This window comes from Myxococcota bacterium (assembly GCA_041389495.1).
Lineage (GTDB): Bacteria > Myxococcota_A > UBA9160 > UBA9160 > UBA4427 > JAWKRT01.
Window position 1 is genome coordinate 56,491 of the sequence record JAWKRT010000004.1, and the last position, 230,686, is coordinate 287,176.

The 230,686-nt window shown below is 74.0% G+C and carries 199 protein-coding genes and 5 tRNA genes (2 of these 204 running past the window's edge); 143 read left to right on the top strand and 61 right to left on the bottom strand.

Annotation, left to right across the window (positions count from 1 at the left end; translation table 11 throughout):
- A protein-coding gene (locus R3E88_18725) for a DUF1329 domain-containing protein (protein MEZ4218517.1) crosses the window boundary here: on the top strand, positions 1 to 1,216 show its 3' portion. The gene continues 110 nt to the left of window position 1, outside the view; only the last 1,216 of its 1,326 coding nucleotides appear in the window; the start codon falls outside the window, past its left edge; its stop codon occupies positions 1,214 to 1,216.
- A gap of 10 nt (positions 1,217 to 1,226) precedes the next feature.
- Here the strand turns inward: R3E88_18725 and R3E88_18730 are convergent, their stop codons facing one another.
- From R3E88_18730 to R3E88_18745, 4 genes are all read right to left on the bottom strand, one after another.
- Positions 1,227 to 1,919, bottom strand: coding sequence for an alpha/beta hydrolase (locus tag R3E88_18730; GenBank protein ID MEZ4218518.1), 693 nt, complete (start codon positions 1,917 to 1,919; stop codon positions 1,227 to 1,229).
- Positions 1,916 to 2,866, bottom strand: coding sequence for an alpha/beta hydrolase (locus tag R3E88_18735; GenBank protein MEZ4218519.1), 951 nt, complete (start codon positions 2,864 to 2,866; stop codon positions 1,916 to 1,918). Before R3E88_18735 ends, R3E88_18730 begins: the two co-directional genes overlap by 4 nt.
- Before the next feature lie 69 nt (positions 2,867 to 2,935).
- Positions 2,936 to 4,177, bottom strand: a complete 1,242-nt coding sequence (locus R3E88_18740) for a glycosyltransferase (GenBank protein MEZ4218520.1) — start codon at positions 4,175 to 4,177, stop codon at positions 2,936 to 2,938.
- A 201-nt stretch (positions 4,178 to 4,378) separates the two neighbouring features.
- The gene (locus R3E88_18745; GenBank protein ID MEZ4218521.1) at positions 4,379 to 5,185 is read right to left on the bottom strand and encodes an SDR family NAD(P)-dependent oxidoreductase; all 807 of its coding nucleotides are present in this window, start codon (positions 5,183 to 5,185) and stop codon (positions 4,379 to 4,381) included.
- 170 nt (positions 5,186 to 5,355) lie between these two features.
- Between R3E88_18745 and R3E88_18750 the strand changes: the two genes are divergently transcribed.
- Both R3E88_18750 and R3E88_18755 read left to right on the top strand, forming a co-directional pair.
- Positions 5,356 to 6,051, top strand: a complete 696-nt coding sequence (locus tag R3E88_18750; GenBank protein MEZ4218522.1) for a VTT domain-containing protein — start codon at positions 5,356 to 5,358, stop codon at positions 6,049 to 6,051.
- On the top strand, positions 6,048 to 7,802 hold the full coding sequence (locus tag R3E88_18755) for an alkaline phosphatase family protein (protein MEZ4218523.1): 1,755 nt from the start codon (positions 6,048 to 6,050) through the stop codon (positions 7,800 to 7,802). Before R3E88_18750 ends, R3E88_18755 begins: the two co-directional genes overlap by 4 nt.
- Before the next feature lie 44 nt (positions 7,803 to 7,846).
- Here R3E88_18755 and R3E88_18760 read toward each other — a convergent pair whose 3' ends face one another.
- Entirely contained in the window at positions 7,847 to 8,764 is a 918-nt protein-coding gene (locus R3E88_18760; protein ID MEZ4218524.1) for a TIGR03564 family F420-dependent LLM class oxidoreductase, read from the bottom strand.
- Positions 8,765 to 8,920: 156 nt separating this feature from the next.
- On the opposite strand from R3E88_18760, the gene R3E88_18765 reads away from it, so the two are divergent.
- Together R3E88_18765 and R3E88_18770 are read left to right on the top strand one after the other, a co-directional pair.
- Entirely contained in the window at positions 8,921 to 9,490 is a 570-nt protein-coding gene (locus R3E88_18765) for a CBS domain-containing protein (protein ID MEZ4218525.1), read from the top strand.
- An 85-nt stretch (positions 9,491 to 9,575) separates the two neighbouring features.
- The gene (locus tag R3E88_18770; protein ID MEZ4218526.1) at positions 9,576 to 10,358 is read left to right on the top strand and encodes an enoyl-CoA hydratase-related protein; all 783 of its coding nucleotides are present in this window, start codon (positions 9,576 to 9,578) and stop codon (positions 10,356 to 10,358) included.
- A 36-nt stretch (positions 10,359 to 10,394) separates the two neighbouring features.
- Here R3E88_18770 and R3E88_18775 read toward each other — a convergent pair whose 3' ends face one another.
- From R3E88_18775 to ilvB, 7 genes are read right to left on the bottom strand one after another with little or no spacing between them, the layout of a single operon-like run.
- Positions 10,395 to 10,814, bottom strand: coding sequence for a VOC family protein (locus R3E88_18775; GenBank protein MEZ4218527.1), 420 nt, complete (start codon positions 10,812 to 10,814; stop codon positions 10,395 to 10,397).
- 9 nt (positions 10,815 to 10,823) lie between these two features.
- On the bottom strand, positions 10,824 to 11,780 hold the full coding sequence (locus R3E88_18780) for a TIGR03621 family F420-dependent LLM class oxidoreductase (GenBank protein ID MEZ4218528.1): 957 nt from the start codon (positions 11,778 to 11,780) through the stop codon (positions 10,824 to 10,826).
- Positions 11,777 to 12,649, bottom strand: a complete 873-nt coding sequence (locus R3E88_18785) for an SDR family NAD(P)-dependent oxidoreductase (protein MEZ4218529.1) — start codon at positions 12,647 to 12,649, stop codon at positions 11,777 to 11,779. The genes R3E88_18780 and R3E88_18785 overlap by 4 nt, the downstream gene beginning before the upstream one ends.
- Positions 12,650 to 12,682: 33 nt before the next feature.
- On the bottom strand, positions 12,683 to 13,744 hold the full coding sequence (locus R3E88_18790; protein MEZ4218530.1) for a beta-eliminating lyase-related protein: 1,062 nt from the start codon (positions 13,742 to 13,744) through the stop codon (positions 12,683 to 12,685).
- Between the two features lie 7 nt (positions 13,745 to 13,751).
- Complete coding sequence (locus tag R3E88_18795; protein MEZ4218531.1) at positions 13,752 to 14,567, bottom strand: dienelactone hydrolase family protein; 816 nt, start codon at positions 14,565 to 14,567, stop codon at positions 13,752 to 13,754.
- A gap of 31 nt (positions 14,568 to 14,598) precedes the next feature.
- A complete protein-coding gene (gene ilvN / locus R3E88_18800; GenBank protein MEZ4218532.1) occupies positions 14,599 to 15,186 on the bottom strand; it encodes an acetolactate synthase small subunit in 588 nt (195 codons plus the stop codon).
- A 14-nt stretch (positions 15,187 to 15,200) separates the two neighbouring features.
- Entirely contained in the window at positions 15,201 to 16,913 is a 1,713-nt protein-coding gene (gene ilvB / locus R3E88_18805; protein MEZ4218533.1) for a biosynthetic-type acetolactate synthase large subunit, read from the bottom strand.
- 390 nt (positions 16,914 to 17,303) lie between these two features.
- Here ilvB and R3E88_18810 point away from each other — a divergent pair, with 390 nt between their 5' ends.
- The 15 genes from R3E88_18810 (at position 17,304) to secF (ending at position 29,837) form a co-directional block, all read left to right on the top strand.
- Positions 17,304 to 17,570 carry a hypothetical protein gene (locus R3E88_18810; protein ID MEZ4218534.1) on the top strand — a complete coding sequence of 89 codons (267 nt, stop codon included), beginning with the start codon at positions 17,304 to 17,306 and terminating at the stop codon, positions 17,568 to 17,570.
- 85 nt (positions 17,571 to 17,655) lie between these two features.
- Positions 17,656 to 18,195, top strand: coding sequence for an LPS export ABC transporter periplasmic protein LptC (gene lptC, locus R3E88_18815; GenBank protein ID MEZ4218535.1), 540 nt, complete (start codon positions 17,656 to 17,658; stop codon positions 18,193 to 18,195).
- Positions 18,192 to 19,130 carry an LptA/OstA family protein gene (locus tag R3E88_18820; protein ID MEZ4218536.1) on the top strand — a complete coding sequence of 313 codons (939 nt, stop codon included), beginning with the start codon at positions 18,192 to 18,194 and terminating at the stop codon, positions 19,128 to 19,130. The genes lptC and R3E88_18820 overlap by 4 nt, the downstream gene beginning before the upstream one ends.
- Positions 19,127 to 19,855, top strand: a complete 729-nt coding sequence (lptB, locus tag R3E88_18825) for an LPS export ABC transporter ATP-binding protein (GenBank protein MEZ4218537.1) — start codon at positions 19,127 to 19,129, stop codon at positions 19,853 to 19,855. The genes R3E88_18820 and lptB overlap by 4 nt, the downstream gene beginning before the upstream one ends.
- A gap of 6 nt (positions 19,856 to 19,861) precedes the next feature.
- Complete coding sequence (rpoN, locus tag R3E88_18830) at positions 19,862 to 21,367, top strand: RNA polymerase factor sigma-54 (GenBank protein MEZ4218538.1); 1,506 nt, start codon at positions 19,862 to 19,864, stop codon at positions 21,365 to 21,367.
- 63 nt (positions 21,368 to 21,430) lie between these two features.
- Positions 21,431 to 21,892: a PTS sugar transporter subunit IIA gene (locus R3E88_18835; GenBank protein MEZ4218539.1), complete on the top strand. Its 462-nt coding sequence runs from the start codon at positions 21,431 to 21,433 to the stop codon at positions 21,890 to 21,892.
- A 14-nt stretch (positions 21,893 to 21,906) separates the two neighbouring features.
- Entirely contained in the window at positions 21,907 to 22,416 is a 510-nt protein-coding gene (locus R3E88_18840) for a hypothetical protein (GenBank protein MEZ4218540.1), read from the top strand.
- The gene (gene rapZ / locus R3E88_18845) at positions 22,413 to 23,279 is read left to right on the top strand and encodes an RNase adapter RapZ (GenBank protein ID MEZ4218541.1); all 867 of its coding nucleotides are present in this window, start codon (positions 22,413 to 22,415) and stop codon (positions 23,277 to 23,279) included. The genes R3E88_18840 and rapZ overlap by 4 nt, the downstream gene beginning before the upstream one ends.
- Before the next feature lie 77 nt (positions 23,280 to 23,356).
- Positions 23,357 to 23,782, top strand: a complete 426-nt coding sequence (locus R3E88_18850; protein ID MEZ4218542.1) for a PTS sugar transporter subunit IIA — start codon at positions 23,357 to 23,359, stop codon at positions 23,780 to 23,782.
- A complete protein-coding gene (locus R3E88_18855) occupies positions 23,779 to 24,111 on the top strand; it encodes an HPr family phosphocarrier protein (GenBank protein ID MEZ4218543.1) in 333 nt (110 codons plus the stop codon). Before R3E88_18850 ends, R3E88_18855 begins: the two co-directional genes overlap by 4 nt.
- Before the next feature lie 265 nt (positions 24,112 to 24,376).
- Entirely contained in the window at positions 24,377 to 25,540 is a 1,164-nt protein-coding gene (gene metK / locus R3E88_18860) for a methionine adenosyltransferase (GenBank protein ID MEZ4218544.1), read from the top strand.
- 296 nt (positions 25,541 to 25,836) lie between these two features.
- Positions 25,837 to 26,880 (top strand): SpoIID/LytB domain-containing protein, encoded by a 1,044-nt coding sequence (locus tag R3E88_18865; protein ID MEZ4218545.1) that lies wholly within the window; start codon positions 25,837 to 25,839, stop codon positions 26,878 to 26,880.
- Positions 26,877 to 27,278, top strand: a complete 402-nt coding sequence (yajC, locus tag R3E88_18870) for a preprotein translocase subunit YajC (GenBank protein ID MEZ4218546.1) — start codon at positions 26,877 to 26,879, stop codon at positions 27,276 to 27,278. The genes R3E88_18865 and yajC overlap by 4 nt, the downstream gene beginning before the upstream one ends.
- Positions 27,275 to 28,855 (top strand): protein translocase subunit SecD, encoded by a 1,581-nt coding sequence (gene secD / locus R3E88_18875; GenBank protein ID MEZ4218547.1) that lies wholly within the window; start codon positions 27,275 to 27,277, stop codon positions 28,853 to 28,855. Before yajC ends, secD begins: the two co-directional genes overlap by 4 nt.
- A 19-nt stretch (positions 28,856 to 28,874) precedes the next feature.
- Entirely contained in the window at positions 28,875 to 29,837 is a 963-nt protein-coding gene (gene secF, locus R3E88_18880) for a protein translocase subunit SecF (protein ID MEZ4218548.1), read from the top strand.
- A 52-nt stretch (positions 29,838 to 29,889) separates the two neighbouring features.
- Here secF and R3E88_18885 read toward each other — a convergent pair whose 3' ends face one another.
- Together R3E88_18885 and R3E88_18890 are read right to left on the bottom strand one after the other, a co-directional pair.
- Positions 29,890 to 30,453, bottom strand: a complete 564-nt coding sequence (locus tag R3E88_18885; GenBank protein MEZ4218549.1) for a polymer-forming cytoskeletal protein — start codon at positions 30,451 to 30,453, stop codon at positions 29,890 to 29,892.
- A 94-nt stretch (positions 30,454 to 30,547) separates the two neighbouring features.
- The gene (locus R3E88_18890) at positions 30,548 to 32,215 is read right to left on the bottom strand and encodes a TolC family protein (GenBank protein MEZ4218550.1); all 1,668 of its coding nucleotides are present in this window, start codon (positions 32,213 to 32,215) and stop codon (positions 30,548 to 30,550) included.
- 149 nt (positions 32,216 to 32,364) lie between these two features.
- On the opposite strand from R3E88_18890, the gene ispD reads away from it, so the two are divergent.
- The 9 genes from ispD to R3E88_18935 all read left to right on the top strand — a co-directional run bounded on the left by ispD (position 32,365) and on the right by R3E88_18935 (position 46,316).
- Entirely contained in the window at positions 32,365 to 33,132 is a 768-nt protein-coding gene (gene ispD, locus R3E88_18895; protein ID MEZ4218551.1) for a 2-C-methyl-D-erythritol 4-phosphate cytidylyltransferase, read from the top strand.
- Positions 33,129 to 33,635, top strand: coding sequence for a 2-C-methyl-D-erythritol 2,4-cyclodiphosphate synthase (ispF, locus tag R3E88_18900; GenBank protein ID MEZ4218552.1), 507 nt, complete (start codon positions 33,129 to 33,131; stop codon positions 33,633 to 33,635). Before ispD ends, ispF begins: the two co-directional genes overlap by 4 nt.
- The gene (cysS, locus tag R3E88_18905) at positions 33,632 to 35,074 is read left to right on the top strand and encodes a cysteine--tRNA ligase (GenBank protein MEZ4218553.1); all 1,443 of its coding nucleotides are present in this window, start codon (positions 33,632 to 33,634) and stop codon (positions 35,072 to 35,074) included. Before ispF ends, cysS begins: the two co-directional genes overlap by 4 nt.
- A complete protein-coding gene (gene uvrB / locus R3E88_18910; GenBank protein ID MEZ4218554.1) occupies positions 35,074 to 37,086 on the top strand; it encodes an excinuclease ABC subunit UvrB in 2,013 nt (670 codons plus the stop codon). Before cysS ends, uvrB begins: the two co-directional genes overlap by 1 nt.
- A 122-nt stretch (positions 37,087 to 37,208) precedes the next feature.
- Positions 37,209 to 39,182, top strand: coding sequence for an excinuclease ABC subunit UvrC (uvrC, locus tag R3E88_18915; protein ID MEZ4218555.1), 1,974 nt, complete (start codon positions 37,209 to 37,211; stop codon positions 39,180 to 39,182).
- A 143-nt stretch (positions 39,183 to 39,325) separates the two neighbouring features.
- Positions 39,326 to 40,255, top strand: coding sequence for a TIGR02281 family clan AA aspartic protease (locus R3E88_18920; GenBank protein MEZ4218556.1), 930 nt, complete (start codon positions 39,326 to 39,328; stop codon positions 40,253 to 40,255).
- Between the two features lie 283 nt (positions 40,256 to 40,538).
- Positions 40,539 to 41,027, top strand: a complete 489-nt coding sequence (locus tag R3E88_18925; protein ID MEZ4218557.1) for a hypothetical protein — start codon at positions 40,539 to 40,541, stop codon at positions 41,025 to 41,027.
- Positions 41,028 to 42,929: 1,902 nt separating this feature from the next.
- On the top strand, positions 42,930 to 43,232 hold the full coding sequence (locus R3E88_18930; GenBank protein MEZ4218558.1) for an MBL fold metallo-hydrolase: 303 nt from the start codon (positions 42,930 to 42,932) through the stop codon (positions 43,230 to 43,232).
- Between the two features lie 789 nt (positions 43,233 to 44,021).
- On the top strand, positions 44,022 to 46,316 hold the full coding sequence (locus R3E88_18935; protein MEZ4218559.1) for an FdhF/YdeP family oxidoreductase: 2,295 nt from the start codon (positions 44,022 to 44,024) through the stop codon (positions 46,314 to 46,316).
- 118 nt (positions 46,317 to 46,434) lie between these two features.
- On the opposite strand, the gene R3E88_18940 is transcribed toward R3E88_18935, so the two are convergent.
- Complete coding sequence (locus R3E88_18940; GenBank protein MEZ4218560.1) at positions 46,435 to 50,484, bottom strand: PAS domain S-box protein; 4,050 nt, start codon at positions 50,482 to 50,484, stop codon at positions 46,435 to 46,437.
- A gap of 269 nt (positions 50,485 to 50,753) precedes the next feature.
- Entirely contained in the window at positions 50,754 to 51,497 is a 744-nt protein-coding gene (locus R3E88_18945; protein ID MEZ4218561.1) for a sulfite exporter TauE/SafE family protein, read from the bottom strand.
- A gap of 201 nt (positions 51,498 to 51,698) precedes the next feature.
- On the opposite strand from R3E88_18945, the gene R3E88_18950 reads away from it, so the two are divergent.
- The 3 genes from R3E88_18950 (at position 51,699) to R3E88_18960 (ending at position 55,826) form a co-directional block, all read left to right on the top strand.
- Complete coding sequence (locus tag R3E88_18950; protein MEZ4218562.1) at positions 51,699 to 53,570, top strand: prolyl oligopeptidase family serine peptidase; 1,872 nt, start codon at positions 51,699 to 51,701, stop codon at positions 53,568 to 53,570.
- 11 nt (positions 53,571 to 53,581) lie between these two features.
- Complete coding sequence (locus R3E88_18955; GenBank protein ID MEZ4218563.1) at positions 53,582 to 54,655, top strand: phosphotransferase family protein; 1,074 nt, start codon at positions 53,582 to 53,584, stop codon at positions 54,653 to 54,655.
- A gap of 127 nt (positions 54,656 to 54,782) precedes the next feature.
- Positions 54,783 to 55,826, top strand: coding sequence for a hypothetical protein (locus tag R3E88_18960; GenBank protein ID MEZ4218564.1), 1,044 nt, complete (start codon positions 54,783 to 54,785; stop codon positions 55,824 to 55,826).
- Positions 55,827 to 55,844: 18 nt separating this feature from the next.
- Here R3E88_18960 and R3E88_18965 read toward each other — a convergent pair whose 3' ends face one another.
- The 5 genes from R3E88_18965 to R3E88_18985 form a co-directional block, all read right to left on the bottom strand.
- A complete protein-coding gene (locus R3E88_18965; GenBank protein ID MEZ4218565.1) occupies positions 55,845 to 57,365 on the bottom strand; it encodes a DnaJ domain-containing protein in 1,521 nt (506 codons plus the stop codon).
- 51 nt (positions 57,366 to 57,416) lie between these two features.
- Positions 57,417 to 58,397 carry a V4R domain-containing protein gene (locus R3E88_18970; GenBank protein ID MEZ4218566.1) on the bottom strand — a complete coding sequence of 327 codons (981 nt, stop codon included), beginning with the start codon at positions 58,395 to 58,397 and terminating at the stop codon, positions 57,417 to 57,419.
- A gap of 85 nt (positions 58,398 to 58,482) precedes the next feature.
- Complete coding sequence (locus tag R3E88_18975; GenBank protein ID MEZ4218567.1) at positions 58,483 to 59,610, bottom strand: response regulator; 1,128 nt, start codon at positions 59,608 to 59,610, stop codon at positions 58,483 to 58,485.
- 199 nt (positions 59,611 to 59,809) lie between these two features.
- A complete protein-coding gene (gene rfbB, locus R3E88_18980; GenBank protein MEZ4218568.1) occupies positions 59,810 to 60,907 on the bottom strand; it encodes a dTDP-glucose 4,6-dehydratase in 1,098 nt (365 codons plus the stop codon).
- Positions 60,904 to 61,821 carry an AAA family ATPase gene (locus tag R3E88_18985; protein ID MEZ4218569.1) on the bottom strand — a complete coding sequence of 306 codons (918 nt, stop codon included), beginning with the start codon at positions 61,819 to 61,821 and terminating at the stop codon, positions 60,904 to 60,906. Before R3E88_18985 ends, rfbB begins: the two co-directional genes overlap by 4 nt.
- A 62-nt stretch (positions 61,822 to 61,883) precedes the next feature.
- On the opposite strand from R3E88_18985, the gene R3E88_18990 reads away from it, so the two are divergent.
- The gene (locus R3E88_18990) at positions 61,884 to 62,597 is read left to right on the top strand and encodes a DNA-3-methyladenine glycosylase 2 family protein (GenBank protein MEZ4218570.1); all 714 of its coding nucleotides are present in this window, start codon (positions 61,884 to 61,886) and stop codon (positions 62,595 to 62,597) included.
- A 49-nt stretch (positions 62,598 to 62,646) separates the two neighbouring features.
- Positions 62,647 to 62,721, top strand: a tRNA-Glu gene (locus R3E88_18995).
- Positions 62,722 to 62,753: 32 nt separating this feature from the next.
- Here the strand turns inward: R3E88_18995 and R3E88_19000 are convergent.
- Positions 62,754 to 63,530, bottom strand: coding sequence for a PEP-CTERM sorting domain-containing protein (locus R3E88_19000; GenBank protein ID MEZ4218571.1), 777 nt, complete (start codon positions 63,528 to 63,530; stop codon positions 62,754 to 62,756).
- A 244-nt stretch (positions 63,531 to 63,774) separates the two neighbouring features.
- Positions 63,775 to 64,548 (bottom strand): PEP-CTERM sorting domain-containing protein, encoded by a 774-nt coding sequence (locus R3E88_19005; protein ID MEZ4218572.1) that lies wholly within the window; start codon positions 64,546 to 64,548, stop codon positions 63,775 to 63,777.
- A 329-nt stretch (positions 64,549 to 64,877) separates the two neighbouring features.
- Here R3E88_19005 and R3E88_19010 point away from each other — a divergent pair, with 329 nt between their 5' ends.
- The 4 genes from R3E88_19010 (at position 64,878) to R3E88_19025 (ending at position 69,255) form a co-directional block, all read left to right on the top strand.
- Positions 64,878 to 65,648, top strand: coding sequence for an SDR family NAD(P)-dependent oxidoreductase (locus R3E88_19010; protein MEZ4218573.1), 771 nt, complete (start codon positions 64,878 to 64,880; stop codon positions 65,646 to 65,648).
- Positions 65,649 to 65,774: 126 nt separating this feature from the next.
- A complete protein-coding gene (locus tag R3E88_19015; protein ID MEZ4218574.1) occupies positions 65,775 to 67,109 on the top strand; it encodes an ABC transporter substrate-binding protein in 1,335 nt (444 codons plus the stop codon).
- Between the two features lie 600 nt (positions 67,110 to 67,709).
- Positions 67,710 to 68,597: a hypothetical protein gene (locus tag R3E88_19020; GenBank protein ID MEZ4218575.1), complete on the top strand. Its 888-nt coding sequence runs from the start codon at positions 67,710 to 67,712 to the stop codon at positions 68,595 to 68,597.
- A 112-nt stretch (positions 68,598 to 68,709) separates the two neighbouring features.
- A complete protein-coding gene (locus R3E88_19025) occupies positions 68,710 to 69,255 on the top strand; it encodes a LuxR C-terminal-related transcriptional regulator (protein MEZ4218576.1) in 546 nt (181 codons plus the stop codon).
- 11 nt (positions 69,256 to 69,266) lie between these two features.
- On the opposite strand, the gene R3E88_19030 is transcribed toward R3E88_19025, so the two are convergent.
- Complete coding sequence (locus R3E88_19030) at positions 69,267 to 70,736, bottom strand: alginate export family protein (GenBank protein ID MEZ4218577.1); 1,470 nt, start codon at positions 70,734 to 70,736, stop codon at positions 69,267 to 69,269.
- A 197-nt stretch (positions 70,737 to 70,933) separates the two neighbouring features.
- On the opposite strand from R3E88_19030, the gene R3E88_19035 reads away from it, so the two are divergent.
- From R3E88_19035 to R3E88_19045, 3 genes are all read left to right on the top strand, one after another.
- Positions 70,934 to 71,806, top strand: coding sequence for an SDR family oxidoreductase (locus R3E88_19035; protein ID MEZ4218578.1), 873 nt, complete (start codon positions 70,934 to 70,936; stop codon positions 71,804 to 71,806).
- A 97-nt stretch (positions 71,807 to 71,903) separates the two neighbouring features.
- Complete coding sequence (locus R3E88_19040; protein ID MEZ4218579.1) at positions 71,904 to 72,572, top strand: TetR/AcrR family transcriptional regulator; 669 nt, start codon at positions 71,904 to 71,906, stop codon at positions 72,570 to 72,572.
- 65 nt (positions 72,573 to 72,637) lie between these two features.
- Positions 72,638 to 73,909 carry a cytochrome P450 gene (locus R3E88_19045; GenBank protein ID MEZ4218580.1) on the top strand — a complete coding sequence of 424 codons (1,272 nt, stop codon included), beginning with the start codon at positions 72,638 to 72,640 and terminating at the stop codon, positions 73,907 to 73,909.
- A gap of 18 nt (positions 73,910 to 73,927) precedes the next feature.
- Here R3E88_19045 and R3E88_19050 read toward each other — a convergent pair whose 3' ends face one another.
- Positions 73,928 to 74,857 (bottom strand): aldo/keto reductase, encoded by a 930-nt coding sequence (locus R3E88_19050; protein MEZ4218581.1) that lies wholly within the window; start codon positions 74,855 to 74,857, stop codon positions 73,928 to 73,930.
- 107 nt (positions 74,858 to 74,964) lie between these two features.
- Between R3E88_19050 and R3E88_19055 the strand changes: the two genes are divergently transcribed.
- From R3E88_19055 to R3E88_19065, 3 genes are all read left to right on the top strand, one after another.
- Positions 74,965 to 76,191 (top strand): acyl-CoA dehydrogenase family protein, encoded by a 1,227-nt coding sequence (locus R3E88_19055; GenBank protein ID MEZ4218582.1) that lies wholly within the window; start codon positions 74,965 to 74,967, stop codon positions 76,189 to 76,191.
- A 106-nt stretch (positions 76,192 to 76,297) separates the two neighbouring features.
- A complete protein-coding gene (locus tag R3E88_19060) occupies positions 76,298 to 77,038 on the top strand; it encodes a response regulator transcription factor (protein ID MEZ4218583.1) in 741 nt (246 codons plus the stop codon).
- A 12-nt stretch (positions 77,039 to 77,050) separates the two neighbouring features.
- Complete coding sequence (locus tag R3E88_19065; protein MEZ4218584.1) at positions 77,051 to 78,490, top strand: ATP-binding protein; 1,440 nt, start codon at positions 77,051 to 77,053, stop codon at positions 78,488 to 78,490.
- On the opposite strand, the gene R3E88_19070 is transcribed toward R3E88_19065, so the two are convergent.
- Complete coding sequence (locus tag R3E88_19070; GenBank protein MEZ4218585.1) at positions 78,480 to 79,184, bottom strand: glutathione S-transferase family protein; 705 nt, start codon at positions 79,182 to 79,184, stop codon at positions 78,480 to 78,482. The genes R3E88_19065 and R3E88_19070 overlap by 11 nt on opposite strands.
- 5 nt (positions 79,185 to 79,189) lie before the next feature.
- Entirely contained in the window at positions 79,190 to 80,173 is a 984-nt protein-coding gene (locus tag R3E88_19075; protein MEZ4218586.1) for an aldo/keto reductase family protein, read from the bottom strand.
- A 55-nt stretch (positions 80,174 to 80,228) separates the two neighbouring features.
- Here R3E88_19075 and miaE point away from each other — a divergent pair, with 55 nt between their 5' ends.
- Positions 80,229 to 80,813, top strand: coding sequence for a tRNA isopentenyl-2-thiomethyl-A-37 hydroxylase MiaE (gene miaE, locus R3E88_19080; GenBank protein ID MEZ4218587.1), 585 nt, complete (start codon positions 80,229 to 80,231; stop codon positions 80,811 to 80,813).
- 79 nt (positions 80,814 to 80,892) lie between these two features.
- On the top strand, positions 80,893 to 81,627 hold the full coding sequence (locus R3E88_19085) for a dienelactone hydrolase family protein (protein ID MEZ4218588.1): 735 nt from the start codon (positions 80,893 to 80,895) through the stop codon (positions 81,625 to 81,627).
- A 25-nt stretch (positions 81,628 to 81,652) separates the two neighbouring features.
- On the opposite strand, the gene R3E88_19090 is transcribed toward R3E88_19085, so the two are convergent.
- Positions 81,653 to 82,774 carry an aminotransferase class V-fold PLP-dependent enzyme gene (locus R3E88_19090; GenBank protein ID MEZ4218589.1) on the bottom strand — a complete coding sequence of 374 codons (1,122 nt, stop codon included), beginning with the start codon at positions 82,772 to 82,774 and terminating at the stop codon, positions 81,653 to 81,655.
- 319 nt (positions 82,775 to 83,093) lie between these two features.
- Here R3E88_19090 and R3E88_19095 point away from each other — a divergent pair, with 319 nt between their 5' ends.
- The 8 genes from R3E88_19095 to R3E88_19130 all read left to right on the top strand — a co-directional run bounded on the left by R3E88_19095 (position 83,094) and on the right by R3E88_19130 (position 90,472).
- Positions 83,094 to 83,309 carry a hypothetical protein gene (locus R3E88_19095; GenBank protein MEZ4218590.1) on the top strand — a complete coding sequence of 72 codons (216 nt, stop codon included), beginning with the start codon at positions 83,094 to 83,096 and terminating at the stop codon, positions 83,307 to 83,309.
- Positions 83,306 to 84,472, top strand: a complete 1,167-nt coding sequence (locus R3E88_19100; protein MEZ4218591.1) for a deoxyguanosinetriphosphate triphosphohydrolase — start codon at positions 83,306 to 83,308, stop codon at positions 84,470 to 84,472. The genes R3E88_19095 and R3E88_19100 overlap by 4 nt, the downstream gene beginning before the upstream one ends.
- Positions 84,459 to 84,800 (top strand): divalent-cation tolerance protein CutA, encoded by a 342-nt coding sequence (cutA, locus tag R3E88_19105; protein ID MEZ4218592.1) that lies wholly within the window; start codon positions 84,459 to 84,461, stop codon positions 84,798 to 84,800. The genes R3E88_19100 and cutA overlap by 14 nt, the downstream gene beginning before the upstream one ends.
- Positions 84,797 to 86,017: a hypothetical protein gene (locus tag R3E88_19110; protein ID MEZ4218593.1), complete on the top strand. Its 1,221-nt coding sequence runs from the start codon at positions 84,797 to 84,799 to the stop codon at positions 86,015 to 86,017. The genes cutA and R3E88_19110 overlap by 4 nt, the downstream gene beginning before the upstream one ends.
- A gap of 54 nt (positions 86,018 to 86,071) precedes the next feature.
- Positions 86,072 to 86,356 (top strand): hypothetical protein, encoded by a 285-nt coding sequence (locus R3E88_19115; GenBank protein MEZ4218594.1) that lies wholly within the window; start codon positions 86,072 to 86,074, stop codon positions 86,354 to 86,356.
- A gap of 151 nt (positions 86,357 to 86,507) precedes the next feature.
- Positions 86,508 to 88,733 carry a hypothetical protein gene (locus R3E88_19120; GenBank protein ID MEZ4218595.1) on the top strand — a complete coding sequence of 742 codons (2,226 nt, stop codon included), beginning with the start codon at positions 86,508 to 86,510 and terminating at the stop codon, positions 88,731 to 88,733.
- On the top strand, positions 88,667 to 89,578 hold the full coding sequence (locus tag R3E88_19125; GenBank protein MEZ4218596.1) for a hypothetical protein: 912 nt from the start codon (positions 88,667 to 88,669) through the stop codon (positions 89,576 to 89,578). The genes R3E88_19120 and R3E88_19125 overlap by 67 nt, the downstream gene beginning before the upstream one ends.
- Before the next feature lie 18 nt (positions 89,579 to 89,596).
- Positions 89,597 to 90,472 carry a 7-carboxy-7-deazaguanine synthase QueE gene (locus R3E88_19130; GenBank protein MEZ4218597.1) on the top strand — a complete coding sequence of 292 codons (876 nt, stop codon included), beginning with the start codon at positions 89,597 to 89,599 and terminating at the stop codon, positions 90,470 to 90,472.
- Here the strand turns inward: R3E88_19130 and R3E88_19135 are convergent.
- From R3E88_19135 to R3E88_19150, 4 genes are all read right to left on the bottom strand, one after another.
- On the bottom strand, positions 90,469 to 92,649 hold the full coding sequence (locus R3E88_19135; GenBank protein ID MEZ4218598.1) for a DUF3488 and transglutaminase-like domain-containing protein: 2,181 nt from the start codon (positions 92,647 to 92,649) through the stop codon (positions 90,469 to 90,471). The genes R3E88_19130 and R3E88_19135 overlap by 4 nt on opposite strands.
- Positions 92,646 to 93,707 carry a DUF58 domain-containing protein gene (locus R3E88_19140; GenBank protein ID MEZ4218599.1) on the bottom strand — a complete coding sequence of 354 codons (1,062 nt, stop codon included), beginning with the start codon at positions 93,705 to 93,707 and terminating at the stop codon, positions 92,646 to 92,648. The genes R3E88_19135 and R3E88_19140 overlap by 4 nt, the downstream gene beginning before the upstream one ends.
- Positions 93,708 to 93,718: 11 nt before the next feature.
- Complete coding sequence (locus R3E88_19145) at positions 93,719 to 94,717, bottom strand: MoxR family ATPase (GenBank protein MEZ4218600.1); 999 nt, start codon at positions 94,715 to 94,717, stop codon at positions 93,719 to 93,721.
- 160 nt (positions 94,718 to 94,877) lie between these two features.
- Positions 94,878 to 95,939 (bottom strand): aminopeptidase, encoded by a 1,062-nt coding sequence (locus tag R3E88_19150; protein ID MEZ4218601.1) that lies wholly within the window; start codon positions 95,937 to 95,939, stop codon positions 94,878 to 94,880.
- On the opposite strand from R3E88_19150, the gene R3E88_19155 reads away from it, so the two are divergent.
- Positions 95,938 to 96,834 carry a 50S ribosomal protein L11 methyltransferase gene (locus R3E88_19155; GenBank protein MEZ4218602.1) on the top strand — a complete coding sequence of 299 codons (897 nt, stop codon included), beginning with the start codon at positions 95,938 to 95,940 and terminating at the stop codon, positions 96,832 to 96,834. The two genes, R3E88_19150 and R3E88_19155, sit on opposite strands and share 2 nt — an antisense overlap.
- Positions 96,835 to 96,862: 28 nt before the next feature.
- On the opposite strand, the gene R3E88_19160 is transcribed toward R3E88_19155, so the two are convergent.
- Entirely contained in the window at positions 96,863 to 97,774 is a 912-nt protein-coding gene (locus tag R3E88_19160) for a GDP-mannose 4,6-dehydratase (protein ID MEZ4218603.1), read from the bottom strand.
- A 95-nt stretch (positions 97,775 to 97,869) separates the two neighbouring features.
- Here R3E88_19160 and R3E88_19165 point away from each other — a divergent pair, with 95 nt between their 5' ends.
- The 11 genes from R3E88_19165 (at position 97,870) to R3E88_19215 (ending at position 112,638) form a co-directional block, all read left to right on the top strand.
- Positions 97,870 to 98,874, top strand: a complete 1,005-nt coding sequence (locus R3E88_19165; GenBank protein MEZ4218604.1) for a deaminase — start codon at positions 97,870 to 97,872, stop codon at positions 98,872 to 98,874.
- A gap of 252 nt (positions 98,875 to 99,126) precedes the next feature.
- Positions 99,127 to 100,014 (top strand): diiron oxygenase, encoded by an 888-nt coding sequence (locus R3E88_19170; GenBank protein MEZ4218605.1) that lies wholly within the window; start codon positions 99,127 to 99,129, stop codon positions 100,012 to 100,014.
- Between the two features lie 36 nt (positions 100,015 to 100,050).
- Positions 100,051 to 102,549, top strand: coding sequence for a methyltransferase domain-containing protein (locus tag R3E88_19175; GenBank protein MEZ4218606.1), 2,499 nt, complete (start codon positions 100,051 to 100,053; stop codon positions 102,547 to 102,549).
- Complete coding sequence (locus R3E88_19180) at positions 102,522 to 104,888, top strand: MMPL family transporter (protein MEZ4218607.1); 2,367 nt, start codon at positions 102,522 to 102,524, stop codon at positions 104,886 to 104,888. The genes R3E88_19175 and R3E88_19180 overlap by 28 nt, the downstream gene beginning before the upstream one ends.
- Before the next feature lie 23 nt (positions 104,889 to 104,911).
- The gene (locus R3E88_19185) at positions 104,912 to 107,683 is read left to right on the top strand and encodes an ATP-binding protein (GenBank protein ID MEZ4218608.1); all 2,772 of its coding nucleotides are present in this window, start codon (positions 104,912 to 104,914) and stop codon (positions 107,681 to 107,683) included.
- The gene (locus R3E88_19190) at positions 107,673 to 109,292 is read left to right on the top strand and encodes a response regulator (protein ID MEZ4218609.1); all 1,620 of its coding nucleotides are present in this window, start codon (positions 107,673 to 107,675) and stop codon (positions 109,290 to 109,292) included. Before R3E88_19185 ends, R3E88_19190 begins: the two co-directional genes overlap by 11 nt.
- A gap of 76 nt (positions 109,293 to 109,368) precedes the next feature.
- Positions 109,369 to 110,040, top strand: coding sequence for a hypothetical protein (locus tag R3E88_19195; GenBank protein ID MEZ4218610.1), 672 nt, complete (start codon positions 109,369 to 109,371; stop codon positions 110,038 to 110,040).
- Between the two features lie 48 nt (positions 110,041 to 110,088).
- Positions 110,089 to 110,165: transfer RNA gene (locus R3E88_19200), tRNA-Met, on the top strand.
- A gap of 86 nt (positions 110,166 to 110,251) precedes the next feature.
- Entirely contained in the window at positions 110,252 to 111,148 is an 897-nt protein-coding gene (locus R3E88_19205; GenBank protein ID MEZ4218611.1) for a hypothetical protein, read from the top strand.
- Positions 111,148 to 111,606: a hypothetical protein gene (locus tag R3E88_19210; GenBank protein ID MEZ4218612.1), complete on the top strand. Its 459-nt coding sequence runs from the start codon at positions 111,148 to 111,150 to the stop codon at positions 111,604 to 111,606. The genes R3E88_19205 and R3E88_19210 overlap by 1 nt, the downstream gene beginning before the upstream one ends.
- A 30-nt stretch (positions 111,607 to 111,636) precedes the next feature.
- Positions 111,637 to 112,638 carry an acyltransferase gene (locus R3E88_19215; GenBank protein ID MEZ4218613.1) on the top strand — a complete coding sequence of 334 codons (1,002 nt, stop codon included), beginning with the start codon at positions 111,637 to 111,639 and terminating at the stop codon, positions 112,636 to 112,638.
- Between the two features lie 3 nt (positions 112,639 to 112,641).
- Here the strand turns inward: R3E88_19215 and R3E88_19220 are convergent, their stop codons facing one another.
- Entirely contained in the window at positions 112,642 to 113,619 is a 978-nt protein-coding gene (locus R3E88_19220; GenBank protein ID MEZ4218614.1) for a hypothetical protein, read from the bottom strand.
- 79 nt (positions 113,620 to 113,698) lie between these two features.
- The gene (locus R3E88_19225) at positions 113,699 to 115,297 is read right to left on the bottom strand and encodes an AMP-binding protein (GenBank protein MEZ4218615.1); all 1,599 of its coding nucleotides are present in this window, start codon (positions 115,295 to 115,297) and stop codon (positions 113,699 to 113,701) included.
- A gap of 85 nt (positions 115,298 to 115,382) precedes the next feature.
- Here R3E88_19225 and R3E88_19230 point away from each other — a divergent pair, with 85 nt between their 5' ends.
- The 49 genes from R3E88_19230 to R3E88_19470 all read left to right on the top strand — a co-directional run bounded on the left by R3E88_19230 (position 115,383) and on the right by R3E88_19470 (position 174,988).
- Positions 115,383 to 116,279, top strand: a complete 897-nt coding sequence (locus tag R3E88_19230; protein ID MEZ4218616.1) for a MaoC family dehydratase — start codon at positions 115,383 to 115,385, stop codon at positions 116,277 to 116,279.
- A 5-nt stretch (positions 116,280 to 116,284) separates the two neighbouring features.
- Positions 116,285 to 117,385: a tRNA lysidine(34) synthetase TilS gene (tilS, locus tag R3E88_19235; protein ID MEZ4218617.1), complete on the top strand. Its 1,101-nt coding sequence runs from the start codon at positions 116,285 to 116,287 to the stop codon at positions 117,383 to 117,385.
- Between the two features lie 166 nt (positions 117,386 to 117,551).
- Positions 117,552 to 119,465: an ATP-dependent zinc metalloprotease FtsH gene (ftsH, locus tag R3E88_19240; GenBank protein ID MEZ4218618.1), complete on the top strand. Its 1,914-nt coding sequence runs from the start codon at positions 117,552 to 117,554 to the stop codon at positions 119,463 to 119,465.
- An 11-nt stretch (positions 119,466 to 119,476) separates the two neighbouring features.
- Positions 119,477 to 120,382 (top strand): dihydropteroate synthase, encoded by a 906-nt coding sequence (gene folP, locus R3E88_19245; GenBank protein ID MEZ4218619.1) that lies wholly within the window; start codon positions 119,477 to 119,479, stop codon positions 120,380 to 120,382.
- The gene (gene cdaA, locus R3E88_19250; protein MEZ4218620.1) at positions 120,379 to 121,260 is read left to right on the top strand and encodes a diadenylate cyclase CdaA; all 882 of its coding nucleotides are present in this window, start codon (positions 120,379 to 120,381) and stop codon (positions 121,258 to 121,260) included. The genes folP and cdaA overlap by 4 nt, the downstream gene beginning before the upstream one ends.
- Positions 121,261 to 121,286: 26 nt before the next feature.
- Complete coding sequence (locus R3E88_19255; protein ID MEZ4218621.1) at positions 121,287 to 121,988, top strand: CdaR family protein; 702 nt, start codon at positions 121,287 to 121,289, stop codon at positions 121,986 to 121,988.
- Positions 121,985 to 123,367, top strand: coding sequence for a phosphoglucosamine mutase (gene glmM / locus R3E88_19260; GenBank protein MEZ4218622.1), 1,383 nt, complete (start codon positions 121,985 to 121,987; stop codon positions 123,365 to 123,367). The genes R3E88_19255 and glmM overlap by 4 nt, the downstream gene beginning before the upstream one ends.
- Complete coding sequence (locus tag R3E88_19265) at positions 123,367 to 124,080, top strand: pyridoxine 5'-phosphate synthase (GenBank protein MEZ4218623.1); 714 nt, start codon at positions 123,367 to 123,369, stop codon at positions 124,078 to 124,080. Before glmM ends, R3E88_19265 begins: the two co-directional genes overlap by 1 nt.
- Positions 124,081 to 124,091: 11 nt before the next feature.
- Positions 124,092 to 125,765, top strand: coding sequence for an NAD(P)H-hydrate dehydratase (locus tag R3E88_19270; protein ID MEZ4218624.1), 1,674 nt, complete (start codon positions 124,092 to 124,094; stop codon positions 125,763 to 125,765).
- Entirely contained in the window at positions 125,656 to 126,321 is a 666-nt protein-coding gene (tsaE, locus tag R3E88_19275) for a tRNA (adenosine(37)-N6)-threonylcarbamoyltransferase complex ATPase subunit type 1 TsaE (protein MEZ4218625.1), read from the top strand. Before R3E88_19270 ends, tsaE begins: the two co-directional genes overlap by 110 nt.
- 37 nt (positions 126,322 to 126,358) lie before the next feature.
- On the top strand, positions 126,359 to 127,597 hold the full coding sequence (locus R3E88_19280) for an aspartate kinase (GenBank protein MEZ4218626.1): 1,239 nt from the start codon (positions 126,359 to 126,361) through the stop codon (positions 127,595 to 127,597).
- Positions 127,598 to 128,113: 516 nt separating this feature from the next.
- Complete coding sequence (locus R3E88_19285) at positions 128,114 to 129,484, top strand: YhjD/YihY/BrkB family envelope integrity protein (protein ID MEZ4218627.1); 1,371 nt, start codon at positions 128,114 to 128,116, stop codon at positions 129,482 to 129,484.
- A gap of 69 nt (positions 129,485 to 129,553) precedes the next feature.
- Entirely contained in the window at positions 129,554 to 130,783 is a 1,230-nt protein-coding gene (locus R3E88_19290) for a cysteine desulfurase family protein (GenBank protein ID MEZ4218628.1), read from the top strand.
- Positions 130,780 to 131,868, top strand: a complete 1,089-nt coding sequence (gene mnmA, locus R3E88_19295; GenBank protein MEZ4218629.1) for a tRNA 2-thiouridine(34) synthase MnmA — start codon at positions 130,780 to 130,782, stop codon at positions 131,866 to 131,868. The genes R3E88_19290 and mnmA overlap by 4 nt, the downstream gene beginning before the upstream one ends.
- The gene (locus tag R3E88_19300; protein MEZ4218630.1) at positions 131,865 to 132,674 is read left to right on the top strand and encodes a ribonuclease III domain-containing protein; all 810 of its coding nucleotides are present in this window, start codon (positions 131,865 to 131,867) and stop codon (positions 132,672 to 132,674) included. The genes mnmA and R3E88_19300 overlap by 4 nt, the downstream gene beginning before the upstream one ends.
- Positions 132,671 to 133,561 carry a GTPase Era gene (gene era, locus R3E88_19305; protein ID MEZ4218631.1) on the top strand — a complete coding sequence of 297 codons (891 nt, stop codon included), beginning with the start codon at positions 132,671 to 132,673 and terminating at the stop codon, positions 133,559 to 133,561. The genes R3E88_19300 and era overlap by 4 nt, the downstream gene beginning before the upstream one ends.
- A 123-nt stretch (positions 133,562 to 133,684) precedes the next feature.
- A complete protein-coding gene (locus R3E88_19310; GenBank protein MEZ4218632.1) occupies positions 133,685 to 134,134 on the top strand; it encodes a MerR family transcriptional regulator in 450 nt (149 codons plus the stop codon).
- On the top strand, positions 134,131 to 137,562 hold the full coding sequence (locus tag R3E88_19315; GenBank protein ID MEZ4218633.1) for a methylmalonyl-CoA mutase family protein: 3,432 nt from the start codon (positions 134,131 to 134,133) through the stop codon (positions 137,560 to 137,562). Before R3E88_19310 ends, R3E88_19315 begins: the two co-directional genes overlap by 4 nt.
- Before the next feature lie 137 nt (positions 137,563 to 137,699).
- The gene (scpA, locus tag R3E88_19320; GenBank protein ID MEZ4218634.1) at positions 137,700 to 139,844 is read left to right on the top strand and encodes a methylmalonyl-CoA mutase; all 2,145 of its coding nucleotides are present in this window, start codon (positions 137,700 to 137,702) and stop codon (positions 139,842 to 139,844) included.
- The gene (gene meaB / locus R3E88_19325) at positions 139,841 to 140,833 is read left to right on the top strand and encodes a methylmalonyl Co-A mutase-associated GTPase MeaB (GenBank protein ID MEZ4218635.1); all 993 of its coding nucleotides are present in this window, start codon (positions 139,841 to 139,843) and stop codon (positions 140,831 to 140,833) included. Before scpA ends, meaB begins: the two co-directional genes overlap by 4 nt.
- Before the next feature lie 114 nt (positions 140,834 to 140,947).
- Positions 140,948 to 141,613, top strand: coding sequence for a gliding motility protein (locus tag R3E88_19330; GenBank protein ID MEZ4218636.1), 666 nt, complete (start codon positions 140,948 to 140,950; stop codon positions 141,611 to 141,613).
- 410 nt (positions 141,614 to 142,023) lie between these two features.
- Complete coding sequence (locus R3E88_19335; GenBank protein MEZ4218637.1) at positions 142,024 to 143,187, top strand: bifunctional 3,4-dihydroxy-2-butanone-4-phosphate synthase/GTP cyclohydrolase II; 1,164 nt, start codon at positions 142,024 to 142,026, stop codon at positions 143,185 to 143,187.
- A 36-nt stretch (positions 143,188 to 143,223) separates the two neighbouring features.
- Positions 143,224 to 144,219 (top strand): MoxR family ATPase, encoded by a 996-nt coding sequence (locus R3E88_19340; protein MEZ4218638.1) that lies wholly within the window; start codon positions 143,224 to 143,226, stop codon positions 144,217 to 144,219.
- A gap of 2 nt (positions 144,220 to 144,221) precedes the next feature.
- Positions 144,222 to 145,643 (top strand): VWA domain-containing protein, encoded by a 1,422-nt coding sequence (locus tag R3E88_19345; GenBank protein MEZ4218639.1) that lies wholly within the window; start codon positions 144,222 to 144,224, stop codon positions 145,641 to 145,643.
- 529 nt (positions 145,644 to 146,172) lie between these two features.
- Positions 146,173 to 147,654 (top strand): tRNA (N6-isopentenyl adenosine(37)-C2)-methylthiotransferase MiaB, encoded by a 1,482-nt coding sequence (miaB, locus tag R3E88_19350; protein ID MEZ4218640.1) that lies wholly within the window; start codon positions 146,173 to 146,175, stop codon positions 147,652 to 147,654.
- A gap of 63 nt (positions 147,655 to 147,717) precedes the next feature.
- A complete protein-coding gene (locus R3E88_19355; GenBank protein MEZ4218641.1) occupies positions 147,718 to 149,556 on the top strand; it encodes a response regulator in 1,839 nt (612 codons plus the stop codon).
- Positions 149,553 to 151,136: a DUF4388 domain-containing protein gene (locus tag R3E88_19360; GenBank protein MEZ4218642.1), complete on the top strand. Its 1,584-nt coding sequence runs from the start codon at positions 149,553 to 149,555 to the stop codon at positions 151,134 to 151,136. Before R3E88_19355 ends, R3E88_19360 begins: the two co-directional genes overlap by 4 nt.
- Positions 151,133 to 151,570 (top strand): cyclic nucleotide-binding domain-containing protein, encoded by a 438-nt coding sequence (locus R3E88_19365; GenBank protein ID MEZ4218643.1) that lies wholly within the window; start codon positions 151,133 to 151,135, stop codon positions 151,568 to 151,570. The genes R3E88_19360 and R3E88_19365 overlap by 4 nt, the downstream gene beginning before the upstream one ends.
- Positions 151,571 to 151,877: 307 nt before the next feature.
- Positions 151,878 to 153,344 carry an IMP dehydrogenase gene (gene guaB / locus R3E88_19370; GenBank protein ID MEZ4218644.1) on the top strand — a complete coding sequence of 489 codons (1,467 nt, stop codon included), beginning with the start codon at positions 151,878 to 151,880 and terminating at the stop codon, positions 153,342 to 153,344.
- 23 nt (positions 153,345 to 153,367) lie between these two features.
- Positions 153,368 to 154,960 (top strand): glutamine-hydrolyzing GMP synthase, encoded by a 1,593-nt coding sequence (guaA, locus tag R3E88_19375; GenBank protein MEZ4218645.1) that lies wholly within the window; start codon positions 153,368 to 153,370, stop codon positions 154,958 to 154,960.
- Positions 154,961 to 154,973: 13 nt separating this feature from the next.
- Positions 154,974 to 158,495 carry a DNA polymerase III subunit alpha gene (gene dnaE, locus R3E88_19380; GenBank protein ID MEZ4218646.1) on the top strand — a complete coding sequence of 1,174 codons (3,522 nt, stop codon included), beginning with the start codon at positions 154,974 to 154,976 and terminating at the stop codon, positions 158,493 to 158,495.
- A complete protein-coding gene (locus R3E88_19385) occupies positions 158,492 to 159,313 on the top strand; it encodes a hypothetical protein (GenBank protein MEZ4218647.1) in 822 nt (273 codons plus the stop codon). Before dnaE ends, R3E88_19385 begins: the two co-directional genes overlap by 4 nt.
- 89 nt (positions 159,314 to 159,402) lie before the next feature.
- Positions 159,403 to 159,478, top strand: a tRNA-Val gene (locus R3E88_19390).
- A gap of 141 nt (positions 159,479 to 159,619) precedes the next feature.
- On the top strand, positions 159,620 to 161,575 hold the full coding sequence (thrS, locus tag R3E88_19395; protein MEZ4218648.1) for a threonine--tRNA ligase: 1,956 nt from the start codon (positions 159,620 to 159,622) through the stop codon (positions 161,573 to 161,575).
- A 48-nt stretch (positions 161,576 to 161,623) separates the two neighbouring features.
- The gene (infC, locus tag R3E88_19400) at positions 161,624 to 162,295 is read left to right on the top strand and encodes a translation initiation factor IF-3 (GenBank protein ID MEZ4218649.1); all 672 of its coding nucleotides are present in this window, start codon (positions 161,624 to 161,626) and stop codon (positions 162,293 to 162,295) included.
- Between the two features lie 3 nt (positions 162,296 to 162,298).
- Positions 162,299 to 162,496 carry a 50S ribosomal protein L35 gene (rpmI, locus tag R3E88_19405; protein ID MEZ4218650.1) on the top strand — a complete coding sequence of 66 codons (198 nt, stop codon included), beginning with the start codon at positions 162,299 to 162,301 and terminating at the stop codon, positions 162,494 to 162,496.
- Positions 162,497 to 162,544: 48 nt separating this feature from the next.
- Positions 162,545 to 162,895 carry a 50S ribosomal protein L20 gene (gene rplT / locus R3E88_19410; GenBank protein MEZ4218651.1) on the top strand — a complete coding sequence of 117 codons (351 nt, stop codon included), beginning with the start codon at positions 162,545 to 162,547 and terminating at the stop codon, positions 162,893 to 162,895.
- A 13-nt stretch (positions 162,896 to 162,908) separates the two neighbouring features.
- Positions 162,909 to 163,928 carry a phenylalanine--tRNA ligase subunit alpha gene (locus R3E88_19415; protein MEZ4218652.1) on the top strand — a complete coding sequence of 340 codons (1,020 nt, stop codon included), beginning with the start codon at positions 162,909 to 162,911 and terminating at the stop codon, positions 163,926 to 163,928.
- A gap of 18 nt (positions 163,929 to 163,946) precedes the next feature.
- Complete coding sequence (gene pheT / locus R3E88_19420) at positions 163,947 to 166,358, top strand: phenylalanine--tRNA ligase subunit beta (GenBank protein MEZ4218653.1); 2,412 nt, start codon at positions 163,947 to 163,949, stop codon at positions 166,356 to 166,358.
- Positions 166,359 to 166,410: 52 nt separating this feature from the next.
- Entirely contained in the window at positions 166,411 to 166,749 is a 339-nt protein-coding gene (locus R3E88_19425; protein ID MEZ4218654.1) for an integration host factor subunit alpha, read from the top strand.
- 71 nt (positions 166,750 to 166,820) lie between these two features.
- Entirely contained in the window at positions 166,821 to 167,348 is a 528-nt protein-coding gene (locus R3E88_19430; protein ID MEZ4218655.1) for a MerR family transcriptional regulator, read from the top strand.
- Between the two features lie 8 nt (positions 167,349 to 167,356).
- On the top strand, positions 167,357 to 167,656 hold the full coding sequence (locus R3E88_19435) for an antibiotic biosynthesis monooxygenase (GenBank protein ID MEZ4218656.1): 300 nt from the start codon (positions 167,357 to 167,359) through the stop codon (positions 167,654 to 167,656).
- A 235-nt stretch (positions 167,657 to 167,891) separates the two neighbouring features.
- Positions 167,892 to 167,969, top strand: a tRNA-Pro gene (locus R3E88_19440).
- A gap of 348 nt (positions 167,970 to 168,317) precedes the next feature.
- Positions 168,318 to 169,862: a right-handed parallel beta-helix repeat-containing protein gene (locus R3E88_19445; protein MEZ4218657.1), complete on the top strand. Its 1,545-nt coding sequence runs from the start codon at positions 168,318 to 168,320 to the stop codon at positions 169,860 to 169,862.
- A complete protein-coding gene (locus R3E88_19450) occupies positions 169,859 to 170,461 on the top strand; it encodes a HEAT repeat domain-containing protein (GenBank protein MEZ4218658.1) in 603 nt (200 codons plus the stop codon). The genes R3E88_19445 and R3E88_19450 overlap by 4 nt, the downstream gene beginning before the upstream one ends.
- A gap of 82 nt (positions 170,462 to 170,543) precedes the next feature.
- Positions 170,544 to 171,968: an MBOAT family protein gene (locus tag R3E88_19455; GenBank protein ID MEZ4218659.1), complete on the top strand. Its 1,425-nt coding sequence runs from the start codon at positions 170,544 to 170,546 to the stop codon at positions 171,966 to 171,968.
- Positions 171,969 to 172,062: 94 nt separating this feature from the next.
- Positions 172,063 to 173,295 (top strand): hypothetical protein, encoded by a 1,233-nt coding sequence (locus tag R3E88_19460; GenBank protein MEZ4218660.1) that lies wholly within the window; start codon positions 172,063 to 172,065, stop codon positions 173,293 to 173,295.
- Complete coding sequence (locus R3E88_19465; GenBank protein MEZ4218661.1) at positions 173,280 to 174,146, top strand: sulfotransferase; 867 nt, start codon at positions 173,280 to 173,282, stop codon at positions 174,144 to 174,146. The genes R3E88_19460 and R3E88_19465 overlap by 16 nt, the downstream gene beginning before the upstream one ends.
- Positions 174,147 to 174,211: 65 nt before the next feature.
- A complete protein-coding gene (locus tag R3E88_19470; GenBank protein ID MEZ4218662.1) occupies positions 174,212 to 174,988 on the top strand; it encodes an enoyl-CoA hydratase-related protein in 777 nt (258 codons plus the stop codon).
- A gap of 21 nt (positions 174,989 to 175,009) precedes the next feature.
- Here the strand turns inward: R3E88_19470 and R3E88_19475 are convergent, their stop codons facing one another.
- Entirely contained in the window at positions 175,010 to 176,134 is a 1,125-nt protein-coding gene (locus R3E88_19475) for a hypothetical protein (protein ID MEZ4218663.1), read from the bottom strand.
- A gap of 232 nt (positions 176,135 to 176,366) precedes the next feature.
- Positions 176,367 to 177,608 (bottom strand): VCBS repeat-containing protein, encoded by a 1,242-nt coding sequence (locus R3E88_19480; protein ID MEZ4218664.1) that lies wholly within the window; start codon positions 177,606 to 177,608, stop codon positions 176,367 to 176,369.
- Between the two features lie 280 nt (positions 177,609 to 177,888).
- Between R3E88_19480 and R3E88_19485 the strand changes: the two genes are divergently transcribed.
- From R3E88_19485 to R3E88_19495, 3 genes are read left to right on the top strand one after another with little or no spacing between them, the layout of a single operon-like run.
- Positions 177,889 to 178,569: a protein-L-isoaspartate(D-aspartate) O-methyltransferase gene (locus R3E88_19485; protein ID MEZ4218665.1), complete on the top strand. Its 681-nt coding sequence runs from the start codon at positions 177,889 to 177,891 to the stop codon at positions 178,567 to 178,569.
- On the top strand, positions 178,566 to 179,252 hold the full coding sequence (locus R3E88_19490; protein MEZ4218666.1) for a LysM peptidoglycan-binding domain-containing M23 family metallopeptidase: 687 nt from the start codon (positions 178,566 to 178,568) through the stop codon (positions 179,250 to 179,252). Before R3E88_19485 ends, R3E88_19490 begins: the two co-directional genes overlap by 4 nt.
- Positions 179,253 to 179,310: 58 nt before the next feature.
- Positions 179,311 to 179,844, top strand: coding sequence for an adenine phosphoribosyltransferase (locus R3E88_19495; GenBank protein ID MEZ4218667.1), 534 nt, complete (start codon positions 179,311 to 179,313; stop codon positions 179,842 to 179,844).
- A 31-nt stretch (positions 179,845 to 179,875) separates the two neighbouring features.
- On the opposite strand, the gene R3E88_19500 is transcribed toward R3E88_19495, so the two are convergent.
- A complete protein-coding gene (locus tag R3E88_19500; protein MEZ4218668.1) occupies positions 179,876 to 181,138 on the bottom strand; it encodes a PilZ domain-containing protein in 1,263 nt (420 codons plus the stop codon).
- Between the two features lie 144 nt (positions 181,139 to 181,282).
- On the opposite strand from R3E88_19500, the gene R3E88_19505 reads away from it, so the two are divergent.
- Both R3E88_19505 and R3E88_19510 read left to right on the top strand, forming a co-directional pair.
- Positions 181,283 to 181,359: transfer RNA gene (locus R3E88_19505), tRNA-Arg, on the top strand.
- Between the two features lie 85 nt (positions 181,360 to 181,444).
- Entirely contained in the window at positions 181,445 to 182,167 is a 723-nt protein-coding gene (locus R3E88_19510; protein MEZ4218669.1) for a CPBP family glutamic-type intramembrane protease, read from the top strand.
- 45 nt (positions 182,168 to 182,212) lie between these two features.
- Here R3E88_19510 and R3E88_19515 read toward each other — a convergent pair whose 3' ends face one another.
- On the bottom strand, positions 182,213 to 182,536 hold the full coding sequence (locus tag R3E88_19515) for a hypothetical protein (protein ID MEZ4218670.1): 324 nt from the start codon (positions 182,534 to 182,536) through the stop codon (positions 182,213 to 182,215).
- Between the two features lie 119 nt (positions 182,537 to 182,655).
- Positions 182,656 to 183,315, bottom strand: a complete 660-nt coding sequence (locus tag R3E88_19520; protein ID MEZ4218671.1) for a hypothetical protein — start codon at positions 183,313 to 183,315, stop codon at positions 182,656 to 182,658.
- Positions 183,316 to 183,431: 116 nt separating this feature from the next.
- Between R3E88_19520 and R3E88_19525 the strand changes: the two genes are divergently transcribed.
- A complete protein-coding gene (locus R3E88_19525; GenBank protein ID MEZ4218672.1) occupies positions 183,432 to 183,731 on the top strand; it encodes a hypothetical protein in 300 nt (99 codons plus the stop codon).
- 7 nt (positions 183,732 to 183,738) lie between these two features.
- Complete coding sequence (locus tag R3E88_19530) at positions 183,739 to 184,479, top strand: glycosyltransferase family 2 protein (GenBank protein ID MEZ4218673.1); 741 nt, start codon at positions 183,739 to 183,741, stop codon at positions 184,477 to 184,479.
- On the opposite strand, the gene R3E88_19535 is transcribed toward R3E88_19530, so the two are convergent.
- The 5 genes from R3E88_19535 to R3E88_19555 are packed head-to-tail and all read right to left on the bottom strand — an operon-like array spanning position 184,476 to position 189,766.
- Entirely contained in the window at positions 184,476 to 185,450 is a 975-nt protein-coding gene (locus R3E88_19535) for a UDP-glucuronic acid decarboxylase family protein (protein ID MEZ4218674.1), read from the bottom strand. The genes R3E88_19530 and R3E88_19535 overlap by 4 nt on opposite strands.
- A 47-nt stretch (positions 185,451 to 185,497) precedes the next feature.
- Entirely contained in the window at positions 185,498 to 186,181 is a 684-nt protein-coding gene (locus tag R3E88_19540) for an EpsI family protein (GenBank protein MEZ4218675.1), read from the bottom strand.
- The gene (locus R3E88_19545) at positions 186,178 to 186,939 is read right to left on the bottom strand and encodes an SDR family NAD(P)-dependent oxidoreductase (GenBank protein ID MEZ4218676.1); all 762 of its coding nucleotides are present in this window, start codon (positions 186,937 to 186,939) and stop codon (positions 186,178 to 186,180) included. The genes R3E88_19540 and R3E88_19545 overlap by 4 nt, the downstream gene beginning before the upstream one ends.
- Positions 186,936 to 188,306: an FAD-binding oxidoreductase gene (locus tag R3E88_19550; GenBank protein ID MEZ4218677.1), complete on the bottom strand. Its 1,371-nt coding sequence runs from the start codon at positions 188,304 to 188,306 to the stop codon at positions 186,936 to 186,938. The genes R3E88_19545 and R3E88_19550 overlap by 4 nt, the downstream gene beginning before the upstream one ends.
- Positions 188,303 to 189,766 (bottom strand): UbiA family prenyltransferase, encoded by a 1,464-nt coding sequence (locus tag R3E88_19555; protein ID MEZ4218678.1) that lies wholly within the window; start codon positions 189,764 to 189,766, stop codon positions 188,303 to 188,305. Before R3E88_19555 ends, R3E88_19550 begins: the two co-directional genes overlap by 4 nt.
- 472 nt (positions 189,767 to 190,238) lie before the next feature.
- On the opposite strand from R3E88_19555, the gene R3E88_19560 reads away from it, so the two are divergent.
- The 5 genes from R3E88_19560 to R3E88_19580 all read left to right on the top strand — a co-directional run bounded on the left by R3E88_19560 (position 190,239) and on the right by R3E88_19580 (position 196,706).
- Entirely contained in the window at positions 190,239 to 192,068 is a 1,830-nt protein-coding gene (locus R3E88_19560) for a carbamoyltransferase (protein MEZ4218679.1), read from the top strand.
- 25 nt (positions 192,069 to 192,093) lie between these two features.
- The gene (locus tag R3E88_19565; GenBank protein ID MEZ4218680.1) at positions 192,094 to 192,543 is read left to right on the top strand and encodes an SxtJ family membrane protein; all 450 of its coding nucleotides are present in this window, start codon (positions 192,094 to 192,096) and stop codon (positions 192,541 to 192,543) included.
- Between the two features lie 35 nt (positions 192,544 to 192,578).
- Positions 192,579 to 192,782, top strand: a complete 204-nt coding sequence (locus R3E88_19570; GenBank protein MEZ4218681.1) for a DUF5989 family protein — start codon at positions 192,579 to 192,581, stop codon at positions 192,780 to 192,782.
- Positions 192,783 to 192,948: 166 nt separating this feature from the next.
- Positions 192,949 to 194,460: a hypothetical protein gene (locus tag R3E88_19575; GenBank protein ID MEZ4218682.1), complete on the top strand. Its 1,512-nt coding sequence runs from the start codon at positions 192,949 to 192,951 to the stop codon at positions 194,458 to 194,460.
- A 182-nt stretch (positions 194,461 to 194,642) separates the two neighbouring features.
- Entirely contained in the window at positions 194,643 to 196,706 is a 2,064-nt protein-coding gene (locus R3E88_19580; protein ID MEZ4218683.1) for a NosD domain-containing protein, read from the top strand.
- 18 nt (positions 196,707 to 196,724) lie between these two features.
- Here R3E88_19580 and R3E88_19585 read toward each other — a convergent pair whose 3' ends face one another.
- The gene (locus tag R3E88_19585) at positions 196,725 to 197,954 is read right to left on the bottom strand and encodes a heparan-alpha-glucosaminide N-acetyltransferase domain-containing protein (GenBank protein MEZ4218684.1); all 1,230 of its coding nucleotides are present in this window, start codon (positions 197,952 to 197,954) and stop codon (positions 196,725 to 196,727) included.
- A gap of 200 nt (positions 197,955 to 198,154) precedes the next feature.
- Between R3E88_19585 and R3E88_19590 the strand changes: the two genes are divergently transcribed.
- The gene (locus tag R3E88_19590) at positions 198,155 to 198,967 is read left to right on the top strand and encodes a 2OG-Fe(II) oxygenase (GenBank protein ID MEZ4218685.1); all 813 of its coding nucleotides are present in this window, start codon (positions 198,155 to 198,157) and stop codon (positions 198,965 to 198,967) included.
- A 30-nt stretch (positions 198,968 to 198,997) separates the two neighbouring features.
- On the top strand, positions 198,998 to 200,569 hold the full coding sequence (locus R3E88_19595; GenBank protein MEZ4218686.1) for a lipopolysaccharide biosynthesis protein: 1,572 nt from the start codon (positions 198,998 to 199,000) through the stop codon (positions 200,567 to 200,569).
- Between the two features lie 10 nt (positions 200,570 to 200,579).
- Here R3E88_19595 and R3E88_19600 read toward each other — a convergent pair whose 3' ends face one another.
- The 3 genes from R3E88_19600 to R3E88_19610 are packed head-to-tail and all read right to left on the bottom strand — an operon-like array spanning position 200,580 to position 204,018.
- Complete coding sequence (locus tag R3E88_19600) at positions 200,580 to 201,848, bottom strand: glycosyltransferase family 4 protein (protein MEZ4218687.1); 1,269 nt, start codon at positions 201,846 to 201,848, stop codon at positions 200,580 to 200,582.
- Entirely contained in the window at positions 201,845 to 202,873 is a 1,029-nt protein-coding gene (locus R3E88_19605) for an NAD(P)-dependent oxidoreductase (GenBank protein MEZ4218688.1), read from the bottom strand. Before R3E88_19605 ends, R3E88_19600 begins: the two co-directional genes overlap by 4 nt.
- Complete coding sequence (locus tag R3E88_19610) at positions 202,870 to 204,018, bottom strand: Gfo/Idh/MocA family oxidoreductase (GenBank protein MEZ4218689.1); 1,149 nt, start codon at positions 204,016 to 204,018, stop codon at positions 202,870 to 202,872. Before R3E88_19610 ends, R3E88_19605 begins: the two co-directional genes overlap by 4 nt.
- 277 nt (positions 204,019 to 204,295) lie before the next feature.
- On the opposite strand from R3E88_19610, the gene R3E88_19615 reads away from it, so the two are divergent.
- From R3E88_19615 to galE, 3 genes are read left to right on the top strand one after another with little or no spacing between them, the layout of a single operon-like run.
- Positions 204,296 to 205,282 carry a GHMP kinase gene (locus R3E88_19615; protein MEZ4218690.1) on the top strand — a complete coding sequence of 329 codons (987 nt, stop codon included), beginning with the start codon at positions 204,296 to 204,298 and terminating at the stop codon, positions 205,280 to 205,282.
- 12 nt (positions 205,283 to 205,294) lie between these two features.
- The gene (locus R3E88_19620; GenBank protein ID MEZ4218691.1) at positions 205,295 to 206,065 is read left to right on the top strand and encodes a nucleotidyltransferase family protein; all 771 of its coding nucleotides are present in this window, start codon (positions 205,295 to 205,297) and stop codon (positions 206,063 to 206,065) included.
- Between the two features lie 8 nt (positions 206,066 to 206,073).
- A complete protein-coding gene (galE, locus tag R3E88_19625) occupies positions 206,074 to 207,057 on the top strand; it encodes a UDP-glucose 4-epimerase GalE (GenBank protein MEZ4218692.1) in 984 nt (327 codons plus the stop codon).
- A 28-nt stretch (positions 207,058 to 207,085) separates the two neighbouring features.
- Here galE and R3E88_19630 read toward each other — a convergent pair whose 3' ends face one another.
- Positions 207,086 to 207,673 carry an SIS domain-containing protein gene (locus R3E88_19630; protein ID MEZ4218693.1) on the bottom strand — a complete coding sequence of 196 codons (588 nt, stop codon included), beginning with the start codon at positions 207,671 to 207,673 and terminating at the stop codon, positions 207,086 to 207,088.
- An 83-nt stretch (positions 207,674 to 207,756) separates the two neighbouring features.
- On the opposite strand from R3E88_19630, the gene R3E88_19635 reads away from it, so the two are divergent.
- Genes R3E88_19635 through R3E88_19660 form a run of 6 tightly spaced genes read left to right on the top strand, consistent with a single transcriptional unit; the run spans position 207,757 to position 213,350 of the window.
- The gene (locus R3E88_19635) at positions 207,757 to 208,785 is read left to right on the top strand and encodes a glycosyltransferase family A protein (GenBank protein ID MEZ4218694.1); all 1,029 of its coding nucleotides are present in this window, start codon (positions 207,757 to 207,759) and stop codon (positions 208,783 to 208,785) included.
- A complete protein-coding gene (locus tag R3E88_19640; GenBank protein ID MEZ4218695.1) occupies positions 208,782 to 209,795 on the top strand; it encodes a glycosyltransferase in 1,014 nt (337 codons plus the stop codon). Before R3E88_19635 ends, R3E88_19640 begins: the two co-directional genes overlap by 4 nt.
- Positions 209,796 to 209,800: 5 nt before the next feature.
- A complete protein-coding gene (locus R3E88_19645; protein ID MEZ4218696.1) occupies positions 209,801 to 210,979 on the top strand; it encodes a hypothetical protein in 1,179 nt (392 codons plus the stop codon).
- Positions 210,961 to 211,794, top strand: a complete 834-nt coding sequence (locus R3E88_19650) for a WecB/TagA/CpsF family glycosyltransferase (GenBank protein MEZ4218697.1) — start codon at positions 210,961 to 210,963, stop codon at positions 211,792 to 211,794. Before R3E88_19645 ends, R3E88_19650 begins: the two co-directional genes overlap by 19 nt.
- Positions 211,795 to 212,799: a glycosyltransferase family 2 protein gene (locus tag R3E88_19655; protein ID MEZ4218698.1), complete on the top strand. Its 1,005-nt coding sequence runs from the start codon at positions 211,795 to 211,797 to the stop codon at positions 212,797 to 212,799.
- Complete coding sequence (locus tag R3E88_19660) at positions 212,796 to 213,350, top strand: HAD family hydrolase (protein ID MEZ4218699.1); 555 nt, start codon at positions 212,796 to 212,798, stop codon at positions 213,348 to 213,350. The genes R3E88_19655 and R3E88_19660 overlap by 4 nt, the downstream gene beginning before the upstream one ends.
- Here the strand turns inward: R3E88_19660 and R3E88_19665 are convergent.
- Genes R3E88_19665 through R3E88_19680 form a run of 4 tightly spaced genes read right to left on the bottom strand, consistent with a single transcriptional unit; the run spans position 213,347 to position 217,272 of the window.
- Complete coding sequence (locus R3E88_19665; protein ID MEZ4218700.1) at positions 213,347 to 214,108, bottom strand: hypothetical protein; 762 nt, start codon at positions 214,106 to 214,108, stop codon at positions 213,347 to 213,349. The genes R3E88_19660 and R3E88_19665 overlap by 4 nt on opposite strands.
- On the bottom strand, positions 214,092 to 215,468 hold the full coding sequence (locus R3E88_19670; GenBank protein MEZ4218701.1) for a hypothetical protein: 1,377 nt from the start codon (positions 215,466 to 215,468) through the stop codon (positions 214,092 to 214,094). The genes R3E88_19665 and R3E88_19670 overlap by 17 nt, the downstream gene beginning before the upstream one ends.
- 17 nt (positions 215,469 to 215,485) lie before the next feature.
- Positions 215,486 to 216,415, bottom strand: a complete 930-nt coding sequence (locus R3E88_19675) for an AAA family ATPase (GenBank protein ID MEZ4218702.1) — start codon at positions 216,413 to 216,415, stop codon at positions 215,486 to 215,488.
- Positions 216,415 to 217,272 (bottom strand): AAA family ATPase, encoded by an 858-nt coding sequence (locus tag R3E88_19680; GenBank protein ID MEZ4218703.1) that lies wholly within the window; start codon positions 217,270 to 217,272, stop codon positions 216,415 to 216,417. Before R3E88_19680 ends, R3E88_19675 begins: the two co-directional genes overlap by 1 nt.
- A gap of 575 nt (positions 217,273 to 217,847) precedes the next feature.
- Between R3E88_19680 and R3E88_19685 the strand changes: the two genes are divergently transcribed.
- Positions 217,848 to 219,254, top strand: coding sequence for a sugar transferase (locus tag R3E88_19685; protein ID MEZ4218704.1), 1,407 nt, complete (start codon positions 217,848 to 217,850; stop codon positions 219,252 to 219,254).
- A gap of 4 nt (positions 219,255 to 219,258) precedes the next feature.
- Here R3E88_19685 and R3E88_19690 read toward each other — a convergent pair whose 3' ends face one another.
- From R3E88_19690 to R3E88_19705, 4 genes are all read right to left on the bottom strand, one after another.
- On the bottom strand, positions 219,259 to 219,966 hold the full coding sequence (locus R3E88_19690) for a polysaccharide biosynthesis/export family protein (protein MEZ4218705.1): 708 nt from the start codon (positions 219,964 to 219,966) through the stop codon (positions 219,259 to 219,261).
- A gap of 118 nt (positions 219,967 to 220,084) precedes the next feature.
- Positions 220,085 to 220,378, bottom strand: coding sequence for an FHA domain-containing protein (locus R3E88_19695; protein MEZ4218706.1), 294 nt, complete (start codon positions 220,376 to 220,378; stop codon positions 220,085 to 220,087).
- Positions 220,379 to 220,509: 131 nt separating this feature from the next.
- Entirely contained in the window at positions 220,510 to 221,304 is a 795-nt protein-coding gene (locus tag R3E88_19700) for a carbon-nitrogen hydrolase family protein (protein ID MEZ4218707.1), read from the bottom strand.
- 14 nt (positions 221,305 to 221,318) lie between these two features.
- On the bottom strand, positions 221,319 to 222,164 hold the full coding sequence (locus R3E88_19705; protein MEZ4218708.1) for a sigma 54-interacting transcriptional regulator: 846 nt from the start codon (positions 222,162 to 222,164) through the stop codon (positions 221,319 to 221,321).
- Between the two features lie 209 nt (positions 222,165 to 222,373).
- Between R3E88_19705 and mutL the strand changes: the two genes are divergently transcribed.
- Positions 222,374 to 224,293 carry a DNA mismatch repair endonuclease MutL gene (mutL, locus tag R3E88_19710; GenBank protein ID MEZ4218709.1) on the top strand — a complete coding sequence of 640 codons (1,920 nt, stop codon included), beginning with the start codon at positions 222,374 to 222,376 and terminating at the stop codon, positions 224,291 to 224,293.
- Between the two features lie 32 nt (positions 224,294 to 224,325).
- Entirely contained in the window at positions 224,326 to 225,309 is a 984-nt protein-coding gene (miaA, locus tag R3E88_19715; GenBank protein ID MEZ4218710.1) for a tRNA (adenosine(37)-N6)-dimethylallyltransferase MiaA, read from the top strand.
- Between the two features lie 19 nt (positions 225,310 to 225,328).
- Here miaA and R3E88_19720 read toward each other — a convergent pair whose 3' ends face one another.
- Complete coding sequence (locus R3E88_19720; GenBank protein ID MEZ4218711.1) at positions 225,329 to 225,790, bottom strand: hypothetical protein; 462 nt, start codon at positions 225,788 to 225,790, stop codon at positions 225,329 to 225,331.
- A 149-nt stretch (positions 225,791 to 225,939) separates the two neighbouring features.
- On the opposite strand from R3E88_19720, the gene der reads away from it, so the two are divergent.
- On the top strand, positions 225,940 to 227,337 hold the full coding sequence (der, locus tag R3E88_19725) for a ribosome biogenesis GTPase Der (GenBank protein MEZ4218712.1): 1,398 nt from the start codon (positions 225,940 to 225,942) through the stop codon (positions 227,335 to 227,337).
- Between the two features lie 84 nt (positions 227,338 to 227,421).
- Positions 227,422 to 228,201, top strand: a complete 780-nt coding sequence (locus tag R3E88_19730) for a hypothetical protein (protein ID MEZ4218713.1) — start codon at positions 227,422 to 227,424, stop codon at positions 228,199 to 228,201.
- Positions 228,202 to 228,412: 211 nt separating this feature from the next.
- On the opposite strand, the gene R3E88_19735 is transcribed toward R3E88_19730, so the two are convergent.
- Together R3E88_19735 and R3E88_19740 are read right to left on the bottom strand one after the other, a co-directional pair.
- On the bottom strand, positions 228,413 to 228,790 hold the full coding sequence (locus R3E88_19735) for a DUF3240 family protein (GenBank protein MEZ4218714.1): 378 nt from the start codon (positions 228,788 to 228,790) through the stop codon (positions 228,413 to 228,415).
- Positions 228,790 to 230,686, bottom strand: partial view of a CusA/CzcA family heavy metal efflux RND transporter gene (locus R3E88_19740; protein MEZ4218715.1) — the 3' portion only. The gene runs 1,193 nt beyond the window's last position; only the last 1,897 of its 3,090 coding nucleotides appear in the window; its start codon lies off the right edge, out of view; the stop codon is at positions 228,790 to 228,792. The genes R3E88_19735 and R3E88_19740 overlap by 1 nt, the downstream gene beginning before the upstream one ends.

The following is a 230,686-nucleotide window of genomic DNA, read 5'->3' on the forward strand; positions in this document are numbered from 1 at the left end:
CGACGTCATCACCTTCGATCAGGTCGACGAGCTCCGCGACTACCTGCCGAAGGAGTTCTGGGCCAACCGCGACTTCTTCTTCTACGAAGGCATGCAGATGCGGATCGGCCCCTTCTACCGCGACTACAGCGAGGCGGACGTCTTCCGGAAGGCGACCGAGCGCTTCAAGGGCCAGGCGAAGATCGGCCCCGACAACAGCCTCCAGAACTACACCGCCGGCTTCCCGTTCGACATGAGCAAGATCGACTGCAAGGGCGACCCGCAGGCGGGCGTCAAGATCATGTGGAACTTCGACTACCAGTGGTGGGGCGACGGAGCGAACGCGAGCTTCTGGTACTCGTACTGGGATCGCGGCGAGGAGCTTCCGCTCTACTACGAGGGCACGTCGAAGCGCATCACGCTGTCGAACCGCCCCGAGCCGCAGTACCTCGACGAGAACGACGGCGACATCTTCCGCGGCGAGAAGCGCAAGCAGGCGAACGGCATCGAGGTGACCGGCCCGTTCGACGCGCGCGGCATCAACCTCATGTCGTACCGCTACAAGTCGTCGGACCTCCCGCGCTCCGAGGCGAAGAACGACGACACGTGGGTCTACCTGCCGACGCTGCGCCGCGTGCGCCGCATCTCGACCGCGCAGCGCACCGATGCGGTGTCGGGCACGGACTTCACGCTCGACGACCTGTTCAGCTTCTCGGGCATCATCCCGCAGTACGAGTGGAAGTGCCTCGGCGAGATGGAGATCCTCGCGCCGATGAACACGAAGGTGAAGGCCTACCCGTACGCGAAGGACCACAGCTTCGGCCCGTACGGTCTCTCCTACGCGGACGACCAGTGGGAGCTGCGCAAGGCGGTGAAGGTGCGGTTCATCCCGAAGAACACGGACCACCCGTACCACCACAAGGACATCTACATCGACAAGCAGACCCTCACGGCGCTCTACTCCTTCGCGTACGACCGCAAGGAGGAGCTCTGGAAGATCCTCTGGCACAACCACCGCTGGAGCGGCGACAAGGATCTCACCGAGGGCGACTGGTATCCGGGCTGGGAGAACGTCGACGAGCCGCGCGACCTGCGGATCGTGAGCGACATGATCGTGAACGTGCAGACGGGCACGGGCAACCGGATCGAGTTCTGGGACAACAACGGGACGCCCCTGCAGAGCAAGGGCAAGATCCGCCGCTACATCGACGTCGGCCGCCTGACCAAGGGTCGCTAGTCGCGCGCCGCTAGTCGGCGAGGCGACGGAGGGCGTCGGCCGGGCTCGCTGCGGCGAGCCAGGCCGGCGCCTTCGCGCATTCGGACCACCACGGCGGCGCGGGCGCGCACGGCGCGGCGACGAGGCGCCGCGCGCGCTCGGCGTAGGCGCGCGCGTACGCGGGCGGGCGCGGCTCGGCGTCGGCGAGCGCGACGCGCGGGTCGGGACGGACCGCCGGGCGCGGCGCGCCCCGCGGCGCCGCGCGGGGCGGCAGCGGGGCGAGCGCGCCGCCGAGGTCGGGCTCCGGGCCCGCACCGGCGAGCCCCGCGCCGGGCAGCAGCGCGGCGCCGCGCACGACCGCGGGCCGCGCGCCCGCGAGCAGCATCGCCACGTAGGCGCCGACGCCGCGCCCGGCCACGCAGACCGGCGCCGATCCGCTCGCGCCGATGGCGGCGAGCGCCGCATCCGCGTCGGCTGCGAAGCCCTCCGCCCAGTAGGCCGAGCCGCGACAGTCCGCGGACGCTCCGTGGCCGACGAAGTCGAGCGCGTAGATCGCGCGCGCGCGCGGCCACGCGAGCACGTCCGCCTCGTCGTCGGTCCAGCGTGCGCTCGAGCCTCCGAGCTCGTGCAGCAGGAGCAGCGCGGGCGCGCCGGCGTCGGCGCGCCCGTCGCGCACGACGTGCAGCGCGAGCCGCGCGCGCGCACGCACGAGCTCGCGCATCACGACACCTCCTCGAGGAACGCGCGCACGACCCGCGCCGTCTCCGCGGGGTGCTCCATGTGGACGAAGTGCCCGGCGTCCGCGACCACCGCGCGCCGCCACTGCGACGCGGGGACGAAGCGCAGGCGCGCCTGCAGCGTCGCTTCGTCGCACGGCCCCCACGCGTCGGGCGTGTCGCCGGTGAGCGCGAGCACGGGCGCGCGCAGTCCCTTCCACAGCGGCGCGATCCAGCTCGCGTGCCAGGGCCCGTGCCCGGCCGCGGTCAGCGGGTCGACCTTCCAGACCCAGCCGTCCTCGGTCGCCCGCGCGCAGTGGAACCCGAAGTAGCGCATCCACGCCGCCGGGATGCGCGGGTTCTGCGCCGCGCGCCGCGCGAGCAGCGCGTCGAGCGTCGGATAGGGCCGCCACGCGAAGCCCCGCTCCGCGAGCACGCGCATGTGATCGAGGAACTCCGCGCAGCCGTCGGCCGGGTGTCGCTCCGGCGTCGGCGCCTCGTCGGCGAGGCGGAAGCCTCCCTCGGGCGGGCCGAAGCCGTCGATGTCGACGACGCTGCGGACGCGTTCGGGGAACGCGACGGCGGCGTCCATCGCGAGCCCGCCGCCGCGGCTGTGGCCGACGACGTGGGCGGGCGTGCCGATCCATGCGAGCAGGGCGCCGATGTCGCGCACGTCCATCGACCACGGGTACGCGTCCGCCCAGTCGGAGTCGCCGTGGCCGCGCGCGTCGAAGGCGACGACGCGGAAGTCCGCCGCGAAGTGGCGCGCGAAGGCGTCGAAGCCGCGCGCGGTGTCCCAGAGCCCGTGCGCGAGCAGGAGCGGCGTCGCGTCGCGCGGACCCCACTCGTAGACGCACAGTCCGATGCCGTCGACGTCGACGCGCGCGATGCGCTCGGGCGCGAGCGCGTCGGGGTGGTGCGGAGCGTCGATCGCGTGCGGGACGGAGCTCGGCATCGGGGACCGGGGGCGCGGGCGGTGAGCGGAGCGCGCAGCCTACCACAGCCCGGGCGGTCCGCCGGCTTGTTAGGCGCTCCCGAGTCCGAGCACGCGCGCGGGCGGGCCGAGCGCGACGAGGTCCGCGTGCATCCGCGCCGCGAGCTGACGCGCGCGCTCCGCCATCCACTCGTTGTCGAGCACGCCGCGGAGCGCCGTCGCGAGGCGGTCGGCGTCGAGGCGCGCGCGCGAGACGGCCGGGCCCGCCACGCCGCGCGCGCGAGCGGCGTGGGCCCACCAGAACTGGTCCGCGATGTGCGGCACGACGACCTGCGGCGTGCCGGCGCGCGCCGCCGTCGTCGTCGTGCCCGCTCCGCCGTGGTGGACGATGGCCGCGCAGCGCGGGAAGAGCGCCGCGTGCGGCAGCGAGCCGACGCGCTCGACGTGCGACGGCAGCGCCCCGTCGCCGAGCCCCGCCCATCCGGTCGAGATCAGCGCGCGGCAGCCGGCGCGCTCGACCGCGTCGAGCAGCGTGCGCGTCGTCGCTGCGGGATCCGGATCCGACATGCTGCCGAACCCGATGTAGACCGGCGGCTCGCCCGCCTCGAGGAAGCGCTCGAGCTTCTCGGGCAGCGGCACGCTCGTATCGAACGCGTGGAGCGCGGCGATGCGATCGATGCGCTCGACGGTGTGCGCGAGGTGCGCGCCGAGCGGCGCGAGCGCCGGGTCGGCCGCGAGGATCGGCGCGTCGGTGAGCAGGAGGCGCAGCACGTCGCCGGCGGGCGGGAGCCCGAGGCGGCGGCGGTGCGGCGCGATCGCGCGCGCGATCGAGAGCCGGAACGGCGGCAGGAAGAGCCGCCAGAGCGCGCGGTTCAGCCACGCGGGCCCGCTCGCGAACGGAAGCAGGAAGGGCGCGTGCTCGGGCGACGGGAGCATCACCGGGCAGAAGAAGACGTAGCGATACGGAATGCGCGCGTGCTCGGCGGCGCTCGCCGCGGCGAGCTGCACGCCGGCGCCGATCATCACGTCGCTCTCCGCGGCGAGCGCGAGCGACGCGTCGATCTGTGCGGCGAGGCTCTCGCGCGCGAACCGGTCGAAGGCGAGGGCGGCGCGCAGGCCGCCGCGCGCGATCGCGCGCGCGTTCGCGGCGACGAAGGCGTGGACATCGGAGGATGGTGCGCAGAAGCGCATCCCGCGCCGCTCGACGACCTCGCGGAAGCCCGGCGCGCAGGCGAACGCGACGCGGTGTCCGTCGCGCGCGAGCGCGGCGCCGAGCTCGAGCATGGGGGCGACGTCGCCGCGCGTGCCCTCGGCCGCGATGCCTACGCGCATGCGGCGGGCCTCGGCGACGAGGCGCTTCGCCGCCCGGGTGCGACGCCGGCGATGCGGCCGGCCGGGCGGGGCGTCCGCGCGCGTGCGAGCGTGCGGGCCGGAACGATCGCGACGGGCTCCACGTGGGGGCGCGGCTCCATGACCGGCCTCTATCGCGGCGCGGTCCCCGCACCTTGAGGGCCGGGAGCGCGGCCGCGCCGCTCAGAAGAGGCGACCGACTACCGCCGGGTGGCTCGCCGAGAGTCCGCCGCACACCGGGATCGCCTGCCCGTTCACGTAGGACGCGTCGTCGCTCGCCAGGAACGCCACGACCGCGGCGATCTCGCGCGTCTCGCCGGGACGCTCGAGCGGGTTCAGCTGGCCGATGCGGTCGCCCTTGCCGCTCGCTCGCGCGGCGTCGAACAGCGGCTGCGTCATCCCGGTCTCGACGAGGCCCGGGCAGACGGCGTTGACGCGGATTCCCGTGCCGCGCAGCTGGTGCGCACTCGTCTGCACGAGGCTCACGACGCCGGCCTTGGAGGCGCTGTACGGCGTCGGCCCCGCGCCCGAGCGCAGGCCGGCGACGGAGGCCGTCGCGACGAAGGCGCCGCCGCCCGCGCGCCGCATCGCCGGGACGGCGTGCTTCAGCGCGAGGAACGGACCGATCAGGTTCACGCGCAGCACGCGCTCCCATTCATCGACGTCGAGCTCCCAGAACGGGGCGAGCCGGCCGCTGACGCCCGCGTTCGCGAAGACGACGTCGAGGCCGCCGAGCGCGCGCTCCGTCTCGTCGACGAGCGCGCGCACGGCCGCGTCGTCGGCCGCGTCCGCGACGCGCAGCTCGAGCCGGTCGCGGAGCGATGCGCCGAGCGCGTCGCGCGTCCCGTCGAGGCCGCGCGCGTCGACGTCGGCGCACACGACGCGCGCGCCTTCGAGCGCGAAGCGGAGCGCCGTCGCGCGGCCGATGCCGCTCGCCGCGCCCGTCACGATGGCGCGCTTGCCGCGCAGCCGCTGCGGAACCGGCTCCATCCCCACCTCCGTCTCCCGCCCGCTGCCTCGCACTCCGTCCGTCGACGCCCGTCGACGCGGGCGCCGTGCCCGCCGCGGCGCGAGCGGCCGCAGGCGAGCGCGTCTAGCCTACGCGCGCGCCGCGCGGGGCGATAGCGCGCAGCGCGGGAGCCGAGCCAGGAGGAGGCGCGGTGCGGGCGACGACGCCGGGAGTACGGGTCCGACAGACGCTCGCGGTGCTCGCGATCGGCGCGTGCATCGGCGTCTCGGTGTGGGTCTACTCGACCTTCGGCTTCGACCTCGATCCGCGCACGCTGCGCGATCGCATCGAGGGCTTCGGCTGGATGGCGCCCGCGATCTACGTCGTCGCCGCCTCGCTCCGCCTCTTCCTCGGGCTGCCGTCGGGCGTCGTGATGAGCGCGGGCGGCCTGCTCTTCGGCCTCTGGGGCGGGCTCGCGTGGGGCTTCGTCGGCTTCATGGCGAGCTCGCTGCTCTCGTTCGCACTCGCGCGCGGTCTCGGCCGCGACGCGCTCGCGGGCCGGCTCGCGGGGCGCGCGCGCTGGATCGACGACGTCGTCTCGCGGCGCGGCGCGCCGTGGATGGCGCTCTACACGGCGGTGCCGGTGAGCGTGCTGACGCCCGCGCACATGGCCGCCGGCCTGTCGGGCATGGCGTTCGCGTCGTTCGCGCTCGCGGCGGCCGGCGGACTCGCGCCGCGGCTCGCGCTCTACAGCTTCTTCGGCGATGCCGTCGCGAACGGCGAGTGGGGCCGGGTCGCGGTCGCGGTCGTCGCGATCGCGGCCGCGGGCGCGCTGGGCACGCTCGCGGTGCGCCGGCTCGGCGCTGCGCGCGGCGGTGCGGACACCGAGCGAGGAGACGTCGGATGAGAACGGGAACGGGAACGGGAACGCGGCGAACGGGCCGTGCGCGGCTCGCGGTCGGCATTGCGTCGCTCGCGCTGCTCGTCCCGGTCGACGGCGCGCGCGCCGACGCCGTGGAAGCTGCCGCCTCTGCCGAGGCCGCCGCGCCGCCCGCGCTCGTCGTGCTGCTCACGGTCGATCAGCTGCGCCGCGATCGCCTCGACCCCGCGCTTCCGGGCGGGCTCGGGCGGCTCGCGCGCGAGGGCCTCTCGTTCGAGCGCGCGTCGCTCGCGCACGCCGGCAGCGAGACGTGCCCGGGCCACGTCGCCATCGCGACGGGTCGCCATCCGGGCCCGGCGGGCGCGCCCGCCAACGCGTTCGTCGACGCCGCGACGGGCGAGCTCCGCTACTGCGTGCAGGACGACCCCGAGACGGCCGGCGTCCTCGGGGCGGCGACGCCGGTCGGGCGCTCGCCGCGCGCGTTCCGGGTCGACGCGCTCGGCGATTGGCTCGACCGCGCGAACGGGGAGTCGCGCGTATTCGCCGTCGCGGGCAAGGACCGTTCGGCGATCGCGCTCGGCGGGCAGCATCCGGACGGCGCGTACTGGCTCGGCGACGCGGCGCCGCTCGGCTTCACGACGAGCCGCTACTACGCCGCCGAGCTCCCGGGCTGGGTCGCGGAGTGGAACGCGCACGCGCCGGCCCTGTCCGCGATTCCCGCGCAGTGGGAGCACGCCGTCACGCCCGCGCAGCTCGGCTCGGCGCGCATCGACGACTACGCGTTCGAGACGGCCGAGCACGGGCGCGCGAGCCCGCACGCGCTGCGCGGACGCGACGGCGCTCCCGCGCTCGCCGACGTCTACGTCTCGCCGTGGGTCGACACGCTGACGCTCGACTTCGCGTTCGCGCTGCTCGCGCGCCACGGTCTCGGCGACGACGCCGTGCCCGACCTGCTCGCCATCTCGCTCTCGGGCACCGACACCGTGGGCCACAACTGGGGGCCCGAGAGCCACGAGGCGTACGACGCGCTGCGGCGGCTCGATGCCGACGTCGGCGAGTTCCTGCGCGCGGTCGAGGCGCGCGTCGGGCGCGGGAGGCTCGTCGTCGCGCTGACCTCCGACCACGGAGTGCTGCCGCTTCCGGAGTGGCTCGCCGAGACGGGGCGCGCGACGTGTCCCGCGCCCGACGCGCGCATCGCGCTCGATCCGATGCGCCGGCGGCTCGACCGGCACCTGCACTTCGCGCTGTCGAGCGGGCTCGGCGTGCTGTGGCCGCGCGCCTGGGTGCACCACGCGGGGCTGCAGATCACGGTCGACCGCGCGCGCGCGGCGGCTGCCGGTCGCAGCGTCGACGAGGTCGCCGCGGTCGCGAAGGAGTGGCTCGAGCGCCAGCCGGGCGTCGTGCGCGCCTGGACGGCGGCCGAGCTCGACGCGAGCGCGGACGAGATGGCCGCGGCCTATCGCCGCTCGCGCGACCCCGAGCGCAGCGGCGACCTCGCCGTCGAGCCCGCCGAGGGCTGCCTCTTCACGACCTACGCGACGGGCACCACGCACGGCTCGCCCTGGCCCTACGATCGCGACGTCCCGCTCGTCCTGTGGGGCGCCGGCGTCGAACCGGGAGCCTCGGACGCCGAGGCCGCGACGGTGGACCTGGCGCCGACGCTCGCCGCGATGCTCGGCGTCGCGGTGCCGGACGACGTCGACGGGCACGTGCTCCCCGGCGTCCGCGCCGCGCCAGTGTCGGCGAACGCGGACGCGGACGGCGAGGCGGATCGTTAGGCGCGGCCGCGCGGCCCGTGTGGCCGAGCGCGCTCGTGCGCCGCTCAGCTCGCGGCTTCGGCGGCGAGGAAGGCGCGCGAGCGCTCGACGCTGCCCGGCTCGGCCTCGAACAGGCTCGCCGCGAAGTCCGTGACGCCGGCGTCGCGCAGGCCGCCGAGCGCCTCGCGCAGCGTGCGCTCGTCGCCGACGAGCGCCACGTCGCCGGGCGCGCTCGCGCCCTCGCGGTCGAGCATCGCGCGGTACGAGGGCAGCATCCCGTAGATCGAGAAGATCTTGCTCGCGGCCTCGCGCGCCGCGGCGACGTCGCGCACGAGCGCGACGGGCAGGGCGGCGACGACGCGCGGCGCCGGCCGGCCCGCGTCGGTCGCGGCCTTCCGCAGCGTCGGCGCGGTGAACTCGCCGAGCGTGCGCGGGCCCGTCATCCACGTCGCCGTGCCGTCGGCGAGGCGCCCGGCGACCTCGAGCATGCGCGGGCCGAGCGCCGCGACGATCACCGGCACGCGCGCCGCGCCCGCGACCGAGAGCCCCGCCTTCACGCGCCAGAGGTCGCCGGCGAAGTCGACGGGCTCGCCGCGCAGGAGCGGCGTCAGCACCTCGAGGTACTCGCGCATCTGCTTCGCGGGGTGGGCGTAGGAGAGGCCGAGCATGTCCTCGATCACGAGCTTGTGCGAGAGCCCGATGCCGAGCACGAAGCGGCCGCGCGAGGCCGCCTGCGCGGTCAGCGCCTGCTGCGCGAGCGCCACGGGGTGGCGCGGCTGCGCGGGCACGACGCCGGTCGAGAGCTCGATGCGCGACGTCTCGCGGCCCGCGATGGCGAGCGCGGTGATGGCGTCGACGCCGAAGATGTTCGGGAGCGACACGAACGCGAAGCCGTCGCGCTCGGCGCCGACGACCTCGTCGACGAGCGCGTCGACGCCGGCAGAGGGGTTCGAGACCACGGCGCTGACGAGTCCGACCTTCACGCGACACCTCCTGCGCCCTGCGGGCAGCGCGCTGCGGGCGGGCAGGGTATCGGATCGGGGCGCGCGGGTGGCGGGGACGTCGCGCGAGCCGGGGTGGAGCGCGTCGCCGGGCTGGTAGACTGCGCGCGAGCGGCCGGCCGCTCGGAGGAGACCGCGATGGCGGAAGACACCCTGCGCGAAGGCGAGGCGATGCCCGAGGCGATCGACGAGGAGTACTTCGAAGGGGCGGCCCGCGCGCTGCGCGTCTTCGACGCGTCGCTGCTCCGACAGCCGCTCGCCGGCCTGCACCGCCGCGCGCCCCTCGTCTTCTCGCCGAAGGCGACGATCGCGCAGGCGATGCGGGCCATGCAGCAGGAGCACCGCGGCTGCGTGCTCGCCACCGAGGACGGCACCACGCGAAGCCGCCTCGTCGGCATCTTCACCGAGCGCGACGTGCTGATCCGCATCATCGACCGCGGTCACAATCCGGCGACGCACACGCTCGGCGAGGTCATGACGACCGACCCCGAATGCCTGCCCGGCGAGGCGCACGTCGCCTGGGCGCTCAACCGGATGGAGGTCGGTGGCTTCCGGCACATTCCGGTGGTGGACGAGGGCGGGCGCCCGCTGCTCGTCGTGTCGATGAAGGACATCGTCGGGTTCCTGGTGTCCGCGTTCCCCGAAGAGGTGCTCAACCTCCCGCCGGAATTCGGCGCGGGCCGCTTCGCGACGCGCGACGGCGCCTAGCATCCCCATCCATCGCGTGCGCTCCGCACTCCGGGCGCACCCTGCGGCGCGCCGCCCGGCGAGCGCGCACCGAGGAGCCCTGCCCGTGAGCGATCCGCTCGTCCTGCTCGCTTCCGACGGCGCCGTCGCGCGCATCACCTTCAACCGGCCGGACGTCTACAACGCGATGAACCTCCCGTTCATGCGCGAGCTCCGCGCGGCGGCGGAGGCGTGCGCGAAGTCGGGCGCGCGCGCGGTCGTCCTGACCGGGGCGGGCAGGGCGTTCAGCGCCGGCGGCGACCTCGGCGCGTTCGCCGCGGCCCCCGACCCGGAAGCGGCCCTCCGCGAGATGGCGGACATCCTGCACGAGGCGGTCGAGATCTTCGCGCGCATGGACGCGCCGGTGATCGCGGCCGTGAACGGCACGGCGGCGGGCGCGGGGCTGTCGGTCGCGTGCATGTGCGACCTGGTCGTCGCCGCCGCCTCGGCGAAGTTCACCATGGCCTACACGAACGCCGGCCTCTGCCCCGACGGCAGCTCGACGTTCTTCGTGCCGCGCCTGATCGGGCTGCGCCGCACGCAGGAGCTCGTGTTCACGAACCGCGTGCTGTCCGCGGCAGAGGCGCTCGACTGGCAGCTCGTCACGCGCGTCGTGCCCGACGCGGAGCTCGAGGGCGAGGTGTCGAAGCTCGCCGCGCGCCTCGCCGCGGGGCCGACGCGGGCCTACGGCGTCGCGAAGCGCATGCTGCTCGCGTCGGCGGCGCGCGACCTGACCGAGCAGCTCGACCTCGAGAGCCGGTCGATCTCCGGGCTCTCCGCGACCCCCGACGGCCAGGAGGGCATCCGCGCCTTCCTCGACAAGCGCGCTCCCGCGTTCACGGGGCGCTAGGCGGCCGCGCGCGTCGCGCCCCTGCGCTCGGTCGCCTCAGTCGCCGAGCGGCTGGGCGAGCTCGATCAGGTGGCCGTCCGGGTCGCGCACGTAGGCCGTGCGCTGCCCCCAGAAGCGATCCGTCGGCTCCTTCACGGGCGCGGCTCCCGCGGCGACGATCTCGGCGAAGGCCGCGTCGACGTCGGCGACGAGGAAGCCGATCTCGAAGCGATCGCGCAGCGGCGCGTCGCCCTCCGCGCCGCGCGCGGGCGCCGGCGGCGGCTCGATCGGCCGGCCGAGCGTCGCGGCCATCGCCTCGCGCGTGTAGAGGGCGAGGCGCGTCGGGCCGGTGACGAGCTGCGCGTAGCCGCCCGTGCGGTGCGACAGCGAGATGCCGAGCACGTCCGTGTAGAAGGCCACGGCGCGGTCGAGGTCCTCGACGACGAGCACGGTGTAGTCGAGCTGGAAGAGCCGCATGCCGGCCGCCTAACGTTGCGACAGCGGCGCGACGACGTGCTCGGCGAACGTCTCGAGTGCCTCGCGGTCGCGCGCCTGCACGACGACGTAGGAGATCCCGAGCTCCTCGCGTCGCCGCTCGAGGCGCTCGCGCACCTCGGCGGGCGACCCGGTCAGGAAGAGCGGACAGTCGGCCACCTGCTCGACCGTCATGCCGCTGCCCTTCGCGAGCGCTTCGCGCAGCGGCTTCGGATCGTCGGTGAGGGCGGTGACGAAGACGAGCGAGCTCCACTCGATCGCGTCGGCCGAGCGCCCGGCCGCCTCGGCGGCCTCGCGCACCCAGCGCACCTTCTCGCGCATCCGCTCGGGCGCGCAGTCGGCGGCCGTCCCGGCGGTGACGCGCCCCTCGTGCACCTTCGGGTTGAGCCCCACGATGTCCGCGTGCGCGCCGGCGAGCGCGAGCAGCTTCGGGCCGCCGCCGCCGATCATGAGTCGCGGCGGCGGCAGGGCGCCGAGCGGCGCGGCGGCCGCGACGTCGCGCACCCGGTAGTGCTCGCCCTCGAACGTCGTGCGTTCGTTCGTCCACATCGACCGGAGGATGGCGAGCGCCTCGGCGAGACGCGCGATGCGCACGCCGGCGCGATCGAACGGAAGGCCGGCCTCGTCGTAGTCGCTCTGCATCCAGCCGGCGCCGATCCCGAACTCGTGCCGGCCCCCCGACACGATCTGCAGCGTCGCCGCGGCCTTCGCGAGCACGACGGGGTGGCGGTAGTCGACGTCGTAGACGAGCGAGCCGACGGCGACGCGCTGCGTGACGGCCGCGACCGCGGCGAGCGCCGTGACCGGCTCCCACTGGTCGCCGAAGTGGTCGGGCCAGAGCACGCTCGCGTAGCCGAGCGCCTCGACGTGCTCGACCCACTCCTGCCACTCGCCGGCCGGAAGCTGCGAGAACTGGACGCCGAAGCGGAACGGGGCGTGCGCGCTCACCGCGCCTCTCCCGCGCCGGCGCCGGGCTCGGGGACCGGCAGGCCGAGGCTCGGGTTGCGGCCTTCGCGCACGTCGTCGAGGCGCTGGTCGCAGAGGCGGCGCCACACCGCGTCGTCGGACAGCACGTAGAAGCGTTCGTCGCGGATCGCGCGCACGACGCGCTCGGCCATCACGCTCGGCGCGAGCCCGGACTTCGCGGCCTGCGCCGTGCTCTCGACGATGAGCGCCTTCATCGCACTCGCGTCCTCGGTGCGCAGCGCGGCGGGGCGGTTGCGTTCGGCGAGGCCGATGTCGGTGTCCACCATCTCGGGGCACAGCACGGAGACGCGCAGCTTCGAGCCCGTCTGCAGGAGCTCCTTGTAGAGGCACTCGGAGAGCGCGACGACGCCGTGCTTGCTCACGTGGTAGACGGTCGCCATCGGCACGCACGTGACGCCCGCCATCGACGCGACGTTCACGACGTGGCCCTCCGTTCCCTGCGCCTCCATGCGCGGCACGAAGCTGCGCACGCCGTGGACGACGCCGTAGAGGTTGACGCCGAGCACCCAGTGCCAGTCGGCGAGCGGCGTGTCCCACGTGAAGCCCCCAGAGAGGACGCCGGCGTTGTTGCAGAGCACGTCGACGCGCCCGAAGGCCTCGAAGCTCGCGTCGGCGAGGCGGTCGACGGCCGCCGCGTCGGCGACGTCGGTCGGCACGCCGACGATCTCGCCGCGGCTCGCGAGCGCGGAGACGACGTCGCGCAGGCGGGGCGCCTCGACGTCGGCCGCGACGACGCGCATGCCCTCGTCGAGGAATCGCTCGGCGAGCGCGCGCCCGATGCCGCTCGCGGCGCCGGTCACGACCGCGACCCGGTCCTTCAGCTCCTTCACGGGGTCCTCCTCTGCGGGGTCGGCGCGCGCGGCCTAGCCGGCCGCGCGCGCGATGGCGACGAGCGCGTCCACGTCGTCGCGCGTCGTGTCGAAGCTGCACAGGAAGCGCTGCACGCGCTCCTCGGGCGGCCCGAACGGATGATAGGCGTAGCCGGCGGCGCGCAGCGCGCGATCGACGCGCTCGGGGAGGCGCGCGAACACGCCGTTCGTCTCGACCGGGTGGCGGAGCTCGGCGCCCGCGTCCGCGAGGCCGCGTGCGAGTGCGGCCGCCATCGCGTTCGCGTGCGCGGCGTGGCGCAGCCACGCGCCGCTCTCGAGCACGGCGGCGAAGGGCGCCGTCGCGAATCGATGCTTCGAGAGCAGGTGCCCCGTGCTCTTGCGCAGGAACGGGAAGCGCGCGCTCGCGCGGCGCCGCACGGCGTCGTCGCCCTGGCGGAAGAACAGCACCGCCTCGCCGAACGCGAGGCCGTTCTTCGTGCCGCCGAACGAGAGCGCGTCGACGCCGCAGTCGTTCGCGAGCGCGCGCGGCGCGCAGCCGAGTGCGGCCACCGCGTTCGCGAAGCGCGCGCCGTCGACGTGGACGCGGTAGCCGAGCGCGTGCGCGCGCTCGCAGAGCGCGCGCAGCTCGGCGGGGCGGTACAGCGTGCCGAGCTCGGTCGGGTTCGAGAGCGTGAGCACGCCGGGCTGCGGCTCGTGCACGTCGCCGGGCGTCGCGCGCGCGAGCGGGGCGAGGTCGCCGGGCGCGAGACGGTCGCTTCCGGGTGTCCCGAGCGCGCGCGTGCGACATCCCGTGATGCGTTCGGGCGCCGTCGATTCGTGGCGCGCCCAGTGGCTCTCGACGTGGCAGGCGACCTGCTCCCAGGGCTCGACGAGCGCGGCCACCGCGAGCGTGTTCGCCGCGGTGCCGGTCGCGACGAAGTGCACGGCGACGTCGTCGCCGAAGAGGCGCTCGAATGCGCCCGCGGCGCGCGCCGTCGCCGCGTCGGCGCCGTAGCCAGGCGCGTGGCCCTCGCCGTTGGCGGCGACGAGCGCGGCCAGCGCCTCGGGACAGAGGCCCGAGGCGTTGTCGCTCTGGAAGCCGCGCGCGGGGGGCATCGCGACGCTAGGCCGGAGCCGCGACGCACAGCCGCTCGCGGAAGAAGGCGAGCGTGCGCTCGAGGGCCGCGCGCGTCGGGTGGCCCTCGGCGTCGACGAGGTCGGTCGTGAGCACGCTGTGCGCGCTGCGCGCGATGCCGTGCGCGTTGCCGGGCGAGGAGTCGATTTCGATGCCCTCGAAGCCCGCGCCGAGCTCGTCCCGCAGGCGCTCGAAGCGCTCGGGCGGGCACATCGGGTCGCGCGTGAAGCGCAGGCCGAGCACGCAGCTGCCGTCGCTCGCGACGCGGCGCTTCGCCGCGGCGAGCTCGTCGTCCGAGACGTGCAGCCCGCGGCGCCGCTCGCGACCGATCGGGAACGGGAGCGAGGGCTGGCAGAGCACGGGGGCGGCGACCGCCGGGTCGACGAGCAGCGCGAGCGCGAAGTTCCCGGTGAGGCACATGCCGAGCGCGCCGACGCCGGGCCCGCCGCAGTCGGCGTGGACGGCGCGGCACAGCGCGCGCAGCCAGCGCGTGATCGGGCTCGAGCCGTTCGACGCGAGCACGTGGAACTCGCGCGAGATGCACGCGCGCGCGATCTGCCCGAGCGCATAGCCGGCGGAGATCGGGCGGCCGAGCGTTCCGAACAGCTCGGGCAGCGCGACGTGGAAGCCCTCCGCGACGAGGCGCTCGGCGAAGGCCGCGACCTGGGGCGTGATGCCGGGGATCTCGTGCATCACGACGATGCCGGGGCCGCGCCCGCCGCGGTGGACGAGGCGCGTCGCGCCGTCGTGCGCGAACGTCGTGGCTTCGAACCCGGTGAGCGCGACGGGGGCCGCCTCGGACATCCGCTCCTCCGCGCGCGGCCCGCGGGCCGGCTCAGGTCGTCGCGCGGCCGCGGGCCATCACGAGCTTGCCCGAGCGGACGAGCTCGGTGATGTCGAAGTCGGCGAGCAGGCGGAGCAGGGCGTCGAGCTTGTCGCTCGCACCGTACACGCGCAGGATCATGCTGTCGTTGCCGTAGTCGACGACCTTCGCGCCGAAGTGCTCGGCGAGCTGGAGCAGCTCGGAGCGCTCCTCCTTCGACTCGCACTCGACCTTCACGAGCGCGATCTCCGTCTCGTAGGCCGCGTCGCCGGTGTGGTCGATCGCGTGCACGACGTCCACGAGCTTCGTGAGCTGCTTGATCATGTGGCCGAGCGTCGCGCGCTCGCCCGAGCACGTGATCGTCATGCGCGAGAAGCCGGTCTCCTTGGCGGGGCTCACGACGAGGCTCTCGATGTTGTAGCCGCGGCGCGCGAAGACGAGCGCGACGCGCACGAGCACGCCGGGCTTGTCGGCGACGAACAGCGAGATCGTGTGGACCTCGCTCGCGTCCTTCGTCGCGACGAACGCGGAGCGCTCGTCGCGCGTGCGGCGCGGGGCGGCGGCGGTGCGCCGCGCGGGGCTCGGGACCGTGGCGGACATGCGCGCGCTCCTCGTCACGTGCTGCCGACCGGCTTGTCGAGCCGCTCGGTCGGAGGTTCGATGATCATCGCCGAGAGCGGCGCGCCGGACGGGATCATCGGGAAGACGTTGTCCTCCTTCACGACCTCCGCCACGACGACCGCGGGCCCCGCGTGGGCCTGCGCCTCGGCGAGGATGCGGTCGACGTCCGCGGGCCGCTTGATGCGCCACGCGTGGATCCCGTAGGCGTTGGCGAGCTTCACGAAGTCGGGGTTGCCCTCGAGGTCGACGCCGGAGAGCCGGTTCTCGAAGAACAGCTCCTGCCACTGGCGCACCATGCCCAGGTAGTTGTTGTTGACGACGAGGCACTTGACCGGGAGATCGTGGATCGCCGCGGTGGCGAGCTCCGAGAGCGTCATCTGGAAGCCGCCGTCGCCGACCACCGCCCACACCGTCTTGCCCGGGCAGCCGAACTGCGCGCCGATCGCGGCCGGGAAGCCGAAGCCCATCGTTCCCGCGCCGCCCGACGAGAGCCAGTGGCGGTTCGTCGTCGCCTTGCAGAACTGCGCGGCCCACATCTGGTGCTGGCCCACGTCGGTCGTGATGATCGCGTCGCCGCGCGTCAGGGCGTGGAGCCGGTCGAGCACGTGCTGCGCGCGCAGGCCGCCCTGCTTCGGGTACTTGAGCGGGAACTGCCGGCGCCAGCGCTCGCACTGCGCGAGCCAGGCCTCGGTGTCCGCCGCCTCGACGAGCGGCACGAGATCCTCGAGCACCAGGCGCGCGTCGCCCTCGATGCAGACGTCGCACTCGATGATCTTCCCGAACTCGGCCGGGTCGACGTCGACGTGGATCTTCACCGCGTCCTTGCAGAACTCGTCGACCTTGCCCGTGATGCGATCGTCCCAGCGCGCGCCGATCGCCATGATGAGGTCGCAGCCGTCGACGGCCTTGTTGGCGTAGGCCGTTCCGTGCATGCCGAGCATGCCGAGGTGCAGCGGATGCGTCTCGTCCGCCGCGCCCTTGCCGAGCAGCGTGTTCACCATCGGTGCGCGCAGCTTCTCGGCGAGCGAGACGACGGCCTTCCCCGCGCCCGAGATCACCGCGCCGTGACCCACGTAGAGCACCGGCCGCTTCGCGCTCTTGAGGTGCTCGGCGGCGGCCGCGATCGCGTCGGGGTCGCCGCGGCCCGGCACGCGGTAGCCGGGGAGGTCGACGCGGTCGACGAACGCCGCCGTGCACGGCCCCTGCGTGACGTTCTTCGGGAGGTCGATCAGCACGGGGCCCGGCCGGCCGGTGGTGGCGATGTGGAAGGCCTCGCGCGCGATGCGCGGGATGTCGGCCGCGTCCTTCACCAGGTAGCTGTGCTTCACGACCGGATAGGTGATGCCCGTGACGTCGGCCTCCTGGAACGCGTCGCTCCCGAGCAGCGGCGTGATCTGCTGGCCGCACAGCACGATCATGGGGACCGAGTCCATCTGGGCGGTGAGGAGGCCGGTGACGGTGTTGGTCGCGCCCGGGCCCGACGTCACGAGCACGACGCCCGGCCGGCCGGTCGCGCGCGCATAGCCGTCGGCCATGTGCGTGGCGCCCTGCTCGTGGCGGGTCAGGATCAGCTGGATCTTCGAGTCGACGAGCGCATCGAAGATGGGCATCGCAGCGCCGCCCGACAGGCCGAAGATGTACTCGACCCCCTCGCGTTCGAGGCACTGGATGAGCTTCTCTGCTCCGGTCGGGGTTCGCTTGTCCATTTGTCGGGTCCTGGTCCCGGAAGGGCGGATCGATTCGGTGGTCACACGCGGATCTTTCGGAGGTCGGCCCGGAATGCCCGGGCGAGAGCCGCCGGATATTGCACCCTTCGGACGAAGATGGCCAGCCCTTCGATCGATCGGCCCGAAAAATGTGCGATCCCGATCAGAATCCTTGGGGATGTGCCCCGCGATCCCTGGAACATTGCGATTCAGAACGACGTTCGCATGAAGAATCGGGAGATTTCGGGGCGAAGATCGGCTCACGCGCAGAGACCGGACGGGTCGCTCGGAGACGCAGCTCCGCGCGGGGCCGGTCGGACGCGGGGCTCGTGTCGTCCCGGCAGCGCGTCGATGGACGCGATACGCTGCGCCGCCGGAGGTGGACCCGCCGTGCAATTCCTCGCCCGACCTCTCCTCGCCCGCCCGATCGCCCGCCGGCTCACCTCGGCCTTCCTGCTGGCGATCCTGCTCGGCGCGGCGCCGCTCGCCGCCCGCGCCGACGACTACGATTCGAAGCGCTCCGGCCATCCCCTCCGCATCGCGGCCTACGTCCTGTACCCGGTCGGGCTGCTCGTCGACACGCTGATCTTCCGGCCGGCCCATTGGGTCGGGTCGCACGAGCCGTTCCGGACCGTGTTCGGCCACGAGGTCGACTAGCGGCCCACTTCCGGGCAGCGCGATCCGAGGCCGAACGCGTTCGAGGCGCTTCCCGGATCGTCGGCGGCTGGTACAGTTGTTGCACATGCCGCCCGTCCCCGATCGAACCGCCTCGCTGCGCCGTGCCGCGTCGCCCTGCGTCTCCGCCGTCGCGCTCGCGTTCCTCGCCGTCTCCGCCGCCCCTGCCAGCTACGCGCAGGCGCCTCCGCTCGACCTCACCGGCATGACCTTCGTCTCGAGCACGGACGACGACACGGAGGTCGTCGTGCGCGCGGAGACCGCGCGCTACCGCCCCGACGCCGACGTCGCGGACCTCGACCGCGTGACGGCCTTCGTCCATCCGAGCCCGGGGAAGACGATCGAGATCCGCTGCGACGAAGGCACGCTGAATCTCGACAGCAACAGCTTCTGGGCGCGCGGCAACGTCCGCGGGCGCACGGACGACGGACGCGAGTTCCGGGCTCCGTGGGTGCGCTACAGCCACGAGGAAGGCCTGCTCTACACGAACGCGCCCGTCCGCATCGCGGAGGCCGGGACGACGCTCGAGGGCGGTGGCTTCCGCTACTACGTACGCGAGGACCGCTTCCGCTTGCTAGGCGGCGCGACGGTGGTGCAGGAGCCGTGAGGCGGCGGGGCATCGCGATCGCGCTGGCCGTCGCGCTCGTCGGCGGTGCCGCGGCGGCGCCCGCGCGGGCGGCGGCGCGGCTCGTGCTCGGCCCGATCGCGACGGCCGAGGGCGGGGAGCCCGGTCTGGCCGCGAGGCTGCGCGACGCGGTTGCGGCGGATCCATCGTTCGCGCTCGTCGCGCCGACCGGCGAAGCGGCTGCCGCGGAAGGGGCGGTGCCGCCGCGCGCGGACGCCGACCGCGTGCGGGCCTGGTCGCGGGCCGCGGGCGGCGCGCCGGTGCTCGTCGGCGAGGTCGGTGCCGGCGGGGCTCGCCTCGAGCTGCGCTCGGGCCACAGCGGCGGCGTGGCGGAAGCGTGGGACGTTCCCTCCGGTTCGGGGGCAGCTGAAATCGAGCGGGTGCTCGCTTCTGTTCGGAACGCCGTTCTAGAAATGGAGGGCCCCGCGGTCGGCACCGGGCCGCCCGAGACCGTCGAGGACGCGGCCGGGCGGGCGACCCTGCGGCGGGACGAGCCCATCTCCATCCGCTCCGAGCAGCTCGACGTCATCAGCCAGGAGGGCCGGCGCCACCTCGTCTTCCGCGATCGTGTCGTCGTGCGGCAGGGCGACATCGAGCTCCGCACCGAGCGGCTCGACGCGTTCTACGCGCCGGGCGACTCGCAGCCCGAGCGCCTCGTCGCGCGCGGGAAGGTCGAGGTCGTGCAGGGCGACCGCGTCGCGCACTGCGACGAGGCCGTCTACGTGCGCGCCGACGACACGGTCGTGTGCAGCGGCCGCGCCGAGCTCGTGCAGGGCTGCGACGTCGTGCGCGGCGAGCGCCTCGAGTTCGACCTCGAGCGCGAGCACTTCCGCGTGACGGGGGCGGCCTCGGTCGAGCTGGGCGGAGAGGGCGCCGCGTGCCCGCCGGCCGGCGCGGACGCGGAGCACGCCTCGTGACGGCCGTCCTCTCCGCGCGCGGGCTCTGCAAGCGGTACGGCGACAAGGACGTCGTCCGCGACGTCTCGCTCGAGGTGCACGGCGCCGAGGTGGTCGGCCTGCTCGGCCCCAACGGCGCCGGCAAGACGACCACCTTCAACATGATCGCCGGAAGCGTTCGCCCCACGAGCGGTGAGGTCTTCCTCGGGGATCGCGCGATCACCGAGCTGCCGATGTACCGCCGGGCGCGGCTCGGGATCACCTACCTGCCGCAGGAGGCGTCGATCTTCCGGCGCCTCACGGTGGCCGACAACGTGAACGCAATTCTCGAGACGGTGGAACCGGATCGCGCCCGGCGCCGCGAGCGCCTTCGCGAGCTGCTCGCCGAGCTCGGGCTCACGGAGAAGGCGAACCGCCGCGGCGACGCGCTCTCGGGCGGCGAGCGTCGGCGCGTCGAGATCACGCGCGCCCTCGTGCTCGACCCGAAGTACCTGATGCTCGACGAACCCTTCGCGGGCGTCGACCCGATCGCCGTGATCGACATCCAGAAGATCATCGAACAGCTCAAGGACCGCGGGATCGGCGTCGTTATCACCGACCACAACGTCCGCGAGACGCTGTCGATCTGCGATCGCGCCTACATCATCAAGGACGGCCGCATCCTGCGACTCGGAACGCCCGCCGAGATCGCCGAGGACCCCGAGGTCCGCGAAGTCTACCTGGGCGCGAACTTCCGGTTGGGTTAGGCGAAGATGGCGATCGAGCTGAAGCAGCAGGTCAAGCTCAGCCAGCAGCTGGTGATGACGCCGCAGCTGCAGCAGGCGATCAAGCTGCTCCAGCTCAACCGGCTCGAGCTGCAGGCGCTCGTCCAGCAGGAGCTGCAGGAGAACCCGGTGCTCGAGGAGACCCTCGAGCAGGAGGACCCGACGCCGGGCGAGCTCTCCGACGAGTCGCCCGAGGAGCGCACCCCGGAGCCCACCGCGACGGCCGACGAGGTCGCGGAGATGACGAGCCCGGTCAGCGAGCCCGAGCCCGAGGCGCAGACCGAGGAAGCCAGCAACGCCGACAAGATCGACGACATCGACTGGCAGAACTACCTCGACTCGAACCCCCACACCGGAATGGACGCGCCGCGCGTCGCCGGCGACGATGATCGGCCGTCGATCGAGGCCACGCTCAGCAATCGCGAGACGCTGACGAGCCACCTCGAGTGGCAGCTCCACCTCTCGGACCTCGACGAGGACGAGGCGGCGGTCGCGCGCTGGGTGATCGGCAACATCGACGACGACGGCTACCTGCGCTCGACGGCCGAGGAGATCGCGCGCCAGAGCGGCGCCGACGAGGAGCTCGTCGAGCGCGCGATCGGCAAGGTGCAGGGCTTCGACCCGGTCGGCGTCGGCGCGCGCGACCTGCGCGAGTGCCTGCTGCTGCAGCTCGCGGCGCTCGGCATCGACGACCCGATCGTGCTCGCGATCGTCGGCGACCACACCGACCTGCTGCGCAAGCGCGACTTCCGCGGGCTCGCGAAGGCGCTGTCGATCCCGCTCGAGGAGGTGGCGGCGGCGGCGCGCGTGATCGGGCAGCTCGAGCCCTGGCCGGGCCGTGCGTTCGGCGGCGACGACCCGATCTACATCACGCCCGACATCTACGTGTACAAGATCGGCGACGACTTCCACGTCGTGCTCAACGAGGACGGCCTGCCGAAGCTGCGGATCAGCAACATGTACCGCGAGGTGCTCGCGAACGGGAAGCGCGTCGAGAAGGACACGCGCGAGTACGTGCACGACAAGGTGCGCTCCGCGATGTGGCTGATCAAGTCGATCCACCAGCGGCAGCGCACGATCTACAAGGTGATGCAGAGCATCATCAAGTACCAGCGCGAGTTCTTCGAGAGCGGCGTCCAGCACCTGCGGCCGCTGAACCTGCGCGACGTCGCCGACGACATCGGCATGCACGAGTCCACCGTCAGCCGCGTGACGACCAACAAGTACGTCCACACGCCGCAGGGCATCTTCGAGCTGAAGTACTTCTTCAACTCGGGCGTCGGCAAGTTCGACGGCGACGCGGTGTCGAGCGAGACGGTGAAGGAGAAGATCCGCACCATCATCGCCAACGAGGACCCGCGGCGACCGCTGTCGGACCAGCGGATCGCCGAGATGCTCAAGGTGGCGGACATCGACATCGCGCGGCGCACCGTCACGAAGTACCGCGAGGCGATGAACCTGCTCAGCTCGACGAAGCGGCGCCAGATCGGATAGGCTCCGCGCCCCGCCCGACCGAGCGCGCCGAGGCCGCGCCGCCCGCCGTTCCACGGAGCCCCCATGAAGGTATTGGACATCCTCGTGCGCGAGGCCTCGATCCTCGACCTCGCCGCGACCGACAAGGAGGGCGTGCTGCGCGAGCTCGCGCACGCGCTCGCCGGGGCCGAGCCGAACGTCGACGAGGCCACGCTGCTGCGCGTGCTGACGGAGCGCGAGAACCTCCAGAGCACGGGGATCGGCGACTCGGTCGCCATCCCGCACGGGAAGCTCGCCGGCATCGACCGCCTGCTCGCGGCCTTCGCGCGCAGCCGCCCGGGTGTCGACTTCGACGCCATCGACGGACAGCCGACGCAGCTCTTCTTCGTACTCGTCGTGCCCGAGCACTCGGGCGGTCAGCACCTGAAGGCGCTCGCGCGCATCTCGCGCTTCCTGCGCGACGAGTCGTTCCGCGAGCGGCTGGTCGCGGCGAAGTCCCTCGACGAGGTCTTCCGCGCGATCGAGGAAGAGGACGCCAAGTTCTGAGCGCCCCGCTCGAGGTGCACGGCACGCTCGTCCGGGTGCACGGCTCGGGCGCGCTGCTCGTCGGGCCGAGCGGGATCGGCAAGAGCGAGTGCGCGCTCGACCTCGTCGCGCGCGGCCACGCGCTCGTCGCGGACGACGTCGTGCGCATCGAGCGCCGCGGCGACGCGCTGGTCGGCACGGCGCCGCCGCTGATCCGCTCCTTCCTCGAGATCCGCGGTCTCGGCCTGCTCTACCTTCCCGACCTCTACGGCGAGGCCGCCGTGTGCGTGGAGGCGTCCGTGGATCTCGTGTGTCGGCTCGAGGAGTGGCGCGAGGGCGTCGAGTTCGACCGCATCGGCGCCGAGCGCGCGACCGAGGAGCGGGCCGGCGTCGCGGTTCCCGTGCTGCGCCTGCCCGCGCGGCCGGCCGGCAGCATGGCGACGCTCGTCGAGGCCGCCGTGCGCGAGCAGCGGCTGCGCGCGTCGGGCGCGACGTCCGCGGCCGCGCGCATCGACGAGGCGCTGCGCGAGGGGCGGCGCGGATGAGCGACGACGTCGAGATCGTCTTCGTCAGCGGGCTCTCGGGAAGCGGCAAGTCGACCGCGATGGCCGCGCTCGAGGACGCGAGCTTCTACTGCGTCGACAACCTGCCCCCGCAGCTGATCCCGCAGTTCGTCGACCTGTGCCGCAAGGCGACGCCGCCGATCGCGAAGGTCGCGATCGCGGTCGACACGCGCGAGCGGCGCTTCCTGCAGGGCTTCCCGGCGGCCGTCGCCGAGCTGCGCGGCGCCGGCGCGCGCGTGCGCATCGTGTTCCTCGACTGCGCGGACGAGGTGCTCGGCAACCGCTACCGCGAGACGCGGCGCGTGCACCCGCTCTCGCCCGCCGGGAGCGTCGACGAAGGCATCGCGCGCGAGCGGGCGCTGCTCGTCGACGTCGCCCAGCTCGCCGACGCGCGCATCGACACCTCGGCGCTCAACGTCCACCAGCTCAAGGAGGCGGTGATCCGCCAGGTCGAGGGCCGGAGCGCGCAGACCGTCGTCAACATCCTCTCGTTCGGCTTCCGCTTCGGCCCGCCGAACGCCGCGGAGCTGCTGTTCGACGTGCGCTTCCTCCCGAACCCCTACTTCGACGAGCGCCTGCGCGCGCACACGGGTCTCGAGGAGGAGGTCGCCGCCTACGTGCTCGAGAACGAGGTCGCGACGGCCCTCGTCGAGCGCCTCGACGGGCTGCTCGACTTCCTGCTCCCCCTGTACGATCGCGAGGGAAAGGCGTATGTGACGGTGGGCGTGGGCTGCACGGGTGGACGGCACCGCTCGGTGGCGGTCGCGCGGCGCCTCGCGGAGTCGTTGCGGGCAGGCGGCCGGGAGGTCAACGTCGAGCACCGCGACGTGGCGCGAGAGGGCTGAGCGGCTCGCGCGGGAACGCGCGGCGGGGCACGCGTACCCGGGCGTACCCGGGCGTACCTGGGAAGGGACGAAGCGACATGGACATCGGCGTCGTCATCGTGACCCACTACCGCCTCGGGGAGGAGTTCCTCCAGGTGCTCGATCTCATCATCCCCGACGCGCCGCCGTTCCTCTCCGTGTCGGTCGACCCGAAGCGGCCGGTCGACGAGCTGCGCGCCGAGATCTCCCGCAAGCTGCGCCAGGCCGACACCGGCGACGGCGTCCTCGTGCTGACCGACATGTTCGGCGGCACGCCCTCGAACATCAGCCTCTCGTTCCACGACGAGCACCACGTCGAGGTCGTCACCGGGCTCAACCTCCCGATGCTCATCAAGCTCGCCACGCTGCGCGAGTCGAAGCCGCTCGAGGAGCTCGCGGCGATGATCCGCGAGTACGGGCGGCGCAACATCTCCGTCGCGAGCGAGCTGCTGCCGGGCGGCCGGCAGCGGGAGCAGAGTGCGTGAGCGCGCGCGATGTCCCGACGCCGCCGGGCGACGGTGCGGCGAACACGCCGGCCGGTGACGGCTGGGTGGAGGGCCGGTTCACCGTGCGCCGCGAGCTCGGTCTCCACGCGCGCCCGGCCGGCCAGCTCGTCGCGCTCGCCGCGAAGTTCCAGAGCGAGATCGAGGTGGGCATCGACGGGCGCTGGGTGAACGGCCGCAGCGTGCTGTCGATCCTCTCGCTCGCCGGCGTGCGCGGCACCGAGCTCGCGCTGCGCGCACGCGGCGCGGACGCCGCCGACGCGGTCGCCGCGCTCGGCGCGCTGATCGAAGCGCCGAGCGAGTCCGCCTAGCCGGGGGCGAGCCGCCGCGCCGCGCCTCGCGCGTGTCGGTGCGCTCGCGCGCGTCACGCGCACCTCGCCTCGCGGCACTCACGCGGGCGGAGCCTCTTTCCGCGGCCACGGGCGTGCGAGAGCGCGCGCGATTGAACCGCGGGGGCTCCCTGGTACAGTTCGCCGCCGTTCCGAACCCCCGGCGCACCGACGAACCCGCCCGGCCGGCCCCTGCCGCCGCGGGCGCGCGCGCTCGCTGCGCCGGACCGCTCCCGAGGAGGCATCGATGGCACCCCGCCGGTTCTTCACGTCCGAGTCCGTCTCGATGGGCCATCCGGACAAGCTCTGCGACCAGGTCTCGGACGCCGTCCTCGACGCCATCCTCGCGCAGGACGCGCGCGCGCGCGTCGCGTGCGAGACCGCGACGACGACCGGCCTCGTGATGATCCTCGGCGAGGTGACGACGACCGCGCAGGTCGACTACGCCGCGCTGATCCGCGGTGTCGTCGCCGACATCGGCTACACGAGCTCGGACATGGGCTTCGACGCCGCGACGTGCGCCGTGCAGATCGCGCTCGGCAAGCAGTCGCCCGACATCTCGCAGGGCGTCACCGAGGGCGAGGGGCTCCACAAGGAGCAGGGCGCCGGCGACCAGGGGATGATGTTCGGCTTCGCCTGCGACGAGACGCCCGAGCTGATGCCGGCGCCCATCCGCTACGCGCACCGCCTGATCGAGGAGCTGCGCGGCCAGCTCGAGTCCGGCGAGATCGAGTACCTGCGGCCCGATGCGAAGTCGCAGGTCACCGTGCAGTACGACGCGGACGATCGCCCGGTGCGCATCGACACCGTCGTCATCTCGACGCAGCACGCGCCCGACGTCTCCTGGGACCAGATCCGCAAGGACGTCATCGCGAAGGTGATCCGCCCGACGCTCCCCGGCGCGCTCGTCGACGACGACACGATCATCCACGTGAACCCGACAGGGCGCTTCGTGGTCGGCGGCCCGATGGGCGACGCCGGCCTCACCGGCCGCAAGATCATCGTCGACACGTACGGCGGGATGGGTCGCCACGGCGGCGGCGCGTTCTCGGGCAAGGATCCGTCGAAGGTCGACCGCAGCGCGGCCTACGCCGCGCGCTACGTCGCCAAGAACCTCGTGAAGGCCGGGGCGGCGCGCCGCTGCGAGGTGCAGCTCGCCTACGCGATCGGCGTCGCCGAGCCCGTGTCGATCCGCGTCGACACGTTCGGCACGAGCACGCTCGGGTTCGACGCGCTCGACCGCATCGTGCGCAAGCACTTCGACCTCACGCCGCGCGGCATCGACGAGATGCTGGACCTGCGCCGCCCGATCTACCGCGCCACCTCGTTCCACGGGCACTTCGGTCGCGAGGACCAGGGCTTCCCGTGGGAGGCGACCGACCGGGCCGACGCGATCCGGCGCGACCTCTAGGCCTCGCGTCGCGCGCGCTCCGCCGCGGCGGCCCGGGTTGCCGCGCGGCGGCGCGCGTGCGAAACGTCGCCCCGCGAAGGGGGAGCGCGGTGGAGAGCGAGGACGGTCCGACGGCGCGCCGCGGCGCGCGAGCGCACCGCGCGTCCGCCCCCGGCGCTCGCGTCCGCAGTGCATCGCGCGCGCGCACACCGCGCACCTCTCTCCAGGCTCTCGCGCGCGCCGTCGCGCTCCTCGTTGCGATCGCCTGCGCCGCGGCACTCGCCGCACCGCCCGCCGCGGCCGAGCCCGTCGTCCGCGTGCTGCTCGGGCGCACGCGCGGCTCGGCCGACGTGGTCGCGCCGGCGAGCGCGCGCCCGGGCGGCGGAGCGCGCACGCGCCTCGACGCCCGCACGCGCGCGTTCGCGCCGGCCGCGACCGGGCGCTACCGCGTCGACGTCGAGGGCCGCACGTTCGAGATCGACGGCACCGTGCGCGCGCGCGGCGAGGACGGCGTCCTCGCGGTCGTCGCCCACGTCGCGCTCGAGCGCTACGTCGAGGGGACGGTCGGTCGCGAGATGCCGGCGTCGTGGGAGCCCGAGGCGCTGCGCGCGCAGGCCATCGTGAGCCGGACGTTCGCACTCCGCGCGCTGCGCGAGCCCGCCGACCCGGACTGGGACCTCGAGGCGACGACGGCGAGCCAGGTGTTCGGCGGCGCGGCCGGCGTGACCGACTCCGTGCGGGAGGCGGTGCGGGCGACGCGCGGCGAGTACCTCGCCTTCGACGGCGCACCCATCCTCGCGTACTTCCACTCGGCGAGCGGCGGACGGACGGCCGCGAGCGAGGAGGTGTGGGGCCGGCCGGTCGCCTACCTGCCGAGCGTGGCCGTTCCGGACGAGGACGAGGCGCCGTCCACCTACTGGCGCGCCGCGGTCGCGCGCACCACACTCCGCCGGGCTCTGGAGGGGCTCGGCCTCGACGTGGGGCGGATCGAGGGCGTCCGCGTGGCCGAGCGCTGGCCGAGCGGGCGCGTCAAGCGCGTGGTCGTGCGCGGCGAGGGCGGGGAGCGGAACCTCTCCGGTCCGCTCTGGCGCGAGGCGCTCGGCCCGAACGTCGTGAAGAGCACGCTCTTCGAGCTACGCGATCGCGGCGACGACATCGTGCTCGTGGGCTCGGGCCACGGACACGGCGTCGGCATGAGTCAATGGGGCGCGAAGGGGATGGCGGCGCGCGGGGCGAGCCATCGGGAGATCCTCGCGACCTTCTATCCCGGTGCGACGCTCGAAGCGGCGCGCGCCGACTCGCGCGAACCGGCGGGCGCCCACGCGTCGCTGCCGCCGGTCGCGAGCGGAGGCGAACGATGAACGGCGCGACGGGCGGGCTCCCCGTGGTCGGCCACGGCCACGGCGAGGGGCTCGCGGGCGTCCTGCTGCAGGCGCAGCCCGCGCCCTTCGACCCGAGCTTCCTCTTCATGATGGGCTCGGTGTTCCTGATCTTCTACCTGCTCGTGTTCCGGCCGGAGAGCAAGCGGCGCAAGGAGCAGGAGGCGCAGATCAAGGCGGCGACGAAGGGCGACGAGATCACCACTTCCGGCGGCATCCGCGGCGTCATCTCGGGCGAGACCGACGACGTCGTCACGGTCGACATCGCGACGCTGAAGAGCGGCGAGCGCGTGCGCGTGAAGATCGCGCGCTCCTCGATCGCGAGCGTCGCGAAGGCGGATGCGGCGGACGGCGGCAAGAAGAAGGGAGGCGAGTCGTGAGCCTGCGCTGGCGCGCGATCTCGGTGGCGGTGCTGGTGGGCCTGTTCGGGTGGCTGACCGCCGCGAACTTCGTGTCGAAGGAGACGCGCGAGGCGAGCGCCTTCCTTCCGAACGAGCTGCTGCGCATGGGGCTCGACCTGCGCGGCGGCATCCACTGGGTGATCGGCGTCGACATGCAGCCCGCGCTCGAGCGCGAGTGCGGCGTGCTCGCGTCGAGCCTCGAGACGCGCTTCGGCGACGACGGCGTCGTCGGCGCGACCGCGACCTGCGTCGGCACGACGGTCCACGTCGCGATCGCGAGCCCCGACGCGCGCGCGAAGGTGGACGCGGCGATCGACGACTACTCCGTGCTCGACGTCGAGTCGTCCGCGGACGATTCGATCGACCTCGTGCTCGCCGCCCGGCGCGTGGAGGAGATGAAGGACCTCACGATGGCGCAGGTCCTCGAGGTGCTGCGCCGCCGCATCGACGACCCGCAGACCGGTATTCCGGAGTCCGTGGTGACGCGGCAGGGCGAGGACCGCGTGCTCGTGCAGATCCCGGGCGGCCTCGTCGATCGCGACAGCGCCTACCGGCTGCTCGAGTCGACCGCCTTCCTCGAGTTCAAGATCGTCGAGGACGCCGCGGAGACCGACGAGCTGCTGCTCGCGAAGTACCCGGACGGCCTTCCCGACGACAAGATGATCGTGCACGAAGAGGATCCGGAGACGAAGAAGCCGATCGTCTCGTACCTCGTCGCGAAGCAGGCTCCGATCACCGGGCAGTACCTCGCAGACGCGCGCGTCGGCTTCGACAACCGACAGCGCCCCGAGGTGGAGTTCTCGTTCGACAACGAGGGCGGGAAGCTCTTCGGCGACCTCACCGAGAAGAACATCGAGCGCCAGCTCGCGATCATCCTCGACGACCGCGTCTACAGCGCGCCGACGGTGCAGAGCCGCATCTCGACGCGCGGCCGCATCACGGGACGCTTCTCGGCGAAGGAGGCCGCCGACCTCGCGGTGATCCTGCGCGCGGGCTCGCTCGCCGTGCCGGTCGAGATCCTCGAGGAGCGCACCGTCGGTCCGGCGCTCGGCCAGGACTCGATCGACAGCGGCGTGCGCGCGTCGATCGTCGGCCTGCTGCTCGTAGTGGCCTTCGCGATCGGGTACTACAGGCTCTCCGGCGGCTACGCGAGCATCGCGCTCGCCGCGAACCTCGTGATGCTGCTCGGGCTCATGTCGCTCACCAAGGCGACGCTCACGCTGCCGGGCATCGCCGGGCTCGTGCTCACGATCGGCATGGCGATCGACGCCAACGTGATCATCTTCGAGCGCATCCGCGAGGAGATCCGCGAGGGGCGGGCGACGCGCGCCGCGATCGCGACGGGCTTCAACAAGGCGCTCTGGACCGTGCTCGACGCGAACATCACGACGCTCATCACGGGCATCATCCTGTTCCAGTACGGCACGGGTCCGATCAAGGGCTTCGCCGTCACCCTGTGCGTCGGCATCGTGACGAGCGTCTTCACGGCGCTGGTCGTCACGAGGATCCTGTTCCAGCTCCACCCCGGCGACCGGCCGCAGCCGCTGTCCATCTAGCGGGCGCGAGGAGACGACGGTGTTCGAGATCATTCCGCACGGAACCCACCTCGACTTCATCGGGAAGGCGCGGCTCTGCGTCGCGATCTCGCTCGCGATGGTCGCCGCGAGCGTCGTGGCCGTGTTCGTCGTCGGGGTCCACCTCGGAATCGACTTCGCGGGCGGCACGGAGCTCCACGCGAAGTTCGCGAGCGCGCCGGTCGACGAGGGCCGCGTGCGCGACGTCGTGAACGGCGTTCCGGGCCTGAAGGACGTGTCCGTCGTGCGCTTCGGCGGCGCGGAGGACAACGAGTTCCTGATCCGCTTCCAGAACGTGGCGGACGAGGCCGACGCGGCGGCGGCGGGGTCGACGGACGCCGACGAGCGGCTCCGGGCGGATCGCGTGTCGTCGGTCGAGCGCGCGCTCTCGGGCGCGATCGGCGGCTACGAGCGGCAGAGCGTCGACTTCGTCGGGCCGCGCGTCGGCTCCGAGCTGCGCGCCGACGGCTTCAAGTCGATCGGCCTCGCGATGCTGCTGATCATGATCTACATCGCGTTCCGCTTCAGCTCGCGATTCGCGCCCGGCGCCGTGGTCGCCGTCTTCCACGACCTCATCATCACGGCGGGCATCTTCGTGATGCTGGGCTACGAGTTCGACCTGCGCATCCTCGCCGCGATGCTCGCGATCCTCGGCTACAGCCTGAACGACACGATCATCATCTACGACCGCATCCGCGAGAACCTCGAGGCGCGCACCTCGCGCGATCTCGCGGCCGTGCTGAACGAGAGCGTGAACCAGACGCTGTCGCGCACCGTGCTCACGTCGGGCACGACGCTGATCGCCGTGCTCGCGCTGGCCGTGCTCGGCGGCGAGGTGATCCGGCCGTTCGCGGTCGCGATGCTGATCGGCGTCTTCGTCGGCACGTACTCGTCGATCTACATCGCCGCGCCGACGCTGATGCTGCTCGAGGCGCGCGCGGCGCGCCGCGCGAAGGCGGGCTGAGCGCGACGGACGGCGCCGCCGCGCGCAGCCGTCCGTCCGCGCGCTCGCGCGTTCAGCCCTTCGCGGGCGGCGTCGCGGGCGGAGCCGCGGTCGGCGGCGTCCCGCTCGCGGCGCGCGCGAGCGACTTCGCCGAATCCGGCTGCGCCTTCGTCATCTCGACGGCGCCGTTCAGCACCGCGCCCTCGGCGATCACGAGCTTCGGCGTGTGGATGTCGCCCTCGACGCTCGCGGTCGCCTCGAGCACGACGCGCTCCGTCGCCGTGATGTTGCCCGTCACGTGCCCGACGACGACGACCGCCTTCGCGTAGAGCTGCGCCTGCGCGCGGCCCGTCTGCCCGATCGTCAGCACGTGGTTCGCGAGCTGGATGCCGCCCTCGACCTGGCCCTCGATCTGGAGGTCCTCGTCGCCCGTGAGATCGCCCTTGAACACGATCGACTTGCCGATGTTCGCCACGCTGCCCCCCGTCCTCGTCGCCGCGGCGACGTGGCCGCCGGCGTCCTGTGCGATGCGCTGCTCCGGCGCCGAGCCCTCGCTCCGCGCCGCTCCGCCCGCCGGCGCGGGCACGGCGCCCGCGCGCGGTGCGTCGGCCTCGCGCCGCCCTCCGAACAAGCTCACGACGAAACCCCTCCGCGCGCCGCGCCGGCGCGCCGCGCGACCCTACCACCGCCGGGCCGCACCGCGGGTGTGAGCGCGATCACGCCGAGGTCGATCAGCGCAGCTCCCGCACGTCGTCGATCACGACGTTGCGCGCCTCGAGGATCGTCCCCTGGGCGCGGAGCAGGCTGGCCTCGGACGTGTGGTACTGCTGGAGGGCGGAGATCTTCTGGCTCTCGGCGTCGACGAGGTCCCGTTCGCGCTGCAGCACCTCGAAGGGAGTCGACTCGCCGTGCTCGAGCCGCACGCGCTCGGCGCGCAGCTGCTCGGCCGCGGCCGCGCGCCGGCGCTCGGCGGCCTCGATGCGCTGCTGGGCCGAGAGCAGGTCGCGCGCGCCGTTTCGCACCTCGAGGATGATCGACTGCCGGAGACGCCGAAGCTGGGTGGAGGCCCGGCGCAGCTCGAGTGCGGCACGCGACGCGTCGTGGCGGCCCGAGACGTTCCCGAGCGGGAACGAGAGCACGCCTCGCACGGTCCACTGGTCGCCGCCGCGCGACCCGAAGAAGTCGTCGTTCGCATCGCCGACGCCGCTGCCGGTCGGCGGAATGGTGATCGTCTCGTCGCCGATCACCAACGGATCCTCGCGCAGGTTCGGAATCGTGTTGCCCGCGCCGCGGAGGCCCGTCACGCCGTAGCTCCCCTGCACGTCGAGCTGGGGCAGCCGCTGGTTGCGTGCGAAGCGAAGCTGCACTTCGCGGAGCTCGACCTCGTGCTCGGCGCTCTGGATCTCGGGGCGGTTCTCGAAGGCGCGGTCGACGGCGTTGGCGACGTCGACCTCGTACGCGACGAAGGCGTCGGGACTGTCGGTGGGCTCCACGTGGAGCATCGAGATGGCCGTGAGATGGGGGCCGAGCACGCGATCGATCAGCTCGTCCTGCGCGGCGCGATGGGCGTTCTCCGCCTCGATGAACGCGACCTCGCGCTCCGCGACGCCGGCTTCGGCCTCGACGACCTCGACGCGCGACACGACGCCGACCTCGTACTGCGTCTCCACCTGCTCGAGCAGCGCGCGCGCCGTGTCGAAGCTCTTGGCGGCGACGCGCTCCTGCTCCGCGCGAGCGACGAGCGTCCAGTAGGCCGCCTCGATGCCCTGCGTCGTGTCCATCACGCTCTTGCGGAAGTCCTCCTGCGCGGCGCCGAGGCGCTCCTGCGAGACGCGTACGTTGGTCCAGGCCTGGTTCCAGACGAGGTTCTTGAGGAGAGGAACGGACCCGCTGAACGTGAGCCCCGAGTCGTACTGCGGGCTGTTCGAGGCGAAGATCGCGTTGACGGTCGTGTCGGAGGCGGCGTAGTCGATCGCGTAGGTCGCGTTGAGGAACGGGAGGAGGCCCGCGACTCCCGCCGATCCGTCGGTGATGTCCCGCTCGTCGAAGGGGACGCCCGAGAGCGCGTTGCCGGCGGGCAGCGAGCTCTCGCTGCGGCCGATCTCGCCCGTGGCGCGCGGATCGTAGGCTCCCCACGAGCTTCGATAGCTCTCCTCCGCGATGAGCGGAGAGAAGCGCTGGATCTCGACGTCGAGGTTGTTCTCGAGCCCCATCGCGATCGCGTCGGCGAGCGACAGGCGGAGCGAGCCGTGCAGAGTCGGCGCACCGCTCTCCGACGCGGCGGGCTCCGTCGCCGCGTCGCTCTCGGCGCGGCCCGGCGACGCGAGCGTCACGGTCGACGCGAGCGCCGCGGTGAACGCGAGGCGGAAGGGGGCGGACGAGCGAGCGCGGCGGCCCATGGCGGACTCCTCTGGATGGCGCAGGGCGCGGACTCTACCGGATCGCGCGGGCAGCGTGCGCTTTGCGGTGCGATGACGGGGGCTTCGGCGCGAAGCGGCGAGGGCAGGGCCGCGCGGGTGCGCCTATCCTCCGGCGCATGCCGACAGCAGTGGCAGCGATCGTCCTCGGCGCGGGGCGGGGCGAGCGGCTCGGGCACGCGCTCCCGAAGGCCTTCGTGCCGGTGGCGGGCGCTCCCGTGATCGCGCGTGCCATCGAGCGCATCGGGGCCGCGCGCGGCGTGTCGCACATCGTCGCGGTCGTGCCCGCGGCCGACGTCGCGCGGTTCGAGGCGATCGCGGACGCGGCGCGACGTGCGGAACCGCCCGCGGACGCCGCGAGCCGCGCAGCGACACGGGCGGCGAGCCGCACCGTGTGGTCGCGCGTCGCGCCGGCCGTTCCGGGCGGGGCCGAGCGCCAGGACTCGGTGGCCTGCGGTCTCGCGGCGCTCCCGGACGGCGTCGAGCTCGTCGCCGTGCACGACGCGGCGCGGTGCCTCGTCGACCCGGAAGACGTCGAGCGCGCGATCGAGGCGGCGCGCGCGACGGGCGCCGCGCTGCTCGCCGCGCGCGCGACCGACACGATCAAGCTCGTCGACGGCGGCGTCGTCGTCCGGACGCCGCCGCGCGCGACGTGCTTCGCCGCGCAGACGCCGCAGGTCTTCCGCGCGGACGTCCTGCGCGAGGCGCACGCGAAGGCGCGCGCGGACGGGTTCCTCGGGACGGACGACGCCGAGCTCGTCGAGCGGCTCGGCGTCGCCGTGCGCGTCGTCGAGGCCCGCGCGCCGAACCCGAAGCTCACGCACGCGGCCGACCTGGCCGTGGCCGAGCAGTGGCTCGCGCGCGGCGACGCGGCGCGCGCGCCCGAGGGCGCGCGATGAGGCCGCTGCGCATCGGGCAGGGCTTCGACGCCCATCGGCTCGTCGCCGGACGCGCGCTCTGGCTCGGCGGCGTCGAGGTGCCGCACGACCGCGGCCTCGAGGGGCACTCGGACGGCGACGCGCTCCTGCACGCGATCGCCGACGCCATTCTCGGCGCGCTCGGCGCGGGCGACCTCGGCGCGCACTTCCCGTCGAGCGACGAGAGCCTGCGCGGCGCGGCGAGCAGCGAGCTCCTGCTCGAGGTCGTGCGCGCGATGCGGCGCGCGCGCTACCGCGTCGGGAACGTGGACGCGACGGTGATCGCGCAGGCCCCGCGGCTCGCGCCGCACCAGCCGGCGATGCGCGCGCGCGTGGCCGCGCTGCTCGAGACGCGCGAGGACGACGTCAACATCAAGGTCACGAGCACGGATCGGCTCGGCGCGTTCGGCCGCGAGGAGGGCATCGCGGCCACGGCCGTCGTCCTGCTCGAGGCGACGCCGACCAAGTTCAAGAGGCCCCGGTGAGCGATTCCTCTCCCCCGTCCACGCCGTCCGCCCCGCCGACGCTCGTGGTCTACGACACGGCCGCGCGCCGCAAGCGCGCGTTCGAGCCGCTCGAGCCCGGACGCGTGCGCATGTACAGCTGCGGTCCGACCGTCTATGCGCCGCAGCACGTCGGGAACATGCGGCCCTACGTGTTCGCGGACGTGCTGAAGCGGACGCTGCGCATGCTCGGCTACGCCGTCACGCACGTCGTCAACATCACCGACGTCGGACACCTCACCGACGACGCGGATGCGGGCGAGGACAAGATGGAGGTCGCGGCCAGGAAGGCGGGGCTGCGCGCCGCCGACATCGCCGCCCGCTACACGGAGGAGTGGCAGCGCGACGTCGAGCGCCTGCACTGCCTGCCGCCGGACGTGCTGTGCAGGGCGAGCGAGCACATCCCGGAGCAGATCGAGCTCGCCCTCGCGCTCGAGCGCGGCGGCTACACGTACCGGCTCGAGGACGGCCTCTACTTCGACACGTCGAAGTTCGAACGCTATGCGGCGTTCGCGCGGCTCGACCTCTCCGGGCAGGAGGCCGGCGCGCGCATCGGCGAGGTGGCGGGCAAGCGCAACCCCGCCGACTTCGCGCTGTGGAAGTTCGCGGAGCCGGGCGTCGCGCGGCAGCAGGAGTGGGAGTCGCCGTGGGGGCGCGGCTTCCCCGGCTGGCACCTCGAGTGCTCGGCGATGAGCACGAAGTACCTCGGTCGGCAGTTCGACATCCACACCGGCGGCGAGGACCACGTTCCCGTGCACCACACCAACGAGATCGCGCAGAGCGAGTGCGCGCTCGGCGTGCATCCGTGGGTCCGCTACTGGATGCACAACGCCTTCCTCGACTTCGGCGGCGAGAAGATGTCGAAGTCGAAGGGCCACGTGCTCGTGCTCCAGACGCTCGTCGACGAAGGCATCGAGCCGCTCGCGTACCGCATGTTCCTGCTGCAGGCGGTGTACCGGATGCCGCAGAGCTTCAAGCGCGAAGCGATCCGCGCGGCGCAGAAGAGCTGGCAGCGCCTGCGCGCGGCGGCGGCCGCGACGCTCGGCGCGGCGGGCGAGGGCGACCCCGCCGCGCGCGACGCGTACCGCGCCGAGTTCCGCGCGGCCCTCTGCGACGACCTCAACACGCCGCGCGCGCTCGCCGTGGCGTTCGAGGTGGCGCGGAGCGGAGCGCTCGCCGACGTCGACAAGCGCGCGCTGCTGCTCGAGTTCGACGAGGTGCTCGGGCTCGGGCTCGCCGAGGCGCGGCCCGAGTCCGAGGCGGGCGAGAGCGACCCGCGCATCGACGCGCTGCTCGAGGAACGCCGAGCGGCCCGCGCCTCGCGGGACTTCGCGACCGCCGACCGCATCCGCGACGAGCTCGCGGCCGAGGGCGTCGAGATCGTCGACGGGCCCGACGGCTCGCGCTGGCGGCGGCGCTAGTGCGCGCGACGCGCGAGAAGCGCTCCTTCGAGCTCGTCTCGGAGTACACGCCGCAGGGCGACCAGCCGCAGGCGATCGAGCAGCTCGTCGAGGGCGTGCGGCGCGGCGAGGAGCACCAGACGCTGCTCGGCGTCACCGGCTCGGGCAAGACGTTCTCGATCGCGTGCGCGGTCGCGCGGCTCGATCGACCGACGCTCGTGATGTCGCCCAACAAGACGCTCGCCGCGCAGCTCTACGCGGAGTTCAAGGAGCTCTTCCCGCGCAACGCCGTCGAGTACTTCGTCTCGTACTACGACTACTACCAGCCCGAGGCGTACATCCCCTCCTCGGACACGTACATCGAGAAGGACTCGTCGATCAACGACGAGATCGACAAGCTCCGGCACTCGGCGACGCACTCGTTGCTGACGCGCACCGACGTGCTGGTGGTGGCGAGCGTGTCGTGCATCTACGGCCTCGGCGCGCCGGAGAACTACGGCGACATGTACGTGTTCGTCGAGGCCGGCCAGCCGCTCGTGCGCGACGACCTCCTGCGTCAGCTCGTCGACCTGCAGTACGCGCGCAACGACCACGACTTCCACCGAGGCACGTTCCGCGTCCGGGGCGACGTCGTCGAGATCTTCCCGCAGTACGAGGCCGAACGCGCGATCCGCGTCGAGTTCTTCGGCGACGAGGTCGACGCGATCGCCGAGATCGACCCGCTGCGGGGCAAGGTCCTCGCGCGACCGAAGCGCGCGATGGTGTTCCCGGCCAGCCACTACGTGGCGACCGGCGATCGCATCCGCGAGGCGATCGTCGGCATCCAGGAGGAGCTCGGCGAGCGCCTCGAGCACTTCCGCCGCGAGAACAAGCTGCTCGAGGCGCAGCGGCTCGAGCAGCGAACGATGTACGACATCGAGATGCTGCAGGAGATGGGCTTCTGCCACGGCGTCGAGAACTACTCGCGCTTCCTCGACGGCCGCGCGCCCGGCGAGACGCCGTACACGCTCTACGACTACCTGCCCGAGGACACGCTCGTCGTGCTCGACGAGAGCCACATCGCCGTGCCGCAGATCGGCGGGATGTACCGCGGCGACCGCGCGCGCAAGGAGACGCTCGTCGAGTACGGCTGGCGGCTGCCGTCGGCGCTCGACAATCGCCCGCTGCGCTTCGAGGAGTGGGAGGAGCGCGCCGGACAGCGCATCTACGTCTCGGCGACGCCCGCCGACTACGAGCTCGAGCGCTGCGCCGGCGTCGTCGTCGAGCAGATCATCCGGCCGACCGGGCTCATGGACCCGGAGGTCGAGGTCCGGCCGGCGAGCGGGCAGGTCGACGACCTGCTCGGCGAGATCCGCGGCGTCGTCGCGAAGGGGCACCGCGTGCTCGTCACGACGCTCACCAAACGGATGGCCGAGGAGCTCACCGAGTACTACGCGGACCTCGGCATCCGCATCCGCTATCTGCACAGCGACATCGACACCGTCGAGCGCATGGAGATCATCCGCGAGCTGCGCGAGGGCGGCTACGACGTGCTCGTCGGCATCAACCTGCTGCGCGAGGGCCTCGATATCCCGGAGGTCGCGCTCGTCGGGATCCTCGACGCGGACAAGGAGGGCTTCCTGCGCTCCGGTCGCTCGCTGATCCAGACGATCGGGCGCGCCGCCCGCAACGTCGAGGGGCGGGTGATCCTGTACGCCGACCAGCGGACCGACTCGATCGACCGCACGCTCGCCGAGACCGCGCGCCGCCGCGAGGTGCAGGCCGCGTACAACCGCGAGCACGGCATCACGCCGAGGAGCGTCGTCAAGAAGATCTCGAGCCTGCGCGACTCGATCTGGGAGCAGGACTACGTCACGGTCCGCCGCGGCGACGAGCGCACCGAGCCCGCCGTGCCGCGCCACGAGCTGCCGAAGCTCCTCGCCGCGCTGCGCAAGGAGATGGGCGAGGCCGCCGCAGCCCTCGACTTCGAGCGCGCCGCCGACCTCCGCGACCGCATCCGCGCCCTCGAAGAGGACCGCATCCGCAACACCTAGCATGGGCGCGGCCGGGGCCCGGACGGGGTCGCGGCGCGGCGATCGACCCTTCCCCCCGCGTGCACGCGCGCCGGGGTCGGTCGCGGCGCGGCGGCGAGCGGCGCGCGGGCTAGGGTTGGGGCGTGGGGACGTCGCTCGCAGAGAGGGTGGAGGGCCTGCCGACCGGGCCCGGCGTGTACCTGTTCAAGAACGGGCGCGGGACGGTGCTCTACGTCGGCAAGGCGCAGAACCTGCGCGCGCGCGTCAAGCAGTACGTCGGCGGCGGTGACGGTCGGATCCGGATCCCCGCGCTGATGGAGCGCGCCGCGGACGTCGACGTGCTGGTCACGCCGACGGTGAAGGACGCGCTGCTGCTCGAGAACGAGCTGATCAAGCGCCACCGCCCGCGCTTCAACGTCCGGCTGCGCGACGACAAGCAGTACCTCGCGCTGCGTCTCGACCCGCGCGAGGCGTGGCCCCGCCTGCGCGAGGTGCGGAAGTTCGCGCGCGACGGTGCCGAGTACTTCGGGCCGTACACGTCGAGCGTCGCGATGCGCACCGCGCTGTCGAATCTGCGGCGGCTCTTCCCGCTGCGCTCGTGCAGCGAGGGCACGTTCAAGGACTACGCCCGCCGCGGCCGCCCCTGCATCGAGTACGAGATGAAGCGCTGCCTCGGGCCGTGCTGCGGGCTCGTCGACGAGAGCGCCTATGCCGAGCTCGTGCGCGGCACGGCGCTGTTCCTGCGCGGCCGCTCGGACGAGCTCGTCGAGCGACTGCGGGCGCGCATGCAGCGCGCCGCGGAGAGCGAGGACTTCGAGGAGGCGGCCCGTCTGCGCGATCGCATCGCGGACGTCGAGCGCACGGTCGAGCGCCAGCAGATCGTCGTGGAGAAGCCGGTCGAGCGCGACGTGTTCGCGGTCGCGCGGCGGGGAGGCGAGGTCGCCGTGCAGGTGATGCACGTGCGCGAGGGGCGCGTCGTCGGCGCCGAGGACTTCGCGTTCAGCGACGTCGCGATCGACGACGGCGAGCTGCTCTCGAGCTTTCTCGGCCAGTACTACGGGAGCGGCGGCGAGGAGGACGCGCGCGCCGTGCCGCGAGAGCTGCTGTGCAGCGCGGAGATCGACGACGCCGACGCGCTCGGCGAGTGGCTGTCCGAGAAGAGCGCGCGCCGGGTGCGCGTCCGCCAGCCGCGCCGCGGCGCGGCGCGCGAGCTCGCCGCGCTCGCCGCGCGCAACGCCGAGCTCGCGCTCGAGCGCCGGCTCGCGGAGCGCGAGAGCGTCGACGCGACGCTCGCCGAGCTGCGCGACGCGTGTGCGCTGCGCGCGCTGCCGCGCCGCATCGAGTGCTACGACGTGTCGACGCTGCAGGGGACCCTCGCCGTCGCGAGCCGCGTCGCGTTCGTCGACGGCGTGCCCGACAAGGCGGGCTACCGCCGCTACCGGATCCGCGAGGCGCTCGCGGGCGACGACTACGCCTGCCTCCGCGAGGTGCTCGGGCGCCGGCTCGCGCGCGCCGGGAGCGAGCCGCTGCCCGATCTCCTGATGGTCGACGGCGGGCGCGGCCAGCTCGGCGTCGCGGGCGCCGCGCTCGCGGACGCGGGGCTCGACGTCGACGCGCTCGGCATCGCCAAGGAGCGGGACGACGCGAGCCCCTCGACGCGCGTGAAGCGCTCGGGCGGGCTCAAGGCCGAGCGCGTGTTCCTGCCGAACCGAGCGAACCCGGTGATGCTCGCGCCGAGCTCGAAGGCGCTGCTGCTCCTGCAGCGCGTGCGCGACGAGTCGCACCGGTTCGCGATCGAGTACCAGCGCGAGCTCCGCTCGAAGGCGAACTTCACGTCGATCCTCGAGGAGCTCCCGGGCATCGGGCCGCGCAAGCGCCGCGCGCTGCTCGAGGGGCTCGGCTCGCTGCGCGCGGTGCGCGCGGCCTCGGTCGACGAGCTCGCCGCGCTGCCCGGCATCTCGCGGCGCGACGCCGGGCTCGTGCACCGGTTCTTCCGAGCGGGCGGGGAAGGGGCGGCCGCGGAGCGCGACGCGGGCGCGAGCGAGACGGGCGGCGGCGCCGTCGGGGCCGGCGACGGGGCCGGCGACTCCGACGGCGCGCCGTCGGGCCGCACCTAGCCACGCCGCGCTCCGTCGGCGGGCTGCACGCCGCGGGTCGCGCGCCTCCGCGCCCGCGCGGCCCGGCGGGAGCTGCGCACGGGGCGCGGCCCGCGTGCGCGCGCGGCGTCAAGGGGCGCGGCGCCGCGGCCGATGGGGCGCGCATGCCGACCGGTTCCGCGCTCCGCCACGCCGCGCACCCGACTCGCCGCCGCCGCCGCCGGCGCGCGCTCGCGCTCGCCGCGGCCCTCGCGGTCGCGCTCGCGGCCGGCGATGCGGGCGCGATCTACAAGTGGGTCGACGAGAGCGGTCGCATGCACTTCGCGCAGGAGCTCCACCAGGTTCCGCCCGCCCATCGCGCGCAGGCCGAGGCGAACGCCGCGAAGGGGAGCGCGGGCGCGAGTCGCATCCAGACGTATTCGCCGCCGCCGCCGGCGAGCCGAGCGCCGCGCGCGGCGGGTAGCGCGCCGGCGAGCGCCTCGTCGCTCGTCGTCCACCGCATCCGCGTCGAGCGCGCGGGCACGATGATGCGCGTGAACGTGCGCATCAACGGCTCCGTCACGGCGCCGTTCTACATCGATACCGGCGCGTCCGACGTCGCCATCCCGCGCAAGGTGGTCGAGCAGGCCGGCGTCGACCTCGCGGGCGCGCGCACCGGCGTGTACAGCACCGCGAACGGCATGATCGAGGTGCCGCTCGTCACGCTCGACTCCGTCGAGCTCGGCGGCGCGCGGGCCGAGCAGGTGCCGGCCGCCGTGAGCGACGCCATGGAGATCGGCCTGCTCGGCCTGTCGTTCTTCAACCGCTTCCAGTACAGCATCGATCCCGCGAGCGGCATCGTGACGCTCACGGAGAACGGCCTCGAGCAGCAGGGGCACATCCGCGGCGGCCGCTCGGCCGCCCAGTGGCGCGCCGAGTTCGCGCAGCTCGCCGACCGCCGCGTCGCGATCGAGGCCGAGATCGAGCGGACGCCGTCGAGCCACACGCGCGAGCACGAGCGCCTCCAGCAGCTGCTCGGCGAGGTCGAGCGGCAGTACGCCCTCCTCGAGGGCGAGGCCGACGACGCGAAGGTGCCCTTCGCCTGGCGCGACTGAGGGAGCGCGCGGCGCTCCGCGCGCCGGGCTCCCGCTCGCGCCATCGCGCGCTCGAAGCGCACCGGTCCGGGCGGCGCCTCCGCGCGCTCGAATCGTTCCCCGCCGTTCCACTCCCGGCGCGCCGGAGCGCCCGCGCGGCGCGCGTCGCGAGCGGGCGAACCGTCGCGCGGCAGCGGGCTTGGCGCCGCGCCTGCGCGCGGCCTGCCCGTGGCATCGATCTTGCTCCTCCTCCGCGCGACGCCGGGATCGGGCCCGCGCGCACGACGGACGACGGAAGAGGACGATGCGGAGCAAGCGGGACGGAAGCGGAGCGGAGACCCTCGATGACGACGGCCGGCGCGATCGCGAGGAGGCCGGCGTCGACAGCGAAGTGGGGGGCGAGCTGGACGCGTCGGGCGCGACGGCGACGGCCGGCGCGGGCGACGCCGAGCGCGACGCGCTCGAGGCGCGCGTGCGCGAGGACCTCGAGCGCGAGGGCGTGCTCGGTGACGAGGGGACGCGCCTCGCGAGTGCCGTCGTCGACGCACTGCTCGCCTCCGGTCCCGACGGCTATGCCGACCTGCTGCGCGGCATCCGACTCGCGCACCAGGTGCGGACCGACGCCGCCGCCGACCTCGCGCGCTCGCACCGCGAGCTGCGCCAGCTCGATCGTCTGATGCGCGGCTTCGCGACCGAGCTCCGCAAGCTCGACGAGGTGGTCGAGGTGCTGTCGGCCTACCTGCGCCGCATGCGGACGACGGCGGGCGAAGCGACGCGCCACACGCTCCACTGACGGACGCGCGACGACCGCCGCTTCGTTAGGCTGGGCGCTCTCCGGTCCCGCGGAGCCCGGCGCCGATGCGCCGCCCGCGTCCCCTCGCGTGCATCGCGCTCGCGCAGGCGCTCGCGATCGCCGCGGTCGATCGCGCGCCGGCGCTCGCGCCCTCCCGCCGGGTCGCCGCATTCGCCGCACTCGCCGCACTCGCGGCCGCTGCGCTGGCGGCACGGCCTCGCCGCGCGCCGCGGCGTGCGCGTCGGCGCACGCGCCGCGCGCGCGCTCCTCGGCGCGCCGAAGGAGCTCCGGTCGCGCGCGGGGAGAGCGCGCGGCGCGATCGCCGTCGCCGCGCTCGCGGCCGCGCTCGCGTCGGCGAGCGTCCACGGCGCGCGCCTCGCCGACGCGGCGCGCGACGCGGCGCGCATGCCCGACGACCTCGGTCGTGTTCGATGCCTGCGTCGCGGCGCGGCGCGCGCGCGCGACCACGGACGCGGTCGAGCTCGCCGGCCTGCGGCGCGTGCAGGGCGACGTTCCTCTGCCGTCGCGCGCGCTCTGGTACGTCGACGCGCGCGCACGCGGCATCGCGCCCGGCGCGTGCGCATGCGCGCGCGCCTCGTCGCGATTCGCGGACGTCGCAACCCGGCGCGCCCGACGCGCTGCGCGCGGCGCGGTCCGGCCTCGTCGCGCGCGCCGCCCTGCTCCATCGCCGGCTCGTGCAGCCGCTCGCGACGCCCGCTCCGCGCGGCCTGCTCGAGCGCTCGCGCGGCGCGGCGCGCGCGCTCCGCGCGCGGGTCGATTCCGCCCGCGATCGCGCGAGCGTGCGCTGGCTGCGCGCGGCGCGGGGGTGGGCTGCTCGCGGCGCTCGCCTTCGGCGACGTGCGCGGCGTGGCGCCGGGCGATCGCGCCGCGTTCGCCGCGCTCGGGATCGCGCACGCGCTCGCCGTCTCGGGGCTCCATCTCGCGCTCGTCGCGGCCGGCGTCCACGCGCTCGCGCGCGCGTGGCTCCGCGCGTGGGGGCGCGCGTCGCGCGCGGACACGCACCGCGCGCTCGGTCGGCGCCGCGATCGCGGCGGGCGCGGCCTACGCCGTGCTCACCGGTCCGGGCGTGGCTGCCGCGCGCGCCCTCGCGATGCTCGGCGCGGCGGGCGCGGCGTTCGCGCTGCGGCGGCCGGGCGGCGCGCGCAGCGGGTTCTGGCTCTCCGCGGCCGGCGCGCTCGCCGTGTCGCCGGGCTCGCTCTTCGAGCTCGGGCCGCAGCTCACGTTCGCGGCGACGGCCGCACTGCTCTACGCGCGACCGGAGGCCGTGCCGCGGGAGGCGACGCGACTCGTCGCGCGGATCGCGCGCGCCGCCCGAGAGGCGCTCCGCGCGAGCGCGGTCGCGATCGCGGCCACCGCGCCCGTGCTCGCGGCGGCCGGCCTTCCGGCCTCGCTCGCGGGGCTCGGCGCCAACCTCGCCGCGATCCCGTGGCTCGGCGGCGTGCTGCTGCCGACCGCCCTCGCGACGGGGGCCATCGCCATCCTCGCGCCCCCGCCCGCCCCGGGCAGCGGTGCGCGAACGGACGATGCGGCGCACGTCGGAGCGGCGGAAGTCGGAGAAGGACCCGCGTCGGTGCCCGCCCCGGTCGCGGACCGGGCGGAGCGGACACCGGCCGATCGCCGGGCCGACGAGATCTGCGCGCCGCCCGGCTCCCGCGCGTGCCGACTCGCGGAGCGGGCGATCGACGGTGGATCGGCGGTTGGAAAGTGGTCGCTCGCTTTCGTCGATGGGGCCGCCCGTGCGATCGGGGCGGCGGCACTCCCGCCCCGGCGCGGCCCCGGCCAGCCGCCTGGGCGCTGGTCGGCGCCGGCGCACTCGCGGCGGCGGCGGCGCGGGCCGGTCGGACGCGGGCTCGACTCGCGCTCGCCTGCGCCGGCGTCGCCGTGCTGCGCGCCGCACCGGCGGCGGACGGGGTCGCTCCCGGCCCGCTCGCGGCGTTCCTCGATGTCGGCTCGGGCGATGCCGTCGTGCTCCGCGCGTCGCGCGCAGCCGTGCTCGTCGACGGCGGGCTCGCGCGCGACGCGCTGCCGTCGGGCACCGCCCCCGCGATCGACCTCGGCGCTGCGGTCGTCGTGCCCGCGCTCGCGGCGCTCGGCGTCGCGCGCCTCGACGTCGTCGTCGCGACGCACGGCGACGCCGACCACGCGGGCGGTCTCGCCAGCGTCGTGCGTGCTGCCCGTCGGTGAGGTCTGGATCCCGGCGGGCGCGCGCGACGACCTGGGCTCGCGCGGCTCGTCGCCGCGGCCTCGGCGCGCGGGATCCGCGCGCGCGAGGTCGCGAGCGGCTTCGGCGAGCGGGTGCTCGCGGACGACCTCGCGCTCGAGGTGCTCGGCCCGCCGTCGCGCGCTGCGCCGCGCGATCGCAACGACGCTTCGGTCGTCCTGCGCGCGCGCCTCGGCGGCCTGCGCGTGCTGCTCACGGGAGACCTCGGGCGCGCCGGGGAGCGGCGGCTGCTCGCATCGGGCGGAGCCGTCGCCGCCGACGTGTTGAAGCTCGGGCACCACGGCAGCGCGGGGTCGACATCGCCGGCGTGGCTCGAGGCGGTCGATCCCGTGCTCGCGGTCGCGTCGTCCGCGTGCGACCGCGCGGGGCTCCCCGCGCCGCGGACCCTCGACGCCGTGCGCGCGCGCGGATCGCGCTCGCGTGGACGGGACGCGACGGCGCCGTGCTCGTGCGCCCGGCACCGCTGCGCGTCGAGCCGCTGCGCCTGCGCGTGCGCGCGCCGCCGTGCCGAGCGCGCTGAGAGGCACGGACGCCGCGCACCGCGCTGGCCGCGCGCGTCGCGTCGCACCCGCTCGGAACCGCGCGCCGAGTTGTGTCGGGCGCGGCGCTCGGCGAGGATGCGCGGATGGGGATCGGACGAGGGCAGCGCGCGCGAGCGACGGCGCGCGCGGGTGTGCGAGCGACGGCGCGCGCGGGCGCGTGCCCGCGCGCGCACCGCGGGGCCGCTCGCGCTCGGCCGCGGTGCGCGGGGCGTGAGCGACGAGCGGCAGCGGGCGAGCGCGCCGCGCGCGGCCGGCGGGCCGCGCGCGCTCGTCGAGTCGGCGCGACACGCGCTCCGCGCGCTCGGCCCGACCGACGCGCTGCGCGTGCTCGGCGAGCTCAACCAGGAAGCCGGCTTCGACTGCCCGGGCTGTGCGTGGCCCGACCCGCCGGATCGCTCCTTCGCCGAGTTCTGCGAGAACGGCGTCAAGCACGTCGCACACGAGGGGACGGGCCGCCGGGTCGACGCGCGCTTCCTCGCCGCGCACCCGGTGCGCGAGCTGCTCGAGCGCGACCACCGCTGGCTCGAGGAGCAGGGGCGGCTCGTCGAGCCGGTCGTCCGCCGGCGCGGCGCGGAGCGATACGAGCCCATCTCGTGGGACGAAGCGCTCGCGCGCGTCGCGGCGGCGCTCCGCGCGCTGCCCGACCCCGACCGCGCCGTGTTCTACACCTCGGGCCGAACGAGCAACGAGGCCGCGTTCCTCTATCAGCTTCTCGTTCGAAGACTTGGGACGAACAACCTCCCAGATTGCTCGAACATGTGTCACGAGAGCAGCGGCACCGGTCTCGGCGACGCGATCGGCGTCGGGAAGGGGACGGTCGGGCTCGAGGACTTCGCGCTCGCCGACCTCGTGCTGGTCGTCGGCCAGAACCCGGGCAGCAACCACCCGCGCATGCTCGCCACGCTCCAGGAGGCGCGCCGGCGCGGCTGCGGCGTGGTCTCGGTCAACCCGCTCGGCGAGCTCGGTCTCGAGCGGTTCGGCCACCCGAAGGAGCTGCGCGGACTGCTCGGCCTCGCCGGTCCCGTGGCCGACCAGCACGTCGCGGTGCGCGTCGGCGGCGACGTGGCGCTCTTCCAGGGAATCGCGCGCGAAGTGCTCGCGATCGAGCGCGAGCGGGGCGCGCAGCGCGCCGTCGTCGACTGGGCCTTCGTGCAGGGGCGGACGAGCGGGTTCGACGCCTGGCGGGCCTCCATCGAGGCGGCGGACCCGGCCGAGATCGAGTGCCAGAGCGGTGTCGGGCGCGCCGAGCTGCGGGCGCTCGCCGAGCGCTACGTCGCCGCGGAGCGCGTGATCGCGTGCTGGGCAATGGGCCTTACGCAGCACAGACATGGCGTCGCAAACATCCAGTCGATCGTGAACTTGCTGCTGCTGCGCGGGAACATCGGGCGGCCCGGCGCCGGCGTGTGCCCGGTGCGCGGGCACAGCAACGTCCAGGGCGACCGCACGATGGGCATCTGGGAGCGCCCGAGGCCCGAGTTCCTCGACCGTCTCGGGGCCGCCTTCGGCTTCGAGCCCCCTCGCGAGCACGGGCTCGACACGGTGGCGGCGATCGAGGCGATGCTCGACGGGCGGGTGGACGTGTTCGCGGCGATGGGCGGGAACTTCGCGGTCGCGGCGCCCGACAGCGAGCGCACCGAGCGGGCGCTCGCGCGCTGCGGCCTCGCCGTGCACATCGCGACGACGCTCAACCGCACGCAGCTCGTCGCGGGCGAGGAGTCGATCCTGCTGCCCTGCCTCGCGCGCAGCGAGCGGGACGAGCAGCCGGGAGGCCCGCAGTTCGTCACCGTCGAGAACTCGATGAGCGTCGTCCACCGCTCCCAGGGGCGCCGCGCGCCCGCGGGAGCCGCGCTGAGAAGCGAGCCCCGCATCGTCGCCGACCTCGGCGCGGCCGTCTTCGGCGACATCCCGCCGGGCGACGCGCAGCGCTCGGGCGGGATCGACTGGCGCGCGCTCGCCGACGACTACGACCGCATCCGCGACGCGATCGAGCGCGTCGTCCCGGGATTCGAGGACTTCAACCGGCGCGTGCGCGAGGGTGGGTTCGTGCTGCCGAGCGGAGCGCGCCGGCAGGAGTTCGACACGCCCGACGGCCGTGCGCAGTTCCGCGTGCACGCGCTCCCGCGGCTCGACGTCGCGCCCGGGGAGCTGCTGATGATGACCGTGCGCAGCCACGACCAGTTCAACACGACGATCTACAGCGACGACGATCGCTACCGCGGCATCTACGGCTCGCGCCGCGTCGTGATGCTCCACGACGACGACCTCGCCGAGCGCGGCCTCGCCGAGGGAGACGTCGTCGATCTCGTGAGCCGGTTCGCCGGGGTCGAGCGCCGCGCGCGCGGCTTCCGCGTCGTCCGCTACGCCGTGCCGCGCGGCTGCGCGGCGACGTACTTCCCGGAGGCCAACGGGCTCGTTGCGCTCGAGAGCTTCGCCGAGGGGAGTCGCACGCCCGCCTACAAGTCCGTGCCGATCGTCCTCGAGCGGTCCGCGCTCGGGGTCGCGTGAGGAAGTCGTTCCACGCGGAACATCTCAATGCTGGCAGTGGGTTGAAGCCGAACGTGCAAGAAGATGCGCGGCTTCTGGGCGCGCGGACACGCGCGCCCGGTCGCCCATCGTCCCCGGTCTAGGCGGGCTTGAGCGGTTCCTTCGGCGCGGCCGCGCGCGCGCGGTGTGCGGCGAGCACCCGGTCGACGAAGGCGAGCAGGTCGGCTCGCGAGAACGGCTTCGCCAGCAGGTCGACGTCGGCCGCGGCGAGCCCGCGCCGCTCGAGCGCGGCGTCCGGGAAGCCCGAGATGTAGGCGATCGCGGCGCCCGGGAACGCCTCGCGCACCCGCTCGGCGATCGTCGGGCCGTCGTAGCTCGGGAGGACGACGTCCGAGAGCACGAGGTCGACGCGCGCGGCGCGCCGGCAGAGCTCGAGCGCGCCGTCGCCGTCCGTCGCCTCGATGACGTCGTAGCCGTGCTCGCTCAGGTGGCGCACCAGGAGCGCGCGCACGGCGGCCTCGTCCTCGATCACGAGCACCGTTCCCTCGCCGCGTTCGGCGACGGTCGGCACGGCGGCCTCGGGCTCGGCGACCTCGGCCGTCGCCCGCGGCAGCAGGATCGTGAAGCACGCGCCGAGCCCCGGCGCCGAGTCGAGCACGAGGTGGCCGCCGCTCTGCTCGACGATCCCGAGCACGGTGCTGAGCCCGAGGCCCGTGCCCTCGCCGGGGCGCTTCGTCGTGAAGAACGGCTCGAAGATGCGCGCGGCCGTCTCGGGCTCGATGCCCGTGCCCTGGTCGACCACGCAGAGGGTCGCGTAGTCGCCCGGCGGCGCGTCGCCCGCGCACGTCTCGAGCGCGTTCGCGATCGTCAGGTTCTCGGTGCGGATCGTGATCGCGCCGCCGCCCGGCATCGCGTCGCGCGCGTTGACGACGAGGTTGAGGAGCACCTGCTCGAGCTGCCCGGGGTCGGCGACCACGGGCCACAGGCTGCCATCGAGCTGGGTCACGAAGGCGTAGTGCTCGCCGACGACGCGCCGGAGCATCCGGTCGAGCTGCGACACCAGGGCGTTCAGGTCGACGGGACGCGACTCGAGCACCTGCCGCCGGCTGAAGGCGAGCAGCTGGCGGGTGAGCCCGGCGGCGCGGTTCGCGGCGTGCAGGACCTCGCGCGCGTCCTGCGCGGAGGGGTGGTCGTCGCCGAGGTCGCCGAGCAGCAGGTCGGCGTGGCCCGTGATCGCGGTCAGCAGGTTGTTGAAGTCGTGCGCGATGCCGCCTGCGAGCTGGCCGACGGCCTCCATCTTCTGGGCCTGCCGCAGGTGCTCCTCGCTCTCGCGGAGCTGCTGCGCGGTGTGCTCCTCGGCCGACAGGTCGCGCACGACGAGCACCGCGCGCGGGCGGCCGTCGATGTCCGTGGCCGGCGCGATCGCCGCCTCGACCGGGCGCCGGCGCCCCTCGCCGTCGATGCAGGAGGTGCGCCCGAGCTCGGCCGCCCCCTCCGCGAGCACGCGCTCGAAGACGACGCGTGCGGTCGCGCGCGCGTCGTCCGGGAGCAGCTCGAATGCGTCGCGTCCGAGCAGGGCGTCGCGCTCGAGGCCGATCACGCGCGCGCTGTTCGGGCTCGCGTAGACGATGCGCCCGTCGCGGTCGAGCTCGGCGATCACGTAGTGCGCGCCGCGCTCGATCAGGTCGAGACGCCGCGCGGCCTCGCGGAACGCGTGCCGCGTCTCGAGCACCTCCCGCTCGTCGCGGCACACGAGTGCGATCGCGGCGCCGTGTCCGGGAAGCTCGTCCGAGAGCAGCACGAACGACGCGAGCACGGGGATGGGCGCGGCGCCCGTGCGCGGCAGCAGCGTCAGGTGGCCGGCCCAGCGCCCGCTGCGCGCCAGCACCGGCTCGATGCGCGCGCGGAGCGCCGGCTCGGGCGTGCCGTCGGCACCGGCGAAGAAGCCGTCGAGCCGCGCGGGCGCCTCGCCCTCCGCGACGCCGAGGAGCTCGCGCCCGGCGGTGTTCACGTACAGGATCTCGCCCTCGAGCGACGCGAGCGCCATCAGGTCGGAGCCGTGCTCCATGAGCGCCGTGAGCTGGCGGCGCTCGCGCTCGGCCAGGCGCCGATCGGTGACGTCGCGGCCGAGCAGGACGGCGCGGCGCCGGCCCGACTGCGACCGGTAGCCGCGCGCAGTGACGTCGATCCAGTGCCAGTGGTCGTCGCGATCGCGGATGCGCAGCAGCGCGTTCACGGGCTCGGGCCGGTCGTAGGCCTCGCGCAGCCGCGCGAGCGCGCGCGCGCGGTCGGCGGGGTCGAGCCGTGCGACGAGCTCGCCCGGGCGCGGCGAGATGCCGAGCGTGCGCTGCACGGCCGGCGAGACGTAGGTGATGCCGTGCTCGGCGTCGGCGTCGACGATCAGGTCCGGCGACTGCTCGAGGATCGCCCGCAGGCGCGCCTCGCTCTCGCGGAGCGCGCGCGCCGCCGCGGCCCGTCGCAGCTCGGCGGCGGCGCGCTGCGCGAAGATCGCGAGCGTCGAGCGCGCGAGGTCGGCATTCGCGATCGGGCGCCTCCCGAGCGCGGCCAGACAGCCGATCACTCCGCCGTCGTCGTCGCGCAGCGGTGCGCCGACGAACGACGCGAACGGGCCGCCCGGGAACGCCGGGAGCTGCGCGAAGCGCCGCGCGACGCCGACCGAGTAGCAGCACGCGCTGCCCGCCAGCAGCGTCTCGAAGGGCGAGCCCGCGACGGGGAAGGAGAGCTCGTCGCCGAGCGCGCCGTCGGCCCACAGCGCGACGGCCTCCGCCGCGCCATCGTCGCGCGCCACCGCGACGAGCGCGCACTCGACGTCCATCGCGCGCGCGACGTGGCCGACGAGCGACTCGAGGAACGGGCCGCCGTCGAACGCGGTCTCGGCGACCGCGCGCAGCGCGTCCTCGTACTCCTTGCGCCGGGTGATGTCCTTGAGGCGGACCGCGACGCGCGCGACGCGGCCGCGCTCCGAGAACGGGCGCAGCACGGCCGCGTACCAGCGCAGGCCGCCGTCGTCCGTGCGCAGCTGGATGTCGAGCTCGGCCGGGCCGCGCCCCTCGCGCGCGGCGAGCCAGGCGTCGGCGGCGAGCGGCGCGTGCGAGTCGAGCGCGCGCTGGAAGAGGTGTTGCGCGAAGCGCGCATCGCGCGGGATCGCGGCGAAGTCCGCGCCCACCGCGAGCACCGAGACCGTGTCGCCGTCGCCGTCCGTCTCGAACGCGATGTCGTAGCCGGTGCCGGCGGCCTCGCGCAGCGCCTCGGCCTCGCGCCGCGCGACGGCTTCGCGCTCGACGCGGCTCGTCACCGAGCGGATCAGTGCGCCGATGCGGCGCGCGCCGCTCGCGCTCTCGAAGGCCGTCGCGCGGGCCTCGAGGTCGTGCGGCACGCCGTCGGCGTCGATCGCGCGGAACTCGATCGTCGCGGACGTGCCCGGCGCGCGGAGCGCGCTGACCTCGTCGAGCACGCGGTCGCGGTCGCCCTGTGCGACGACCTCCTCGAGCGCGCGGCCGACGAAGTGGCTCGCCGGGTAGCCCATCGCCTCGGCGGCGCGGTCGTTCACGAAGAGGACGCGGCCGTCCGCGGTGAGCTCGACGATCCCGTCCTCGAGCGCGCCGAGCACGGCGGCGAGCTCCGCGCGGGCCCCGACGGCTGCCGGCGCCGCGTGGGCCGGGGCGACGTCGATGCGCGCGCGCGCGCAATCGGGCCAGCGTGCGACGGCGGCGATCGCAGGCTCGCCGGTCGCCAGCGCGGGGACGCGCTCGGCGAAGGCGGCGAGCACCTCGAACAGGTCGTCGACCGCGTCGGATCGCAGCTCCTCGGCGCCGCGCAGCTCGACCCACAGGCGCGCGTGGCCGGGCTCTCCGACCTCCGCGCGCAGCGCGACGGCCGGCATCCAGCTCGGGAGGACGGCGCTCGCCACGTGATGCCAGAGTGCGGGCAGGTCCTTGCCGGCGGCCGCGGCTGCGACCTCGGGGAGCGCGAGCGCGCGCGCCGCGAGCGCGCGCGCTCGCTCGCGGCGGTGCGCGGGCGTAGCCGGCGCGCCCTGCGGGCCCGCGCAGACGGCGCGCGCGATGCGCGCGAGCGCCGGCCAGCCCGGCGCGCCGCCGAGCTCGGCGGCCGCCGACCCCGAGAGCGCGCGACGCAGGAGCGCGACCGTGCGGTGCGAAGCGAGGCGCATGCGTGCGGTCGGCTCCCCGTCCTTCGATGGCGCGCCGGGCGCGCCCTCTGCTCGCGGCACGTCCGGCGCGCCGTCGGCTGGCGGCGCGCCCGGCGGCTCGGCGCGCGCTGCCCATGCTCCGCGACCGCCCCGCGGAGCGCGCGTCGCGCGTGCGGGAGCGAGCGGCGGAGGTCTCCGATCTCGAGCCTGGGGGGCCGTCAGAATACGAGCCGGATGTGCGCGCTGCCATCGCCACTCGCAGGCGGCGCGCCGAGGCCGGGCGGCTGCGCTCAGTAGGCGCCGAGCATCCGTCCGGCGAGAGCGAGCACGCAGACGACCAGCACCGGGCGGATCAGGCGGTCGCCGCCGCGCACGGCCACGCGCGCGCCGAGCCACCCGCCCGCCGCGAAGCCCGCGGTGAGGACGGCGGCCTGCGGCCACGCGACCTGTCCGCTCGCGATGAAGACCGGCACGGCGACGAGCGTGAGCGCGCCCACGACGAGCACCTTGATCGCGTTCGCGGTCACGAGGTCGACGCCCGTGCGCGCGACGGCGAGGAGGAGCGCGATCCCGACCCCCGCCTGGAAGGCGCCGCCGTAGAGGCCGATGGCGAAGAACACGAGCGCGCTCGCCCAGCGCGGCCACGGCGGCGCCGACTCGCCCGGCGCGCGCGCGCGCGGCGGGCGCAGCGTGGGCGCGAGCACGAGCAGCATCACGAGGCCGAAGGCGCGCTCGAAGACGTCGTCCGCGAGGCGCGACACGGCGATCGCCCCGATCAGCGAGCCCGCGCCGACGGGCACGAGCACGGGCAGCGAGCGGGCGAGCCCGTCGACGCCCGCGCGTCGGAACGAGGAGACCGCGGCGACGTTCTGCGCGAGGATGCCGATCCGGTTGGTACCGTTCGCGAGCGTTCCCGGAAGCCCGAGCATCACGAGCAGCGGCACGGTGAGCATCGAGCCGCCGCCGGCGAGCGTGTTGACGACGCCCGCGAAGGCGCCGCCGGCCGCGAGGGCGGCGATCTCGACGGGGCTCATCCCACCTCCCGGGCGCGCTCGCGAGGCGCACCCAGCCCGCGCGCGTGGAGCGCGCGAGGATGCGGCGCGCGTGCACCGCGCGTCAACTCGGGCCGCGCGCGGGGCGGCCGCGCGCACGGAAGGGAGAGGACGATCGCCACCGCAGCCGGGCGCGCCGAGCGCCCCTACGGAAGCTGGGCGTCGCCGCTCGGCGCGGACGACGTGGCGCGCGCGCGCACGCGCTATGCGGAGTCGCGCGTGCACCGCGGTGCCGTCTACTGGGTCGAGGGGCGCCCCGAGGAGGGCGGCCGCTGCGCGCTCGTCCGCAGCACGCGCGACGCCGACCCGTGCGAGGTCTCGCCGCGCGGTGCGAGCGTGCGCACGCGCGTGCACGAGTACGGCGGCGGCGCGTACTGCGCGAGCGGCGGACGCCTGTTCCTCGTCGACGACGCGACGGGAACCCTGTGCGAGCCCGGTCGCGGCGTCTACGGGGAGCGCGGCGCGCGCTACGCCGACCTCGCGCTCCACCCGTCGGGCGCGTGGCTCGCCTGCGTCGAGGAGCGCGCGCGCGAGGGCGCCGAGCCCTCGAACCGGCTCGTCGCGCTGCGCGTCGCGCCCGGCGCGGCGGACGCGCGCGAGCGCGCCGCGCCGATCGAGTCGCGCCACGACTTCGCGAGCTCGCCCGCGTTCTCGCCCGACGGCGCGTGGCTCGCGTGGCTCGCGTGGAGCCATCCGCACATGCCGTGGGACGCGACGTCGCTCTTCGTCGCGCCGTGCGGGCCGGGCGGGCTGCGCGGCGCGCCGCACCGCATCGCGGGCGGCAGCGGCGAGTCGATCTTCCAGCCGCGCTTCGCACCCGACGGCCGTCTCGTCTTCGCGAGCGATCGCAGCGGCTGGTGGAACCTCTTCGCCGCGGACGTCGAGCGCGGTGGCGCGCCCGTGCCGCTCGGCCCGATGGTCGCGGAGTTCGGCGCGCCGCAGTGGGGCCTCGGGATGTCGCGCTTCGACTTCGTCGACGCGGACACGCTGCTCTGCGCGACCGAGCGCGACGGCGTGGCGACGCTCGGGCTGCTGTCGCTCGCGACGGGCGAGCTGCGTGCGCTCGGCCTGCCGTTCACGTCCGTCGACTCGGTGCGCGTCGAGCGCGGTCTCGCGTGCTTCGTCGCGGCCGGGCCGCGGAGCGGCGAGGCGGTGTACGCCTACGAGGTGCGCGAGCGCCGGCTGCACCGGCTCGCGGGCTCCGCCGAGGACGCGGATGCGGTCGAGGACCTCGCCGCGCCCGAGTCGATCGACGTCGCGAGCGCGAGCGGGCGGCGCGTGCAGGCCTTCTTCTACGCGCCCGCGTCGCGTCGCTTCGCGGCGCCGGCGCGCGAGCGGCCGCCGCTCGTCGTGTGGAGCCACGGCGGGCCGACCGGCGTCGCGCACCCCGTGCACCGGCCCGCCCTCCAGTTCTGGACGTCGCGCGGCTTCGCGGTCGTCGACGTCAACTACGCGGGCTCGACGAGCTTCGGACGCGCGGCGCGCGAGCGGCTCGACGGGCAGTGGGGCGTCGCGGACGTCGAGGACTGCCTGGCCGTCGCGGTCGCGCTCGCGCGCGAGGGGCGCGTCGACGGCGACCGGCTGCTCGCGAGTGGCGGCAGCGCGGGCGGCTTCACGACGCTGTGCGCGCTCGTCTTCCACGACGTCCTGCGCGCGGGCGCGAGCCACTACGGCATCGGCGACCTCGAGGCGCTCGCGCGCGACACGCACAAGTTCGAGTCGCACTACACGGACCGGCTCGTGGCGCCGTATCCGGAGGGCGCCGCGACGTACCGCGCGCGCTCGCCGCTTCGTCACGCGGCGCGCCTCGCGCGGCCGGTCGTCTTCTTCCAGGGAGCCGAGGACCGCGTCGTGCCGCCGGCGCAGGCGCGCGAGATGGTCGCGGTGCTCGCGGAGCGCGGGCTGCCGCACGCCTACGTCGAGTTCGAGGGCGAGGGGCACGGGTTCCGCCGGGCCGAGAGCATCGCGTGCGCGCTCGACACCGAGCTCGCCTTCTACGGCGCGGTGCTCGGCATCGACGTCGAGGCCCCGCGCGCGCGAAGGGCGGGGTGGTAGGCTCGCGCGCCATGGCAGCGACCGACGGCGACGTGATCGAGGTCCGGCCCGACGAGCGCATCGACGCGGCGCGCGTCGCCGACTTCCTGCGCGACCGCGTCGAGGGCGGCGACCTCCCGCTCGCCGTGCGCCAGTTCGGCGGGGGCCACGCGAACCTCACCTACCTGCTTCGCTATGCGAGCCCGGACGGCGCGCGCGCGTTCGAGTACGTGCTGCGGCGCCCGCCGCTCGGGCCGGTCGCGAAGGGCGCGCACGACATGCACCGCGAGTACCGCGCGCTCTCCGTCCTGTGGCAGGCGTTCCCGTACGCGCCGCGCGCGCTCGTCTACAGCGACGACGTCTCGATCGTCGGCGCGGAGTTCCTCGTGATGGAGCGCCGCGACGGCGTCGTCGTCCGCGGCGCGGTGCCCGCGGTGTTCGGCGGCGGCCGCGATCCCGTCGCCAACCGCAAGCTCTCGCTCGTCGTCGTCGACACGCTCGCCGAGCTGCACGGCGTCGACGCGGCGGCGCTCGGGCTCGACGCGCTCGGCCGGCCGGACGGCTTCCTCGAACGGCAGGTCCGCGGCTGGGCCGAGCGCTACGAGCGGGCGAAGACGAGCGACGATCCGACGCCGGGCGAGGTGGCGCGCTGGCTCGCCGACCACCGGCCCGCGTCGCCGCCGCCCGCGCTCCTCCACAACGACTGGAAGCTCGACAACATGGCCGTCGCGCCCGACGACCCGGGCCGCTGCGTCGCCGTCTACGACTGGGACATGTGCACGATCGGCGACCCGCTCTGCGACCTCGGCACGACGCTCTGCTCGTGGCGCGCGAAGGGCGACGCATCGGAGGGGAACCCGGGCGCGATGCCGGTCGGCGAGGGCTTCCTCACCGACGACGAAGGAGCCGCGCGCTACTGCGAGCGCACCGGGACCGACCCGGCGGTCGTCCCGTACTACCAGGTGTTCGGCATCTTCAAGATGGGCGTCGTCATCCAGCAGATCTACTTCCGCTACGCGCAGGGGCAGACGCAGGACGCGCGCTTCGCGCGGATGGATGCGCTCGCGCACGCGCTCTTCGCGCGCGCGGCCGCGCGGCGTCCCTAGACGCGTGCGGCGGCGGAGGAGCGCGCGCGCGCCCGCGGCCGCGTGCGGGGCGCGCCGCACGGCGCGGCCCCGCGGCGCGCGAGCTCGGGGCGCGCGAGCTCGGGGCGTGCGATCTCGGGGGCCCGCGATGCCGGGGCGCGCGCGGGCTTCGTGCGCGTTCGCCGCGTGCGCGCTCGCGGCGTGCGCACTCCTCGCCTGCGCGCCCGGTGCGGGTGGCTTCGACGTCGGCGCGCTCGCGCGCGCGCACCCCGGGCTGCGCGCGGTCGGCCCCGCGCGCCTCGGCGACCTCGCGCCGCACTTCTGGGTGGCGGCCGGCGAGCGCATCGACTTCGCGTGTCGCTGGCGCGGCGACGCGCCGGTGGGCGTGCACGTCGCCGGCGCCATCGCGGCGCGCGAGCGCGCACTCGTCGCGCGCGCCGTCGAGGCGCTCGCGGGTGCCACCGGGCTCGCACTGCGGGTCGAGTCCGCCCCCGCGGCGCCCGGCGCGCGCGCGATCGAGCTCGCGATCGCGGACGGGCCGTCGCCGGACGATCCGCAGCGCGCGCTCGCGCGCAGCGGCGATGCGACGGCCGACTGCGCCGTCCGCGCGCCGCCGTTCGGCGGCCGCGAGGCGGCGGGGGAGGGCGCGCTCCCGGCGGAGCTCGTTGCCGCCTCGGTGCGCGTTGCGCGCGCGCGCGCCGATGCGCTCGGCCGCGTCGTCGCGCTCGACGACGACGAGCTCCTCGGCGCGCTGCTGCACGAGCTCGGGCCCGCGCTCGGATTCGCGGGCCACGCGCGCGCGGGCGAGACGGTGATGCGCGGGGCGCCGGTCGAGGTGCGGCGCATCGCGCGCGGCGTCGCGGCCGGGCGGCCGCTGCGCGACGCGACGCTGCGCGCGCTCTACGCGCTTCCGAGCGGCGCGATCGTGGCGCGCGCGCCGGTCGACGAGGTCACGGCTGCGACGGCGAGCGTCTTCGCCGACGCGAGGGCGGAGGGCGCCGAGCTCCGCTCGCGCGCGGGCGACGCGTCGAGCGAGGTGTGGTGGCGCGCGCCGGACGGCGCGCGCGCGGCGCTCCGCAGCTTCCGCGCCGCGGGGTCCGCCGCGTGGAGTCGGCCGTTCGCGCTCCGCGCCAATGCCGCCGCCCGCGCGGCGATCCGCGAGCGGGCGCGGCGCGCGGCGTCGCCGCCGTGACCCGGGGTGGCGCGGCGCTCAGCTGACCGACGGGTCGAGCTTGCGCGCCTTCGCGACGTGCGAGTTGGCGTCGTTCACGTGGCCCTGCGCGCGCAGCACGAGGCCGAGCCACATGTGGGCGCGCGCATCCTCGGGAGCGATGCCGATCGCGACCTCGAGCGACGACCGCGCGGCGTCGAGGTCGGGCGGGTTGCGCTTGAAGAGCGCGAAGCCGAGCAGCGCGTGGTAGGCGGGCTCGCTGGGCCAGAGCTTCGCGGCGCGTTCGAGCAGCTCCACCGCGCCGCGGAAGTCGCCCATCTTCACGAGCACCTCGCCCTTGCGGAAGAAGCTCTCCGCCTGCGCGAGCAGCGCGACGTCGACCTGGTCGTCCGAGCCGCCCGATGCGACCGCGTCGTCGTACTGCTTGCGGCGCTTCGGATCGGAGAGGACCTCGTTCGCCTCCGCGAGCGCGGCGAACACCTCGGCCGCCTGCGCCTTGACGTCGCCGAGGCCGAGGCGCGCGAGCTTGTCGGGGTGGAACTGCTTGGCCGCCTTGAAGTAGGCCTTCTTGATCGTCGCGGCGTTCGCGTCGGCGGGCACGCCGAGCAGCGCGTAGTGGTCGCCCGACTCGATCCTCTCGTAGAGGTCGAGGACGCGCTTGCGCATCTCCTCGGCCTCGGGGCTCGCGCCGTCGGCGCGCGACGCGCTCGCGGCCGTGGCCGCGCGGGCGCGCGCCGCACCGCGCGCGGCGGCGGAGTCCGCGGCGCCGACGACCTCGATCTCGATCTCGGGCGGGGCCTCGTCGCCCGCGGCGCCTGCGCCCGCGCGCGGCGCGGCGTCGTCCGCCGGCGCGTCCGCGAGCGCGACGAGGCCGACGCGGTGTGCGACCCAGAGGCCGGCGAGCGCGAGCGGCTCGCGGAACACGAGGCCGACGACCGTCTCGAGCGTGCGGCGACCGTCGAGCACGCGCTCGAGCTGGAGGACGGCGACCTCGTCGTCACACAGGCGCCGCAGCGCCTCGCCGAACGCGGGCGCGGCGCTCGCGTGGCGCGCGCGATCGGCGTGGAGCCCGAGCGCGATGCGCTCGGGCGTCCAGGTGCGCGCGATGCCGCGGAGGGCGAGGGCGAGCGGGTCGGCGCGCAGCGCGCGGGCCTCCGCCGCGTTCGCGGCGGTGCCCGGCTCGAAGCGCGCGGATCCGTCCGGCCATGCGAAGGCGTCGAGCGCGCACGCGGCGATGCGCTCGCGCATCGCCGCGATCAGGCGCTTCGGCTCGACGGCCTTCGTCGCGGCGAGCGCGGCGGCCTCGCTCGAGCGGCGCTCCTTCGCGAGCGATCGCGCGCGCGTCGCGGCCTCGGCGCCGATCTCGCCCGCGTCCTCGAGGCGCGCGATCAGCGCCTCGCGCGGCAGGCTCGACTCGGCCGCCACGAGGAAGCCGTCGGCGAAGCCGAGCTGCTTGGTCGTGCGCGCGCGCTCGAGGTGGAGCGTTCCGGTCGCGCGCGCGGCGTGCAGCTCGACGAGCAGCTCGGCGAGCGGTCGGTTCGCGAGATCGGCGGGTTCCATCGGCGCGCTCGCTGCTCCCTCCGCGCGCGCGGGCGCGCGACGCCGGCGTCGTCAGGCCGCGTGTCGCTGGACCTCGGCGATCAGGAACGCGGCCGCGATCGCCTCGGACAGGTCCTTGCGGACGATCAGGTGTCCGGCCTCGAGCCCCGCGACGACCGGCTCCGCGAGCGGCGCGACGCCCGTCAGGATCGGCTCCGCGCTCCAGGCCTCGACCGTCTCGATCGCGCGCTCGATCGCCGCGGCGTCGAAGGCCTCGTCGATCATGCGGTCGCGCAGGTCGATCACGACGGCGCGGATCTCGCGGATGCCGACGTCGCGCGAGAGCGCCTCCGTCGTGCGCAGGAGCTCGTCGGCGTTCGTGAAGGGCATGATCATCACGGGCCCCCAGATGTGCACGAGCGGCGCGTCGGGCTCGAACTCGCCCTCGCTCTCGATCATGTCGGGGCGCGGTCCGGACGGCGAGCGCAGCGCGAGTGCGCGATAGACGTCGAGGTCGATGCCGCTCACGATGTCCAGGAACGCGAGCGTCGCGGGCGAGGCGGCCGCCGCGCTCGCGGCCTGCTCCCACGCGTCGACCTCGCGCGCGACGAACGCGCACTCGCCCTCGCCGCAGCCCGCACACGCGTGCTCCACCGCGATCACGTTCGCGTCGAGCGTTCCCGAGAGCCAACCCGACGTGTAGCCGCACGAGAGCCAGCAGGTGGGCGCGTCGGCAGGGCCGAGCTTCGCGAGCCAGGCGCCGGCTTCGTGGCGCTCGGGCCAGCGGCCCGTGACGCACCAGCCCGCGCCCGCGCCGCTCGGTGCGGCGATCTCCATCTCGAGGGCGGGGAACATGCGGCCGCCGCTGCCGGCGTCGTGCGGGGCGGTCGAGAGCAGGCCGCGCGCGACGGCGCGATCGGCGTCGCGCAGGCCGTGCATCAGCCCGATCTGGAACAGCGTGCGCGCCGCGCGGTCGTAGCCGAGCTCGTCCTCGAGCTCGACCAGCAGCGCGGCCAGCAGCCGTCCGTCGAGGAACAGCTTCGGCTCGGTCATCAGGGTCGCCTCCGGGCCGAAGCCGAGGGCGGCCAGAGTCGCGAGGTCCCGCGACTCGTCGGGGGGGCACGTCACTGTGGGGGGGTCATCCTTCCAGGAATGCGTAGATGTCGAACTTCTGGTGCGTCTGGATGAAGGTCTCGCCCTCGTCCTCGAGCAGCGTGAGGAAGGCCTCGACGACCGTGGGGTCGAACTGGCTCCCGGAGTACTTGTGGAGCTCGCGCACGACGACGTCGAGCGGGAGCGCGTTGCGGTAGGGGCGGTTGCTCGTCATCGCCTCGACCGTGTCGGCGACGAGGATGACGCGCGACGGGAGCGGGATCTGATCGCCGCGCAGGCGATACGGGTAGCCGCTGTCCGAGCCGTCGAACCACTCGTGGTGGTGGCGCACGCAGGGGACGATCTCGCGCAGGAACTCGACCGGCTCGAGGATGCGCGCCCCGATCTCGGGGTGCTTCTTGATCTCCTCGTACTCGGCGTCGTCGAGGCGCGCGGGCTTCGTGATGATGGCGTCGGGAATGCCGATCTTGCCGATGTCGTGCAGGATGCCGGAGATGTAGACGCGCTCGATCATCTCCTTGCGCATGCCCATCTGGCGCGCGATGCGCGAGGCGTAGACGCCGACCCGCTCCGAGTGGCCGCGCGTGTACGCGTCCTTGGCGTCGATCGCCTCGGCGAGGGCGCGCACCGTCTGCACGTAGCCCGTGCGCAGCTCGAGGTTCTTCTCCGCGAGCTGGCGCGTGCGCTCGCGGACCTTGTTCTCCAGGTTCCGGTTCATGTCCTGGAGCTTGAAGTTCTGTTCGCGCGTGACCTGGTTGAGCCGCTTGATCTCGCGCTTCAGGTCGTGGTGGTCGAAGGCCTGGCGCAGCGTCGCCTTGAGCTCGTCGTCGTTCCAGGGCTTCGTGATCAGGCGGAAGATCTCGCCGCGGTTGATCGCCTCGACGGCGATCGTCATCTCCGTGTAGCCGGTGAGCATCATGCGCACGATGTCGGGGCTGCGCTCGCGGATCGTCGACAGCATGTCGACGCCGCTCATCTCGGGCATGCGCTGATCGGAGACCACGACCTGGGGCGATTCGCGCTCGACCAGCGCGATCGCCTCCGAGGGGCGCGACGCGGTGAGCACGTTCATGGGCTCGTTGCGGAGCAGGCGCTGCAGCGCCTTGAGGATGTTCACCTCGTCGTCGACGAACAACACCGTGTGGTCGTGCACGTGGCTCCCCCGGTCGTGGGGGACGTTTTCGGGTTTTCGCGCGCTTTCTTGACCCCTGCGCCGGGCGGCAGGGGAGCGAGAATCGCTGCCATTCCGAGCGCTTGCGCGAGCCGCGGCGGGACGCCATCCCGCGGCCGGGATGGTCTCGCCTCGAGGGCCCCGGCGCGGGACGGCGAGACGCCGGGACCGCGCGGGTGGCCTACCGCGCCTCGGCCGCCTCGCGCAGGCCGAGGCGCTGGCGTCGGTAGTTGCCCTGCTGGACCGCCTCGCACCAGTCGCGGTTCGCGACGAACCACTCGACGGTGCGCGCGAGCCCGCCCTCGAGGTCGTGGCGCGGCGTCCAGCCGAGCTCGCGGCGGGCCTTGCTCGCGTCGATGGCGTAGCGGCGGTCGTGGCCCGGGCGGTCGGCGACGAAGGTCTTGAGATCCTCGTAGCGCGCGACGCCGCGCGCGCGGAGCGCCTCGTTCTGCGCGGCCGGCACGAGCCGCTCGAGCTCGCGGCACACGAGGTCGACGATCTCGACGTTCGCGCGCTCGTTGTTGCCGCCGAGGTTGTACTTCTCGCCCGGGCGGCCGCGCTCGAGCGCGGCGAGGATGCCCTCGCAGTGGTCCTCGACGTACAGCCAGTCGCGCACGTTGCGCCCGTCGCCGTAGATCGGGAGCGGCTCGCCCTCGAGCGCGTTGAGGATCATCAGCGGGATCATCTTCTCGGGGAAGTGGTACGGGCCGTAGTTGTTGCTGCAGTTGGTCGTGAGCGTCGGCAGGCCGTAGGTGTGGAAGTAGGCGCGCACGAGGTGGTCGGCCCCGGCCTTCGAGGCCGAGTACGGCGAGTTCGGCGCGTAGGGCGTCTCCTCGGTGAACAGCCCCGTGTCGCCGAGCGACCCGTAGACCTCGTCGGTGGAGACGTGCAGGAAGCGGAAGCGCTCCCGGTCGCTCGCGCCGAGCCGCGCGGCGTGCTCGCGCGCGACGTCGAGCAGCACGAAGGCGCCGACGAGGTTGGTGCGGACGAAGGCCTCGGGCCCGTCGATCGAGCGATCGACGTGGCTCTCCGCCGCGAAGTTGAGCACCGCGGTCGGCGGGTGGTCGCGGAACACCTGCTCGACGGCCGTGCGATCGGCGATGTCGGCGCGCACGAAGTGGAAGCGCGGGTCGTCGGAGACGTCGCGCAGGCTCTCGAGGCTCCCGGCGTACGTGAGCTTGTCGTAGACGACGACCTTCGCGTCGGTGCGCGCGAGCGCCGCGCGCACGAAGTTGCAGCCGATGAAGCCCGCGCCGCCGGTGACGAGGAACGTGGTCACACGTAGTTGCCGCCGCCGCTGCGGATCTGGCGACGCGCCTCGGTGAAGCGCTCGACCTCGTTCTGCACGTCCACGGTCGTCACGAACCCGGTCTCCTCGCCGGCCGCCTCGCAGCGCGCCTTCCGGCGCAGCACCGCGTGCAGGATGCGCACCCAGTCGCCGATCGACGCGTCGCGCGCGGCGACGACGACGCGCTCCCACTGCACGGACTCGAAGAGCGAGCGGCCCGCGCGCTTCTCGGCGGCGCGCGCGTGGATCTGGAGCGCGGCGACGACGTCCTCCGGCATGCGCGGCCGCACCTCGACGAGCCGCTCGAAGCGCCCGGGCACGACGAACGCTTCGCGCAGCGAGTCGGGGTGCGACGTCGCGGCGACGACGAGGTGGCCGTCGACGCGGATGGTGCGATCGATGATCTCGAGCAGGAAGTCCATGATCGGGCCGACGGGGAGGTCGGGACGGCGCTCGCCGATCTCCTGCGCCTGCGAGAACTCGAGCTCGTCGAAGAACACCGTGAGGCGCGGCATCTCCTCGAGGAAGTCGCTCCATCCTTGGACGAGCTCGGAGGCCTTCTTGCCGGCGTGGATCACGTCGAGCACGAGCCGCGGGACGTCGATCACGAGGAACGACGTGTCGGTCTGCGTCGCGAGGGCCTCGGCGAGCAGCCGCTTGCCCGAGCCGCGCTGTCCCATGAACAGGATCCCCGACGGCGGCTGCGTGCCCCAGCTCTGGTAGATGTGCGGGCTCGTCGCGGCGCAGGCGTACGTCGCGACCTCCTCCTTCGGGCCGTCGAGGCCGCCGATGTCCGCGGCATCGAGCGCCGGCGTCGCGACGAGCTCCATCCCGTTGTCGAGCGGATCGATCTTGCGTGCGAAGCTCGACCACAGGTTCTGCGCGCGGATCGCTTGTTCGTCCATGACGGCGGAGTCTACCCGCCGCGCGACCGGCGCGGGCCGGCGCCCGCTACGCTGCCCGGCTGATGTCGCCCGCCGCTCGGCCCGCCTCGCGAATCGCGAAGCTCGACGCGCGCGCCGCCGCCGCCGCGACGCGCGCGCTCGCGCACCGCGCGGCGCCCGACGCGCGCATGCGCGCGCTCGTGCGCCGCGTCGGCCCGTGTCCCCTCCGCGCGACGGGCCGTCCCTACGCGTATCTCGTGCGATCGGTGCTCTACCAGCAGCTCGCCGGTGCCGCGGCCGCGGCGATCGAGCGGCGCTTCCTCGCGCTCTTCGACGGCCGCACGCCGCGCCCCGAAGCGCTCGCGCGCGCGGGCGACGCGCGCCTGCGCAGCGCGGGGCTCTCGGGCGGCAAGGCGCGCGCGCTCCGGTCGATCGGCGAGGCCTTCGCGAGTGGCGCGGTCCGCGAGCGGAGGCTCTGGCACCTCGACGACGACGCCGTCGTGCGCGCGCTGTCGTCGATCCACGGCGTCGGCGCGTGGACCGCGCACATGGTGCTGATGCACGCGCTCGGCCGCCCCGACGTGCTGCCGGTCGGCGACTACGGTGTGCGGAAGGGCGCGCAGCAGCTCTACGGGCTCGATGCGCTGCCCGCGCCGCGCGAGCTCGAGGCGATCGCGGGCGCATGGCAGCCCTACCGCAGCGTCGCCGCCTGGTACCTGTGGAGGCACGACGCGATCGCGGAGCTCGCGCACGAGGAGATCGCGGAAGAACGCGCTTCGGGGCCGCGAAGGCGGTGAAGCGCGGCTGCGCCTGCGGCATACTGCGGCCCGCAACGCCGCATCGCGCGTCCCCATCGTCTATCGGTCAGGACACCGGCCTTTCAAGCCGGCAAGGCGGGTTCGATTCCCGCTGGGGACGCCATGCGCGCGCCCGCGCGCACCGGAGCGCGTCGACTAACGTCGGCGATGCAGGCCGGCGAGCGCGAGCAGCCCCGCCGTCATCAGCAGCCCCGTGCCCGGCTCGGGCACGATCTCGAAGCGCGACAGCACCGAGGCGGAGTCGCCGTTCGAGAGCTGGAACGTCACCGTGATGCCGATGTTCGTCGCGACGGCCGGGCCGAACGGCTGGCTCGCGACGCCGTCCGCCGTGTTCCCGTTGATCACGCAGTCGACGGGCGAGGTGCACGAGATCGCGAACGGGTCGTCGAGCAGGGAGAGCGCGGTCGTGCCGTTCACCTTGCCCTGGTAGACGTCGATGCCCGCGACCGAGCTCGCCGAGGCGCCGCCCGCGTTGTCGTCGTCGAGGATCGAGAGCTGGATCGTCGACTGCACGATCTGGTTCGCGTTGAACGCGGGGATCGGGCTCGAGACCGTGATCGTGAAGGTCGCGACGCCGCCCGTGTTGTTCGTGACCACGAAGTTGTTCGTGATCCACGGGTCTTCCTTCAGCGTCGAGTCCCAGGAGTCGAGGGTCCACAGGCCGCCCGAGCCCATCATCGGGCCCGTGAGTGCGGCGGTGGTGGTGCCGGCGCCCGGGTTCGTCGTCTCGCTGACGAGCCCCATCGTCTGGAGCCCCTGCAGGTTCATCGAGCCGATGTTCCCGCCGCCCGACGCGTCGTCGACCGTGATCTGCAGGTCGTAGCCGACGGGAAGGGCCTCGGCGGCCGGGGCGGCGAGGACGAGGGCGAACGCGGAAGCGAGACCGATGGCGGCGTGGCGGAGCTGGCGCACAGCTGGACCCTCCCGTTGCGTACTCGGGAAGTAGCAATTCCCGTTCCAGCGGTTGCAGGGCCGGTGCGACCTGCGCGCCCGCGCGGGCCGCGGGCGCGAACGGTCGGAGATCGCAGGGGAAATCGCGCCGCGCGCGGAGGCGGAGGGCGCGCCGCGCGCCGGCGGGCAGCGCGACGATTGGGAACGCTCGTTCCGCGGATGCGGAACGAGCGTTCCGAGAGCGACCGGCGGACGCGCGGCCGCGCTACGCGCGCCGGTGGCGCCGCGCGCCGGCGAGCCCGACCAGGCCGATGCCGACGAGCAGCGCGGTTCCGGGCTCGGGCACGAGCTCGAAGCGCGAGAGGATCGAGGCCGAGTTCCCGGGCGTGAGATCGAACGTGATCGTGAGGCCGATGCTCGTCGCGACGGCCGGGCCGAAGGCCTGGCTCGCGACGCCGGCCGCCGCCGTGCCGTTGATCGTGCAGTCGATCGGGTCGGTGCACGACAGCGAGAACGGGTCGGTGAGGAGCCCGAGCGCCTTCGAGCCGTTGACGAAGGCCTCGTACACGTCCGTTCCCGCCGACGACGTCACGAGCGCGCCGCCGATGCCGTTCGAGTCGAGCAGCCGCAGCTGGATCGTCGACTGCACGATCTCGTCGGCATTGAAGGCCGGGATCGGGCTCGACACCGCGATCGTGTACGTGAGCGTCGCGGCCGTGTTGTTGGTGACCGTGAAGTTGTTCGTGATGAAGGGGTCGAGGTCGATCGTCGAGTCCCACTCGTCGATCGTCCACAGGCCCGACGGGCCGGCGACGACGGTGTTGAGCGCGAGGGTCGTCGTTCCCGCGACCGGGTCGACGGTTTCGGTGAGGACGCCCGCCGACATCAGCGAGGCCAGGTCGGCGCCGCCCATGCTGGCGCCGGTCTGGCTGTTCGCGACGGCGATCTGGATGTCGTAGCCGGTCGGAAGGGCGCCGGCGGGCGCGGCCGCGGCGACGAGCGCGATCGAGAGCAACGCACAGCGGACGTACGGGTGCACAGCTGCAACCTCCCAGGTGGCCCGGTAGGGAAGCAAGCTCCGTTCCGACTCGCGGCGAAGAAGCGGCGACGGCCGTTCACGCGAGGCAGGTCCGCGCGCTCACAGGTGAAATCGGGCTCCGAGGGGTCCCGGGCCGGCTGCGCGTGAAGGCCGCGCGGCGCTCGCGCGGAACGGCCGTTCCGCGGCAGCGGAACGCTCGTTCCGCTCGCCTTCGCGCCCGCCGGCCCCCGCGCCGCCGCGCTGCGGGCGGGGTCGCCGCCTCGCGTCGCTATGCGATGCTGCGCCGCCCGCGCGATGCACGGCGCGCGGCGGTCGGGAGGGTCGGAGCGATGGAGCTGCGGGGAGCGTCGGTGGTCGTCACCGGTGGCGCGTCGGGCATCGGGGCCGCGACGGCGCGGCGGCTCGCCGCGAGCGGCGCGTGCTGCGTCGTCGCGGATCTCGACGAGACGAAGGGCGGGGCGGTCGCCGAGGCGATCGGCGGGCGCTTCGCGCGCGTCGACGTCGCGGACGCCGACCAGGTGCAGGCCGCGCTCGACGCCGCACTCGCGCTCGGGCCGCTGCGCGCGCTCGTGAACGCGGCGGGCGTCGGCCACGCGATGAGGACGGTCGACCGGGAAGGGCGGCCGTTCGACCTCGCGGCGTTCGAGCGCGTGCTCCGCATCAACCTCGTCGGCACCTTCAACTGCCTGCGGCTCGCCGCGGCCGCGATGGCGCGCATGGAGCCGGTCGATGCGGACGGGCAGCGGGGCGCGATCGTGAACCTCGCGTCGGTCGCGGCCTTCGACGGGCAGATCGGGCAGGCGGCGTACTCCGCGTCGAAGGGCGGCGTCGTGGGCATGACGCTCCCGATCGCGCGCGACCTCGCGTCGATCGGCGTGCGCGTCAACACGGTCGCGCCCGGTCTCGTCGACACGCCGATCTACGGCGAGGGCGAGGGCGCGGAGAAGTTCAAGGCGCACCTCGGGCAGAGCGTCGTGTTCCCGAAGCGCCTCGGTCGCGCGGACGAGCTCGCGTCGATGATCGAGGAGCTGCTCACGAACGACTACCTGAACGGCGAGGTCGTCCGCGTCGACGGCGCGATCCGCATGCAGCCGAAGTAGGCGCGCGTACGCGCGAGCGCCGCACGCGCGTACGCGCGTCGCGAGCGTGCGCGCGCGGCGAATTCGCGCTCGCGCGCGACGCGGCGCGTGTGCTCCAATGCCTCCCCCGCACGCGAGGAGGCGACCATGTCCGACGATCTTCGTTATGCCGAGCGCATGTTCCCCGAGCCGAAGGACCACGGCATCGCGCAGCCCGATCGCGCCGTCTGCTCGGTCACGCACGGCACCAGCTCGAACCAGGGGAAGAGCGCGAAGACGGACGGCGAGGCCTGGTTCCACGGCGGCGGCGCCATCGGCGAGCGCGCGGTCCAGGACATCGTGATCTACCCGCCGACGCGCGGGCTCGAGACGCAGGGCGACCCGTTCGAGCCGGTGAAGATCGGCGTGCTGATCGACATGGATCTCGGGCAGCTGCTCGCCGACTGGATCGACCCGACGATCCTCGCGATCGAGGACGCGCTGAACGAGGGCGTCTGGGGCCGCTCGCCCGTGCAGATCGTCACGGCCGACGCGCGCGGCCTCCCGCGCGAGAACTACCGCAAGGTGATCGCCGGCTACGAATGGCTCGTCGAGCAGGGCTGCTGCGTGGTCCTCGGGCCGATGATCTCCGACAACTCGTTCGTGCTGCAGGAGACGATCGACCGCACGGGCGTCCCGTGCATCGGATGGACCGGCGCGCACCCGTTCGCGACCGACTCCTGCTTCACGGTCGCGAACGGCGACATCGCCTCCGAGGGCGTGATCTGCGCGAACTTCCTCTACGGCCGCGGCTGCAGGAAGGTGGGCCTCTTCTGGGAGGCCGGCTCGTCGGGCCGCGACTACGCCGACTACTTCCGCGAGACGGCGATGCGCCTCGGCATGACGGTGACGCGCGAGGTGCGGCTCGAGCCGAATCCGCGCGACCTCGTCGAGCACCTTCGCGAGATGCGCGCGATGGGAACGGAGGGCGTCTACTACGGTGGCTATGGCTATGCCACGATGCACTTCGGCCGCGCGTTCAAGGAGCTCGGCTGGGACCCGCTGCGCATCATGGGCACCGCGTTCATGTTCTACTCGAACACGAATGCGTGGGGCGAGGGGATCGAGGGCTGGCACGGCATCGACCAGCTGGCCGAGCCCGGCACGAACCCGAACTACGAGGCGATGATCGCGCGCTACGAGAAGCGCTTCGACCGCAAGTCGCGCAACGTCGTCGTCGCGCTCGCGTACGACACGGCGCGCGCGGCGATCCACGGCATCGCGAACGCGCGCATCCCGACGCCGAAGGAGGTGAAGCTCGGGATCGAGCGCATCCGCTGGATGCCCGCGACGAACGGCGGGCCGGCCACCTACGTGCAGTTCGGGCCCGGCGACCACAAGGGCTACAAGGGCGACTTCCTGACGATCTGGCAGCTGCGGGACCAGAAGCTCGACTTCGTCGAGTACGTCCGCCCGCAGTGGCCGAGCAACGCGGCGCGCTAGGCGCGGGCGCCGCGCGGCGAGGTTGGAGCCGCGCGGCGGCGCGCCGACGAGCGGAGGTGGCCTCCCGACGGCGCGCTGCCGCGCGGTGGCCCGGCCCGCGGCGACCCCGGGAGTCGGGCAGGACACCGCGGCCCCCGCGAGCCGGGCGCTCCCGTCGAATAGGCGAGCGCCGGCCGCACGCGCATGCGCCATCCGGCGCACGGACGCGAAACGCACCGATGACCGCGCACTTGCACGGTCGCCGCGCCACGGCGACGAAGCGCGCGCGCGCGCCGGTTGCGCGCGAGACGCCCCTCGTCGCGTCTCGCGCGGCATGCGCCATCCGACGCATGCGGACAGGGCGACGCGCGGGGCATGACCTAGGCCATGAACGGGATGGAGATCCGCGCGCGGCGGCCGCATTCGGTCGCGCGCTCGCGCAGCGCGCGCCGGGCACGGCGCCGGGCGCGCTCCGCGGGAGCGAATCGAGGAGAGACTCCCATGACCCATCCCACCGCCCATGCACGCCGGGGGCCGCTGACCTTCGCTCCGTCCCGCCGTTGGCGCTCGCGGCGACGTGATGCCCGCGCGGTCGCGAGCCTCGCGGCCACATTCGCGCTGGTGGCGGCCGCCGCCCCGGCGGCGCGCGCCGCGCGCCCCGACCGCGCATGTGAGGAGACGGCGCGCTTCCTCTACAAGTCGTGCCGCCTGGAGACGAACGAGGACATGTACGTCGAGTTCGCCAAGTGCGAGAACCTGAGCGAGGGCACCGACCGCAAGGAGTGTCGCGACGACGCCGCGGCCGAGCGGCGTGCGCTGTTCGAGGAGTGCGCCGAGGTGCGCGACGAGCGCGAGCAGATCTGCGAGGACCTCGGCGAGACCCGCTACGACCCGCAGCTCGATCCCGCGGACTTCGTCGCGGGCGTCTCGAACCCGTACACGCCGTTCACGGTCGGGTCGGTCTGGACCTATCAGAAGCAGACGAGCGAAGGCCTCGAGGAGATCGTCTTCGAGATCCTGCCCGACACGCGCGACTTCGACGGCATCGTCGCCACGTCGATCCGGGATCGCGTGACGCTCGACGGCGTGGTCGTGGAGGACACGACCGACTGGGTCGCACAGGACGTCGACGGCAACGTCTGGTACCTCGGTGAGATCGCGCAGAACTTCGAGGACGGACGGCTCGCGGACCTCTCGGGCTCGTGGGAGATCGGCAAGGAGGGTGCGAAGCCGGGCTTCTGGATGATCGCTTCACCGCAGGTGGGGCAGTTCTATCGCCAGGAATGGCTGCCCGGCGACGCCGAGGACATGGTCGAGGTGATCAGCGTCGACGCCACCGGCTACACGTTCCCGTTCGCGAATGGGAGCCCGGTGCTGCAGACGCGCGACTACTTGCCTTCCGAGCCCGGCAAGTACGAGTACAAGTTCTACGTGCCCGGCGTGGGAATGGTGCTCGAGGTCGACCCGGAGACGGGCGAGGAGCTCCGGCTGATCGACTACCAGCCGTAGGGAGCGCGCGCGCCGCGAGATCGCGGCGATCGATCGGGGCGGGGTCGCGCTGCGCGCGGCTCCGCCCCCAGCGCGGTGCGCCGTCGAGGCGGCGCGCCGGGGAGGCGAGGCGGTGTTCGACCAGGATGGACGCATGCACCCCGCGTGGGCGGTCACGCTCGTGGTCGTCGGCATCGGCGTGCTGATCGGGCTCGAGATCCTCGAAGAGCCGGACATGACGTTCACGGAGATCCTGCGGGAGCTCGTCGAGCCCACGCTCCTCGTGATGACCGCGGCCGGCGTGGTGCACCTTCTCGGGCGCACCCGCAGCCAGCACCGCGAGCAGATGGCCCTGATCCGCGATCTCGAGGTCGCGCGCTCCGAGGGGGCGCAGTGGCGCAGCGACATGCGCGAGCTGCTGAAGGGGCTCTCCACGGCCATCGACGCCCAGTTCGATCGCTGGGATCTCACGCCCGCCGAGCGCGAGGTCGCGCTCCTGATGCTCAAGGGGCTCAGCCACAAGGAGATCGCCGTCGTCCGCGACACGAGCGAGCGCACGGTGCGGCAGCAGGCACGCGCGATCTATGCGAAGGCGAACCTGTCCGGCCGCGCGGCCCTCTCTGCGTTCTTCCTCGAGGATCTGCTGCTCCCGCTCGACGGCGCCCGTGCGACCGACTGAGCGCCGCGGCCTCAGAACGCGAAGCGCAGCTCGACGAAGCCGCCGTAGGCCCAGTCGCCCGCATCGACGGCGAACGCGCGGCCTGCGCGGAAGACGGACGCGGAGACCTCGAGCTCGAGCGCGTCCCATTCTTCGATGCCGAGCACGAGGTCGATCCCGTGACCGAGCCGCCGGCTGGCGCCCGTGAGCGACGCCTCGAGCCTCGCGTCGCGAAGCTCGTCGCTCGCGTGGACCTGCCAGTAGCCGTGGTAGGCGACGTCGATCGAGCTGTTGTCGAGCAGCGAGATGCCGGCGCCGAGCGTCGCCACGGTGAGGTTCGACAGCTCGGGGTCGAGCAGGATCCCGTAGCCCGAGAATCGCTGCACGCCGCCATAGCCGGGCGCATTGCCGTGGAGCCCCGTCTGGCGGAACGCGCGATCACGCTCGTCGTCCGGGTCGCGGTCGCCGGAGCCGATTGCGAACCCCGCAGTCAGACGCGGGTCGAGCGGAGCGGCGAGCCGCCACGTCGCGCCGAGGTCGATCGCCCAGCCGTCGACGCGTCGCGTGCTGCGCTCGTCGACGACCGAGACGCGCGCGTCGACGGCGGCGAGATCGAGGCGCTGCTCGCGGCCGTGCACCCAGCCCGCGTCGAGCCAGTAGCCGACGGCATGCCCGTCGAGGTCGAGAGCGCCGGAGGCCCGCGCACCGAGCCATGTGAGGCGGGCGTCCGAGTCGTCCTCGCGCGCGCGCAGCACGCGCGTCCCGACGGACTCGGTGCGCGAGCGGTCGTCGTGGTGGAGTGCGAAGAGCTGGAGCGCGTGCTCGGGGGCCCAGTCCCACGAGATCTCCGCGAGCAGCCGCAGCACGCCCTCGTGCTCGGGGGCGATGCCGCCCGCGCCGGAGCGCTCGGCGGCGACTTCGCGCGCTGCGGCGAGCGCGACTTCCAGGGAGCCCACTTCGACGGTGGCGCGCGCGGCGTCGAGGTCCGTGTCCCACCACCACAGGCGGTCGTCCTCGAAGTCGAGGCGTCCGATCTCGAGCTGGAGGGGCAGGCCCGCGACGCCCTCGCTCAGGAGCCACAGTTCGCCGCGTTCGACGAAGGCGTCCGAGATTCCGGCTCGCGTCGACGCGAGCAGATCCCGGTCCCAGACGCCCACGACCTGGGCGAGGAACGAGAAGCGCTCGCCCGTCGAGAAGAACAGCTCGGTCTCGAGCTCGCTCGAGAGCAGCGCGCGCGACTCGCCGTCCGGCGCGTCGTGTTCGCGAAGCGGGCGCGTCCCCTCGACGCCGACGACGTACTGCGCCGTCAGCGTGAGCAGGTGGCCGAACGGAGTCCGCGTGAACGGCTCGCGGGTGCGGTTCTCGTCCTCGCGCTCGGTGAGCTGCTCGCGGAGGAGCCGCTCCTCGCCGGCGTCCGCGCGCGCGAAGTTCGGCCCCGCTGCGCAGAGGGCGGCGGAGAGGGCCGCGAGTACGAGGCCTCTCCTCGGGCGCGCGGAGATCATCGGCGATCGGCCTCCGCGGGTCGGAAGGAGCCCGGGCGAGCGCGTCCGCATCGCCGTTCGCGGCGGTCGAAGCGCGGTCGACGCGGCCCAGAATCGCACGCTGCGCGCGATTCGTCCGTCGCTGCGCAGGCCACGCCGGATAGGCTCCCGGATCCATCTCGACGAAGCGCGACGCGTCTGCTCGCGCGGGAGGCTTCATGAGCGGCGATGTCACGACCACGGATCGTCTGCGCGGGCACCGCGCGCTCGTCGTCGGCGGCGGGAGCGGCATCGGGCTCGCGAGCGCGCGCGCGCTCGTCGCCGATGGTGCGGACGTCGCGATCGCCGGTCGCACCGTCGCGAAGCTCGAAGCGGCGAGCGAGGCGCTGCGCGCGATCGCGGCGCGCAGCGGCGGCTCGGTGCGCTGCACGGCCTGCGACGCGATGGACGCCGCGAGCGTGCGCGACGCGGTCGCGTTCGCGGCGGGCGACCGCGGGCTCGACTCCGCGCTCGCCGTCCCGGGCGGCGGTGGCTATGCGCCCGTGCTCGGCTACGACGTCGACCGGTTCCTCGACGACGTCGCGCTGAACCTCCGGCCGGCCTTCCTCGTGCTCAAGTACGCGGGCCTCGCGATGGTGCGCGGCGGCGGCGGCTCGATCGTGCTCGTCTCGTCGACGGCCGCGGTGATGTCGACGCCGTTCCTCGCCGCGTACGGTGCGGCGAAGGCCGCGATCGACCAGCTCGCGCGCGTCGCGGCCGACGAGCTCGGGCGCTTCGGCGTGCGGGTGAACGCCGTGCGCCCCGGGCTCACGTCGACCGACGCGACGCAGGGCCTCGTCGGCGCCGAGGCGTTCCTCGGGCGCTTCCTCGCGCAGCAGCCGCTCGCGCGGCGCGGCGAGGCGGACGACCAGGGGCAGCTCGTGCGCTTCCTGGCGGGGCCCGAGTCGGGCTGGGTGACGGGCCAGTGCATCACGGTCGACGGCGGCCACACGCTGCGGCGGTTCCCGGACATGGAGGACCTCGCGCGCCAGGTGGTGGGCGAGGGGGTCTTCGCGGCGATCGAGCGCGGGGAGGAGCCCGAAGAGGGATAGGGGCCCGCGTGCTGGGCGGGGCGCCGCGCGCGCGGTTGCTTGCGTCGACCCGGCTCCATCAGTAGAGTGCGCTCCATCGTTGGATCGGAGCCCACGCATGCCGTCCGCCACGCCGCGCCCCCGAGCGCCCCGCACCGACGCCGCGCGACCGCGCCCGGCGGGCGAGGGCCGGCGCGACCGCAAGCGCCGCGAGCTGCGCGAGCGGGTCTACGAGGTCGCGCGCGAGCTCTTCGTCAAGCAGGGCTTCGCCGCGACGACGGTCGAGCAGATCGCCGAGGCCGCGGATGTCGCGCCCGCCACCTTCTTCAACCAGTTCCAGAGCAAGGGCGCGGTGCTCGCGCTCATGACCGGCGAGGTCGTCGAGTACGTCGGCGCGCTCGTCGCCCATCACCTCGGGGCGGAGGGCTCGATCGGCGAGCAGCTCGAAGGCCTCGCGCGCGACGCGGCCGAGCAGATCGCCGCCAACCACGGCGTCGCGCGCGACGTCGTGCTCGAGCTGATGCGGATGGAGTCGCGGCCCGACGACACGGCGCCGTACCTCGCGCGCGTGCACGTCCCGGTCGCCGAGATGATGCGGGCCGGCCAGCGGAGCGGCGAGATCCGCACCGACTGCGACGCCGACTTCCTGGCCGAGATGGTCGTCGGCGCGCTCAACGCGGCCGTCACGCACTGGCTCGCCGACCCCGACTACCCGATCGCCGACCGCCTCCCGCGCGCCGCCGCCTTCGTGTGGGAGGCGATCCGCGCACCCGGAGCCGCACGCTAGGCGCGCCGCCGCGCCACGCGATTTCCGCGCGCGCCGCGCCCGGCGCGCGCGACGAGGACGAGACGATGACTTCCCAGGTTCGCGACATGCAGCAGCGGGTCGACGCCGCGCGCTTCGGCGCCTCCGGATTCTGGACGTGGGACGCGCCCATGTGGGACGCGCTCCGCCACCTGCGCGACTCCGACCCCGTGCACTGGTCGGAGCCCGACCAGCTCTTCGTGCTGTCGCGCTTCGAGGACGTCGCCTTCGTCTCGAAGCACAACGCGCAGTTCTGCTCGGGGCAGGGCGTGCTGCCCGGGAACCCGGCCAAGATCGGCCTGATCGACGAGGACGAGCCGCGTCACACGCAGCTGCGCCGGCTCATCAACAAGGGCTTCACGCCGCGCATGGTCAAGAAGCTCGAGATCGCGTTCCGCGCGATCACCGACGAGACGCTCGACGCCGTCGCGCGGCGCGGCGAGTGCGACTTCGTCGACGACATCGCAGTGCCGCTCCCGCTGCTGCTGATCGCCGAGATGATCGGGATCCGGCGCGAGGACCGCGAGCGCTTCCACGAGTGGTCGGACGCGATGATCCTCGCGCAGGGCAACATGGGCGACCCGAACGTGATGGCGCGCGCGGGCCAGGCGTTCGCCGAGTACGCGGCCTACGTGTCGGACGTGATCGCCGCGCGTCGACGCGACCCGCAGGACGACCTGATCTCGGTGCTCGTGCACGCGAAGGACGAGGGGCTGCTGCACGAGAACGCGACGAAGCACGAGGGCGTGCGCAGCGTGCTCGGCGAGGAGATCCACGAGCAGCTCAGCAACGACGAGCTCCTGATGTTCTGCACGCTGCTGCTCGTCGCCGGCAACGAGACGACGCGCAACGGGCTCTCGGGCGCGATGATGCTGCTGATCCAGCACCCCGAGGTGCGCGCGCGCCTCCTCGCCGACCCGTCGCTCGTCCCGCCGGCGATCGAGGAGACGCTGCGGCTCACCTCGCCGGTGGTCTCGTTCGTGCGCACGGCGACGGAGACGACGACGCTGCGCGACCAGAAGATCGAGCAGGGCCAGAAGGTGCTGATGCTCTACCCGGCGGCGAACCGCGACGAGCGCCAGTTCGCGGACCCCGACCGGCTCGACATCGATCGCAACCCGCACCACCTGGCCTTCGGCATCGGCAACCACTTCTGCCTGGGCGCGAACCTCGCGCGCATGGAGCTGCGCGTGGCGCTCTCCGAGGTGCTGCGGCGCATGCCCGACATGGAGTTCGTCGACGGCGGCCCGCAGATGGCGCCGACCGCGCTCGTCCGCAGCTTCCAGCACATGCGCGTGCGCTACACGCCGCAGGCGTGATCGCAGGCGCGCCTCTCGCTAGGCGGGGGGCGCGGGCGCGATGCGCGGATCGTCGAGGCCGGGCTCGAACAGCGAGCGCGCGTCCATCGCCGCGAGCGCGCGCGCGAGCTCGCCCGCGGCATCCGGGCGCGCCGCCCATTCTGCCGGGTCGAAGCGCGCCGCGGCCGCGAGCGTCCGCTCGAGCGTCACGAGGTCGCTCGACGTGTTGAGGAACGCGTCGGGTCGCGCGAGCACGAAGTGCACGGCGAGCTCGAGCGCGCGCTCGTCCTCGATGGGCTCGTACCAGCAGCGTCGCGTCGCGCGCGCCGGGTCGGCCCAGCGACGGCGCGCGACCGCCTTGATGGTCTGGAGCGCGACGCCGCGCGCGCGGCACACGGCGGCGAGCGCCTCGAAGTCGGCCGCGTAGCCCGGCTGTGCGAGCACGGGCGCGTTGTACGGCAGCAGCACGGCGTCGAAGGGGAAGTGCTCGAGCGAGTCGAGGTGCGCGCGCGCGATGCCGAGGCCGTGCCCGGTGACGCCGAGGAAGCGCACGAGCCCCTCGTCGCGCGCTTCGACGGCGGCGCGCAGCGCGCCGTCCTCCGAGAGCGCGAGCGCGCGCTCGGCCGGCTCGCGCAGGTTGTGGAGCTGCAGCAGGTCGATGCGATCGGTGCGCAGCCGGTCGAGCGAACGGCGGATCTCGTCGCGCGCGCCCGCATAGCCGCGCTCGCCCGTCTTCGTGGCGAGGAAGAACGCGTCGCGGTGGGCGGGCATGTAGCGCCCGACCGCCTCCTCCGCGCGCCCGTACGAGGCCGCGACGTCGATGTGGTCGATGCCGTACTCGAAGAGCAGCGCGAACGCGCGCTCGTTGATCTTCGGGTTGTCGGCCATCAGCGCGGCCGCGCCGAAGACGACGCGCGAGCTCGCGTGACCGGTGCGTCCGAACGGAACGTGCGGGATCGGGCCGGGCATGGCTCCCTCCTTCGCGGCGACCGCGCGCCGTGCGGCAGGCTACCGTGTGCGGCCGCGCCGCGTCCCGCACCCCGTCGCGCACCCCGTCGCGCGCAGGAGGAGCCCCGATGCCGATCGACTTCAGCTTCCCCGAGGAGATCGAGCTCGTGCTCGCCGAGGTGCGCCGGTTCCTGGCCGACGTCGTGCGGCCCGCCGAGGCGGAGATCGAGGCCCACGAGGGCGACCGCGACGTGCTCGTCGCGCAGATCATCCGGATGCGGAAGGCGGCGAAGGAGCGAGGCCTGTGGCTCCCGCACATGCCCGAGGAGCTCGGCGGCATGGGGCTCGGCCACGTCGCGATGGCGGCCGTCTCGGCGGAGGCGGCGAAGACGCGCTTCGGGCCGTTCGCGCTGAACGCGCAGGCGCCCGACGAAGGCAACATGCACACGCTGCTGCACTGGGCGACGCCCGAGCAGCGCGAGCGCTACCTCGTCCCGCTGTGCGAGGGGCGCGCGCGCTCGTGCTTCGCGATGACGGAGCCCGAGGTCGCGGGCTCGGACCCGACGCTGATCCAGACCACGGCCGTCCCCGACGGCGACGCCTGGGTGATCCACGGGCACAAGTGGTTCATCTCCGGTGCGCGCGGCGCGCAGTTCGCGATCCTCATCGCGCGCACGGAGACCGACCCGGCGCTCCCGCAGGCCGCGAACACGGCCTTCCTCGTCGACCTTCCGAGCGACGGCTGGGAGATCGTGCGCGACGTCGAGACGATGTCGGGCGCGCACAACCACTGCGAGATCCGCATCGACGGGCTGCGCGTGCCGGACGCGAACCGGCTCGGCGGGCGCGGACAGGGGCACTTGCTCGGACAGGCGCGTCTCGGCCCCGCGCGGCTCGCGCACTGCATGCGCTGGATCGGACAGGCCGAGGTCGCGCTCGAGATGACGATCGACCGCGCGCTCACGCGCTACGCGCACGGCTCCTACCTCGCCGAGAAGCAGGGCATCCAGTGGATGATCGCGGACTCGTCGATGGAGCTCTACCAGTGCAAGCTCATGGTGCTGCACGCCGCGTACAAGATCGACCGCGGCGAGGACTTCAAGAGCGAGGTGTCGATGGCGAAGCACTTCGTCGCGAACGCGCTCAACCGCATCATCGACCGCGCCATCCAGGTGCACGGCGCGCTCGGCTACTCCACCGACACGCCGCTCGCCGGCATGCTGAAGCAGGCGCGCTGGGCGCGCTTCGCCGACGGTGCCGACGAGGTGCACCAGTGGCGCATCGCGCAGCGCTCGATCGAGGCGTACGCGCGCGACGGCAACGTGCGCGCGGCGACCGGCAACCTCCCGTTCTAGACGCCCGCGCCGCGGGCCGCGCCGGCGCACGCGCGCGGCCGCGAGGCGCCTCCCGCGTGGCCCATTGCGTGGCGGTCCGCGCCCGCGAGCGGTAAAAACCCGTGCCATGCGGATCCTGTACGTGGAAGACGACGTCGAGGCCCGCTCCTTCGTGCGCGGCGCGCTCGAGGAGAACGGCATCGACGTCGACGTCGCGAGCGACGGGCCGAGCGGGCTCGCGCGCGCGCTCGAGGGCGACTACGACGTCGCGATCCTCGACGTCATGCTGCCGGGCATCTCGGGCTTCGACATCCTCGAGCGCATGCGCGCCGCCCATGTCGACACGCCCGTCCTGTTCCTCACCGCGCAGGGCGAGGTCGCGCACCGCATCGAGGGGCTGAACCTCGGCGCGGACGACTACCTCTCGAAGCCGTTCGCGTTCGCCGAGCTGCTGGCGCGCGTGCAGGCGGTGGCGCGGCGTCGCGGCGGCGCCGCGCGCGCGCAGGAGGTCGTCGTCGCGAACCTCAAGGTCGACCCGGAGCGCCGCGCCGTCTTCCGCGACGACCTGCGCATCGAGCTCACGCCGAAGGAGTTCCGACTCCTCGAGTACCTCGCGCGCAACACGGGCTCCGTCGTCTCGCGCGCGATGATCACCGAGAAGGTCTGGGGCCACGGCTTCGAGTCGTACTCGAACGCGATCGACGTCCACGTCAACCACCTGCGCCGCAAGGTCGACCGCGACTACGAGCCGAAGCTGATCCACACGGTGAAGGGCGTCGGGTACATCCTCGAGGACCGCAGCGGCGAGGCGCTCGCCGCGGACGTCGCGGCGAGCGCGGGCGCCGCCGCCTCCGCTTCGCGCGGCTGAGGTCGGCGTCGGGTGGCGCGCGAGCGCTCGCTCGGCACGCGCTGGGCGATCCGCTACGCGCTCGCGACCTTCGTCGTCGTCGCGGGCGTGCTCTCCTTCCACTACGTGCAGACGCGCGAGCGCTTCCAGCGCGATGCGCAGCTCCTGCTGCGCCTGCAGGCGAACGAGCTGGTCGGCGAGATCCAGCGCGACGGCGCCGACGTCGAGCGGCTCGAGCGCTACATCGATCGCACCGCGGCGCTCGGCTACCGCGTGCTGCGCCTCGGCTTCCGCGTCCTCGACCCCGACGGCGCGATCGTCGTCGAGCGCGGCTCGCTCGAGAACAGCCCCATCCCGCTCCCGAGCGTGCTGCCGAAGGCCGGCGACCCCGAGGTCGTCGAGGAGGTCGACACGGGCGAGACGTTCCCGTTCTACACGCTCGTCGTGCGCGCGCCGGCCGGGGGCTGGGTGCAGGTCGCCGTCGACACGAAGCTCTTCGCGCGCAGCGCGCGCGAGATCCGCAACCTGTTCGTCGTGTCGCTGCCGATCGTCGCGCTGCTGACCGGCGCGATCGGCGTCGCGCTCGCGCGCTCGAGCCTGCGGCCGATCGCGCGCATCATCGCCGGTGTCGAGGAGGTCTCGGCGACGCAGCTCACCCGCCACGTCGTGCGCACCGGCACGGGCGACGAGCTCGACCGGCTGGCCTCCGCGTTCAACGCGATGACGGATCGCATCCGCGCCGGCGTCGACCGCATGCGCCGCTTCTCGGCCGACGCCGCGCACGAGCTGCGCACGCCGGTGACGCTGATGCGCAACCGCATCGAGGCGGCCGCCGACGCGCCGCGCGACGCCGAGCGCGACCAGGCCCTGCTCGAGCGCACGCTCGAGGACATCGACCACCTCTCGAGCACGATCCGCGCGATGCTCCGCCTCGCGCACTCCGAGGCGGGCGTCGAGTTCGAGCGCCTGCGCCGCGTCTCGCTGCGCGAGCTCGCGGAGGGCGTGGTCGAGTTCTTCGAGCCGCTCGCGCTCGACGCCGAGGTCTCGCTCGCGCTCGCCGCGCCGGACGACGTCGTCGTCGTCGGCGACCCGACGTGGCTGCACCAGCTCTTCGCGAACCTCGTCGACAACGCGATCAAGTTCACGCCGGCCGGCGGGAGCGTCGTCGTGTCGATCGCGCAGCAGGGCGCGCAGGCCGTCGCCGACGTGAGCGACACCGGCATCGGGATCCCCGCGCACGAGCGCGAGCGCGTGTTCGAGGCGTTCCGGCGCGTCGACGGCTCGGCCTCGCGCACGGGCTCGGGCCTCGGGCTGCCGCTCGCCCGCGAGATCGCGCGCGCGCACGGCGGCGAGATCGAGCTCGAGAGCGAGGTCGGCCGCGGATCGGTGCTGCGCGTGCGGCTCCCGGTCGGCGGGCCGGGCGCGAGCGCGGCGCGCGGCCGCGCGCACACCGCAGAGCGCGTCAGTCCGTGAAGCTCGGGAGGGCCGAGCCGCTCACCGTGGGGCTCACGAGCGCCATCCGCTCGACGTACTCCGCGAGCGGCGGTCGGCGCTCGACCATCTCGCGGCCGCCCATCATCGGGCCGTCGCGGATGATGCGCAGCATCCCGTAGACCGAGGCGTCGGCGACGCTCGGCTGGTCGGCGTGGAAGAAGTCGCGGCTGCCGAGCATGCCCACGAGGTCGTCCATCCGGTTCGCGAGCTCGTCGAGCACCTGGAGCTCGCGCAGCTCGAGCGGCGTCGGGTCGCGGCCGGGGCGGCCGAAGCTGCGCTCGATGCGGCGCTTGAGCTGCGCGAGGAGCGACGGGTTCGCGGGCAGGTCGTCGCCCGGCCGCGGATAGCGCGCGGCGCGCCAGCGATCCCAGTAGAACAGGAACGACGCATCGGCCCAATGCATGAGCTGGTCCTGCGCGGCGCCCGTCTTGGGGTCGCGGCTCCAGAGCGGGGGCTCGGGGAAGCGCTCGTCGACGTAGCGGAGGATGGCGGTCGAGTCCGCGACGCGGTGGCCGCCGTGTTCGATCACCGGGAGCTGGCCCGTGACCGGGCTGATGCGGCGCACCTCGGTCGGGTCGTCGACGGTCACGTACTCGAACGGCAGCCGCTTGATGTCGAGGCCGACGGCGACCTTGTGCGCGAACGGGTTCACGCGCTGCGTGTAGAGGCGCATCGGCTTCACGGCGCAGCCTCCTCGGCCGGCAGGCTCTCGCTGCCGGGTGGAAAGAGCGCGTCGATCGCGCGCACGGCGTCGTCCGGCAGGTCGACCTCCGCCGCGCGGCAGTTCTCGTCGAGCTGCGCGGCGCGCGTCGCGCCCACGATCACGCTCGCGACGGAGGTGTCGCGCAGACAGAACGCGAGCGCGAGCGCGGGCAGGCCGAGGCCGAGGTCGGCCGCGATCGGCGCGAGCGCGTCGACGCGCGCGAGCGTGTCGGGGTGCAGGTAGCGCTTCATGAAGCGGCCGAGCCGCTCGTCGGTCGCGCGGCTCCCGGGCGGGCGCGCGCCGCCGCTGTACTTGCCCGTCAGCACGCCCTGGCCGAGCGGGCTGAACACGATCTGGCCCACTCCGAGCTCGCGGCAGCGCGGCAGCACCTCGCTCTCGATCCCGCGGCGCAGGATCGAGTAGACGGGCTGGTTCGAGATCGGCCGGTAGCCGCCCGTCGCGTCCGCGATCTCGCACGCGCGCGCGATCTGCTGCCCGCTCCAGAGCGACGTGCCCCAGTAGAGCACCTTGCCCTGGCGGATCAGGTCCTCGTACGCGCGCACGGTCTCGTCGAGCGGCGTCGTCGGATCGAAGCGGTGGCACTGGTGGAGATCGAGGTAGTCGGTGCCGAGCCGGCGCAGGCTCGCCTCGACGCTCTCGAAGACGTGCTTGCGCGACAGGCCGCGGTCGTTCGCACCGTGCGACATCGGGAAGAAGCACTTGCTCGCGAGCACGACGCGGTGGCGCGGCACGTGGCGCAGCGCGGTCGCGAGCGCGCGCTCGGCCTCGCCGTTCGCGTAGACGTCGGCCGTGTCGAACAGGTCGACACCGCGCTCGACGGCCTGTGCGACGAGCGCGCTCGTCGCCGCGACGTCGACCGATTCGCCGAACGTGAGCCAGGAGCCGAGCGACACGACGCCGACGGAGAGGCCGGAGTCGCCGAGTCGCCGGGTTCGCATGCGCGCATTCTAACCGCATTCGCCGCGCGGCCGGCCGGCGGTACACTGCGCGGCCGTGCTCGACCTCGCCTCCGAGACCCCGCCCGAGTGGGCCGCGCGCGCGGTCGGCTCCATCGACGACGTGCTGCTCGATCACGCGCACTGCGAGCGCAAGGCCGCGGGCGCGGCCGTGCGCATGCTGTTCCGCTATCCCGAGCAGCGCTTCCTGCAGGAGCCCCTGTCGCGCCTCGCGCGCGAGGAGCTCGTGCACTTCGAGCGCGTGCTCGGCGAGCTCGACCGCCGCGGCGTGCGCTTCGCGCGCCAGAAGCCGAGCGCCTACGGCGGGCGCCTGCACGCGCTCGTGCGCGCGAGCGACCCCGAGCGGCTCGTCGACCTGCTGCTGATCTCCGCGCTGATCGAGGCGCGCAGCTGCGAGCGTTTCCGCCTGCTCGCCGATGCGCTCGCGGACGACCCGCTCGGCGCGCTCTATCGCGACCTCGTCGCGAGCGAAGCGCGCCACCACCGCGCGTACGCGAAGCTCGCCGAGAGCGCAGCGGGCGGCGCGGCCGAGGAGGTCGCGGCGCGCCTTCGCGAGCTCGCGAGCGCGGAGGCGGAGATCGTCGGGGCGCCGTCGCGCGCGGTGCGGCTGCACTCGTCGTGACGTCGGCCGCGCGACGGCGGGTCGCGCGCGCGGCGTCTTCGTTCCCACCACCAGGACATCACCAGGAGGACTCATCTCGATGGAGATTCGGACGGAGCGCGTGTCGATCCCGGTCGGCGGCGCACAGATGGCGGGCTACCTGGCGCGGCCCTCGGACGGAAAGCCGCGGCCGGGGCTGCTCGTGTACATGGAGATCTTCGGCGTGAACGCGCACATCCGCGACGTGGTCGAGCGCGCGGCGCGCGAGGGCTACGTCGCCCTCGCGCCCGACTACTTCCACCGCACGGGTCCCGGCATCGAGCTCGGCTACGACGAGGCCGGCATGCAGGAGGGGATGTCGCACCTCGCACGCCTCCAGGCGGACACGATGGTCGAGGACGCGCGCGCGGCGATCGCCTTCCTGCGCGCGCGCGCCGACGTCACGGGGAAGATCGGTGCGATGGGCTTCTGCATCGGCGGCCACATGACGTACCTGACCGCGTGCGAGACGGACGTCGCGGCGGCGGCGAGCTACTACGGCGGCGGCATCGCCGCACCGCAGGGCCCGGGCGGCGGGCGCTCGACCGTCTCGCGCACGCCCGGCATCCGCGGCCGCATCGAATGCTATTTCGGGAGCCGCGACGCGATGATCCCGATGGAGCAGGTCGAGGAGGTGCGCCGCGCACTCGCGGCCGCCGGCACGCGGAGCGAGGTCGTCGTCTACGACGCCGACCACGGCTTCCACTGCGACCAGCGCGCGAGCTACGACGAAGCGGCCGCGCGCGACGCCTGGCGCCGCACGTTCGCGATGTTCGCGGAGGAGCTCGGCGGCTGATCGGCGCGGCGCGCCGCCCCTCGGCTCAGCCGTCGGCGAGGACGTCGCGCAGCGCCGCGAGCAGGCGGTCGACGTTCTCGACGCGCGCGTTCTCGCCCATCAGGCCGATGCGCCAGATGCGGCCCGCGAGCGCGCCGAGGCCGCCGCCGACCTCGATGTCGTGTTCGTCGAGGAGCCGCCGGCGGAGCTTCGCCTCGCCGGCGGCGACGACGCGCTCGGGCAACGCGACCGACGTCAGCATCGGGAGGCGCGAGGCGGCGGGCACGAGCGGCTCGAAGCCGAGCGGGGCGAGGCCCGCGACGAGCGCGGCCGCGGCCTCGCGGTGGCGCGCCGCGCGCTTCTCGATGCCCTCCTCGACGACGATCCGCAGCCCCTCGGCGAGCCCGTAGATGGCGCTGATCGGCGCGGTGTGGTGGTAGACGCGCTCGCCGCCGTAGTAGCCGGCGAGCAGGCCGACGTCGAGATACCAGCTCTGCACCGGGCGCGAGCGCGCGCGCACGCGTTCGAGAGCGCGCTCCGAGAAGTGGACGGGCGAGAGGCCGGGCGGCACCGACAGGCACTTCTGCGTGCCGCTGTACGCCGCCGCGACGCCCCAGCGCTCGAGCTCGACGGGGAGCCCGCCGAGCGACGTCACGCAGTCGAGCACGACGAGCGCGCCCGCGTCGTTCGCGGCGCGCGCGATCGCGGGGACGGGCTGGAGCACGCCGGTCGACGTCTCGGCGTGCACGAACGCGACGACGCGCGGACGCGCGCGCGCGATCGCGTCGCGCATCGCGTCGGCGTCGAGCTCGCGCCCCCACTCCGCGTCGACGCGCGTGACGTTCGCGCCCGCGCGCGCGGCGACCTCGCACATGCGCCCGCCGAACACGCCGTTCACGCCGACCACGACCGCGTCGCCCGGCTCGAGCAGGTTGACGAGGCACGCCTCCATGCCCGCGCTCCCGGTCGCCGAGATCGGGACCGTCAGGCCGCCGCTCACGCCGAACAGCGTCGCGAGGCTCCGCTGCGCCTCGTCGAGGATCGCGAGGAAGAGCGGGTCGAGGTGGCCGAGCAGGGGCTGGCTCATCGCCGCGAGCACGCGCGGGCTCGCGTTCGAGGGGCCGGGGCCGAGCAGCAGACGGTGCGGGAGCGTTCGCGTGTCCGACATGCGCCGCAGGGTAGCGGCGCGCGTTGACACGTTCGCGGGGCGTGGCCTAGCTTGAGGCGTCCCACCCCCCAGGGACCGCTCGCGCATCCGCGCTCGCCGACTCGCGCGAGGGCGCTGCGCGCGAGCGCGTCGACGGCGCGCGGACGGGTCCGGTCGAGCGTCCGCGGGCCGCGCGAGTCGACGGGCGCTCTCCGCCCGCTGGCTCTCGAGCCCGAACGCGCGCGGCGCGCGCGGCGGCGACGCCGCCCGGGCGTCGGGCCGGCGCTCCGCGAACGAAGGGATCCCGCCCGGCGGCGCCCGCCGGCGAGGAGGTGCGCGCGTGCGACCGTGGATGCTGGCGGCTCTCGGCGTCGCGCTCGCGCTCGCCGCGATCTACGCGCTCGTGACGGGTGTCTTCACGCCGAGCGGACGACGTGCGAACGGAGGCCCTTCCGTCGCGACCCACGACGACCCGCACGAGATCGACGCGGCCTCTCGCGCCGAGCTCCGCGAGCTCCTCCGCGAGGCGGACGGCTCGCGGGAGGAGAAGCCATGACGCGACACCCGGCGCTGCGGACGCGCGAGGACACCGAGCGCGAGGAGCACGAGCGGCTCGCTCCCTACGCGACGCACAGCGACGAGGCGATGCCGCGCGTCGTCGAGGATCTCCCTCACCCCTACCGGACCGCGTTCCAGCGCGACCGCGACCGCGTCGTACACGCGCGCGCCTTCCGGCGGCTCGAGTACAAGACGCAGGTCTTCGTGCACGCCGAGGGCGACCACTACCGCAACCGGCTCACGCACACGCTCGAGGCCGCGCAGATCGCGCGCACGATCGCGCGCGCCCTGCGGCTCAACGAGGATCTCGCGGAGGCGATCGCGCTCGCGCACGACCTCGGGCACACGCCGTTCGGCCACGCCGGCGAGCGCGTGCTCGCGAGCCTGCTCGAGGACCACGGCGGCTTCGACCACAACCGCCAGAGCCTGCGCGTCGTCGACTGGATCGAGCGGCGCTCGCCCGACTACCGCGGCCTCAACCTCACCGGCGACACGCGCGCCGGCATGCTGAAGCACGGCGCCGGCTGGCCGCACCCCGTGCCGCTCCCCGAGCTGCTCGCGCAGGTGTCGCTCGAGGGCCAGGTCGCCGACCTCGCCGACGAGATCGCCTACGTGAACCACGACCTCGACGACGGCCTGCGCGAGGGCGTGCTGTCGATCGAGCAGCTCGCGCACTCGACGCTGTGGCGCGAGGCCGAGGCGCGCGTCGACGCGCGCATGCCGAAGGCCGAGGGCGACGTGCGGCGCGCGCAGACCGTCGTGCGGCTGATCGATCGGCTCGTCACGGATGCGATCGAGACGAGCGCGGCGCGCCTCGCCGACGTGCGTCCCGCGTCCGCGCGCGAGGCGCGCGAGGCGCCCGAGCGCATGATCCGCACCTCGCCGGCGTGCGAGCGCAGCAAGCTCGAGCTCAAGCGCTTCCTCCTGCGCGAGTTCTACCAGCACCCGCGCGTCGTGCAGATGACTCGGAAGGCGGCGCGCGTCGTCGGCGACCTCTTCGCGACCTACCTCGAGGACCCGCTGCTGCTGCCGGCGAACGTGCGCGCGCGCTTCGACGAGGAAGGACCGGAGCGCGCCGTCGCCGACCACATCGCGTGCATGACGGACCGCTACGCGATGTCCGAGCACCGCAAGCTCATGGATCCCAATGAGCCGTTCTGAGTCGCCGCAGGACGTGTCGGTCGTGCTCGTCACCGCGCCCGACGACGCCGTCGCCGCGCGCATCGCGCGCGCCCTCGTCGACGAGCGGCTCGCCGCGTGCGTGAGCCTCGTGCCCGGCGTACGGTCCGTGTACCGGTGGGAGGGCGCGGTCGAGGACGCGACCGAGGTGCTGCTCATCGCGAAGACCGCGGCCGCGCGCGTCGAAGCGCTCGCGCGGCGCGTGTCCGAGATCCATCCCTACGACCTTCCCGAGACGCTGGCGCTGCCGGCGTCCGGCGGCAGCGACGCCTACCTCGCGTGGGTGCGCGCGGAGAGCACGAACCGATGAGCCTGGCCGACGCCCTCGAGCGCGCCGCGAGCGAGCTCGCCCCCCACGCCGACGCGATCCGCGATGCGAACGGCGACCCCGACCGGCTGCTCGAGACGCTCGCGCCCGCGCCCGCGAGCGAGCTGCTCGGCTGGCTGCTCGCGCACGAGCCCGCCGCCGGCGAGGAGCTCGCGCTCGCGTGGACCGACCGCGACGCCGGGGCCGCGCCGATCGCGGCGCTCGAAGGCGCCGAGCTGCCGAAGGCCGGGCGCAAGGTCGTGCGCAAGGCGCTCCACCGACTCCGCTCGCGCGGCGTCGAGGTCGAGGCGCGCGCGCCCGCGCCCGTCGTCGCGCGCCCGCGCGCCGTCGAGGACGCGTTCGAGGCGGCGCTCGTGTCGCCGCTCGATCGGCGCGGCGCGCGCATGGCCTACCTCGTCGAGCCACACCCTGCCGGCGGCGCGCGCATGTACGAGGCCGTGCTCGACGACGCGCGCGGCATCGTCGACTTCCGCGTCTACAGCGCGGGCCGCAGCCGCGTGCGCGCCTTCCTGCGGAGCGCGCGCGCGTCGCAGGCGGAGGAGAGCGCGGGCGCGCTGCTCGACGTCGCGACGAGCGAGCTCCGCGCGCTCGTCGCCCGCGCCGCGAAGCGCCAGTCCGCCGACCATCCCGCGCCGCGCGCCTTCATCGAGCACCGCTCGCAGCTCGCCCTCGCGGGCCACGCGCGCACGCCCGGCGATCGCGCGCGCGACGAGCTCGGCGCCGCGAGCGCGGCCGGCGCGGCCGCGCTCGAGGCGGTCGCCGAGCGGGTGCGCACCGGTGCGATCGGCCCCTGGCCGCCCGATCTCGCCGCGCTCCGCAAGCTCGGCGAGCGCGTGCGCGAGGGCTTCGCGCCCGGTGCGGTGCTCTCGGGCGAAGGGCAGACGGAGGCGACGCGCGCGCTGCTCGCGGAGGCCGCCCGCGAGGTCTTCGGCGCGGGGAGCGACGGCTTCGCCGCCGTCGCCGCGTCGCGGCTGCGCGAGACCGCGTTCGTGCTGTGGCGACGGGGGCGCGACGACGACGCCCGCGCCGCGCTCGCGGCGGCGGCCGCCTTCGAGGACGGCCTCGCGGAGAACCCGGTCGCGCTCGCCTTCGTCGAGGTGTGGGTGGCCCCGCTGCTGGCTGGACCCGGTGCGGCGGCGGAGGGGCCGGCACCCGAGGCGGGCGAGGGCGCCGTCGCCGCCGAAGGCGCCGGGGACTGATCGGTGCGGCTCGCGCGCGGACGGTTCTGGGAGGCTAGGCTCGCGGGCCCCGCCGTGGTGATCGCGCTCTCGCGCGATGCGCAGAGCGACGCGCTTCCCGAGCTCGTCGTCGAGGTGCCGCTCGAGCGGTGGAACCGGGTCGTCAAGCACGTGTGGACCGATCGCAAGCTGATCGGCGGCATCCTGCTCGACTTCGCCCGACACAAGGAGTACGTCGCGACGGCCGTCGCGCAGGACCGCGTCTACTTCGACTTCCAGCGCGTCGTGCTCGATGCGACGACCGTGCTGATCGAGAAGGGCCGGCTCGCGCTCGCCGTCGTCGACGTCGGCCTGGACTGACGAACCACGACGGACGCGCCGCAGCCGCGAGGCGCCGCGTCCGAACGGCGGAGCGAGGGGCTCCGCGGAGGAAGACATGCGAAGGCGATTCTCGCGCCGGGGCCGGCGCGGAGGCAGTGAGGGACGGGCTCCGATCGACGCGCCGCGCGTCTTGGCGCGCGTGGTCGAGGAGAAGCTGGTCGAGGTCGAGGCGCTCGAGCCGTTCGGGCGCGAGGACGTGCCGGACACGTACGCCGCGCTCGGGCGCGGCGCGCGCGAGGACGGCGGCCGCGTCGTCGTGGCGTTCGCGCCGTACGGCGGCGATGCCCTGCTCGCGGGCATCGCGGCCGCGCTGCACGAGCAGGGTGCCGACGACGCGCCGTTCGCGGGCGAGGTCGTGGTCGTCGCGCCGACCTGGACGGCCGCCGGGCTCGCGCGCCTCGCGCGCATCGGCGACCTGCCGTTCCCGGTGCGCGCCGTGGTCGCCCCCGCGCTCGGCGCGAACGGCGTCGGTGCGAACGGCGGGCAGATCGAGCCGGAGTTCTGGGCACCGCCGATCCCGCTCTCGCGGGAGCGCGTCGCGGCGGCGATCGTGCGCACCGACGAGCGCTCGCTCTTCGAGCGCGCGGCGAGCGCGCTCGAGGGGCTCGCGAGCAAGCACGGCGGCTGCGTGCGCGGCACGGCGAGCGGGCTCGAGCTCGTGATCATGGCGCGGCGCGTCGCGCTGCTGGCCGCGAACGGCGGCGTCGTGCTCGAGACGCTCCAGCCGCAGCGCTCGAGCCTGCGGCTCACGAGCGACGACCTCGCGGGTGCGCTCGACCGGCTCGAGGGCCAGCTGCGCAAGCGCATCAACGACCGCCACGTGCGCGACGGCGAGGAAGGGCTGCGCGCGCGCGCGCTGCCGCTCGTCGCGAGCGCGCTCGGTCTGCGCACGGTGACGCCCTGGCCGGTCGCGGGTGGCGACCGCGAGGTGATCGACCTCGTCGGCATCGACCGCGAGGGCCGGCCCGTCGCGGCGGCGGTCCGCGCCGAGCTCGATCTCGACGGCGTCGGCGAGCTCGTCGACGTGGGCGTCGCGCTCGCCCCGGTCCTCCCGCTCCTGCTCGGCAGCGCCGAGCCGCCCGTGCGCATGGGCGAGCCGCGCCTCGTCGTCGCCGCGCAGCGCACGACGCCGGCCGCGGCGCGCGTGCTCGGCGCGCTGTCGCTCGGCCACGAGCTCTTCGAGCTGCGGACGACGAGCCGCGGGCTCGAGCTCGAGAGCCTGTCGGCGTCCGAGGCGATCGAGCGCGCGGTGGCGCGCCGCGCGCCGCGCCGCGGGCCCGATCGCGGGCCGCGCCGCGAGGACGACGAAGCGCGCCGCGAGAGCGAGCGCGACGACGCCGACGCGCGCGAGCGCGGCGGCCGCGCGCCCCGCACCGAGCGGAGCGCGGCCGCGGAACGCGACGACCGCGACGGGCGCGCCGACCGGAGCGCGGCCGCCGAGCGCGACGCGCGGGAGGACGGCGACGCGCGGGGCGAACGCGAGGAGCGCGCAGACCGCGACGATCGCGACGAGCGCGGCGCGCGCGGACGGCGGCGGCGCGGCCGCCGGCGCGGCGGGCGCGGGCGCGACGACGAAGGCGGCCGCGGCCGCGCGTCGCTCGACGCCGAAGGCGACGACCTCGGCCCGCTCGACCTCGTCGCGGACGGCGACGACGACGCGGGCGACACGAGGGGGCTCGACGCCGACGCGGACGACACGCGCGACGAGGGTCGCGAGCGGGCGCGCGACGCGGGACGCGACGACGCCGGCCCGCTCGAGGTGTCCTCTTCGATCTCGACGACGATGCGCGCGACGACTCCGACGACGGCGACGGCGAGTCGCGCCGCGGCGGAAGGCGCCGCGGCCGGCGCCGCGGGCGGCGCGGCCGCAACGGCGGCGGCGAGGAGCGCGCGGGAGGCGACGCCGGCGACGAGCGCGGCGGGCGCCGCGCGACCGAGCTCGACGGCGAGCCACCTGCCGGCTCGCGCGGGCGCGATACCGGCGCGGCCGCCGCCGACGGCGATGCCGACGACGACGACGTCGTCGACGTCGAGGACGTCTCGGACCTGCTGGCCGACGACGCGCCCGATCTCGAGCCCGAGCTCCCCGAACCCGCCTACGACGACGAGGACGAGGAGGCGGAGGGCGACGACGACGCCGAATCGGCGGCGCGCCGCCGCGCCCGGGAGAAGCGACGGCTGTCGCGCAAGGCCGCGGCCGCGGCCGAGGTGCCGGCCGAGCCGGCGCGGCCGCCGCGCCGGCGCGCCGCGATCGTCGCCTGCGACGACCGCGACTCGCTGTTCGCGGCCGTGCTGCTCGCGCGCGACGTGCGACTGCTCGAGGGCATCTGGGTCTATCCGCAGTCGGAGCTCATGACGTTCTTCCGGAGCGTCGCGCCCGACCTGCGCGACGACGCGCCGATCCACGTGGTGGGCTTCCGGCCGTCGCCGGCCGTCGACGTGCTGCGCACCGCGCAGCTCTACGCGAACCGCCTCTTCTGGTACGACCACCACGACTGGGCGCCCGAGGACCTCGGCGCCATGCGGAGCGTGCTCTCGCAGGACGCGCTCCACGTCGCGCCCGGCGCGGGCTCGTCGCTGCCGACCGTGCTCGGGCCGTCGACGCGGCGCAGCCGCTTCTCGGACAAGCTCGTCGACCTCGCGGCCGGCCGCTTCACGCAGCACGACTACGAGCGCTGGGGACGGCTGTGGTGGTGGCGGCTCGGCGAGATCGCGAAGCGCACCGGCGACCGGCGCGCCGACGTCGACGCGCTGCTCGTGGGCCGTCCGAGCGACCTCGCGCGCGAGTCCGCGCGGCTCGAGGCACCGCCGATCCCCGAGGAGGTCGCGTGGGTGTCGCAGCGCGACTTCCGCATCGTGCACTTCGCGGGCTACTCGCTCGTCGTGCTCGTCGTGCCGGCGTCGCTCGACCTCGCGCTGTGCGCGCGCATCGCGCGCGAGCGCTACGGCGCCCCGCTCTCGCTCGCCGTGCCCGAGGGCGGAGACCTCGTGCTCCTCGGCGCCGACGAGGTCAGCGGCAAGCGCGCGCTCGACGTGGGCGCGCTCGCCGACCAGATCGGCGAGAAGCTCGCGCACGCCGAGGTGCTGGCGGACGACGACCACGTGGCGCGCCTGCGCGTGCGCGGCCTGGCCGAGCACCCCGAGCGGCTCGACGACGTGATCGGCGAGATCGCGATGGGCCGCTCGCTGCTCGAAGGCTAGGCCGCGGGAGGCGGCGCGATGGCCGTCGGAGCGAGCGACGCGCGCGAGCGGCGAAGGGCCGAGGCCGGCGGGACGGCGGTCGAGGCGAACGTCGTCGAGATCTTCGCGTCGGCGCAGGGCGAGGGGCCCTACGTCGGCGCGGCGACGGTCTTCGTCCGGCTCGGCGAGTGCGACCTGCGCTGCGCGTGGTGCGACTCGCCGACGACCTGGCGGCCCGCGCGCGAGGCGCGCATCGAGCGCGCGCCCGGCACCGGCGAGTTCGACGTCGCGCCGAACCCGCTCGCGATCGAGCGCATCGACGAGGCGATCGGTGCCCTCGCGCCGGTGGGCGAGGGCTTCGTGAGCCTGACGGGAGGCGAGCCGCTCCTGCAGCCGGCGGCCGTGCGCGCGCTCGCGCTCCGCGCGCGCGCACGCGGGCTCGCGTCCTACCTCGAGACGCACGGCCTCGCGGTCGACGCGCTGCGCGAGGTCGTCGACGCGATCGACGTCGTCTCGATGGACTGGAAGCTCGCGAGCGACGTCGCGCGCGCGCCCGCGCCGCGCGGCGAGGCCTCCGCGGTCGCGACCGTCGGACGCGAAGGCGTCGAAGGTTTCGAAGGTTTCGATGCCGCGCACGCGGCCTTCCTGGCGCTCGCCGCCGAGCGCGCCGGCGAGGTGTACGTGAAGATCGTCGTCTCGCCGAACACGCGCGACGACGAGGTCGAGCGCGCGTGCCGCGCGATCGCGCGGACGGCGCCCGAGGTGCTGCTCGTGCTGCAGCCGGTGACGCCGTTCGCGAAGGTGCGCGAGGGCTCGAGCGCCGCGCGCATGCTCGGCCTGCAGCGCAGCTGCGCGCAGTGGCTCGCCGACGTTCGCATCATTCCGCAGACGCACCGCGCCTACGGCGCGCTCTAGGCGCCGCGCGCTCCCGCGGCGTCGCCCGCGGCCGGCGGGTGCCCGCCCGTCGCGCGTCGCGCATCGCGGCCGGGCGCGGCGCGGAGCGCCGCTTCGAGCCGCGCGAGTGCGCGGGTCGCCGCGAGCGCGGCGTCCGCGCGCGCGCCGAAGCGCTCCGCGAGGTAGGACTCCGTGAGCTCGTCGAGCGCGCGCGCCGCGGGGGCGTCGAGCGCGGGTGCGCAGGCGCGCGCGAAATCGCGCGCGGTCTGCGAGGCGCCGCGCGCGAGGCCGCGCCGCGCGAGCAGGCGCAGCGCGCGGCGGTAGCTCGAAGGCACGTCGCCCCACGCCGCGGCGCGCCGGCGCTGGACGGCCGCCGCGACGACGAGCGCGGCGATCGCGACTGCGCCGAGCGCACCGGCCGCCGCCTCGCGCGACGGTCGCCAGCGCGCGACGGCGCCGGTCGCGTCCGCGCGCGCGCCGTGCGCGCGCTCGCGCAATCCGGCCCAGGCTGCGAGCGCGCGCCGCACGGCCGACATCTGGTCTGCGGCGTCGAACTCGACGACCCGCCGGAACCACCACGTCTCGAGCGCGTCGGCGAGCTGCGCGGCGCGTTCGCGCAGGCCGAGCGGACCCTCCGCGCGCAGCCGCGCATCGGGCGGCGTCGGGTCGTACCGCACCCAGCCCGCGCGCGCGAAGTGCACCTCGACCCACGCGTGCGCGTCCGCGCGCGACACCGTCGTGAAGCCGCCCAGGAGGTTCGGGCGCCCGCCCGCGAAGCCGTTGACGAGCCGCGCCGGGAGGCCGAGCTCGCGCGCGAGCACGGCCATCGCGCTCGCGAAGTACTCGCAGTGGCCGGTGCGGCTCTCGAGCAGGAAGACCTCGACCGGGGAGCGCGCGCCGCCCTCCGCGACGACGGGCGGCGACAGCGCATAGCGTCCGTTCGCGCGCAGCCACGCCTCGAGCGCGGCCGCGCGCGCGGCGTCGTTCGGCGCGTCGCGCGCGATGTCGCGGGCGAGTGCGCCGATCGCCGGGTCGAGGGGCGGCAGCGCGAGGAAGCGCGCGGCGGAGCCGTCGCGCTCGGGCGGCGTGGCGACGTCGGCGGCGAGCGCCGCATCGTCGCGCGGCGCGAGGGCCGTCCAGATCGTGTACTGCACGCGGTCGGCGGCCTGGCCGGGGGCGTAGAGGCCACCGTTCGCGTCGCGCTCGAGGCGGTCGAGCGCGCCCTCGACGCGCCGCGCGCTCCCGGCCGCGAAGACGACGCCGGCCGCGACGGGCTCGCGCAGCACGCGCTGCACGAGCGTCGCCCGCGGCGGGGCGGAAGGGCCGCCCGCGAGGTCGACGCCGAGCCGCGGCGGGCCTGCGACGAGCGTGCGCGGCGGCCGTCCCCGGACGTGCGAGACCGACCAGCGCCGCCCGTCGAACGCATCGAACGCGAGGCCGCGCCAGTACGCGTCGGCGGGCGCGGGCGGCGGGCCCTCGAGCGTCTCGACGCGCAGTACGGGGGTCTCGTCGCGCTCGATGCGATCGACGGCGCCGAGCTCGACGCGATCGCGGAAGCCCGAGAGCGCGATCGCGCCGCGGCCGCCTCCGCTCCAGACGGACGTGCGCATGCGCGGGAGCGCGACGAAGAAGACGAGCGCGAGCGCGATCGACGCGAGCGTCGCGACGAACGTCGTGCGCGCGAGCGCGGGCGAGATCGCGGCATCGGGCGCGCGCGCGGCGCCGTGGGCGACGGCCTCGGTGCGCAGCGTGTGCACGAGCAGCGTCCACGTGGCGGAGACCGTGAACACGACGAGCAGCGGCGGGAACAGCACGCTGTCCGTCAGGTTGGCGGCGAGGATCACCTGGAAGAGCGCGAGCGCGACGAGCAGGAACTCGCTCTTGCGCGGCCGCGCATCGAAGAGCTGCAGCACCTGCGTGAGCGCGGCGAAGTGCGCGAGCGCCACGGTCGTCGCGCGACCGCGGAGCGCGACCGCGATCGTCGTGGCGGTGATGCCCATCATCAGCACGTTGAGCAGCCAGTCGTTGCGCTGCAGCGCGCGCGGCGCGGTGCGGGAGTGCGCCGTGAACGCGAGGGCGGCGAGCTGCACGGCGACGACGCCGGGCGCGAGCTGGCCCGTGATCCAGAGCGCGGCGCTCGCGACGACGACCAGCACCCAGGCCGAGAGCGGCCGCGCGTCGGCGACGCGCGCGCTCACGCCGCGCGCTCCCCGCCCGCGCTGCGGGGCGAGGCGGGCGCGGCATTCGCGCCGTCGGGCTCGACGAAGGCGAGGAAGCCGAGCAGGCGCAGGCGCTGCGCGTCGCCCGATGCGGGGGCGATCGACTCGGTGTCCGTCGCGAGGCCGACGTCGTCGCCCCGCTCGAGGTGCGCGACGACCTGTGCGGCCGCGCGGCGCACGCGCGCCTCGAAGACGTCGGCATGCGGTCCGTCGGCCGTCGCGAGGCGCACGACGACGCGGGCCGACTCGCTCGCCTCCGGGTCGCGGACGAGCAGCTGCTGGCGCCGCAGCGAGGCCCTCCAGTGCACGCGCCGCAGCGAGTCGCCGGGCTCGAGCTCGCGCACCGCGCTCACCTCACCGCCCGCGCGCGCGCGCTTCGCGCGCGCGCCGTCCTCGTCGGCGAGGGCGGCGGGCGGTGCGGGCGGCGCGCCCGGCTCGAGCGCGGGGAAGACGTCCGCCGAGCCCGGGAGCCGGACCGTCCGTTCCTTCGAGAAGAGTCCGAAGGGGAAGCGCGTAGACACCCGGATTCCCGCGAAGTCGAGCTGCCCTCGGGCTTCCGGGACGAAGCCGTAGCCGCGCCGCTCCACCGCACCCGGTGCGATCCGCAGCGCGAAGCAGCGACCGGCCCGCGGCGCGCGCTCGAGGCGCGCGTCGGGGTCGCTCCCGAGGCAGTCCTCGACGACGACGGCGAAGGCGGGCACGCGGCGCTGCGCGTTGCGGATCTCGATCGCGACGTGCGCGGTCGCGCCCGCGTGCAGCTCGCGCGGGAGGCGCCGGCGCACCTCGATGCCGCGCAGCGCGGACTCGCTCAGCACGCCCGACAGCACGAGGAAGGCGAGCAGGAGCGACAGCACGAGGTAGAGCAGGTTGTTGCCCGTGTTGAGCGCGGCGAAGCCGACGCCGAGCGCGATCGCGAAGAAGCACCAGCCGGCGCGCGTCGGGCGCAGTCGCCGCGGCGGTCGCAGCGCGAGCGACACCGCGCGGCGCAGCCGCTGCGCGCGCGAGGGCGCGGGCGGGACGGGACGCCGGCCGGGCACGCGCGCGCGCCTCAGAGCGGGACCGCGACGCTCGCGAGCACGTCCTCGACGACGCGCCGCTGCTCGTCGGCGCCCGCGTGTCCGCGCCCGCGCGTGTCGAGCGCGATGCGGTGCGCGACGACGTCGGGAGCGAGCTCGCGGACGTCCTCGGGAATCGCGAAGTCGCGGCCGTCGACGAGCGCGTTCGCCTGCGCGGCCCGGCGGAGCGCGACGGCGCCGCGCGGCGAGAGCCCGAGCGCGAGCAGCTCGTGCGCGCGCGTCGCCTCCGCGATGTCGAGCAGGTACGCGATCAGGCGGTCGTCGAACTTCACCGCCGCGGCGGCGCGCTGCAGCGCGCGCAGGTCGTCGAGGCCGAGCACGGGCGCGAGCGCGGGCAGCAGGTGCGCGGCCGGGTCGTCGCGCAGCACGCGCGCCTCGTGTGCGCGCGTCGGGTACCCGAGCGACGAGCGCAGCAGGAAGCGGTCGAGCTGCGAGTCGGGGAGCGGGTGCGTCCCCGCGTGCTCGAGCGGGTTCTGCGTCGCGATCACGAAGAAGGGGTCGGGCAGCGCGTGCGTCTCGCCGTCGACGCTCACCGTGCCCTCGGCCATCGCCTCGAGCAGCGCGCTCTGGCACTTCGGGTTCGCGCGGTTCACCTCGTCCGCGAGCACGACGTTCGCGAACACGGGCCCGGGCTGGAAGCGCATCTCGGGAACGCCGTCGTCGCCGCGCCGCGCCGGGATGCCGACGCCGGTGATGTCGCTCGGCAGCAGGTCGCTCGTGAACTGGATGCGGTGGAAGCGGCCGTCGATCGAGCGCGCGAGCGCGCGCGCGAGGGTCGTCTTGCCGACGCCGGGGACGTCCTCGAGCAGCACGTGGCCGCGCGCGAGGAGTGCGACGACGACGCGGCGCGCGACGTCGGGCTGGCCCTGGAAGACGCGCTCGATGTTGCGGAGCAGGGCGCCGGCGAGCTCGCTCGCGCGCGCGGTCGGGAGCGGGGCGTCGCCTCCGGCGCGCGGGTCCGGATCGAGCATCGGGGGCCTCCATGGGCGATGAGCGCGCGCGGCGGCCGCGCGCGTGGTCGGGCACCGCGTCCGCGGCCTCCGCGGGCCGGGCCGCGGAGGCGGCTTCGCCGGGTCCGGCCGCGGATGCGGCTTCATCGGACTCGGCCGCGGGGGGCATGAGGCGCAGGTGTCAGTCGCGCGGGCGGGCGAGGGCGTTCGCGTCGCCGAACAGCGCGGCGCGCGGGTCGGGCGCGCGGGCCGCCTCGACGAGCCGGGCGACGAAGGCGCGGAGGTCGTCGCCGAGTGCGTGGAAGGTCGCTTCGTGCAGCGGCAGGGCGGCCGCGTACGTCCCGCGCAGGGCGAGGCACGCATCGCCGAGGCGCAGCGGCGCGGCCGCCGCGCGTCCCGCCTCGCCGCCTCCGTAGACGTCCTGCGCGATGCGCTCGCGCGCGGCGACCTCGAGCGCGCGCCGGCGCGTCGCGACGAGGTCCGCGGGCGCGTCGGGCGGCAGCGCGGCGTAGAGCGCGCCGACCTCGTCGCGGAGCGCGAGCAGCGCGCGCGCGAGCGCGCGTCGCTCGCGCGTGCGCTCGGCGCGCCGGGCCGCGAGCTCGGCGGGCGGGCGCGCGTCGCCCGCGAGCCCGCGGCGCGCGAGGTAGGCGATCGCGCCCTCCTGTCCGACGAACGTCGCCGCGCTCTCGGAGAGGTCGGCGTCGCCCGCCACGTACACGGTCGCGTGCACGAGCTCGTGCAGCACGACCTCGACGAGCTCCGCGTCGTCGGCGCGCAGCATCGGCCCGGTCAGCGGATCGGAGAGCCAGCCGAGCGTCGAGTAGGCCGCGACCGGCGAGACGCAGACGTCGAGCCCCTCCGCGCGCAGCCGCTCGGCCTCGCGCTCGGCGCGCGCGCGATCGAACCAGCCCTTGTACGGAACGCGACCGACGATCGGGAACCAGAAGCCGCGCGCCTCGACCTCGCGCGGCCGCGTCGCGACCACGGTCGTGACGATGCGATCGCCCGGCCACGCGACGTAGCTCGTATAGTGCCGGCCGACCGCGAGCCCGAGGTCGGCCGCGAACGCGCGCACGGACGCGACGAGCGCGAGGCGGCGCGCGAGCGCGGGGTCGACGCCGGGGTCGGCGAGCAGGTCGTCGACCGCCTTGCGCTCGAGCCACAGGCGCGCCTGCCCGCGCGCGAGATGTCCGTAGTAGCAGCCGCTCGCGCACACGAGCGCGGCGAGGAGCGCGGCCCGCATGGCCCGAGATCGCGATCGCTTCGTGTCCCTGCGCGTCGAGGCGGGCTCGCCCGAGGCGGCCGAGATCGCGGCGGCCGAGGCGTGGGAGGCCGGCGCGAGCGGCGTCGAGGAGGGCGCGGACGGACTGTCGCTCACGGTCTACGCCCCGCGCGCCGCGGCGCCCGCGATCGCGCGCGCGCTCGCCGCCGTCGCGAGCGAAGCACTGGCGCTGCGCGTCGACGCGCCGGTCGAGATCGAGGACGTCGAGTGGAGCGAAGCGTGGAAGGAAGGGCTCGCGCCGATCGTCGTCTCCGAGCGGCTCGTCGTGCGGCCGTCGTTCCGCAGCGCGCCCCTCGCGCCGGGGCAGGTCGACGTCGCGATCGATCCGGGCCAGGCGTTCGGCACCGGCGCGCACGCCTCGACCTTCCTCGCGCTCGCGTGCATGGACGAGCGCCTGGCGCGCGCGCCCGCGTCGCGCGTGCTCGACGTCGGCACGGGGAGCGGCGTGCTCGCGCTGTGCGCGCTGCGCCTCGGCGCGGCGCGCGCCGTGGGCTTCGACCTCGACCCGCTCGCCGCGCCCGCGGCGCGCGCGGCGGCGCGCGCGAACGGGCTCGACGCGCGGCTCGACGTGTTCACGGGCGGTGTCGACGCGCTCGGCGCGCGCGCGCGCGGCTTCGACCTGGTCGTCGCGAACCTGCTGCGCGGCGAGCTGCTCCCGATCGCGCAGGAGGTCGCGGCGTGCGTCGCGCCCGGCGGCGCGCTCGTGCTCGCCGGGCTGCTCGATCGCGACGCGCCGCCCGTCGCCGCGCGCTTCGCGCGGACGACGCCGCCGCTCGCGATCGCGTCGCGGCGCGAGCGCATCGACGCCGACGGCGAGTGCTGGGTCGGGCTCGTGCTCGAGCGCGCGAGCGGCTGAGCGCGCCGCGCCGCGCGACTCACGCGACTCACGCAGCGCTCGCGGCGACGCGCGCGCGGAAGTCCTCGGTGAGCGCGCGCGCGAGCGCGGCGAGGTCGTGCGCGGGCTCCCAGCCCGTCGCCGCGCGCAGCTTCGCGGCGTCGCCCGTCAGCTGGTCGGTCGGCCGCACGCGCGCGGGGTCGACCTCGATCGCGACGTCGACGTCCGCGGCCGCGACGAGCGCGTCGAGCAGCTCGCGGATCGCGTGCGGGCGGCCGCTCGCGACGTTGTACACGCCGGGCGGTGCGTCCGGGGTGAGCAGCGCGGCGTAGGCATCGACGACGTCGTCGACGTGCAGGAGGTCGCGCACGCTCGCCAGGTTGCCGACGCGCAGCACGGGTGCGCGCCGCCCGGCGGCGACCTGTGCGAGCTGCTCGGCGAAGCTCGCGGCGACGAAGTGCGGCGCCTGTCCGGGCCCCGAGTGGTTGAACGCGCGCACCGCGACGACGTCGGCGCCGCGCGCGATCGCCGCGCGACCGAGCAGCTCGGCGGCGGCTTTCGAGCGCGCATAGGGCGAGGCGGGGCGGAGCGCGTCGGACTCGCGCAGCGGAGGGCTCCCGGGCGCGCGTCCGCCGTACTGGTCGGCGGAGCCGACGAGCAGGACGCGCGGGCGGCGCGGTTGCGCGGCGACGGCGTCGAGCAGGTTCACGGCGCCGAGGTAGTTCACGCGGAACGACGACGCGGGCTCCGCGAACGAGCGGGCGACCGAGCTCTGGGCGGCCAGGTGGACGACGGCGTCCGGCGCGGCCTCGTCGAGCGCGCGGCGGATCGCGTCGCGGTCGGTGACGTCGACCTCGGCCGCGCCGGCGTCGCAGCCGAGGACGTCGAGCCCGAGCGCGCGCAGGCGGCGTTCGAGATGGCGGCCGACGAAGCCGCGCCCGCCGGTCACGTACACGCGCATGCGGCGAACCTCGCAGACCGGCCCGGGTGCTGCAATCGCGCGCGGCGGTCGCCGGCGCCGTTGACCGCGGGCCGCGCGGGCGGTACCGATGCCCCATGCTGATCGGCGTCGCGGGCCGCAATGCGGCGGGGAAGGGCGAGGTGGTGCACTACCTCGCCGAGCGCAGCTTCTACGCACTCTCGCTCTCCGACGTCATCCGCGACGAGCTGCGCAAGCGCGGGCTCGAGGAGTCGCGCGAGCGGATGATCGATCTCGGGCGCGAGCTGCGCGCGGCGGGCGGGCCGAGCGCACTCGCCGACCGGCTCGTCGCCCGGCTGCTGCCCGAGCGCAACTACGTGATCGACTCGATCCGCCACCCGGCGGAGGTCGAAGCGCTGCGCGCGAGCGGTCGGCCGTTCCACCTGCTGTGGATCGAGGCCGACGAGGCGAAGCGCTTCGAGCGCATGCGGGCGCGCGGGCGCGCGGGCGACCCGGCCACGCTCGACGGCCTGCGCGAGCTCGAGGGGCGCGAGCTGGCGAGCGCCGATCCGGCCGCGCAGCAGCTGCTCGCCGTGCGCGAGCTCGCCGACACCACGCTGCACAACGACGGCGACCTCGCGCTGCTCCACGACGCCGTGCAGCGCGTGCTCGAACGCGTGCAGTACTTCGAACGGCCCGACTGGGACGTCTACTTCATGGACATCGCGCGCGTCGTGTCGTCGCGCAGCAACTGCGTGAAGCGCAAGGTCGCGGCCGTCATCACGCGCGACCGCCGCATCATCTCGACCGGCTACAACGGGACGCCGCGCGGCACGCGCAACTGCAACGAGGGAGGCTGCCCGCGCTGCAACGCCTTCGCGCCGGGCGGGACGCGCCTCGACGAGTGCCTGTGCTCGCACGGCGAGGAGAACGCGATCACGCAGGCCGCCTATCACGGCGTCAGCGTGCGCGGCGGCACCATCTACACGACGTGCTCGCCGTGCCTGCAGTGCACGAAGATGATCATCAACGCGGGGCTGGTCGAGGTCGTCTACAACGCCGGCTACCCGCTCGGCGAGACGTCCCTCGACCTGCTCGCGGAGGCGGGCGTCGCCGTGCGCCGGGTGGCCGACCCGGGCTGATCGCTCGCGACCTTCTCCGACATGGTTGCAATTCGCTACATGCTCGGCGTAGCGTGCGCGCAGGCCGCCGGACGCGCGCGCGCGTGCGCCCGCGCGGCGACCGGGATCCGCGGAGGTGTTTCGGGGCCTTCGCTGGATTGTTGCGAGCCCGCTGCATGCTGTAATAGAACCTCGTTTGCAGGGGCTCGAGCCGTCGCGGAACGCACTGGCGTCGGCTGACTGCGGGTCGGAATTCGCGAGGGGGACGACGAGATGGATCTCGCCAAGATCGACAGGCTCCGTCGCGCCTCCGTCACCAAGTCCTACCTCCCGGAGAAGGACGTCGGCTGGGGCGTCCCGTACGGGAGTGCGCACCCGGCGCTTCCCTCCGAGGTCGTCTCGCTCCGCGACCTCCCCGAGTACGCGGCGCTCGACGCGGCGGGACGCGAAGCACTCGCGCGCCACGAGCTCGCCTCGATGTTCTCGACGTTCGTGCGCTTCGAGGCCGTGATCAACGCCTACCTCGCCCGCTACGCGCAGAAGTGTGCCTCCGACGACCCACTGCTCCCGTACGCGCTGCACGTCGTCGAGGAGGAGGCGCGCCACAGCCGCATGTTCGCGCGCGCCGTCGACGAGCTCGGCACCGGGCCGTACCCGCGCCGCGGGCTATTCGGCCGCGCCGAGGCGCTCGGCGCGGCGCTGATCTGGACGAGCCCGTCGCTCTTCTTCCTCGGCGTGCTCGCGGTGGAGGACGTCACGGACCTCGTGATGGCCGCGGCGCTCGAGCACCCCGAGCTGCATCCGACGGTCGCCGAGGTGTCGCGCATCCACCGCGTCGAGGAGTCGCGGCACATGGAGTTCATGCGCGAGGTGATCCTCGAGCGGTACACGCGCGCCGGCGCGGTCGAGCGCGCCGCGATGCGCGTCGCCGCGCCGATGCTCGCGCTGCTCGTCTTCACGCTGCTCGTCTCGCCGCGCGTCTACGAGCGAAGCGGCGTGGCGGGCGGGACGTGGGCGTCCTGGCGCCTGTGGATGCGCGCCACGCGCTCTCCTTCGCGCGCGCGCCTGCGCGCTTCGTCGGTGGCGCGCATGCGCCGCTGGCTCGACCAACACGGTCTCGTCGAGGGCATCGCGAGCCGCATCTGGGCGTGGGCGGGCTGAGCCCGCTCGTCCCGACGCCCGCCGAACGAGGTTCCGATGTCGTCCTCCGCCCATCTCGTGCTCCCGTCCGCCCGCCTCGCGGGGCGCGATATCGCCGAGCTGCACCCGCACGCCGTGACCGACGACGAGCGCGTGCGCGAGATGCTGCACCGCCTCGAGCGCGAGCAGGTGTGGCTGCACCGGGGCATGAACCGGATGATCCTCCCCGAGCGCGCGCGCATCCGCTCGCTCGCAGGCGACCGCGTCGAGCTCGAGACCGAGAACTTCGCGCGCACCGGCCGCACGCAGATCTACTTCAGCTTCGTGCTCGACGGGCAGCCGTACTTCTTCGCGGCCGACCGCATCGGCCACGAGGATCGCGGCGGCCTCGCGATCGCGGTGCCGAAGGCGATCCACCACTTCGAGCGGCGCGACCACGACCGCGTGCGCTCGCACGGCGAGATCGCGCTCGTCGCGGCGGAGGGACACCGCTTCGCGGCGTCGGTGCTCGACGAGTCGCCCGGCGGACTCGGCGTCGCCGTGCGCGTCGGCGACGGCGCCGACCACCTCGTGTCGGTCGGCGCGCGCCTCGAGGTGCTCCGAGGCGACGAGCGCGGCGTGGGCGTCGTGCGCAGCGCGTCGTCGGCACCGACGGAAGGCGGCGGCTGGCGCCGCGTGGGCCTCACGGTGACGCCGTTCCCGCGCTCGACGCCCGTCGTGCCCGAGCGCGTCGACCCCGCGGCCGAGCGGTCGGTCGCCGCGAGCGCGTGGCGCACGGTGCGCGTCGCAGCGGGCGCCGCGCGCGGCGCGGTCGCCGAGCGCGTCGGGCTCGCGCGCGCGCCGCGCGTCGAGGTCGTCGACTTCGCGTCCGCGGACGGCGAGCGGCTGCGCGGCATCGTCGACGGCTGGGGCGACCCGCGCGGCGCGACCGCGGTCGTGATCCCGCCCGCGTGGGGGCGGACGAAGGAGACGCTGCTCCCGCTCGCGCGCACGATCGTCGCGACGTTCCGCAAGCTGCGCGAGCCGGTCGTCGTGCTCCGCTACGACGGCATCCGCAAGCGCGGCGAGTCGCACAACGATCCCGAGTGCGCGGCGCCCGGCCGCGAGCAGCTCCACTTCACGTTCTCGCAGGGCGTGCGCGATCTCGAGGCGGCGTTCGACTTCCTCGAGCGCGACGAGCGCTTCCGCCCGAAGCGCAGCGTGCTCGTGAGCTTCAGCGCCGCGTCGATCGAGTCGCGCCAGTTCCTGGCGCAGCGCGCGCGCGGGCGCGCTGCCGCCTGGATCTGCGTCGTCGGGACGGCCGACCTGCAGTCGATGATGCGCCGCATCGCCGGGGGCGTGGACTACCTGCGCGGCGCGCAGCGCGGCGTGCGCTTCGGTCTGCAGGAGGTGCTCGGCGTCGTCGTCGACATGGACCGCGCGGCGCGCGACGCCATCGACACGGAGCTCTGGTCGCTCGAGAACGCGCGCGCCGACTTCGCGCGCATCGACGTGCCGATCGTCTGGCTGCGCGGCCTCCACGACGCGTGGATGGACCGCTCCCGCATCGAGGACGTGCTGAGCGTCGGCGACGCGCGCGAGCGGCGCATCCTCGACGTGCCGACCGGGCACCAGCTGAAGTCGAGTGCGGAGGCGCTCGAGACCTTCCAGCTCGTCGCGTCCGAGATCGCGCGCACGGCGCTCGGGCGCATCGTGACGCCCGCGCTCCCCGACCTCGCCGACCTCGCCGCGCGCGGACGCGCCGAGCGGCGGCGGCTGCCGCGTCCCGCGCTCGACGCGGAGGCGTTCTGGCGCGCCTACCTGCTGGGCTCGCCCGACGAGGACGGGCGCGCCGTCGGCATCGAGCTGATGAACGAGACGTCGAGCTATCGCGAGCTGATGGAGGCGCAGACGCGCGGCCTCGACCTGCGCGCGGGCCAGCGCGTGCTCGACGTGGGCGCGGGGACCGGCGCGTTCCCGCGCGCGCTCGCGCGGAGCGCGGGCGCGCTCCCCGCGGAGATCGTCGAGGTCGACCTCGTGGCCGAGGCGCTCGAGCGCGCGCGCGAGCGCATCGAGGCGCTCGGCCTGCACGAGCGCACGCGCGTGCGCTACGTGCGCGCCGACCTGGCGACGCCCGAAGGCGCCGCGGCGCTCGCGGCCGAGGGGCCGTTCGACGCCGCGCTCGCGTCGCTCGTGATCTCCTACGTCGACGACCCCGCCGCGCTGCTGCGCGCGATCGGCGCCGCGCTGCCGCCGGGCGGCCGGCTCGTCGCGTCGAGCCTGCGCCGCGACGCCGACATCTCGCAGATCTTCCAGAGCGGCATCGCCGAGCTCGAGGCGGGCGTGCTCGCGGGCGAGACGTTCGGGCTCGGCAGCGCGGAGGTGCGCGACGCGGCGCGCTCCTTCCTGAACGCGGGCGCGCGGCTCGTCGACCTCGAGGAGCTCGGGGCGTTCCGCTTCTACGACGGCGAGGAGCTGGCGTCGCTGCTCGCCGAGGCCGGCTTCGAGGTCGAGTCGACGAGCGCGGCCTTCGGTACGCCGCCCCAGGCGTGGGTGGTCGTGGGGCGGCGTCGCTGACCGCTCCGCCTCCCGCTCCCGCGAGCCCGCTCCCTCCCGCCCCCGCGCGCCGCCGCGCGAGCTGGCTCGAGCCGCTCGCCCTCGCCGCGCTGCGCCGCCCCCGCCTCTCGATCGCCGCGTGGGCGGCGCTCGCGCTCGCGAGCGCACTCGCGGCGCTCGACCTGCGCATCGAGACCTCGACCGACAGCGTGCTCGACCGCGAAGGCCCGAGCTGGCAAGCGTACCGCGAGAGCGTCGAGCGCTTCGGCGGCGACGAGGTCGTCGTCGTCGCGGTGCGCGGCGAGACGGCGTGGGATCCGCGCGCGCTCTCCGAGGTGGCGCGCCTCTCCGAGGAGCTCGAGGCCGCTCCCGGCATCCGGCGCGTCGACAGCCTGGCGACGGTGCCGGTGATCCGCGGCCGGCCCGACGGCACGCTCGATCTCGACCCCGCGCTCCCGGACGGCGCGCCCGTCGACGCCGCGGGCGCCGCGCGCGCACGCGCGGCGGTCGAGGGCGATCGCCTCGCGCCCGGGCTGCTCGTGTCGCGGGACGCGCGCGCGTTCTCCGTCACCTGCATCGTCGAGGACATCACGTCCGAGGACGACGCGGCCGTGCTCGCCGCGATCGCCGCCGCCGCGCCGAGGCTGCCGACGTGGCGATCGGGCGGCCCGGTCTTCCGCACGCGCGTGAGCGAGTGGACGCGGGACGAGCTCGCGCGGCTCGTCCCGGCGACCGCGGCGACGATCGCGCTGCTCGTCGCGATCGTCTTCGGCGCGTCGTGGCACGTCGCTGTGCCGCTCCTGACGGGAGGGCTCGGGAGTGTCGTCGTGCTCGCCGCGATGGCGCGCGCGGGCGTCGCGATGACGCTGACGGGCGCCATCCTGCCCTCGGTGCTGCTCGCGCTCGGTTGCGCGTATGCGCTCCACGTCATGGCCGCGTTCCGGGCGTGCGACGACGACGTCGACGCGCGCGCCGAGGCGCTGCGCGGGCTCGTGCGTCCGATCGGACTCTCGGGTGCCACGACCGCGATCGGCTTCGTCGCCATGTCCTTCGTGCACATCGACGTCGTGCGCCACGTGGGCGTGTTCGGCGCGGTCGGGACGCTCGTGGTGATGCTCGCGTCGATCACGTTCGCGCCGGCGTGCCTGCGCGGGCTCCACGGACGCGCGCCCACGCGCGTGTGGAGCTGGCTCGCGAGCCGCGCACCCGAGCGCGTCTTCCGCCTCGTCGCGGCGCGTCCGCGCGCGACGATCGCGGCCTGGCTCGCGGTCGCGGCCGCGGTCGGCGTCGGCATCGCGCGCCTCGAGGTCGAGACCGACGTCGTCCTGTGGTTCCAGCGCGGATCGGCGGTGCGCGAGGACTACGAGGCGATCCGCGCGGCGCTCGCGGGCATCAGCCCGATGAACGTCGTGGTGGAGAGCCGCGCGGGGCGCGCGGTGACGGAGCCCGACGTCGTGCGCGCACTCGCGGGCCTGACGGAGTTCCTCGAGGCGCAGCCCGAGATGGGCCGCGCGATCTCGCTCGCGGACCCGCTCCGGCAGCTCCACGGAGGCTTCCTCGGCGACGCGTCGCAGCCGCTTCCCACGACGCGGCCGCAGGCCGAGCAGTACCTGCTCCTGCTCGAGTCGGTCGACTCGATCCGCGACCTCGTCGCATCCGATCGCGCCTCGGCGAACGTGCTGCTGCGCGTCGACGAGAACGGCTCGAACGCGCTCGTCTCGCTCGCGCGGCGCGCGGAGGCGTGGTGGCGCGATCACGGCCCGGCCGACTTCGCGGCGTCGACGACGGGCGTCATGCACGAGTACGCCGTGTCGGAGAACGAGATCGCGCGCGGGCAGCTCGTCGGGCTCGCGTTCGCGCTGGGCTCGATCGGCGGCCTGCTCGTGCTCGTGACCCGCAGCGCGCGGCTCGCGGCGCTCGCGCTCGTCCCGAACGTCGTGCCGATCGTGCTGCTCTTCGGCGCGATGGGGCTCGCTGGCGTGCCGCTCGACGCGGGCACGGTGCTGATCGGCTGTCTCGCGCTCGGGATCGCCGTCGACGACACGATCCATCTGCTCGAGCGCTTCCGCGCGGGGGTCGCGCGGGGCGCGCGCGAGGCGCTGCGCGCGGCGCTCGCGCAGACGCTGCCCGCGATCGCGCTCACGTCGATCGCGGTCGGCGCCGGGTTCGCGGCGCTCGCGATCTCGCCCTTCGTCCTCGTGCGCAACCTCGGCGTGCTGACGAGCGCCGTGATGGTCGCGTGCCTGCTCGCCGACCTCCTGCTCCTGCCGCCCCTGCTGCTGCTGGCGTTCGGGCGGGGCGGGGCGTCGACGGGTGCCAGGGAGGCCGCCGACGGGCCGGGGGCCGCCTCAAGCTCCTGACGGGCCGTTCCGAACGACCGGCGATGGCGCAGGACGGGGCGGCGTGGCGCGAGTACCGCCAGTGGATCGGGGCGGAGGTGCTCCCGGTCCACCTGGTCGCGAGCGGCTGGATCGCGGCGCTCGGCATCCTGGCCTTCCTCCCCGTCGACTTCGTCTTCTATCCCGCGCTGTGGAAGCCGTTCTGGCTGCTGCGCTTCGCGTGCGCCGCGGTCGTGGTCGCGCTCGGCTACGCGACGCCGCGCTCGCACGGCGAGGCGGGGCTCTTCGCGATCATCGCGGTCACCGGGGGCACGCTGCTCACCGTGATCGCGGCGACCGGCGGCGCCACGAGCCCCTACTACAGCGGTCTCATGCTGCTGCTCGCGGCGACCCCGGTCGTCGCGCCCCTCACCTGGCTGCAGACGCTGTCGGTGAGCGCGCTGCTCGTCGTGGGCTTCGCGCTGCTCCCGGTGCTGCACGCGCAGCCCGACGACCTGCGCACCTTCGGCCTCCATCTCGTCTTCCTCGCGCTCACGACCGGCGTGTCGTCGGCCGCCGCGCACGCGCTCGACGGCACGCGCTTCCAGGATTTCCTGCGGCGACGCGAAATCGAGCAGGCGCGCGACGAGCTCGCGCAGCTCGACGAGCTGAAGACGCGCTTCAGCGCGAACGTGCACCACGAGCTGCGCACGCCGCTGACGCTGATGCTCGCGCCGCTCGACGGGCTCCTCGCCGGCGACTACGGCGAGGTCGGAGACGTCGTCGGGCGCACGCTGCGGACGATGCACACGAACGGGCAGCGGCTGCTCAAGCTGATCAACAACCTGCTCGACCTCGCGAAGCTCGAGAGTCAGCAGTTCGAGATCCGGCGCGCGCCGCTCGACGTGGGCGCGCTCGCCGCGGGCATCGTCGACGGCGCGGGCGCGATGGCGGAGCGCAAGCGCATCCGGCTGCGCGGCGAGGGGCTCGCCGGGCTGCCGGAGGTGTGCGCCGACCGCGACGCGATCGAGAAGGTCGTGGTCAACCTGCTCGGCAACGCGCTCAAGTTCACCGAGGCCGGCGGGGAGGTCGTCGTCGGCGCGCGCGCGGGCGAGGAGGGCGTCGCGCTCTTCGTGCGCGACACGGGTGCGGGCCTCGCGCCGGACCAGCTCGAACGCATCTTCGATCGCTTCGCACAGGCCGACGGCACGGCATCGCGCCGGCACGAGGGCACGGGCATCGGGCTGTCGCTCGCGCAGGAGCTCGTGCAGCTGCACGGCGGGCGCATCTGGGCCGAGAGCGCGGGGCTCGGACACGGCGCGACGATGCACGTCGCGCTGCCGTGGGGCGAGGCGGACGGCGAGGAGGCCGAGGCGGTCGTCGCGACTGGCGCGGCGGGCGAGGTCGGGATCGCCGCCTCGCGCGACGCGGTCGAGGAGGAGCTCGCGGCCGACGCGCGGAAGCCCGCCGACGTGCGCTTCGTCGACATCGAGCGCTCGGTGTCGCGCTTCGAGCAGCACGCGCAGCCCGCGGCGGGTCCCGACGGCGCGGGCCACGCGCCCGACGACGAGCGCTCCGAGATCCTCGTCGTCGACGACAACGAGGACATGCGCGAGCTCGTGTCGTTCATCCTCGGTCGCGAGTTCCGCGTGCGCACGGCCCGCAATGGGCGGGAGGCGCTCGAGGCGCTCGAGCACTTCGTCCCCGACCTCGTCGTGAGCGACATCATGATGCCCGAGGTCACCGGCACGGAGCTCTGCCGCGCCGTGAAGGCCGACCCGCGGCTCGCCGGCGTGCCGGTGATGCTCGTGTCGTCGAAGGCCGAGAGCGAGATGAAGATCGAGGGGCTCGAGCTCGGCGCGGACGACTACGTGACGAAGCCCTTCCACCCGCGCGAGCTGCTCGCGCGCGCGCGTTCGCACGCCGCGCTGCGGCGCACGCGGCGCGAGCTCGAGCAGCGCAACACCGACCTCGAGCGCGCGCTGCGCGAGCTGCGGCTCGCCGAGGCGCACCTCGTGCAGGCCGAGCGGCTCGCCGCGGTCGGCGAGCTCGCGGCGGGCATCGCGCACGAGGTCAACAATCCGGTGAACTACGCACTCAACGCGGTGCGTGCGATGGCGGGGCTGGTGGACGAGCTGTGCGGCATCGCCGCCTCCGCCGCGCGGCTCGACTGGAACGACGCGGACGCGCTCGCCCGCGACGGGCTCGCGCTGCGCCACCGCATCGACGACGCGGAGGTCGAGCGGCTCGCCGCCGACCTCGGCGAGCTGGCGAAGATCGTCTCGGACGGCCTCGACCGCACGCACCGGCTCGTCGTCGACCTCCGCGACTTCGCCGCGCCGGGCAGCGGGGGCGCGTTCCAGCGGGTCGACGCCCGTGAGTGCGTGCGCGCGACCGCGCAGCTCGTGCGCCACGACCTCGAGCGCCGCGGCGTCGTCCTGGCGCTCGCGCTCCCCGAAGCGCCCGCGCACGTCGACGGCGATCCCGGCGCGCTGAATCAGGTTCTGCTCAATCTCGTGAAGAACGCCGCCGAAGCGTTCGCGGGCGCGCCGGGCTCGATCGCGATCGAGGTCGGCGCGGCCGATGGCGAGGTGTGGATCGGCGTGCGAGACGACGGCCCGGGCATCGAGCCCGCCGTACAGGAGCGGCTCTTCGAGCCGTTCTTCACGACGAAGAAGGCGGGCAGCGGGACGGGTCTCGGCCTCTCGATGTGCCGCCGGATCGCCGACGCGCACGGTGGCTCGCTCGAGGTGGACTCGGCGCCGGGGGGCGGCAGCTGCTTCACGCTGCGGTTGCCCGCGATGACGGAGCGAGGGGAGGGCAGCGATGCGACCTAGGCCGCTGCGCCTCCACGACCCGCGCGAGTTCCCCATCCTCTACGTCGACGACGAGATCGAGAACCTCCGCATCTTCGAGCTGACCTTCCGCCGCGAGTTCAGCGTGCTGACGGCGCAGAGCGCGGAGGACGGGCTGCGCGCCCTCAACGAGAACCCCGTCGCGGTCGTGCTCTCGGACCACAAGATGCCCGGCATGACGGGCGTCGACTTCCTCGCGCGCGTTCGCGAGATCGACGAGCAGGCGATCCGCATCCTCGTCACGGCCTACGGCGACGCCGAGATCCTCGGCTCCGCGATCAACGACGGACGCATCTACCGCTACGTCGCGAAGCCGTGGAACCCCGACGACATGCGGATCACGCTGCGCCGCGCGATCGAGCGCTACGCGCTCGACCGCGAGCGCGAGACGCTGCTCTCGGAGCTGACGCTGCTGAACCGTCTGTCGCGGAGCCTGCACCGCGAGCTGCGGCCCGAACGCGTGGTCGAGCGACTGATCGGCGCCGCGCACCGCGAGCTCGGGTTCGATGGCGCAGCCGTGCTCCTGTTCGGGGCCGACCGCTCGCGCCTGCACTGGATCGGCGTCGCCCCGCACGACGACGTGGCGGAGCGCGTGCGCCGCATCGAGCTGTCGCGCGGGACGGCGCCGCGCTTCTTCGAGGCGCTCGAGGACGGTGCGGCGCAGACGCTCTCGGTCGACCACTGGGAGGAGCTCGAAGGGCCCGTGCGCGAGTGGGTCGCGGAGGTCTCGGCCGACGATCTCGTCGTCGTCCCCCTGCCCGGCGAGCACGAGGTGATCGGCGCGCTCGCGATCGACAACCGCAGCGGCGGACGGCGCTTCGGCGCCGACGACCGCACGCTGCTCGACGGACTCTCGACGCAGGCGGTGATCGCGCTCGAGAACGCGCGCACCGTGGCCGCGCTGCGCGGCTCGCGCGCGCTCGCCGAACGCGTCGACCGCCTCGGCACCGTGGGCGCGCTCGCGCTCGGGCTCGTTCGCGAGATGGGCGATGCCGTCGCCGAGCTTCGCGCGGCGGTGCCGCAGGCCGCCGGTCTCGCGGACCGCCTCGGCGGGATGGTCGGCGCGATCGCGGAGCTCGGCGCGCAGGCCGACGAATCGTCGATCTGCGAGGTGGCACCCGGCGCGATCGCCGAGGAGGTCGCGACGCTGCTCGCGGGGGAAGCCCGGCGGGCCGGCATCGCGCTCCACGTCGAGGCGGATGCGCAGTGTCCGAAGCTCCTCGCGGCGCCCGGCCAGATCCGTCAGGTGCTCCTGAACCTCGTCATGCACGTGCTGCGTCGCGCGCCGACGGGGGGCGACGTGGCGATCCGGAGCGGGACCGACGCGGGCGAGGCGCGCGTCGCGCGCCTCGAGGTCGTCGGCGCGCGCGCCGCCGTCGATCCCGACGACGTCGAGCGCCTGCTCGATCCGTTCGCGACGAGCGATGCCACCTCGCTCGAGGAAGGTCTCGGGCTGCGCGTCGCGCACGAGCTCGTGCGCGAGCTCGGCGGAACGCTCGAGGTGAGCACCGACGACGCGTCCGACACCGCGACGCTCCGCGTGCGCCTCGCGCGCGATCGCAGCGCCGGTTCGCTCCGCACCACCGGTTGACGCTCCGAAGGGTTTGGCAGAGACTCGCCGGCCCCTCCCGCCGCTCGGGCGGCGCCTTCGGCAGCGGAGATCCCTCTTGGCCCTCGTGACGTTCCGTGCGTTCGCGGCGTCGGTCGCGCGAGCCTCGGCGTGCGCGGTCGCGGTCGCCCTGGTCGCGGGGCCGGTCGGCGCCGAGCCGCCCGCGAGCAAGGTCTCGATCGCACTGCTTCCCCTCGTCGTCCACAGCGCGGAGGATCCGGCCTATCTGAGAGCGGGCCTGGCGGACATGCTCGTCTCGCGGCTCGACCAGACGGGCGCCTTCGAGATCCGGCGGGTGGCGGACGGTGAGGCCGCGACGACCGATCTCGGTCGCGCGCTCGAGGCCGGGCGGGCCGCCGGCGCGCGCTTCGTGCTGTTCGGGAGCTTCACGCGCTTCGGTCAGGGAGCGAGCCTCGACATGCAGTGCGCGTCGACGGAGGCGGGCCCCGCGCCGGAGCCGCTGCGCGAGATCTTCGTGCACTCGGGCAGCATCGGGGACGTCATCCCCGATCTCGACGAGCTGGTCGGCAAGGTCACGCGCTTCGCGGTCGAGGGCTTCGAGGATCGGCGCGGCGACGCCGTCGCCGCGGCTGCCGACCGCGCGCGGCCGTCCGAGGCGAAGCTCCGCCAGCGGGTCGACGGGCTCGAGCGCGAGCTGCGGGAGCTGCGGCGCGAGCTCGAGGACGTCGCGAAGAAGGCCGGCGCGCAGGCGGGCGCCAAGGCGCGCTAGGGCGTGCCGGCCGCGCGGCGCGCGGCTAGACTGCGGCGCCTTCACCGTGGCGGTGTAGCTCAGTTGGTTAGAGCAGCGGAATCATAATCCGCGTGTCCGGGGTTCGAATCCCTGCACCGCTACCACTCCCCTCCCGCTCGCCGCTCCCCGCGACCTCCTCCGCGTGTCGAACCGCGCCACGGCGCGGCGGCGCGGCGCTAGGCTGCGCGCGATGCGCGACCGCGAGCGATGGATCGATGCGGCGATCGACCGCGTCTTCGGGCTCGCGGGCGATCGCGAGCCGTCGGATCGGCGCGCCGGGCTGCTCGCGTTCGAGCGCGTCCTGCTCTTCCACCTCTCCGTGCGATTCGCGCTCGAGCGGTTCCCCGTCGAGCGCGGGCCGGCGGTCCCGAGCGAGGCGCTCGCGGGGACGTTCCTGCTGTGTCTCGGGCTCACGTTCGTGCGGCGGCTCGCGCCACTCGCGCTCGGCATCGCGATCTGCGCGATGCTCGTCGTGCTCGAGGCGAGCTTCCCCGCGACGTCCAACCACTTCTTCGTCGAGCTCTGGCTGCTCGTGCTCTTCCTCGTGGTCGGGTTCGACGGCGAGGACGAGGCGCGCGTGCTGCTCGCCGCGACGCGCATCAGCATCGCCGTCCTGCTCTTCTACACGGGCGTGCAGAAGGCGCTCTACGGCACCTACTTCCACGGCCAGTACCTGCTCGTCGAGATGGCGATCAAGCCGACCTTCGCCGCCGTGCTCGGGTGGACGCTCCCCGCCGACGAGCTCGCGCGCGTGCTGGGGCAGCTTCCGGACCGCGTCGGCGCGGGCCCCTTCCGCACGACGGCGCCCCTCTTCCTGCTCGCGTCGAACGCGGTCTGGCTGTTCGAGATCGCCATCCCCGTGCTGCTGCTCGCACAGCGCACGCGGCGGCTCGCCGTCGTCGCCGTCGGCGCGTTCGTCTTCGCGATCCAGTCGGGGGCGACGGAGATCTTCTTCGGCACGCTGCTCGTCGCGTGCGTGCTCCTGTTCTGGCCGCGCGACCTGCTCGCGCGCGCGCAGTTCGTCTTCTACGCGTGGTACGCGCTGCTCGCGGTCGTCGACCTCGTCACCGACTGGCGGTTCGTGTGATGTCGCGGGCCCGCAAGCGCGCCGTCGCCGCGATGCTGCTGGTCTTCTCCCTCTGGCCGCTCGCACAGCACGCGCTCGTGCAGCGCTTCCGCATGAATCCGTGGAAGTTCTTCGGCTTCGCGATGTACACGACGCACGTCCTGAAGCCCGCCGTCGAGGTCTACGCGCTCGACGGCGGACGGCGTCTCGCGCTTCCGATCCCCGAGCGCGAGCTGCCGGAGGCCGAGGCCGAGCGGCGGCGGCTGCGCGCGTCGAGCCACCACTGCGGTCTGCTCGCGCGCCCCGACCGCCTCGCGCGGCTCGTGCGCGACGCGCTCGCGCCGAGCGAGGGCGTCGAGGTGGTCGTCGTGCGGCCGTACATCGACCCGCGCTCGGGTCGGGTCACGGCGACGCGCGAGAGCCACCTCTACCTCGCCGACGGCCGCGTGATCGAGGAGCTCGGGGCGTTCGGACGCTAGGCGCGGCCGGCGGCGATCGGGGAGGGCGGCGTGTTCGGGATCCATCGCTACGTCCTCTCCCTGCTCGTGATGGTCGGCCACCTCGCTCCGCTCTGGAGCAGCTGGTGCGGCTACTACGCGGTGTTCGCGTTCTACCTGCTGAGCGGATTCCTGATGACGAAGGTGCTGCGGCGTCGCTACGGCGGATCGAGCGCGGGCGTCGTGCGATTCCTCGCGAACCGCGCGCTCCGCATCCATCCGCCCTACTGGGCCGTGCTCGCGCTGACGCTCGGGCTGCTCGCGCTCTGGCCCGTGGACGTGCCGCGCCTGCACCCGTCGATCCGCGTGCCGGGCGACGCGCGCGCCTGGATCCAGAACGTCCTCGTGATCGGCCTCGAGGGCGAGGCCGTGCGGCTCGTGCCCCCGGCGTGGTCGCTCGACGTGGAGCTCGTCTTCTACCTCGTGCTCGCGGCCGTCGCGACGCGCGGGCGCGCCGTCGCGTTCGCGTGGCTGGCGGGAAGCGCGGCCTACACGGCGTGGCTCGTCGCGACGGGCGCCGCCTTCGCCGATCGCTATGCGCCGTACGGCGCTGCGTCCCTGCCGTTCGCGCTCGGTTGCGCGCTGCAGTGGGAGGAGTCGCGGCTGCGCCTCGCCCCCTGGCACGCGGTGCTCGCGCCCGTCCTGTTCGCCGGACACGCGATGCTCGCGGTGCGGCTCTGGGGCGCGTACGACGGCGCCGCGTTCTACGCGTCGCTCGGCCTCGCGGCCTACAGCGTTGCGGCCCTCGCCCCGCGCCGTGCGACGGGTGCGATCGCCCGCCTCGACGCGGCTCTCGGCGACCTCTCGTATCCGCTGTTCCTGGGGCACCAGGTCGCGTCGATCGCCGTCGCGATGACGTGGCTCGGCGGCGCGCGGCCGCCGGACGGCCGCCTCCTGCTGTTCACGCTCCCGGCCGTCCATGCGCTCGCGTTCGCCGTGCACGCCGGCGTGGAGCGGCCGGTCGAGCGCCTGCGAGGGCGGGTGCGGACGCGCGCCGCACGCGCCGACACCTAGACGCTAGGCGGGCAATCCGCTCCACAGGCCGCGCAGCGGCGAGTCGCGCATGACCTCGGCGATCTCGCGCTGCTGGCCCTCGGAGAGCTGCTCGCGCCACTTCTCGAGGCTCTCGCGCGGGTCGCGGAAGACGCTGAAGTAGGCGCGGCGCGCGTCGATGCCCTCGGCCTCGCCCGAGATCGACGCCTCGACGAAGGCGCGCGTCTGCGGGCCGACCTGCCAGCCGATGAACTCGAAGATGCGCGTCGTCTCGGCGAGCGGGTCGGCGCAGAGGTCCTCGTAGACGACGACGCGGCCGCGCGGCTGCGCGCGCGTGACCGCGACGAGCGGCTCGACCTGGATGCGCCAGCGCAGGGCCTCGAACATCGCCTCGGGCATCGTCGCGAGATCGGGCAGGAAGGCGCGGTAGGCCTCGCCGCCCGGCGCCTCGATCACGTCGCGAGCGCGCCGCGCGTCGCGCTCGCGATCGGCGTCGAAGATCCCCTTCGCGACGCCCGACAGGTGGCTCGCGACGTTCGCGAACGGGTTGCGCACCGCGGCCAGCAGCACCGGCTCGATCACCTCGCACAGGCGCGCGAGGAGCGCGGTCTCGAAGTTGACGTCCTTGATCAGGACCTCGCCGTCCTCGGCGAGACGCGGCCGACCGTACGCTTCGTAGAGCCCGCGCAGTGCGGGCACGCGCGAGCCGAGGCCGTGCAGGAAGTGGAGCACGCGCGGGTGGCCGCGTTCGAACGTCTTCGGCGGGAACGGGGGCAGGTCGACCTGGTGATGGCAGCCGCGGCAGATCGCATCGAAGCGCGTGCGCAGGGCCGCGCGGTCGCCGCCGCTCGCGAGGTCGCGCTTCCACGCCGCGTACGGCGCGCGCTTCCACTCCGGGAACGGCTCGTGCTTGTAGCAGCAGGTCGTATGGCTGTTGAGGATCTGCGCCAGCCACGTCGTGCCGGAGCGTCCCTTGCCTGTGATCAGCACGTAGCGGAGCAAGGGCCCCTCCCGAGGTCGAGGGCGCACCGTACCCGGGCGCCGCGCGGCGGACCTCCTTCGGCACGACGCACGGGCGGGCTCAACTCCCGAGCGCGGACGACGCGAGCGCGCCGTCCGTCCCGGCGGCCGCGCCGAGCTGCGCGAGCAGCTCGTGCTTGCGCACCTTGCCACTCGCGGTGCGCGGGAGCTCCGCCGCGACCACGAGGTGCCGGGGCTGCTTGTAGCGCGCGAGGCGATCGCCGCACCACGCGAGGAGCGCGGCGAGGTCGAGCTCGGCCCCGGGTGCGAGCACGACGAAGGCGCAGCCGCTCTCGCCCCACGTCGCGTCGGGAACCCCCACGACCGCGACCTCGTCGACGGCCGGGTGCGCGAGCAGCGCAGCCTCGACCTCGGCCGGGTACACGTTCTCGCCGCCCGAGATGTACATCTCTCGTGCGCGCCCGACGAGCGTGACGAAGCCCTCGTCGTCGATGCGGGCGAGGTCGCCGGTGCGCACCCAGCCCTCGCGGAGCGTCGCGGCCGTCTCGGCGGGTCGCTCCCAGTAGCCGAGCATCGCGATCGGCCCGCGCACGACGATCTCGCCGGTCTCGCCCGTGCCGACGTCGCGCCAGTGGGCGGGCGCTGCGTCGACGGTGGCGCGGTCGACCACCCGCAGCTCCGCATGGAAGACCGGGCGGCCCACGCTGCCCGCCTTCCGCAGCGCGTCGGCCTCGTCGAGACAGCAGAGGATCGACGTCTCGGTCTGGCCGTACCCCTGCTTCAGGACGAGGCCGTGGCGCTCGTAGGCGCGCACCGTGTCCGGCGCGATCGCGGCGCCGGCGGTGAACAGGAAGCGCAGCGCCGGCCGCGCGCCGGGCGGACACGCGCCCGCGTCGAGCGCGCCGAGCAGCCGCTCGTACTGCGTCGGCACGCCACCCAGGTACGTGATGCGCTCGCGCTCGACGGCGCGCCACACCGCGTCGGCGTCGAAGCCGCGCTGCAGCACGACGGCGCAGCCCGCGTAGAGAGCGGGGAGCGAGAGGATCTTGAGCCCGAGCGAGTGGAACAGCGGGACCGCCACGAGCACGCGCTCCGCGCCGCTGCGGATGCCGAAGTAGAGCTGCGCGTTGAGCGCGTTGAAGAGCGTCTTGCGGTGCGCGAGCAGCGCGCCCTTCGGCGCGCCGGTCGTCCCCGAGGTGTAGAGGATCATCATCGGCGCGTCGGGCGAGACGGGGAGGGCGTCGATCGCGGGCGCTGCGGCGCGCTCGCGCTCGAAGGCGTCGTCGGGATCGTCGCCGAGCAGCGCGACGCGCGCGGGGGCGTGCGCGGCCGCCGCGAGCGCGTCGGCGACGAGCGATGCGAACGCGCGCTCCGCGACGAGCACGCGCGGGCGCGCGTCGTCGACCTGGAACGCGATCTCGCGCGCGGAGAGCCGGGTGTTGGTCGGGACCGCGATCGCGCCGAGGCGCGCGCTCGCGAGGACGAGCTCGAGGTACGCGGCGCGGTTCCCGAGCAGGAGCGCGACCCGGTCCCCGCGCGCGACGCCGGCCGCCGCGAGCCAGCCCGCCGCGCGGCCGACGCGCTCGTCGAACGCGGCCCAGTCGAGGCGCAGGCGGCCGTCGACGATCGCGAGACGGCGCGGCGCCGTCGCCGCCCACCGCGACGTCCAGCCGCCGACGTTGTGCACCGCGCTCGACACGGGGCGGGGGGATAGACGACGGCGCGCGCGCCCGCCATCGGCGCCCGCGCCGCTACGCTAGGAGGGCTCGACCGGGAGGACGCGCGTGAACCTGATCGGCCAGCCCGCCACCGTCGGCCGCCACTGCGGCGCGAGCCGCTACGACGTGACGCCCGAGGTCGTCGCCTTCTACGAGGATGCGCTCGACGACCACCATCCGCTCTACGAGCGCTTCGCGCCGCCGCTCCTCCACCACTCGGAGTGCTTCCGCTACCTCGGCGAGTGGTACCTGAAGAACCTGTTCGGAAACCTCCACGCGCAGCAGGACTGGGAGTGCTTCGCGCCGATCGAGGTCGGGCGCGCGATCCGCACCCGCTCGACGATCGTGGACCGCTACGCGAAGCGCGGCCGCGACTACGTCGTGAACGAGACCGACTACGTCGATGCCGAGGAAGGACGGCTGCTCGTGCGCAGCCGCACGCACCAGTCCTTCCTCCCGCCGCAGGATGCGGCGCCGGACGCGGCGAGCGGTGCCGCCGACGCGGGCGCGGGCTTCGTCGTCGACGAGGACACGGCGCGCCGGAAGCAGCGCGAGGCGCGCCCGCCGTTCCCGACCGCGACGGGCGAGGACCTCCCGCCGATCGCGCACACGATCGACCAGCGCCGCTGCTGGATGTTCTCCGGCCCCGGCGCGAACTACCACAACGACGAGGCCCAGGCGCGCAAGCTCGGCTTCCCGCGGATCGTCGTGCAGGGGATGATGTCGACCTGCTTCGTGTCGCAGCTCATGCTGGCGCGCTTCGGCGAGGGCTGGCTCCGCGGCGGGCGCATGTCGGTGAAGCTCACCAACGTCGTGTGGTGCGACGAGACCGTCGTCGTGCGCGGCAAGGTGCGCGAATCGGTGCGCGAGGGGACGCGCGTGCGCGTGCACTGCGACGTCTGGGTCGACAAGCCGGACGGCGCGCGGGCGCTGATCGGCAGCGCGTCGGCCCTCGAGGCGTAGCGGCGGTGGCCGGGCGCGGCGCGCCGCGGCGGCTCGAGCGCGAGGTCGAGCGCGCGCTGCGCGCGCTCGGCGCGGCGGAGCGCGGCGAGCGGCTGCTCGTCGCCGTGTCGGGCGGCGTCGACTCGATCGTGCTCCTCGACGTGCTGTGCGGCCTGCGCGAGCGGCGGGGCTTCGAGGTCGCGGTCGGTCACGTCGAGCACGGCCTCCGCGGCGCGGACTCGCTCGCGGACGCGGCGTTCGTCGAGGCGCAGGCGCGCGCGCGCGGCTGCGCGTTCGGGCTCGAGCGCGTCGACGTCCGGGGCGCGCGGAGCGGAGGCCCGAGCCGGACGCGGCCCACTCTCCAGGAGGCCGCCCGCGCGCTCCGCTACGACGCGCTCCGGCGCATCGCCGCGCGCCTCGGCGCCGCGCGCGTCGCGACGGCGCACACGCTCGACGACCAGGCGGAGACGCTGCTGCTGCGGCTCCTGCGCGGCTGCGCACCGGATGCGCTCGGCGGCATCCCCGAGCGCTCGCCCGACGGCGCGGTCGTCCGTCCGCTGCTCGGCGCGACCCGCGAGGCGGTCCGGGGCTACGCGTGCGCGCGTGAACTCTCGTGGCGGGAGGACGCGAGCAACGCGTCGCCCGTCTACGCGCGCAACCGCGTCCGGCACGAGCTGCTGCCCCGCCTCGCGGCCGAGTTCAACCCGCGACTGCTCAGGGCGCTCGCGAACCTTGCCGAAGCGTCCCGCCGGGACGCCGAGTGGATCCGCTCCGTCGTCGATGGGCTGGCGCAGCAGCGGTTCGAGCGAGCGACGACGGGAGACGACGGCGAGCCGTGCATCCGCATCGATCCGAAGGGCTGGGACGAGGCCGCGCTGCCCGACGCGCTCGCGCGGCGGCTCGTCGCGCGGGCGTTCGACGAGCTCGGCGCGGGCCGCGAGCGGACGCGGGCGCACGTGTCGCGGGTGCTCGACTTCCTGCGGCGCGCGCCGGACGCGCAGATCGGGCGTTGCATCGAGCTCCCCTGCGGACTGCGGCTCGTGCGGGCCGCGCACGCCTGCGAGCTGCGCGGCGCGCCAGCGGGCGCGCGGACGCCCGGAAGGGGTGGGCCGCCGCTCGGGTGCTAGCCTGCGCCGAGCCTTGTAGTTTGGGCGCGGAACGCCGGTCGGGCGAACCGCGGACGCCGGGTCGGCATCGGCATCCGTGTCGAATCCGGAGGGAGGGCGCCCGATCGACGGGCGCCCGAGCGATGGGGTGCCGGGAGCGCGCGTGAATCAGCAGTTCTACAAGAACATGGCCCTCTGGGTGGTCATCCTCGCGGTGATCCTGCTGCTCGTCACCCTGATGAAGCAGGAGGAGTCCGCCGCCCCGGAGATCGCCTTCAGCCAGTTCCTCGGCCAGCTCGCCAACGACCAGGTCGGCGAGGTCACGATCGAGGACGGCAACATCAGCGGCAAGTACGTCGACGGCAGCGAGTTCACCACCTACGCGCCGCCCGAAGCGCTCCCGACGCTGATCCCCGAGCTCACCGAGCGCAAGGTCAAGTTCGACGCGAAGCCCAAGCCCGAAGGAAGCTTCTGGCGGCAGGTCGCGCTCATGTGGTTCCCGCTCGTCCTGTTCATCGGGCTGTGGGTGTTCTTCATCCGCCAGATGCAGTCGGGCGGCGGCAAGGCGATGAGCTTCGGCAAGTCCAAGGCGCGCCTGCTCACCGAGAGCCACAACCGCGTCACGTTCGAGGACGTCGCGGGCATCGAGGAGTCGAAGCACGAGCTCGAGGAGATCATCGCGTTCCTGCGCGAGCCCAAGAAGTTCACGCGCCTCGGCGGGCGCATTCCGAAGGGCGTGCTGCTCGTCGGCCCGCCCGGCACCGGCAAGACGCTGCTCGCGCGGGCCGTCGCCGGCGAGGCGGGCGTTCCGTTCTTCTCGATCTCGGGCTCGGACTTCGTCGAGATGTTCGTCGGCGTCGGCGCGTCGCGCGTGCGCGACCTCTTCCAGCAGGGCAAGAAGCACGCGCCGTGCATCATCTTCATCGACGAGATCGACGCGGTCGGGCGCCACCGCGGCGCCGGCCTCGGAGGCGGGCACGACGAGCGCGAGCAGACGCTGAACCAGCTGCTCGTCGAGATGGACGGCTTCGAGAGCAACGAGGGCGTCATCCTGATCGCGGCGACGAACCGGCCCGACGTGCTCGACCCCGCGCTGCTGCGACCCGGGCGCTTCGACCGGCGCGTCGTCGTGCCGCGGCCCGACCTCCGCGGCCGTCTGCAGATCCTCAAGATCCACACGCGCCGCGTCCCGCTCGCCGACGACGTCGACCTCGAGATCGTCGCGCGCGGCACGCCGGGCTTCGCGGGCGCCGACCTGCAGAACCTCGTCAACGAGGCGGCGCTGCTCGCCGCGCGCCGCGACGCGACGAAGGTGGCGCGCGTCGACTTCGAGCAGGCGAAGGACAAGGTGCTGCTCGGCACCGAGCGCCGCAGCATGATCATGAGCGACGAGGACAAGCGCATCACCGCCTATCACGAGGCGGGACACGCGCTCGTCGCGATGCTCACCGAGGGCTCGGACCCCGTCCACAAGGTCACGATCATCCCGCGCGGCATGGCGCTCGGGCTCACCCAGACGCTGCCCGTCGAGGATCGGCTCAGCTTCACGCGCACGCAGATCCTCGCGATCATCCAGCACGCGATGGGCGGCCGCGCGGCCGAGGAGATCGTCTTCGGGCACCTCTCGACGGGCGCGGCGAACGACCTCGAGCAGGCGACGACCTGGGCCCGGCGCATGATCTGCGAGTACGGCATGAGCGACCGGCTCGGCCCGGTGGCGTACGGCGACCACGGCGGCGACGTGTTCCTCGGCCGCGACTTCGTCTCGCGCAAGGACTACAGCGAGGCGAAGGCGCAGCAGATCGACGAGGAGATCGAGACCACGCTGCACGACATGTACGCGCAGGCGCGCGAGAAGCTCGTCGACCACCGCGCCACGCTCGACGCGATCGCCGAGGCGCTGCTCGAGCGCGAGACGCTCGACACGAAGGATCTCGAGATCATTGCACGCGGTGAGCCCCTCCCTCCGCTGCCGAGCCCCGTGACATCCCCCGAGACCGGAGCGGTCGCCGGGACGTCGTCGTCTCCCGCCAAGGAGCGGGCCGACGGCTACCCCCCGCGCGGCGGCAAGCTTCCGGACCCGGAGCCGATGCCCGGCTGAGGAAGGCCGCCATGGCGGACCGACAGCTCGAGCCCGACGCGGCGGTGCGCACTCGCGCGCCGGCCGCGGCGCATCCATTCCGCGAAGGCACGACGACGCTGATGGGCGTGCTGAACGCGACGCCCGACTCGTTCTCCGACGGTGGCCGCTTCGTGCGGGGCGAGCGTGTCGACCTCGCCGGCGCGCTCGCGGCGGCGAAGGAGCTCGAGGAGGGCGGCGCCGACGTGCTCGACGTCGGCGGCGAGTCGACGCGTCCCGGTGCCGAGCCCGTCTCGCTCGAGGTCGAGCTCGCGCGCGTGCGGCCGGTCGTCGAGGCGCTCGCCGAAGCGACCGGGCTCCCGATCTCGATCGACACCCGGAAGGCGCGCGTCGCCGCCGAGGCGATCGCCGCCGGAGCGCGCGTCGTGAACGACGTGTCGGGTCTGCGGACGGATCCGGAGCTCGCCGACGTCGCGGCCGAGGCGGGCGCTTGGCTCGTCGTGGGCCACATGCGCGGCACGCCCGCGACCATGCAACGCGCGCCGCGCTTCGACGACGTGCGGGCCGAGGTCGCGCGCGAGCTCGCGGCTTCGATCGCGCTCGCGCGCGAGCGCGGCGTGCCGGCCGACCGCATCGTGGCCGACCCGGGGATCGGCTTCGGCAAGCGACTCGAGGACAACCTGGTGCTGATCGCGCGCGCCGGCGAGCTGCGGCGCGAGCTCGGCGTCCCCGTCCTGCTCGGGCCGTCGCGCAAGTCGTTCCTCGGCGCGCTGACGGGCGACCCGGTCGAGCGGCGCGACGACGCGACGCTCGCCGTCTGTGCCGTCGCGAGCTTCCTCGGGGTCGACGCGCTGCGCGTCCACGACGCGGCGCGCGTGCGGCGCGCCGTCGCCGTCGGGCGCGCGCTCGCCGCGGCGCGCCCGGAGGACGCCCGATGATCGGCTACCTCTGGCAGCTCCTCGTCGACTTCATCGAGTTCATCGGGACGCGCTTCTCGTGGCGCGACGCGATCGACATCGCGATCGTCGCGTTCGCGGTCTACTGGCTGCTGCTGCTCATCCGCGGCACGCGCGCGGTCCAGATCCTCGTCGGCGTGATCGTGCTGATCGCGCTCTCGCTCGCCTCGCAGTTCTTCCAGTTCGCGACCACGCGCTGGATCCTCGACACGTTCATGGGCTCGGCGGTGCTGATCATCGTCGTGCTCTTCCAGCACGACATCCGGCGCGCGCTCGCGCGCGTGGGCCGCTTCGGCTTCTTCCTCACGCCCGAGCACGAGGAGTCCGCCATGGTCGAGGAGGTCGTGCGCGCGGCGCAGATCCTCGCCCAGCGCCGCGTCGGCGCGCTGATGGTGATCGAGCGCGAGAGCATCCTGTCCGAGCAGATCGAGCAGGGCACGCGGCTCGACGCCGACGTCTCGAAGGAGCTGCTGGTGTCGCTCTTCCAGACGCAGTCGCCGCTGCACGACGGCGCGGTGATCCTGCGCGACGGGCGCATCCTGTCGGCCGGGTGCATCCTGCCGCTCACGCTGCGCCAGGATCTCCCCGACGGCGTCGGGACGCGGCACCGCGCGGCCGTCGGCGTCACCGAGGAGACGGACGCGCTCGTGATCGTCGTGTCCGAGGAGACGGCGGGCATCTCGATCGTCCTCGGCGGCGACATGCTGCGCAACCTCGACGGGCCGCACCTGCGCGTCGTGCTGCAGGAGATCCTCGCGGGCGAGCGCAAGGAGCTGCCCGAGGAGGTCGACGACGTGCGGCGGCCGCTCGAGCTCGCGGAGGCGGGCGGTGCCGATCGCACGAGCGGGTCGCGCGCCTAGCCAGCACGCAGGGGGAAGAGGGGCGCATGGCGCGTCGTCGGTACTCGAACTTCCGGCCCGGGGCGATGATCCTCTCGGTGCTGATCGCGAGCTTCCTGTGGGCCGTCTCGCAGGGGCAGGCGAACATCGAGCAGCTCGTCGCAGTGCCGGTCGAGCTGCGCCAGATCCCCGAGGACCTCGTCATCACCGATCGCAACGCCGACGCGCTGAGCCTCCACCTGCGCGGCACGGCGGCCGCGCTGCGCAACATCGACAAGAAGGCGCTCGTCTTCCCGATCGACCTCTCGAAGAGCAAGCGCGGGACGACGACGATCAACGTGCCGAACCCGCCCGTCGAGCTGCCGCGCGGCGTGACGACCTCGCAGCTCGCGCCGTCGCAGCTCACGGTGACGCTCGACTCGAAGGCGCGGAAGTCCGTGTCGGTGAAGCCCGACATCGAGGGCGAGCCCGCCGAGGGCTTCCGCCTCAAGGACCTGCGCGTCGTGCCGAACCGCGTCTGGCTCGCCGGCGCGCGCAGCCAGGTGCTGCGGCTCGACGAGGTCGTCACGGAGCCCGTGAACCTCGCGGGGTTGTCGCAGAGCGAGGAGCGCGAGGTGCGGCTCTACCTCGGCGGCGGCCGGGTCTGGAAGGAGGACGACGCGCCGGTGCGCGTCGTGATCGAGATCGAGCCCGTCGAGCCGCCGCCCGGCGAGGGCGGCGCGGACGCGCGCTCGGGAGTGGCGGGATGAGCGAGGTGGAGACGGCGCCGCCGCGGCCGCGGAGGCTCTTCGGGACGGACGGCGTGCGCGGCACGGCGAACGTGCACCCCATGACGGCGCCGATGGCGCTCAAGCTCGGGCAGGCGATCGCGCACGTCTTCCGCGGACGCGGGCGGCGGCGCGTGCTGATCGGCAAGGACACGCGCCTGTCCGGCTACATGTTCGAGGACGCGCTCGCGTCGGGCATCTGCTCGATGGGCGCGAACGTCATCCAGGTCGGGCCGATGCCGACGCCCGCGCTCGCCTTCCTCACGGCCGACATGCGCTGCGACGCCGGCGTCATGATCTCGGCGAGCCACAACCCCTACCAGGACAACGGCATCAAGTTCTTCGGGCACGATGGCTTCAAGCTCGCCGACGAGCTCGAGGCGCGCATCGAGGCGCTGGTCGAGAGCGGCGAGCTCGACGCGGCGACCGCCGACCCCGACGAGATCGGTCAGGCGCGGCGCATCGACGACGCCGAGGGCCGCTACGTCGTCTTCCTCAAGAAGACGTTCCCGATGGACCTCGAGCTCGAGGGCATGCGCGTCGTGCTCGACTGCGCGAACGGTGCGGCCTACAAGGTCGGGCCGACGGTGCTGTCCGAGCTCGGCGCCGAGGTCTTCCCGATCGCCGTCGAGCCGAACGGCCGCAACATCAACCGCGAGTGCGGCTCGACGCACCCCGAGAAGGCGGCCTCGCGCGTGCGCGAGGTGCGCGCGGACGTCGGCATCGCCGTCGACGGCGACGCCGACCGCGTGATCCTGATCGACGAGCGCGGCGAGCAGGTCGACGGCGACCAGGTGCTCGCGCTCTGCGCGCGCGACCTGCACGAGCGCAAGGAGCTGCGCGGCGGCGGCATCGTCGCGACCGTGATGAGCAACCTCGGCCTCGAGCGGTTCCTCGCGGCCCGCGGGCTCGGGCTCGAGCGCACGCAGGTGGGCGACCGCTACGTCGTCGAGGCGATGCGCGCCGGCGGCTACAACCTCGGCGGCGAGCAGAGCGGCCACGTCGTCTTCACGGACTACGGTCGCACCGGCGACGGCCTGATGACCGCGCTCCAGGTGCTCGCGATCATGGCGCGCAGCGGTCGCAGGCTCTCGGACCTCGCGTCCGACTTCGAGCGCTTCCCCCAGGTGCTCGTCAACGTCGCGGTCGCGAGCAAGCGCCCGCTCGAGGAGCTGCCCGGCGTGCAGGCGGCGATCCGCCGCGTCGAGGCCGAGCTCGCGGGGCGCGGCCGCGTGCTGATCCGCTACAGCGGCACCGAGCTCAAGGCGCGCGTGATGGTCGAAGGCGAGGACGAGGCGCGCGTGCGCGAGATCGCGGGCGATCTCGCCGACGAGCTGCGCCGCTCGCTCGGGGGGGTGTGATGCGGAACCTGATCGTCTCGCTCGACGCGATCGCGGGCCTCGCCGAGGCGTCCGCCGGCCGCGCGAGCTTCGACCTCGGCGCGGCGGCCGCGCTCGCCGAGCTCGCCGGCGCGGGCGGCGTGCGCATCGGACTGCGCGAGGACCTGCGCCCGATCGGCGAGGCCGAGGTGCTCCACCTGCGCCGCGCGAGCCGCTCGCTCGAGCTTCGCCTGCCGCCGTCGCCCGGCCTCCTGAAGCCCGCGCTCGAAGCGCGACCCGACCGCGTCGTGATCGCCGGCGAGAGCTGGGAGAGCCTCGGCGGCGCGACGCCGCTCGACCTGCGCACGCAGGCGCAGGCCGTGCAGGCGATGCTGCGCTCGCTCGACGACGCGGCGATCCCGGCCGTGCTCGTGCTGGCGCCGTCGCTCGACGCCGTGAAGGCCGGCCACGGGCTCGGCGCCCGCAGCGTCGAGCTCTACACGGGCGCGACCGTCGACCTGCCGCGCGCCGAGCGGCGCGCCGCGCTCGAGCAGCTCGCGGACGCGACGCGGCTCGCGAGCAAGCTGCGGCTCGGCCTGTCGATCGGCGGCGCGCTCGACGACCGCAGCGCGCCGGAGGTGCTCGAGGTCGCGCCGTCGGCCGAGCGCGTCGCGATCGGCCGCGCGTTCGCCGCGCGCGCCTTGCTCGTCGGCGTCGATCGCGCGGTGCGCGACCTGCGCGCGCGCGTCGAGTAGCGGGGCGCGCGATGCGCGCGGCCTGGCCCCTCGCGACCGCCTCCGAGATGCGCGCGCTCGACGCGCACACGATCGAGCACCTCGGCGTGCCGGGCGAGATCCTGATGGAGAGCGCGGGCCGCGCGGTCGCCGACGTCGCACTCGCCGAATGGCGCGCGCTCGGGCGCGGCGACGCCGAGGTGCTCGTCGCGTGCGGGCGCGGCCACAACGGCGGCGACGGCTTCGTGGTCGCGCGCCACCTCCACCTGCTCGACGTGCCCGTGCGCGCCGCGCTGCTCGGCGGCGAGCGCGCGGCGAGCGGACTGCGCGGCGACGCCGCCGCGGCGTTCGCGCGCATGCGCGCCGTCGGCGTGCGCTGCGAGGGCGATCGCTGGCGCGCACCCGCCGCCGGCGTCGTGGTCGACGCGCTCTTCGGAACGGGGCTCTCGCGCGCGCTCGACGGCGCCGCCGCGGCGGCCGTGCGGCGCATCGCGCGCGCGCGCGCGGCGGGCTGCCGCGTCGTCGCCGTCGACCTCCCGTCGGGCCTCGACGCCGACACGGGTGCCGCGCTCGGCGCGTGCGTCGAGGCCGATGTCACGGTCGCGATCGGGCTCCCGAAGCTCGGGCTCGCGCTCGAGCCCGGGCGCGCGCGCGCCGGGCGCATCTTCGTCGCGCGCATCGGCATCGCCGACGCGGCGCCCGGCGTCGGGCCGCTCGCGTTCGCGCCGACGCGCGCGGCCGCGGGCGCGCTGCTGCCGCCTCGCCCGGCGACCGGGCACAAGGGGAGCTTCGGCCACGTGCTGGTCGCGGCCGGCTCCGAGGGGAAGACGGGCGCGGCCGCGCTCGCCGCGCGCGCGGCCGCGCGGGCCGGCGCCGGGCTCGTGACGGTCGCGTGTCCGGCCGGGCTCGGCGACGTGATGGAGACGCTCTGTCTCGAGGCCATGACCGCGCCGCTCGCCGACACCGCGCGCCGCGGGCTCGCCGCGGCGGCCGAGGACGCGCTGCTCGCGCTCGCGCGCGAGCGCGACGTCGTGGCGCTCGGGCCGGGGATCGGGCGCGAGGCCGACACGGGCGATCTCGTGCGCGCCTTCGCGAAGCGCTGCGAGCGCCCGCTCGTGCTCGACGCCGACGCGCTCTTCGCGTTCGGCGACGAGCTCGAGCGCCTTCGCGAGCGCGGTGCGCCGACCGTGCTCACGCCGCACCCCGGCGAGGCGGCACGCCTGCTCGGCGTGCGCGCCGCGGACGTGAACGCCGGGCGCGTCGCCTGCGCGCGCGAGCTCGCCCGGCGAAGCGGCGCCGTGGCGGTGCTGAAGGGCGCGCCGACCGTGGTCGCGGCGCCCGACGGAGCGATCGCCGTCAACCCGACGGGCGGTCCGGCCCTCGCGAGCGGCGGGACGGGCGACGTGCTCACCGGCGCCATCGCCGCGCTCGTCGCGCAGGGGGCGGACGCGTTCGCGGCGGCCGTCGCGGCGGTGTTCGCGCACGGGCTCGCCGGCGATCGGATCGGGCGCCGCATCGGCGACGCGGGCCTCCTCGCCGGCGATCTCGCCGACGCGCTCCCGGCGGCACTCGCCGCGTTGCGCGAAGCTGCGCGCGATGTCGCGTCCGACCGACCCGTCCCCGGACCTCCCGCGCTGCTCGTGGCGTTTCCCGAGCCCGACCGCGACGCTCGCCGCCGGCGCCGCCCTCGCGCGCGCGTTCGCTGAGGCCGAGGCGGCGGGCGAGCTCGACGGGCCGCTCGTCGTCGCGCTCGCCGGCCCGCTCGGCGCCGGCAAGACGCAGCTCGCGAAGGGCGTCGGCGCGGGCTTCGGCTACGCGCCGGGCGACCTCGCGAGCCCGACGTTCACGATCGCGAACGGCTATCCGCTGCCCGGCGGCGGCGAGCTCCTGCACGTCGACGCCTACCGGCTCGCGGGGCCCGAGGAGCTGCGCGCGGCGGGCTTCGACGACGCGCTCGAGCCCGGCCGCGTCGTCGTCGTCGAGTGGCCCGAGCGCGTCGCCGGCGCGCTGCCCGACGACCGGCTCGACATCGTCCTCTCGCTCGAAGCCGGCGCCGCGGGGCTTGTCGCGGACGCCCCGGTCGGGGACGATTCCGCGCCCGCGGGCGCCCCGGTCGCGGCCCGCCGCGCCGAAGCGCGCGCGCGCGGACGGGACGCGGCCCGCGTGCTCGTGCGGATGCGTTCCCTGCTCGACGCGGTGCGCGGCGCCGGACGGGACGAGGACGGCGCGCGAGACGAGCCGTCGGCGGACGGTCGCGACTGACGATCAGCGCGCCCGCGACGGGCGAGGAGTGCGATTCGTGGCCCTGGTGGTGCAGAAGTTCGGCGGCACGAGCGTCGGCGACCCCGAGCGCATCCGGAACGTCGCGCGGCGCGTCGTCGAGACGCATCGCGCGGGCCACCGGGTGGTCGTGTGCGTCTCGGCGATGGCGGGCGAGACGAACGCGCTCGTCGCGCTCGCGAACGACGTCGGCGGCGAGCAGCCGAGCGCGCGCGAGTACGACGTGCTCGTCGCGACGGGCGAGCAGAAGACGATCGCGCTGCTCGCGATGGCGATCCATCGGCTCGGGGTGGACGCGCAGAGCTTCACCGGCGCGCAGATGGGCATGCGCACGGATTCGGACCACGCGCGCGCGCGCATCCAGAGCATCGACACGGAGGCGCTGCGCGCCGTCCTCGACCGCGGTGCGATCGCGGTGATCGCGGGCTTCCAGGGCGTCGACGACGAGGGCGACATCACGACGCTCGGTCGCGGGGGCTCGGACACCTCGGCCGTCGCCGTCGCCTGCGCGCTCGGCGCCGACGTGTGCGAGATCTACACGGACGTCGACGGCGTGTACACGACCGACCCGCGCATGTGCGCGCGAGCGCGCAAGCTCGCGCGCGTCTCCTTCGAGGAGATGCTCGAGATGGCGAGCCTCGGCGCGAAGGTGCTGCAGATCCGCTCGGTCAAGTTCGCGATGCGGTACGGCCTTCCGATCCACGTGCGATCGAGCTTCGACGCGTCGGAGGGCACATGGGTGGTGCGCGAGGAGGACCTGATGGAGCACATGATCGTTTCGGGCATCACCTTCAACCGCGACGAGGCGAAGATCCGGGTGCTCGGGGTGAAGGACCAGCCCGGGGTCGCGAGCCGCGTCTTCACGCCGCTCTCCGACGCCGGCATCGTCGTCGACATGATCATCCAGAACCTCGGCTCCGATGCGATGACGGACCTCACGTTCACGGTGCCGCGGGGCGACTTCAAGCGCGCCTTCGAGCTCGCGCGCAACGCGGGGCGGGACATCGGTGCGCGCGACGTCGAGGGCGCGACGGACGTCGCGAAGGTGTCGCTCGTCGGCCTCGGCATGCGCGACCACGCGGGCGTCGCGTCGAGGGCGTTCCGCGTGCTGGCGGACGAGGGCATCAACATCCAGGCCATCACGACGAGCGAGATCAAGATCTCGGTGCTCGTCGATGAGAAGTACACGGAGCTCGCCGTGCGCGCGCTGCACCACGCCTTCATCGAAGAGGGTGTGATGGAGCCGCGCGCGGAGTAGCCGTGCGTCCCCGCGGTCCCGCGGAGCCGCCCGCTTGGACAGCCGGTCCCCGCCGCCCCGATGCGGCGCGCCCGCGCGCCCGGAGCGCGGTGCGCTCCCCGTCCGCCTCGTCGCCGCGCTGCTGCTCGGCCTCGCGCCGCTCGCGCGCTGCGCGGAGCCGGGGCCGCCGCCCGAGGCGCGCGTCGCGGGGGCGGACCGCGCGGCGGTGCAGCTGCTCGCCGGCGGGCGACTCGACCCGAACCGGGCCGCGGCGAGGGACCTCGAGCTGCTCCCGGGCATCGGGCCCGCCCGCGCGGAGGCGATCGCCCGCGCGGCGCGCGCCGCTCCCTTCGCGCGCCCCGACGACCTCGCCCGCGTTCCCGGCATCGGGCCGCGGACCGTCGCGCGGCTCGCGCCGTGGCTCGCCGTGGGCGGCGATCGTGCGAACGGCGCGCGCGGATCGGGCGGCGCGTTGCCGATGAGCTGCGAAGCTCCCACCCTCGGGCCGCCCGCATTCGCCGCGCCAGGAGGAACGACATGGCCGCACCGCCCGCCGAGCTCGTCGACCGCGCGCGGCGCTTCCTGTTCCACGACCTGTGGCGCGTCGAGGTCGAGGACCGGTCGCTCGCGACGCTGCCGATCCGCCTGCTGCAGTTCGGGTACATGGTCGTCGAGGGCTTCATCCGCGACGAGCTGCTGCTGCGGGCCAGCGCGCTCACCTACATCGTCTCCCTCTCGCTGATCCCGCTGCTCGTGGTGGTGCTGTCGCTCCTGTCCGCGCTCGGCATGACGAGCGGCCTCGTCGAGGCCGCGATCGACTACCTCGCGATCCCGGGCGCGCGCGAGACGGTGCTTCCGTACGTGCAGGGGGTCGATCTCTCGGGCTTCGGCACGCTCGGCGCCGCGATCCTGTTCGTGACGACCGTGCTCGCGCTGCGCCACGGCGAGCACGCGGTGAACGAGATCTGGGGCGTCGTCGCCGGAAGGAGCTGGACGCGTCGCTTCACGGACTACCTGGCGATCCTGATCGTCGCTCCCGTGCTCCTGACGGTCGCGCTCTCGCTCGGGCCGACGCTGCGCTCGGACCCGGTCGTCGCCTGGCTCCTGCGCTTCCCCGCGTTCGAGTACGCCTACGCGCTCGGTCTGCGCTACGCGCCCGTCGTCCTGCTGACGCTCGCCTTCACGTTCGTCTACTGGTTCCTGCCGAACACCCAGGTGCGCGTCGCGAGCGCGGCGCTCGGCGGCGTCGTCGCGTCGGCGCTGTTCCTGATCGCGCAGGCGCTCTACGTCGACTTCAACGTCGGCGCGGCGACCTACAGCGCGTTCTTCGGCGCCGCGGCGACCGTGCCGCTGCTGCTCGTCTGGATCTACGTGTCGGCGTCCGTGTTCCTGCTCGGCGCGGAGATCTCGTTCGCGCACCAGAACCTCGCGACGTACCGGCGCGAGGTGCAGGGCGAGCGGCCGGCGCCGGCCGAGCGCGAGGTGCTCGGCCTGTGCATCGCACTCGAGGTGGCGCGCGCCTTCCGCGATCGCGAGGGCTACTGCACGGCGGACGACCTGGCGGATCGGCTCGGCGTCCCCGTGCGGCCGGTGCGCGAGGTGATGGCGGCGCTCGAGCGCGAGGAGATCCTCGCGCCGTGCACGCCCGACGGGCGCGAGCCCGGCCACCAGCTCGGGCGTCCGAGCGAGGACGTGCGGGTGGCGGAGGTGCTCGCCGCGCTGCGCGGGACGCCGCGGCTCCCGAACGCCGCGCCCGCGGTCGGCGACACGGCGCGCGTCGTCGAGGGCGTCGTGGGCGACCTCGAGCGCGCGGTCGCGCCGGTCGCGCGCGAGACGACGCTCGCCACCCTGCTCGGTGCGCTCGAGCCGCGCGCACCGCTCGCGGGCCGCGAGGGCGTCGGCGCGTAGCGCCCGGGGCGCGTCGTGCGCGCCGGGCGAGCGCGGTGTCGCGCGGTCGGCCTGCTAGGTTCGGCGCGCATGCGCATCTACCTCGATCACAACGCGACGACGCCGCTGCGACCCGCCGCGCGCGAGGCGATGGTCGCCGTGCTCGACGGCGTGTTCGGCAACCCGTCGAGCACGCACGCCGATGGGGCCGCCGCGCGCCGCGTCGTCGAGGACGCGCGCGAGCAGGTGGCGTCGCTCGTCGGCGCCGCGCCGCGCGAGGTGACGTTCACGGCCGGTGCGACCGAGGCCAACAACACCGTGCTGGCCTCGCTGCGGGACGGCTCGCTGCCGTGGCGGCGGCTCGTGACGACGCGCGCGGAGCACCCGTCGGTCCGCGAGCCCGCGCTCGCGCTCGCGCGCGCGGGCCTCGACGTCGCCTGGCTCGACGTCGACCGCGACGGGCGTCTCGATCTCGCCCAGCTCGACGCCGCGCTCGCCGCGGGCCCGCCCGCGCTCGTGAGCGTGATCGCGGCGAACAACGAGACGGGCGTCGTCGCGCCGATCGACGCGATCGCCGAGCGCGTCCGCGCGGCGGGCGCCTTCCTGCACACCGACGTGACGCAGGCGCTCGGGAAGATCCCGGTGCGCGCGCTCGCGGCGGGCGCGCACTGGCTCTCCGCGTCCGCGCACAAGCTCGGCGGTCCGAAGGGCACGGGCTGTCTCGTCGCGCGCGAGGGGCTCGGGCTGCCCGCGCTGCTGCAGGGCGGGCCGCAGGAGCGGCGCGCGCGCGGCGGCACCGAGAACGTCGCGGGCATCGCGGGCTTCGGCGCGGCGTGCGCCGAGGCGGAGCGCGCGCTTCCCGAGCGCGCGCTCCGCGACGCGGCGCTGCGCGACCGGCTGTGGAGCGGCCTTCGCGCGCGCCTCGAACGCATCGCGTGGAACGGCGCTCCCGATGGAGACGGAAGGGCGCCCGCGGCCCACGCCCTCCTTCCGAACACGCTCTCGCTCGAGATCGAGGGCGCGGCGGCGGACGTGCTGCTCGAGGCGCTCGACCTCGAGGGCATCGCGGTCTCGACGGGCGCGGCCTGCCACTCGGGTGCGATCGAGCCCTCGCACGTGCTGCTCGCGATGGGGCGCTCGCCCGAGCGCGCGCGCTCGACGCTTCGCCTGTCGGTCGGCGAGGGCAACGACGAAGCGCAGATCGACCGCGCGATCGCGACCATCGCGGCGCTCGCCGCGCGCGCGCGCGCGGCGCTCGGCGGAGAGCTCGGTGCGGCGCCGGGCGGCGCGCGCGCCCGCGCGGCGGGTGCGCGCGCGTGAGCGCCGCCGCGGAGCGCGTCGTCGTCGCGATGTCGGGCGGCGTCGACTCGTCGGTCGCCGCGGCGCTCGTCGCCGCGACGGGCGTCGAGACGGTCGGCATCACGCTCCGGCTCGCGGCCGGCGACTCGCGCTGCTGCTCGCTCGACGACGCCGACGACGCGCGCCGCGTCGCCGACCGCCTCGGCATCCGCTTCTTCGTCGCGAGCTATGCGGAGCGCTTCCGGGCCGAGGTCGTCGAGCCGTTCGCGGACGCGTACCTCGCGGGCGAGACGCCGATCCCGTGCGTCGCGTGCAACAAGCGCTTCAAGTTCGACTACCTGGTCGAGCGGGCCGCCGCGCTCGGCGCCGCGCGGGTCGCGACGGGGCACTACGCGCGCATCGCGCGCGACGCCGCGACGGGCCGCTTCCGGCTCCTGCGCGCGCGCCATCTCGCGAAGGACCAGAGCTACTTCCTCTTCCAGCTCGGCCAGCGCGAGCTCGCGCGCGCCGTCTTCCCGCTCGGCGAGCTCGCGAAGGAGGAAGTGCGCGCGCAGGCGCGCGCGCTCGGGCTCGCGACGGCCGAGAAGCCCGAGAGCCAGGAGATCTGCTTCGTCCCGGACGGCGACTACGCGGCCGCGGTCGCGCGCATCCGTCCCGACGCGGCGGCCGCCGCGGGAGGCGAGATCGTCGACGCCGCCGGCCGCGCGCTCGGGCGGCACGACGGCGTCCACCGCTTCACGGTCGGACAGCGCAGGGGCCTCGGCGTCGCGGCGGCGCGACCGCTGTACGTCACGCGCATCGACGCCGCGCGCCGGCGCGTCGTGGTCGGCGAGCGCGAGGCCCTCGCGGTGCACGAGGCGCGCGTGCGCGACGTGCACTGGGTGGCCGGCACGCCGCCCGCGGCGCCCGTGCGCGCGCGCGTCCACGTCCGCTACCGGCACGCCGGAGCGATGGCGAAGGTCGAGTCGCTCCCGGGAGGCGAGGCGCGCGTCGCCTTCGACGAGCCGGTGACCGCGATCGCTCCGGGCCAGGCGGCGGTCTTCTACGACGGCGACGAGGTGCTCGGCGGCGGCTGGCTCGCGGCCGCGGACCCGGGGCGCGCGTGAGCGCCGACCGCGCGGCGACGCTCGACGCGTTCGAGGCCCGGCTCGGCTACGCGTTCCGCGATCGCGCGCGGCTCGAGACGGCGCTGCGCCACGCGTCGCGCTCGTTCGAGCTCGAGGGCGCCGAGAGCAACGAGCGGCTCGAGTTCCTGGGCGATGCGGTCGTCGGGCTCGTCGTCGCGCACCGGCTGTTCGCGGCGCATCCGACGTGGGGGGAGGGCGAGCTCACGCGCGCGACGCACGCGCTCGTCGACGAACGCGCCCACGCGCGGCTCGCGGCCGCGCTCGGCATCGCGGACGTCGTCGAGCTCGGCGCGACGGTGCGCGCGAGCGCCGCGTCCACGCGCTCCGCGCGGCGCGCTTCGTCCGAGCGGGAGGGCGGCGAGGCCGCGCCCGCGGACGGGACGGCGATGCGGCGCATCCTCGCGAACGCGCTCGAGGCCGTGCTCGGCGCGATGTATCTCGACGGCGGGCTCGAGCCGGTGTTCCGCGTCGTCGATCGCGCGTTCGCCTCGGCCTTCGCGCCCGGCGCGAGCCCGCCGCCGCGCGACCCGAAGACCGCGCTGCAGGAGACGACGATGGCGCGTTTCGGGGCGCTGCCTCGCTATGCGCTCGTCGGCGACTCGCTGGTCGAGGGCGGGGACGATCGGTTCGCGGTCGAGGTCGAGCTGCCGGGCGGCGAGCGCGCTGCGGGCGTCGGCCGCTCGAAGCGCCTGGCCGAGCGCGCGGCGGCGCGTGCCGCGCTGGCGCGGCTCGCGCAGGCCCCGGATGTCGACGCCGAGGGCGACGGATCGAGGGGCGACGCGTGACCGAGCCGGCCGAGCACCGCGCCGGCGTCGTCGCGCTCCTCGGCCCGCCGAACGCGGGCAAGTCGACGCTGCTGAACGCGCTCGTCGGACAGAAGCTCGCGATCGTGACGGCGAAGCCGCAGACGACGCGCAGCCGCATCCTCGGCATCCACCGCGCGCGGGGCGGCCAGATCGCGCTCGTGGACACGCCCGGGCTGCACGAGAGCGGCAAGCGCCTCAACGCCGCGTTGAACGCGGCCGTCGACGAGGCCGCGCGCGGTGCCGACCTCGCGCTCGTCCTCGTCGATCGCACGCGAGGCTGGACGCGCGCGCACGACGCGGTCGCCGCGCTCGTGCGCGACGCCGGCGTGCCGGCGATCGTGGTCGGGACGAAGAGCGACCTCCCGCGGCGGCCGTCCCCCGACGTCTGGCCGCCCGCGTCGGAGCTCGCCGCGGTCGCGTGCCTCGAGATCTCGGCGGCGACGGGCGCGGGGCTCGACGCGCTCGAGCACGCGATGCTGGCGCGTCTCCCGGTCTCGCCGCCGCTGTTCGGGGAGGACGAGCTGACGGACCGACCGCTGCGCTGGCTCGCCGGCGAGCTCGTGCGCGAGGTGCTGTTCGAGGAGCTCGGCCAGGAGCTGCCGTACGAGATCGCGACCGAGGTCGTCGAGTACGACGAGTCGCGGCCCGAGCGCGTGCACATCCGCGCGAACCTGCTCGTGGCGCGCAGCTCGCAGAAGCGGATCGTGGTCGGCACGGGCGGCGCGCAGATCAAGCGCATCGGGACGCGCGCGCGCGCGCAGATCGAGGAGCTCGTCGGGAGCCGCGTCCATCTGGAGCTCTGGGTGAAGGTCGATCCGCGCTGGCTCAAGAGCGCGAAGCGGCTCGAGGAGCTCGGCTACGGCTGAGCGCGGCGCGCGGGTCGTGACGCGCACCCGCACCTTACGTAAGCTGGCAAGGTTGCCGATCGGCCCCGTGGCCCGCGCCGCATCGCGCGCGGCGGCGGGTTCCCGATCCACGGAGGGACGGCCATGGCGCGTTCGAGTGCGCGGGTGCTGGCGGCACCGACCGGCGCCGCGGCGTCGCCCGCCGACCTCGAGATCGGCGGCGTGTGCGAGCACACGGGGCTCTCGGCGCGCACCGTCCGGTACTACGAGGAGCTCGGGCTCCTGCCCGGCGTGCGCCGCCGCACCGGCGGCCGGCGGGTGTACGGGCCCGACGAGCTCGAGCGGCTCGGCTTCATCCAGCGACTCAAGCGGCTCGGTCTGAGCCTCGCGGAGATCAAGGAGCTCAACCGCGTCTACGCGCTCGGCGGCTCGACGCTCGCGATGCTCGAGCGCCTCGACGGCGTGCTCGGCGCGCGCGCGGCCGAGGTCGCGGCGCAGATCGCGGAGCTCGAGACCCTCCGCGACGACCTGCTCCGCTACCGGCGCCACGTGCGACGGCGCGTGGGCGCGCTCGGCAAGGGAGCGGCGCGATGACGGCGGGGGCGGCGAAGCTCGACGCGTCGCCCGGCGCGATGCGCACCGGCGGCCCGGTGCGCGTCGTGACGGCGGCGTCGCTGTTCGACGGACACGACGCCGCCATCCACATCATGCGGCGCATCCTCCAGCAGCAGGGCGCCGAGGTCGTGCACCTCGGTCACGATCGCTCGGTCGACGAGATCGTCGACACGGCGATCCAGGAGGACGCGCACGCGATCGCCGTCTCGTCCTACCAGGGCGGCCACGTCGAGTTCTTCCGCTTCATGATCGACCGGCTCCGCGAGCGCGGAGCCGAGCACGTCCGCGTCTACGGCGGGGGCGGCGGGACGATCCTCCCCGAGGAGATCCGCGCGCTCGAGGCGTACGGCGTGGCGCGCCTCTTCAGCCCCGAGGACGGTCGCGCGCTCGGCCTCGAGGGCATGATCCGCGCGATCCTCGACGAGTGCGCGGCCGCGCCGCGACCCGCGCTGCGGGTCGATCGCGCGGCCGTGGCCGCCGGCGAGCCCGACGCGATCGCGCGCGCGATCAGCTGGCTCGAGGAGCAGGGGCAGAGCGAGGCGCCCAGCGTGGATCTCGCGGCGGAGCGCGAGGCCCTCGGCGCGCTCGCCGCACCCGGCTCCGTGGTCGTGGGCTTCACGGGGACGGGCGGTGCGGGGAAGTCGAGCGTCGTCGACGAGCTCGTGCGACGGCTTCGCACCGACGCGCCCGACCTCCGCATCGGCCTGCTCCTCGTCGATCCGACCCGGCGGCGCAGCGGCGGCGCGCTGCTCGGCGATCGCATCCGCATGAACGCGATCCACGCGCCCGGCATCTACGCGCGCTCGCTCGCGACGCGGCGTGCGCACGCGGCGCTCGCGGGCGCGGTGCGCGACGCGGTCGGCGTGCTGCGCGCCGCTCGCTTCGACGTGGTCTTCGTCGAGACCGCGGGCATCGGGCAGAGCGACTCCGAGATCGTCGACCTCGTCGACGTGTCGCTCTACGTGATGACGCCCGAGTACGGCGCGCCCTCGCAGCTCGAGAAGATCGACATGCTCGAGCTCGCGGACGTCGTCGTCCTGAACAAGTCCGATCGGCAGGGCGGAGCGGACGCCCTGCGCGACGTGCGCAAGCAGTGGCGCCGCAACCACGTGCGCTTCGACGCGCCCGACGACGCGATCCCGGTGTATCCGACGGTGGCGCGGCGTTGGAACGACCCGGGCGTCGACCGCCTGCACGCCGCGCTGCGCGAGGCGCTCGCCGCCCGTGGCGTCGGCGCCCTGCGCCCCGCGATCGAGCGCGCGGCGCAGGGCGCGGCGGAGCGGAGCGACGCCGACGTGTCGAGCGCGTCGTCGATGATCCCGGCGGCGCGAAGGCGCTACCTGGCCGACATCGCCGACACCGTGCGCGGCTACCACGCGCGGACGCGGGCGGAGGGCGCGCTCGCACGCGACGCACAGGCGCTCGAACGCGCGGTCGAGCTCGTCGGTGGCGGCGCGGAAGGCGGCGCGGCGGCCCGCGTCGCGCTCGCGGCCGCGCGCGACGCGGCGCGCGAACGGCTCGACCCCGCGGTGCGCGCGGCCCTCGAGGCCTGGCCGGCGACGCGCGCGCGCTACGAGGCCGAGGAGCAGGAGTACGCGGTGCGCGACCGCGCGATCGCGGTGCGCAACCGGGTCGAGACGCTGTCGCGCACGCCGCTCCCGCGCGTCGCGCTCCCGCCCACGCAGGACGCAGGCGAGCTCGTCCGCTTCCTCCGCGGCGAGAACCTGCCCGGTCACTTCCCGTACACGGCCGGCGTCTTCCCGTTCAAGCGCGCCGAGGAGGATCCGGCGCGCATGTTCGCGGGCGAGGGCGCGCCCGAGCGAACGAACCGGCGCTTCCACTTCGTCGCCCGCGGGCAGCGCGCCGCGCGCCTGTCGACGGCGTTCGACAGCGTGACGCTCTACGGCCGCGACCCGGACGAGCGGCCCGATGTGTACGGCAAGGTCGGGAACTCGGGCGTCTCGGTCTGCACGCTCGACTGCGCGAAGAAGCTCTACTCGGGCTTCGACCTGTGCGCGCCGAGCACGTCCGTCTCGATGACGATCAACGGGCCGGCGCCGACGATCCTCGCCTTCTTCCTGAACGCGGCCGTCGACCAGCAGGTGGAGAAGCACCTGCGCGAGCGCGGCGAGCTCGAGCGCGCGGTGGCGAGCGCGGCGAAGGGAGCGGCGCTCCCGGTCTACCGCGGCGCGCTCCCGGACGGGCACGACGGGCTCGGGCTCGGGCTGCTCGGCGTGACGGGCGACGAGGTCGTCGACGCCGCCACCTACGCGCGCATCCGCGCCGACGTCCTCGCGCGCGTGCGCGGCACGGTGCAGGCCGACATCCTCAAGGAGGACCAGGCCCAGAACACCTGCATCTTCTCGACCGACTTCTCGCTCGGCGTCATGGCCGACATCCAGGAGTCGTTCGTGCGCAACGGCGTGCGGAACTTCTACTCGGTCTCGATCAGCGGCTACCACATCGCCGAGGCCGGAGCGAACCCGATCACGCAGCTCGCATTCACGCTCGCGAACGGCTTCACGTACCTCGAGTCGTACCTCGCGCGCGGGATGCGCGTCGACGACTTCGCGCCGAGCTTCAGCTTCTTCTTCAGCAACGGGCTCGACGCCGAGTACAACGTGATCGGTCGCGTGGCGCGGCGCATCTGGGCGATCGCGCTGCGCGAGCGGTACGGCGCGTCCGAGCGCAGCCAGATGCTCAAGTACCACATCCAGACGTCGGGGCGTTCGCTGCACGCGCAGGAGATGGCGTTCAACGACATCCGCACCACGCTGCAGGCGCTCACCGCCCTCCAGGACAACTGCAACAGCCTGCACACGAACGCCTACGACGAGGCCGTGACGACACCGACCGAGGAGTCGGTGCGGCGCGCGCTCGCCATCCAGCTCGTGATCGACCGCGAGCTCGGCGTCTCGCGCATCGAGAACGCGACGCAGGGAGCCTACGCGGTCGAGTGGCTGACCGACGCCGTCGAGCGCGCCGTGCTCGAGGAGTTCGACCGGCTGGCGGAGCGCGGCGGCGTGCTCGGCGCGATGGAGACGCAGTACCAGCGCTCGAAGATCCAGGAGGAGAGCCTCGAGTACGAGGCGCGCAAGCACAGCGGCGAGCTCCCGATCATCGGCGTGAACACCTTCGAGAACCCGGACGCCGAGCAGGCGAGCGCGCGCCCGCGCGAGCTCATGCGTTCGACGCGCGAGGAACGCGACGCGCAGCTCGCCCACCTGCGCGCGACCCACGCGCGCCACGCCGGCCGCGCGGAGGCCGCGCTCGCGCGGCTCCAGGACGTGGCGCGGCGCGGCGGCAACGTCTTCGACGAGCTGCTCGAGACGGCGAAGGTCGCGAGCCTCGGGCAGATCAGCGACGCGCTCTTCGAGGTCGGGGGGCGCTACCGGCGCTCGATGTGAGGCGGGCTTCGGCGCGGCGCGCGGCTAGACTGCGCCCGCCCTGGAGGCCCGGCCCCGGGAGCCGACGGCCCGCCGAGCGCGGCGCCCGCACCGAGAGCGGAGGCGCGGCGCGCGAGGCACACCGAGGAGAAGGAACGATGAGCGCGATGCGCGCGGATCTCGAGACGTGGAAGGAGCTCGCGGCGAAGGAGCTCCGCGGCAAGGCCGCCGACGAGCTCGTCTGGACGAGCCCCGACGGCATCCGCATCAAGGCGCTGTACACCGCCGCCGACCTCGAAGGTCTCGAGACGATCGACACCATTCCGGGCCTCTTCCCGTTCCTGCGCGGCCCGCGCGCGACGATGTACGCGAACCGGCCGTGGACGCTGCGCCAGTACGCCGGCTTCTCGACCGCCGAGGAGTCGAACGCGTTCTACAAGGCGAACCTCGCGGGCGGACAGCAGGGCCTCTCGGTCGCCTTCGACCTCGCGACCCACCGCGGCTACGACAGCGACCACCCGCGCGTCGTCGGCGACGTCGGCAAGGCGGGCGTCGCGATCGACTCCGTCGAGGACATGAAGATCCTCTTCGACGGCATCCCGCTCCAGGACGTGACCGTGTCGATGACGATGAACGGCGCCGTGCTGCCCGTGCTCGCGTGCTTCGTCGTCGCGGGCGAGGAGCAGGGCGTCCCGCAGGAGCGCCTCGCCGGGACCATCCAGAACGACATCCTCAAGGAGTTCATGGTCCGCAACACGTACATCTATCCGCCCGAGCCGAGCATGCGGATCGTGGCCGACATCATCGCGCACACGGCCGTGCACATGCCGAAGTTCAACTCGATCTCGATCAGCGGCTACCACATGCAGGAGGCGGGCGCGACGACGGTCCAGGAGCTCGCCTACACGATCGCCGACGGGCTCGAGTACGTGCGCGCCGCCACCGCGAAGGGGCTCGACGTCGACGCCTTCGCGGGCCGGCTCTCGTTCTTCTGGTGCATCGGGATGAACTTCTATCTCGAGATCGCCAAGATGCGGGCCGCGCGGCGGCTGTGGGCCGAGGAGATGAAGGCGCTCGGCGCGAAGAAGCCCGGCTCGATGATGCTGCGCACGCACTGCCAGACGTCGGGCGCGTCGCTCACCGAGCAGGACCCGATGAACAACGTCGTGCGCACGACGATCGAGGCGATGGCCGCGGTCTTCGGCGGTACCCAGTCGCTGCACACGAACGGCTACGACGAGGCGGTGAGCCTGCCGACCGACACGGCCGCTCGCGTCGCGCGCAACACGCAGCTGATCCTCCAGGAGGAGTCGGGCATCCCGGCGGTCGTCGACCCGTGGGGCGGCTCGTACTTCATGGAGAACCTCACCGAGACGGTCTACCGCGAGGCGCGCAAGGTGCTCGCGGAGGTCGAGTCGGCCGGCGGGATGACCAAGGCGATCGTGCAGGGCATCCCGAAGCTGCGCATCGAGGAGGCGGCGACGCGGCGGCAGGCGCGCATCGACAGCGGCGACGACGTGATCGTCGGCGTCAACAAGTACCGGCTCGCGAAGGAAGACGCGATCGAGATCCGCGACATCGACAACACGGCCGTGCGCGAGGCGCAGGTCGCGCGTCTCGAGCGGATCCGCGCGTCGCGCGACGGCGCGGCCGTCGAGCGTGCGCTCGCGCGCCTCGAGGAGCTCGCGCGCTCCGGCGAGGGCAACCTGCTCGCCGCGGCGATCGACGCCGCGCGCGTGCGCGCGACCGTGGGCGAGATCTCGGCCGCGCTCGAGACCGTCTACACGCGACACCGCGCCGAGGTGCGGTCGATCTCGGGCGTGTACAGCAAGGCGTACCAGGGCGACGGCGACTTCGAGCGCGTGCGCGCGGACGTCGCGGCCTTCGCCGCCGAGGAGGGCCGGCAGCCGCGCATGCTCGTCGTGAAGCTCGGCCAGGACGGACACGACCGCGGCATGAAGGTGATCGCGACCGCCTTCGCCGACACGGGCTTCGACGTCGACATCGGGCCGCTCTTCCAGACGCCGGCCGAGGCCGCGCGCATGGCGGTCGACAACGACGTGCACGTCGTCGGCGTGTCGAGCCAGGCGGCCGGGCACAAGACGCTCGTGCCGCTGCTCGTCGAGGAGCTTCGCAAGGCCGGTGCGAGCGACGTCGCGGTCGTCGTCGGCGGGGTGATCCCGCCGTCCGACTACGAGTTCCTGCGTGCGAACGGGGCCGCCGCGGTGTTCGGGCCGGGCACGCCCATTCCGAAGGCGGCGGGCGAGGTGCTCGCGGTGCTGCGTCGCCGGCGAGCGGCGTGACCGACGCGCGCGCGCGGGACGAGGTCGGCGACCTCTGTGCGCGCGTGCGCGCCGGCGAGCGCCGCGCGCTCGCCCACGTGATCACGCTGCTCGAGAGCACGCGCGCCGACCTCTCCGCGCTCGGTCAGCGCGTGCTCGAGGCGCTCGTGCCGCACACGGGCGGGGCCGTCCGGCTCGGCGTCACGGGGCCGCCGGGCGTCGGGAAGAGCACGTTCATCGAGGCGCTCGGGCTCGCGCTCGTCGAGAAGGGCCATCGCGTGGCGGTGCTCGCCGTCGATCCGACGAGCCCCGTGTCGGGCGGCAGCATCCTCGGAGACAAGACGCGCATGGAACGCCTCGCCCTGTCGGAGCGCGCGTTCATCCGGCCGTCGCCGTCGAGCGGCTCGCTCGGCGGCGTCGCGCAGCGCACGCGCGAGGCGCTGCTCGCCTGCGAGGCGGCGGGCTACGACGTCGTCGTGGTCGAGACGGTGGGGATCGGGCAGTCCGAGGTCGCGGTCGCGTCGATGGTCGACTTCTTCCTCGTGCTGCTGCTGCCGGGCGGCGGCGACGAGCTGCAGGGCATCAAGAAGGGCGTGATCGAGCTCGCGGACGCCGTCGTCGTCAACAAGGCCGACGGCGACACGGCCGCCGTCGCCGAGAAGACGCGCGCGGAGTACGACGGCGCGCTCTCGCTCGTGCGAAGCGCGTCCGCGGCGTGGCGGCCCGTGGCCCTCTCGGCGAGTGCGCTCGAGGGGCGCGGGATCGACGCCGTCTGGAGCACGGTTCTCGACCACCGCGCCCGCCTCTCGGCGACCGGCGAGCTCGCGGCGCGCCGCCGCGACCAGGCGCGTTCGTGGATGTGGTCGCTCGTCGAGGAGGCGCTCCGGCGGCGCTTCCGCAGCGACCCCGAGGTGGCTCGGGCGATTCCCGGGCTCGAGCGCGCCGTCGAGCGGCAGGAGACGACGCCGGCCGCCGCCGCACGCGCGCTGCTCGCCGCCTTCGGGCACTGAGCGGCGAACGCGGGCCGCGCGTCCCGCAATCCGGCCTTCACCGCGCCGGCGCGGCGGCCGATGGGGGAGCGGCCGGCGGTGCGCTGCCGGGTCGATCCGCGCGCGAGGCTGCCGATGGTCCAGATCAACATGGCCAGCAAGGAGATCACCGTGAAGGTGGTCTACTACGGGCCCGCGCTGTCCGGGAAGACGACGAACCTCGTGATGCTGCACCAGCTCATGGATCCGTCGCGCCGCGGCAAGATGGTCACGCTCGACACCAAGGACGACCGCACGCTCTACTTCGACTTCCTGCCCGTCGAGTTCGAGGCGGCGGGCGGCTTCGCGATCAAGGTCAAGCTGTTCACGGTGCCCGGCCAGGTGATGCACAAGTCGACGCGCAAGGTCGTCCTCGCCGGTGCCGACGCGGTCGCCTTCATCGCCGATTCGCAGGTCTCCTCCGCGAGCGCCAACGCGTACTCGTGGCGCGACATGGAGGCCAACCTGAAGGCCAACGGCTTCGACTTCGACCGCATTCCCAAGGTCGTGCAGTTCAACAAGCGCGACCTGCCCGACATCAAGCCGCTCCAGGACATCCGCACCGCGTGGAAGGAGACGCCGACGTTCCCCGCGGTCGCGACGCGCGGCGAGGGCGTCCTCGAGACCTTCCGCGCGCTGATGCGCGAGCTCTACCGGAGCCTCGACGAGAAGCACGCCTTCGCGACGAAGTTCGGGCTGTCCGAGGACGACTTCCTCAAGGGCGTGATGCGCAACTTCCCGGCGAGGTCGCCCGGCGCCTGACCTTCGCGATCCTTCCTCGCGTGCGAACGCCGCGGCGCGCGTCGCCTGCGCCGATTGACACCCCTAGTCCCCACAATTAGAGTCGGCCGGTCGCTCTCCGACCCCGGAGGGGCCGGCTCGACGGGCGCGCGGATCCCGACGTCGGCCGTCCCACTCGCCCGACCGGCGGAGATCGTCCCGCGCCACGCGCACTGCACAGCGCCCGCCGGAACCGCTGCTCCTCGGTGCACGGCCGATCGAGCGCGGTCCGCACGGGAGGTCCGATGGCCACCTCGCAGAGCTCCGATCGTCCGTCGTCCACCGAAGGGTCGGGCGATGCGGGGGGCGCGCGACTGCGCGCTCCGGCCGGCACGCCCGGCTCGCCGCTCGCCTCGATCGAGTCCGCGCTCGCGGACATCCGGGCCGGCCGGATGGTGATCCTCGTCGACGACGAGGATCGCGAGAACGAAGGCGACCTGTGCATGGCGGCCGAGAAGGTCACGCCGGCCGCGATCAACTTCATGGCGCGCGAAGGGCGCGGCCTCATCTGCCTGTCGCTCACCGAGGAGCGGCTGCGGCAGCTGAAGCTCGACATGATGGTGCCCGACCACGAGAACAGCGCGCAGCACGGGACGGCGTTCACGGTCTCGATCGAAGCGCGCGAGGGCGTGACGACGGGCATCTCGGCAGCCGACCGGGCGCATACGATCCTGACGGCGATCGCGCCCGACGCGCGGCCGGGCGACCTGTCGCGCCCCGGGCACGTCTTCCCGCTGCGCGCGCGCGCGGGCGGTGTGCTCCGGCGCGTCGGCCAGACGGAGGGGAGCGTCGACCTCGCGCGGCTCGCCGGCCTCGCTCCGGCGGGCGTGATCTGCGAGATCATGAAGGACGACGGCACGATGGCGCGCATGCCCGACCTGGTCGAGTACGCGCGCCGGCACGCGCTCAAGATCGTGACCATCAAGGATCTCGTCGAGTACCGCCTCCGCAACGAGCGGCTCGTGTGGCCCGCCGCCGAGGCGCGCATGCCGACGCGCCACGGCGACTTCCGCGCGATCGTCTACGAGAACGACATCGACCGCGTCGATCACGTCGCCCTCGTGCGCGGCGAGTGGGGCGAGGACGAGGCCGTGCTCGTGCGCGTGCACAGCGAGTGCCTGACGGGCGACGCCTTCGGCTCGATGCGCTGCGACTGCGGCGAGCAGCTCGACGCGGCGCTCAAGATGATCGCCGATGCCGGCAAGGGCGTGCTCCTGTACATGCGCCAGGAAGGCCGCGGCATCGGGCTCAAGAACAAGATCCGCGCCTACGCGCTGCAGGACACCGAGGGGCTCGACACGGTCGAGGCGAACCACCGGCTCGGCTTCGCCGCCGACATGCGCGACTACGGCGTCGGCACGCAGATCCTCGTCCACCTCGGCATCCGCAACATGCGGATGATCACGAACAACCCGGGCAAGCGCGCGGGCATCGAGGGCTACGGCCTGCGGATCGCGGAGCGCGTGCCGCTCGAGATCGCACCCAACGAGAACAACCTCGAGTACCTCCGCACCAAGAAGGAGAAGCTCGGGCACGTCCTCAACCTGATGAGCTAACCCGCTCGCCCGCGCGAGCGCCGCCTTGGAGACCGCATGTTCAGCTCCGTCCAGAACGTCATCGAGAGCCTCGGCGCGCAGGGCTACATCTGCGACAAGAACATCGCGACCGTCGTGTATCTCGCGCAGCAGCTCGAGAAGCCGGTGCTCGTCGAGGGGCCGGCGGGCGTCGGGAAGACCGAGCTCGCCAAGGTCGTCGCCGGGGCGCTCGGCCAGAAGCTGGTCCGCCTGCAGTGCTACGAGGGCCTCGACGAGGCGAAGGCGCTGTACGAGTGGGAGTACAGCAAGCAGCTCCTCTACACGCAGATCCTCAAGGACAAGTTCGCCGAGGCCATGGCGGACGCGAAGACGATGGCCGACGCGGCGGACCGCGTCGGTCGCGAGGACACCGTCTTCTTCTCCGACCGCTTCATCGTGCCGCGACCGCTGATGACGGCGATCACGTCCGAGGACCCGGTGCTCCTGCTGATCGACGAGGTCGACAAGTCGGATCCGGAGTTCGAGGCGTTCCTGCTCGAGGTGCTGTCGGACTTCCAGGTCACCGTGCCCGAGGTCGGCACGTTCGTCGCGAAGCGCAAGCCGCTCGTGTTCCTGACCTCGAACGACGCCCGCGAGATGAGCGACGCGCTGAAGCGCCGCTGCCTGCACCTGTGGATCGACTACCCGCCGGCCGAGCTCGAAGTGGCGATCCTGAACGAGAAGGTCCCGGGCATCGAGCAGCGGCTCGCCGAGGACCTGATCCAGCTGATGAACGGGATCCGGGCGCTCGACCTGAAGAAGCGCCCGTCCATCAGCGAGACGCTCGACTGGGCGCGCGCGCTCCTCGCGCTGAACGCGAACGACCTCGAGGACGAGGTCGTCGCCGACACGCTCAACGTCATCCTCAAGTACGAGGGCGACGTGAAGAAGGCGCAGAGCGAGCTGGCCAAGCTCATCGAGAAGAAGTCGGCGCGGATCGCCGCCGAGGGCCCGCAGGGTGCCGAGGCGCCGAAGCCGGCCGCGGCCGCCGCGAAGAAGGGCGTACTGCATTGAGCATGCAGGCGAAGGTCATCGAGTTCACGAACCTGCTCCGCAAGAGCGGCGTTCGCGTCTCGGTCGCGGAGGCGATCGACGCCTTCACGGCGCTCGACGAGCTCTCGCTCGACGACCGCGAGATCTTCAAGGACGCACTGCGCTCCTCGATGATCAAGCGCGGCGACGAGATCGCGACCTTCGACCAGCTGTTCGACCTCTTCTGGTCGGGCTTCTACGACAACCTGCAGCAGAGCTTCGGCAACCTGGGCGCCGAGCTCGGCGAGATGGGGCTCGACCTCGAGCAGCTGATGCAGCAGCTGGCCGAGATGCTGGGCCGGATGGAGCAGGGCGACGTCGACCTCTCCGAGCTCGCGAAGGCCCTCCTCACCCAGGACCTCTCGATGATCGAGGGCATGATCCGCGATGCCGCGAAGCAGGCGGGCATCGAGCGGATCGAGAACATGCTCCAGGTGGGCTTCTTCTCCCGCCGGACCCTCGAGCAGATGGACATGGAGGGCGCGGGCAGCGAGCTCGAGGCCCTCGTCGCGCAGCTCCAGGAGATGGGGCTCTCGGCGCAGGACGCCGAGGCGATGCGCAACATGATCCAGAAGCTCATGGAGACGCTGCGCCGCGCCGTCCGCGACTTCACCGAGCGCGAGCTGCAGACGCGCAACCACGACTACATGGAGAAGTTCCGCCGTGAGATGCTCACGGAGAAGAGCTTCTACCACCTGACCGAGGCCGAGATCCAGCAGATGCGCGAGGTCGTGCACCGCCTCGCGCAGCGCATCAAGAACATCCTGTCGATCCGGCGCAAGCGGCTGAAGCGCGGCAAGCTCGACCTGCACACGACGCTGCGGCGCAACATGGCGCGCGGCGGCATCCCGTTCGAGGTGACGTTCAAGCAGCGTCGCAAGGAGCGGCCGAAGCTCGTGATCCTGTGCGACGTGTCGTCGTCGGTCGCGAACGTGTCCCGCTTCATGCTGCAGTTCTGCTACGAGCTGCAGGAGGCGTTCACCAAGATCCGCGCCTTCGTCTTCGTCGCCGAGCTGGGCGAGGTGACGCAGGTGTTCTCGGACAACGACGTCTCGACCGCGATCGACAAGGCGCTCGACGGCGGCGAGGTGATCAACGTCTACACGCGCAGCAACTTCGGCTACGCGTTCCACCACTTCTGGAAGAACCACCTGTCGGCGATCGACAACAAGACGACCGTCCTGATCCTCGGCGACGCGCGGAACAACTACAACGACCCGAAGGCCTGGTGCATCCGCGACATCCAGACGAAGGCGAAGAACGTCGTGTGGTTGAACCCGGAGAGCCCGAGCGCCTGGGGCTTCGGCGACTCCGTCATGGATCGCTACATGCCGTACTGCGACGTGGTCGAGGAATGCCGCAACCTGCGGCAGCTGTCGCGGATCGTGGACGACATCGTCCTCTGATCTGCGCGCTCCCGGGGCCGGCCGCCGCCTCGATCTCCCGAGCCCAAACACCGTTCCGTCGCCGTTCGCAGGCCGCGGAATGCGCGTTCGCGCAAAGAGGAACGCCCCGCTGGCAGGGCCAGCGGGGCGTCGTCAGGGGGGAGGGCGGCGGATCATATGATGGGGGGTGAGAGGTTGGACATTTCCGAGAAGAAATGGCCTAATCCGCCGCCGCTCCAGAACCTGTGAAACTCCTCGAAGGTCTTCGACCGTGCGCAGCGTACCACGACGCCGCTCGTCTCCGCTCCGGTCGCTTACCGGGAAGCCGAGTATCGGACGAGCGGGGCGCCCTTGTCAATCCACGAATTGAAACAGCATCTCGAAAATCCGGAACTGCTTTTCCGCCGAGGAGTTGCGTCGGTCCTCTCGACGCGATTCGAGGGGCTGGCGGCCGGATGGGCCGGTGCGGCGGGGTCCCGGCCCGGGTAGGTTCCGCCGCCCGCCGCACCCAGGTCGGAGCGGCGCGCCGGACCGGCCGTCGGGAGGAGCCGTGAGCCCGCCTCGCGCGTTCGCCATCCGCACCTACGGGTGCCAGATGAACGTCCACGACTCGCAGAAGGTCGCGAACCTCCTGTTCCACGCGGGCTACCGCGAGGCGGCGAGCGAGGAGGAGGCCGACCTCCTGGTCGTGAACACGTGCTCGATCCGCGAGAAGGCGGAGCACCACCTCTACAGCGACCTCGGAGCGCTGCGCGAGTGGAAGGCAGCGGCGCCGGGACGGGTCGTCGGCGTGGGCGGTTGTGTCGCCCAGCAGGTCGGCGACGGGCTGCTCGCCCGCTTCCCGCAGCTCGACTTCGTGTTCGGGACGCACAACGTGCGCCACGTCGCCGCACTCGCGGAGGCCGCCCTGCGCGGCGAGCGCGCGGCGCGCACCGAGGAATCGGCCGGCCCGGAGCGCTTCGCGCTCCCCGAGGCGCATCCGGTCTGGGCGGGCAGCCGCGCCGCGCGGGCCTACGTCACCGTGATGGAAGGCTGCGACATGTTCTGCAGCTTCTGCATCGTTCCCCTCACGCGCGGCCGCGAGGTCAGTCGCACCGCCGAGGCGATCGTCGCCGAGGTGCGGGCGCTCGCGGACCGGGGTGTGCGCGAGGTGACACTGCTCGGGCAGACCGTGAACGCCTACGGGCGGCACGACGTGCGCCGCGGGCGCGAGGCCGCCGCCGGGACCACCACCTTCGCGGCGCTCCTTCGCGCCGTCGACGCGATCCCGGGCATCGACCGCATCCGGTACACGAGCCCGCACCCGCGATTCGTCGACGACGAGCTCGTGCGCGCCCACGGCGAGCTCGAGCACCTCTGCCCGCACGTGCACCTCCCGGTGCAGAGCGGGTCGGATCGCATCCTCGAAGCGATGCACCGACGCTACACGCGAGCGGAGTACGAGCGGGTCGCCCGCGCGCTTCGCGCCGCTCGGCCCGACGTCGCGCTGACGACCGACCTGATCGTCGGCTTCCCGGGCGAGACCGACGGCGACTTCGAGGCGACGCTCGGGCTGGTGCGCGACATCGGGTTCGTCGACCACTACTCGTTCAAGTACTCGCCGCGGCCCGGCACGCGCGCGGCCGAGGCCCCCGCGCGCGACGAGGTGCCGGCCGGCCTGGCGCAGGAGCGGCTCGAGCGGCTGCAGGATCTGCAGCGCGGGCTGTCCCTCGCGTACCACCGGGGGAGGGTCGGGACGCGGACGCGCGTGCTCGTCGACGGGCCGAGCCGCAAGGGCGGGCTCCAGCTCTGCGGGCGGGACCCGTACCACCGCGTCGTGAACTTCGAGCCGCCGCGCGGCGGGATCGCGCCGCATCCGGGCGACCTCGTCGAGGTCGACCTCGTCGAGGCGCTGCCGCACTCGCTGATCGGCGAGCTCGCCGTCGCGCCCGGGAGCCTCGCCGGCCGCGACGGCCCGGATGCATCGTCCGCTCGGACCACGGCGACCGCGAGCGACGGCGATGCCCGTCTGCGCGTCGTCTCGAGCCTCTAGCCCCTCGGGCGTTCCGCCGAAGAGAGCCCTCGTTGCGGGAGGGGTGCGCCCGCGGAGGGACCGATGGCGAAGGCGCGGGTGCTCGCGGTCGACGACCAGCGCTACTTCCGCGAGCTGATCGAAGGTCTGCTCGCGGAGGGGGGCTACGCGGTCCAGACCGCCTCGAGCGCCGAGGAGGCGCTCCACCGGCTCGAGCGCGAAGACTTCGACATCGTCGTCACCGACCTCGTGATGCCGGGCATCGACGGCGCCGAGCTCTGCCGTCGCATCAAGCAGCGCAAGCCGGACCAGGACATCGTGATGATCACGGGCGTCGTCGACGTGCAGACCGCCGTCGACGCGATGAAGCTCGGGGCCACCGACTACCTGCTGAAGCCGTTCGACCGCGAGACGCTCGTGGGCGCGCTCGACGCGATCCGCAAGCAGCGTCGCCTGCGCGAGGAGCACGCACGACTCGTCGAGGAGAATCTCGAGTACCTCGGTGCGCTCTCGCTCTACGAGCGCGCGACGGGCCTCTTCCAGACGCTCGGCCTCGCCGCGCTCGCCGAGCGCGCCGTCGAGGGCCTGTGCATCGAGACGCGCGCGCAGGGCGGCGTCGTGTGGATGGCCGACGACCTCGAACGCGAGGCGCCGCTCGCGCTCGCGGGCGTGCGCGGCCTGCTGCGCGTCGAGAACGAGCCCAAGCAGCTCGACCCGAACGACCTCTCGCACGACGTCGTCGCGGCGCTCGCGCGCGGGCGCGCGCGCATCGGCTCCGACGGCGAGCTCGGCACGGTGCTCTGGGTGCCACTCGAGCACGCCGGCCAGCTGCTCGGCGTCGTGCGGCTGTCAGACAAGCTGGAGGGCGAGGCCTTCGGCGAGCTCGACCGGCTGCGCGCCGAGAAGCTCGCCGGGTTCGCGGCGCTCGCCGCCGCCAACACGCTCCGCTTCCGCGCGCTCGAGCGCCGCTCGTTCCGCGACCCGGTCACGAAGACCTACACGCGCGCCTACTTCCAGGACGTCGTCCACAACGAGATCCAGAAGGCGGCGCGTTTCGCGCGCGAGTTCTCGCTGCTGCGGCTGCGGCTCGACGACGCGATCGAGCGCCGCCGCTCGAGCTCGCAGACCGAGCACGCGCGCTGGCTCGAGGCGTGCGTGCAGCGCGCGAGCCAGGCGCTCCGCGCGACCGACATCCTCGCGACCGAGGGCGACGACGCCTTCAGCGTGCTGCTGCCCGAGACCGACTCGCTCGCGGCGGCGGCGCTCGCGGCGCGCGTGCGCGCCGCTCTCGCGGAGTCGGGCGCGGCCGGGCCCGTCTCCACCGCCTGCGCGACGTTCCCCGCGGACGGCACGCGCGCCGAGATGCTCGAGCGCGTGCTGGCGACGCGGCTCGCCGCGAGCGCCGAGAGCCTCGCGCCGGACGTCGAGCGGCACACGCTCGCGGGCGCGCTCGACGCGCTGCTCGCGCGCGGGCGGCGCGAGCGCGCCGATCAACGCGACGCGATCGCCGAGCTCGTGATGCGCGCCGTGGCGTGTCAGCCGCACGAGCGCGCGTTCGTGCTCTACGCGGTCCCCGAGAAGGAGTCGCAGGGCGTGCGGGCCGCTCTCGACGACGCGATCGGCGAGCTCGACCGGCGCGCGTCGACGGCCGGCGCACTGCGGACCGAGCTCGTGCTCGCGGGGCCGCACGTCGACGCGCGCGAGGCGGACGGGCCGACGGCCGTCGTGCGCGCGCCCGGCGGGCGCGTCGGGCGCTGCGACGCCGCGCTGATCGCGCTCGGCGACGGCCCTTCCTACGCGTTCGTCGCCGGCGCGGAGGCGCGCGACGGCACGCTCGCCTTCTTCCACACGGACGATCGCGCGCTGGTCGAGCAGCTCGCCGTGCAGGCGCGCCGCGAGCTCGGAATGGCGGTGGCGGAATGAGCGCGCAGCCCGACGTGAGGCGCGGAGCGACGGGCGTGCTGCTCGTGGCCGACGGCAATGCGGGACGCGCGCGCCGGCTCGCCGCTGCGCTCGAGGGCGAGGTCGAGCGCGTCGAGGTCGCCGACAACGGCGTCGTCGCGATCGAGCGTGCGCTGGCCCTCGCGCCCTCGCTGCTCGTCGCCGCGCACGGCCTCCCCCTCGTCGACGCACCGCGCCTCGCCGAGATCGTCGCCTCGAACCCGCGCACCTCGTCGACGCGCTTCCTGTTCCTCGGCGAGCCCGAGCGGTCGAGCTTCCAGCCCGGCGTCGGCGACGAGCAGGTCCCCGCGACGCTGCGCCCCCTGGACGTCGCCGACGTCGCGCGCGAGATGCTCGCGCGCCAGCGGCGCGCCCAGCAGTTCGCGGTCGCCGCGGGGAGCGGTCATGCGAGCAGCGGGAGCCTCGAGGAGCTCGCGCTCGCCGATGCGCTCCGCATGCTGAACGAGGGAGCGAAGAGCGGCCGCCTCGAGCTGTCGCACGACGACCTCGGCGGCGAGCGCCACGCCGGGTCGGTCGACGTCGAGCGCGGCGAGATCGTGGGTGCGCGCACGGGGCGCGCGACGGGCGAGAAGGCGCTCTTCCGCATGCTGCTCTGGGACGCGGGCAGCTTCCGGTTCGGCCCGCGCGGCACGCCGGGCGAGGCGATGCGGATGCGCATGCCGACGCGCCAGCTGCTCGCGGAGGGGCTGCGACAGGCGAGCGAGTGGAAGCGTCTGTCCACGCAGCTCCCCCCGCTGGATTCGCGCATCCACCTGCGCGTCGAGCCCGCCGACCTGCCGTCCGGCGTGCACCCGCTGACGCAGGAGGTGCTCGTGCTGCTCGAGGCGCAGGAGCGCGTCGGCGACGTCGTCGACCACGCGTCGTTCCCGGACTACCAGGTGCTCCGCACGCTGCGCACGCTCGAGGAGCGCGGCATCGTCGCGATCGGACGCTCGGCGTGCGAGCCCCGGCCCGGCCCGCGCGAAGGGCTGTTCGGCGAGCCGCAGGTGCGCCGGCTCCGCGAGTGGATCCGCGACGCCCAGGGCCACCCGTCGACGCCGCGTCCCGCGCGGCTCGTGGTCGCCGCCTCGGATGCGAGCGGCCTCCCGGATCTCGCGAACCTGCTGCGCCCGATTCCCGGCGTCGCGCTCGCGCCCGCGATGGAAGCCGGCCGCGTCGCGCGCGACGCGATCGCGCCGCTCGGCACGGTCCGCATCGACGAGCGCCACGCGATCGAGCTCGTGCACGTGCCGTCGGCGCCGCGCTTCGCGCCGCTCTGGGCGCGCGCCGCGCACGGCGCCCTCGGCGTCGTGTTCCTGCTCTCGGGGGCCGTGGGCGAAGCGGCGACGCGCCTCGCGCCCATGGTGCGCGCGGTCCACGCGCTGCCGCGCCCGCGCGTCTTCCACGCCGCGCTCCTCGGCAAGGGCGAGCGGCCGTCGCCCGACGAGCTTCGCGAGAACCTCTCGCTGATCGACGAAGGATCGCTGTTCCTCATCCCGCTCGAGCCCTCGAAGGAGCCGTCGACGCTGCTCGCGCGCCTGTTCGCGAGGATCGTGCCGTGATCGAGGACGCGTTCGACCCGAAGCGCTTCGCGCTGCTCGCCGACCTCGGCGAGGACGACCGCGACGCGCTCGTCGAGGTGCTCGAGCTGCAGCGCGTCGCGACGGGGCGCAAGCTCTTCCGCGAGGGCGGCGAGGCCGACGGTCTCGTGCTCGTCGAGAGCGGGCGCATCGTGCTGTCGTCGAAGCGCACGGGTGCGCGCAGCGAGGTCGGGCCGGGCGACGCGGTCGGTGTGCTCTCGCTGTTCGCGATCGGACCGCGCGAGGCGACCGCGTCGACGATCGAGCCCTGCGTCGTCTGGAAGCTGCCACGCGCGCACTGGCGCCGTCTGTGCGAGGACGCGCCGCGGACGGCGTGTCGGGTGCTCGAGGCGGCGGTCCGCGAGTGCGCCGCGCTGCTGCGCGAGTCGCTCGACGCGGTCGACGGCGACGCCTGAGCCGGGCGCCCGCGCCGCGCACGCGTGGCAAACGGCGTTTCCCCCAGCGCTCCCGTCATCGCGTCGCTGCCGTCGCGCGCGCCGCGTCCGCGCTGGTTGACCCGTCGGCAGCCGCCGCCTAGAGTTCGGCGGCAATCCTGAGCCTTCGGGGGTTGCACTCCATTCCGTCGATCGACCTCGCCCTTCGCCGCTCGTCCGCGCGGCCGCGACCGGTGCATCCGGCGAACGGCCCGTGCGCGTCGGCGGTGGCGCGCGGCGTTGCGACGCGGCAGCTCGCGCGGGCTCGGACACCTTTGGGGGGAGCGCGATGACGACCGACGCCTCGATTCGCGAAGGGCTCACGTTCGACGACGTCCTGCTCGTTCCCGGGGCCTCGGAGGTCCTGCCCGCCGACGTCGACCTGCGCACACAGCTGACGCGCGAGATCGCCCTCGGCATCCCGCTCGTCTCCGCCGCCATGGACACGGTCACCGAGCACGAGACGGCGATCTGCATGGCGCAGAACGGCGGCATCGGCATCGTGCACAAGAACCTCGATCTCGCGACGCAGGCCGCCGAGGTCGACAAGGTGAAGCGCAGCGAATCGGGGATGATCGTCGACCCGATCACGATGCGGCCCGAGCAGCGCATCCAGGACGCGCTCGAGGTGATGCAGCGCTACCACATCTCGGGCGTACCCGTGACGCGGGAAGGGCGCGCCGTCGGCATCCTCACGAATCGCGACCTGCGCTTCGTGCGCGACACGGCGGCCGCGATCGACACCGTGATGACGCCGGCGAGCGAGCTCGTCTCGGTCCCGCCCGGCACGAGCAAGGAGCGCGCGAAGGAGCTGCTCCACGAGCACCGCATCGAGAAGCTGCTCGTCGTCGACGAGCAGGGGAAGCTCTGCGGACTCATCACGATCAAGGACATCGAGAAGGCCGAGCGCTTCCCGAACGCCGCCAAGGACGACCTCGGCCGGCTGCGCTGCGGCGCCGCCGTCGGCGTCGGGCGCGACCGCCTCGAGCGCGCGCAGGCGCTCGTCGACGCGGGCGTCGACGTGATCGTCGTCGACACCGCGCACGGGCACTCGGCCGGCGTCCTCGAGAGCGTGCGCGAGCTCCGCCACCACTTTCCCGACCTCCCGCTCGTCGGCGGCAACGTCGCGACGGCCGAGGGCACCGAGGCGCTGATCAAGGCCGGCGTGTCGGCCGTGAAGGTCGGCGTCGGCCCGGGGTCGATCTGCACGACGCGCGTCGTCGCCGGCGTCGGCGTGCCGCAGTTCACGGCGATCCAGGACGCCGTCGGCATGGCCAAGCGTTTCGGCATCCCGATCATCGCGGACGGCGGCATCAAGTTCTCGGGCGACGTCGTGAAGGCGCTCGCCGGCGGTGCGGCGGCGGTGATGATCGGCTCGCTCTTCGCGGGCACGGACGAGTCGCCCGGCGAGGTCGTGCTGTACCAGGGGCGCTCGTACAAGGTCTATCGCGGGATGGGCTCGCTCGGCGCGATGGCCGCGGGAAGCCGCGATCGCTACTTCCAGGCCGACGTCGCGCCGGACAAGCTCGTGCCCGAGGGCATCGAGGGCCGCGTTCCGTACCGCGGTGCGCTGACGTCGAGCATCCACCAGCTGATGGGCGGCCTGCGCTCCGGCATGGGCTACTGCGGCGCGAGCGATCTCTCGGCGCTCCGCGAGCGCGCGCGCTTCGTCCGCATCTCGTCCGCCGGGCTGGCCGAGAGCCACGTCCACGACGTCATCGTCACGAAGGAAGCGCCGAACTACCGACTCGACTGACGCGCGCGCCGTCCGCCGGGGCGGTGCGCGACCACGGGGGGAACGTCATCTCGCAGCCGACGACGCACGCCGACCGCATCCTGATCCTCGACTTCGGATCGCAGGTGACGCAGCTGATCGCGCGCCGCGTGCGCGAGTGCGAGGTGTACTGCGAGATCCACCCGTTCCGGATGTCGATCGACGCGATCCGCGCCTTCGCCCCGCGCGGCATCATCCTCTCGGGCAGCCCGGCGAGCGTGCACGACGCGGGCGCGCCCGACGTCGACCCCGCGCTCTTCGAGCTCGGCGTGCCGATCCTCGGCATCTGCTACGGGCTGCAGGTCATCGTGAAGCGGCTCGGCGGGCGCGTCGAGTCGTCGGACGAGCGCGAGTTCGGACCGTCGCTGCTCGATCACCGCAGCGACGACCCGCTGTTCGCGGGTCTGCCTCCGCGCGAGGGCCGCGCGCGCCGCACCGTGTGGATGAGCCACGGCGATCGCGTCCTCGAGCTTCCGCCCGGCTTCGAGGTGCTCGCGACCAGCGAGCACTCGCCCAACGCCGCGGTCGCGAGCCGGGAGCGGCGCATCTGGGGCGTGCAGTTCCATCCGGAGGTGCACCACACGCCCGACGGCGCGCGCATCCTGCGCAACTTCGTGCGCGACATCTGCGGCTGCGAGGGGGCGTGGACCTCCGCGGCCTTCATCGACGAGTCGGTCGCGGCGATCCGCGCGCAGGTCGCCGGCGGCCGCGCGATCTGCGGGCTCTCGGGAGGCGTCGACTCGACCGTCGCCGCGGCGCTCGTGCACCGCGCGATCGGCAGCCAGCTGACGTGCATCTACGTCGATCACGGGCTCATGCGCGAGGGGGAGAGCGCCGAGGTCGAGCACCTGTTCCGCGACGCGCTCGGCATCGAGCTCGTGACGGTCGATGCGAGCGAGCGCTTCCTCACCGAGCTCAAGGGCGTGGCGGACCCCGAGCGCAAGCGCCGCATCATCGGCCATCTCTTCATCGAGACGTTCGAGGCCGAGGCGGAGAAGCTCGGCGGAGCGGACTTCCTCGTGCAGGGCACGCTCTACCCCGACGTGATCGAGAGCGTCTCGGTCAAGGGGCCGTCGGCGACGATCAAGACGCACCACAACGTCGGCGGCCTCCCCGAGCGCATGAAGCTCGCGCTCGTCGAGCCCCTGCGCGAGCTCTTCAAGGACGAGGTGCGCGCGGTCGGTCGCGCGCTCGGCCTGCCCGAGCGCGCCGTGAAGCGGCATCCGTTCCCCGGGCCCGGGCTCGCGATCCGCGTGCTCGGCGAGGTGACGGCCGAGAAGCTCGCGCCGCTGCGCCGCGCGGATGCGATCCTGCGCGAGGAGATCGAGCGCGCCGGGCTGTACGACGAGATCTGGCAGGCGCTCGTCGTGTTCCTGCCGGTCCAGAGCGTCGGCGTGATGGGCGACGGACGGACGTACGAGAACGCGGTGGCGCTGCGCTGCGTCACCTCGACGGACGCGATGACGGCGGACTGGTCGCGCCTGCCGTACGACGTGCTCGCCACGATCTCGAGCCGCATCATCAACGAGGTGAAGGGGATCAACCGGGTCGTGTACGACGTCTCGTCGAAGCCGCCCGCGACGATCGAGTGGGAATAGGAGGGAGTGCGCCGTGCCGGGGATCCCGCGTCCGTTCGTCCACCTCCACCTCCACACCCAGTACTCGCTGCTCGACGGTGCCATCAAGCACAAGCCGCTGTTCGAGCGCGCGAAGGCGCTCGGCATGCCGGCGGTGGCGCAGACCGACCACGGCAACCTGTTCGGGACCATCGACTTCTACGAGTCCGCGCGCGCGAACGGCGTCAAGCCGATCATCGGATGCGAGGTGTATCTCGCGGGCGGCTCGCGCTTCGACCGCGAGCGGCGCGAGCGCGACGAGGGCGGATTCGACGCGATCAACCACCTGCTGCTGCTGGCGATGGACGGGACGGGCTATCGCAACCTCATGCACCTCGTCTCGCGCGGCTATCTCGAGGGCTTCTACTACAAGCCGCGCATCGACATGGACCTGCTGCGCGCGCACCACGAGGGGCTGATCTGCACCTCGGGCTGCCTGTCGGCGCCCGTCCCGCGCGCCATCCTGCACAACGAGGCGAATCGTGCGTGGGAGGTGGCCGAGGACTTCAAGGCGCTGTTCGGCGACCGCTACTACCTCGAGATCCAGCGCCACGGGATTCCGGCGCAGGACACCGTCAACGCCGAGCTGATCAAGATGTCGCACGACATCGGCATTCCGCTCGTCGCGACGAACGACGCGCACTACCTCTCCGCCGACGACCACGACCACCACGATGCCCTGCTCTGCATCGGGACGGCCGCCAACCTCGACGACGAGAAGCGCTTCCGCTTCGACGGGCGCGGCTTCTACGTCAAGGACGGCGACGAGATGTACGAGCTGTTCCACGACCATCCGCAAGCCGTCGCGAACACGCTCGAGATCGCGGAGCGCTGCGCGCTCGAGATCCCCATGGGCGAGTACCACATGCCGGAGTACCAGGTGCCGGCGGGGCGCACGCTCGACGAGGTGCTGACGGACGGCGCCTGGGCGGGGCTGCGATCGCGCCTCGGCCTCGACGCCGATGCGCCGCTCGAGGGCGATCGCAACACCGCCTACGCGTCGCGCCTCGAGCACGAGCTCGGCGTGATCAAGTCGATGGGCTTCCCGGGCTACTTCCTGATCGTCGCCGACTTCATCCAGTACGCGAAGCGCAACGGCATCCCCGTCGGGCCGGGACGCGGATCGTCGGCGGGGAGCCTCGTCGCGTACTCGCTCGGCATCACGGGCATCGACCCGATCGAGTACGACATCATCTTCGAGCGCTTCCTGAACCCCGAGCGCATCTCGATGCCCGACATCGACGTCGACTTCTGCATGCGCGGGCGCGACCAGGTGATCCGCTACGTCGCCGAGAAGTACGACGGCGGGAGCGGCTACGACGACATGCGCGTCGCGCAGATCGCGACCTTCGGGACGCTGCAGGCGAAGGCCGCGATCCGCGACGTCGGTCGCGTGCTCGGCATGCCGTTCGGCGACGTCGACCGCATCGCGAAGCTCGTGCCCGACGCCCTCGGGATCACGCTCGCCGAGGCGCTCGAGCAGAGCCCCGAGCTGCGCGCGCGGATCGACGCCGACGGCCAGGTCGCGAAGCTCTTCGACACGGCGCGCGCGCTCGAGGGCCTGACGCGCCACGCCAGCAAGCACGCGGCCGGCGTCGTGATCGGGACGCAGCCGCTGATCGACATGGTCCCGCTCTACAAGGATCCGAAGAGCGGCGACGTGATGTCGCAGTACAACATGAACTGCGTCGAGAAGGTCGGGCTGATCAAGTTCGACTTCCTCGGCCTGCGCACGCTCACGCTCATCGCCGACGCCGAACGCATGGTGCGGGAGAACACGAAGCCCGACTTCTCGGTCGCGGACATCCCGCTCGACGACGCGACGACCTACGACCTCCTCTGCGAAGGGGACACGATGGGCGTGTTCCAGGTCGAGTCGTCGGGCATGACGGAGCTCGTGCTCCAGCTCAAGCCGCGGACGTTCCGCGAGATCATTCCGCTCGTCGCGCTCTATCGGCCGGGCCCGCTCAACTCGGGCATGGTCGACGACTACGTGAACCGCAAGAACGGGCGCACGAAGATCGAGTTCGCGCTGCCGGAGATGCGGGAGATCACCGAGGAGACGCTCGGCGTCATCGTGTACCAGGACCAGGTGCTGCAGCTCGCGCAGCGGCTGGCGGGCTACACGCTCGGCGAGGCCGACCTGCTGCGCCGCGCCATGGGCAAGAAGAAGCCCGAGGTGATGGCCGAGCAGCGCGAGCGCTTCGTCCAGGGCTCGACCGCGAACGGCATCGACGCGAAGAAGGCGGGCGAGGTCTTCGACACGATCGTCGAGTTCGCGGGCTACGGCTTCCCGAAGGCGCACTCGACCGCGTACGCCTACCTCACCTACCAGACGGCCTACCTCAAGGCCAACCACCCGTGCGAGTTCCTCGCCGCGGTGCTCACGATCGAGTCGACGAACCACGAGAAGCTCACGCGCTACATCGCGCACACGCGCGAGCAGGAGATCGAGATCCTGCCGCCCGACGTGAACGAGTCGCAGCGCGACTTCAGCGTCGTCGAGGGCGCCATCCGCTTCGGGTTCGCGGGCATCAAGAACGTGGGGCAGGGCGCGATCGACGCGATCCTCGACGCGCGCGAGTCGGGCGGCCCGTTCCGCGGCCTCTACGACTTCACCGAGCGGGTCGACGCGCGCAAGGTGAACCGGCGCGTCGTCGAAGCGCTCGTGAAGTGCGGCGCGTTCGACTCGCTGCACGCGAGCCGCGCGAAGGTGTGGGCCTCGCTCGACGCTGCGCTCGAGCGCGGTGCGTCCTCGCAGCGCGACCGCGCGATCGGGCAGGAGAGCCTGTTCGGGGGCCTCGGCGCATCCGAGCCGGTCGACGAGCCGAAGCTCATCGAGGCGGCCGAGTGGACGGAGCGCGAGCGGCTGCAGCACGAGAAGGAGCTGCTCGGGTTCTACGTCACCGGGCATCCGCTCGGCGCGGTCGCCAGACAGCTCGCGCGCTTCACGGACACGACGGGCGCGAGCTTCGAGGGCAAGGAAGGGCGCGAGGTCCGGATCGGCGGCCTCCTCACGTCGCTGCGCGAGACGCGCACCAAGCGCGGCGCGCGCATGGGGTTCGGCGTGCTCGAGGACCTCGAGGGCGCCTTCGAGCTCGTGATCTTCTCCGAGCCGTACAACCAGCACGTCGAGCTCCTGCGCGACGCGCAGACGGGCGGGCCCGACGGCGGCGGCCCGATCCCGCTCGTGATGTCGGGTACGCTCGAAGCGGGCGACACGCCGAAGCTGCTCGTGCGCGACGTGCTCCGCCTGGCCGATGCCGAGGAGGCGCTGGCCGCGCGGCTGCGCATCGAGGTGCTCGACGCGGACGTCACGAAGGACCGCATGCTCGCGCTGAAGGACGTGCTGCGCGCACACGGAGGGGACTGCGAAGTGATCCTGCAGGTCACGATCCCGGGCGAGAGCGTGACGCTGCTCTCGCTCGGCGACCGCTGCCACGTGCGCGTCACGACCGAGCTCTGCAGCGCGGTGAACGCGCTCTTCGGCCGGCCCGTCGCGGAGTCGACGCTGTGAGGGCGGCCGGGGGCCCGACGCGCGCACTCCTCCTGGCCGCGGCGGTCGCGCTGGTCGCCCCCGCGGCGCCCGCGGCGGCGGAGGACCTGCGGCAGATCGAGGCGGTCGGCGCGGTCGGCGTGCGCAAGGGCGAGCGCGCCGATCCGCGCGCGGGCGCCGTCGCACAGGCCCTGCGCGAGGCCGTCGAGCGCGTGGCGAGCGAGCTCCTGGCGGACGCCGCCCTCGGCCCCGAGGCCGAGGAGGGCGCGCCCGTCGACCTCGCCGCCGTGCTCGGCAAGGACATGGGCGCCTACACGTCGCGCTTCAAGGTGACGGAGGACCGCGGGCTCGGCCCGGCGCTGTTCGTCGAGGACCCGGACGTGACGACCGAGTACGTGGTCGTGGTCGATGCCCTCGTCGACGCCGACCTCGTGCGCAGCCGGCTCGTGGCGGCCGGCGCGCTCGAGCCGGAGGCCGGGACCGCGGAGAGCGGCGTCGTGCTGCTCGAGGTCGAGGGGCTCGAGGTCTACCCGGCCCTCGCCGACCTCCGGGATCTGCTCGAGCGGCGCGTCGGGGCCGCGAGCGCGCTGCCGCGCGAGATCGAGCACGGCCGCGCGACGCTCGAGGTCCGCACGTCGCTCGATGCGCGCGGCCTCGCGCAGGCGATGGAGCGCGAGGCGCCGCCGCACATGACGATCGTGCCGCTCGGCACCGAGGGGAGCGGGCGGGCCCGCATCGCCGTTCGCTGGAGCCCGGCGCGCTTCGCGCCGCCCGACGCCGCGGATCTCCCGCCGGTCGAGGCCGGCCAGTCGCCCCGGCCGGCTCGCGCGCGCCGGTGACGGCGGGCCGGCTCGCGTCGGAATCGGCCGGCGGCGATTGACACCGCAACGGCGAATCGGTATCGATTCCGGCCCGTTAGACGGGTTTCTGGCACGTAGCTCAGGGGCTAGAGCGCTGCCTTGACACGGCAGAGGTCGGCGGTTCAATCCCGCCCGTGCCAACCACTCCCATCGAGCTCGCGTCGGCGTGCGGCCGCAGGGGTCGCGCGGCGCGCTCGCTTGCGCGCGTTCTGCTGCGACACGCCGCCTTGCACCGCGACGTTTCGCTTCGAGTCGTCGGACCACCGCGATGCCCAGCCACCGATCATGAGCCAGATCGCCGTACGCCTACCCGACGGGAAGACGCTCGAGTTGGCGGCGGGGTCGACGGTGCTCGACGTGGCCTCGGCCATCGGTCCCGGTCTCGCGAAGGCCGCGCTCGCGGGCCGCGTGGACGGCGAGCTCGTCGACCTGCGTCTCCCGCTCGCGTCCGACTGCGCCGTCTCGATCGTCACCGCGAAGGACGCGGAGGGCGGCGACGTGCTGCGGCACTCGGCCGAGCACGTGATGGCCGACGCCGTGCAGCGCCTGTTCCCGGGCGTGCAGATCGACGCCGGCCGCGCCGACCACAGCGAGAAGTTCCAGTACGACTTCCTGCTCGACCACGCGTTCTCGCCCGAGGACGTGGAGCGGATCGAGAAGGAGATGGAGACGATCCTCGCCGAGGATCGCGCCTTTGCGCGCGAGGTCGTGACGCGCGAGGCCGCGGTCGCGCTCTTCCGCGAGCTCGGCCAGGACCTCAAGGTCGCGCGCATCGCCGACATCCCGGACGGCGTGCCGATCACGCTCTTCCGCCACGGCGACTTCGTCGACCTCTGCCGCGGGCCGCACGTGCGCAGCACGAAGCAGATCGGCGCCGTCAAGCTCACCGACGTGTCCGGCAGCTACTGGAAGGGCGACGAGTCGGGCCCGAAGCTGCAGCGCATCTACGGCACCGCGTTCGCGACGAAGAAGGAGCTCGACGCCCACCTCACCGCGCTCGAGGAGGCGCGCAAGCGCGACCACCGGCGCGTCGGCGTCGACCTCGAGCTGTTCGCGCTCGACGCGCTCTCGCCCGGCTCGCCGTTCTATCTGCCGAAGGGCATGACGGTCTACAACGAGCTCGTCGCCTTCATCCGGTCGCTGTACCCGCGCTACGGCTACCAGGAGGTGATGACGCCGCAGCTCTTCCGCGCGGAGCTCTTCAAGATCTCGGGCCACTACGAGAAGTTCCACGACGACATGTTCTGGTTCGCGGGCGCCGACGAGGGCGAAGAGCTCGGCGTGAAGGCGATGAACTGCCCGGGACACTGCCGCCTGTTCGGGTTCTCGAAGCGCTCGTACCGCGACCTGCCGCTGCGCGTCGCCGAGTTCTCGCGCCTCCATCGCAACGAGCGCAGCGGGACGCTGAACGGCCTCGCGCGCGTGCGCTCGCTCGCGCAGGACGACGCGCACATCTTCTGCGAGCCCGAGCAGGTGCCGCAGGAGATCGAGCGCTTCTTCGAGATGGTCGCGGAGGTCTACCGCGCGCTCGGCCTCGAAGGGGTCGAGATGGCGGTGTCGACGCGCCCCGAGGAGTTCCTCGGCGAGCCGGCCGACTGGGACGTCGCCGAGAAGGCGCTCGTCTCCGCGGTCGAGCGGGCGGGCTTCACGTGCGCGATCAAGGAGGGCGAGGCCGCCTTCTACGCGCCCAAGGTCGAGTGCGACTTCCGCGACGTGCTCGGCCGGGCGTGGACGCTCGCGACGATCCAGATCGACATGGCGCTGCCCGGCCGCTTCGGCCTGCGCTACGTCGGGCGCGACGGCGAGCTGCACCAGCCGGCGATGCTCCACCGCGCGGTGCTCGGGTCGCTCGAGCGCTTCATGGCGATCTACATCGAGCACACGGGCGGCGACTTCCCGTTCTGGCTGTGCCCGGTGCAGGTCGCCGTGCTGCCGATCGCCGAGCGCCACGTCGCGCACGCGCGCCGCGTGCACGAAGCGCTGGTCGCCGCCGGGCTGCGCTCGCAGCTCGACGAGCGCAGCGAGACGCTCGGGTTCAAGATTCGCGAGGCCGAGACGAGCAAGGTGCCGCTCATGCTCGTCATCGGCGATCAAGAGGACGAGAACGGTACGGCCATGCCGCGGCTGCGGCGCTCGAAGCGGAAGCTCGACGCGCTCGCGGTCGACGACCTCGTGGTCCGGCTCGCGCGCGCCAGGGAGGAGCGCGCCGTGCAACCGTTCGCAGACGAGACGCCGCGCTAGCGCGCGGCGAAGAGGAGAAGACGCATCCCCGGACGCAACCGCTTTCGCATCGTCGCCCCCGAACGGGACGGAACCCGCGTCAACGAGCGCATCCGCATCTCCGAGGTCCGCGTGATCGGACCGGAGGGCGAGCAGCTCGGCGTGATGTCGCCCGAACGGGGCATGGAGCTCGCGCGCGAGAGCGGCCTCGACCTGGTCGAGGTCGCCCCGAACTCGCGGCCGCCCGTGTGTCGCATCATGGACTACGGGCGGTACAAGTACGAACAGAAGAAGAAGAAGACCGGCGCCAACCGCAAGGCGCACGCCGCCTCCCTCAAGGAGGTGAAGATGCGCCCCGGCACCGATCTCCACGACCTCGAGTTCAAGCTCAAGAACGCGCGCAAGTTCCTGATGGACGGCGACAAGGTGAAGGTCACGGTGATGTTCCGCGGGCGCGAGATGGTGCACACCGTGCGCGGCCGCGACCAGCTCGACCAGGTCGCCCGCATGCTGACGCCGCTCGCGAAGGTGGAGAGCCTCCCGAAGATGGAGGGCCGCTTCATGTCGATGATCCTCGTCGGCGATCGCGAGGCGATCGCCGAGGCGAGGAAGCTCGAGGCGGCGAATCCGACCGACGAGGATCTCGACGCCGAGGAGATGGACGACGTCGTCGACGACATCGACGACGATCACGAGGACGACGACGAGCCGGACGCCGAGAGCACGCCGGCGGGAGAGTGAACGATGCCGAAGATGAAGACGCACCGCGGCGCCGCGAAGCGGTTCAAGCGAACCGGGAGCGGCGGCTTCAAGCGGGCGCAGACGAACAAGCAGCACATCCTCACGAAGAAGCGCACGAAGCGGAAGCGCCAGCTGCGGCAGGGCGAGACGGTCGCGGCCGTCGACGAGCGCCAGGTCCGCCGACTGCTTCCGGGTAGCTAACGAGCGGGCCGCGGCCCGCCCACGAACGACGAACGAAGGGAACGAGTCATGCCCCGTGTGAAACGCGGAGTCGCGGCGCGCCGGCGCCGCAAGCGGATCCTCAAGTCCGCCAAGGGCTACGTCGGCGCGCGCAGCCGCCTGCACGGCGTCGCCCGCGAGGCCGTCGAGCGCGCCTGGGTCTACGCCTACCGGGATCGCAAGCAGCGCAAGCGCGCCTTCCGCGCGCTCTGGATCGCCCGCATCAACGCCGGCGCGCGACAGAACGGCCTGTCGTACAGCCGGCTCGTGGACGGGCTCAAGAAGGCCGGCGTCGAGGTCGACCGCAAGATCCTCGCCCAGCTCGCCGTCGACGACGCGACGGCGTTCGCCGAGCTCGCGACCCTCGCGAAGTCCGCCTGACGGGCGGCTCGCGATGAGCACGACGCCCGACCTCGAGGCGCTCGAAGCGAGCGCCCGGGCCGAGATCGACGCCGCGGCGACGCCGCAGGCGCTGGTCGAGGTGCGCGCGGCCTACCTCGGGAAGAAGGGCTCGGTCGCGGCCGTCCTGCGCTCGATCGGCGCCCTCGCGCCCGACGAGCGCGGGCGCGTCGGCCAGCGCGCGAACGAGGCGAAGCAGCGCATCGAGGCGTGGGCCGCGGCGCGAAGGGACGCGCTCGAGCGCGCGGAGATCGACGCGCGCCTCGCGGGCCAGCGCCTCGACGTCACGCTGCCCGGGAGCGGTCCGCCGCTCGGGCGCCTGCACGTCGTCACGCAGGTCGTGCGCGAGGTCGAGCGGTTCTTCCGCGCGCGCGGGTTCTCGATCGAGGACGGCCCCGAGGTCGAGACCGAGCACCACAACTTCGACGCGCTCAACATCCCCCCCGACCACCCCGCGCGCGAGATGCAGGACACGTTCTGGGTCGAGGGCGGGCACGTGCTGCGGACGCACACCTCGCCCGTGCAGATCCGCGCGATGACGGGGCGCACGCCGCCCTTCCGCTTCATCGCGCCGGGTCGCGTCTACCGCCACGACATGTCGCCGCGCCACTCGCCCATGTTCCAGCAGGTCGAGGGCTTCATGGTCGACGAGCGCACGAGCTTCGCGCACCTCAAGGGCGTGCTCTACGACTTCGCGCGCGCGCTGATGGGCGACGTGCGGCTGCGCTTCCGCGCGAGCTACTTCCCGTTCACCGAGCCGTCGGCCGAGATGGACTTCTCGTGCCTGCTCTGCGACGCGCAGGGCTGCGCGACGTGCTCGCACACCGGATGGATCGAGTGGGGCGGCTGCGGGATGATCCATCCGCAGGTGCTCGCCGGCTGCGGCATCGACGCGGAGCGCTACCAGGGCTTCGCGTTCGGCATGGGGCTCGAGCGCGCCGCGATGCTGCGGTACGGCATCCCGCAGATCCGGCTGCTGTACGAGGGGGACGTCCGCGTCCTCGAGCAGTTCTGATGTCGGAGCGCGCCTGACATGCGGGTGCCGCTCTCGTGGCTGCGCGAGTGGATCGCGCCCGACGCACCCGTCGAGGAGATCGCGGAGCGCCTGACGCGCGCCGGGCTCGAGGTCGACGCGATCGAGCGCACGGGGCCCGACCTCGGCGCCTTCGTCGTCGGCTTCGTGCGCGAGCGCGAGAAGCACCCCGACGCGGATCGCCTCTCGGTGTGCCGCGTGGATCTCGGCGACGGCGACGCCCACACGATCGTGTGCGGCGCGCCCAACGTCGCGGCGGGACAGAAGGTCGCCGTCGCGCGGCCGGGCACCGTCGTGCTCGGCCGGAAGCTCGGCAAGTCGAAGATCCGCGGCGTGAGCTCGCACGGGATGATCTGCTCGGCCGCCGAGCTCGAGCTCGCCGACGAGAGCGACGGCATCCTCGTCCTGCCGGAGGACGCGCCCGTCGGCGCGCCGCTCGACCGCGTGCTCGCGGCCGGCGACGCCGTGCTCGACGTCGCGATCACGGCGAACCGCGGCGACTGCGCCTCGATGCTCGGCATCGCGCGCGAGGTGCGCGCCGCGTTCGGCGGCGTCGTCGCGCTGCCGCCCTGCGACGTCGCCGAGGCCGGGCCGCCCGTCGAGCGCGCCGTCGCCGTGGCGATCGAGGCGCCCGACCTCTGCCATCGCTATGCGGCGCGCGTCGTGCGCGGGGTGCGCATCGCGCCGTCGCCCGCGTGGCTCGCGCGCAGGCTCGAGGCGGCGGGGCTTCGGCCGATCGACGTCGTCGTCGACGTCACGAACCTCGTGCTGCACGAGCTCGGCCAGCCGCTCCACGCGTTCGACCTCGCGAAGCTCCGCGGCGGCCGCGTCGTCGCGCGCCGCGCGACGGACGGCGAGCGGATCGAGACGCTCGACGGTCGCACCCACGCGCTCGCGCCGGACGACCTCGTGATCGCCGACGCCGAGCGCGCCGTCGCGATCGCGGGCGTCATGGGCGGCGCGAACAGCGAGGTCGACGCCGCGACCGTCGACGTGCTGCTCGAGAGCGCGCACTTCGCACCGCGCGCGGTGCGCCGCACCGCGCGGCGCCTCGGCCTGCACAGCGAGGCCTCCTACCGGTTCGAGCGCGGGGTCGACCGCGCGGGTGTCGAGCGCGCGCTCGATCGCGCGGCCCGGCTGCTCGCCGAGCTCGCGGGGGGCGTCGTCGACACCGGGCGCGCCGTCGCGACGGGCGATGCACCGGACGTCGTCGAGGGCGTCGCGCTCGAGACGGCGCGCGTGAACCGCCTTCTCGGCACCGACCTCGGCCGCGACGCGATCGCCGCGCTCCTCGGCGCGCAGGACATCGCGTGCGCGCCTCGCGGCGCGGACGCGCTCGCCTGCGCGATCCCCACCCACCGCAACGACCTGCGCATTCCGGCCGACCTCGTCGAGGAGGTCGCGCGCATGCACGGCTACGACGCGATCGAGCCGCGCGCGCTCGAGGGCGTGCTCGGCTCCGGCGCGAAGCCCGCGTGGCTCGAGCTCGGCGACGCCATCCGCGACGCCTTCGCAGCCGAGGGACTGACCGAGGTCGCGACGTTCCCGTTCCTCGACGCGGCCGCGCTCGACGCGCTGGGCCTCGACCCGGGCGATCCGCGTCGCGCGATGCCCCGCGTCGTGAACCCGATCGCGGAGAGCGAGTCGGCGCTGCGCTCGACGCACGTGCCCGCGCTGCTCGCGCTGGTGCGCGACAACCGCAGCCGGCAGGTGGATCGCGTCGCGCTGTTCGAGGTGTCGCGCGTGTTCGAGGCGCCGGCGGAAGCCGGCGCGCTGCCGCGCGAGCGCTGGCGCGCGACGGCCGTGCTGGCGCGCGGGCGCGAGAAGCGTCTCTGGGGCGGCGAGGCCCGCGAGCCGGTCTTCTTCGAGGCGAAGGGCGTGGCCGAGCGTCTCGTCGCCCGCCTGCGGCGCCCCGTGCGCCTCGCGGCCTCGCGGGCTCCCGAGCCCTACCTCCACCCCGGCGCCTGCGCCGACCTGCTCGCGGGGAAGGACCGCGTGGGCGTCGTGGGCGAGCTCCATCCCGCCGTCGCCGCGCGCTTCGAAATCGACACCCCCGTCGCGGTGATCGAAGTAGACTCGAGCGCCGTCGGGGACTTACCGACGCGCCTGCCGCGCTACCGGGAGGTCTCGCGGCATCCGCAGTCCCGGCGCGACCTCGCCGTGGTGCTCGACCGCGACCAGCCGGTGGCGGAGGTGCTCGGCGCGATCGGCAAGAAGGCGGGCGACGCGCTGGCCGCGGTCGAGGTCTTCGACCGCTACGAGGGCCCGGGCGTGCCCGAAGGGAAGGTGAGCGTCGCGTTCCGGCTCGTGTACCAGCTGCCGGATCGGACGCTCACGGACGAAGAGGTCTCACAGGCGACGGACCGCGTCGTGCAGATGCTGCAGCAGCGGTTCGCGGCCGAGCTTCGATGACAGCGCCGCAGCGTCACGCGGTGGCGCGGGCGGCGAGCGGGGGAGAGCGCGCATGACGAAGGCCGAGATCGTCGAGCAGATCTACGAACGCGTAGGCTTCTCGAAGAAGGAGGCGGCCGAGCTGGTCGAGAAGGTCTTCCAGATCATCAAGGAGACGCTCGAGCAGGGGGAGAAGGTCAAGATCTCGGGCTTCGGCAACTTCGTCGTGCGGGAGAAGAACGCGCGCAAGGGCCGCAATCCGCAGACCGGCCAGGAGATCCTCCTCGACGCCCGCCGCGTGCTGACGTTCAAGCCGAGCCTCGTGCTGAAGAACATCCTGAACGAGACGGACGTGTCGGAGGCCGAGCTCTCGGCCGCGCGCGCCGGCACCGACGACGGGGACGACGACTGAGCGCGACGCACGATCCACGAGCGGCGTCCCTCGCCGAGGGGCGTCGCGGCCGCCGCGACACGGGGGGACGCATGGCCGCGCGGGACACACGGGACGGCAGGGACGGACGCGACGGCAAGGACGCACGGGCGCGCGCCGCGGGCCGCGGCGCGGCGGCCAAGCGCACGCCGCAGCGCTCGCGCGTACGGCGCGGGGCCGGCGGCGACCGGCGCGCCGGCGACGCCGACCTCGGCGCGCTCGCCGAGGGCACGCTGCTCCCGACCGAGAAGCTCTACTACCGCATCGGCGAGGTCGCGAAGATCACCGGCGTGAAGCCGTACGTGCTCCGCTACTGGGAGTCCGAGTTCCGCTGGATGGCGCCGCAGAAGTCGCGCTCCAAGCAGCGTCTCTACCGGCGCAAGGACATCGACACCATCCTGCTCGTCAAGAAGCTCCTCTACGAGGAGCGCTACACGATCGCCGGCGCGCGCAAGCTGCTGCGCGAGATGGGCGTCGGTCGCACCGCGGAGACGGTCGAGGCGCGCGCACTCGATCACCGCACCGAGTACCGGCGCATCCGCGACGAGCTCCTCGCGCTCCGCGCCGCGCTCGTCTCCTGAGCGCGCGCGTGGTCGTCGTCGTCTTCCGCTCGCGACTCGACGAATCGGAGCGCGAGGCCTACGAGCCCGTCGCCGTCCGCATGCTCGAGCTCGCCCACCGCGCGCCGGGCTTCGTCTCGTTCCGCGCCTACGCGGCCGACGACGGCGAGCGCCTCGCGCTCGCCGAGTTCGAGACCGCCGAGCACGCCGCGGCGTGGGGCCGCGAGGCCGAGCACCTCGCCGCGCAGCGCCTCGGGCGCGAGCGCTTCTACACCGAGTACCGGCTGCAGGTCGCCGAGGTCGTGCGCGAGCGCGCGTTCCGCCGCTAGCACCGCGAGGCGGCGCGCTCGCGCGCCGCGTTAGGCGCGGCGCGCGAGTGCCTGCGTCACGGCCTGCGGCGGCCTTGTGCGATGGCCCCCGTCGTCTACTCTCGCGCGCTCGCTCCCTCGCGGCGCGCCGAGCGGGCCTCCAGACCGCTCCATCGCCCTGCGTCCCGCGACGCAGCGGTGCGCGCCGCACGCGTCGGTAGGGAGCCGGGATCCGGCACGCGAGTGCCGTCGGCGTCGGGCCGTAGCGCAGCTTGGTTAGCGCGCCTGACTGGGGGTCAGGAGGTCGCGAGTTCGAATCTCGCCGGCCCGACCACGCACCGCCGCGCGCCGCCGATGGGCTCGCCGCGATGCGCGTGGCGCTCGCCGGCCGCGCTGCGAAGCGCGCGTCCCGCGTGCGGATTTCGTCGACGGACGTCGACGAGACTGCCCTAGACGGCCCGCGGTCATCCGTGCACAATCGCGCCCTTGCGACCCCTGCCTTCGCGGACGGGCGCGCCGCGGCATCGCCGCCGCGGGGCGCGCGCGAAGGGCCGATCGATCGGCATGCGGTGGCGAGCCGGCTCTCCGGCGCCGCCGCCAACCTGCGGTGGCTCCGGCACCGCGACTCCGGCACAGGCAATTTCGGCACACGGTTTCGGCACACGTGGATGGGAAGGTGGCGATGAAGAAGCTCGGCGGGCTGTGCGCGGCCCTCGCCGTCGCGCTCCTGGCGGCCGACGGGGCGAGTGCCCGGACGCTCTGCGTCAGCAAGAACAACAAGAACTGCTTCCGCACGATCCAGGAGGGGATCCACTTCGCGCAGTTCGGCGACACGGTGCGCATCGAGCCCGGTGTCTACACCGACACGATGCAGATCCCGCCGCTCAAGCAGGGCCTCCGCATCGTCGGCACGAAGGCGGTCGTGGTCGACGCGATCTTCGACGGCTGTCTGCAGGACCAGCCGAACGACCAGCACGATCCCAACCCGAACGCGAACTCGTGCAAGGTCAACAACCTCGACATCAACAAGCCGCAGTTCCCGGCGGCCGTCGTGCTCAACGGCGCGCCCGGCATCCACATCTACGCGCACGACGTGCAGATCCGCGGCATCACGATCCGCGGCGGCGTGAGCCACGGGATCCTGGTGCAGAACGGCCGCCAGCGCGTGCGCATCATCGACGTCGCGATCGAGGGGCCGGCGGCGACCGGCATCCTGTGCGGCGGCACGTGCGACGACCTCGTGATCTCGGACGTGACGATCACGGGCGCGCAGACGGGCGTCTCGGTAAGCGGGCCGCGCGTCGTGGTCGACCGCGTGCTCGTCGACGGCACGACGACCGGCGCGGGCGTCGTCGTGAACGGAGTCGACGCGTTCGTCGACCGCCCCGAGGTGCTCGGCGTCGCGGGCGCGGGCGTGCAGGTGACGGGCGATCGCGCGAGCGTGATCCGCGCGGACGTCGACGGCGCGACGGGGCTCGGCGTGAACGTCACCGGCAACCAGGCCTGGGTCGCGGGCAATCGCACTGCGAACACCGTCGGCGGCGTGCGGGTCACGGGCGACGCGCCGATCGTCGAGAAGAACCGCGTGTCGAGCTCGACCGGGTCGGCGGCCGGGATCCGCGTCGTGTGCGCGACGTGCGCGAGCGGGAGCGTCGGCCGCAACCGCGTCGAGGACGTGACGGGAACCGGGAACGGCATCGAGCTCGTCGCCTCGGCGGCCGGGCTCGTCGCCGAGCGCAACCGCGTCGACCGCGTGGCGGGTGCGGGCGTCGACCTCACCGGCAGCACGGGCGCGGTGGTCGCGCGCAACGCGGTGCGCGACGCCGGGACGACGACGGAGCCGTGCTTCCGCGTGGCGGCCGCGTCGTCGCTCGTCGAGCGCAACAAGGTGCAGCGGTGCGCCGGCGAGGGCTTCATCGTCACCGGCGCGGGCAACGTGCTCGCGCGCAACGCGGCGAAGGACGCGGGCACCGACGGCTTCGAGGTCGGCCCGGCGGCGTCGGGCACGACGCTCGAGCGCAACACCGCACAGTCGAGCCAGCTGTACGGGTTCGAGGTCGCCGACGGCGGGACGCCGGCGACCACGACGACGCTCGACCGCAACCGCGGCACGCGCAGCGCGCTCTTCGATCTCTGCGACGAGGGCGTCGCGACGACGCTCTCGAACAACCGGTTCGGGTCCGAGGCGCCCGTCGTGCAGGACGGCGTGCGCGACTGCGTGCAGTGACGCTGCGCGACACCGTCGGGGGCCTCGCCGCCGTCGCCCTGATCGCGGGGCTCTGCGCGGCCGGCTGCTACGGCAAGGAGGGCGCGGTCGAGCCGGAGACCGCTCCCCCCGCGCCGTCGCCCTCGGTCGTCGATTCCGCCGCCGAGCCTGTCGCACCGCGGGTCGACGAGCCGGCCGCCGACGACGGTGCGCGCGACCTCAGCGCCGAGCGCTTCGCGCGCGTCGGTGCGCTCCTCGACGAGGACCTGAGCGAGCTCGCCTCGCCCGACCCCGACACGCGCGCCGACGCCGTCGACCTGCTCGACGTCGACGAGCCCGAGGTGCTCGCGATCCTCGAGGACTTCGCGCTCGGCGACGCCGACCCGCGCGTGCGGGTGCGGGCGGTCGAGCAGCTCGGGTTCTCGGAGGCCGGGCGCGCGCAGACGGCGCTCCGCCGCGCGCTCGACGACGCCTCGCCCGACGTCGTGGCGGCGGCGGCCGTCGAGCTCGGGGCGCGCGGCGACCCGGCCGACATCCGCTATCTCGAGCCGCTCCGCGAGCACCCCTCGCCGACCGTGCGCGAGGAGGCCGGCTTCGCCATCGAGTTGCTGACCGAGTAGCGCGCGCGCTTCGAGTACCCTGCGCGCGGGCCTGCGCTCCGCCTCGCGCGCGCGGGCCCGGCGCTGTGGGGGGCGCGACGGCTTGCTCTTCAACTCGATCGACTTCGCGATCTTCTTTCCGCTCGTCTACCTCGCCTACTGGCAGCTCGGCCGGCGCGCGCAGAACGTGCTGCTGCTCGTCGCGAGCTACGTGTTCTACGGCTGGTGGGACTGGCGCTTCCTCGGCCTGATCGCGTTCTCGAGCGCACTCGACTACGGAGTCGGCCTCGCGCTCGCCGACGCGGAGAGCCCGCGCCGGCGCCGCGCGCTGCTCGCGGTGAGCCTGCTCGCGAACCTCGGCCTGCTCGGCTTCTTCAAGTACTGCAACTTCTTCATCGACACGGCGGCCGACGCGCTGCGGCTGCTCGGCTACGAGCCGTCCATGCACGCGCTCGCGATCGTCCTGCCCGTCGGCATCAGCTTCTACACGTTCCAGACGCTGAGCTACACGATCGATCTCTACCGGCGCCAGATCCCCGTGGAGCGCGACGCGATCGCGTTCTTCTCGTTCGTCGCGTTCTTCCCGCAGCTCGTGGCCGGGCCGATCGAGCGCGCGCACCACCTGCTCGGGCAGTTCTCGCGCGACCGCCACTTCGATCGGGAGGCCGCGGCGCTCGCCTGCGGGCAGATCGCGTGGGGCCTGTGCAAGAAGGTGGTCGTGGCGGACACGCTGTCGGGCTACGTCGACGCGGCGTACGGGAACCCGGCGGCCGACGGCACCGCGCTCGCGCTCGCGACGCTCTACTTCGCGTTCCAGATCTACTGCGACTTCTCGGGCTACTCCGACATCGCGATCGGCTGCGCGCGCCTCTTCGGCTTCGATCTGATGCGCAACTTCGCGTTTCCGTACTTCTCGCGCGACGTCGGCGAGTTCTGGCGCCGCTGGCACATCTCGCTCTCGACCTGGTTCCGCGACTACGTGTTCATCCCACTCGGCGGGAGCCGCGTCGGGCCGTGGAAGCTGCTCCGCAACGCGCTCGCGACGTTCGTGCTGAGCGGCTTCTGGCACGGCGCCAACCTCACGTTCGTCGCGTGGGGCTTCCTGCACGCCGTGCTCTACGCGGTGTCGCACCGCTTCGTGCCGAAGCGCCGCGGCACCGACGTTCCGGGCGGCGAGGGCGCTCTCCCGGGAGCGCGCGCGCTCGTCGAGATGGGCGTGACCTTCGTCGTCGTGTGCTTCGCCTGGATCTTCTTCCGCGCCGACTCGCTCGCGCACGCCTTCCGCGTGATCGGCACCATCGCGACCGACACCGACCTGGCCGGGTTCTTCCTCGTCGGCGACGCGAAGCCGCGCGCGCTGATCGGCGCGCTCGTCGCGATCGAGTGGTGGCACCGGGACTGTGCCCATCCGTTCGAAGCGCTGCGCGGGCACCCGTTCGCGGAGCGCGCGCTCGCGTACGCACTCGTCGCGGCGCTCGTCCTGCTGGGAGGTACGGCGAATGCTCCGTTCGTCTACTTCCAGTTCTGACCGGACCGGGTCCGAGCCTGACCGGACCGGGTCCGGGCCTGACCGGACCCCGTCCGGGCCGTCGCCGACCTCGGGCGCGGACCGGCGCGAGGCGATGCGCTTCGCACTGCGGGTCGCGCGCTTCCTGGCGCCGCTCGCGCTCGTGTTCGCGGCATCGCAGCTCGCGCTGTGGAAGGCGGGCGAGGGGCGCGGGCTCGCGTCCGTGCGGACGACCGAGCGCCGCGCGCTCGCGGAGGGCGAGGACACGCTGTTCGCGCGCGCCCTCGTGGCGGAGCAGATGCGGCGCTACAAGGCGCTCGAGCTGCGCGCGCGCCGGCCGCGCATCGCCGTCCTCGGCAGCTCGACGAGCATGCAGCTGCGCGACTTCCACTTCGGTCTCGGCGGCGATCGCGCGCACGGCTTCGCGGACGGCGGCTTCTACAACGCCGGCGGACTCGTGCAGCACACGGGCGACTTCGAGCCCGTCGCGGCGCTGCTCGACGAGATCGGGAGCGTGCGCGTCGTCGTCCTCGCGCTCGACCCCTGGTGGTTCAACGACGGGTGGGCGCCGAGTCGCTCGATCGAGCCGCTCGCGCGGACGCTCGCGACCTCGGACTTCGACGCCGACTGGGACGCGCGCATCCGCGCCTATCCCGCGCTCGTCGAGGCGCTGGCGCGGCGCGGCGGCGCCGCGAAGCTGCGCGCGCTCGTCGCGGCGGACGACCGCGTCGAGGTCGCGTCGGGCCGCGCGGTGCGCGCGATCGGGCTCGCGGCGCGCGGCGGCGTCGGGTTCCGCGGCTCGGACGGCAGCCGGCGCAATGCGAGCTTCCTCGCGCGCCGCGCCGCCGGCGCGCCCTACGCGGACGACGAGGAGACGCTCGAGCGGATCGCGCGCCGCGAGCGGCGCTTCGAGACGGGCGCGCTCTCGGCCCGCCGCGTTGCACGCCTCGACGCGTGGCTCGCGTGGGCGCACGCGCGCGACGTCGTGCTCGCGGGCTTCGCCGTGCCGCTCGCCGGACCGGTGCGCGACGCGATCGCCGCGTCGCCTCCGCACGCGGCGTACTTCGCGGCGTGGCGGGCGGCCATGCGGGACGCCTTCGCGCGCGCCGGGCAGCCCTTCGTCGACGCGGTCGAGGCCTTCGGCGACGAGGGGCACGACGACGGCTGGATGATCAACGGGTTCCACGGCTCGGAGCGCACGATGGCGCACGTCGTCGGCGCGCTGCTCCGCGACGAGCGGTTCGCGCGCGCGGTGCCGGAGGCGAGCGCGGCCCAGGTCGCGTGCCTCGTCGCGCAGGCGCGCGAGCGGGGCCTCGCGGAGGGGCCGGGCGCGTGCGCCGGGCCGTGACCGAGCCGGGCGCGACGCTCCTCTGCGGCCACGCGAAGTCCGGCACGACGCTCGTGCAGAGCCTGCTCGACGGGCACCCCGAGCTGATCGTGATTCCCGAGGAGACGAAGTACTTCGCGCGCATCCACGCGCATCCGCTGCGCCGGCGCCCGTCGTACCTGCTGTCGCGCACGCGGCTCGCGCGCCTCGCGCGCCGCGAGCCCGGGATCTACGACTACGGCCATCTCGACGGCGCCGCCTTCGCGGACGCGCTCCGCGGCGAGCTCGGCGCGCTGCCCGCGTCGCGCCGCGTCCTGCCGGCCGTCGCACGCGCCTACGCGCGCGCAGCGGGGCTCGACGCCGGGCGCGCGCGGGCATGGGTCGAGAAGACGCCGGGCCACGAGCACGCGCTCGCGCGCGCGCGCGAGCTGTGGCCGGAGCTGCGCGCGATCTATCTCGTCCGCGACCCGCGCGACGTCTTCGTGTCCTTTCGCGCGAAGCGCGCGACGCGCGGTCGCGGGCTCGACGTCGCAACCTTCTGCCGGCGCTGGGCGGCGAGTCTCGCCGCGTGGGATGCCTTCGCCGCGCGCGCGCCCGACGCCGCGCTCGCGATCCGCTACGAGACGCTCGTCGCCGATCCCGGCCCGGTGCTGCACGCACTGACGCGCTTCCTCGGGGTCGCGATGGCGCCCTCGCTCCGGGAGCCGACGATCGCGGGGCGGCCGTTCGGCGGGAACTCGATGCACGGCGACGCCTTCGACGCGATCTCGGCGGCGCCGGTCGGACGCCACGCGGGACGCCTCGACTCCGCGACCGCGCGCGAGATCGAGGCGCGCCTCGCTGCGGCCTTCGCGCGCTTCGGCTGGTCGTGAGCCGCGTGCGCGACGTGTAGAGTGCGCGCGGCGCGCGCGCGAGGCCGCGCGAGGAGGCGATCCGAATGTCCGACATCCGCTGCGAGGTGGCCGACGCGGTCGCGCTGCTCACGCTCGACCGGCCCGAGCGGCTCAACGCGATCAGCGGGCCCATGCTCGCGCGCCTCTCCGAGCTGCTGCTCGAGTGCGACGCGCGCTCCGACGTCCGCGCGATCGTGCTGACCGGCGCCGGGCGCGGGTTCTGCTCCGGCCTCGATCTCAAGGACGCGGCGGCGGGCGGAAGCGGCATCGCGGGGAGCGCGGGCGCGGTGAAGATCGGCGAGACGCCGCCCTTCGTGATGCGTCGCATCGACACGCCGATCGTCTGCGCGCTGAACGGCCCCGCGTCGGGCTACGGCATGGACCTCGCGCTCGGCTGCGACATCGTCATCGCTTCGGAGACGGCCGTGCTCGCGCCGCCCGTGCGGCGGGGCGTGGTGCCCGAGAGCGGCGGCGCGTGGCTCCTGCCGCGGCTGATCGGCTGGCACCGCGCGTGCGAGGTCACGCTCCTCGCGCGCAAGCTCGACGCGCGCGAGATCGAGCGCCTCGGGCTCGCGAATGCGGTCGTGTCGCAGGACCAGGTGGTTCCCGAGGCGATGCGCTGGGCGCGCGAGATCGCGGCGAACGCGCCGCTCGCCGTGTCGGCGGCGAAGCGCGCGATGCGCTTCGGGCTCGACTCGACGTTCGAGGCGAACGGCTTCCACGTGATGGCCGAGCTCGTGCAGCTCTTCCGCACCGAGGATTTCCGCGAGGGCGTGGCGGCGTTCGCGGAGAAGCGCGACCCGGTGTACGTGGGACGGTAGGCGCGGACCGATACCGCCGCTTCAGGGCGCGTCGGCGCGCGCGGCGTCGATCCACGCGATGCGATCGCCGCCGAACGAGCCGAGCCAGATGCGGCCCGCGTGCGCGACGGCGGCCGAGACGCCGCCGATCGCGACGGCGGGATCGTTCGTCAGGATGCGCCGGACGGCGAGCGTCTCCGGGTCGAGCACCGCGACGGCGGACGCGAGGCCGCAGCTTCCCTCCTCGACGTCGAAGCACGCGGTCGCCTGCAGCGGGGTCGCGCGCTGCCCGGCGACGAGCAGGCCGCCGTCCGCGCGCCACGAGAGGTTGTCGGGGCTGAAGCCGACGCTCGCGCTGCGCCGGCCGCTGCCGTCGAGCGCCACGCGCGTGACGCTGCCCGCGCTCCACTCCGCGAAGTAGACGGCCGAGCCGTCGCGCGCGACCGCGACGCCGTTCGGCGCGGCGCCGGTCGTTCCCGGGACGGGCCGGAGGCCGGACGCGCGCGAGTAACGAAGCACCTCGCCCGTCGTGCCCCCGCGCGCGATGGCGACCATGCCGCCGAGTCCGAGCGTCGTCATCCGGGAGACGACGAAGCCGTCGCCGTCCGGCATGGCGGCGACGTCGTTCATCATCGCGCCCTCGGGCATCGCGACGCAGCCGATCCACTCGAGACGCGGTCCGCGCGGCGTCGCGCTCGCGCGGAAGATCTCGACCGCCTCGCGAGCGCCGTGTCCGACGACGTAGAGCGTCGCGCCGTCCGGCGCGAGATCGATCCCGTGCGGCGCGAACTGCGCGGGGTCGGGCGGGCCGTCGCAGCTCGCGTCGCCCGCGGTCGCGCTCGGCGCGCCGACGGGTGCGACGGTGGACGGATGGAGCGTGCGTCGCTCGCCGGTCGCGGGCTCGTACGCGACGAGCTCGCCGCGATGCTCGCCGAGCGGCGCCTGGCTCACGATCAGCCAGCTCCCGCTCGCGTCGACGACGAGGTCCTCGGGGTTGTGGAAGCCGCACACGGGCGTGATCCCGTTCGCGGGCTCGCACGCGACGATCGGGTCGGGCCCGCCGCACGCGGTGGCCGCGAGGGCGAGTGCGGCCACTCCGCAGACGAGCGCGCGGCGCGCGCGCGGGCGGGCCGGGGCGGAGTGGGGCGAGCAGGGCGAGCGGGACATGCGCGTTCCTCCAGCGCGCATTGTCTCACGCGAGCGAAGCCTCCTCGTCCCTGGAGAACGCGCGCGCGCCCGTGGCTCGCACGGCGGCTCGATGGCATCGCGGGGAGAACGAGGGATCGAACGGGGCGGGCGGCGCCGCCTTCGCGACCGCGCGCGCGGCGCGCGGCTCGCGATCGGGGAGGAGCGGCGGGGGGCCGCCCACCCCGAACGATCCCGGGAGAGCGATCGGTCGCTACCAGCTCGCGATCTGCCAGCTGCCGCTGGTCGCGAACGGCGAGAGGCCGTTGCACTGGAACGTCCCGCCGACGTTCGTGCAGGTGAGCGAGAGTGCGTCGAGGTCGCGCGTGTAGAGCAGGTCGGCGTCGCCGTCGCCGTCGAAGTCGCCCGCCTGCGCGAGATCGACGCGCTTCGGGGCCTCGCCCGGGCGAAGGCTCGCCTCGACCCCGCCGTCCTGCGACGGGAGCAGCTTCCACATGCGCAGGCGCGCGTGCCGCTGCCAGACGAGCACGTCGCGACCGTCGCCGTCGACGTCGCCGCACGCGCGCAGCTCCCAGCCTTCGCCGACGTGGGTGATCTCGATCTCGTCGGCCGCATCGCCGTCCGCGAGCAGCCAGGCCCGCGCGAAGTTGCGGGTGGTGTCGAGCCACACCACGTCGCGGAACCCGTTGCCGTCGAGGTCGCAGCTCGCCCAGACGCTCCAGCGCTCGCCGAGCGGGAGGAGCGGCGCCTGCGCCATCACCTGCGCGGCCTGCATCGACCACAGCTGCGTCTCGCCGGTGTTCGTGTCCCGCCAGAGGAGTCGCGTCGTGCCGTCGGCGTTCGCGTCGCCGATGGCGCGCGCATACCAGCCGGGCCCGAGGTCCGCGATCGCGGTGCGCGCGCGGATCTGCGTCCCGTTCATGGTCCACAGCTCCGCGTGGCCAGTCGTCGGGTCGCTCGCGACGAGGTCGGCCATGCCGTCGCCGTCGAAGTCGGCGGAGCCGGCGATCTCGAGACCCGGGTGCGCGCCGCGGTCGAGCACCGCGCCGCCGAAGGACGTCTCGCCGTCGACGAGGAAGGCGAGCAGCGCGCCGGTCTGGTCGTCGCGGTAGACGCGGTCGACGGTGCCATTGCCGTCGAGGTCGTACGGGAGTGCGCCGGGAGCGCGGAATGCGATGGGGGCCGAGTCGGGAGAGAACGGGCCGAGCACGTCGCCCGCGTAGTAGGCCGCGACGCGGATCGTCACGGTCGACCCGAGCGTCCCGGTGACCGTGGCCATCGTGGCCGCGACGCGCTGGGTCGGAGCCGATGCGGCGATGCCGCCTTCCGGCACGACCCAGATGCCGTACTCGACGACGTCGCCGGGGGCCGGAGCCCAGGTCAGGGTCGCCTGGGCGCCGCGGACGACGACGGCCGCATCGGCCTCCCGTGCGAGGGGGAAGGACGCGCTCGCGAGCGCGAGCGCGAGGACGGGGGCGAGGCGGCGCAGCGACATCCGGGAACCTCTCGTCGACAGGGGTCGCAGAAGCGGGACCCTGTTCGGGTCGGGACGAGCGGGGCCGCGTGACCGCACTCACCGCACGCCCGCGGCGCGCGCGGCCGCGGCGCGGCCCCCCGCGCAGCGCCCGCGCCGGGCCTTCGCGCGGGCTCGAGAAGCGTTGCCCGCTCGCGGGGTTCCGCTCTAAGCTGCGATCCGGCCGCGGCCCGGGGCGGCGGCCGGTCCACGCGGTGCGCGCCGCGGGACGAGCGGCGCGCAGTCGGGGAGACGCCATCGCATGGGGCTCGAGGCGCCGCTCCGCGCGCGCGACGATCGCGACCGCTATCGCATCGCGCGACGGCGTCTTGCCGACCGCCTGCGCGCGGCGGGCATCCACGACGAGCGCGTGCTCGCCGCGTTCGAGGTCGTCGAGCGACATCGGCTGATCCCGGAGGCGCTCCGCGACCAGGCGTATCGCATGACGCCGCTCCCGATCGGCGACGGGCAGACGATCTCGGCGCCCGACGTGGTCGCCACGATGACCCAGGCGGCGCAGCTGCGCGGCGACGAGAGCGTGCTCGAAGTGGGCACCGGCTCCGGCTACCAGGCGGCGGTCCTCGCGCGGCTCGCCTCCCGCGTCGTCTCGATCGAACGGATTCCGCGGCTCGCGTCGCGCGCGCGGCGCGCGCTCGATGAGCTCGGCGTGACGAACGTCGTCGTCCACCTCGGCGACGGGACGCAGGGAAGGGCGGTCGACGCGCCCTACGACGCGATCCTCGTGACGGCGGGCGGACCGGCCGTACCCGAGCCCCTGCTCGCGCAGCTCGCCGCGGGCGGGCGGCTCGTCGGCCCCTTCGGCCCGCGCGGCGGACAGCAGCTGCAGCGGTTCGTCCGGCAGCCCGACGGGACGCTCTCGCGCGAGGTGCTCGCGCCGTGCACGTTCGTCGACCTGATCGGCGCGCACGGATGGGTCGCGTGAGCGTCGCGCGCGCGGCGTCCCTCGTCGCCGCCTGTGCACTCGCCGCCGCCGCGTGCAGCGCGCCACCTCCCGCTCCCGCGCCGCTCGAGCGCGCGGGCACCTACCACGTCGTGCAGCGCGGCGAGAATCTCTTCCGCATCGGGCAGCGCTACGGCGTGCCGGCCGAAGTCCTGCGCGAGGTGAACGGCATCGACGACGTCACGCAGCTGCGCGTCGGCCAGCGGCTCTGGATCCCGGCGGCGGGGATCCGCGCCGACGGCCCGCCCGGCAGCACGCTCGCCGATCGCGTGCGTGCGGAGGTGCGCGCCGAGGCGGGCGTGGACTTCGCATGGCCCCTGCGCGGCACGGTGACGTCGCGCTACGGCCGTCGGCGGCGCGGCCCGCACGAGGGCATCGACATCGCGGCGCCTCGCGGCACGGACGTCGTCGCCGCCGAGGCGGGCAAGGTGATCCACGTCGGGCGCATGGGCGACTACGGCAAGCTCGTCGTGGTGAAGCACTCCGGCAACTTCCGCTCCGTCTACGCCCACCTCGACCGATACCACGTGCGCGAGGGCAGCTTCGTCGAGAAGGGCGAGCGCATCGCCGAGGTCGGACGGACGGGCAATGCGAGCGGCCCGCACCTCCACTTCGAGATCCGCGAGCTCGACCGCCCGCGCGACCCGATGCTGTACCTTCCGTGACCGTCGCGCCGTCCCGGCGCGAATCGCCGCGACCGAACCCCATCGTCAGGAGTACGCCGTGACCTCGAACGACGTGGCCGCACAGCTGCGCGCGCACATCCGCGACATCCCCGACTTCCCGAAGCCCGGGATCCTGTTCCGCGACCTCACCCCGCTGCTCGCGGACGCGTCGGCGCTCGCGCTCGCGATCGACGCGATGGCCGAGCCGTTCGCGCGCGACGGCGTCGACAGCGTCCTCGGCACCGAGGCGCGCGGCTTCATCTTCGGCGCGGCGATCGCGATCCGGCTCGGCGCGGGCTTCGTGCCGGCGCGCAAGCCCGGCAAGCTCCCGTATCGCACGCTCGACGTGAGCTACGAGCTCGAGTACGGCACCGACACCGTGCAGATGCACGTCGACGGTGTGCGGAAGGGGCAGCGCGTGCTCGTGGTCGACGATCTCATCGCGACGGGCGGAACGGCCCGGGCGACGGTCGAGCTCGCGCGCCGCAGCGGCGGCGAGGTGGTCGGCTGCTCGTTCCTGATCGCACTCGATGCGCTCGGCGGCGCCGATGCGCTCGGCGTCGAGCGCGTGCACAGCGTGCTGCACTACTGAGGCGCCCGCGCGTCGCGGGCCGATGCGGCGCTCAGGCCGTCGCGGTGGGGAGCGAGGCGAGCGCCGATGTCGCAGCGCTCGCGCCGCGATCGAGGATCTCGGACACGACGATGCCCGAGCCTTCGTCGCCGCCGCGCGCCGCGAGGATGGGGAGGAAGTTCACCATCTTGCGGAGGTAGTTCTCCGCGGTCTCGGTGAGGTCGTGGAAGCGCAGCAGGAGCCCGTCCTCGCCGTCGTCGCGCTCGACGCGCGCCTGGACGACGAGCGGCTCCGAACGGGCGCGCACGTGCAGCGCGATGCGGAGATCGTCGCCGACGTCGATCGTGTCGTTGCGCTCGACGCGCATCCCGCCGACCGAGATGTCCCGGCCCATCAGCACGCGCGTCGCCTCGACGCCGAGCGCGATGACCCGCCGATCGAGAGAGCGGCGCGCCTCGGCACGGCGCTCGTCATTCGCGTCCGCGCTCGCCGCGGGGTCCGCCGCGGCGGGCGAATCGTCGGGCGCGGCGACGCTCGCGGCGTCGATCGGCGACGCGGCGACCGAGGGCGCGGCCGCACTCGTCCGCGCGTGGGCTGCGGCGCGCGTGACCGCGTGCTTCGCCGCCTCCGCGCGCTCGAGCATCGCCGGACCGTTCAGGTGCGCGGCGATCACTTCCTTGAGTCCGCGCGCCTCGTCCCGTCCGAAGTCGTCGAAGCGGAGCGCGATCGCGTTCATGCCATCGCCCGCTCCCTCCGTCGGGCCGCAGCGGACGACGGTGGCGCGGATCGCGAACGCACGGCGCGCGCCGAGCTCCGTCCCGAAGAACACCTTGAGCGTCTGCTCGCGCTGCGGAGCGTCCTTGGCGATCAGTCGACAGCCCTTCATCGAGAGGTCCGCGAGCAGGGCAGGGCGCTTCATCGCGAGGCCGGCGCGGAAGCGAGCGGGGGCGCCGATCGTGTAGCGCGGATACTTGCGCTTCTCGGGGCCCCGGTAGAAGGCGTGGAGCAGGAGGAGTCGCAGCGCACTCGGGTGGACGGGCCGCTGCACCATGAGGTCGACGCCCGAGCGGCGCAGCATCGCGACGAGCGTCTTGGAATCGCCGTCCATGAGCGCGATCCGGACGGGCTTGGCACCGGAGGCGCCGACCTGCATCTCCATCACGCGCCGCGGCGATCCGACGATCACGCTCCACGGCGTCGCCTGGTCGTCCGCGGTGCTGGGGCCGACGCGCTCCGTGAAGCTCGCGTCGAGCTCGGCGAGGATCTCGCGCACGTCGGCGAGCTCCCCGTCGTGGATCACCAGCACCTCGGCCATCGTCCCCCCTCGCGCACGCCCGGCTTCCGCCGCCAGCGTGGCGCGCGCAGCACCGGCGCACGATCGACCGCACCGCGGACGCGCTGAAGCCCGAATCCCGCGCGCCTGCCGCCCGCCGCCCGTCTTCGGTAGCCTGCGCCGTCCGCCCCCGTAGCTCAGGCGGATAGAGCGTCGGTTTCCTAAACCGTGCGTCGCAGGTTCGAGTCCTGCCGGGGGCACCAGATCGCGCCGCGCGCGCGCGTCGACGGCGACGGCGACGGCGCGGAGTGGCGGGCGCGGCGCGGCCGCGGGGCGGGCACACGGGCAGTGAAGGACGCGCGCTTCGGCCACGGGTTCTGGCCCTATCTCCTTCCGTACTTCGCGTTCCTGCTGCTGTCGGAGGTGGGCGGCCGACTGCCCGAGGGCGCCTGGCTCGCGGTGCTCGCCCTGAAGCCGCTCGTGCCCGCGGCGCTGGTCGCGTACTTCTGGCGCCGCGGCATGTACCCGGAGCTGCGCGGCTTCGGCGCCCGCGCGCGCGGCCTTCCCCTCGACCTGCTCGTCGGCGCGGCCTCGGGCGCGCTGTGGATGGCGCCCTATCTGCTGCTTCCGGCCGATCTCGGCGAGGGGCTCGGGAGCCTGTGGCCCGACCGGAGCGCGGGCTTCGACCCGGCGCGCGCGGGCGCGTCGCTCGCGCCGCTCGTGCTCGCACTCCGCTTCGTCGGCTACGCCGGCGTCACGCCCGTCTTCGAGGAGCTCTTCATCCGCAGCTTCGTGATGCGCTATGCGGAGGTCTTCGATCGCGGTGGCGACTTCCGCGACGTCCCGGTCGCGCGCTACACGCCGCGCGGGCTGTGGGTGTCGGCGGTGTTCTTCGTGCTGGGGCACGTCTTCTGGGAGTGGTGGGTGGCCCTTCCCTGGGTACTCGCGACGAGCGCCTACTTCTACTGGCGCGGGCACCTCGGCGCGGTCGTCGCCGCGCACGCCGCGGCGAACGCGACGATCCTCGTCGCGGCCGTCCTCGCGGACGGCCCGCTCTGGTTCTTCGTGTGATCGAACGGGCGCCGCGCACCGCGCGGTGCGCGCGTGCGAGCGATGCTAGGCGGCGCCGCGGCTTCCGCGCCGGACGCGCTGCGCGAGCTCGGTGAGCTCGACGATCGCCTTGCGCGCCTCGTCGCCCGCGCGAGCGGCGCTCGCGGTGGCGACCCGTTCCGCGGCGTCGACGATCGAGGGATAGCCCGCTTCGCGTGCGGCGGCGGCGAGCTCGCCGGCGGCGCGCGAGATCGCGCCGAAGTCGCCCGCCATCTCGCCGTCCTGCAAGCCGTCGACCCGCTCGGCGAGGCCGATCACGAAGGATTCGACCACGTCGCGCATCGAGAGATCCTCGTCGAAGTCGGAGTAGATGGGCGGCGAAGGCTTCACGCCGGCCCCTATCGGACGGGCTCCCGGGCGACTGAACGCACGGACACGGCGGCGACGGACTCGGGCGAATCGAGGAGGGGCACGCCACCGGGCGGCGGCGCGCGGAAGTGCGGGCGCGCTCAGCGCGGGCGCGTCATCACGAGCGGGAGGCGCAGTCGCGTGCCGTCGCTCGCGACGAGCTCGAGCACGAGCTTCCGAAGGCCCTCGAGGTCGGCGAGGAGGCGCGCGTCGTCGCTCTCCGCCTCGATCTCGCGCAGTGTCGCGGTGCCGCCGCGGAAGTCGACGTCGCGCGTGGCGCCGCTTCCGACCTCGATCGTGCGCAGCGTTCCCTCGCTCACGTGGAACGAGAAGCCGCGCTCGCGCCGCAGCGCGGCGGCGAAGTCGCGGCGCGCAGTGTCCGCCCGGGTGCGACCGGGAAGGCGGAGGTCGAGGTGGCCGAGGAGGTTCGGCGCGGGCGTGCCGCGATCGTCGAAGCAGCGCGAGGCGAGCGGGACGTCGAGGTCCGAGAAGGTCAGGCGAGCGACCGGCGGCTGCACGCGGCGCGGCCCGGGCGCGACGAGGACGCGCCGCCCGCCGCGCACGGGCGCGCCCTCGATGTCGCAGATGACCGGCGAGACGTAGCGGCCGCGCGCCCAGTCGATCGCGAGCTGGTTGAGGTCGGGCTCCCCGCGCGCGGGAGCGGCGAGCGCGAGCGAGGCGAGCGCGCCCCCGAGAAGGGAGACGCGCGCGATCGAACGCACCGCGCGTCGGCGCGCGTCGGCTGCCGCGGAGCTGCACATGGCGCGCGAGGCTACCAGCTCGGTGCGCCGCGCGGCGCGGCGCGTGCGCGGGCGTCGCGCCGTCACCGCGTCGCAGCGGTTGACACGCGCGCGCGGGCTGACGCACGCTCGCGGGCGTGCGCTGCGCGTCCTGTCACCGCGAGATCGAGCTCGGCCCCGAGCGACGCGTCGGCTTTCGCGACACGTGCGAGGGGTGCGACGCGGATCTGCACAGCTGCGTCCACTGCGCGCACTACGAGCCCGGCGCGTACAACGACTGCCGAGAGCCGTCGGCCGAGCGCGTGCGGGACCGCGACCGCGCCAACCGCTGCGACTGGTTCCAGCCGGGTGACCGGACGGGCGAAGGAGCGGACGGACGCGGCGCGGCCCTCGCGGACCTCGACGCGCTCTTCAAGAAGCCCTCCGGACCGAGGTGAGCCGCGCATGACGACGGACCTGGATCTCCCGAGCGACGCCGCGTTCGCGACGGGCCCGCGGCCGCGGCTCTCGGTCGTGATCCCCGTCTACAACGAGAAGGGAACGCTGCGCGAGCTCGTCAAGCGCGTCGAGTCGGTCGCGATCGACAAGGAGATCGTGCTCGTCGACGACTGCTCGACCGACGGAACGCGCGATCTCCTGCGCGATCTCGAGGGAACGCCCGGCCTCCGCGTCTTCTACCAGGACCGGAACCAGGGCAAGGGCGCCGCCCTGCGTCGCGGCCTCGCCGCGGCGCGCGGCGAGATGGCGATCATCCAGGACGCCGACCTCGAGTACGACCCCTCCGAGTATCCGAAGCTCATCCAGCCGATCGTCGACGGGCGCGCCGACGTCGTCTACGGCTCGCGCTTCGTCGGGTCGGAGGCTCACCGCGTGCTCTACTTCTGGCACTCGGTCGGCAACCGCGTGCTCACGACGGTCTCGAACATGTTCACGAACCTGAACCTCACGGACATGGAGACCTGCTACAAGGTCTTCCGCCGCGAGGTGCTGGCGTCGTTCGAGATCGAAGAGGACCGCTTCGGCGTCGAGCCGGAGATCACCGCGAAGATCGCGAAGGGGCGCTGGCGCGTCTACGAGGTCGGCATCTCGTACAGCGGCCGCACCTACGAGGAAGGCAAGAAGATCGGCTGGCGCGACGGCGTGCGCGCGATCGTCTGCATCCTCAAGTACAACCTCTTCCGCTAGGCGCGCGCCGACAGCAGGTCGTCGAAGTAGGCGATCGTCTGCTTCAGGCCCTCCGCCAGAGGCGTGCGCGGCGCCCAGTCGAGCTTCTCGCGGGCGAGCCCGATGTCGGGGCAGCGCTGCGTCGGGTCGTCCTGCGGCAGCGGCTCGTGCACGAGCTTCGACGGCGAGCCGGTGAGCTCGAGCACGAGCTCGGCGAGCTCGATCATCGTGAACTCGCCCGGGTTCCCGAGGTTCATCGGGCCGGTCACGTCGGCGGGCGAGCGCATGAGCCGGACGAATCCCTCGATCAGGTCGTCGACATAGCAGAAGGAACGCGTCTGCGAGCCGTCGCCGTAGATCGTGATCGGCTGCTTCGTGAGCGCCTGCACGATGAAGTTGCTGACGACGCGGCCGTCGCCCGGGTCCATCCGCGGACCGTACGTGTTGAAGATGCGCGCGACCTTGATCTGCAGGCCGTGCTGGCGGTGGTAGTCGAAGAAGAGCGTCTCCGCGCAGCGCTTGCCCTCGTCGTAGCACGAGCGGATCCCGACGGGATTCACGTGGCCCCAGTAGTCCTCGCGCTGCGGATGGACCTGCGGGTCGCCGTAGACCTCGGACGTCGAGGCCTGGAAGATGCGCGCCCGCAGCCGCTTCGCGAGCCCGAGCATGTTGATCGCGCCGTGGACGCTCGTCTTCGTCGTCTGCACGGGGTCGTTCTGGTAGTGGACGGGCGATGCCGGGCACGCGAGGTTGAAGATCTCGTCGGCCTCGACGTAGAGCGGGAACGTCACGTCGTGCCGGACGAGCTCGAAGCGCCGGTCGTCGAGGAGCGCTTCGACGTTGCGCCGGCTCCCGGTGTAGAAGTTGTCGACGCAGATCACCTCGTGGCCTTCGGCGAGGAGGCGCTCGCACAGGTGCGAGCCGAGGAACCCGGCGCCGCCGGTGACGAGCGTGCGCGGGCGCCGATAGGGGTTGCGGGTCGTTCGCTGCATGCGGTCGGGTTCCTCGGGGCGGCGCGGCGCGGAGCGCGCGCCGACGGCTATCCGGCGGCGCGCGCGACGCGCGCGCGCGGAGCGGCGGCTTCCTCGGGCCAGTGGGCGGCGAGCTCTTCGTCGAGCGCGGCGCCGAAGCGGAACAGTCGCGCGCGGATCGCGTCGACGTCCATCCCGTCGATCGGCGCGCTGATGCGGACGAACGCGCCGTCGGCGCGCCCGTCCGCGATGCGTCCCACGAAGCGGTCCCACGCGTGCGCGACCGCGCCCACGAGATGCGCGGAGCGATGGGAGCGGTACCAGAAGTGCACGAGGCGCTCGTCGCCCGCGCGCCCGACGCGGATCTCGGTCGCGCGGCCGCCGCCCGGGAGCGTCACGGTGCGCGTCGCGCCCTCGACGATCGAGAAGCCGGCGGACGGGTAGCAGACGAAGGGCGAGTGCTCGGAGCGCCCGCCGCGCTCCGTCCCGTAGTAGCCGACGTAGAGCCACACGACGCCGCCCGCCGGGTCGACGTACGTGCGCTGCACGTTGCGATCGGCGCGGAGCATCCGCTCGACCGTCTCCTCGAGCGGGATGTCGCGCCCGCGCCAGCCGGCGATCTCCATCGCGATGCCGTCGAGCGATTCGGCCTGCACCTCGAGCGGGGCGCGGAGCCGGAGCGTCCACGCGGCGCCGCCCGCGGCGAGCAGCACGACGGCGAGCGCCGCGTTCTGCCAGGCGTGCGCGCTCACAGCGCGAGCCTGCGGAAGAGCGCGTCCGGCGCGAGCCGCACGGCGAGCAGGATCCAGCGCCAGAACCACGGCGTGTAGACGACGCGCCGATTGCGCCGGATGCCGCGCACGACGTCGCGCGCGACGACCGACGGCTTCGCCGCCAGGAAGACGCCGGGGCGTCCCCACGTCATCGGCGTGTCCACGAAGCCGGGCTTGACGAGCGTGACCCCGACGCCCGCCTTCGCGAGCCGCACGCGGAGCCCGTCGACGTAGGTCGCGAGCGCGGCCTTGGTCGATCCGTAGAGGTAGTTGCTCTGCCGTCCGCGATCGCCCGCGACGGAGCCGACCGCGCACAGGAACCCGCCGCGGTTCGCGGCGAGGCGCGGCGCGAGCTCCTCGCAGAGGGACACGACGCTCGCGTAGTTGACGTCGATCATGCGTCGGGCGAGCGCGAAGTCGGCCTCGGCGTCGGCCTGCTCGGCCATCTCGCCCACCACGACGACGAGGCCCTCGAGCCCGGGCTCCTCGCCCGGGAACGCGCGCTCCGCGCGTCGGACGAACTCGGCGTGCTCGTCGAACGCGAGCGCCTCGTAGCGGACCACGCGCGCGTCGCTGCCCGTGCGGATCGCGATGTCCTTCGCGATCAGCTCGAGCTCCGCGACGCGTCGGCCGCACAGCACGACGCGCGCTCCGTCGCGCGCGAGTCGCGTGGCGATCGCGCGGCCGATGCTCGACGTCGCGCCGACGACGGCGACGCGCTCGATGCGCGACCTCATCCGTCCACCAGTCCGAGGCGGCGCCCGAGCGACGAAGAGAAGCGGTTCTCGGGGTCGACCTTCGCCTTCAGGTCGCGGAAGCGGCCGAGCTCGGGGTACATCGCGCGCAGGCTCTCCGCATGGAGGCACGAATCCTTCGCGAGGTACACGCAGCCACCGTGGCGGAGCACGATGTCGTCGAGGCGCGCGACGACTTCGAGCAGCTTCGCGCTCGGCGCCGGCATGTCGAGCGTCAGCGTGATGCCCGGCCGCGGGAACGAGAGCAGCCCTCCGCTCGCGTCGCCGAGCGACTTGAGGACCGCGAGGAAGGCGGGCCAGTTCGCGCGCGAGATCTCCTCGAGCAGCGCGACCACGCCCGCGCGCTCCGCGCCGCGCGGGATGAGCGCCTGGTACTGGATCGCGCCGCGCGTGCCGTAGGCGCGGTTCCATGCGCGTACGCGGTCGAGCGGGTAGAAGAACCGGTTGCAGTCGGTGACGAAGCGCCCGTCGCGGTGCGCGTGGTAGAAGCCGGTGTTGAACGCGCGCACCGTGAACGGGTTGAGCGTCCCGTTCGGCAGCGGGAAGGGGACGGCGAGGGGGATCGGCGGGCCCGCCGAGAACGGAGCGGCGCGGCGCTTCTCGGGGAGCTCGTCGTGCGGCGTGTGGTTCGCGCGCATGACGACGGACCGGCCGAGGCTCTGGCCGCGCGCCAGGCAGTCGATCCACGTGACCACGTAGTGGTGCTTGTGATCGTTCAGCAGGAAGCTCTCGAGCACGGCGTCGAGGTTCGGACACTTCTCGTAGTCGACCGTCACGTAGGCGCTCTCGACGCGCATGAGGCGGATGCGCGCGTCGAGCACGACGCCCGTGAGCCCCATGCCGCCGGTCGTCGCCCAGAAGACGTCGGCGTTCTGTGTGCGCGAGCAGTCGAGTACGTCGCCGCTCGCGGTGAGCAGACGGAAGTCCTCGAGGAAGGCGGAGATCGAGCCGCTGTGGTGGTGGTTCTTGCCGTGGACGTCGGCGGCGATCGCGCCGCCGAGCGTGATGAACTTGGTCCCCGGCGTGACCGGGAAGAAGAACCCCTGCGGCAGGAAGACGTCGAGGATGTCGGCGAGGCTGACCGCCGCCTCGCACCACAGCACGCCCGTCTCGGGGTCGAAGTCGAGCATGCGGTCGAGCCGCTCGCCGAGCAGCACGGCGCCGCCGCGGTTGAGTGCGGCGTCGCCGTAGGCGCGGCCGAGACCGCGCGCGATCACGCTCGGCTGCGGGGCGCCGAGCACGAGCTCGCGGAGCTCGTCGCGCCGCTCGGGGCGGTAGACGTCGCACTCCTCGACCGGGAAGTGGCCCCAGCCCGCGAGACGCCGGGTCGCCGACGGCGGCAGCGTCATCGGAGGGCCGCCGCGATGCCGACGAGCGCGATCGCGGCGCCGGCGAGATAGGAGACGCGATCGGTGGCGGCGAACAGCACGGGATCGTCCGTCATCTCTCCGCGACGCGCGAGGAACCAGATCCGCGTCACCCAGAACAGCATGATCGGGCAGATGCCCCAGAGCAAGCCGCCCGACGCGTAGAGCCGCTCGACGGAGTCGCTGCTCACGTAGAGCGCGAGCACGAGCACGGACATGTAGCCGGACGTCGTGCCCATGTTCTCGACGAGGCCGATGTCGTCGACCTCGTAGCCGCGGCGGTCGAGCTTCTCGCGCTGGTCGGCCTTCGCGCCGAGCAGCTCCGCGTAGCGCTTCACGAACGCGAGGCTCAGGAAGAAGAACATCGAGAACGCGAGCAGCCAGGGCGAGACCGCGACCCCGGCGGCCGCGCCCCCGGCCAGGATGCGGTGCGTGTACAGGCCGGCGAGCAGCAGCACGTCGAGGAACACGCGCTCCTTGAAGTAGAACGAGTACGACGTCGTGAGCGCCAGGTAGCCGAGCAGCATCGCCGTCGCCTTCGCGTTCAGGACCGCGAGCGAGAGGCCGACGCCCGCGGCGAGCAGCGCGAGCGAGAGCGCGAAGCCGGTGGGGATCGCGAGTGCGCCCGCCGCGAACGGGCGCTCGCGCTTGCGCGGGTGGCGACGGTCCGCCTCGACGTCGAGCAGGTCGTTCCACAGGTAGGTCGCGGAAGCCACGCAACAGAACGACACGAAGGCCGCGACCACCTGGGCGAGGCGCGTCGGCGAGCCGATCTCGTGCGCCAGCAGGATCGGCGCGAAGAGCAGGACGTTCTTCACCCACTGGTACGGGCGCAGCGCGCGGAGGGCGGGCCGCAGCGCGCTGCCGCGGTGCGACAGCGTGCGAACGGGAATGCCGAGGGCGCGCGCCGCGCGCTCCGTCCCGGGCGAGGCTGCGACGACCGTGGCCGCGACGGCGCCGCGCCAGATCGCGAGGTCGGCGCGCGCGTCACCGGCGTACTCGAACGGGCGGTCGCCCTCGCGCTCGCGGATCGCGCGGAGCTTCGCCTCGGCCTTGTTGTTCGCGGTGCCGTCGCTCCCGATCACGTCGTCGAAGAGCCCCGTGTGCGCGGCGACGGCGTGCGCGAGCGAGGCGTCGCTCGCGGTCGCGAGCACCGTGCGGCGCCCGTTGGCGCGCTCGCCGCGGACGTAGGCGAGCACTTCCTCGCGATAGGGCAGGGTGGCGACGTCGACGTCGACGCGCGCCGCGAGCTCGCGCTTGAGCGCCGCGCGCCCGCGCGCGAGCCAGAAGGGGAGACGCAGCAGCGAGGCGGGCTCGCGCTGCGCGAGCCGGCACACGGACTCCCAGAGCAGATCGGTCGCGATCAGCGTCCCGTCGAGATCGACGTAGAGCGTCGTCGCGGACGCGCCCTCGCGAGCCGGCTGCCTCGCCGAGAGCGTCACGGGTGCGTCGCCCGGCGAGGCGCTCGCTCGGCCGCGGGACGCGTCGCGTGCACCGGCAGCGCGGTCGCGCGGGAACGGCTTCGGGGTCGGGCTCCGCATCGCGGTGTGAGTCGCCCGGCGCGGGGCCTCGGTGTCGGTTGCACGTCGCTCGCTCTCTCCGAGGTCGCATCGCGGGCGGGCGCCCCGCGCCGGCGGACGATTCCGTGCCGACGCCTGCGCGCGGTCTGCGCACGCGCTGCCGCGGCGGGGCAGTCTAGCGGGCTCCGGCCGCCGCTCCTCCCGCCTTCGGAGGCCGGACGCCACCCGCGCGACGGCGTTCCGTCACGGGTCGCTCCGCGCGGGCCACTCGCCCTTGTCGGAGTCGGCCCGTCGCGCGTTGAGCCGCGCGCGACTCGGGTATGCTCGCGCGCTCGCGAGGGGCGCATCGGGGAGAGGCCCGCGGACACCGGGCGCGAAGGCGAGGCAACGGACGATGAACATCCTCGGGATCTCGGCGTACTACCACGACAGCGCCGCCTGCCTGGTCCAGGACGGGCGCATCGTGGCCGCCGCCCAGGAGGAGCGGTTCACCCGCAAGAAGCACGATCACGAGTTCCCCCGCCACGCGATCGACTACTGCCTGCGCGAGGCCGGGATCTCGCACGAGGACGTCGACCTCGTCGCGTTCTACGACAAGCCGCTGCTCAAGTTCGACCGCCTGCTCGAGACGTACGTGAGCTATGCGCCGCGCGGCTTCAAGCTCTTCCTCATGGGCCTGCCGCTCTGGATCAAGCAGAAGCTCCACACGCCGCGCGAGCTGCGCGAGGGGCTCGACGGGCGCTACGCGGGCCGCTTCGTGTTCACCGAGCACCACGAGTCCCACATCGCGAGCGCCTTCCTCCCGTCGCCGTTCGACGAGGCCGCCATCCTGACGCTCGACGGCGTCGGCGAGTGGGCGACCGGCTCGATCGCGGTCGGGCGCGGCCATCGCATCGAGCTCCTCCAGGAGCTCCGCTTCCCGCACTCCCTCGGGCTCCTCTACTCCGCCTTCACGTACTTCACGGGCTTCAAGGTCAACAGCGGCGAGTACAAGCTGATGGGGCTCGCGCCGTACGGCGAGCCCGTCTACGCGGACGCGATCTTCGAGCACCTCCTCGACCTCCGCGAGGACGGATCGTTCCGCATGGACATGTCGTACTTCGCGTACTGCACGAACGACGTCATGACGTCGCCGAAGATGGACGCGCTCTTCGGGGGGCCGCCGCGCAAGCCCGAGAGCGAGATCACGCAGCGCGAGATGGACATCGCGGCATCGATCCAGGTCGTGACCGAGGAGATCGTCCTGCGCATCGCGCGCCACGCGCATGCGAAGACGGGGATGCGCAACCTCTGCCTGGCCGGCGGCGTGGCGCTCAACTGCGTGGCGAACGGGCGGATCCTGCGCGAGGGGCCGTTCGACCAGGTGTGGATCCAGCCCGCGGCGGGCGACGCGGGCGGCGCGCTCGGCGCCGCGCTCTTCGTGTGGCACCAGCTGCTCGACAACCCGCGCGCCCCCGGCGGCCGGGATGCGATGCAGGGCTCCCTGCTCGGCCCGCGCTACGGGCACGACGAGATCCGCGCCTTCCTCGACGGCGCCGGCGCCGTGTACGAGTACTACGAGGACGACGAGAAGGCGGTCGACCGGATCGCAGAGCTGATCGCGACGGAGAACGTCGTCGGGCACTTCGGCGGCCGCATGGAGTTCGGCCCGCGCGCGCTCGGCGCGCGCTCGATCCTCGGCGACGCGCGGTCGTCGAAGATGCAGGCGACGATGAACCTGAAGATCAAGTTCCGCGAGTCGTTCCGGCCGTTCGCGCCCGCCGTGCTCCGGGAGGACGTGGACGAGTACTTCGAGATGCGGCCGAACGAGGATTCGCCGTACATGCTGCTCGTCGCGCCCGTGCGTCCCGAGAAGCGCCTGCCCGTCGACGACGACGGCCGGAAGGGCCTCGACAAGCTCAAGCAGCTCCGCTCCGTCGTTCCCGCGATCACGCACGTCGACTTCTCGGCGCGCGTCCAGACGCTCGACGACGAGCGCCATCCGCGCTTCGCGGCGATCGTGCGACGCTTCAAGCAGCGCACGGGCTGCCCGGTCGTCATCAACACGAGCTTCAACGTCCGCGGCGAGCCGATCGTCGAGTCGCCCGCGGACGCGTACCGCTGCTTCATGGCGACGAACATGGATGTCCTGGCACTCGAGAACTTCGTGCTGCTGAAGAAGCAGCAGCCGGACGCGCAGGACATCGACGTCGCCGCCTACCTGGCGGAGTTCGCGCTCGACTAGACGCGCGCGGAGTGGAGACGACGCCATGGCCCAGATGATCGAGCTCAACCTCTCCCCCGACGCGCGCACGCTGCGGCAGTTCGGCTTCATCGCACTCGGTGGCTTCGCCGCGCTGGCGGCGCTCGCCTGGTTCGAGAAGCTCGTGTTCGCGGGCGGCTGGCTCGGCGCGGCGCGCCCGACCGTGGCCGGGGTGCTGCTCGCGCTCGGCGTCCTCGCGGCGCTCACGTCGCTCGTGTATCCGAAGGCGAACAAGTGGCTCTTCGTCGGGCTCTCGATCGCCGCCTTCCCGATCGGGTTCGTGCTCTCGTACGTGATCCTCGGCGCGCTCTTCTTCCTCGTGATCACGCCGATCGGCGTGCTGCTGCGCGCGTCCGGGAACGACCCGATGAACCGCGCGTTCCGCGCGGACCAGACCAGCTACTGGACGGATTGCCGTCCCGCGCGACCGCCCGAGAGCTACTTCAAGCAGTTCTAGCCTGGCGCGGCGACGCCGCGCGGGGAGGAGAAGCCATGTCGGAGAAGAAGGACGCGAAGGACTTCGCCTCGCAGGCGGCCCGGGGCGAGCAGCAGGGCATCGTCAGCGAGTTCGTCGAGTTCCTGAAGGACAACAAGAAGTGGTGGCTCGCGCCGATCGTGCTGTCGGTGCTGGGCCTCGGCGCGCTCGTCCTGCTGGGCGGCAGCGCGGCGGCGCCGTTCATCTACACGCTCTTCTGACCGGCGTGCGCGGGAGGCGCGGAGGGCGGGGCGAGCGCGGTCAAGGCGCGCTCGCGATCGAGCCGATGTGCCGTGGCGCGCGCCGCGAAGGCGGGTCGTCGGGGGGACGGCCCGGATCGCGGGGCGAGGCCGCCGGCCGTGCGCCGGCGGACGCGAGGCGGGGCGCGTGCGGGACTGGCTGATCAAGAGCGTCCTGCTCGCGTGGCCGCTGATCACGGTCGTCGTCGTCTCGTCGGCCCGCCCGGCGATCGCCGCCGCGTCGCTCATGCTGGGCACGATCCTCTTCCTGCCCACGCGCTTCGCCTTCGACTTCCCGCTGATCCCGCCGACCGGCCGCGAGGAGATCGCCTCGCTCGCGCTCTTCGCGTCGGTGCTGTTCCTGCATCCGCGGCGCATCCTCCGCATCCGTCCGGGCCTCGGCGTCGAGGGCGTCGTCTTCCTGCTGATGCTGGCCTCGATCGGCACGGCGCTCACGAACGGCGACGTGCTGACCTACGGCCCGCGCATCCTGCCGCGACTCGTCCCGTACGACGCCGTGTCCGACGCGGTGCGCGACTTCCTGCGCTTCTTCCTTCCGTTCGTGATCGGCCGCGCGATGTTCCGCTCTCGCCGCGACCTGCGCGATCTGCTCCTCGTGATCGTCGTGGCCGGGCTCGTGTACTCCGCACTCATCCTGATCGAGCTGCGCCTGTCGCCCCAGCTGAACCGCTGGATCTACGGCTTCTTCCCCCACTCGTTCCACCAGCACGTGCGAGGGGGTTCGTACCGCCCGATGGTCTTCATGCCCAACGGGCTGGCGGTCGGTCAGTTCATGTCGGTCGCGACGCTCGCCGCGGCCGGCCTGCTCGCGGCGCGCGCGCGCAACCTGCCCGTGGACGGACGCGCGGCGACCGCCTACCTCGGGAGCATGGTGGCGGCGTGCAAGGGGTACGCGTCCATCGCGTACTCGATCGTCGGTCTCGGCGCGATCTTCTTCCTGCGCCCGCGCCACCGCGTCGCCCTCGCGGCCGGGCTCGCCGCCCTCACGGCGACCTATCCGCTGCTGCGCAGCTACGACATGTTCCCGACGGAGGAGCTCGTGTCGGCGGCCTCGGCCGTCAGCGCGGCTCGCGCGCACTCGCTCGACTACCGGTTCGTCAACGAGGACATCCTGCTCGTGAAGGCGCAGGAGCGCGTGCTGTTCGGGTGGGGCGGCTACAACCGCAGCCGGGTGTACGACGAGCGACGGGGCGGCAACATCACGATCACCGACGGCTACTGGATCATCCAGCTCGGACAGCGCGGCATCCTCGGGATGATCCTCACGTTCGGTCTGATCCTGATCCCCGTGCTCGTCGTCTACCGCCGGCTTCCCCGCGTGCGCGACCGCAGCGACGCCTCCCTGCTGGCGACGCTCGCGCTGATCGTGGCCCTGCTCGCGGTCGATCTGCTTCCGAACGGCCTGTTCACCTTCCTCCCGATCGTGCTGTCGGGCGCGCTGCTCGGCACCGTCCAGGGCATCGTCGAGAACGAGGCGCGCGCTGCGCGCGCGCCGGCGCGCGTCGCCGACCGCGGCGCGGCCGTCGCCACCGCACAAGGGTCGGGCCCCCCGGCCGCGCTCCCCGCGCCCGCGGCGGCGCGCGATGCGCGCGGGGCTTCGCTCGCCGCCGCGCGCCGAGGGGCGACGCGCGCTCGCTGACGCGTGCCGTTCGGGCATCCGTCCTCGCGGGTGACACTCGTCACGGGCCATCGCGGCGGAGGTATCCGATCATGCCCGCCACTCGAGAATGTCCCTCCGTGTGCCCGCGCGCGCGGACAGCGAGGTTCCCAACGGATATGGCCGTCTGTCGAAGTCACCCCGGAAGCCGCTCGCGCGTCGCGATGACGGCCCTCGCCACCATCGCTTCCGCCCTCGTCGCGTCGGCGTCGACCGCCGCGACGTCCATCGCGCTCGGAAGCCTGAAGATTCCCGCCCAGCAGGTCGCCAACTTCTATCCGTTCGACGAGACCGTGTACCACCAGGCCCAGAGCTGGCCCGAGTACGACGTCAGCTGCACGAAGGCCCCGTGCGCGTCGGGCAAGCAGCCGATTCCGGCGGCCTGGGGCTGCAGCACGCCCGACCCGGCGGCCAACGGCTTCGCCGACGCGGGCGCGATCGACTGCGCGGTCGACAACGCCCCCGCGCGGTCCGTCGTCTGGGTGCCGAACGGGACGTACGAGATGGGCGCCTACGGCGCGCCCGCCAACGCCATCACCATCAGCCGCTCCGACGTGGTGCTCCGCTGCCAGGACCCGAACCGGACGCGGTTCCGCATGTTCGACAAGCGCGTCGCGCACCAGTGCAAGGACGACTCGGGCAGCTGGAACGCGAACATGTGCGGCGCGATGGCGGTGTCGATCGCGGCGCCCGACATGTTCCGGAACCAGGTCGGCTGGACGAACGGCTACCAGGCGGGCAACACGCAGATCGGCGTGTCGAGCAGCGCCGGCTTCTCGACGGGCGACTGGGTCATGCTCCAGATGGACGACGGCCGGGAGACGTGCGAGCTGATCGACTCGATTCCCACGCAGGCCGCTTCCGACCCGCTCCAGCGCAAGAACGTCTTCAACCACTACGCGAAGATCGTCGCGATCAGCGGGAACACGCTGACGATCGATCGCCCCCTGCGCATGGACTACAACGTGTCCACCTGCGGCGCGAAGAAGGTCACGCTCATCGTTCCGATCGAGAACGTGGGCGTCGAGAGCTGCGGGTTCGAGACGAGCACCTCGACGGTCCGGACGGACTTCGGGAAGGCCGCGGGCCTCACGGTCGCGGCGGCCGCGAACTCGTGGATCGTCGGCAACCACTTCCAGCGCTTCGACCAGGACGCCGTGCGCTTCCGCATGTCGATGCGCAACTGGTTCCAGGGAAACCGCATCGACGACGTCCAGGGAACGCAGTTCAACACCGAGGGGCTGCACGTCTCGAGCGGCGCCGCCGACAACGTGATCGAGAACAACGCGTTCATCCAGATGACCGTGGTCAGCAAGCAGGAGGCGGGCGCCGAAGGCAACATCTCCGCCTACAACTACACGCGGACGGCGGGCGCCTCGCCGCGCGAGAAGTCGTTCTTCAACCACGGGCGCTTCGTGCGCGAATCGCTGTGGGAGGGGAACGACGTCGATTCGGAGATGATGACGGCCGACCACTGGTGGGGGCGCAACGGCGCGCGCATCACCGTCTACCGCAACCGCGTCATCGGGCCGTCGTCGAAGTTCGCCGCGATCACGACGAACCGCGACAAGGACGGCACCTGGCCGATCGCCTCGGACCTCGTCTGGATCGGGAACACCGCTCCGTTCTACATGCGCACGGCGGCCTGCGTGAACGGATTCCCCGGCTGCCTCGGGCCGCTCCACGACTTCGACGACCAGGTCGACGGCATGCACGTCGAGAAGAACCTCTATCGCGATCCGCACGGGTTCCAGATCGACTCGCCGCTCTCGACGACGAACTGCGGCTCGGGCAAGGGCTCGTGCCCGAGCTCGAACCCGGGGCCGTCGCCGTCGCTCGGCACGAACGCCGAGGGCGATCGCGCTCCCGCGACCTGGTCGGGCGACACCATCCCGCCGAGCCTGTACCGCTCGACGACGCCGCCCACGTGGTGGTGCCAGGAGTCCTGCAGCTGGGCCGACGTGCACGCCGGCATCGGCGCCTGGGGCGACGACTTCAACGCGAGCTCCCTGTGCAAGCTGCCCGCGCAGATCCTCTTCGAGGGCGGGACGTGCACGCCCGTGCCGGGCTCGGGCTACAGCGGGCCGCCGGCGGGCGGCGTGCCCGGCAGCGGCGGCGGCAGCACGGGCGGCTCAGCCGGTGGCGGAAGCACGGGCGGATCGAGCGGCGGTGGCACGACGACGCCGCCGTCCGGCCAGCCCCCGGTCGCGCCCTACCTGCTGCCCTGACCCGGGTCGGAACGCGCTTCAGCGGCGCCGCTCCGCCCGTGCGGAGCGGCGCCCGCCGGGCGCGTCGAGCACGAGCAGTGCGCACAGCACGAGCTGAGCGCCCGCCGCAGAGAGGTGCCGGCCGAGCGGCGAGGCCTCGAGCGGCACGAGAAGAACCCCCGCCACCCCCGCGACGTAGCCGACGGCGACCATCCACGACGCGAGCCGAACGCGGGCGGAAGCCGCCGCGTTCGCGCGCGCGACGGCCGCGGCGAAGACCTTGGCCGCCGCGACACAGAGCGCCGCGGATGCGGCGACGAGTGCTGCGACCGCGGCATCGCGCGGCGCCGGGCGCACCTCGGGCGCGATCGCGTACAGCACCGCGAAGTGGAGCGGCACGACGGCGAGCGAGGCCATTCCGCGCAGCTCGACCGCCCGCGCCAGCGCGGGCGCGCGCGCGATCGCGACGGCGATCGCGGCCGCGCCGCCGATGGCCGCAGGCACGAGGGGCGCATAGCCCGCCGACATCACGCCGTAGCGGTTCACGACGAAGCCGTGGCTCGCGAGCAGGGCGCTGGTCGCAGCGCCGAGCGCACACAGGGCGGCGCCGAGCGCGATCACCCGCCAGGGCGCGCGCTCGAACGCGGTGCGGTGCCGGCCGAGCTCGCGGCCCGCCGCGAACCCGAGCAGCGGGATCGCGATCCACGGCAGGAGCGGGTAGGCGATGCCCGGCGTCGGGGCGCGCCCGGCGAGCCGGAGCAGCCACGACGTCCCCGCGTCGGCCGCCGCGACGTCGATCAGGGGCGCGAGAAGGAAGCGGGCGAGCAGGACGCCTCCCGCAGCCGACAGTGCGATCCGCGTCGCGCCCCGCGCCCGCCGCAGCGGCTCGACCACCGCGGTCGACAGCGCGATGAAGGTCAGGAAGTCGACGCCGAGCCACGGGTCCTTGCCCCAGCGCCACAGGATGAACTGATCGGCGAGTACGAGGATCGCGAGCTTGCGCGCGAGCCCGTAGCGGTGGTGGCCACCGGCGCGCAGCGACTGGAGGCCGCTGCCGAACCCGGTCGCGAAGAAGAACAGCACCGGCGCGAAGCCGCCGATCGCGAAGAGCGCGTCGGCGAGCGGTGAGAGCGGGACGCCGGGCGCATACCAGGTCGCGACGGCGTGGTTCGCGACCATCGCGATCGCCGCGAGCCCGCGCAGCACGTCGAGCTCGGGCCACGGCGCCGCGACCGGCACGCGCGTCGCGGATTCGTCTCGTTCGGGCACGCCCCCTCCCGTTCGCGGAGCGACACGGTATCCCACGCCGCGCGTCGCACGGCGAGTCCGATCGCCCCATCGGAGGCTCCACCGCCGCTCGTGAGTCACCGCGAGCGAGAAGGACGGGCGGTGTTGCCCTACGTTCGGCGCCGCGTCGGCCCGATACGGGCCGCGCGCCGCAGCGAAGCGAGCCGCGGCAGGAGGAGCGCATGTCTCGGAGCCCCTGGGATCGCATCCGTCCGATCGACGAGGACGCCATCCAGCGAGCCTTCGAGTCCGCGCAGCCGTTCCGGCACTTCCACATCGACGACTTCCTCGAGCCCGCGTTCGCGCGCGAAGTCGCCGCCGCGTATCCGAGCTACGACGAAGCGCTCGCCCTCGGCCGCGAGTTCCAGGCGCTGAACGAGAACCTCAAGATCCAGGTGTGCGACCGCGCGCGCTTCCCGGAGCCGATCGCCCGCCTCGAGGAGGCGCTCGCCGCGCCCGAGTGGCGCGCGGCGCTGGAGCGCATCACGGGCATCCCGAAGCTCCTCGCCGACGACGAGCTCGTCGGGGGCGGCATGCACATCATGGGGTCGGGCGGCCGGCTCGACGTGCACGTCGACTTCAACCTGATCGAGAACCGCGGCCTGCACCGGCGCCTCAACATCCTCGTGTTCCTGAATCCGCGCTGGCAGGACGGGTGGGGCGGCGAGCTCGAGCTGTGGGACACCGGCGTCCGGCAGCGCGGCGCGTCGTTCGTCCCGAAGTTCAACCGCTGCGCCGTGTTCCAGACGAGCGAGATCAGCTTCCACGGCGTCACGCCGCTCGTCTGCCCCGACGGCGAGACGCGGAACTCGTTCGCGGCCTACTACTACACGCGCGAGGCGCCGGCCGGCTGGGACGGCACGCGCCACACGACGATCTTCCGAGCGCGGCCCGACGAGGCGCTCCGCGGCCACGTGCTGATGCCCGCGGAGAAGGCGTGGCGGCGGGTTCGCAACCGTCTGCGCGGCCTCGTCCGCAAGTCGCCGGCACGTTAGGCGCCCCCCGCCGGCCCCGGAGCCCACCGAATGGCGCGCGTGACGCTCGGCCGCCTCGTCCGGAGCTCGGGGCTCGCGGGCCTCGCGCAGGTGGTGCGCGCGGCGAGCAGCATGGTGCTCACGCCCATCGTGCTCGGCGCCATCGGGCTCGAGGGCTTCGGCGTCTGGGCGCTGCTCTTCAGCCTCTCGAACTCGATCAACGTGATCGGCGTGAGCTTCGGGAACGCCTACGCGAAGTTCACGGCCGACTTCGAGGCGCGGCGCGACTTCGATGGGCTGGCGGAGCGCGTCGGCGCCGGGCTCGTATTGATCGGCGGCGTCGCGGCCCTGGGGCTCGTCGGGCTCGCGCTCGCGAGCGAGTGGCTGCTCCGCATGAGCAGCGTTCCCGAGGCGATGCTCCCCGAGGCGCGGACCGGGTTCCTCATCGTCTGCGTCACCGTCTTCTCGATGCTGAGCATCGGGTGCGTGCGGCAGATCCTCGCCGGCCTCCAGCGCACCGACCTGAGCTCCGTCGGGCAGATCGCGACGTCGCTCGCCTACCTCGCGCTCGGCTGGACGCTCGTGCGCCGCGGCCACGGCATCGTCGGGCTCGCGGTCGCGAACCTCGCGGCCGAGCTCGCCGGCATCGCGCTCAGCTGGGTGTGGTGCCGGCGCGTGTGTCCGCAGCTCGTGCTGTCGCCGCTGCGGGCGACGCGCGCGGGGCTCCGCGAGGTCGTCGCGCTCGGCGGGCGTTTCCAGCTCGTCTTCGCGCTCAACTTCCTCAGCAACGAGGGCTTCAAGATCGCCCTCTCGAGCCTGCTCGGGCCGGCCGTGCTCGGCAGCTACGAGCTGGCGCGCCGGATGATGCGCCTGTGCCAGACCGCCGCCGGCGCCATCCACACGCCGATGATGCCCGCGTTCGCGCAGCTCCACTCGGGGGGCGAGAGCGAGCGCGCGCGGCACATGCACAACCGCGGGGCGCTCGCGCTCTTCACCGCCGCACTCGTCGCCATCGGGTTCGTCGCCGTCTTCGCCGAGCGGACGATGCTCGTGTGGACGGCCGACCCGCAGCCGCTCGCGGCCTGGACGTTCCGCGCGCTCGCCGCCGCCTACGTCTTCAAGCAGCTCTCGAGCATGGCGACCGCGAACCTGCGCGGGCGCGGTGAGTTCCGCCTCGAGATCGGCTCGATGGTGTTCTCGCTCGTCGCGCGTCTCGGGCTGATCGTGCCGCTCTACGCCTGGCTCGACTACGCGGGCTTCGTGTGGAGCGAGGCCATCGCCCACGTCGCGACGGCGCTCGTGCTGCTCTGGCCGTACGCCGGACGCGAGGGCATCGCCCTCGGGCGCTTCTTCTGGGAGGCGGCCGCGCGCCCGACGCTGCTGCTCGCGCTCCCGCTCGCCGCGGCCTGGGCGGGCGCCCACGCGTGGCCTCTGCCGCTCGGCGACGTCGCGCCGCGCTGGCAGGCGTTCTTCGAGCTCGCGCTGTGGGGGGCGCTGTTCAGCGCTGCGTCTGCCGGGGTCGTCTGGTTCGGCCTGCTCGCGAGCGACGAGCGCGCCCGGCTCGGCCGCTCGCTCGCGCGAAGGTTCGGCCGCGGCCGGCGACCGAGCGCCGGCACCGCCTGAGCGCGGCGCGCTAGCGCGCGCCGCGCGCGGAGCCCGCGATCAGCGCCGCGAGCTTCGCCGCCTCGACGCTCGGGTCGTGCCGTGCGAGCACGGCGGCGCGGCCGGCCGCGCCGAGCGCGCGCAGCTCGTCGACGCTCGCCGAGAGCAGCGCGCGCATCGCGTCGGCGAGCGCGTCGACATCGCTCGCCGGCACGAGCCAGCCGTTGCGCCCCGGCTCGACGAGCTCCGGAATGCCCGCGATGTAGGTGCTGATGCACGGGCGGGCCATCGCCATCGCCTCCATGAGCACGGCGGGAAGGCCCTCTGCGAAGCTCGGCAGCACCATTCCGCGCGCCGTCGCCATCTGCTCGACGATCTGCTGGCTGTTCATCCAGCCCGTGATGCGCACGCGGTCCGCGAGCCCCGCGTCGCGGATGCGCCGCTCCGACGCCTCGCGCAGGGGGCCGTCCCCGATCAACAGCAGCTCGAAGTCGAGGCCGTCGGAAGCGACGCGTCGAGCCGCCTCGAGCAGGATCGGCACCGCCTTCTCCTCGCACACGCGACCGACCCAGACGAGCCGCTTCGCATCCGCGGCGACGGGGGAGGGCTCCTGCGCCAGGAAGGCCGGGTCGGGGCCGCAGTGCACGACGCGCAGCTTCGGCCAGTGCTCGACCGGCGCGTAGATCATGCACTGGCTCTTCGTGAACTCCGTGATGCAGACGGTGAACGCGCTGCGCACGATCTTCTCGCCGAGCGCCCAGCGCTCGGGCGCGCGGAAGATGTACGGGCCGTGGATCGTCATGCTGAACGGAACGCCCGAGAGCGCGGATGCGAGCATCGCGACCGACGCCGAGTTCTCGCCGATGTGGCAGTGCAGGTGCTCGACGCTGCGCTCGCGCAGCGCGCGCGCCAGGAAGCACGCCTCGAGGAAGTAGGCCGCCTGCCAGACGAGCGCGCGCAGGCCGGGCGCGGCCGTCCGCCACGCGAGCGCGAGCCCCGCCGCGAAGCGACGCGGCGCGCCGAGCGCGAGCGCGAGTGCGGCGAGCGGCGTCTCGAAGCGGTGGTCGGAGTAGAGGTACGTCGTCGCGGCGCGCTCGCTGCGGTGGAAGTCGGTCACCATCTGCGCGTCGTCCGCCTTGCGGATCGAGAACGTGTGGACGCGGTGGCCCATCGCGCGCAGCGCGGTGACCTCGTTGCGCACGGCCGTGTCGACGGCGCGCGGGTAGATGCTCGCGAGATAGGCGATCTCGAGCGGGGCGCCGCCGCTCGGGACGGGCTCGGCGTCGGACGTCGCGGTCACGGGCGGTGCGGCTCCTCGGGCGCGCGCGCGGCGGACGAGCGCGCGCGCGGCGGGTAGGTGCGGTCGAGGCACGTCGCGTAGTCGCCGGGCCGGTGCGCGGGCAGCAGCGCCTCGAGGCGCGCGCGCGCGTGGCGGCGCGGGCGGTAGCCCTCCGCGAAGCTGCCGCGCGCGAACAGGCTCGGCAGCTTCGCGCGCGCCCCCCACACGAGCGCGGCGACGCGCTGGACGGCGAAGGCCAGCAGGGCGACGAAGGCGTAGGGAATCGGGACGCGGCGGCCGCCGCGGCCCGAGCGCGCGACGTGGTCGCCGAGGAAGCGCCAGGCAGTGACGTCGTCGGCGTCGGTCACGTTGATCGCGCGGCCGACGGAGGCCGGGCTCTCGAGCGCGGCGCGGAACGCGTCGGCGCAGTTGTCGACGTGGGTGAGGGCGGGCCGGCGGAGCGGCCCGAAGACGAGGTGGAGCCCGCCGACGGTGCGGCCATAGGTGTCGTCCGGGCAGGGGTTTGCATCACCCCAGATGAAGCCCGGCCTGAGGATCGTGAGCTCCCACCCGAGCTCGGCCGCGCGGCGCTCGGCGAGGCGCTCCTGCCAGACCTTCGCCGACGCGTAGCCGCCGCAGTCGTACGGGCGCTCGCGCAGCGGGAGCGACTCGTCGACGACGCCGCGCGCGCGCGTCCAGTCGTACACCGAGAAGCTGCTGCACAGCACGAGGCGCCGGACGGAGCTCCGCGCCATCGCGTCGAAGAGCCGCTCCGTCGCGATCACGGTGTCGGCGAAGCGGATCGCGTCGCTTCCGGACATCGCGGCGGCGAGGTGCACGACCGCGTCGACGCCCTCGAGCGCGCGGTCGAGGTCGGCGGCGTGGCGCAGGTCGGCGACGAAGGGCTCGATCGGCGGCGCGAGGCCGAGGGCGCGCGCGTCGCGTCCGGGGCGCACGAGCGCGCGCACGTCGTGGCCCGCGCCCGCGAGCGCCGCCGCGACGCGACGTCCCAGGAAGCCTCCCGCGCCGGTGACGAGCACCTTCACGCGCGGCGCTCCGCGGCGGGCGCGGCGTCCGCGTCGCCGATGCCGTCGAGGAGATCGAACACGAGCGCACTCGTCGCGGAGATCGCAGCCGGCGCGATCGGCGGCGCCTCGCCCGATTCGAGCGCGTCGTACAGGCGCGCGAGCAGCGTCCAGAGCCCCGCGTACGTGAGCGGACGCCCGGAGAGCTTCCGCGCGAGCCCTCCGATGGCGGACGATGCGAACGCGCGCGCCGCGTCGAGTCCGTTCGCGACGGGCTGGAGCGGCGAGGGGCCGCCGCGCACGCGCTCGACGCGCAGCAGCGGCTCGAACAGGCTCGCCTCCGCGCGCAGGCGCGTGCCGTGGACGCGCAGCGAGAAGGCGTCCGGCTGCGAGTGCGAGCTGAAGCCGAGCCACGCCGTTCCGCGCTCGGCGTCGACCTGCGCCCGCAGCTCGTCGGCCGCGAGGGCCGGGTTCGCGCTGCGCTTGCGCGCGATGCGCTGCACGCTGCGGTGGGGCCCGACGAAGGCGTGCGCGAGGTAGGCGAGGTGCGTCGCGAAGTCGAGGAAGGGGCCGCCGGGCAGCCCGGCGAACGGCGACGGGCCGTTCGGATCGGCGTGGCGACTCCCGGCGCCCGCGATGTCGACGCAGAACGTGGCCTCGACGTGCACGACGTCGCCCAGCTCGCCGCCGTGCGCGAGCGCGAGCATGCGCTGCACGGCCGGGTTGAAGAGGTAGTTGTGGTCCTCGACGAGCCAGAGCCCGCGCTCGCGCGCTGCGCGCTCGAGCGTCGCGAGATCGGCCGCGCTCGTCGCGATCGGCTTCTCGACGAACACGTGCGCACCGGCCTCGAGGGCGGCGAGCGCCAGCGGGACGTGGGAGCGGGGCGGCGTCGCGACGTGCACGACGTCGGGCGCCGCCGCCGCGAGCATGGCGGCGTGGTCGGTGTACCAGGCGGGGACGCGGAACTGGTCGGCGGTGGCCTCGGCCATCACGGCCGAGCGATCGCACACCGCGACGACCTCGGCGTTGCGCAGCGTCGCGAGGCAGGCGAGATGCTCGCGCGCGATGTAGCCCGCGCCGACGACGGCGACGCGCGCGCGCTGCGCAGCGCGCGCGCTCTCTCTGCCGCGCCCGCTCGCGCCCGCTGCCTCCGACGTCGCATCCATCCCTGTGTGTGGCCCCTCGCGGCGGCGATCCGCCGCAAGGCGGCTCTCTACCGGATCCCCGTCGACGCCACCAGCGCGGCGATCGCACGGCCGCGGCGCAACCCGAGGCCCGCTCGCGGCCACTCACCTCGGGTCGCGTCGCCCGGCGGTGCGCCGACCGGAGCCGCATCGGCGCGCGCGCGGCTCGCGCTTGAGGGCTCGCGCCGTCGGGTTCAGCCCACGGCGACCGGAGCCGATTCGGGGACCCCGCCGCCGCGGACTATGCTCGGGAGCCAGCATGATCATCTCGCAGACGCCGTACCGCATCAGCTTCGCCGGCGGTGGAACGGATCTCCCGGCCTTCTACCGCGAGGAGTACGGAGCGGTCCTGTCCACGGCGATCGATCGCCACATGTACGTCACGGTCGGCACGCGCTTCGACTCGACGATCCGCGTCGCGTACTCGACGACGGAGGTGGTCGAGACGGCCGCGCAGCTCAAGCACACGCTCGTGCGCGAGGCGCTCGCGATCACCGACCTCGACCGCGCGCTCGAGATCACGACGATCGGCGACGTGCCCGCCGGCACCGGCATGGGCTCGTCGAGCGCGCTCGCCGTGGGCCTGCTGACGGCGCTCTATGCCTACAAGGGGCGCGCGGAGGCGCCCGAGACGCTGGCGCGACAGGCGTGCGAGATCGAGATCGACCGGCTCGGCGCGCCGATCGGAAAGCAGGACCAGTACGCCGCCGCCTACGGCGGGCTGCAGTACATCCGCTTCAACCCCGACGAGACCGTGCACGTCGAGCCCGTGCCCGGGAGCGCCGCGATGCTCGAGGCGCTCTCCGACCACGTGCTGCTGTTCTACACGGGCGGGACGCGCGACGCGAATCAGCTGCTCTCCGAGCAGTCGCGCGCGACGGCGCGCAAGCTCGACGTCCTGCGGCGCATGCGCGACATCGCGGGCGAGCTGCGCGACGTGCTCGGCGCGAGCGACTCGCCGCGCTTCGACGTCTTCGGCGCGAAGCTCGACGAGGCGTGGGAGCTCAAGCGCTCGCTCACCGGGAGCATCTCGACGCGCACGATCGACGACTGGTACGCGCGCGGCCGGCGCGCCGGCGCGTACGGCGGGAAGCTGCTCGGCGCGGGCGGCGGCGGCTTCCTGATGCTGTTCGCGCCGCGCGACCGCCACGGCGCGATCCGCGAGGAGCTCGGCCATCCGAAGGAGCTCCCCGTGCGCTTCGACCCGCGCGGCTCGCGCGTGATCTTCATCGGGAACCGGCGCTAGGCGACCCGACGCATGGCGCGCACCCTCGTCCTCGCCGCCGGTCTGGGCACGCGGCTGCGGCCGCTCACCGACCGCGTTCCGAAGTGCCTCGTGCCGGTCGCCGGGCGGCCGCTGCTCGACTACTGGCAGGACGCGTTCGCGCGCGACGGCCTGCTCGACGCGCGCATCAACGTGCACGCCCACGCCGAGCAGGTCCGCGCGTGGGTGGCGGCGCGCAACGCCGAGGGCCCGGTGGCGTGGAGCGTCTTCGAGGAGCCGGCGCTCCTCGGCTCGGGCGGCACCCTGCGCGCGAACCTCGCGTGGCTCGAGGGCAGCGACGACGGCGTCTTCGTCGTCGTGTACGCGGACAACGCGAGTGCCGTCGACTTCCGCGCGCTGCTCGCCTTCCACCGCGAGCGCGCGGCCGAGGTCACGATGGCGCTGTTCGACGCCCCGGACCCGCGCGCCTGCGGCATCGCGACGCTCGACGCGGAGGACCGGATCGTCGACTTCGTCGAGAAGCCGAGCGCACCGGCCTCGACGCTCGCGAACGCGGGGATCTACGCGGTGTCGACGGGCGCGCTCGACGAGGCGCTCGCGAACGCAGTTCCGAAGGGCGCCGTCCTCGACCTCGGCCACGACGTGCTGCCGCGGCTCGCCGGGCGCATGCACGGCTTCCGGATCGACGGATACCATCGCGACGTCGGCACGCCCGAAGCGCTCGCGGAGATCGAGCGCGACGTGCGCGCGGGCGCACTCCGCGCGCGCGCGCAGGCGCGCACTGCGGAAGGGAGAGCACGGTGAGGATCCTCGTGACCGGCGGAGCGGGCTATGTGGGCAGCTTCGCGGCCCGCCACCTGATGCGGAAGGGCCACCACGTCGTCGTCCTCGACAACCTGTGTCAGGGGCACCGCGGGACGCTCCCGGCCGAGGTCCTCGTCGTCGGCGACATCGCCGACCGCGCGCTCTTCGGCCGGCTGCTCGACGAGCACCGCATCGAGGCCGTGATGCACTTCGCGGCCGCGACGAACGTCGCCGAGTCGGTCGAGAACCCCGCCTACCACTACCGCAACAACACCGTGAACACGCTCGGCATGCTCGAGACGATGATCGAGCACGACGTGCGCCGGATCGTCTTCTCGAGCACGGCGGCGACGTACGGCGAGACCGACGAGATGCCGCTGCGCGAGGACGCGCCGAAGAACCCGGTCTGTCCGTACGGCTACTCGAAGCTCGCGATCGAGTGGATGATCCAGGACTTCTCGCACGCCTACGGGCTGTCGTACGCGATCCTCCGCTACTTCAACGCCTCCGGCGCCGCGCCCGACGGCGCGCACGGCGAGGACCACGCACCCGAGACGCACCTGATTCCGCTGGTCATCCAGGCGATGACGGGAAAGCGGCCCGAGGTGCAGCTCTTCGGGAGCGACTATCCGACGCGCGACGGGACGGCGCTTCGCGACTACGTCCACGTCGACGACCTCGCGCTCGCGCACGAGCTCGCCGTCGAGTGGTGCCCGGCCCCCGGGTCGAAGCCGGGCGGCGGCATCTTCAACATCGGGACGGGCAGCGGGAACACCGTGCTCGAGGTCGTGCAGGCGCTCGAGCGCGTGACCGGCGAGAAGGTGCCGTACCGCATGGCCGCGCGGCGCCCCGGCGATCCGGCGCGCCTCGTCGCGAGCAACGACCGGCTGCGGGACGTGCTCGGCTGGCGGCCGGCCTACACCGAGATCGACGCCGTCGTCGAGACGGCGTGGAAGTGGCACCGCGCGCACCCGAACGGATATGGCGACTGAGCGCGCGACGGCCGGACGGCCGCGCGTCTCACTCGCGGACCGAGCCCCGCTCGAGCGCGAGGAACTGCGTGAGGCAGTGCATCAGGCTCTGGTGCGTGTCCTCCGCGATCCCGTAGTTCTCGACCGGGATCCACACGCACACGTCGGCCATCGTCGCGAGCTTGCCGCCCTTGAAGCCCGTGAACGCGACGGTCGGGATGCCGCGCTCCTTCGCGTACGCGCAGGCGGCGACGACGTTCGGCGAGTTGCCGCTCGAGCTCACCACGAGCAGGGCGTCCCCCGGCTTCAGGTAGTACTCGAGCTGGCGGCTGAAGACGTGGTCGTAGCCGATGTCGTTGCCGAGCGCGGTGAGCATCGCGTTGTTGGCGGCGAGCGAGATCGAACGGATCGGCGGCACGCCCTTCGCGTGCGTCCCCTTCGTCGTGTCGCAGACGGTGTGATCGGAGATCGACGCGCTGCCGCCGTTGCCCGCCACCCAGAGCGTGCCGCCGCTCTCGGCGACGCCCTGGAACACGCCGAGCACGCGCGCGAGCGCGTCGCGGTCGAAGGCCTGGAGGGCGGCGGCGAAGCGCGCGTAGTAGTCGTCGATGAAGGCGCGGAAGTCGTGGGCGCTCATGCGGGGGAGGGCTCCGTCGTCGTGGCGGCGGCGCTCGAGCGCGCCGGGTCGCGGGGGCGCAACGATATCGAAGGAGCGCGCGCGTGACTGAACCCCGCGTCTCCTTCGTGGTGATCGGGCTCGACGAGGCGGCCCGTCTCGGCGACGCGCTCGCGTCGCTCACCGCGCAGGGGCTCCCGCGGCACGAGGTGGAGATCCTCTACGTCGACTCCGGCTCGCGCGACGGATCGCCCGAGATCGCCGCGCGCGCGGGTGTCGACGCGGTGCTCCACATCGAGCGCGCCGGAGCGAGCGCGGCGCGCGCCCGCAACGCCGGGCTCGCGCGGGCGCGCGGCGCACTCGTGCAGTTCGTCGACGGCGACACGTGCATCGCCCCCGGCTGGGTCGCGGCGGGGAGCGCCGCGCTCGCGGCCGATCCGGAGCTCGCCGGCGTCGAGGGATCGCTCGTCGAGGCGCGCCCGGCCGCGAACCTCTACCACGCCGTGTGCGAGCTCGACTGGCCGGCGGGCGAGGGCACGGTCGACTTCGTCGGAGGCAACGCGCTCTACCGTCGCGAGGCGATCGCCGCCGCCGGCGGCTTCGACGAACGCATGCGCGTCGGCGAGGAGCCCGAGCTCGGGTTCCGGCTGCGGCAGGCCGGCTTCGGGTTCCGGCGGCTGGATCACCCGATGGCCGTGCACGACCTCGACCTGCGCGGGCTCGGCGACTACTGGACGCGCGGGCGCAAGAGCGGGCTCGCGTGCGGGTGGGTCGCGCTCGCGACGGGCGGTGCGACGCGCGGCTACTGGAGCGAACGCGTGCGCGCGACCCTCGTGCACGCAGCGTGGCAGGTGCTGCCGGTCGCGGCGGGCGTCGCTGCGCTTCCCGCGAGCCCGCGCCTCGCCGCCGTGCTCGTCGCGGCTCCCCTGCTCGCACTCGCGCTCCTCGGCGCGCGCAAGGCGCGGCGCGTCGCGCACGCGCGCGGCGTCGGCCTCGGTCGCGCGCTCGCCTACGGCCTGCACGCGTACCTCTACAAGATCCCGAGCGCGGTCGGCGTGCTCCAGGCACTCGCCTCCCGCCTTCCGCCGCCCGCGCCCTCGCGCGCGTACGTCGCGGAGGCCCCGCCGCAATGAGGGAAGCCGTCGACATGGCGCGCGCGCACGACGCGGCGGCCGTGCAGCCCGTCTCGGTCGTCGTTCCCGCGCACGACGAGGAAGCCGTCATCGAGCGCTGCCTGCGCGCGATGCTCGAGGGAGCGGAGCCGGGCGAGCTCGACATCGTCGTCGTGGCGAACGGCTGTCGCGACGCGACGGCCGCGCGGGCGAGGGCGGTCGCCGCGGAGCATCCCGGCGCCGTCCGCGTCGTCGAGCTCGAGCGGCCGTCGAAGCACGGCGCGCTCGTCCGCGGTGATGCGGAGGCACGCGGGTTTCCGCGCTTCTTCGTCGACGCGGACGTCTCGCTCCCGCTCGCCGCGCTGCGGAGCGTGGCCGCCGTGCTGCGGCGGGGCGAGGCGCTCGTCGCCGCTCCGCGCATGCAGGTCGATCTCGGGGAGAGCTCGTGGGCCGCGCGCGCCTACTACCGGGTCTGGATGCGCCTTCCCTATCACCGCAGCGGCACGATCGGCTCGGGCGTCTACGCCCTGTCCGAGGCCGGGCGGGCGCGCGTCGGCCCCTTTCCCGACATCATCAGCGACGACGGCTACGTCCGGCTCTGCTTCGCGCCAGCAGAGCGCGCGAGCATCGCCGGGGCCACCTTCACGATCACCGCGCCGCGCGACCTGGCCGGCGTGCTGGCCGTGAAGACGCGCAGCCAGAAGGGCTGGCGACAGCTGCGGGAGCAGTTCCCGGCGCTCGTCGCGAACGACGGCAGCGACTACGGCGGAGCGCTCGGTCCGCTGCTCGCCGACGTCCGCGTCTGGCCCGCCCTCCCGGTCTACGCCCTCGTCGCCGCCATCACGAAATTCCGCGCCTGGCGCCTGAACCGCTCGGGGCGGCTGGCCGATTGGGAGCGCGACGAATCGTCGCGTCGACCACAGGCAGGCGGGGAGCGCGACGAGTCGTCGCGTCGACCACAGGCAGGCGGGGAGCGCGACGAATCGTCGCGTCGACCACAGGCAGGCGGGGAGCGCGACGAGTCGCGATGAATCCGATGGAGTCGATGGAAGCGAATCCGACGAGCCCGCCCCCCGCGTCCGCGGGCGGGCGCACCACGGCGCGCATCGCGCGCACGAGCGCGGGCGACGCGCACACGCGCGAGCTGATCGCGCGGCTCGTCGACGTCTCGCAGCGCGGCCTCCCGCGCATGTTCGATCGCGACGAGCGGATCTTCGTGCACTGCCTGCGCCGCGACGCCGCGGGCACCATCGCACCCGAGGGCCAGAGCCTCCGCTACTCGGCGATCGTGCTGCTCGGCGCGCGCTGGCTCGACGACGACCAGCAGCGCGCGCTCTTCGCGGGCGAGACGGCGCGCGAGTTCGCGTCGCGCGCGCTCGCACACGCACGCGACACGGACGACCTCGGCGACGCCTCCCTGTGCGCCTGGGCCGCGTTCGAGCTCGGCCATCCCGATGCCGCTCGCGCCCTCGAGCGCGCGCTCGCGCTCGAGTCGAAGCAGGCGAGCCCGTTCACCGTGGAGCTCGCCTGGCTCGTCTCGGCGCTCGCCGCAGCCCCGGGATCGAGCCGCGAGGGAACGGCGCGCCGCATCGCCCACCGCCTCCTCGAGGGCTTCTCCGCGCACGCGCGCGTCTTTCCGCACCGCGTGGGCGAGCCCAGGCCCGGCTTCCGCGCGCACGTCGCGTGCTTCGCCGACCAGGTCTATCCGATCCAGGCGCTCTCGCGTCTGCACCGCCGCTACGGTGCCGACCGGGGGCTCGACGCCGCTTCCCTCTGCGCGGCGCAGATCTGCGAGGTGCAGGGCGAAGGCGGCCAGTGGTGGTGGCACTACGACGCGCGCACGGGTGCCGTCGTCGAGGGCTATCCGGTCTACAGCGTGCACCAGGATGCCATGGCGCCGATGTGCCTCCTCGACCTCGAGGAGGCCGGCGGGCCGTCGTTCGGCGACGCGATCCGGCGCGGCCTGCAGTGGATGGCCGAGGCGCCCGAGATCGGCCGCAGCCTGATCGACGACGCGGAATCCGTGATCTGGCGGAAGGTCGCGCGCATCGGCCCCAACAAGTCGATGCGCGCCGTCCGGGCGGCCGCCTCGCGCGTGCGCGAGGACCTGCGTCTGCGCTTCCTCGACCCGGCCTTTCCGCCGCGGGCGGTCGACTGGGAGTCCCGGCCGTACCATCCCGGCTGGGTGCTCCACACGTGGCTGAACGAATCCTGAACGAAGGCGCGACCGGGCCCGCGACGCGAGACGGCGCTGCGCGCGGGAACGAGCCGATCGCGGCCGCGTTTCCCGTGCGCGACGTCCTCGGCGTCGGCGTCCACGCCGCGACCCTCGCCGAGGTCGTCGCGCGCTGCGAGCGCGCGATCGATCGCGGCGAGCGCATCCTCCTCGGCGTCGTGAACGCCGCGAAGCTCGTGCACATGCGCAGCGACGCCGTGCTGCGCGACTCCGTCGTGTCGGCCGACCTCGTGCTCGCGGACGGCATGTCCGTCGTCTGGGCGAGCCGCTTCCTCGGGGCGCCCCTTCCCGAGCGCGTGACCGGCATCGACCTCTTCGAGCACCTCGTCGCGAGCGCCGCCCGGCGCGGCGATTCGATCTACCTGCTCGGTGCGAAGCCCGAGGTGCTCGCGCGCACTGCCGCCGCGCTCGAAGCGCGCCACCCCGGGCTTCGCATCGCGGGCACGCGCGACGGCTACTTCCGCGACGACGAGTCCGCAGCCGTCGCCGACGCGATCCGCGCGTCGGGCGCCGCGATGCTCTTCGTGGGCATGAGCAGCCCGAAGAAGGAGATCTTCCTGGCCCGCCACGGCGCCGCGCTCGGCGTCGCCGTGTGCCACGGCGTCGGAGGGTCGTTCGACGTCGTCGCGGGCGTCACGCAGCGCGCGCCGCTCGCCTGGCAGCGCTCGGGGCTCGAGTGGCTCTACCGGCTGCTGCAGGAGCCGCGTCGCATGTGGCGGCGCTACCTGGTGACGAACACCGCGTTCGTCGCCCTCGTGCTGCGCGCGCGCCTCGCGCGGGCGCTGGGACGTTAGGTGGAGCCGGCCGCGGGCTCCGCACAGATCCGCTGCGCGGTCGTCGTCGTGAACTACCGGACGCCCGACCTCGCGCGCGCCGCCGTCGAGAGCGCGCTCGCCCAGATCGACCGCCGGCGCGACCGCATCGTGCTGGTCGACAACGCATCGGGCGACGACTCGCTCGCGCGGCTCCGCGGGGCGGCGAGCGAGGCGGGATGGGGCGCCGCCGTCGAGATCGTCGCGTCGCCGCGCAACGGCGGGTTCGCGGCGGGAAACGAGCTCGGTCTCGCACGCGTGCGCTGCGAGCGCGCGCTGCTGCTGAACAGCGATGCGCGTCTGGAGCCGGGGGCGCTCGACGCCCTGCACGCCGCGCTCGACGCGCGTCCGGACGTCGGCATCGCGGGGCCGCGCATCGTCGACGGCGACGGGCGGCTCCAGCAGAGCGCCTTCCGCTACCGCACGCCCCTCGGCGAGCTCGTCGAGTCCGTCGATCTCGGTTGGCTCCGCCGCCTGCTGCGCCCCCACGACCCCCTGCTGTCGCCGTCCGTCGACCGGCCGAGCGACGCGCCCGAGTGGCTGAGCTTCGCCTGCGTGCTCGTCCGGGCCGAGGTCTTCGCGCGCGTGGGGCCGCTCGACGACGGCTACTTCCTGTACTTCGAGGACCTCGACTTCTGTCGACGCGCTCGCGAGGCGGGCTGGCGGCTCCTCTACGAGCCCGCCGCCGTGGTCGTGCACGACGAGGGGCGCAGCTCGTCGACGCCGGTCGGCAGCCCGACCGCCGCGGCCCGCCCGGCCTACTACTACGAGGCGCGCGCGCGCTACTTCGCGCGCTTCTACGGCCGCGCCGGCCTCGTGGCGGCGAACCTGCTCCGGCTCGCCGGGCTCCCGGTCGCGCTCGCGCGTGCGGCCGTCGGCCGTGCGCGCCCGACGCACGCGGCGGGCGAGTGGCGCGACGTGTGGCGCGGGCTCGCGGCGCGCGTCCCCGCGCGGCGCCTCGGGCCGCGCGCAGGTGCCGCGACGTGACGCCCTACGTGCTGCTCGACCGCGATGGAACGCTCGTGCACGACGAGGGCTACACGCACCGCGTCGCGGACTACGCCCTGCTCGACGGCGTCGTCGAGGGGCTGCGTGCGCTCGCGGCCGGCGGGTTCCGCTTCGCCATCGTCACGAACCAGAGCGGGATCGGACGCGGCTACTACAGCGAGGACGAGTTCGCCCGCTTCCAGTCGCACCTCGTGGCCGATCTGGCCCGACAAGGGGTCGCGATCGACGCGACGTTCCACTGCCCGCACGCGCCGAGCGCCGCATGCGCGTGCCGCAAGCCGGCCGCCGGCCTGATGGACCGGATCCGCGCCGCGCTCGACATCGACGTCGCGCACAGCTGGATGGTCGGTGACAGCGAGCGCGACGTCGGGTTCGCGCGCAACGCGCGGCTCGCCGGCGCGGTGCTGCTGCGCGCGGACGCGAGCGCGGCGCCGCGGGTCGCACGCGACCTCCGCGAGGCCGCCCGACACATCCTGTCGGCGACGCGCGCGGCCGCCGTCGCGGGCCGCGACGCGCCGACGGCCGACTAACGACGCGGTCGGAGCGGGGCGGCGACGAGCGCCAGCGCGGGCACGGCGATGGGAACCACGACGTGGAGCCAGGTCTGCGCCGCCACCGCGCCGCCGCGCGGGCTCGCCGCGATCGCGAGCGCCGCGGCGACCGCGGCGAGCTGGAATGGAAAGGCGGCGATCGCGCCTCCGAGGCAGAGTCGCAGCGCGTGCGCGGGCTTCGCGCCGACGGCGAGAGCGCGCGCATAGCCGGCGCCCGCGAGCCACCAGGCGAGCGCGAGGCCCGCGTCCTCCGCGACGAGGCGGATCGACGTCGCACCGCGCGGGGCCACGAGCGCGTCGGCGAACGAGAGCCACGTCCGTTCGAGCACGGGGCTCGGCAGCGCGGCGACGAAGTGGGGCAGGGGCACGAGCCAGATCGCCAGCACGGCCGCGCGCGGGGTGGGGCGCCCGGTGCGGAAGGCGAGGCCGAGCACCCCGAGCGGCAGCGCGAGGCGGCCGAAGCGGGGCCAGTCGGCCGCCGCGAGGAGCGCCCCGGCCACGCCGGCCACCCCCGCGAGCGCGAGCCCGAGCGCCGGTGCGCGCGGCGGCTCACGGCGCGCGCGCGCCGCGGCCACGACGAGCGCGACCGCGAAGAACAGACACGGCGTCGCGAAGGCGTTCGCGGCCGCGTGGCGGACGAGATCGACGAGAACGGGCGAGAGGGCCGCGGCGAGGGCGAGCCCGGCGACCGCGGAGGACGGCGGCGACGGCGCCCGTTCGTCAGCCGATGTGGGCAACGGAGCCGAGCTCGGGCAGCCCGGTGATCTTCTCCGCCTGGTCGCTGTGCACGAGGACGGGATCGAGGAACTCGCGGAAGAGCCCCGCCCCCAGCGCGAGCCCGAAGATCGCCGCGATTCCCGTCAGGATGCGCCGCGTGCGAGAGCTCTCCGGAGTGCGCGGCGGGAAGGCGCGGTCGAGGATCGAGACCTGCGCGCCCTGCTGGGCGTTCTCGAGCGTCTGCGCGAGCTCGGCGGCGTTCACCTTGCGCAGGAAGTCGAGGTACTTCTCGCGCGACACGCTGGCCTTCTCCGTCAGGGCGGCGAGCTCCTCGCCGCGCTTCGGCGTGCGCGCGACGCGCGAGTCGAGCACGGCGAGCTCGCCCTCGACGTTGGCGAGCTGCGTGCGCAGCGTGGCGATCTGCTGCTGCGCGCCGAGCACGAGGGCGCTGTGCGACGTGCCGAGGCTCGTCGAGCCCGCGACCGCCGCTTCGAGCGCCTCGATCTGGCGGCGGAGCGCGATGACGGTCGGGTGCTCGTCGGTGTGGACGGCGAGCTCGGCGTCGTAGCGCTGGCGGAGCGCCGCGAGTCGCGCCTCGGGCGAGTTGGGATCGTTCGTCGCGGGCAGCGTCGCGATGCGCGCCTCCGCGTCCATGATCTGCACTTCGAGCGACTGCTTCTGCTGCTGCAGGCGCTCGAGCTTCTGCAGGTTCGCGCCGAGCTCGCTCGGCAGCTCGCCGCGGTACTGCTCGTTGAACTCGGCGATGGCGCGGTTCTGCTCGCGCAGCAGCTCCTCCGAGCGCTTGAGCTCCTGTCGCAGGAAGCGGCTGATCTCCTCCGCGCGCTCCATCCGCGACTGGATGCCCGCCTCGAGGAAGAGGCCGGCGAGGCGGTTCGCGACCGCGGCCGCGACCTTCGGATCGTCGGCCTCGTACGAGATCATGTAGACGCGCGCCGTCTCGCCCGTGTTGTGGCGCTGCCCGCCCTGGGCCTGGATCGTGATCTTCGAGCGCATGGTGCCGACGACTTCCTCGAGCGGCATCTGCGCCCGCATGTCGCCGTAGAGCTCGAACTCCTCGATCAGCGCGACGAGCTTCTGGCGCGACAGCACCTCGCTCACCATCGCGTTGAGCCGCGAGAACGGGTCCTCGGGCACGGTCGTGCGGACGAACTCCTGCGGGATCTGCTGACTCGCGACGAGGATCGACGCCTTCGCGACGTAGACGGGCTTCCAGGTGGCCACGAGGAACGCCGTGACGCCGACCCCCACGAGCGCGCCGAGGCAGATCCAGCGCCAGTGGCGCGTGAGGATCCCCATCGGGTCGCGGAGGAAGTCGGGTACGCCGCCGCCGCCCTCGAGGTCCTGCTCGTCGATCGCCATGTGCTTCCTCGGGTCGCCTACTTCGCGCCGCGCGGCGGCTTGCGCGGCCCCGCGTCGGGCCCGTAGTAGCCGTAGTTCTTCGCGTGACGCGTCGGGCGGGAGTCGTTCATGAAGGTGCCGAGCAGCTTCCCGGCCGGGATCGTCGCGACCATGGTCCGGAAGGCCTCCCGCTTCGTGCGGCGCGAGCGCGCGACCGCGACGGCCCCGCCGACGTGCGGGAAGAGCAGCTCGGTGTCGGGCACGAGCATGAGCGGCGCCGTGTCGATCACGATGATGTCGTAGCGCCGCTCGAGCTCGCGCAGCACGGCTCCCACGCGGGGCTCGGCCAGCTCGCGGTGCGGCTCGAGCAGCGGGTGCGCCGTCGGGTAGACGTCGAGCGCGGCGAGGTCGGTCCGCAGGCGGACGTCGTCGAGGTCGGCGTCGCCGGCGAGCAGCGACTCGAGGCCGGCGCGCGGCTCGATGCCGAGCGCGCGCGCGACGTTCGGCCGCCGCAGATCGAGGTCGACGAGCGCGGTCGTCCGCCCCCCCGCCATCGACGCGTAGGCGAGGGCCAGGTTGCACGCGGTCGTCGTCTTGCCCTCGTGGCGGAGCGCACTCACGACCATGACGCTCTTGATGTGTCGCGCCTCGAGCTCGCGCGCGAGGCGGATCGCGAAGTGGCGGTAGGACTCGGCGCGCGGGTCGTCGCCCTCCACGATCACGGCGCGCGCCGCCCAGGCGCCTCGGCGGTCGCGCGGGATCTCGACGTCGCAGCGCTTGGGCGTCTCGAGCGTCGCGTCGGCGGGCGCCGACGCTTCGACCGGCGCGGCCTCCGGTGCGTCGCCGCTCGGAGCCTCGCGGTCGGCCGCGCGCGCGTAGACCGGCTCGCGCTCCTCGGCCGTGCGGCGCTTCGGTGCGGCGACACCGTCCTCGCGAGCCCTGCGCAGCGCGTCGGCGATCTCTCCCACTAGCGTTCGGCTCCCACCTCGCCGGGCGTCATCGACGTTCCGATCGTGCGGATCGTAGTCATCGACTTCGCCTTGCGCTCGACGAGCTCGCGGGTCGCGGGGCGCTGGTCCGCCGCGTAGGCGGCGAGCAGCACGCGATCGGCGAGCAGGCTGATCAGTCGCGGGCAGCCGTGGGAGAACGCGAAGAAGGCCGGCTCGACACCGGGCTCGAAGACGTCCTCGAAGCGACCGCCCGCGACGGAGAGGCGATGCGCGAGGTAGTCGTGGACGTCGGCCTCGGCGAGCGGCTCGACGTGGTGCTCGATCGCGATCCGCTGGCGGAGCTGGCGGAGCGACGGATGCGAGAGCTTGCGCAGCAGCTCGGGCTGCCCGGTGAGCACGATCTGCATGAGCTTCTCGGTGTCGGTCTCGAGATTCGAGAGGAGGCGCACCTCTTCGAGCGCCGCGGCGTCGAGGTTCTGCGCTTCGTCGATGATGAGCACCGTGTTGCGGCGGGCGCGCAGCCGCTCGAGCAGCATCCGGTTGAGCGCGATCAGGTAGTCCGCCTTCGTCTGCATCGCGCCCTCGAGGCCGAACTCGGCCGCGATCAGCTTCAGCAGGTCGAGAGGGGAGAGGTCGATCGTGTTGAGGATGAGCGCGGTGTCGGTGTCGGGGGGGATCTGGTCGAGCGCAGCGCGCAGCAGGGTCGTCTTGCCGGTCCCGACCTCGCCCGTGAGGAGCAGGAACCCCTTGTGCCGCGTGATGCCGTAGACGAGCGCGGCGAGGCCTTCCTTGTGGGTGTCGGAGAGCCACAGGAACCGCGGATCGGGCGTCAGCGAGAAGGGCGGCTCTTTGAGGCCGAAGAAGGCTTCGTACATGCGGCTTCCTTGTCGTCACCCGACACGCGTTCGATGATAGGTGCGCTCGCGGCCCGTCACCCGCAGTGAGTGCCGCCGACCGCGGCGAGGTAACACCCCCTCTGCCGGGCCTGCAGTGCCGAACGAGCGGGCGAGCTCCGACCCCGGGCCGCCCTGATCGGATCCGGTGAAAACCTAATTCAAAGTGGCTGGACACCCCCGGACACCATGGTATACACCGGGGTCGGCGGCGGTTTCATCCTTTCTTCATCGAGCGAGGGGCGGTTCGAGGCATCGGGTCGTGCGACACCGTGCACGGCGATCGAGGCGGGCCGGCTGCTGCGCAGGTTCCTTCACGCCGGGCGGCACGAATGCCCACGAAACGGCCACTCGCTTGCCCTCGCGCGCGATGATGGAGCGGTGAGAGTCACCTCCGGGCGGCCGCGGCGGTGCGTGCACCTGGCACGCCGCTTGCGCTCGTCCGGCGACGACACCGGACGCAGCGAGGCGGCCCGAGCCCGCCGAGCACGGTGCGGTAGCCCGCGCGGGAAGGACGGCGGAACCGCAGCCGCAGCGAGAAGGAACCTACGGCGAGGATGCTGAAGGAGCGCGGACGACAGCTGCACCTGGCGTTCATGGTGATCGACGCGGCCCTCACGGTCGGGTTGTTCGCCTGGGTGGCGCGCCAGATGATCCGCCGGCCCGAGACGGTGACCGAGGTGGGTCTCGTGACCCTCCTCGCGCTCGCCGCGATCTCGGGTCTCGCGTGGCCGCTGATCCTCGGGCGCTTCGGGATCTACGAGTCGCAGCGGCGCGACGCCCTGAGCCAGACCTTCGCGCGCCTCCTCGCCGGGAACGGCCTCGGCGCGCTCCTGCTCTCGGGCCTCGCCGCGCTGCTCGACGCGCCGCTCGCCCCGGCGTTCCCGCTCGTGTTCGCGACCACGACGTTCTTCGCGCAGGCGACGCTGCGCGCCGGCCTCTACGGCGTCCTCCACGTCGCGCGCCGCACGGGACACAACACGCGCACCGTCGTCGTGATCGGCGCCGGACCGCGCGCGTCGCGGGCCCTCGCGACGATCGACCAGCACCCGGAGTGGGGCCTGCGCGTGCTCGGCTTCGTCGACGACGGCGAGCCCGGCTTCGCGCCGCACGTCCCGGTCGAGCTCATCCACAAGATGGTCGAGCTGCCGGGCCTCCTGCGGGACTCGTCCGTCGACGAGGTGCTGGTCGCGTGCCCGCGTTCGATGCTCGACTCGCTGGTCCCGGTCGTGCGCGAGTGCGCCCAGATCGGCGTGCCCGTCACGCTCCTGACGGACCTGTTCGGCGACGAGCTCCCGCCGCCGCGCGTGGGCCGCTTCGACTCGCTCGGGACGGTCACGTTCGCGCCCGTGCACCACAACGAGATGGAGCTCGCCGTGAAGCGCGGCGTCGACATCGCGGGCGCGACGCTCGGGCTCCTGCTCGCCGCGCCGGTCGTCGGGCTCGCGGCGCTCGCGATCAAGCTCGACGACGGCGGGCCGGTGCTGTTCCGGCAGTGGCGCTGCGGCCTGAACGGCCGTCAGTTCCCGATGCTCAAGCTGCGGACGATGGTGCCGGACGCCGACCGCATGAAGGCCGACCTGCTCCACCTCAACGAGCTCGACGGTCCGGTGTTCAAGATCAAGGACGACCCGCGCGTGACGCGCGTCGGGCGCGTGCTGCGCAAGTGGAGCATCGACGAGCTCCCGCAGTTCTGGAACGTGCTGATCGGCGAGATGAGCCTCGTCGGTCCGCGCCCGCCGACACCCGACGAAGTCGTGTTGTACGAAGGCGGCGATCGCCGCCGCCTGTCCATGCGTCCGGGTCTCACGTGTCTGTGGGCCGTGGCGGGACGAAACCAGATCCGCTTCGACGAGTGGATGCGACTCGATCTCGAGTACATCGACACGTGGGATCTCGGCCAGGACTTCCGCATCCTGGCGCGCACGATCCCCGCGATCCTCAGCGGACGCGGCGCGAGCTAGGCGGTCAGAAGACGCGCGTCGCGATGTTCGCCGCCGAAGCGCCGGGCCCGGCGATCGACGTGAACGGGAACAGGATCGACTGGATCAGGTAGCCGAACTGCCCGAGCGGGGTCGGCCGGACGACGATGATGTCGCCGCCCTCGAGCAGCACGTTGGTCGACAGGTCGCCGCGCTGGATGGCCGCCATGTTCACGCGCATGACGGTCGTCTGCTCGCCGTCGGTCCGGATCAGCCGCACGCGGCTCTCCCATGCGAGGAAGCCCATGCCGCCCTGGCGCGCGATCGCATCCGCGACGCGGGTCTGCTGGGTGAGCGCCACCGTGCCTTCGCGCCCGACCTCGCCGAACACCGCGACGACGTTGCTCTGCGCGCGCTCGACCGCGACCGTCACGCGCGCGTCGCGCTTGAAGCGCGCGATCCGCTGCTCGATGTCGGTCGCGATCTCCTCTGTCGTGCGATCCGCGGCCTTCACGTCGCCGATCAGATCGAACGTGATGTAGCCGTCGGGTCGCACCGTGGCGGTGCGCTGGATCATCGGATCCGGAAGCACGCGGATGTCGAGGACATCGGGCGCGCCGATGCGGTAGGCGGAGGGAATCGGAGCGACGGGCGGAGGCGCCGAGGCGCAGCCAGCGAGGAGTGCCGTGGCGACGGCGACGGCGACGCGTCGCATGGCCACGTGGTGGGCCGGTGAGCCGATCCGGATTCGCACGCTTCCCCCTCCGTCGACGCCCGCGTCGAATCGGGCCGGCCGCATGGTACCGGCGCCTAACGGCGCGTCGTGTGGGGACACACCGGCACCCGACGATGCGTGGCGAGGAGTCGCCCGCTCAGTGCGCCTGGTACAGGAAGCAGGTGTGCCCGATCTGGATCTCGTCGCCGTCCTGGAGCTCGGCCGAGCGCACGCGCTTGCCGTTGACCTTGGTTCCGTTCGTCGACTGCAGATCCTCGATCACGTGACCGCCGGTGGTCTCGTCGGCGAGGATCACCGCGTGCTCGCGACTGATGCCCTCGTCGAGCAGCGTGATGTCGGTCGTCGGATTGCGGCCGATCAGCGTCTCGTCCTTGCCGAGCTCGTAGGTCATGCCGGCGAACTCGCCGTTGCGGATCTCGAGTCGTGCCACTGGCGTACCCACAGCCCTGGTCATGAACGCGCGCCCCTCCCGGTCGGTGCGCTCGGCGCACCGCGGCACCCGCGCATCTTCGGTTGGCACGCGCGGCTGCTTGAGAGGTGCGACCACCGTGCGCGTCGCGCTCACAGCCTCCGGTTGCGGAGCGACGGGACGGCGCGGCGCGCGCGCTCGATCGCCGCAGGGTCGCAGTCGGCGACGAGCACCGTCGGCTCGTCGCCCGCTCGTGCGAGCACGCCTCCCCACGGATCGACGACGAGCGAGTGGCCGAAGCTCGCGCGGTCGGGGCCATGGTGGCCGCACTGCGCGGGAGCCAGCACGAAGCACTGGCTCTCGATCGCACGGGCGCGCAGGAGCACCTCCCAGTGCGCGGCGCCCGTCTCGCGCGTGAATGCGCTCGGCACGCAGAGCCAGCGCGCGCCCGCGTCGACGAGGCGCCGGTACAGCTCGGGGAAGCGGAGGTCGTAGCAGATCGACAGGCCGACCCCGCCGAACGGCGTCGCGACGACGATCGGATCGCGGCCGGGAGCGTAGACGTCCGACTCTCGGAAACGGCCGCTGCCATCCAGGTCGACGTCGAACAGGTGGATCTTCCGGTACCGCCCGGCGACGCGGCCGTCGGGAGCGAGCACGAGCGTCGTGTTGTGCAGCCGGCCGTCGCGCGCGGGCTCGGGGATGCTCCCGCCGAGCAGCCAGACGCCGCGCTCGCGCGCGACCTCCGACAGCCACCCGGCGACGCGCGTCGCGAGCGCTCCGGGCTCCGGGATGCGCGCGCCCTCGCGCCGCAGGAAGGCGAACGCCTCGGGGAGGGCGACGAAGGCCGCTCCGGCCGCCACGCCCTCGTCGATGCCGGCGCGCGCGGCCGCGAGGTTGCGCTCGACGTCGTCCGTCGAGGACAGCTGCACGAGCGCGACGCGCACCGGCGCTTCCCGATCTAGGAGCGGAAGTCCTGCGGGTCGACGCCCGTCCTGCGGATGACGTCGTAGAAGTCCTTGCGGTCCTTCTTCGCGAGGCGCGCCGCGCGGCTGATGTTGCCGCCACAGCGTCGCAGCAGACTCTCGACGTAGCGCGTCTCGAACGCGCGCTTCGCCTCCTTGAACGACGGGATGTCGTCGCCCTCGGTCGCGAGCATCAGCGCCTCGATCGAGATCGCGCCTCCGCCCGCCAGGCGGAGCGCCTGCCGGACGCGCTCGCGCAGCTCGCGCACGTTCCCGGGCCACGGCTCCTCGACGAGCCAGCGGCGCGCCTCCGCCGTGAAGCCCACCGGCGCGACGCCCTGCTGCTCGGCGAACTGCGCCAGGAACTGGGCGGCGAGCGCGGGGATGTCCTCGACGCGCTCGGCCAGCGACGGAACCTCGATCTCCGTCCAGCCGCCGGGCACGGAGGCTCCGTCGTCGACCGCGATCAGGATGCGGGCGCGCAGCGGCGCCGCCTCGGCGAGGCCGTCGCTGCGATAGGTGCCTTCCTCGACGGCGCGGACGACCGCGCCGCGCGCGGCATCGCTCAGCAGCCCGAAGTCGCGCAGCAGGAGCGTCCCGTCGCCCGCGCGCTCGAGGGCTCCGCCGGGATGGAAGATCTCGGCGATCTGCCGGGAGACGGCGATCGCCGCGATCGACAGGTCGACGAAGGGCGCCGCCTCTCGCGCGCTCCATCCGTGGATCGCCCGCGCGAGATGCGTGCGGCCGGTGCCCGGAGCGCCGACGAGTGCGACCGGCCCGCGAGCGCGCGCGGCCGCCGTCGCGAGATCGACCGCGCGCATGATGGCCGCGCTCGAGCCCACGATGCGCTCGGCGACCCGCCGCTCTCCGGCGGCCGGCGACGGCCGCGATGTGGCAGACTCGGCGGCGTCGGCTGCAACGCCCTCCGTCGATCGCGATTCGCTCATGGCCCGATCACCCCGTAGGCGGTTTCCCGACTGGCGGCGAAAATTATTTAGATATCGGAAACTTGTCAATCCTTTTTGCGAGTCGATGAAGGTGCCGGCCCGCGGTGGGGCCCATCCTGGGGCCGCGCCCGGCTCCGGATTCTAGCGAGGCCAGCGCGCCGAGGAGTTCGCCCATCACTCGAAGGCAGGGGCTCGAGAAGGCGGGAATCCAGATCCTTTCCGACGCGGTGATCGACCAGATCGCCGCCGGCGAGGTGGTGGAGCGGCCGGCGTCCGTCGTGAAGGAGCTGGTCGAGAACGCGATCGACGCCGACGCGTCGCGCGTGCGCGTCGAGGTGCGCGAGGGCGGCCTCGCGTGGATCGCGGTGACCGACGACGGCGTCGGGCTCTCGCCCGCCGACGCGCACCTCTGCCTGCAGCGGCACGCCACGAGCAAGCTCACCGGCGCAGCCGACCTGATGCACATCGCAACATTCGGATTCCGCGGCGAGGCGCTGCCCTCGATCGCCTCCGTCTCGCGCATGCGGCTGCGCACCCGGCTCCGCGGGTCGCAGGGCGCGGGCTACGAGATCCGCCTCGACGGCGGGCGCGTCGCGGGCGAGGGCGAGGTCGGCGCACCGGAGGGCACCCGCATCGAGGTCGCCGACCTGTTCGCCAACGTGCCCGCGCGCCGCAAGTTCCTGAAGGCCGCGACCACGGAGTGGACGCACGTCGCCGATCGCATGACGCGCTTCGCGCTCGCCCTGCCGGGCGTGCACTTCGAGCTGCAACGCGACGACCGCGCGCCCGTCGTGTGGCCCGCCACGGCCGAGCCGCTCGACCGCGTCGCGGCCGTGCTGTCCGAGCCCGAAGCGCGCGCGCTCGTCGCGACGGCGTACGAGGACGCGAGCGCCCACGTCGAGGCGTTCGTGTCCACGCCCGAGCACACGCGCCCGAACACGAACGGCCTCTACCTCTTCGTGAACGGCCGACCGGTGCGCGACCGGCTCGTGCGCCAGGCCGTGCTCGAGCCCTATCGCGACTGGCTCCCGCGCGGTCGGTTCCCGACCGCCGTCGTCTTCCTCACCGTCCCGACCGAGCGCGTCGACGTGAACGTCCACCCCGCGAAGTGGGAGGTGCGGTTCGCCGAGCCGCGCGACGTGCACCGCGCCATCCGCCGCGCGATCCGCGCCGCGATCGCCGAGCGCTCGTGGCTCGGCGGGGGAGGGCGCGCGCCCGGGCTCGCCGGCGCGGGGCGCGTCGAGGACGCGCCGGGCGCGTCGCCCTCGGCCGACGCCCTCGGCACCGCGCGCCGCCGCGACGGCGCGCGCGCGGACGCGACGACGGACTGGATCTTCGCGCCGCACGCCGGGTCGGCCGACGCAGCAGCTGCGAACGCCGCCGGCCGCGATGCGGCCGCGGAAACGGCGGCGCGCGGGCTCCGCTTCGCCGACCTGCGTCCGATCGGGCAGCTGCGCGCGAGCTACCTGCTCGTCGAGGGCGACGAAGGGCTGCTCCTCGTCGATCAGCACGCCGCGCACGAGCGCATCCTCTACGAGCGGTTGCGCTCCCAGGCGCTCGGCGGCGGCGTCCAGGCGCAGGGCCTGCTCGCACCGGCGCTCGTGCGGCTCGACCCCGCGGCGGCCGCCGCTCTCGGCGAGCACGCCGAGGCGATCGCGCGGCTCGGCTTCGACGTCGAGCCATTCGGCGACGCAGCGGTGCTCGTGCGCGCGGTTCCGTGCGAGCTCGCGGGGCGGTCGCCCGAGGCGCTCGTCGGCGAGCTCGCGCGAGAGCTCGCCGACGAGGGCGTGCGCGGCGACGCCGGCGACCAGGCCGCGCGCTGGCTGCCCGTCCTCGACCGGCTGTTCGCGACCCTCGCGTGTCACGCCGCGCGCCGCTTCGGCGACGTGCTCCCGCCCGACGAACAGCGGGCACTGTTGCGCGGCCTCGACGACATCCCGTGGTCGCCGACCTGCCCGCACGGGCGCCCGGTCGCCGTCGCCGTCGACTTCGCCGACATCGAGCGCCGCTTCGGCCGGCGCTGAGCACACGGCGCGTCGGCTACGCTCGGCGCCCCATGAGCGAGCGACCTTCGAGCACGGACGCAGCGGCGGGCCCCGTCGTCGTCGTCACCGGACCCACCGCGGCGGGCAAGACCGACGTCGCGATCGACGTCGCGCGCCGGTTCGACGGCGAGGTCGTGAACGCCGACTCGATGCAGGTCTTCCGGTACATGGACATCGGGACCGCGAAGCCCACCCTCGAGCAGCGCGCCGCGGTTCCGCACCACCTGTTCGACGTCGTGACGCCCGACGTCCCGTACAGCGCGGGACGCTATGCGCGCGAGGCCCGCGGCGTCGCCGAGGCGATCTTCGCGCGCGGGCGCGTCGTCGTGCTGGCGGGCGGGACGGGGCTCTACATCCGCAGCTTCCTCGACGGATTGATCGCGACGGGGCCGCCCGACGCCGCGCTCCGCGAGCGGCTCGAGCGCGAGCACGCGACGGCGGTCGCGCAGGGCGACCCGCTGCGCCTCTACGAGCGGCTCGCGAGCGCCGATCCGGAGGCGGCCGCGCGCATCCATCCGAACGACGCGCGCCGCACGGTGCGCGCGCTCGAGATCCTCGAAGGGGCGGGGCGCCCGGCGTCGCGCGTGCGCGACGCGCACCGCTTCGCGGACCGACGTTATGCGCGCCTGCACCTCGCGCTCGATCCGGGACGCGACGCCGTGAACGAGCGGATCGACGCGCGCTGCCGGGCGATGATCGACGCGGGGCTCCTGCGCGAGGTGCGGTCGCTCCGCGATCGAGGCTACGGCCCGGAGCTGCGTCCCATGCAGGCGATCGGCTACCGCCACGTGAACCCGGTCGTCGACGGGCTCGACACGCTCGCGAACGCGCTCGTCGCGATGCAGAAGGACACGCGGCAGTTCGCGCGGCGGCAGCGCACGTGGCTGCGCGCGGTGCCGGAGGCCGAGTGGCTCGACCCGCGCGACGTCGACCGCGTGCTCGCGCGCGTCGAGCGCTTCCTCGAGGGCGAGCAGCGCGCGCGCGCTTCGGCCTGAGCCGGAGCGGAGCCCGGGCTCAGAAGCCGGGCTGCGTGTAGTTGATCCCGAAGCGGTAGCCGTCGTCGAGGATGTCGCTGTCGAACTCGAACAGCGCGGACGCGTCCGTGACCGGGTCGAAGAGCGGCTCCATGTCCGTCTCGACGAACACGAGCGGGATGCCGGGGATGACCTCGATCGCGCCCGTCGCGGCGCGGATCACCGAGCACCCGAGCTGCAGGCCGACCGCGTAGAACCAGGCCGGGATCGGGTAGAAGCGGCGCACGCCCGGCGAGTCGTCGATGTTCTGGAGGTTCTCGCGGATCCCGACGAAGCTCGAGATCGGCGCGAGGGCCGCGTCGAGCGGCGCGAGCGCGATGTTCGAGAGCCCGCGGACGAGCGTCTGCGGGCTCGCGGCGGCGGGCCCGGCGGTCGCGAGCGCGAGGACGACGGCGAGGAGCCCGCAGGCGCGAGAGCGGCGAGGGCGGTTCGGGATCGGCACGCGTTCGACCTCCGCACGCGCGGGCGGCCCGGTCGGAGGCCGGGAGCGGGCGCGTCGGGCGAGGCTACGAGCCCGCTCGATTCGTTGTCAAGCGAGCGTCCGCGTGCGGGGTGCCCGGCGCGCCGCGGCGCGCGGCTACTCTCGCGCCCGTGACCGCTCCTCCCTCCGCTTCCCCGTCCCCTCGATCGGCGCGCGGCCGCACGCCGATCGTCGCCGTCGTCGGCCGCCCGAACGTCGGCAAGTCGACGCTCTTCAACCGCTATGCGGGCCATCCGCGCGCCCTCGTCGCCGACGAGCCCGGGCTCACGCGCGACCGCATCGTCGAGGAGATCGAGGTCGCCGGCCGCCGCGTGCTGCTCGTCGACACCGCGGGCCTCGACCCGGACGCCGAGGACGCGCTCGGCGCGGCCGTCCAGCGGCAGGCGCGCTCGGCCGTCGACGAGGCCGACGCGATCCTGTTCGTCGTGGACGGCAAGGCGGGTCTCCTGCCGGAGGACGCGGAGATCGCGCGCACGCTCCGCCGCGCGGACAAGCCGCTCGCGCTCGCGGTCAACAAGATCGACGTGCCCGCGCACCGCGAGCGCGTCCACGAGTTCCACGCGCTCGGGCTCGGCGAGCCGCACGCGATCTCGGCCGAGCACGGGACGAACGCGTGGGACGCGCTCGAGGAGCTCGTCGCGCGCCTTCCCGCGGAGACGGAGGAGCCCGACGCGCCGGACGACGGCGCGATCCGGGTCGCCGTCGTCGGGCGTCCCAACGTCGGCAAGAGCTCGCTCGTCAACCGGCTGGCGGGCGCCGATCGCGTCGTCGTGTCGGAGGTCGCGGGCACGACGCGCGACGCGATCGACATCCGCATCGAGCGCGCGGAGGCCGAGGGCGACGAGCCCGCGGCGCTCGTGCTCGTCGACACCGCCGGGCTCCGGCGCGCGGCGAAGCGAAGCGAGCACGTCGAGCGCGGCAGCGCGCTGATGACGACGCGCTCGCTCGAGCGCGCGGAGGTCGCGCTGATCGTGATCGACGCGAGCGAGGGCGTCGGCGACCAGGACGCGCGCATCGCGAGCCTCGTCGTCGAGAGCGGCTGCGCCGCCATCATCGTGCTCAACAAGTGGGATCTCGTCGACGCCGAGCAGGCCGAGCGCGTGCGCGGCGAGGTCGCCCGCGCGCTGCGCTTCGCGCCCGACTTCCCGATGGTCGCGCTCTCGGCGAAGACGGGCGCGCGCGCGCCGCGGGTGTGGCCCGCCATCGCGCGCGTGCACGCGGCCGCGGGCCGACGCGTGGCGACGGGCGAGCTCAATCGCTGGCTCGAGGAGACCGTCGTCAAGCACGAGCCGTCGATGGCGCGGCGCGGCTCGCGGCGCCGGCCGATCAAGTTCTTCTACGCCACCCAGACCGGGACGCACCCGCCGACGTTCGTGCTGTTCTGCACCGAGCCGCGCGCCGTGCTGCCGTCCTACGTGCGATTCCTCGAGAACCAGCTGCGCGCGAGCTTCGACTTCGCCGGCACGCCGGTGCGCCTGCGCCTGCGCTCGCGCGGTCGCGGCGACTGAGCGCGGCGGGTTCCGCGCCCGAACGGCTCCGATACACTGCGCGGCCGTCTCGACCCCCGGAAAGCGCAGGAGAGGACGCACCCCGTGAGCGCCCGCGAGAAGACCGAGAGTCCCGCGAAGACCGCCCGTCGGACGACGGCGCCCGAGAGCGCGGCCATCACGTTCGAAGGCCTGCAGAGCCGCGGCGAGAAGCTCGCCGAGTGGATCGGTGCGAACCCCGCGCCGATCCTCGGAACGCTGGCCGCCGTCCTCGTCGTCGCGGCCGTGATCGGCTTCGTCGAGTCGAGCCGCAACGAGGCCAGCCAGGAGGCGGCCCTCGCGCTCGCGACGGTCCAGACGGACTACCGCGCGGCGATGGGCGCGCAGCCGGGCGACACGGCGGTGCCGGAGCCCGCGAACCCGGAAACCGCGCGCCGCGTGCGCACGGACTACGCCGAGCGCTTCGCGAAGGTCGCCGTCGAGTACGCGGGCACGCCCGTCGGCGCGATGGCGTCGCTCGAGCGCGGCGCGCTCCAGCAGGAGCTCGGGGACGCCGCCGGCGCGATCGCGACCTGGGACGAGGCGGCGCGCCGCGCGACCGGCGCCATCCGGGGCATCCTGCTCACGCGCGTCGGCGAGGCGCGCGAGTCTGCGCACGATCCCGCCGGCGCGGCCGAGAGCTACGAGCAGGCCGGCGCGATCGCCGACTTCCCGCTGCGCCACCGCGCGCTCGCCGACGCCGCGCGCTGCCGCGCCGACGCGGGCGAGAACGACGCCGCCATCGCGCTCCTGCAGCGCCTCGAGTCCGAGGCGCCGGACTACGCGATCCCGGCTGCGATCGGCACGCGCCTCGCCGAGCTGCGCGCCGCCCGACAGACGGACTGATCGCGGGCGGCGCGATCCCGCGCGTCAGCGCGGGATTCCTCCGGGCGCGGCGCGCGCGCGCGCCGCGGACCCATCCCGAGACGCGGCGAGGCCCGGCACCACGACCGGCGGCTCCGTTCACGCCCCGAAGCGGCGATCCCGGCACCGGCGCCGCGGCGTCGTCGCGTCTCGCGGCCGGGTCACTTCGGAATGTCCGATAAGATGGATTATGTCAACTGTCGCCCGGATCATCCCCGGTCCGGCCCGCGCCCCGTCCCTCGACCTGCGCCCCACCGTCACTGCCGCGCCCCGCGAGCGCTCCCGATGCGACCACGTCCGTGACCCAGTAGTGGATCTCCGCACCCGCAAACGCCTCCGCGAGCGATCCGAGCAGCGCGTCGGCCACCGCACGCGGAACGACGAGCCAGAGCGCGACGTGGACCTTTCGCCCGGTGACCTGCTCGCGCGTGTCGAGCGCGCCGTGCTCCGCGCCGTGTCCGGCCGCCGCGACGGTCGTGAAGCCCGAATGGCCGTTCGCGAGCAGCCAGTCGACGAGTCGCTCCTCGATCTGCGGCGTCGCGACCAGCGTGAGCAACACCTCCCGGGCCATCACGGAGCCTCCCCCGTCGCGATGCCGCCGGCCGCACGCCCGACGAGCGCGCGATACAGCAGCGGCAGCAGCACGAGCGTGAGTGCGGTCGAGCTCGCGAGGCCGCCGGTCACGACGATCGCGAGCGGCCGCTGCAGCTCCGCACCCGGCCCGCTCGCCGCGAGCAGCGGCACGAGACCGAGCGCCGTGCTCATCGCGGTCATCAGCACCGGCCGCAGCCGGCGGACGGCGCCCGCGCGCACGGCAGCCTCGACGCTGCTCCCCTCCGCGCGCAGCTGCTCGAAGGTCGAGACGAGCACGACTCCGTTCAGCACCGCGATCCCGAGCAGCGCGATGAAGCCGATCGTCGCCGGCACCGAGAGGTACTCGCCCGAGGCCCAGAGCGCGACGACGCCGCCGACGAGCGCGAGCGGAATGTTCGCGAGGACGAGGCCGGCGAGCGCGGTCGAGCCGAACGTCGAGAACAGCAGCAGGAAGATCAGAGCGAGCGCGATCGGCACGACGAGCGCGAGTCTCGCGGACGCGCGCTGCTGGTTCTCGAACTGGCCGCCCCATTCGATCCGGAAGCCGGCCGGGATCTCGACGTCGCGCGCGACGGCTGCGCGCGCGGCCTCGACGAATCCGACGAGGTCGCGACCGCGGACGTTGGCGGTCACGACCGCGAAACGCCCGGCTCCCTCCCGCTTGATCTCGACCGGCCCCTCGACGCGCCGCGCCCGCGCGACCGAGGCGAGCGGGATCGACTCGGCGCCGCGAGTCGGCAGCGTCAGGCTCGCGAGCTCGGCGGGAGAGCCGGCCGAGGCGCGCGGCCCGCGCACGACGATGGGGATGCGGCGCAGCCCGGCGAAGACCGTTCCCGCCCGCACGCCCTCGAGCCGCGCCCGCAGGCGATCCTGCACCTCGGTCACCGAGAGACCGACCCGGCCCGCCTCGAGCGCATCGACCTCGAGCTCGAGGTACTCGGCGCCCTCCCCGCGGCTGCGGAAGACGTCCTGGGCGCCGTCGACACCGCGCAGCGTCGCTGCGACGCGCGTAGCGAGTGCGTCGAGCGCGGCGAGATCGAAGCCGTGGATCTTGACCGCCACGTCGCCGCGCACGCCCGTCAGCATCTCCGATACGCGCATGTCGATCGGCTGCGTGAAGCCGTAGGCGACGCCGGGGAACGCATCGAGGACGGCGCGCAGCTCGTCGAGCAGCGCATCGCGCGACGGCGTCCGCCTCTGCGCGGCGGGCCGCAGCACGAGGAACGCGTCGGTCTGGTTGAGGCCCATCGGGTCGAGCCCGATCTCGTCCGACCCGGTGCGAGCGACCACGCCGGCCACGTCGGGCACGCGGGCGAGCAGCGCTCGCTCGATGCGCAGGTCCTGCTCGAGCGAAGCCTCGAGCGAGATCGACGGCAGCTTCTCGAGCTGCACGATCACGCTCCCCTCGTCCATCGTCGGAAGGAAGGTCCGGCCGATGCGGACGAACGCGACGACCGTCGCGAGGAGCAGGATCGCGACGAGCACGAGGACGCGGCGCGGGCGCGCGAGCACGGCGTCGAGCACGCGCGCATAACGTCGCTCGAGGACCCGCACGAACCGCGGATCGCGCGCCGGCCCGCGAAGCAGGTACGAGGCGACGACGGGCAGCGCGGTCAGCGAGAGCGCGAGCGACGTCGCGAGCGCGCAGACGATCGTCAGCGCGACCGGAACGAAGAGCTTGCCCTCGAGCCCCTCGAGCGAGAGCAGCGGAAGGAACACGAGCACGATCACGGCCGTGCCCGCCGCGACCGGCGTCGCGACCTCGCGCGTCGCTCGGTACAGGAGATGCAGCCGCGGGAGCCGGCCCGCGAGCGGCCCGCCCAGCACGGTGACCGCGTTCTCGATCACGACGACGGCCGCGTCCACGAGCATG

Excerpts from the sequence above, each read along its gene's own strand:
- R3E88_19470 (MEZ4218662.1), top strand. The coding sequence starts at position 174,212 with ATGTCCGACATCCGCTGCGAGGTGGCCGACGCGGTCGCGCTGCTCACG.
- R3E88_19270 (MEZ4218624.1), top strand. The coding sequence starts at position 124,092 with ATGCGCGCGGCCTGGCCCCTCGCGACCGCCTCCGAGATGCGCGCGCTC.
- R3E88_19565 (MEZ4218680.1), top strand. The coding sequence starts at position 192,094 with ATGGCCCAGATGATCGAGCTCAACCTCTCCCCCGACGCGCGCACGCTG.
- R3E88_19355 (MEZ4218641.1), top strand. The coding sequence starts at position 147,718 with ATGGCGAAGGCGCGGGTGCTCGCGGTCGACGACCAGCGCTACTTCCGC.
- R3E88_19580 (MEZ4218683.1), top strand. The coding sequence starts at position 194,643 with ATGACGGCCCTCGCCACCATCGCTTCCGCCCTCGTCGCGTCGGCGTCG.
- R3E88_19615 (MEZ4218690.1), top strand. The coding sequence starts at position 204,296 with ATGATCATCTCGCAGACGCCGTACCGCATCAGCTTCGCCGGCGGTGGA.
- R3E88_19630 (MEZ4218693.1), bottom strand. The coding sequence starts at position 207,673 with ATGAGCGCCCACGACTTCCGCGCCTTCATCGACGACTACTACGCGCGC.
- tsaE (MEZ4218625.1), top strand. The coding sequence starts at position 125,656 with ATGTCGCGTCCGACCGACCCGTCCCCGGACCTCCCGCGCTGCTCGTGG.
- R3E88_19030 (MEZ4218577.1), bottom strand. The coding sequence starts at position 70,736 with ATGATCTCCGCGCGCCCGAGGAGAGGCCTCGTACTCGCGGCCCTCTCC.
- R3E88_19485 (MEZ4218665.1), top strand. The coding sequence starts at position 177,889 with ATGGGGCTCGAGGCGCCGCTCCGCGCGCGCGACGATCGCGACCGCTAT.
- R3E88_19045 (MEZ4218580.1), top strand. The coding sequence starts at position 72,638 with ATGACTTCCCAGGTTCGCGACATGCAGCAGCGGGTCGACGCCGCGCGC.
- R3E88_18765 (MEZ4218525.1), top strand. The coding sequence starts at position 8,921 with ATGGCGGAAGACACCCTGCGCGAAGGCGAGGCGATGCCCGAGGCGATC.
- R3E88_19610 (MEZ4218689.1), bottom strand. The coding sequence starts at position 204,018 with ATGGATGCGACGTCGGAGGCAGCGGGCGCGAGCGGGCGCGGCAGAGAG.
- R3E88_18745 (MEZ4218521.1), bottom strand. The coding sequence starts at position 5,185 with ATGGAGCCGGTTCCGCAGCGGCTGCGCGGCAAGCGCGCCATCGTGACG.
- R3E88_18735 (MEZ4218519.1), bottom strand. The coding sequence starts at position 2,866 with ATGCCGAGCTCCGTCCCGCACGCGATCGACGCTCCGCACCACCCCGAC.
- R3E88_19150 (MEZ4218601.1), bottom strand. The coding sequence starts at position 95,939 with ATGCGGGCCGCGCTCCTCGCCGCGCTCGTGTGCGCGAGCGGCTGCTAC.
- R3E88_19685 (MEZ4218704.1), top strand. The coding sequence starts at position 217,848 with ATGCTGAAGGAGCGCGGACGACAGCTGCACCTGGCGTTCATGGTGATC.
- R3E88_19335 (MEZ4218637.1), top strand. The coding sequence starts at position 142,024 with ATGGTGATCCTCGTCGACGACGAGGATCGCGAGAACGAAGGCGACCTG.
- R3E88_19160 (MEZ4218603.1), bottom strand. The coding sequence starts at position 97,774 with ATGCGCGTGTACGTGACCGGCGGGCGCGGCTTCGTCGGCCGCCATCTC.
- R3E88_19445 (MEZ4218657.1), top strand. The coding sequence starts at position 168,318 with ATGAAGAAGCTCGGCGGGCTGTGCGCGGCCCTCGCCGTCGCGCTCCTG.
- R3E88_19060 (MEZ4218583.1), top strand. The coding sequence starts at position 76,298 with ATGCGGATCCTGTACGTGGAAGACGACGTCGAGGCCCGCTCCTTCGTG.
- miaA (MEZ4218710.1), top strand. The coding sequence starts at position 224,326 with ATGAGCGAGCGACCTTCGAGCACGGACGCAGCGGCGGGCCCCGTCGTC.
- R3E88_19110 (MEZ4218593.1), top strand. The coding sequence starts at position 84,797 with ATGAGCCTGGCCGACGCCCTCGAGCGCGCCGCGAGCGAGCTCGCCCCC.
- R3E88_19530 (MEZ4218673.1), top strand. The coding sequence starts at position 183,739 with ATGACGACGGACCTGGATCTCCCGAGCGACGCCGCGTTCGCGACGGGC.
- R3E88_19500 (MEZ4218668.1), bottom strand. The coding sequence starts at position 181,138 with ATGGCCGAGGTGCTGGTGATCCACGACGGGGAGCTCGCCGACGTGCGC.
- R3E88_19165 (MEZ4218604.1), top strand. The coding sequence starts at position 97,870 with ATGCTGATCGGCGTCGCGGGCCGCAATGCGGCGGGGAAGGGCGAGGTG.
- scpA (MEZ4218634.1), top strand. The coding sequence starts at position 137,700 with ATGAGCGCGATGCGCGCGGATCTCGAGACGTGGAAGGAGCTCGCGGCG.
- R3E88_19285 (MEZ4218627.1), top strand. The coding sequence starts at position 128,114 with ATGGCCGCACCGCCCGCCGAGCTCGTCGACCGCGCGCGGCGCTTCCTG.
- rpoN (MEZ4218538.1), top strand. The coding sequence starts at position 19,862 with ATGGCGATCGAGCTGAAGCAGCAGGTCAAGCTCAGCCAGCAGCTGGTG.
- R3E88_19545 (MEZ4218676.1), bottom strand. The coding sequence starts at position 186,939 with ATGAGGTCGCGCATCGAGCGCGTCGCCGTCGTCGGCGCGACGTCGAGC.
- R3E88_19645 (MEZ4218696.1), top strand. The coding sequence starts at position 209,801 with ATGGAGTCGATGGAAGCGAATCCGACGAGCCCGCCCCCCGCGTCCGCG.
- R3E88_19090 (MEZ4218589.1), bottom strand. The coding sequence starts at position 82,774 with ATGTCGGACACGCGAACGCTCCCGCACCGTCTGCTGCTCGGCCCCGGC.
- R3E88_19360 (MEZ4218642.1), top strand. The coding sequence starts at position 149,553 with ATGAGCGCGCAGCCCGACGTGAGGCGCGGAGCGACGGGCGTGCTGCTC.
- R3E88_18940 (MEZ4218560.1), bottom strand. The coding sequence starts at position 50,484 with ATGCGCCTCGCTTCGCACCGCACGGTCGCGCTCCTGCGTCGCGCGCTC.
- R3E88_18795 (MEZ4218531.1), bottom strand. The coding sequence starts at position 14,567 with ATGTCCGAGGCGGCCCCCGTCGCGCTCACCGGGTTCGAAGCCACGACG.
- R3E88_18955 (MEZ4218563.1), top strand. The coding sequence starts at position 53,582 with ATGGCAGCGACCGACGGCGACGTGATCGAGGTCCGGCCCGACGAGCGC.
- R3E88_19670 (MEZ4218701.1), bottom strand. The coding sequence starts at position 215,468 with ATGGCGATCGACGAGCAGGACCTCGAGGGCGGCGGCGGCGTACCCGAC.
- R3E88_18985 (MEZ4218569.1), bottom strand. The coding sequence starts at position 61,821 with ATGGACGAACAAGCGATCCGCGCGCAGAACCTGTGGTCGAGCTTCGCA.
- pheT (MEZ4218653.1), top strand. The coding sequence starts at position 163,947 with ATGCGGGTGCCGCTCTCGTGGCTGCGCGAGTGGATCGCGCCCGACGCA.
- glmM (MEZ4218622.1), top strand. The coding sequence starts at position 121,985 with ATGAGCGAGGTGGAGACGGCGCCGCCGCGGCCGCGGAGGCTCTTCGGG.
- R3E88_18990 (MEZ4218570.1), top strand. The coding sequence starts at position 61,884 with ATGTCGCCCGCCGCTCGGCCCGCCTCGCGAATCGCGAAGCTCGACGCG.
- R3E88_19560 (MEZ4218679.1), top strand. The coding sequence starts at position 190,239 with ATGAACATCCTCGGGATCTCGGCGTACTACCACGACAGCGCCGCCTGC.
- R3E88_19190 (MEZ4218609.1), top strand. The coding sequence starts at position 107,673 with ATGCGACCTAGGCCGCTGCGCCTCCACGACCCGCGCGAGTTCCCCATC.
- R3E88_19310 (MEZ4218632.1), top strand. The coding sequence starts at position 133,685 with ATGGCGCGTTCGAGTGCGCGGGTGCTGGCGGCACCGACCGGCGCCGCG.
- R3E88_19460 (MEZ4218660.1), top strand. The coding sequence starts at position 172,063 with ATGCGCTTCGCACTGCGGGTCGCGCGCTTCCTGGCGCCGCTCGCGCTC.
- R3E88_19330 (MEZ4218636.1), top strand. The coding sequence starts at position 140,948 with ATGGTCCAGATCAACATGGCCAGCAAGGAGATCACCGTGAAGGTGGTC.
- R3E88_19175 (MEZ4218606.1), top strand. The coding sequence starts at position 100,051 with ATGTCGTCCTCCGCCCATCTCGTGCTCCCGTCCGCCCGCCTCGCGGGG.
- R3E88_19520 (MEZ4218671.1), bottom strand. The coding sequence starts at position 183,315 with ATGTGCAGCTCCGCGGCAGCCGACGCGCGCCGACGCGCGGTGCGTTCG.
- R3E88_19570 (MEZ4218681.1), top strand. The coding sequence starts at position 192,579 with ATGTCGGAGAAGAAGGACGCGAAGGACTTCGCCTCGCAGGCGGCCCGG.
- R3E88_18740 (MEZ4218520.1), bottom strand. The coding sequence starts at position 4,177 with ATGCGCGTAGGCATCGCGGCCGAGGGCACGCGCGGCGACGTCGCCCCC.
- R3E88_19680 (MEZ4218703.1), bottom strand. The coding sequence starts at position 217,272 with ATGTACGAAGCCTTCTTCGGCCTCAAAGAGCCGCCCTTCTCGCTGACG.
- cutA (MEZ4218592.1), top strand. The coding sequence starts at position 84,459 with ATGAGCCGTTCTGAGTCGCCGCAGGACGTGTCGGTCGTGCTCGTCACC.
- R3E88_19345 (MEZ4218639.1), top strand. The coding sequence starts at position 144,222 with ATGCAGGCGAAGGTCATCGAGTTCACGAACCTGCTCCGCAAGAGCGGC.
- R3E88_18920 (MEZ4218556.1), top strand. The coding sequence starts at position 39,326 with ATGCCGACCGGTTCCGCGCTCCGCCACGCCGCGCACCCGACTCGCCGC.
- R3E88_19535 (MEZ4218674.1), bottom strand. The coding sequence starts at position 185,450 with ATGCAGCGAACGACCCGCAACCCCTATCGGCGCCCGCGCACGCTCGTC.
- R3E88_19010 (MEZ4218573.1), top strand. The coding sequence starts at position 64,878 with ATGGAGCTGCGGGGAGCGTCGGTGGTCGTCACCGGTGGCGCGTCGGGC.
- metK (MEZ4218544.1), top strand. The coding sequence starts at position 24,377 with ATGGCACCCCGCCGGTTCTTCACGTCCGAGTCCGTCTCGATGGGCCAT.
- R3E88_18945 (MEZ4218561.1), bottom strand. The coding sequence starts at position 51,497 with ATGAGCCCCGTCGAGATCGCCGCCCTCGCGGCCGGCGGCGCCTTCGCG.
- R3E88_19620 (MEZ4218691.1), top strand. The coding sequence starts at position 205,295 with ATGGCGCGCACCCTCGTCCTCGCCGCCGGTCTGGGCACGCGGCTGCGG.
- R3E88_19210 (MEZ4218612.1), top strand. The coding sequence starts at position 111,148 with ATGTCGCGGGCCCGCAAGCGCGCCGTCGCCGCGATGCTGCTGGTCTTC.
- R3E88_19070 (MEZ4218585.1), bottom strand. The coding sequence starts at position 79,184 with ATGCGCCTCTACACGCAGCGCGTGAACCCGTTCGCGCACAAGGTCGCC.
- folP (MEZ4218619.1), top strand. The coding sequence starts at position 119,477 with ATGGCGGACCGACAGCTCGAGCCCGACGCGGCGGTGCGCACTCGCGCG.
- R3E88_19735 (MEZ4218714.1), bottom strand. The coding sequence starts at position 228,790 with ATGGCCCGGGAGGTGTTGCTCACGCTGGTCGCGACGCCGCAGATCGAG.
- R3E88_18960 (MEZ4218564.1), top strand. The coding sequence starts at position 54,783 with ATGCCGGGGCGCGCGCGGGCTTCGTGCGCGTTCGCCGCGTGCGCGCTC.
- R3E88_19265 (MEZ4218623.1), top strand. The coding sequence starts at position 123,367 with ATGCGGAACCTGATCGTCTCGCTCGACGCGATCGCGGGCCTCGCCGAG.
- R3E88_19595 (MEZ4218686.1), top strand. The coding sequence starts at position 198,998 with ATGGCGCGCGTGACGCTCGGCCGCCTCGTCCGGAGCTCGGGGCTCGCG.
- rpmI (MEZ4218650.1), top strand. The coding sequence starts at position 162,299 with ATGCCGAAGATGAAGACGCACCGCGGCGCCGCGAAGCGGTTCAAGCGA.
- R3E88_19430 (MEZ4218655.1), top strand. The coding sequence starts at position 166,821 with ATGGCCGCGCGGGACACACGGGACGGCAGGGACGGACGCGACGGCAAG.
- R3E88_19100 (MEZ4218591.1), top strand. The coding sequence starts at position 83,306 with ATGACGCGACACCCGGCGCTGCGGACGCGCGAGGACACCGAGCGCGAG.
- thrS (MEZ4218648.1), top strand. The coding sequence starts at position 159,620 with ATGAGCCAGATCGCCGTACGCCTACCCGACGGGAAGACGCTCGAGTTG.
- R3E88_18850 (MEZ4218542.1), top strand. The coding sequence starts at position 23,357 with ATGGACATCGGCGTCGTCATCGTGACCCACTACCGCCTCGGGGAGGAG.
- cdaA (MEZ4218620.1), top strand. The coding sequence starts at position 120,379 with ATGATCGGCTACCTCTGGCAGCTCCTCGTCGACTTCATCGAGTTCATC.
- R3E88_19590 (MEZ4218685.1), top strand. The coding sequence starts at position 198,155 with ATGTCTCGGAGCCCCTGGGATCGCATCCGTCCGATCGACGAGGACGCC.
- rapZ (MEZ4218541.1), top strand. The coding sequence starts at position 22,413 with ATGAGCGACGACGTCGAGATCGTCTTCGTCAGCGGGCTCTCGGGAAGC.
- ilvB (MEZ4218533.1), bottom strand. The coding sequence starts at position 16,913 with ATGGACAAGCGAACCCCGACCGGAGCAGAGAAGCTCATCCAGTGCCTC.
- R3E88_19040 (MEZ4218579.1), top strand. The coding sequence starts at position 71,904 with ATGCCGTCCGCCACGCCGCGCCCCCGAGCGCCCCGCACCGACGCCGCG.
- R3E88_19050 (MEZ4218581.1), bottom strand. The coding sequence starts at position 74,857 with ATGCCCGGCCCGATCCCGCACGTTCCGTTCGGACGCACCGGTCACGCG.
- R3E88_19185 (MEZ4218608.1), top strand. The coding sequence starts at position 104,912 with ATGGCGCAGGACGGGGCGGCGTGGCGCGAGTACCGCCAGTGGATCGGG.
- R3E88_18970 (MEZ4218566.1), bottom strand. The coding sequence starts at position 58,397 with ATGACCGAGCCGAAGCTGTTCCTCGACGGACGGCTGCTGGCCGCGCTG.
- R3E88_18925 (MEZ4218557.1), top strand. The coding sequence starts at position 40,539 with ATGCGGAGCAAGCGGGACGGAAGCGGAGCGGAGACCCTCGATGACGAC.
- guaB (MEZ4218644.1), top strand. The coding sequence starts at position 151,878 with ATGACGACCGACGCCTCGATTCGCGAAGGGCTCACGTTCGACGACGTC.
- ilvN (MEZ4218532.1), bottom strand. The coding sequence starts at position 15,186 with ATGTCCGCCACGGTCCCGAGCCCCGCGCGGCGCACCGCCGCCGCCCCG.
- yajC (MEZ4218546.1), top strand. The coding sequence starts at position 26,877 with ATGAACGGCGCGACGGGCGGGCTCCCCGTGGTCGGCCACGGCCACGGC.
- R3E88_19085 (MEZ4218588.1), top strand. The coding sequence starts at position 80,893 with ATGGAGATTCGGACGGAGCGCGTGTCGATCCCGGTCGGCGGCGCACAG.
- R3E88_19035 (MEZ4218578.1), top strand. The coding sequence starts at position 70,934 with ATGAGCGGCGATGTCACGACCACGGATCGTCTGCGCGGGCACCGCGCG.
- R3E88_18890 (MEZ4218550.1), bottom strand. The coding sequence starts at position 32,215 with ATGGGCCGCCGCGCTCGCTCGTCCGCCCCCTTCCGCCTCGCGTTCACC.
- R3E88_18835 (MEZ4218539.1), top strand. The coding sequence starts at position 21,431 with ATGAAGGTATTGGACATCCTCGTGCGCGAGGCCTCGATCCTCGACCTC.
- R3E88_19290 (MEZ4218628.1), top strand. The coding sequence starts at position 129,554 with ATGCGCATCTACCTCGATCACAACGCGACGACGCCGCTGCGACCCGCC.
- R3E88_19155 (MEZ4218602.1), top strand. The coding sequence starts at position 95,938 with ATGGCCCGAGATCGCGATCGCTTCGTGTCCCTGCGCGTCGAGGCGGGC.
- R3E88_18790 (MEZ4218530.1), bottom strand. The coding sequence starts at position 13,744 with ATGCCCCCCGCGCGCGGCTTCCAGAGCGACAACGCCTCGGGCCTCTGT.
- R3E88_19075 (MEZ4218586.1), bottom strand. The coding sequence starts at position 80,173 with ATGCGAACCCGGCGACTCGGCGACTCCGGCCTCTCCGTCGGCGTCGTG.
- R3E88_19255 (MEZ4218621.1), top strand. The coding sequence starts at position 121,287 with ATGGCGCGTCGTCGGTACTCGAACTTCCGGCCCGGGGCGATGATCCTC.
- R3E88_19170 (MEZ4218605.1), top strand. The coding sequence starts at position 99,127 with ATGGATCTCGCCAAGATCGACAGGCTCCGTCGCGCCTCCGTCACCAAG.
- R3E88_19640 (MEZ4218695.1), top strand. The coding sequence starts at position 208,782 with ATGAGGGAAGCCGTCGACATGGCGCGCGCGCACGACGCGGCGGCCGTG.
- R3E88_18755 (MEZ4218523.1), top strand. The coding sequence starts at position 6,048 with ATGAGAACGGGAACGGGAACGGGAACGCGGCGAACGGGCCGTGCGCGG.
- R3E88_19145 (MEZ4218600.1), bottom strand. The coding sequence starts at position 94,717 with ATGCTCGATCCGGACCCGCGCGCCGGAGGCGACGCCCCGCTCCCGACC.
- R3E88_19055 (MEZ4218582.1), top strand. The coding sequence starts at position 74,965 with ATGCCGATCGACTTCAGCTTCCCCGAGGAGATCGAGCTCGTGCTCGCC.
- ftsH (MEZ4218618.1), top strand. The coding sequence starts at position 117,552 with ATGGCCCTCTGGGTGGTCATCCTCGCGGTGATCCTGCTGCTCGTCACC.
- R3E88_19550 (MEZ4218677.1), bottom strand. The coding sequence starts at position 188,306 with ATGACGCTGCCGCCGTCGGCGACCCGGCGTCTCGCGGGCTGGGGCCAC.
- R3E88_19415 (MEZ4218652.1), top strand. The coding sequence starts at position 162,909 with ATGAGCACGACGCCCGACCTCGAGGCGCTCGAAGCGAGCGCCCGGGCC.
- ispF (MEZ4218552.1), top strand. The coding sequence starts at position 33,129 with ATGAGGCCGCTGCGCATCGGGCAGGGCTTCGACGCCCATCGGCTCGTC.
- R3E88_19425 (MEZ4218654.1), top strand. The coding sequence starts at position 166,411 with ATGACGAAGGCCGAGATCGTCGAGCAGATCTACGAACGCGTAGGCTTC.
- R3E88_19315 (MEZ4218633.1), top strand. The coding sequence starts at position 134,131 with ATGACGGCGGGGGCGGCGAAGCTCGACGCGTCGCCCGGCGCGATGCGC.
- R3E88_19205 (MEZ4218611.1), top strand. The coding sequence starts at position 110,252 with ATGCGCGACCGCGAGCGATGGATCGATGCGGCGATCGACCGCGTCTTC.
- R3E88_18775 (MEZ4218527.1), bottom strand. The coding sequence starts at position 10,814 with ATGCGGCTCTTCCAGCTCGACTACACCGTGCTCGTCGTCGAGGACCTC.
- R3E88_18965 (MEZ4218565.1), bottom strand. The coding sequence starts at position 57,365 with ATGGAACCCGCCGATCTCGCGAACCGACCGCTCGCCGAGCTGCTCGTC.
- R3E88_19015 (MEZ4218574.1), top strand. The coding sequence starts at position 65,775 with ATGTCCGACGATCTTCGTTATGCCGAGCGCATGTTCCCCGAGCCGAAG.
- R3E88_19340 (MEZ4218638.1), top strand. The coding sequence starts at position 143,224 with ATGTTCAGCTCCGTCCAGAACGTCATCGAGAGCCTCGGCGCGCAGGGC.
- R3E88_19475 (MEZ4218663.1), bottom strand. The coding sequence starts at position 176,134 with ATGTCCCGCTCGCCCTGCTCGCCCCACTCCGCCCCGGCCCGCCCGCGC.
- R3E88_19130 (MEZ4218597.1), top strand. The coding sequence starts at position 89,597 with ATGGCCGTCGGAGCGAGCGACGCGCGCGAGCGGCGAAGGGCCGAGGCC.
- R3E88_19480 (MEZ4218664.1), bottom strand. The coding sequence starts at position 177,608 with ATGTCGCTGCGCCGCCTCGCCCCCGTCCTCGCGCTCGCGCTCGCGAGC.
- lptC (MEZ4218535.1), top strand. The coding sequence starts at position 17,656 with ATGCCGCCCGTCCCCGATCGAACCGCCTCGCTGCGCCGTGCCGCGTCG.
- rplT (MEZ4218651.1), top strand. The coding sequence starts at position 162,545 with ATGCCCCGTGTGAAACGCGGAGTCGCGGCGCGCCGGCGCCGCAAGCGG.